We start from the raw sequence: 223,789 nt of genomic DNA, 5'->3' as shown, positions 1-223,789 counted from the left end.
GATCGCCGGGGCCAAGGGCCTCGACGCCGGCCTCGGCCCGCTGCTGCGCGTCCAGCTGGCCGACGCGTCGATGCGGGCGGCCCTCGACGCCGGTGCCACGCCGCTGGTGGCCACCGCCGTGGCCGACGACCACGCACGCACCGTCCGCGCCTACGACACCGACGGCAGCGTCCACACCCTCGACGCCACCGCGGTCCCCGACCGGCCGGTCTACCTCGTCGACATCGACGCGTCGAAGGCGATGGCGGCCGGTGTCGACGTGCTGCGCAGGGAGTTCACCGCGCGCGGCCTCGCCGGCGCGCAGGCCGCCGGCGGCTGGTGGGCCACCAAGATCGACAGCATCGAGGTCTCCGACGACCAGGAGCCGTGGTTCAAGGGCGCGGCCGAGATGTTCAGCCTGGTCACGGGCTTCGGGCAGGACGGCAAGGTCCGGGTCGACTCGGTCGCCATGCCCTACCTGCGCTACGACGGTACCGTGTACAACCCGAACCAGATCCTGGTGAACTGGTCGAACTACAAGTACAACCTGGCCGACGTGGTCCTGATGGAGGACGACGGCGACACCAACTACCTGGCCCTCGCCCAGGCCGTGGCCGCGGTGCTGCTCACCATCGCCGACCAGGGCGCGTACATCCCGCTGGTCAACGCGGTGCTCGCCGCCCTGCCGAGCTCCTGGTGGACCGACGACCCGGACTACGTGGAGTCCTGGTACACCCTGGCCCGGACCAGCTCCGGCCGCCTCAACGGCGCCACCGGCAACGGATGGATGACCGTCGCGCCGTACTGGGTGGAGCAGTTCTGAGGTAGTGCGCCACCCGGCGGTCGCTCCCGCGCCTTCGAGGCGCGGGGCGGCCGCCGTCCGTCTTCCGGCGCCGTCACGCCCGGCGGGTGGCGGCCTGGTGGCGGCCGTAGCAGGCCGCCAGGCCGGCGATGACTCTCACGCCACCGTGTCGTTCGCGCGTGGCCGGCTGGGGTGCTGGACGACCAGGTAGGGGGGGCGTTCGAGCCGCTGGACGTACTCCGGGCCGGTGGTCCACTCGCAACCGCCGGGCTCGGGCCGGAGGTAGGCCAACCCGTTGAGGGTGTCCATGTAGACGCCCTCGGTGGGGGCGCCCGTGGCGTTCCGGTGCGCGAGGTCCCGGACGACCTCACCCACCTTCGGTGCGTCCGCGGGCATACGGGGGCAGCTGGGCATGTTGTCTCCCATGGTCGCTGTGAGTCCCGGATCTCTCACCGGGTGTAGCCATGGTGGCCCGGTGGGACGTACGATGGCCAGGGTTCCACCGTTGACCAGTTGGTCATGTGAAAGGTCCTCAGTTCTTATGGGACAGACGACAGTTGATGTCATCTCCTCGCCGGCGATCCGATTCGGGCAGGAACTCCACAGGTCGCGGCGGGCGCGGGGCTGGTCCCAGGTCGGGCTGTCGAAGCGGATGGGGTACTCCAACACGTTGGTGTCGTACGTCGAACGAGCGAAGCGTGCTCCAACAAAGAACTTCGCTGTTAAAGCCGACGAGGTGTTCGAGACGGGTGGGACGTTCTACGAACTCTGGCGCCGGCACGCCAAAGCGAGTCTGCTGGAGGGATTCCCCGAGTTCGCCGAGGCCGAGGCCCGGTGCCGTCGGCTGCGGGAACTCGCCCTGACGATCGTCACGGGCCTCTTCCAGGTGCGCGAGTACGCCGAGGCGCTGGCCTACGCGGCCGTCCAACGTGGAGCGATCACCCAGTCGGCGGCGGAGCAGCGGGTCGACTTCCTGGCCGCCCGTCAGCGTCTCCTGGAGCGGACGAAGCCGCCGCTGATCCACGTGGTGCTCGACGAGAGCTGCCTGGTCAGGACGGTCGGCGGAAAGGCCGTCATGCTTCGGCAGCTCGACCACATCGCGGAGCTCGCGGCGAGGCCGAACATCACCGTCCAGGTGGCGCCCTTCCACCTGGGCGAGCACCTGCCCTTCAAGATGCCGGTCACCTTGCTCGACCTCCCGGACGGCTCGGTCGTCGGCTATGCCGAGTCACACGCTCGCGGCCATCTGGAGCGGAAGCGAGAAACGATCACGGCATGGGAGAGGGAGTACGATCAGCTGGTGGTGGAAGCCCTGCCCAAAGCGGCATCCCTGGCACTGATCCACAAGGCTCGGAAGGAGCTAGCCCCATGAACCCCGACCTGTCCGGTGCGTCCTGGGTCAAGTCCTCGTACTCCGACAACGGCGGCCAGTGCGTCGAAATCTCCGCGAGCCTTCCCGGCGTCGTCCCCGTCCGTGACTCCAAGGACCCCGAGGGACCCGCTCTCGTCTTCCCGGCCGATGCCTGGCACTCGTTCATCGCCGGTGTCCGGACGGGAGAGTTCGGCACCGACTGACACTCCGGGCCGTGCCGGTCTCCGTCGGCAGGTACGGCAAACGGCCGCCCTCGTGAACCACGAGGGCGGCCGATCTCCGGTGACCTACTGGTCGCTGCCCTGGGCTGAGCCTGGTGGTCAGGCCTTCCGGATGTTGTACGCCACGCCGCTGCCGGCGCAGCTGCTGGTGCTCTGCGAGCCGGTGACGACCCATCCTGCGGGGATGGGGGAGAAGGAGCAGACGGTGGCGTAGGTCTGGGTGGTGAGCTTGGCGATCGTGTAGGCGACGCCGGTGCCGGCGCAGCCTGCGCTGCTGTACGAGCTGGTGACGACCCACCCTGCGGGGATGGGGGACATCGAGCAGACGGTGGCGTAGGTCTGGTTGGCGGTGTTGGCGATGGTGTAGGCGACGCCGGTGCCGGCGCAGCCTGCGCTGCTGTACGAGCTGGTGACGACCCACCCTGCGGGGATGGGGGACATCGAGCAGACGGTGGCGCGGGTCTGGTTGGCGGTGTTGGCGATGGTGTAGGCGACGCCGGTGCCGGCGCAGCCTGCGCTGCTGTACGAGCTGGTGACGACCCACCCCGCGGGGATGGGGGACATCGAGCAGACCGTGGCGTACGTCTGGTTGGCCACATCGGCGATCGTGTAGGCGACGCCGGTGCCGGGACAGCCGCTGCTGCTGTACGAACTTGTGATGACCCACCCCGCGGGGATGGGAGAGTTGGAGCACACGGTCGCGCTACCGGTGAGTCGCTGCGGGGCCGCCTGTGCTTGCGCGGCGGCGGTCATCATGCCCAGGAGCATGAGCACGACCGTCACCAGGTGAGGTATGCGGTTCCGTACGGTCTTCAAAGCGGGCCTCAAATCTCTTGGACACTTCTGCAGCCACGTCGGTGTGGCCGAGGTGAACAGTTGGCACACTGTCCCTTCACCTCGCTGAGATGGTGTCAGAGTTGCTCCAGGGGCACCAGCGCCCCCGGACGCCGGCGTCCCGAAGTCCGCGGGGAGAACGCCCTATCCGAACGTGAACCAGTTGAGGTTGACGAAGTCGGCGCTCTGCCCGCTGGCGAAGGTGAGGTACACGGTGTGCTTTCCGGTGGTCCGGGCGATGTCGGTGGGCACCGTCCGCCAGCTCTGCCAGCCGCCGGTGTTGGCGACGGCGAAGCTGCCGACCGGTGCGGCGGTTGGGCTGTCCAGCCGCACCTGGACCAGCCCGCTGACCCCGGGCGCGGCGCCGGAGGCCACCCGGGCCTGGAGCCGCGTCGCGCCGGAACTGCCGAAGTCCACGCCGGCGTAGCCGAGCCAGTCGCCGTTCGAGATCCAGCCGACGTCCCGGCCGCCGCCGGTGTCGCCGCAGTTCTCCACCGCGGTGCCCGACTGTGAGCTGTAGGACTCGGCCTGGATGGTGCCGAACGCGCTGGTCCCGCCCCCGGGTTGTGGCGAGGGCGTGGGGTCGGCCGGGCCGTGGCCGCCGCCGACGGTGACGGAGAACAGGCGCGGGCTTGCCGACTGCACCCTGCCCTCGAAGTCCACGCCGGCCGGGTGGACGTCGTCGTAGGGGAACGCGTAGCCGAGGTGGTCGGGGTTGGCCGCGTGCAGGATGCGGGCGTAGTGGTTGGTGCGTGCTGCGGTGTAGAAGGCGGCCGGGTTCTCGCCGTTCGGCTGGTGCGGATTGTCCAGCAGGGTGGTGCGGTTGAGGGCGGCGGCGAGCCGCGCGCTCAGGTTGCCCATCAGGTCGTTCCCGGTGGTGAACGGCGCCGAGCTGCAGTTGAAGACGGCGGCGGTGGAGGGCTGGGCGAAGCCGCCGACGCCGGGGAAGGTCAGCACGCCGTTGCCGACCCGGCCGGTGACGGTTCCCCAGCCCGCCTGGGTGTCGATCACCAGGTCGGTGTTGCGGTACTTCTGCCACACGGCGGTGAGGTAGCTGTCCAGATAGCCGTTGAACAGCGAGGGATTGGCGCTGATCGCCGTGTTGGGGCTGAGGATGCGCAGCGTCCGGCCGGCGGAGTCCGGGACGATCAGCCGGGCCCAGTCGCCGCCGTCGACGGTGGCCTGCGTACGCAGTGCGTTCGCGGCGGACTCCAGGCCGCCGGCGGGCAGGCCGCTGACGCTCTGCCGCCCGTCGCCGGTGGTCAGGTCGAACGCGATCGGGACGGCGGCGAAGTCGACGTAGCTGATGTTGGCGTACAACTGGTCCGGCCCGTAGGTGAATTCGCAGAATCCGTAGGACGTACCGATGTTGGGGTCGCTCGGGTTGCTCACCGAGGGCAGCGCGATGCCCGGGCCCGGGTTGATCCGGAAGACCAGCTCGCGGCCGACGGAGAAGTAGATCCGCCCGCTGGAGAGGTACGGCAGGTGGATCCGCCGCGGGGCACCGCCGGCAGTGCCGAGCGCGATGGCGCAGTCCGCACCGAGCGGCGCACCCGGCGAGGCGGGGGAGGGCGGGTGGTAGAGCGTGCTGCCGTCGGAGCGAAGGAAGGCCCAACTGTTGCCCTGTGCCGGGTCGAGGCCCAGGACGTAGGCGTAAACCGGCTGGGACGACACGGTGTTGGCCAGGTCGACGTCGAGCCTTTGCGGCGTGGTACTGCCGTCCGCGGTCTGCGAGAGGGCGAAGAGTGTGGGCGCGGTCAGGGCCGCGACGGAGGCGCCGAGCATGGTCCGACGAGTGATCACGAGGGCTCCGGGGGTGTGGGGTTGGGTTGGCGGCGCGGACTGCACCGCCCAGCCGTCACCCTCCCGCCCGGGCCCGGACACGTCAATGTCTGAAACCGTAAGTGGCCCTTAAGCCTGATTGTGTTGATTTCTTGAAGGATAAGCCGGGGGTGGCCTGGCCCGGCCGGGCCGGAGCCGATGGCGGCCCGGCGGGGGAGCGGTGCTCGGCCGGGCCGCCTCTTTCGTCATCCGGTCAGCCGCAGAACTCGGCCTCGGCGAGTCCGAGCTCGCCGGTGAACCAGTCGGCATTGACGTTGAACGCCACCGCGTGGCCGCCGTCCCGGGTGGTCAGGGCGAGGGTGGAGGAGCCGTGGATGCCGCCCTCGTGGCCCCAGACGGTGACGCCGCAGGAGAGCGTCGCGCCGCCGATGCCCAGCCCGCGCTTGGCGTCGGCGCCGCCGCCGAGCATCTCGTCCAGGGCGGCCTTCGGGAGGAGTCGTCCACGCATCAGCGCGGAGAGGAAGCGGGTGAGGTCGTCGCCGGTGGAGATGATCTCCCCGGCCGCGCCGCCCCAGGAGGGGTTCAGTTCGGTGGTGTCCACCGGCGGGGTGGTGCCGCCGGCGAGCGTGGAATAGCCGCGGGCGTGCGGTCGGGGCAGGCCGGCGGCGGTGCCGGGCAGGCTGGTGGCGGAGAGGCCGAGCGGCCGGATGATCCTCCGTTCGATCTCCTCGCCGTAGGGGTGCCCGGTCACCCGGGTGATGAGCATCCCGGCCAGGACGAAGTTGGTGTTGGAGTACTGGCGCTGCGCCCCCGGGGGGAACTGCGGCGGGTGCGACATCGCGATCCGCACCAACTCCTCCGGACGGTAGGTGTCGTAGCGGTGGGCGAGGAAGGCCGGGGTGAACAGCAGCTCGGCCAGCCCCGGGTCCTCGTCGTAGCTGAACAGGCCGCTGGTGTGGGCGAGCAGCTGCCGGACGGTGATCTTCGACCCGTCGTTCCCGTTGCCGCCGACGACGCCCGGCAGCCACTTCTCCACGGTGTCGTCGAGGTCGATCCGCCGTTCGGCCTGGAGCTGGAGCAGCACGGTGGCGACGAAGGTCTTCGTCACGCTCCCGATCCGGTACCGCTCCCTCGGCGAGCGCGGCTGCGCCGTCGAGGTGTCGGCCACACCGGCGGCTGCGGACCAAGTCCCGTGCCCCGTATGGGCCGTGGCGATCACACCGGGCAGGTCCTCGGCCCGGAGCGCCGCCCCCATCGCCGTCCTCGTCGCGCCGTGCCCGGTGCCGCCGGCCGCCGCCGGTAGCGCCGTCCCCACCACCAGCGCGGATGCGGCCGCAGCCGCGGCAACCGTGCGCCGGATCGTCCTGCTGAGAGCCATCGTGTCTCCTGAGGTCCGTAGGCCTCGTCCCCCGCCCCCGTGTTCAGGAGGACGAGGCGACAGGGCCGGACGGTTGCGGGGGCCGCAGGCGTGCCCGGAACCGTCCCGGAATCTGTCCGGAACGCGCCGGAACGTGCCGGAACTCGCCCGGACGGGCCCGGTGATCGGCCGTGGGGCCTTCCTCGGGAGGTGAGGGCGGGGGGCCGATCGACTGTATATGCAGTCGATCGACATATCCAGATCGATGGCCTATGTTGATGCGTATGGCGGACCGCCGGCTCCGGAGAACGGACGAGCCGTGGGGGTGGGCGTCCGCCGTGCACGTGTGGTCCGGCAGGTCGCCGGACCGTCAGATCCCGTGGGAGGACCGCAGTGCATCACCGTTCCCGCATGCCCGGACCCAAGCTGCTCGGTGTCGCGCTCGCCGTGGTGCTCGGCCTCGGAGTGGGCGTGCCACCGGCGTTCGCCGGCCCCGCGACCGGGCCCGCCACCGGACCGGCCGGGGCGCCGTCGGCCGACGCCGACCCGGTGCCGGGGCTGGTCTCCGGGTCGGAGACCACCGCTCCGCAGCTGGTCACCGGCCTGGCCGACGCGGCCCCCGGCGACAACCCGGCCGACGCGGCCCGTGCCCATCTGGCCGCCCATCAGGACCGCTACCGGATCGACCCCGCGCAGCTCGCCGAAGCCGGGACGGAGCGTGCCGCCGACGGCCGGCGTACCGTCAAGTTCGACCAGCAGCACGGCGGTGTACCGGTTTTCGGGGCCAGGTACCTGGTCCACCTGGTCGGCGAGGGCGCCGGACAGCGGGTCGAGTCGGTCGGCGGCAAGTTCTTCACCGGCCTCACCGTCCCGACCGCGCAGACCGTGCCGGACGACGTACTGCGCCGGCTCGCGGTCGACGCGATCCAGGAGCCGGCGGCGCGCGTGGGAGCCGCCGCCGAGGACCACGGCCTGGTGGTGCTGCCCGGCGGCGCCGGCCGGCTCGCCCGCCACTTCACCGTGCGCGGTACCGACCCGGCGCTCTGGGCGGCCCAGGCGCGCGAGGTGTTCGTGGACGCCGCCGTCGGCGAGGTGGCCCTCAGCTACGAGGTCCGCGCGCCGTACCCGCTCGGCGACTCCTCCGCCAGGTCCGTCGCGCCCTCGGCCAAGGCGCCCGCACCCTCCGCCGGGGCCGCCGGCGCCGAACCCGCCACCGGCACCGCCCTGGACGCCCTCGGCCGCCCCGCCCAGGTGAACATCGGCCGCCTCCCGGACGGCAGCTACCAGCTCGTCGACCTCACCCGTCCCGCCGCCATCACCACCTACGACGCGGCCGGCCGGGACGTCATGGACTTCAACCGCTCCCTGCCCGTCGACGCCCGCCCGGCCACCTCGGCGAGCCCCGACTTCCCGGCGTCCGCCGGCACCAGCGGCGCCACCGACGCCCACCTCAACGCCGCCGCCGTGTACGACTTCTACCGCGCCCGGCTGGGCCGCGACGGGATCGACGGCAAGGCCGGACCGATCACCTCCGTCGTCAACGTCACCAGCTTCGGCGGGCCGCTGGAGAACGCCTACTGGGACGGCGAGAAGATGATCTACAGCGGTGGCAGCGAGAAGCGCCACCCGTTCTCGGTCGCGCGTGACGTCGCCGGACACGAGATGACCCACGGCGTCGTCAAGCACACGGCGGGGCTCGTCAACCTCGGCCAGTCCGGCGCGCTCGACGAGGCCGTCGCGGACTACTTCGGCAACGCGATCGAGGTGACCAGCCGCGGCATCCCGATGACCGACCCGAGGGCCGCGCTGCTCGGCGAGGACCTCTGCCGCACCGGCACCCCGGAGGCCTGCGCCGACCGCCGGCTGGACGACCGCCGCACCACCGTCGCCGACTACGTCGGTGCGCCGGCCGGTGTCGACAGCGGCGGCGTGCACCTCAACTCCACCATCTTCTCGGGGGCGTTGTGGGACATCCGGCGCTCCCTCGACCCGCTCCTCGCCGACCGCCTGGTCTACCGCGCGCTCGCCGAGTACCTCACCCCGCTGGACGACTTCGTCGACGCCCGCAACGCGGTGCTCGCCGCCGGCCGCACGCTCGGCCTCAGCCGCGCCCAACTCCACATCGTGGCTGACGCGTTCGACGCGCACGGGATCAAGGACGGCTGGCAGCGGCGGATCGGTGTGGACAGCCGCCCGCTGCTGCGCGAGCTCTCGACCGAGGGCGTCGCGCCCGACGTCGCCGCCGGCCGCTGGGTGGCGGCCACCGCGGGGAAGGGCGCCACGGGCAGTATGGCCGTGCACGCGGGAGCCGTCAGCGGCTCGGCCGAGCCCGTCCGGCTCAGCCCGGAGGACGGCCGCTCGCACGGCTGGCCCGCCACCGACGGCACGTCCGCCGCGTGGGTGGCCATGGGCGTAGGAGCCGACGGCACCTGGGGCATGGAGGTGCTGGCCCGGCCGCTCGACGGCGGCCCGGTGCGCAGCGTCCACCGCGCGCCTCACCAGTTCGTCGGTGACGTGCGGATCTCCGGGGGCGACGTGGCCTTCGTGGCGAACGACTTCGCCGCCGGGCAGAGCGGGCCCGCACTGTCCCGCAACGGCGCCCCGGCGGTGCGGATCCCGCTGCCGGACGGCCACCGCGCCTCGGACCTCTCGCTCAAGGACGGCCTGCTGGCCTGGACGGAGAGCTGGCAGGTCGGTGAGCGGACGGTGAGCGCGCCGACCGTCTACTCGATCGCCGCCGGCAAGGTCGTCGCCCAGTACGTGGTGGACGACGCGAACGCCGCCGCCCCCGGGACCACCGTCGGCAGCACCCGCCTCGCCGGTGGCCGGCTGCTCTGGGTGGAGACGCCCGGCGACCGGGCGAAGGGCAGCGCGATCCGCTCCGGCGCCCTGGACGGGTCCGGCGTGACCGACGTCCTGCCCGGTGGCACCGCGGAGCCGCGCCGGATCACCACCCTCACCGCCTCCGACCGGGCGGTCACCTTCGGCACCGCCGGTGGCCGGGTGACCGGCAGCACGAAGAACGCCGACCTGCCGAAGCTCTGGCAGCTTCCGCTCACCGGCGGTACGCCCGAGCGGGTCTCCTGCAACCGGGGCGGCCAGTACGCCCCGGTTGCCGACCGGGGCACCCGGGTGGTCTGGCTGGACGCCACGGCCGGCCGCACCGATCTCGTCGTGCGCGAGCGCGCGGCCGGCACCTGCTGACCGGGCGCCGGCTGCCCCGGGCACCGTTGCGAGGCGCCTGACCCGGGCACCCCTACCGCGCCCGCCCCCGGTCGCCCGCCCGGCCGCCGTTCCCCCGTGGCGGCCGGGCGGGTTCCGCGCTTGCCCCTGCCGGTTGTCCCCGGGCCGACGATGCTGGGACGCACATCGCCCCGGCCCTCGGCCGGAGGCGCCGGCGCCGTTGCGGCCCCGGCCTCGCGGGCTGCTCCGGGCGGACCGGCAGGGTGAACCGACCGGGTGAACCGCCGCGCCGGCACGAGGCCGAGCCGGTCCGCGGACACGGCCTGCGCCCCGTCCGCCCCTACGCCCGGACCCTCGCGGCCGTCGGCACCACCACCGCCGGACCGGGCCGCGCGGCGGCGCCGGGCCGTCCCGTCAGCCTGACGGCGAGCGGCGCGGCGAGGCCGGTCAGTGCCAGCAGCGCGCCGACGACGTACCAGCCCGGGCGGCCCCAGGTGAGGCACAGGGCGATCAGCAGGCCCGGCCCGACCGCCTCGGCCAGGCCCGCGCCGAGTCCGAAGACGCCCTGGTACTGGCCGGTGGCGGGCTCCGGCGCCAGCGCGAAGGAGATCTCGAAGCCGCCGGCTGCGTGCCAGAGTTCGCCGACCGTGTGGACCACCACGGCCGTCAGCACCAGCACGGCGGCGGCCCACGCCGGGGTGCCCGCGGAGAGCGAGAACAGGGCGCAGGAGAGCAGGAACGCCAGGCCCGCCCGGCGGTAGGCCCGCGCACCGGCGGCCGGCGAAGTGACACCGCGGCCCGCCCGCACCTGGCAGCCGACCACCAGAGCTGTGTTGACCAGCATCGAACCGGCGACCAGCCAGCGCGGGGCGGCCGTCGCGGCGACCAGCCAGAGCGGGACAGCCACCGTGAGCACCTTGAACTGTATCGCCATGACGCCGTCGATGGCGGTGAGCAGCAGGTAGGGCCGGTCCCGCAGGGCGGTCCAGCGGGGGCCTTCGACGGCCGGCCGGGGGGTGACCGGCGGGAGCAGGAGGATCACCGCTGCGGAGGCGGCGAAGGCGGCCGCCGTCCCGAGCACCAGGAGCCGGTAGGCGAGGGGGGTGCCGGACTGGACGGCCCAGCCGGCCAGCAGGGCGCCGAAGGAGACGCCGACGTTGGTGACCGCCCGCAGGTAGGCGCGGAACTCCTGGGGCCGCTCGCCGCCGTACCGTCGGATGATCGGTCCGCGCGCAGCGAGCCCGGCGGCCTGCGCGCCGGCGGCGGCGCAGACCGCGAGGAGGAACGGCCAGAAGGTGTCGGCTGTGAGGAAGGCGAGCGTGGCGAGGGCCCGCACGGCCAGAGTGGCCGTGTAGACGCCGCGGGCGTCGCGGGTGTCGGCGAGGCGCCCGGCGGCGACGCCCACCCCGAGGGCGAGCAGGCCGGCGACGCCGAGACCGAGGCCGACCTGGCCGGCCGGCAGGTGCGCCGCCTCGGTGAAGTAGAGGACTCCGGCGGTCAGGTAGAGCCCGCTGCCGAGGGTGTGGACGAGGTTGGAGGCGGCGACGACGCGCCGGGGGCCGGGGTCCGGGAGGAGACGGGGCACGGTGGGGCTCCGGTTCTGAGGAGGGGAGAGGACCGGCTCCGTGCTCAGACGCCGGTCGGGCGGCGGCGCTCGGCGAGGGCCGTGACCGCGAGCGCCGTGGCGGTGAAGGCGGCGAGCAGGCCCCAGGCGGGCGCGAAGCCGTGCGTGGCGTCCCGCAGCAGGCCGAGCACGGGCGGGGCGGCGATGACGGCGACCTGGTTGACGGCCATGGCCAGGCCGAGGGCGAAGCCGGTCCGCTCCGTCGGCGCGGACTCCGCCACGTACGCGACCCAGGGGCCGTACCAGCCGAGGCCGAAGAACCCCAGACCGACGAGGAGCAGGCAGGCGGCGACCGCCGAGTGCCCGAGCGGGGTGGCCAGCGCCGCCGTGGCGGCGGCCGTGGCCGCCATGCAGGACCTGACGGTGGCGTAGCGCCCGGAGGTGCGGCGGTCGCTCCAGGCCGCGAGGCAGATGCGGCCGACCGCGCCCGCACCCTGCGCGGCCACCAGGACGAGCGCCGCCGCCCCCGGGCCGAGCCCGGCCGCGTCGTGGAGATGGAGCACGGTCAGCACGAGTACCCCGCTCTGCACCGCGACGAGGCTGGTTCCGGAGAGCATGATCCTCGCCGTGGCGGGCTCGCGGACCGTCCGCAGCCGCTCGCGGAGACCTCGACGCAGCCGGGCGCGTGCGGCGGGCGGCGCGTCGACGAGCCGACCGGCCGCAGGCGCGACCGCGGGCCCGCCGGGCGGCGGACGGTAGAAGCCGGTGAAGACCGCCGCCCCCAGCAGCGCGACCAGCCCGCCGCACAGCAGCGTCGACCGCCAGCCGAACGCCTCGGCCAGCACCGGCTGGACGGCCGCGGCCAGGGCGCCGCCGAGCGGCAGACCCGCCTGCCGGATGCCCATCGCGAGCCCCCGCCGGGACGGGTCGAACCAGGCCGCCACCGATTTGCTGCCGCCGGGCTGCGCCGTGCTGTAGCCGGCGCCGACGACGACCAGGGCCGACAGCAGGGCCGGGTAGCCCGGTGCCGCGCTGCCTGCGAGCAGACCGGCCGCAACCACGCAGGCCCCGGCGCCGACGATCCAGCGCTCGCCGTACCGGTCCAGCAGCTCGCCGGCCACCAGCAGTCCGACCAGCGGTACCGCCTGGGCCGCCGAGAGCAGGAGCCCCAGCTGAGCGGTGCTCAGGTCGAGGTCGTGCCGCAGCTGCACGCTCGTCGCCCCGATGCCCTGGACGAAGAAGCAGGAGGCGACCTGGGCGAACGTGGCGACGCCGAGCACGGTCCACCGGTATCCCGGCCGGGCGGAACGAAGGTGACGGCCAGTCAGTACCTTTTCCGGAGGCGGACCCTGTGCCGTGACGGGGGGCTGTGTCATGCGGACCAGCGTGCTGTAATGGCCTTGTGCACCTCAACCCTTACGGCGCGGACGCCGTCAACCTCGCCGCCGACCTGGCGAACCGCCGCCCGACCGGCGTCGAGGACCTCGCCGACCGCTGCCGCGCCGCCGGGCTGACCCTGGAGCGCGCGGTCGGACCCGACGACCTCGACCGCACGCTGGCCGCCGTCGACGCCTGGGAGCGCGTCGTGGACGCCGCCCCCGGGAGGGAGCGCGCGGAGCGGCTCAACCGGATGCTCGCGCAGGCCTCCGCCCACCCGCGGCTGACCGACCACGCCGACAGCGGTTGGCACCTGCACTACCGGGACGAGCAGCAGCCGCTCGGAGCCGTGCTGTTCTCCCTGTTCGCCGTCGGCACCGCCCTGCACCTGGCCGGCCGCGGCATGGACCGGATCGGCCGCTGCGCGGTGGAGGAGTGCACCGTGATCTTCGCCGACACCTCCCGCACCGGGCGCCGGCGCTACTGCTCCCAGCGGTGCGCCAACCGCGACGCCGTCCGCCGTCACCGGGCCCGGGGCGCCCCGGCGCAGGTGTGACCCGCCGGGGCCCGCCCGCGGCCCGTCCTCACCCGGCCGCGAACGTGCGGCGCAGGCAGGTGGCCAGGCGCTCCGGGGTCGGCGTGGCGAAGCGGCCGGCCAGGTAACCGTCGGGCCGGACGAGGAAGGCCTCCCCGGGGCGGGGCCGGTACGCGGCGGCGAACTCGGCCGCGGCGTCGCGCACCGGCGGCAGGCGCCACTGCGGCGCCGGCGCGCCGGGGGCGAGCACCGCGTAGACGTCCAGCTGCCCGTGGGCCGCGGACAGGGCGGCGACCGCGCAGGTGGTGACCTGGTCGTCGGGGGCGCCAGGGTCGACGTGGAACAGCAGCGTGTGCCGCGGGCTTCGCAGCAGGTCGAACAGGCGGACCGGGTACGTCGCCAGGTCGCGCTCCAGGCCCCGGCAGTCCGGCGCCCGGTCGCCCGGCGCCGGGCCGGCGGGCACGGCGTCCGCCGCCTCCGGGGACGGCTCGGTCAGCGGGCCGTCCGGGTACCCGACGAGCAGCTGCGCCTCGCGCCGCAGCACCGTGTCGAGGTCCTCGGCGTCGGCCGGCACGCCGGCTGCCCGGGCGTGCCGCACGGTCCGCCCGACCACCTCCTCGCCCACCGGGTGCCGCTCGGCGTGGTAGCTGTCGAGCAGGCCGTCCGCGCCCAGCCCCCGCACGACGAGCGCCAGCTTCCAGCCGAGGTTGTAGGCGTCCTGGATACCGGTGTTCATGCCCTGGGCCCCGGTCGGCGGGTGGATGTGCGCGGCGTCGCCGGCGAGGAAGAGGCGGCCCGCCCGGTAGCTGTCCACCAGGCGGTGGCTGATCCGGAAGGTGGACGACCAGCGCAGCGAGGAGGCCCGGGCCGGCCGGGGGGAGAGCCGGTCGAGCACGGCCTGGATGTGGTGCAGCTCGGGGGCCCGGCCGCCCTCCAGCCCGTGCTGCACACCGCCCGCCGGGTCGGCGGCCAGCTCGTCCGGCACCATCATCGACATCCGGTAGCGGCCCCGCCCCGGGAGCGGGATGCAGACCAGCGCGTCGTCGACCCGCCCCTCGCCGTCGTGGTGGGTGGACCGGACGCCGTAGCCGGGCGGGAGGTCCCAGTCGACCTCGACGTCGCCCAGCATGTACTGCTCGGGGAAGGCGTCGCCCCCGAAGCTCAGCCCGGCGGCCTTCCGCACCGGGCTGTGGGCGCCGTCGCAGCCGACCACGTAGTGCGCCCGCACCTCCCGCGGCCCGGCCGGGCCCCGGAGCCCGGCCCGGACGTGGTCGGCGGCCTGCTCCAGGGAGACCAGCTCGGTGCCGCGCTCGACGCGGGTGCCGAAACCCGCGAGGTGCTCGGTGAGCAGGCGCTCCGTCGTGTACTGGGGCAGCGCGGCGAAGCAGTACGGGACGTCCGGCGGCAGGACGAGGTCGATCCGCGGACCGGGCTTCCCGTCCGAGAAGAGGAGCTGGCCGAGCATCGGCACGGCCTCGTCCAGCGCCGCGCGGACCAGGCCCATCGTGTCCCAGACCTCCATCGTGCGCGGCTGGACGCCGACCGCCTTCGCGTAGTGCTGCGGGGCGGCCAGCCGGTCCACGATCCGGCAGTCGACGCCGTGGCGCCGCAGCTCGGCCGCGGCCGTCAGCCCGACCGGGCCCGCGCCCACCACCAGCACGTCGATCTCGTCCATGGCCGCTCCCCGGGGGCTCGTCCGACTCCCTCCAGGCTGCGCCCGACCGGCGGTGGGCCGCCACCGGTGGCCGGCGCTGCGCTGCGACCGTGGAGAGCAGTCGGCCCGGGCGGCGAGGTGAACGGCCGGCGCGGGCCGCCCGCGTCGGATCGCGACCAATTCTGAACACTTGGCAACAAAGACGATCAAGTCCTGACGGCCAGTCAAACAGGCTTCTACGCTTCCTGCGGCTCCGGTCGATCACTCGAGCCGCCACCGTGCGGCACGGCTCACCGTGCCGCACACCTGCCCCGTCCCCCGACGAGCCTGGAGAAACCCCTCGTGAGAATACGTCGTTCACCCCGCCGCGCCTGGACGGCCGTGGTCGCCACCGGTGCGGCCACGGCCGCGCTGCTGGTGCAGCCCGGCACCGCCGCGGCGGCCGCGCCGCCGCCGAACGTCACCGCCACCGTGGCCGTCGCGGCCTACCCGGCGGGCGTGGCGCTGGCACCGGACGGCGCCCGGGCCTACGTCGCCAGCCAGAGCAGCGGAGCCGTGACCGTCCTGGACACCGCCACCAACGCCGTCGCCGCCACCTTCACCGCGGGCACCGGCTCGTACGCGGTGGCCGTGGCGCCGGACGGACGGCACGCCTACCTGACCCACCACCTCGACGGCACGGTCAGCGTGGTGGACACCGCGAGCAACACCGTCACCGCGACCGTCCCGGTGGGCGCCGGGGCCTTCGGCGTGGCCGTCGCTCCCGACGGCGCCCACGCGTACGTGACCAACGCCGGCGACGCCACCGTCAGCGTGCTGGACACGGCGACCAACACCGTGACCGCCACCGTCGCCGTCGGTGCGGAGCCGCACGGCGTGGCCGTCGCCCCGGACGGCGCGCACGTCTACGTGGCCGCCTCGGGCGCCCAGTCGGTGGAGGTGATCGACACCGCGAGCAGCACGGTGGGCGCGCACATCCCCGTCGGCCACGGGGTCTTCGGGCTGGCGCTCAGCGCCGACGGCTCCCGGCTCTGGACCGGCAACGGCGGCGACTCCACCGTGAGCGTCCTGGACCCGGCCGCCCGCACCGTCACCGGCACCGTGACGGTCGGCACCAACCCGTTCGCCGTCCCCCTCGCGCCCGACGGGCGCCACGCCTACGCCTCCGACTACGCCGACGACACGCTCAGCGTCATCGACACCGCCACGCTCGCGGTGTCGGCGACCGTCCCGGTCGGCGCCGGCCCGTACACGCTCGCGCTCACCCGCGACGGGCGGCGCGGCTACCTCGCCGGCTTCACCGCCGGGACCGTCACCGTGCTCGGCTTCCCGCTGCCGGCACCCGCGGTGACCGGGATCAGCCCCTCCTCCGGACCGCAGGCCGGGGGCACGACCGTCACCGTCACCGGCACCGACCTGGCCGGTGCGACGGCGGTGAGCTTCGGCGCGGCCGGGAACGCCACCGCCTTCTCCTGCACCGCGACCAGCTGCACCGCCGCGGCGCCCGCGGCCGCCGCGGCCGGCGCCGTCGACGTGCGGGTGACCACTGCGGGCGGCACCAGCGCGCCGGTCGCCGCGGACCGGTACACCTACGTCGCGCCCACCGCCGACCTGGCCGTCGCCCTCGGCGCCACCCCGGTCGGCGGACTGCTCGCCGGGCGGGTCGACTACACCCTCACGGTGACGAACCACGGCCCGAACGCGGCAGCCTCGGGCACGGTCACCGCCGACCTGCCCGTGGGGATGATCGCCTCCTCCACGGACTGCACCGTCGGCTCCGGCCGGCTGACCTGCACGCTCGCCGCGCCGCTGGCGTCGGGTGCGAGCACCACCCGGCACCTCTCGCTGCACGTCGGGCTGTTCAACCTCGGCCGGACCTTCACCGTGTCGGCCGTCCGCACCGCGAGCGCGCCCGCCGACCCGGTCCCGGCCAACGACAAGGCGTCCCGCACCTGCACCTCCAGCCTCGCGCAGCTGAGCTGTAGCTGAGCTGAGCTGCCGCTGAGCGGCGACCGCGTCCGCGTGGCCGGGCCGCGCCGGGCCGCCGGGGCGCCGCCCGGTCACCGGCCCGGTCACCGGCCCTCGATCGGGTGATCCGCGCCGGCCCGCGGCGACCGCCCCCTCCCCACAGCAGGGGAGGGGGCGGTCGCCGTTCCGGGTCAGGCGCCCTGGACGAATCGTCCAGACTGGACGTACAGTCCAGGCATGACCGCAGAGACCCCCGACCCGCGCGTCCGGGCCTGGTCGCCCGTCTGCCAGGCCGTCGCGCTGCTGCTCGGGCCGTACGCCGAGGTGGTACTGCACGACGCCGTCCGGGACGAGGTACTGGCCATCTGGAACCCGATGACCGCGCGCGCCCCCGGCGACCCGTCGCTGCTCGGCGAGCTGGACCGGCTCGGACCGTCCGCGCCCGACGTCTACGGGCCCTACGCGAAGCTGCTGCCCGACGGCCGGCGGCTCTCCTCGGTCAGCGCCGTGCTGCGCGACGCCGACGGCACGCCTTCGGCGGTGCTCTGCGTCAACCTCGACCGCGGCCCGCTGGAGCAGGCCTCAGCCCTGCTGGCCGCCTTCGCCGCTCCGACCGCGCCCCGCCCCGCCCCGCTCTTCGAGCGCGACTGGACGGAGCGGATGAACGAGGTCATCGGCGGCTACGTCCGCGCCCACGGCCGCCCGCCGGAGCGGCTCACCCGTGAGGACCGGATCGCCGTGCTGCGCCGGCTCGACCAGGCCGGGGTGCTCGCGGTGCGCCGCGCGGTGCCGGCCGTCGCCACGGCGCTCAAGGTGTCCCGCTCCACCGTCTACACCCTGCTCGCCGACCTCAGAGCCGTCCCCGGCAACGCCCCCGGCCCCGAGCCCGACCTCGCCCCCGAGCCCGAGCCCGCCCCCGAGCCCGCCCCCGAGCCCGGATCCGAGCCCGGATCCGACCCCGACTCCACACCCCGACCCGCCGCACGATCCAGGACGACGCGATGACCAAGCTCCCCGACTTCCGGCTCGAAACCTACTTCTCCCGCTGGGAGTTCACCGCACGCCACCACCTCACCGCCTCCGACGCGCAGACCATGGCGATGTCCGAACTGCTCGACCTCGCGAGCCCCGAGGACCGCCACGCCTGGGACACCCTCACCCTCGGCTACACCGAGACCTTCGGCGACCCAGGACTTCGCCGGGCCATCGCCGGCATGTACGAGCGGGTCGAGGCCGACGACGTGCTCTGCTTCGGCGGCGCGCAGGAGGGGCTCAACCTGGCCATGCAGGTCCTGCTCGGCCCGGACGACCACGCCGTCGTGGTGACCCCCAACTACCAGTCCGCCGAGACCGTCCCGCTCTCGCTCTGCGACGTCACCGGCGTCGCCCTGGACGCCGACCGGGGCTGGGCGCTCGACCTGGACGAGGTGGCCGCCGCGCTGCGTCCGAACACCCGGGTGGTCTCGGTCAACTTCCCCAACAACCCGACCGGCGCGGTGATCGACGCCGCCGACTTCACGCGCCTCGCCGAACTCTGCGACGAACGCGGCATCCACCTGTTCAGCGACGAGGTCTACCGCGGCCTGGAGCGCGACCCGGCCCGGACCCTGCCGAACGCCGCGGACCTCTCCGAGCGCGCGCTCTCGCTCAACGTCACCTCCAAGTCGCTCGGCCTGCCCGGCCTGCGGATCGGCTGGATCGCCTGCCGGGACCGGGAGCTGCGCTCGAGGCTGGAGCGGGCCAAGCACTACACCACGATCTGCAACTCCGCGCCCAGCGAGGTCCTGGCCCGGATCGCGATCGGCAACCGCGAGCGGATCCTGGAGCGCAACCGCGCGATCATCGCCGCCAACCTGCCGCTCTTCGACGAGTTCTTCGCCGCGTTCGCCGAGCTCTTCGACTGGCAGGCCCCGGACGGAGGTTGCGTCGCCTACCCGCGCTACCTCGGGGCGGACGGCGTGGAGGCGTTCTGCACCGGGCTGGTGGAGGAGGCCGGCGTGCTGCTGCTGCCCGCGAGCATCTTCCGCTCCGGACTCACCCCCACCCCGGCCGACCGGTTCCGGATCGGCGTCGGCCGCCGCGACCCGGAGCCCGCCCTGGACGCCTTCGCCGGCTGGCTGAAGGGCCGCCGCCGGTGACGGCCCGGGGCGCGAGGGTGACGGCCGCGGGTGACGGTCCGGCGCGAGGGTGACGGCCGAGGCACGACGGTGACGCTCCGGGGCAGGGGCCGCCGACCGCCCGGCGCGGGCCGTCAGCCCCTGCGGGCCGCCTTGGCGCGGTGCTTGAGGCCGAGCAACGCGCCGGAGAGCCCGTGCGGGACCAGCCAGGAGACGTCCTCCCGGTCCACCGCGTCGAACCGGTACTTGTACGGCTCGGTGCCGCGCAGGAAGTCGAAGGTGGCCAGGCCCTGGTCGGCGGCGGCCCGGACGGCCTCGGCGATCACCGCCGTGCCGAGCCGCAGCGGCGCCCAGGTCTGGTCCCAGCCGATCTGGTAGTAGGCGAAGGCGTCACGCCACAGGAACCCGTAGAGCACACCGACCGCCTCGCCGGCCCGCTCGGCGACCAGGAAGGCCGGACCCTCGCCACGGCCGGTGGCGGCGGCGCGCTCGATGAGCCGCAGGTGCAGCGGCGCGCGGACGGCGTCGAAGGTGGTCGGCCGGCCGAGGGCGGCCCGCCGCTGCCGGTGCAGGCGCAGGACGGCGTCCAACAAGGCTTTGCGCTCGGCGATTTCGACCTCCCGGACGGCCGGGCCGACCCAGCGGAAGGTGATCCCCTCGGTGGCCAGCTTCCGTCCGTACCGGCGGAGGTTCGCGCGGAACCGGCGGGAGCCGAGCGCGTCCGGTCCGGCCGTGAGATCGGCGCGCGGGCAGGGGGTGCGGCCGGTCTCCACCGCGCCGGGCGGCAGCAGGCCGGTCTGCCCCGGGTCGAGGTCGGTGAGCAGCAGCGTCGCCCTGCGACCCCGTCGCCTCAGCCAGTCGGCCACCTCGCCGCGCCGCTCGGGCGCGGCGGTGAAGCCGCAGTGGTCGGCCGCGCCGGGGCCCGAGCCGAGTACGGTGAGGCAGGGGACGGCCAGCGGCACCCGGGGGTGGAGACGGCGCCGGGTGTGCAGCAGCGGGACCACGGCGGAGACCCGGCCGTCGGCCTCGCGCCAGACGGTGATCTCGCCCGTCCCCCGTTGCGTGCCGAGCGTCTCCCACCAGGAGAGCGCCCACTCGGGCGTGGTGAACCACGATCCGGCCGGATCGGCGGTCGCCAGCGACCGCCAGCCGTCGAGCACGTCCACCGGCAGCGCGGGGGACCGGTAGCGGACCGGCCGGGCGGCCGCCCCGCCCGCCGGTCGCGCCCGGACGGTCGCGGCGACCACCGCTTCCGCTCCCGGGGCGCTGCCGCTCCTGCGGTCCGTGCCCTCTGCTCCGCCTGCGGGCGTCCCGTTCTCGGTGATCCCCAAAATCCCAACCCCCCAGTGCCGTTCAGACCCCGCCGCGCAGCCGGTGCACGGCCGGGTGAAGCCCGGAGAGAATTGTGTCGAACCGGTCGCGGCTGGTGGTGGAGTTCACCCGAAGACGGCTGATCCGCAGCGGCTGTCCGGGCAGCAGCCGGTCGTGCCGGTGGTCGAAGAGGAAGCCGACGCGGTAGCCGAGGCGCCGCAGCAGGGTGTCGGCGCGCCCGTCGAAGTTGCCGTTGGGGTAGGCGAAGGCGGTCGGCGCCTCGCCGCCGAGCCAACTGGTGAGCGCGTCGTGGGAGCGGGTGATCTCGTCCTGGACGGTGTCGTCCTCGCAGCGGTCCAGGCAGGGATGGCCGGCGGTGTGGTTGCCGACCGCCACCCCGGAGCGGTGCAGCGTCAGCAGGTCGTCCCGGGTGAGCTGCTCCCGGCGGGGCGCGCGGGCGCCGGCGCTCTCCCGCAGTTCGGCGAGCGCGGTGCGGCGGTCGGGGTCCGGCAGGGCCTTCAGCCGGCGCACCACCGCTCCGGGAGGGCAGCCGACCAGGCTCCGGGCGGTGCCGCCGTGGGTGGCCAGGAACGCGGCCTCGGCCCACCAGAACGGTCGGTCGCCGTCGACGTGTTCGGTGACCACGAAGGCGGCGGCCGGGATCTGCAGCCTGGTCAGCACCGGCAGTGCCTCGGTGAGGACGGTGCGGTCGCCGTCGTCGAAGGTGACCAGTACGCTGCGGGCCGGCAGGGGGCGGCCGTCGTGGACGGCCTGCTCGATCCGGGCCAGCGAGACCGGGCGGGCGATCCGGACCAGCCGGGCCATCTGCAGGGCGAAGGTCCGGGGGTCCTCGATGCCGTGGTAGGCGAGGACGGCGAGCCGGCGGGTCGCCAGGAGGCGGAACAGCGGCTGTGCGGGGGAGTGGCGGAGCAGGGCGTCGACGGTGCTGCGCCGGTCGGCGAGGCGTCCGCGCGGTCCGGGCGCGGCGGGCGTCGCGGGCGTGGTCGGCGCCTGGGTCTGCCCGACGTGGTCGTGCAGGTGGCCGGTCCTGCGCGGGTCCTGGCCGATCGTCACCCGTCGGCGGTCCGCGCCCGCCGGGCCGGTCGCGCCGTCCGGGCCGGTCGGCCTCGTGCCGGTGGGCGGGCCGGCGCCGGCCCCGGTCGAATGCGTGGGCCCCTCGGGCATCGGCACGCTCCCCCTTCGTCCGCGTAGGTCCTGCGGTGGCGGGGGTGGTGCACGGTGCGCGGCAGGCTCCGCCGTGTCGGCATGTGCCAGCCGGATGGGCGGCCCGCCCCGCCCCGGGTGAATTCCCAAGATAGTGCAAAATCCCATGCTCCGAGAGGGGTTGCGCGGGCCGGGCGGTGTTCGGCGGGAGGTTGGCGCATTGTTGACGGGGCCTCGGCCCGAGTACGAGCCGGGAGGCTCCTGGGGGTGCTGCTGGGAAGGGCGAGGGGGAGGGGCCGGGGAGGGGGCCGGGGCTGCTGCCCGCCGTCCCGATCCCCACCCGGCCCCCGACTCGGCCCGGCTTCACTGTTCGCTGCCGGCCCCCACGGGCCTCACCTCGTCGAACGTCGACCGGACGCCTTCACCCGGACGACGGTGACGGGTTATCACCCGCCAGGCCCCGTGCGGGGTCTCATTCCGCCAGACGGCGACGCGGCCACGACGGCCGGTCCGCCGACGGGTCATCACTCACCGCACCGCGGCGTGATCAGAACGGGCCGGTGCAGGTGGTCACCCGCTGGGTCGCGTCCAGGGCCGGGCCGCCGGTGGCACAGATCATCTTGAGGTCGTGGGTGGAGACCCGCGGGGTGACCGCCTTGACGAGGCCGGTGGTGATGGTGGTCGCCGAGGCCGTGGTGATCCACGGGCTGCCCCAGGCCTTCTGGGTGCGGACCTCGACCTGGACCATCGTCAGCTGGCCCGGGTCGGCGGCGGAGAACTGCGCGACGCCGACGACGCCCCCGCCGTCCTTCTCCTGCCAGACGCAGGGCCGGTCGACCACGGCGGCGCAAGCGGCTGCGCCGGTCTCGGCGGACGCGACCGCCGCCGAGGCGGGGGCGATCGTCGCCGCCGTGATACCTGCCGCCGCGACCATCAGAGCTGCGATCCGAGCGCGCATGATGTGAACCTCCTTGGAAAGAAAGGGAATCTCACTGGGTGGGATGAGTCTTGCATATTTCGAACGTGTGACATACGTGCGCTACATCACACTCCAGGTGACCGTTCAACTACATGCTGCAACGGGGTGATGTGTCACTGACCGTTCCGAAGCGTTCAACTGTCGATCAACTATGCTTACGAATCATGTGTTTGACGCCAGGTCGGAGCGACCGGGAGCGTGCGCCGCACCGGCGTTCACTCGTCCGGGTGGCGTGGCCACGGGAGCCGGATTCGGACGGCTACGATCGATCCGATCCACGGAGGTGGTCCGGATGGACACGGTCATCGTCCAACTGCCCGATCCCCGCCCGGAGTCCGCGTCCGGCGGGCGATCCGCCCGGTCCTGCGCCGGGCCCGTGCACCCCGCTGCCGCCGCCCGGCGCCCGGCGTCGCCCAAGCCCGCCCTGCTGCACCTGGGCCCGGGCGAGAGCGCCGGGTTCGGGCGCGGCGAGCCCGGCCGGCCCGCCGTCATCCCGCTCGCCGACCAGGGCATCTCGCGCCGCGCCGGGGAGGTCACCGCGGCGGAGGACTACTGGCGGCTCTCCAACTTCAGCCCGTCCGCGACCTACGTGGTGGAGAACCTGGAAGGCGCCGGCGAGCACGTCAAGGTCGCTCCCGGCCGGCTCGGTGCGCCGGTGCCCTTCGAGTTCTCCCGCGTCCTGCTGCCGGCTCTCGGCGAACCCGCCGAGTTCAAGGTCTTCGCTCCCCAACACGCCTATCTGGACGGCGGACCGGAGTCCCGTTCCGGCGAGCTGACGGTCAGCCCGTTCGCGCTCGACCCCACCTCCAAGTACTTCCTCGTCCTGCTCGCCCTCTGCGAGCCCCGGCTGCGCTCGCCCTCGGCGGCCGTGGTCCCCGGTGCCACCGACGTGGTGGAGCGGCTGCGGGCCCTGCCGTCCTGCCGCGGGCTCACCCGCTCCGCCGTCAACTACCACATCGACTACCTGGTGGCGACCAAACTCCGGTTGCGCGAGGCCCCGGAGGAGGCCGCCGCCCCGGGCGCCCGCAGCGGCGGCAAGCGCGAGGAACTCGTCGCGCTGGCACTCAAGTTCGACCTCGTCCGGGAGGAGCACCTGGCCCTGCTCCGGCCCCGGCACGGGCGCTGACCCGCCGTGCGGGCGACCGGCCGGCCCGGCGATCCGCACCCCCCGGCGCCGGCGGGCGACCCCCGTGGCCCGGTGCCGCCCGGCTACCGGGTGGCCGGCTACCGCATCGGCGAGCGGATCGGCGCCGGCGCCTGGGGCAGCGTGTACGCCGCGCGCCGGACCGGCGGACCCGGCGAGGCCGCGGTCAAGTTCCTCGGCCCGGCCCGGCTCAGCCCGGGGCAGCGACGCACCATGGCGCAGGTCGCCCGCAGCGAGACGCGGTTCAGCCGCCGGGCCGACCACCCCCACCTGATCCGCACCCTGGCCGTCGTCACGGTCGACGACCCCGCACACCCGGAGCTCGACGGCGCCGTGGCACTGGTCATGGAGCGCGCCGCGCGAAGCCTCCAGGACGTCCTCGCCGCCGCCCGCCCGGGCAGCCCCGTCCCGGACGCCGACCGCCTCCTCGCCGAGGTCTGCGCCGGACTGACCCACATGCACGCCGCGGGCTGGGTGCACGGGGACCTCAAACCCGGCAACGTCCTGCTGATGCCGGACGGCACCGCCAAGCTCGCCGACTTCGGCCTCACCGCCGAACTGGAGGGCACCCACGGCTACGCCCCGCCGCTCGGCTCGCCGGACCACGTCCCGCCCGAGTGGTGGTCGGAGCGGACCGGGGCGCGCGGCATCGCCCTGCGGCCGAGCGCGGACGTCTGGGCCTTCGGCGTCCTCGCCCACCAGCTGCTCACCGGAGGGTTGCACCCGTTCCTCGGCGCCACGGCCCGGGCCCGCTCGCTCGCCGCCCAGGCGTACGCGCGCGGCGCCGCGCCGCTGCGGCTCGACGACGCGCTGCCGCGGCGGTGGCGGCCGGCGGTGACGGCCTGCCTGGCGGCGGACCGGGAGGAGCGGGCGCGGGTGGACCTGGTGGCCCTGCTGCCGCGACCGGGCGGCCCGGGCGGTCAGGGTGGCCCGGTCGGTCAGGCCGGCCCGGGCGGCCCGGGCGGGAGCGGCGACCGACGGGCCGCCGGGGCGAGACGCGCACGGCGGGTCGGGGCGGTGGCCGGCGCGGGCGGCCTGGCGGCGGTGGCCGCCCTGCTGCTCGCCCTGGCCGGCGGGCCCGAGCCGGCGTCCGCCCCGTCCGCCGCGGACGGCTCGTCGCCGGGCCGGCCCGTGACGGCGCAACCCGCCGTCCGTCCGGCCGTCCCGTCCTCGGGCCGGCCCGCGCCCGCCGGTGCCATCCCGGCGGGCGCGGACGTGCCCCTCGCGCTGCGCGGGCCGATCGAGGACGCCGCCCGCCGCTGCCCGGAGCCGGAGATCACCCCGGTGCTGATCGCGGCCGTGCTCAAAGCCGAGAGCGGCTTCGACCCGCAGGCCGCCCGGCCGGAGTCCGGCGAGTACGGCGTCGCCATGTGGACGCCCGCGGTCTTCAACGCCTGGGCGCAGGACGGCGACCACGACGGCGTGAAGGACTACATGGACCCGGCCGACGCGATCGTCTCGATGGGCAACTACGTCTGCTGGCTCGACCAGCAGTTCAAGCACCGCGGCTTCACCGCCGACCTGCCCGCCCTCGTCGCGGCCGGCTACCGGACGAGCGACAAGACCGTCGCCGACGCCGGCGGCGTCCCCGAACGGGTCCGACCCCATGTCACCAAGGTGCTCGGCTATCTCGCGGAGTACGGTGGCTGACCGGCCGGACGGCTCTCCGCAGAGCCGCTGAGCCGGGTCCCGTCGGGGCGGGTGCCCGGCGACGTTGCGCGGCGGACGGGAGCCGGTCTGCGATGGTGACCGCATGCTCCCGAAGCTCCGCGCGGTCGCCGCGCAGTGGACGGTCGTCGTCCCCGTGGCGGCCTTCGTCGTCCTCGTCCTGACCTGGAAGCGGGACCTGCCCGGGTGGGGGGTCGGCCTGGTGGCCTGCTTCCTGGCGGGTGCGGTGCTGGCCGCCGTGCACCATGCCGAGGTCATCGCCCACCGGGTGGGCGAGCCGTTCGGCTCCCTGGTGCTCGCCGTGGCGGTGACGGTCATCGAGGTGGCGCTGATCGTGACGCTGATGGCGGACGGCGGGGACAAGGCGGCCACGCTGGCCCGGGACACCGTGTTCGCCGCAGTGATGATCACCTGCAACGGCATCCTCGGTCTGTGCATCCTGGTCGGCGCGCTCAAGTACCGGGTGGCGGTGTTCAACGCCGAGGGCACCGGCGCGGCCCTGGCCTGCGTCGGCACCCTGGCCACGCTCAGCCTGGTCCTGCCGACCTTCACCACCAGCTCGCCCGGCCCGCAGTTCTCCACCACCCAGCTGGCCTTCGCGGCCGTCGCGTCACTCCTGCTGTACGGGCTCTTCGTGGCGACCCTGACGGTCCGGCACCGCGACTACTTCCTGCCGGTCACGGAGGAGGGCGAGGTGCTCGACGAGGACGACCACGCGCACCCGCCGACCACCCGGGCGGCCCTGGCCGGCCTCGGGCTGCTCGGCGTGGCGCTGGTCTCGGTGGTGGGTCTGGCCAAGGCCGTCTCGCCGACCATCGAGTCCGCGGTCTACTCGGCGGGCCTGCCGTCCTCGGTGGTCGGCGTCGTGATCGCGATGCTGGTGCTGCTGCCGGAGACCATCGCGGCCCTGCGCGCGGCGCTTCGCAACCGGGTGCAGACCAGCATGAACCTGGCGCTCGGTTCGGCACTGGCCAGCATCGGTCTGACCATCCCGGCCGTCGCGCTGGCCACCGTCTGGCTGTCCGGCCCGCTGGTGCTCGGCCTCGGCCCGTCCCACCTGGTACTGCTCGCGCTGACCGTCGTCGTCGGCACCCTGACGGTCATCCCGCGCCGGGCCACGCCGCTCCAGGGCGCCGTGCACCTGGCCGTCCTGGCGGCCTACGTGGTGCTCGCGGTGAACCCCTGAGACGCTCCCGCCCCCCGCGACGGGAGCGGCCCAGGGGAGATACGGCGGCGGGCCGGCGACCAGGTGGTCACCGGCCCGCCGTTCGCGGTCCTGCCTGGCGTCAGGAGGACTTGCGGGTCCGGCGGGTGTAGACCACGGCGCCCGCGCCGGCCAGCAGCAGCGCGGTACCGGCGCCGGCCACCAGCAGGGTGCCGTCGCTACCGGTGGACGCGAGGTCCTTGCCAGTCTGGGTGGCGCCGGTGATCGGGGTCGGGACGCTGACCTTGGCCGGCATGATCAGCGGCTTCTCCGGGTTGACCACGGTGCCGGCCGGCGGGGTCTGCACCGGGACGGTGGCGGTGGGGGCCGTCGACGGGGCGGAGGTCGGCGCCGGGGCCTCGGTGGTCGGCACGGCCGACGGCGAGGTGGTGGCGGACGGCGAGGCGGAGGGGGTCGCGGTGGCCGTCGCCGACGGGGTGGTCGACGGGGTGGCGGTCACGGTCGGCGTGGCCGTCACGGTGGGGGTGGCGGTCGGCGTGGCCGGCGGGGGGGTCGGCGGCGCGGTCTTGGTGGGGGTCGCGGTCGGCGACGGCGTCTGGGTGACGGTCGGCGTCGCGGTCGGCGACGGCGTCTGGGTGACCGTCGGCGTCGGGGTCGCGGTCTTGGTGGGGGTGGCGCTCGGCGACGGCTTGCCGGTGGGCTTGGTCGGAGTCGGCGTCGGGGTGCTGCCCCCGCAGTCCACCTTGAACACCTTGTGCTTGGGGTTGTTCAGCTCCGGCTCGGCCGGCAGCTTGCCGTCGGTCATCTCGACCGAGGCCCAGTACAGCTTGTAGTGGCCGTCCGGGAGGTTGATGTCCTCGGTGCGGACGTGGCCCTTGCCGTCGACCGGCAGGTCGCCGTAGGCCACCGCGGTCTCGCTCTTGTCGTGGACCTCGGCGATCAGCCAGATGACGTCCTGGCCGGGGTCGAAGCCGAAGGAGTCCAGGTAGAACGTGCACACCTTGGGCTCGTTCCGGGTGTCCTCCTGCCCGGTCGCCGCGTCGTGGATCTTCACGGTGCCGTTGTTGCCCTTGGCGGGCTTGCCGCCGGCGGCGGCCTGCGCGGTCGGGGCGAGCAGCAGCAGAGCGGCGGCGGTGGGGACGGCGACGAGGGATCGCGCCGCGGTGGAGCGGATGCGCATGCTGGTTCCATCGTGGGTCGGCGGCCCGGAAGGGCCTGCGCGGCAGGTGGGAGAGCCCTCGTCCGTCCCGCCGGTCCGGTGACGGACCGTGACGGTGAACGAGAGGGCCTAAGGTCCCGCAGCTGCCGCTGTGACGCAAGGTCGATTTGGTCGGATTGTCAGTTCGTCGCCCCAATTGCGCTGGATAGTCCAGTGCAACGATCCGGTCACCCGATTGTGTGCGTGATGTGCGACGCGTGGACGCGCGCCCGGATGCTCCCCTCCGCGCCCGCCGGACGCGTCCTTCCGCGCCCGCCCGGCGTACCTCCGCGCCGTCCCCGGGGCCTCCCTCCCCGGCTGCCCGGTGCCTGCCCCCGGCGGTACGGGCCGCCGGCGGGGGTGCGAGGATGACCCCGACCGCCCCCGACGGCGGACCTCCGCCGACGGCCGCCCCCTCACCCCGGGGCGGCCCGATCAAGGGCACACGGCGATGCGGTCCGCACTGCGTACCCGGCAGCCACTCCGGCGCGGCGTCTCCCCGAACGCACTCCCTCACCTGCGAAGAAGACGCATCGCGATGCACCACACCCTCGTTCCCTCCGTTCCCCCTCCCGTCTCCGCGTCCGCGCCGGTCGCGGCCCCGGCCGGCGCCGGCCCCGCCCGCTCCCGGTCCCCGCTGCGCACCGCCGCCGCGCTGGGCGCGGGCGGGCTGCTGCTCACCGGCTGCGGTGGCGGCGCCACCCCGGCCGCCGGCAACAGCGACGACCTGCACGCCCGGCTCCCCCAGGCGGTCCGCTCCGCCGGAGTCCTGAAGATCGGTTCCTACCTCAACTACCCCCCGGTCGACTTCCGGGACTCGAACGCCTCGCCGGCCGGGATCGACCCGGAACTCGCCAAGGCGATCGGCGGCCAGCTCGGGGTGAAGGTCGAGTTCGTCGACATGCCGTTCGAGAAGCTGATTCCGGCCGTCCAGGCCAAGCAGATCGACCTGGCGATGGCCGCGGTCATCGACACCAAGCAGCGCCAGCTCGGCGCCGCCGACGACGGCCACCAGGCCGACCCCGGGGTCGACTTCGTCGACTACTTCGGCTCCGGGACGGTCATGGTGGTCAAGGCCGGCAACCCGCTGAACCTCTCCAGCCTGGACAGCCTCTGCGGTCGTGCGGTCGCAGTCCAGCGCGGCACCGTCCAGGACGAGCTGGCCGCCCGACAGGTCCCGGCCTGCCAGCGGTCCGGCAGGTCGCTGCAGATCCACCGCTTCGACTACGACGACCAGGCGCTCGCCGAGGTCGCCTCGGGCGCGGCGGCCGCCGACCTGAACGACTACCCGGTGGCGCAGTACAACACCACCCAGCCGGGCCGTGCCGGGACGTTCCAGCTGGCCGGCACCAACTACCTCCAGGCCGGCCCCTACGGCATCACCGTCGCCAAGGGCGACACCGCGCTGCGGGACGTGCTGGCGAAGGCACTGGACACCCTGATCCACAACGGCGAGTACGACAAGATCCTGGCCAAGTGGAACGTGCGCCGCGGCGCCGTCTCCAGCGCGGTCGTCAACGGCGGCCTCTGACCGCCGGCCGGACTCCCCGGCGGCCTCCGACCGCCGGCCGTGCGGCTGCTCCGGCGGACCCTGGCGCGTCGCCCGGCAGGGCCCGCCCCGATGGCTGGTAACGACCGGTCGTCGGGGCGGGTCCGCGTGTCGGGGCGCGGCGCGGAGGCCGCTTTCCCTATCGTCTGAGACCGCTGACTCCGCTTCGTTCCGCCGATTCCGATGGTTCCGCAGCCGATCCGACCCGTGGGAGTACGTGATGCCCGGCCCAGAGCAGCAGTTGTCCGACGCCGGCTCCGCCGCCGACCCGGCGCGGGGGCGGGACAGCGCCGACGTGATCGTGGTCGGTGCGGGCCCCGCGGGCTCCACCGCCGCCTACCACCTCGCCCGCACGGGGCTGGACGTGTTGCTGCTGGAGAAGTCGGCGTTCCCGCGCGAGAAGGTCTGCGGCGACGGCCTCACCCCGCGCGCCGTCAAACAGCTGATCGACCTCGGCATCGACGTCTCCGAGGAGGCCGGTTGGCTGCACAACCGCGGGCTGCGCCTGGTCGCCGGGCACCGCACCGTCGAGCTGGACTGGCCCCGGCTGTCCGCCTATCCGTCCTTCGGACTGGTCCGCCGGCGTGCCGACTTCGACGAACTGCTCGCCCGTCGCGCCGCCTCGGCCGGCGCCCGGCTGGTCGAACGGGCGAATGTGGGGGGTCCCCTGGTCGACGAGCGGACCGGCCGGATCACCGGCGTGACGGCCCGTCTCGGCGAGGAGAAGCAGCCGGTCTCGTACCGCGCGCCGCTGGTGGTCGCGGCCGACGGCAACTCCACCCGGCTCTCGCTCGCGATGAAGCGCTACCGCCGCACCGACCGGGCGATGGGGGTCGCCTATCGGACGTACTTCACCACGCCGCGACACGAGGACCGCTACCTGGAGGCCTGGCTCGACCTGCGCGACCCGCGCGACCCGGGCCGCCGCCTGCTGCCCGGCTACGCCTGGGTGTTCGGCATGGGCGACGGCACGGCCAACGTCGGGCTGGGCGTGCTGGACACCGCCGCCGTCGCCCGCGAGGTGGACTGGCGGGACCTGCTCCGCCGCTGGTGCGCCGACCTGCCCCCCGAGTACGGCTACAGCCCGGAGAGCGTCACCGAACCCGTCCGCGGCTCCGCCCTTCCGATGGGACTCAACCGCCAACCGCACTACGCCGACGGCCTGTTGCTGGTCGGTGACGCCGGCGGCACGGTCAGCCCGGCGACCGGCGAGGGCATCGCGTACGCGATGGAGTCCGGCCGGTACGCCGCCGAGACGATCGTCCAGGCGCTCGCCCGGCGCACCGACCGCGGCCGCGACCTCGCCCTGCGCGCCTACCCGCAGGCGCTGCGCGCCGCCTACGACGGCTACTTCGCGCTCGGCCGGCTCGCCGCCGACGTGCTCGGGCGACCGAAGCTGATCGGCGCGGCCGGTGCCATGGGGCTCGGTCATCCGGCCCTGCTGAAGGTGCTCTTCCGCCTCATGGTCAACCTGACCGAGCCGAACTCCCGGGACTCGCTGGACAGGCTGTTGCACCTCCTCGGCAAGGTGGCGCCCAGCAGCCGGTAGGACGCGCGGCCGGGGCGGCGGCGGCCGCAGGTGGCCGGCGGCCGTCCGCCACTACGCCCCGGCCTGCGGCCGCCTGCCGGGGACGCCATCTGACGCGCCGATTCGCCTTCCGGCCGGACGGTCGTACGCGCGCGCGATCACGCCTTCCGACACGGCCATCAGCGCGCGGCCGTGGCCGCGGCCCCGACGGTCGGCGCGGACACCCGCCCCTCGACGTACCCGCCCGCAGCGCCCGCCCGTCGTACCACAACTGCCTTTGCACGACCGCGGCGTGGCCGATCAACTCGCCGCCGTCGCGGGCCGGCGCGTGCGCCCCGCCGAGGGTGTGCTCCCGGTCCTCGTCCGCGAACACGCCGAAGACGCCGACCAGCAGGGACCGCACGGCCGCCGGCACCGTGCCGTCCGACTCGGACGTGTGGGTGGTGCACACCTCGATCACGCCTCGATCCCCGCGCAAGACCCAGGGCGTCCCGCCGCCGCTTCCGGCCCGGCGGCGGCCGCCCGATGGTGCCGGAAATCCGCTGGCGCCGCGGGCGGGAGGCGAGGTAGGAAGGCCGGATGAGCACCGTCGACTCCATCTCCGACCAGCGCGCCTTCGTCCCCGTCACGCTGGACCTCGGCGACATCGTCCTGCGGCCCTGGAGCCGTCGGACGGAGGTCCGCGGCGGCGTGGTGGCCCGCCTCCTGGAGGCGGCGGCCGACCCGGCCGTCGCGCTCTGGAACCCGATCCGCGCGACCGACGAGGCCGGGGCGGCGGCCTACCTCGACCGGTGGGAGACCGGTTGGGACTCCGGCAACGCCGCGGCCTTCGCCGTCGTCGACGGCGGCGACGGCGACCTGCTCGGCAACGTCGCGCTGCGCTGGACCGACCGGGCCGACGGGCTCGCGATGATCGGCTACTGGCTGATGCCGGCCGCCCGCGGCCGCGGCGTCGCGACCCGCGCCACCCGGGCCGTCACCAGCTGGGGCATCGCCACGGCGGACGCCCGCCGGATCGAGATCGCCCACGCGGTCGGCAACGCGGCCTCCTGCCGGGTGGCCGAGCGCTGCGGCTACCCGGCCGAGGGGACGCTGCGCGCCTCCTACCGCTTCGGCGACGGCGAGTACCACGACGAGCACCTGCACGCCCGGCTGGCCACCGACCCCGAGCCGGTGTAGCGGCGGGGACGGGGCCCCGGCCGACGCCCTCCCGCCCCGTTCACACGCCCAGCCGGTTCGTGGGCCCGCCGGGCTCGCCCTCGCCGGTCGGGCGGCCGCCCGGCCGTCCGGGCGCCGCACAGGAAGTCGGGTGGTTCGACTTCCTGCCTCGGAAGACGGGGCGGTCGGCCGACCGGGTGACGGTCGGCAGGGGGCCGCGACTCCGGCGGGTGGAGCGGCGTTAGCCGGGGCAGTCGTGTCCCGCCGGCCGAGGAGTACCCCCTGTTGCGCCGCTTCGTCGCGGCGGCGATCGCCGCCGCCACCGCCTCGCTCCCGATCCTCGCCGGGCCGCAGGCCGGGGCCGCCACCCGGTCCTCCAGCGCCTGCACCCACCACCCCATCGAGGGCGGCCCGCAGGTGTGCATCCGGGTCGAGGGGACCGGCACCCATGTCGATAAAGCGGTGGCGATCTGGACCAACCCGCCCGCCGGAGTGAACGAGCGCACCGCCCACCTCTTCCTGAGCGGTCACGAGGTGCACTACCCGCAGAGGGCGACCCGCCACGGCAGCACCCTCAGCGCGGAGTGGGGCTGGTTCGAGCACTCCGGCGAGCTCTGCGTCGAGTTCGACGGCATCAGGAACCGCCGGGCCTGCGAGGACGTGTACGACTCCGACCACGCCTGACGCCCGCCGTGAGGACTGCAGGCCACGAGAGGCAACCGGTGACCCCGTGGCCCACCGGTCCGGCCGGCCGTCGACCAGCGCCTTCATCGACGCCTTACGCCGCACCTTCGGCCACACCGCCCCCGGTCCCCGGCCGGCCCGGGACAGGGTGTCCCGGCTGCGGTGGGGCGCCGACAGCCGGTGGTGGCGCTCCGTGGCGGGCGCGCGCTGGGGCGGGGGCCTAGTCTGGAAGGGCGCGCCCGTGCGTGGCACGGAATGGGAGCGGTGGGCCATGACGGTCATCTCGGCGGCACTCTTCGGTACCGATTGGCGCGGTGCGCCGGCCACCGGTACCGCGTCCGCGGTGCGCCCGCCGGCATCCGGTGACGCCGAGCTGCTGCGCGAGTGCGACGCCCGGGGCTGGACGGTGGTGCTGACCGGACCCGGTCCGGTCGGGGCCCCGGCGCTGACCGTGGCCGCTCCCGGCTCCGACCCGGTCGGGGCCGCGCTCGGCCTGGTCGACGGCGAGCCGTCGCACGCCGTGTTCGTCGCCGGCAGCGTTCCCGAGGTCCAGGCGGCACGTCGTGCGGCTGTCCCCTGCGTCGCGCTGGAGACCGCCGTCGCGCGTGAGCCCGAGTTGCTGGCGGCAGGTGCGGCGGAGGTGCACCACGACGCCGCCGCCTTGTTGCAGGCGCTGGACGACAGCCTGTTGGCCCGCCCGCGGGCCTTCGGGGCCTGCCGTCCGACCGCTGCCGCTGCCGCACCGGCCGGTCGGGGCGGTTGACGCACCCCTGAACCGGGCATCCGCCCGGATGCGAGAACGACGTCACCGGACGTGTCGGAGGTGACCGAGATGGACGGACCCGCATTGAGCGGTCGGGAGCGACGGCTGCTGGAGGAGATCGAGTGCGATCTTCGCCAGGACACCAAGCTGGACCGGCGGTTGAGCACCATGGGGGCCAAACAGCCGAGCCGGGTCCGGACCGTGCTGCAGGGCTCGGTGCGCAAGGTGCCGCCCGGGGTGCTGATGACCGCACTGGTGATGTCGGCGATCTGCCTCAGCATCGGCGTGCGCGCCCCGACGACGGCGGCCGTGGCCACCGTCGCGGTCGTCTGGGCGGCCAGCGTGGGCATCGCGTTCGGCGTCGCGGTGTTGCTGCGCCGTCGCCGTCCCGGCGCCGAGGGTGGCTCTGCCGGGGGTGCTCCCGGCGGGGGCGGCCGTACGGACGGGGACCGGGCGGACGGCACCGGCCGTGCGGGCGGGGGTTGGTGGACGCGCCTCGACCGGCGCGACCGCGGCGACCGCCAGGAGCCGCCGGACCGCAGGCCCTGGGACCGGCCGGAGGCGTGAGTGCCATGACGACCGAACTGTGGGAGTACCGACCCGGCTCCCACCACGCCGCCGACCTGAGCCTGGTCGGGTACGAGGTGGAGGCGACCGACGGCCCCCTGGGCCGGGTCGAACAGGACGCCGGGGACCACCTGGTGGTCGACGCCGGTCCGTGGGTGCGGGGCACCCGGCTGCTCCTCCCGGTGGGGCTGGTGGCGCGGATCGACCACCTGGAGCTGGTGGTCCACCTGGACTGCCCGCGGGCCCGCGTCCGCTCCGCCCCGCCACCGGCCTCCGTCGAACTCACCGAGCACGGCCGTTCCGTCCTGGCCGACCACTACGCCAGGTGAGTTCGCGATGCCGCCGCTGGTCACGCTGATCGGCCGGTCCGTCGCCTTCCTGGTCGCCCCGGAGGGCGCCGAGCAGGTCGAGCTGACCACCCCGTGGCAGGCTGTGGCGGAGGCCGGCGGGACACCCCGGCTGGTCTCGACGCGGGCCGGGCTGGTGCAGGCGTTCGAGCACCTGGACCGGGCCGACACCTTCCCGGTGGACGACGTCGTCGGCGAGGCCGACCCGGCCCACTACGACGCCCTGGTCCTGCCAGGCGGCGTCGCCAGCCCGGACCAGCTGCGGACGGACGGCCGGGCCGTCGGCTTCGTCCGCGCCCTCTGCGACGCAGGCCGACCGGTCGCGGTGGTCTGCCACGGCGCCTGGACGCTCGTCGAGGCGGACGCGGTGCGCGGCCGCACGCTCACCTCGTGGCCGAGCCTGCGCACCGACCTGGTCAACGCCGGTGCCCGGTGGGTGGACGAGGAGGTGCAGGTGTGCCGGGACGGTCCGGGCGTCCTGGTCTCCAGCCGCAAGCCCGCCGACCTCCCGGCCTTCGTGGAGGTCTTCGTCACCGAGTTCACCCACGCCCGGGCCTCCGGCGCGAGGCCGCCCTGGCCGACCGCGCACGCGCCCGAGCCCTCGCGCCACGTGCCGGGCAAGGGGGCCGGGCGGGCGGCGTGACGGGCCGGGTGCGGGCGCGTCCCGAGTGCCGGCCGCGTCCAGCGCGCCCAGGGGGGAGCTGACGGCAGGTCGGATCCGGGCGGCGGTCCCCGGGTCAGTCGCCGCGCAACCGCACGAAGGCCGCCATCGGCGGGCGCCCGGTGACGGTCACCTCCGCCCGCAACGGCGCGGTGAGCGGGCGGACACTGCCGTGCTCGGGATCGCGGACCGCCCTGCCGAGCCGGCCGTGCACCGCCTCGGCGACCCGGCCGGCCTGCACGGGGGTCAGCCGCGGCGAGGAGAGCATGACCCGCCCGTCGTCGAGCTCCAGCACCAGCGCCTCCGGCCGGGCAGCCGAACCCGCCACCGCGCGGACGGTCGCGTCGAGGGTGTCGCTGCGGCGGTACTTCACCCAGACCCGGCCGGCGCCGCGCGGGCGGTAGGCGGAGCCGGCCGCCTTGCAGACCAGGCCCTCGACACCGGTGTCGGCCAGCTGCTCCATCCAGGTCAGCGCCTCGACCCGGTCGGTGGTGGCCATCACCGGCTGGATGGGCGGCGGTACGTCGGCGAGCGCCGCCAGCAACAGCCGCCGCCGGTCGGCGAGCGGCAGCTGGCGGACGTCCCGCCCGGGCAGCGCCAGCACGTCGAAGGCGATCAGGCCGAGCGCCGTGGACTCGGCGGCGCGGGCCTGCCGGGTGCGCAGCAGCTCCTCGAAGGCGAACCGCCCCTCGCGCCAGGCGACCAGTTCGGCGTCCAGCACCAGCCCCGCGGGCAGCCGGGCGACGGCGGCCGTGATCGGCGGGAACTCGGCGGCGAGGTCGCGGCCGGACCGGGACTGCAGGTACGGCGGCCGTTCCCCGCGGGCGAAGGCCACGCAGCGGAAGCCGTCCAGCTTCAGCTCGTACAGCACGCCGGACCCGTCCAGCCCGTCCGTCGGCGGCACCGCCGTGACGGCGGCCGGGCGCATCACCTCGACGGGCGGCTCCAGCACCAGCGGCGAGCGGGTGCGCGCGGGTGGCTGTCGGGCGGGAGCGGGTGCGGAGCCCGCTTCGGAGGCTGCTGCGGCGGCAGCGGGAGCGGCCGAGGCGGCGCCGGTGGGGTCGGGCCCGGGGGAGGGCGCCCGTTCGCGGGTCCGGCCCGGCTTCTCGGGGCCGGGGAGCGGGCGGGCACGGTCCGGGTCGAGCAGGGGAGCGAGCAGGTCGCCCAACTCGGCCAGGCGGCCGGGCACCTCGGCCAGGGTGAACACCAGGTCCTCCTCGGTCCGGGCCTGCTCCAGCTCCGCCCACGACACCGGTGTCGACACGGTCGGCCGGGGCCGGGCCCGGAGGGTGTACGGCGCGGCGGTGGTCTTCTTGGCCGAGTTCTGCGACCAGTCCACGAACACCCGGCCGGCGCGGCGGGCCTTGGCCATGGTGTGCACCACCAGCTCCGGGTACGCCGCCTCCAGCGAGGCCGCCAGCGCCTTGGCGTACCCGGAGACCCGGCTGCTCGGCGTCGGCACGATCGGGGCGAGCAGGTGGAGCCCCTTGGACCCGGAGGTCTTCACCCAGCAGTCGAGCCCGTCCGCCGTCAGCCGCTCGCGCAGCAGGACGGCCACCGTCCGGCAGGTCAGCACCGAGGCGCCCTCGCCCGGGTCGAGGTCCAGCACCAGCCGGTCCGCCAGGCCGGGGGCGGTCGCGTGCCACTGCGGTACGTGCAGCTCCAGGCACCCCAGGTTGGCGGCCCAGAGCAGGGCCGCCCCGTCGTCCAGGACCACCTGCCGGAGCTCCCCGCTCCTGCTCGGCACCTCGACCGTCCGCACCCAGCGCGGCGTCCCGGCGGGCGGGTTCTTGGCGATGAACACCTCGGCCTCGACCCCGTCCGGACAGCGCAGGAAGGAGACCGGACGGTCGTGCAGGTGCGGCAGCAGCGCGGTGTGCACGGCCGCGTAGTACCGGAGCACTTCGCCCTTGGGCGTGCCGGTACGCGGGTAGTACACCTTGTCGAGGTGCGAGAGCGCGAGGGTGCGCCCGTCCACCACCATCTGCGGCATGGCCGCCTCCGAGTCGCGCGGCTGGGCTGCGCCGGCCCGCGCCGGAGCTCGCGGGGCCTGCGCAGCCAGTCTGCCCGTGCACCGGCTGCGGCGCGAGCAGTGTCCGGCCCGTCCGGCGGCTCCGGCCCGTCCGGCGCAGCCGGCCCGTCCAGCCCGTCCGGCGCGGCCGCGTTGCCGCAGGCTCTCGGGTGGGCCGCGGTCCCCGTGTCAGCCGGTCACCAGGGCGTGGGCGTCGGTGACCAGATCCTCGATCCGGGCCCAGTCGACCGGTTCCACGTCCAGGCGGACGCCGACCCAGCCGCGGTGGCCGACGTACGGGGGACGGAAGAAGCGGGTCGGGTCCTCCGCGATCAGCGCCGCCTGGGCCCCGGCCGGTGCGGGGCACCAGAAGGCGAGCCGTTCGTCGTGATGGTGGTCGGCGAGCATGGTGAACACCCGCGCCCGCCGGCCCGTGCCGCCGAACCAGGTCGGCTCCCCGTGACTCTCACGTTCCTCCACGGCCGGCAGCGCCAGGCAGACCGCCCGCAGCCGCTCCACCGCGTCGCTCCCGCCGACCGGGTCCTCGCGGGACGGACGCCGCTCGGAGGGACGACCACCGGCCGCCGCCGCGGCGGCGGACCCGGCCTGCCGGGACACCACGGCCTCAGCCGGCCGCGGGCCGCGGCGAGCCCGGGTAGGTGCCGAAGTACCAGCGGTTGCCCTCGGGATCGGCTGCCGCGAAGTCCCGCGACCCGTAGTCGGTCTCGTGCAGCGCCGTGGTGATCCGGGCTCCGGCGGCGACCGCGCGGGCGTGCACCGCGTCCGGGTCGGCCGTGACCACGTAGGCGGTGAAGCCTCCCGGACGGCCCGGCCAGACGTCGCTGCCCCCGGGTTCGGGCCGGTCGGAGCCGAGCATGACGCCGCCGCCCTCCGGCCAGGCCAGCTCGGCGTGCGCGACGACGTCGCCCTCGCCGTAGACGACCACCTCCTGGAAGCCGAAGGCGTCCGCCAGGAAGCGGATCAGTGCGCGGGCGTCACGGGCCCGCAGGCTGGGCCAGACCTGCGGCGGGGGCGTCTCGGCGTCCGGAGCGGGAACGGCGGTGTCCATGGCGAACTCCTTCTGAGCGGGGCGGGGGCCCGGGCCAGGGGCGGCGTGAGACCCGGGCCAGGGGCTGTTCCGGTCTGCCGGCCGGTACGACCGCGGTACGGCCGCCGAGCGGCTCTTACGGCTCCCACTCTGGCGCCGGCACGCCTGCCCCGCCTTGGACGTTTCGGAACTTCGCCGCGTCCGCGCCCTCCGCCGCCAGCCAGACACTCGGCGCGCAGCCGGCCAGGGCACGGAACTCGCGGGCCAGGTGCGCCTGGTCGAAGTAGCCGCAGCGGACGGCCAGCTCCGCCAGGCGCGGTACCGGTCCGGGAGCGCCGAGCAGACGCCGCGCGCGATCGAACCGGATCACCCGGGCGGCGGCCTTCGGAGCCAGCCCCGTCTCGCGCCGGAACCGGCCCTGCAGGTGCCGACCGCTCCAGCCGGTCTCCCGCGCCAGCGCGGCCACCGGCAGCCCCCCGCCGCTGCGCAGCAGTGCCTGCCAGGCCCAGAGCACCTCCGCCGGTACCCGCCCCGACGGGCGTGCCGCCCGAAGGAGGGCGTCGTCCAGCGCGGCGAAGCGCGCCGGCCAGTCGCCCGCCTCCCGCAGCCGCTCCTGCAACCGCCGCCCCGCGGCCCCGAGCACCGCCTCGGCGGGCACGTCCAGGCCGGCCAGTTCGCCGGCCGGCAGGCCGAACAGCGCCCGGGCGGCCAGCGGATGGACCGCGATCTGGACGCCGGACTGCCGGCCGTCGTGCGTGATCAGCGCGGGCCGGGTGTGCAGCCCGCCGAGCAGGGTGGCGTAGTCGTCGCCCGGCTGCGCCGGATCGGGGTGCTCGGCGACGGTGAGCGGTTCGTCCAGCGTGAGGATGAAGGTCAGGTAGGGCGACGGCAGCCCGCGGTGGACGGCGGGTGCGATCCCGCGCTGGCGATAGCCCGAGTACCAGGCCACGTAGGGCCGCAGCGCCGTCGCGGGCCGCGCCCGCACGGCTTCGTCGACGGCATCGACGGCATCGGCGAGGTTCCGCGTCACGCCCCCAGTATCGGCCGCCGCCGCGCCGCGGGCACGGGTGGCGGTACGGCTGACGGCCCGCGCGGCGGCCTGTGCGCCCGCGCCAGGGCCCGCCGCCCCTCCTCCGGCGCCGGGCTCCGCGGCTCGCGGGAGCCGGAACTGTTGCTTATGGTGATCGCACCGGAACACCCGGTACTCGGGGGCAGACCTGACAAGGAGTCCCAGTGACCACTGCCCGAGACATCATGCACACCGGCGCCCAGTGCATCGGCGCCGACCAGACTCTCGCCGAAGCCGCCATGATGATGCGCGACATGAACGTCGGCGCACTCCCGATCTGCGGCGACGACCAGAAGCTGAAGGGCATCATCACCGACCGCGACATCGTCATCCGATGTATCGCCGAGGGCAAGGACCCGGCCGACATGACGGCGATGGACATGGCCGGCCACCTCCACTGCGTCCGCGCCGAGGACAGCATGGACACGGTGCTCAAGAAGATGGAGCAGCACCAGATCCGCCGCATCCCGGTGATCGACGGCGACCGCCTGGTCGGCATGATCAGCGAGGCCGACCTCGCCATGGGCCACCGCAACGGCCAGCGCCTGACGGATCAGCAGATCATCGAATTCATGGACAGCGTCTACATGATGCGGTGACGTCCACCTGATGCGGTGATCGGTGCGCCTCGGACCGACGCCCCGGTGTGTGCCCCCGTCGCTGCACCGTGCAGCGGCGGGGGTGCTCGCCGTCTCTGCCCCCCCGCCGGTGCCGCTGCGTCGTGCGGTCCCCCTCCTGGCAGGATGACGGCATGGAACGTGTGCTGGGAATCGGTGGGTACTTCCTGCGGGCCGCCGATCCGGCTGCCCTGAGCGCGTGGTACCGGGACTGCCTCGGCGTGGACTTCGACGAGTACGGCCTGTGGCGCCAGGAGGCCGGGCCGACGGTGTTCGCGACGTTCGAGGCCGAGACCGACTACTTCGGCTCCCGCGCCCAGCAGACCATGCTCAACTTCCGGGTCCGCGACCTGGATGCGATGCTCGCGCAGTTGCGCGCCAAGGGGGCGGACGTCGCCGAGGAGACGCAGGACATGGAGGGCGTCGGTCGGTTCGGCTGGGTGACCGACCCCGCGGGCAACCGGGTGGAGCTCTGGCAGCCCGTGTGAGCGTCGAGTCGTGGACCGGCTACCCGCCCGCCGGTGCCGTCGACCGGCTGCCCCGGGGGGCGGCCGACGTCCAGCCCTTCCGGTGGAGGCGGTCGATGCCGTCGAGGAGCAGGTCGAGGGCGAACTCGAACTCGAACTGGTCGTCGCAGCCGCCGCTGATCACCGAGCCGTCGGTGTGCACGGCGGAGGCGGCGATCTCGGCGATGTACGGGTAGCGGGCGGCGAGTTCGGCGGCCGGTGCCGCCGTCCCCGGTGCCGCCTGCCCCGGAGGGGTGTCGCCGGGCGGGGAGGCGTCGAACAGTTCCTGGGAGAACCCCAGGACGCGGCCGCCGAGCGCGTGCATCGCATGGTGGGTCAGATCGGCCGAGAGGCCGCCGGAGCGGAACGTGCCGATCACCGAGTCCAGGTGGGCGAGCATCGCGGGTGTCGGCGCCGGCAGCGACTCGATCACGCGCGGCGCCCAGGGGTGGCGGCGCAGCACCCGGCGGGCGGAGAGCACGCGCTGCCGGACCACGTCCTTCCAGCCGGCACCGGGGGCGGGCGGGTCGATCTCGCCGACGACGGCGTCGACCATGCCGGCCAGGAGCTCCTCCTTGCCGGCGACGTGCTTGTAGAGCGCCATCGGCACCACGCCCAACTCCTGGGCGAGCTTGCGCATGCTGAGGGCCTCGATGCCGCCGCCCGAGCCGCCCGTCGTTCCACCGGCGCCCGGACCGTCGGCGAACGCCACGGCGGCCCGCAGCACGCGCTCCCTGCTCAGCGGGGTACGGCGCGTCCCCTCGGCCATCTCCACTCCTCCCGCCACGGGTCGACTTGACGAGTGTACGGCGTACGCCTACTTTGTGCGAAGTGTACGCCGTACACCTAGGTGGGCTGCAGAGAGGGGATTCCGGTGGAGCGGTCGGCAGGCAGGAGAACGGCAGTAGTCGCGGGCGTGCTGTTCCTGGTAACCGAAGTCGCTGCGATAGCAGGGATGTTGCTCTACGGGCCGGTGCTCGACGGCGCCGCGTACGTCGCCGGGCGCGGGCCGGACGGGCGAGTGGCGGCGGGGGCCCTGTGCGAGATGGTGCTGCTACTGGCCGTGGTCGGCACCGGGGTCACGCTCTACCCGGTGCTGCGGCGGCACCAGGAGGCGGTGGCGCTCGCGTACGTCTGCGGCCGGCTGCTGGAGGCGGCCGTGATCGCCGTCGGCATCGTGAGCCTGCTCGCCGTCGTCACGCTGCGGAAGAACGTGGGCGGCGCGGCGGCCGACGTCGCACAGGCTCTGGTCGCCGTGCACGACTGGACCTTCCTGCTCGGGCCGAACGTGGTGCTCGGGGCGAACTCGCTGGCGCTCGCGTACCTGATGTACCGCTCGCGGCTGGTGCCGCGGGCCGTCGCTGTGCTGGGGCTGGCGGGCGGCTCGCTGATCTGCGCCTCGGCGGTGGCGGTGCTGTTCGGGCTCTACCCGCAGGTGTCCACCGCCGGGTCGCTGGCGGCACTGCCGGTGTTCGCCTGGGAGGTCACGCTGGCGATCCGGCTCATAGGGCGGGGCTTCGACGCGTCCTCGGTGCGGCTCGCGGCAGTGGGTCGGCCGGCTCTCGGCTGAGCAGGCTCCGGCGGGTACGGCCGCGGGTCGGGCGCGGGTGGCGTGTCCGTGAACGCCGCGACGCCGTTGCTCCCGGGCCCGGTGTGGTGGTCGGGTGGGGGTGCAGCGGCGTTGTCGGGGTGCCGGTGGGGGCGGGGCCGGGTGGGGGCTGGGGGTGTTACTTGGTGAGGCCGGCCTTGACGGAGCAGACGGGCCAGGCGCCGGGGCCCTGGGCGGCGAGGACCTTCTCGCCGATGGCGATCTGCTGGGCCTTGGTGGCCTGGTGGGCCTGGGGGGCGTAGGCGGTGCCGCCGAAGGCGGCCCAGGTGCTGGAGGTGAACTGGAGGCCGCCGTAGAAGCCGTTGCCGGTGTTGATGGCCCAGTTGCCGGTGGCTTCGCACTGGGCGACCTTGTCCCAGACGGAGGCGGGGGCGGCGGAGGCGGCGTTGGCCGTGACGAGGCCGGCCACCGGCAGGGCGGTGAGGGCCCCGGCCATGAGTGCCATGCGGACGCGGTTGCGGCGCTTGGTGGCGGTGGTGGCGGGGGGGGGCTCGTTACGGAAGGCCATGGGGTTTCCTTTCGGAAGGGGTGTGCGGGCGCGCGGAACCAGGCCCGGTCGGGGGGTGTGGTTGCGGGGACGCGCGCGGTTCGCGTGGTGGGGGCACCGGGGTCGTCCGTGGGCCGGTGGGGCCTGGTGGGCGGTGTCGTTCGGTGCAACGGGTTCGAAGTTACGGGGGTGGGTGGGGGGTTTCAAGGATTGTGAGGTTTGGGCTGGTCGGGGGGTGGTTACCTGAGGTATTGATCTAGGGATTGGGCTGCTTTGAAGGCAAATGTCCCATTTTTCAAGATCGAACACGGCCGTGGAGTGGCCCGCGCCACACGGATGGGGTTGTGAGGCCGCGCACATCGTCGACGCCGGGTGACGTTTCTGCACCGGCCCGTGCACGACGTGGGGGTGGTGCACCCGTCCCGGCGTGGCCCGCACCACAGCCCTCACCCGCCGTGGCCCGCACGGTCACGGGGCGTGCCCGGGCATAGCCTCGGGCCATGACCTACGAGAGCGATGCAGGGGCCGTCGGGGATGCCGAGGAGCCGGAGGCGGCGGCCGCACCGGCCGGATTCGAGCTCGGGACGGACGGGCCCCGGGTGATCCTGGCCGGGCTGGACGGCTCCGACGCCTCCTGGCGCGCGACCGCCTACGCCGCGGGCCTCGCACGGCGGCAGAACGCCACCCTGGCCGTGGCCTACGTCCAGCCCGTCCTGGGGGCGGCCACGGCGCTCGCGGGGGCGGCCGTCGGCGAGACCACCCGGGAGATCGCCGACGAGCTGCTGGCCGCGCTGCGCGAGTCCGAGCGCCGGCTGAGCGACGTCTGGCGGTTGGACTGGCGCTTCGTGACCGTCCAGGGCGACCCGTTCACGGGCATGGCCCGGCTGGCCGACGAGCTGCGGGCCGACGCCGTGGTCGTCGGCGCCTCGGAACGGGCCGGGCACCGCCTGATCGGCTCGGTCGCGGTGCGGCTGGTCAAGGCGGGCCGCTGGCCGGTGACCGTCGTGCCGTAGGCGGCCGGCGCCGCGGGCCCGGCGCGAACACGGAGGAAGGGCTGCGGACCGGCGGGGAGCCGGGTCCGCAGCCCTTCGGCTGACGAGGGGATTCGGGGTGGGCGGCGGGGGGCCTAGCCGCCGAGCAGCGAGATGCTGTTGCCGCAGACGTTGAGCTGGAGATTGATCGGGATCTGGATCTGGTTGCCGGACAGCACGCCCGGGGAGCCGGCGACTATGCCGCTGGCGGTGGCGCTGCCGGTGTTGATGCAGACGGTGCCGGCCCCGGAGCCGTCGAGCAGGGCGGCGGCCATGGCGGCCGCATCGGAGGCCAGCGGGTCGGCGGCCCTGGGGGAGCTGTACCTGGACGTGTCGAGGTCGGCGGCGAAGGCCGGTCCGGCGGAGAGGACGGCCAGCGCGGCGCTGAAGCCGGCGGCGATCAGGTACTTCCTGGTGTTGGTCATGCGGAAGGAATAGCCAGCCGACACGCCGGACTGAACACGATCCACCCCTGAACCCACTCGAATGCAGGCGTGATGCGACCCCGATGCCGGAGCCCGGCCACCCGGTCGGAGCACTCCGGCGGGCGTCGCGGCCCGGAGCGCCCTGCAGGACCAGGGCCGGGGCCCGCCGGGTCGCCCCCGATAGGGTTCGTGACCATGACGGACACCCCGACCGCCACCACGTCCGGCAGTGATCTGCACCTCGAACTGCCCGCCCGCGGCGGCCGCCGCGCCGCGCTGATGGCCGCACTGCGCGAGGCGATCCGCAGCGGTCGGCTCGCCCCCGGGACCAGGCTGCCGCCGTACCGCGCGCTCGCCGCGGACCTCGGCATCGCCCGCAACACCGCCGCCGACGCCTACGCGGAACTCGTCGCCGAGGGCTGGCTGACCGCGCGTCAGGGCTCGGGAACCGCCGTCGCCGACCGCGCCGAACCCGTCGCCCCGACCGGCGTCCGCCGGCCGCCCCGGGTACTGCGCCCCTCGCACGACCTGCGGCAGGGGCAGCCCGACGCGTCCTCCTTCCCGCGCACCGCCTGGCTCGCCGCCGCGCGCCGCGCGCTCACCGCCGCGCCCAGCGAGGCCTTCGGGCCCGGAGATCCGCAGGGCCGGCGCGAGCTGCGCACCGTCCTGGCCGACTACCTCGCCCGGGCCCGCGGCGTGCGCACCGATCCGGACCGGATCGTCGTCTGCTCCGGGTTCGCCCACGCGCTGCGGCTGCTGTTCGAGGGTGCGGGTGCCGTACTGCCGGCATCCGGAGACGGCCCGCTGGCCGTCGAGGCGTACGGGCTCGGATTCCACCGCGGGCTGCTGGCCCGCGCCGGAGTGTCGACCGTGCCGCTGCCGCTGGACGAGCACGGTGCGCGGATCGACGGACTGGCGGCGCGGAAGAAGGTCCGGACGGTCCTGCTCACCCCGGCCCACCAGTTCCCGACCGGCGGACCGCTGCACGCCTCCCGGCGGGCGGCGGTGGTCGACTGGGCGCGCCGGAACGGTGGGCTGGTGCTGGAGGACGACTACGACGGCGAGTTCCGCTACGACCGGCAACCGGTCGGCGCCGTGCAGGGGCTGGACCCGGAGCGGGTGGTCTACCTCGGCACGGCCAGCAAGAGCCTGACCCCGGCGCTGCGGCTCGGCTGGATGGTCCTGCCCGACCACCTGGTGGACCGGGTACTGGCGGCGAAGGGGGAGCGGGAGGCCTGGGCGAGCGCGCTCGACCAGCTGACCCTGGCCGAGTTCATCGAGTCCGGCGGCTACGACCGGCACGTCCGGCGGATGCGCCGCCGCTACCGGGACCGCCGCGACCACCTGGTGGCCGCGCTGGCCGAGCACGCGCCGCACGTCGAGGTGTCCGGCATCGCTGCCGGCCTGCACGCCGTGCTCCGGCTCGCCCCCGGCACCGAGCGGTCCGTCCTGAAGGCGGCCGCGTACCACGGCCTGGCGGTCGACGGGCTGGCCGACTACCGCCACCCGGGGATCGGCCCGGCGCAGATGCCCGTGACGGACGGCCTGGTGGTGGGGTACGCCACCCCGCCGGACCACGCCTACCAGGCGGCGGTCGCGACCCTCTGCGGCATCCTGCCCCCACCGGTCTGAGCCCGGGCCGGCCTTGCCCGCCCGAGCCGGTGCCGACGCCGGTGGGACGCGGGCGGGGCGGGAGAGTAGAGGGGGGCCGCCGCTTCCGGCGGTCCCTTCGCCCCCTGGAGCGCAGGCAATGGCCCGCCGCGTCCGCTCCGCTGTCATATGCCCGTACTGGCCGGGGCGGAGCCTGGTGCCGGGACCGGCGGCGGTCCCTACGCTCGTTGGTCATGCGCACATCACTCATGAGCCGTTCCGGTCTTGCCGCGATCCTGGCCCTGGTCCTCGGTCTGCTCCTGTCGGCCGCTCCCGCCCGGGCGGACACCCCGCTGCTGTCCGTCAGTTCCGACAAGGCGACGGCGACCCCGGGCTCCTCGGTGACCCTCACCCTGACGCTGACGAACCCGCACGACACCCCCGTGCAGTTCGTCTACCAGTCCATCCAGCCGACCTACGGCACCAGCCAGGCCACCGGCCTGAAGTACGCCTTCTCCGCCTGCGGCGGCAACGTCGCCGGCTGTGACACCGGCGCCACGAACGGGCTGGTCCACCACACCGTCCCGGTCGCCCCGGGTGCCACCACGACGGTGACGCTCACGTACGACATCGCCGCCGATTCGGCCTGCGGGTCCGGCGCGCGGATCGACTTCTACACGTACCTGTACTACGAGTACCGGTCCGGTGCGGCCGTGGACTCCGGGATCTTCGACGTCCCGGGCAACGAGGTCACCTGCGCCGCCTGAGCCACCCCGTCCCCGTCCTCCCGCACGAGCTCCCGACCGGGAGCCCCCGCCAAGCCCCCGTCAGGTGCCGGGCAGCCCCCGTTCCGGCACCTGACGGGTCATCCGTTCGTGGGCCCCGGTCCGGCCCCGGGGTCCTTCGGACGGGCTGTCCGCGCCGGGCGCGTGCAGGGGTTGTCGGTGCCGGATGGCAGGCTTGGGCCATGGCCGAACCGCTGACCACCGACGCGCCCGACGCCGCGTCCGACACACCGCCCGCGAGCCCCGCGCCCGCGCCTGCGCCCATCCGCGCGGCCGGTGCCGACACCGGTGCCGACATCGGTGCCGACCCGGCGGCGGCCGTCGCCGGGGCCGCCGCCGCGCCCGCTGCCCGGAGCGCTGCCGGGGCCGGTGCCGACGAGCTGCCCGGGATGCCGATGCCCTACGCCGTGTACGCCGCGATCCGCGAGCGGGCGGGCGAGGAGACGGCGCCGCAGGTGGACCGACTGCTCCGCCACTCGCTCGTCCTCGTCCCCGCGGACGAAGCCGACGGCGACGCCGACGCCGACGCCGGCGGAGCCCCGCCCGCCGGCTCGGGCACCGCCCCGACCGCCGGGCGGCTGGGCGGTCTGCCGGCGCTGCCGGCCGGCACCGAATGGCCGGAGTTCGGCGGCCGGCCGATGCAGTTCCTCGCCCAGCTCGACTGCGCCGGGCTCGCCGCTTCCTTCCGCGCCACCGGCCCGGGCGGAGACTGGCCGCTGCCCGACCACGGGCTGCTGCTCTTCTTCCACGACGAGTGGCTGTCCGACTTCTCCGGCCGCGGCTGCCGGGTCCTGCACGTGCCGGCCGGCTCGGCGCTCCGGCCCGCGCCCGAGCAGGACCGGTGCAGGCCCGCCGTCCCGGCCGTTCCGGTGCGGGCCCACTGGGAGCTCTCCGCGCCCTCCTACCAGGACCGCGAGCTGGAGAACCTCTTCCCGGACGACTTCATGATCGCCCTCGACCTCGCGGCCGACTTCCGCGACCACCTGCCCAGACCCGCCGTGCGGGTGCTCGGCTGGTGCGACACCGACACCGGCCGCCCCGCCGACCACCGTCCGCTGCTCCAGATCGAGAACGCCGCCCTCGACGTGGACTGGGGCGAGTGCGTCAACGTCTCGTTCTGGATCACCGGGGAGGACTTGGCCGGCGGCCGCTTCGACCGGGCGCGGCACGGCTTCGAGATCGCCTGACCGGCTGCCGCGGCGGCGTCCGGGCCGGCGGTCCGGAATGCTCCCCGGGTCACGGTCCGAGCGGCCGCGTCCGGCGCAGCAGCCCCGCCCCGGCCCGATTAGGCTGCTGACAGTGGCCGGGGAACCCGGCCGCGGGGCCGGGGCCGGAGTGAAGCGGTGAAGCTGAGGGGCCGGAGCCAGGAGACCGACCGGGACGCGCGGGAAGCGCCGGAGCCGCCGGTCGGCGAGCTGGTGCGCTCGATCCGGGAGCACCCGTCCCGGCTGCCCGAGACGCTGGCCGTCTTCGCCGTCCGCCACCGCGGCCCGCGGGCCGCCCGTCGGGTCGCCGCGTTGCGGGCGGCGCACCCGGACGCGGCACCGGACGAGCTGGTGGGGCTGGTCGTCGAGCGCGGCCGCCGGGTGACCACGAGCGAGGGGGCGTTCGTCGGCGGGCCCTTCCTCTGGCTGGTCCCGTTCGCGTTCTGCACCGCCCTGCTGGCCCAGGGGCAGCTCCTCCTGGAACTCGCCGCCCTCGCCGGGCGGGACCCGGCGGACCGGGCCCGGATCGCCGAGCTCATGGTGCTGCAGGGGGCCTACCCCGACGTCGAGACCGCCGAGCGGGCGCTCGCCGCCGAACCGGGGGAGGACACGGCCGGCGCGGCCGGGTCCGTGCCCGGCCCGGAGGCCGGAGCCGCGTCCGGCGGCGAGCGGCCGCTCGGCGGGCCGCCCGACCGGCCGGCCGGCGGAGCCCGGCCCGCCGCAGGGCCCGGGCCCGAACCCGCCCCGGGGTCGGAAGCCGCTCCGGGGTCGGAAGCCGCTCCGGGGTCGGAACCCGCTCCGGCGGCGCCCGCGTCGGGCCGGTGGCGCTCGTTCTGGTACCTGATCTGGCGGATGGCCCGCCTGCTCGGGCTGACCAGCGAGGGTGCCGATCCGCCGCCGTCCCGCTGGCGCACCGCGGGAGAGTGGGCGCTGGTGGGGGTGGTCCTGCTGATCGGGATGGTCGTGCCGCTGGTGTGGCTGCCGTACATGGCGTACTCGTACAACCGGGCCACCGGCCGCGTCGCGGCCACGGGTGTCTCGTACTACTTCGGCGGCCACGCCACCGGGTGGCTGGAGCCCGGTCGGTCGCGGACCGACCCCGGCCTCGCCGCGGCCACCTTCCAGGCCGTGCTGTCGGTGCTCGTGCCGGTGGGTACCGTGCTGTTCCTGCTGGCCACCGACATCCGGCTGGCGGGGAGCCGGTGGCCGGTGCTGGCGCTCGCCCTGGTCGTGGTCTCCGGCGTGGTCGGCGCGCTCTGGTACCGGAGCCACCGCCCGCGGCGTCGCCGTCGAGCGACACCACCCGCCCCGTAGTGGCCTGCTGTTCGACTGTCGTACGCGCGTTCCGGTGCGTCGCGGACGGGAGCCCGGCCCGCGGGCCGGGTCGTCGATCCGTTCGGATCGGAGGGGTGGTTCCGACCTGCGGGCGTTTCGCGTGCGCAGGGAATCGACGGTCCGTCTAGAGATGGCTGGGGGATTCCAATCTCTCCATGGTCGAGATTCACCCTATCGGGCGGCACTTGCGGCCCGTTCCGGGTGGGCCGGGGATCGGTGATCTAGGGTTCCCGATGGGCCGCCCGAGAAGGCGGAGCGCATCGCGGTACATCGCCAACACCCCCACCATGACGCCTATCTGACGATCCGACACGGCTTCGCCGCGGCGGGTCGGCGTGACCTGACCAGATGAAGGAGAACCCTGCCGATGCCGGTGGACACCAACCCGGAGACACAGCAGGTGCCGCAGCAGTCGAGCCTCACCACCGCTGCCGCCCGCAATCTCGCCACGACCACCAAGTCCGCGCCCCAGATGCAGGAGATCACCTCCCGCTGGCTGCTCAAGGTGCTGCCCTGGGTGCAGGCCGCCGGTGGCGCGTACCGGGTGAACCGCCGCCTCACCTACACCGTGGGTGACGGCCGGATCGAGTTCATCAAGACCGGATCCGAGGTGCGGGTGATCCCCCGCGAGCTCGGGGAGCTGGCCCTGCTGCGCGGTTTCGACGACGACGACGTGCTGACGGCCCTCGCCGACCGTTGCGAGCAGCGGGACTTCGGCCCGGGCGAGGTGCTGGCCGAGCGCGGCGCCGCGGCGGACCGGATCTACCTGATCGCCCACGGCAAGATCAACCAGGTCGGCACCGGCAAGTACGGGGACGAGACCGTCGTCGGCGTCCTGGGCGACGGCGACCGGTTCGGCGAGCAGGCGGTCCTCGACCCCGACGCCGTCTGGGAGTTCACCGCCAAGACCGCCACCGCCGGCACCGTGCTCTCGCTGCCCCGCCGGGACTTCGAGGCCATCCGCGAGGGCTCGCCCGCGCTGCAGGCGCACCTCCGCGAGTTCCTGGCGCTGCCGCTCCAGCGCCAGAACGAGCGCGGTGAGGCCGAGATCGCCATGTCGGCCGGCCACCACGGCGAGTACGAGCTGCCCGGCGCCTTCGTGGACTACGAGCTGAAGCCGCGCGAGTACGAGCTGAGCGTCGCGCAGACCGTGCTCAAGGTGCACACCCGCGTCGCCGACCTCTACAACCAGCCGATGAACCAGACCGAGCACCAGCTGCGGCTGACCATCGAGGCCCTGCGCGAGCGCCAGGAGTTCGAGCTCATCAACAACCCGGAGTTCGGCCTCCTCAACAACGCCGACTTCGACCAGCGGATCCAGACCCACTCCGGCCCGCCCACCCCGGACGACCTCGACGAGCTGCTCAACCGCCGCCGTGACCCGGACTACCTGCTCGCCCACCCGCGGACCATCGCGGCGATCGGGCGCGAGCTGAACGCCCGCGGCCTCTACCCGCACCACGTCGACCTCGGCGGGCAGCAGGTGCCGGCCTGGCGCGGCGTCCCGATCCTGCCGTGCAGCAAGATCCCGATCACCAAGGAGAACACCAGTTCCATCCTCGTGATGCGAGTCGGCGAGGACAACCAGGGCGTCATCGGCCTGCACCAGACCGGAATCCCCGACGAGTACCAGCCGAGCCTCTCGGTCCGGTTCATGGGGATCAACGAGAAGGCCATCATCTCCTACCTGGTCAGCGCCTACTACTCCGCGGCGATCCTGGTGCCGGACGCGGTCGGTGTCCTGGAGAACGTCGAGATCGCCCACGGCCGCCACTGAGCGGTGGGGCGGCCGCCGCCCACCGGCGGCCGCGCCCGGATCCGGTCCGCCCGTAACCGGTCGGCCGCAAGATCGTTTCACTTGATGTCGGACGGCCCGCCCCACCAGGCGGGCCGTCCGGTGTCGGGCGGACCTTCCGGGAGGTGCCGACCGACGCGGACCGGTAGGAGAGGTGCCACCGATTCCGTTCCCACGTTCCCCGCGACGCGAGAGGTGCATGGAACCCATGCCGCAACCCCAGCAGCCCCGACGGATACCGGTGGACGGGCAGCCGTGACCGCAGACCTGATCGTGGTGGGCGGCGACGGCGGCGGAGCCCGTGGACGGCGCGCCAGGCTGGCCGGTGCCGCGGCCGGGGTGGCCGCACTCTGCGCCCTGCTCAGCGGCGCGGCCGGTGCCCGGGCGTCCGAACACCACGGTGGCGGAAGATCGCACGGGCCGGTCGTCGAGACCTGCGTCTCGACGGGGACGGACGTCTCGGTGTCGGTCGGCCCCGGCGGCGTGGACGTCGATGTCGACGTCGACGTGGAGGTCGGGGTGACGGTCGGCCACGCGGGGAAGCCGAGCCACCCCAAGCCCGAGCCGCACCCGAAGCCCGGCCACCACCACCCGTGCCCGACGCCGTCCCCGACTCCGCCGTGCCCCAGCCCGACGCCGACCCCCAAGCCGACCCCGACGCCGACCCCCACGCCGACGCCGAAGCCCACGCCGACGCCCGGCCCGACCCGCACGCCGACCCCTACGCCCGTGCCGACACCGCCGCCCACCGCCGCGCCGGTGCCGCCACCCGCGCCCCCGCCGACGCCGCGGCCGACCCCGCCGCCTCCGTCGCCCCGGCCGACGCCGAAACCCACGCCGAAGCCGACCGCACAACCGGTCGTCCCGCCGCCCGCGCCGGCGCCCGAGCCCCCGGCCCCGCCGGAACCGAGCCCCAGCCCGCCCGTGCCCGGCCCCGTCCGGCCGAAACCGGTGGCGAAGCCGGCCAAGGTGCCGCTCGCCCCGCCGATCCAGGCGCCCGAGCGGCACCACGGGGGCGCGACCACCAGGACGATGCTCGTGGTCACCGTGCCGGCGGTCCTCGCGGCGGCCGCCCTGCGACCGCGAGGCCGGTCCGGCCGCGGCGGCTCCGGCCGCTCCTGACCGCCCCCGGCGGACCGCGGCGGGCCCCGGTGGACCTCCGCCGAGGACTCGTCACCGATCCGGTCGCGGACACCCGTCCCGGCTGCCCGGCCGTCGGCGACTGCGGTCCCCGACACCGTGGGTGGCCGGAGACTCCGGCCCTCGGCAGTGCGGGTGGCCGGCAGCCCCCGGCGCCCGACCGCACTGCTCCCGGCGGCCACGGCCGCAGTCGCCCGCGATCGTCACGGCGCCGCGAACCGCGTCCGACGGCGCCCGGCCGAACCGGGTGCCGCTCGGCGACGCCGTCGTTCCCGCGCACGGCTCGGGCCGCGGACCGGTCCCGCCGCGCGTCTGCTGCGGCCCCAACCCTGAAATCCCGAACCCTGGAAAGGAGTTCCCATGTCCGAGTGGTTGGCGCTGGCCATCGCCATGTCGGCGGCCTGTGCCGTCGTGGTGGCGGTGGTGCTGCTGAGGCACCGCCGGGTCAGCGAGGACGAGAACACCGACGAGACGCCCGATGTCATCGAGTACATGACGATGATGATCGGCGTGGTCTACGCGATCGTGCTCGGCCTCGCCATCGCCGGCGTCTGGGAGGCGCGCGGCGCGGCCCAGGACGACGTGTTCCGCGAGGCGCAGTCGCTGCACGAGGTGAGCGAGCGCGCCCAGGTCTACCCGGTCGAGTTCCGCGACAAGGTCCAGGCCGACGTGGACGCCTACGTCTCCTACGTCGTGGACGTCGAGTGGGACTACATGCGCGAGCACGGCGAGATCTCCGCCCGGGGCACCGAACTGCTGGACAAGCTGCGCCAGGACGTCGCCACCCGCACACCCGCCGGCGACCTGGAGGCCCAGGCCTACCAGCCGATCATGGACCGGATCAGCGTCGCCGACGACGCGCGCAACGCACGTGGGCAGAACGCCGGCCCGACCATGCCCGGCGTGGTCTGGTTCGGTCTGATCGTCGGGGCGGTGGTGACGGTCGGCATGGTCTTCGCCCTGCAGATCCGGCGCTCCTCCCGGGAGTTGCTGCTGGCGGGGGCGTTCAGTGCGCTGATCGCCTTCCTGCTCTTCCTGATCTGGGACTTCGACGACCCGTTCGGCCGCAGCGTCTCGGTGACCACCCAGCCGTTCACCGACCTGTTCCCCACCCTGGGCGGCGGTCAGGACTGACGTACCGCTGCGGCGGCGTGCTCGGATAACCTGATCAGGCCGTCGGGGGCCGGCTCCGGCGCGCCAGCGTGCCGAGAGGAACACCAGCCGTGACCTACCCGACGCCCGGTCCGGGCGCCCAGTTCCCGCCGCAGCGACCCGAGCGGGCATGGTGGTGGCTGCCAGAGAAGGAACGTCGCCGGCGCAAGGCGCAGCGCCGGGAGTGGCTGGCGTACAAGCGGCGGAACAAGAAGAAGAAGGACCGCGACTGGTCGGACGCCTGTGACGGGGCGGACTGCTGCTGCGACCTCGGTGACCCCTGCCTGATCGCGCTCGTCCCGGTGATGACGGTCGCGGGGGTCCGGTTCGCCCTGACCGGCGGCCGCGGCGGCCGCCGGGGCACGGGCGGGGGTGCCGGTGCGGATCCGGCCGCGCCGGCGCCGGGCGGGTTCGCGGCGGGGGTGCTGTACGGCGCGGTGCGGTACTACCGGACCGAGGTCAGCCCGAAGCGGCCGGCCTGCTGCCCGTACACGCCGAGTTGTTCGACCTACGCCGTCCAGGCGCTGCACCGGCACGGCGCGGTGCGCGGCGCCCGGCTGACGGTCGGGCGGCTGCTCCGCTGCCGCCCGGGCGTGGCGCGCCGCGGGACGGCCGACCCGGTGCCGGGGCGCTGAGCAGCCGGGGGCCGCGCGGGTCGCACCCTGATCCGCGCGGCCCGCGCCGCTCCGGCGGGCCGTGGCGGTGGACTCTCCAGCGGTGCGGTCACCTTGACCGCTCGGCAGCGCCGCCGTCAGCGGACCGCTGCGCACCCGTGGTCGGGCTGCGCCACGACACCAGAGGTGGGACCGGAGCGGCATTCCCCGCCAACGGTGTCCGGCCGGTGGGCGGTTCCGCGCCGCGGCTGCGGTCCCGGCCACTGTTCGGCCGCCGCTGAGCGCTCCGGAACGGCCCCGCCGGTACGGTGGCGTACGGGAGCAGCCCCGTCGAGTGGAGGAGAGCCATGGAGAGCCGGGACTGGGACGAGCGCTACGCCGCGAGCGAGTCGGTCTGGGGCGCCGAGCCCAATCGCTGGGTGGTCCGTGAGCTGACCTCGCTGGCTCCGGGCCGGGCGTTGGACGTCGCCGCCGGGGAGGGCCGGAACAGCATCTGGCTGGCTCGCCGGGGCTGGCACGTCACCGGCCTGGACTTCTCCGCGGTGGCGCTGGAGCGGGCCGAGCGGCTCACCGCCGATCTGCCCGACGAGGTCGCGGACCGGCTGACCTGGCGGCACGGCGACGCCCGCGAACTCGAAGTCCCGTCGGAGGGCTACGACCTGGTGCTGGTCGCCTACCTGCAGCTCCCCGCCGAGGACCGCCGGGCCGCCCTCGTGCGGGCCGCCGCCGCGCTCGCCCCCGGCGGCACCCTGCTGGTGATCGCCCACGACAGCACCAACCTCACCGAGGGCGTCGGCGGTCCGCAGGATCCGGGCGTCCTCTACACCCCGGACGACGTGCTCGCCGACCTCGACGGTGCCGGACTGCACACGGTCCGGGCCGAGCGCGTCCGGCGGCCGGTGGACGCCGAGGGCGGCCACCGGTCGGCCGCCGTCGCCGGGGACGCGGGCGGTGTCGTCCTCGGGGCCGGCGGCGACACCGGCGCGCCGCGGCGGACGGAGGCGATCGACGCCCTGGTGCGGCTGGAGCGCACCGCCTGACGCCGGGCGGTGGGCCGGGCCGGCGCCGGCTCCGTCGAGGTCGGCGGGCAGCGGGACGATGCCGCCGCGCTGCGGTGTGTCAGCCGCCGCCTGTCGCCTCGTCGTGCTCGGATGGTCCCGTCCTCGCAGCGGCGTGGTCGAACCATGTGGTGCGGATCGTCGGAGCGGGGTACGTGCTCCACGGGGAGGCGGACCGCGCGAGGAGCCCCGGACGCGGCCGGTCTCTACAGTGCTGTAGATTCAAGCCGCAGGCGGAGGAACGAGGAGGGCGCGATGAGCGTTTCGCTGGCCAAGGGGCAGAAGCTGAGCCTGGAGAAGGCGGGCGGTGGCCGGCTGGGCGTGGTCCGAATGGGCCTCGGCTGGCGCGCCGCGCAGAAGAAGGGCTTCTTCGCCAAGCTGCTGGCCCCCCAGGAGATCGACCTGGACGCGTCGGCGGTGCTGTTCGCCGGGAGCAAGCCGGTGGACGTGGTGTTCTTCCAGCACCTCCAGAGCAACGACGGCTCGGTCCGCCACAGCGGCGACAACCTGACCGGCGGCGCGGGCGACGCGACCGACGACGAGTCCATCACGGTGGACCTCGACCAGGTGCCGGCCGTGGTCGACCAGATCGTCTTCACCGTCAACTCCTTCACGGGGCAGACCTTCCAGGAGGTCGAGAACGCCTTCTGCCGGCTGGTCGACGAGCAGACCGGCGCCGAGCTCGCCCGGTACACGCTGACCGGCGGCGGCCCGTACACCGCGCAGATCATGGCGAAGGTGCAGCGCACCGGGAACGGCTGGCAGATGGCCGCGATCGGTCAGCCGGCGAGCGGCCGCACCTTCCAGGACCTGATGCCGGAGCTGGTCAAGCACCTCTGACGAGCGCCGGGCAGGGCGTCGCCACGAGGCCGGTGGTTCCGACCGGACGCCGCCGGCCGCTCCGCCCCCCAAACCCCAGAACGGCGGCGCGGCACCCGTCCGATCTCCCCCCGGACGGGTCCCGCGTCCGCTGCGGTCCCGGCCCCGACCGGGCGGCCGCACCCCGGATCGGTCACGGACCCGGGCCGCTCGTACGGCGGTTGCTTCCGGACCCCGGCGGCCCGCCCGCGAAGAGCGTGCCACCGGTGGCGCTCGGTCGGGTGGACTTCCGCGATACCGCTGCGACGCCCTCCACCGGTCCGCTAACACTGGCCGCATGGACGACGACGCCGTGCAGTTGCCCGCGCACCTCACCCTCCGGGTCGGCGCCACCGACGACCCGGTGGCCGCCGTGGTCGGGCTGGAGGCCTGGGAGTCCCGCGAGAAGTACCCCCGGCTGATGATGATGCCGCCCGTCCTCGGCAGCCTGGAGCGGGTCGGTCCGCGTGCCTGGCGGATCCTCGACTTCCATTCCACCACCCCGCAGATGGCGCGGGACGACCTCGGCCACCGGTTCCGCTGCTGGGCACGGACCGAGCCCGGCCACCCGTTCGCCGCCTCCTGGGACATCACCGCGCAGGAGCGCGCCGCCTACACCGCCGCGTACCGGCGGATGGACTGGGAGGCGCTGGACGAGATCGCGGTCGCGGGCCGGGAGTACCGCATCTTCCGGGCCGAGCAGGTGCTGCGCTCGGGGCCCGAGGGCATCGAGCCGCCGCGCCCCACCGACCCGGACCCGGCCGAGGTCGGCAAGGGCCACCGCGCGCCGTCCCGGGTGCGGGGGTTCGTCATCGACCCGGCCGCCGCCGTCACGCTGGTCGACGGCATCCTGCGGCTGGACCTGACGGCGCTGGTCCCGGCCGGTCACGACGTCCCCGAGGACGTCCGGGCCGATGCCCGGCTCGCCTCCCACCTGTACCCGAACGTCCTCGTCCTGCCGGTGCACTGTGCCGTCGCCGAGTACGCGAAGGGCCGTTGGGCGCCGATGACCGCGGCCTGCGAGTCCCCCCAGGCCGCCCGGGACAGCCTGGCCGCCTACCTGCGCGACTTCGCCCCGCGATTGCTGCCACGGCTGACCGCGGACGAGCGCGCCCGGTACGCCGCCGCCGCCGACCGGCTCGACGCCGAGCGCGGCCACGAACTGTCCGTCGGCGAGCGCCGGTTCCGCCTGGTCCGGGTCGAACCCGTGGTCCGCCTCGGCCCGGACGGGCCCGAGCTGCCCCGCACCTCCGACTGGGACCCGGACCTCCCGGTCAGGCTGCAGGAGCAGCGCGACCGCGAGGCCGGCATCCGCTACGACGACGAGAACGACGGCCACGGCAGCCACGGCCACGGCGACGGGGGCGGGGGCGTGGTGGACGAGGGCGAGTCCGGCGGGAACTGACCGCCCGCCGCCCCGAGCGGCTGTCCCCTCGTCAGCCGTCCGCGGTCAGGTGGCAGGCACGCGAGAGCGGGGGACCAGGGTGGGCCGGATCCCCCGCTCCGTGCGGTGTCAGTGGGCCGACGGCGAGGGCGCGGCCGAGGGTGAGACGCTCGCCGACGGAGCGGCCGCGGGGGACGCGGCAGCGGAGGTCGACGCGGTGGGCGTCGGGGACGGGGTCGGGCAGCCGGGGACGGTGGGCGACGCCGTGGCGGTCGCCGACGGGGTGGCCGTGGGCGTGGCACCCGCCGTGGCGGGGGCGGTGGCCGACGGGGAGGCGGTCGGGTTCGGGGTGCCGGTGGCCGACGGGGTGGGCACCGGGCAGGTGGTGGGCGTGGCCGTCGGGGTACCACCGGGCGTCGTGGGCGGGGTGCCGGTCGGGGTTCCGGTGGGCGTCCCGGTCGGGGTTCCGGTGGGCGTCGCGCTGGGCGAGGTGCTCGCGCTCGGGGTCGGCCGACCGCTCGGCGACGTGCTCGCGCTCGGACTTGTGCTCGCACCCGGGGTGGCCGAGGGGGACGCCGTGGCCGGTGCTGTCGACGGCGAGGAAGCGGCCGACGGAGCCGGCGCCGACGGAACGGGCGCGGTGGGCGAGACCGGCGCGGCGGGTGTGGTGGGCGCGGCGGGTGTGGTGGGCGCGGTGGTGGCGGCCGGAGCCGGACGGTTCGGGACGGTGGTCGCCGTCCCGGTGCCGAAGTGGGCCATCCAGTTTTTGACGGTCCGCAGGTACTCGTCGGAGTGGTTGTAACCGAGGATCGCCCGGTCGAGCTGCGCCGGGTCGGCGAGGTCACGCCCGCCCGCGCACAGGTAGCGGCCGGCGGCCTGCGCGGCGTCGAAGACGTTGTTGGGGTCGGCCGTGCCGTCGCCGTTGGCGTCCACGCCCCAGGACGCCCAGGTGGAGGGGATGAACTGCATCGGACCGACGGCCCGGTCCCAGACCCGGTCGCCGTCGTGGCGGCCGCCGTCGGTGTCCGGGATCGCCGCGAAGCCCTTCCCGTCGAGGACCGGCCCGAGGATCGGCCGGTACGTCGTCCCGCCGGCGTCCACGGCACCGCGGTCGGCCTGGCCGGACTCGACCTCGCCGATCGCGGCCAGCAGCTGCCAGGGCAGGTGGCAGCCGGGCGAGCGCTGCGCCAGGGCGGTCTCGGCCTGCCGGTAGGCGGCGAAGACGGTCTCCGGCAGCGCGGGACCGGTGCGGAACGGGCCGGCCGAGGGGTCGCCGGGCAGCGCCGTGGGCGGTTGCGGCAGCGGGACGGGGCCACCGCCGTCGACGGGTGTGCCGGGCCCGCCGGGCGTGTTGGGAAGCGTCGGACGAGCGGCGCCGGGCACGGTGGTGGCGACGGCCTGGGTGGCCGTGGCGGGGCCCGTGGGCTGCGGCGCGTCGGCCGCGGCGACCGGGGCCAGGCCCAGGCCGGTCACCTGGGAGCCCGTCAGCGCGGCCAGTGCGGTGAACACCGCCGCCGTGCCGGCCATCCGCTTGCCCAGCCGCAGCCGGTGCCCCGTCCGGCGACCGCCGCCCAGCCCTGCGCTCATGCCGTGCCCCTCCCCGTGACCGTTCGGACTACCGCGGAACGGACCGCCCGCCGGCATGGCGCCTGACGGTGCATGACAGATCGCGTCCCCGGGACGATTAGTATCACGACGATCTGACGCCGTGCAGGTGGCGAAAGGTTGCTTGCGGCGCCACCGTCGGATGAACGCGCAGGTGGCGGTGGGACCGACCGGCGGGGCCCACCTGTGCGCAGCCCCCGGGTCCCCGGTGCGCCGGGCCCCGACCGTCCGGGCCTCGCCTCCCCCCGGGCGCTCCCCGCCGGTGGCCGGCGGTCAGACCTCGATCAGCATCCCGTCCTCGGCGACGGCGGCGCCGGCCGCGGCGAGCTCCCGGGCCAGCGCCCCGGTGCCGGGGGACCCCGGGTGGGCCAGCGGATTGGTGTTGTTGAGATGGGTGTAGAGGTAGCGGGGCCCGGGGAGGCGGGCGAGGTGCGGCAGTGAGTCCCGGACCGCCAGGTGGCCCATGCCCCGGGAGGTGCGCGCACCGCCGGTGCGCCCGGCCAGTTCGTCGTCGGTGCTGAAGGTGCCGTCCAGGATCACCACGTCCGCACCGGCCACCGCCCTGTCGACCGCCGGGGTCCAGGCGGCCAGCCCGGGTGCGTACACGGCACAGGAGCGGCTGCCGGCGGCGGTGAAGCGGTAGCCGACCACCCAGTCGGACCGGCCCTCCCAGCCCTCGCCGGGCAGGTCGGCCGCGTAGCGGGGGCGCTTGCCGCCGAGCGCCAGCGGCTCGGCGCGCAGCCCGCCGTCCAGCTCGACGGGCTGGCCGGGGGCGACGGTGTGCCAGCGGGCCTTGGTGTACGGCGCGAGCAGCGGGCCGACCGGGAAGCCCGAGTGCAGGGCGTAGCGCACCGGGAGGGTGGCGTGGACGGTGAGGGCCGCCGCCTCCCGCAGGGTCAGCAGGCCGAGGGTGTGGTCCAGTTCGGCGCTGGTGAGCAGTGCGCCGCGCAGCGGGGTCTCCCGGCTGCCGGGTGCCGGCGCGAGTTCGGGCGCGGCCAGGAGCTGGCCGCGCAGGTCGGGGGAGGCGTTGACCAGGTACCAGGCGGCGCCGTCGGCGCTGACGGCCAGGCAGTCCTGCGTGCGCGCGGTGCCGGTGCGGCGGGCGGTGGTGCAGCCCCCGCAGCCGCAGTTCCACTGGGGCACCCCGCCGCCGGCGGAGGTGCCGAGGATCCGGATCTTCAGCGCAGCCTCCGTGGGACGGGCGCCGGGGTGTCGGCGGGGGCGGGTCCGGTGACCAGGTGGTGGTGCGGGGAGAGCCGGCAGGCCGGGTCGGTGGCGCCGGCGTCGCCGGTGAACTGGAAGGCCTGGCAGCGGCAGCCGCCGTGGTCGACCTCGCGCAGCGCGCAGCTGCGGCACGGCTCGGGCATCCAGTCGGTGCCCCGGTAGCGGTTGAACGCCGGGGAGTCGTGCCAGATCGCGGCGAGCCCGGCGGTGACGGCGTTCGGCACCGGCAGGCCGGGCAGCTGGGCGGCGGCCAGGCAGGGCAGCACGTCGCCGGTGGGCGCCACGACCAGCTGACGGCTGCCCCAGCCGTCCATGCACGGTTTGACGGTGCCGTCGTGGTGGTCGGCGGCGACGTGCACGATCTCGATCCGCCCGCCGTGGCGCTCGCGTGCGACGGCGACGTCCCGCTCGGCCTGCCGGACCTGGGCCTCGTCGGGGGCGAGGTGGGCCCGGTTGCGCCAGGCCCAGCCGTAGAACTGGGTGTGCGCCAGCTCGACCCGGTCGGCTCCGAGCGCCACGGCCAGCTCGACCAGCGCGCCGAGGCGGGGCAGGTTGCCGCGGTGCAGCACGGCGTTGACGGTCAGCGGCAGGCCGGCGCCGGTCAGCAGCGCGGCCGCGGCGAGCTTGCGCTCGTGCGCGGCCAGCCCGGCGACGGCGTCGGCCCGGTGCACGTCGGCGTCCTGGACCGAGAGCTGGACGTGGTCAAGACCGGCCTCGGCCAGTTCGGCGGCGCGGGCGCCGTCCAGCGGCAGGCCGCTGGTAACCAGGTTGGTGTAGAGGCCGAGGCCGCGGGCGTGGGCCACGATCCGGACCAGGTCGCGGCGGAGCAACGGCTCGCCGCCGGTGAGGTGGACCTGCAGCACGCCCAGCCCGCGGGCCTGGTCGAGGATGCGCAGCCACTGCTCGGTCGCCAACTCGTTCCGGAAGCGGGCGAGCTCGACCGGATTGGCGCAGTAGGTGCACTGCAGCGGGCAGCGGTAGGTGAGTTCGGCGACCAGGCCGAGCGGTGCGGGCCCGCGACCGGCGGCGCCGGGCAGTCCGGCGGCCGGCTGCGGGCGCGCCGGCGCGCCGGTGCCGTCGAGGGCGAGCAGCCGCCGTTCGGCGAGGTCGGCCAGCAGCTCGCGCACGTGGCCGCCGTCCACCCCGTCGTACTCGGCGGTGAGGTCGGCGGTGATCCGCCGGGCGTCGCGCCGGCCGTCGCAGTGCCGCAGGACGGCGGCGGCGCTCTCGTTGAGCAGCAGGACGCCCTCGGGGTAGAGCAGCGCGGCCCGGTCGCGGACCGGGTCGTGCACCAGTCGCACGCCGGGCCGCAGCCCCGGCCGCAGCACGGCCGCCGGGTCGGCGGTCGGGGCCGTGCGGGCGGGAGGTGCGGGAGGTGCGGGAGGGGCGGACGGTGCCGGCGGCGTGTCCGGGGCGCGGTCGGCCGCCGTCGAGGGGACGGCGCTCACCGGTCGGCCCCGTAGTCGACGGCGTCCAGCATGGCGCGCAGCACCTCGCACTTGAACGCCAGCGCCTCCACGGCGGCCTGCTGCTGCGCGGCGGTCGTGCAGTGGTCCAGGACCAGCTCCAGGGTGCGGGCGCTGTCCCGGCGGGCGGTGGGGATGCGGTGCTCGAAGTAGGCGTACCCGGCCGGGTCGATCCACGCGTAGTGGGTGCGCCACGCGGCCACCCGCCGGGCCATGTGGTCGGGTGAGAACATCTCGGTGAGCGCCGCCGCGACGCCCTCGGTCCACGGCCGGGTCTGGCAGAAGTGCAGGTAGCCGTCGACGGCGAAGCGCACCCCGCGCGCGACGTGCCGCTCGTCGGTCACTTCCGCGCGGTCGAGGCCGACCGCCTCGGCCAGCACCAGCCAGTCGGCCAGGCCGCCCTCGTCGCCGTTCGGCCCGTCCTGGTAGCCGAGCCGTTCCACCCAGGCCCGCCGCACCTCCGGCAGCGGGCAGTTGGCGATGATGGCGGCGTTCTTGCGGGTCAGGCAGAGCTGGTAGTACCAGCGGTTGGCGACCCAGCGCCGCAACTCCGGTGGCGTGCAGCCACCGGAGTGCAGGCGCAGGTGGAACGGGTGGGTGTCCCAGTACCGTCCCCGCAGGTCGTGCAGCCTGGCTGCGAACCGCTCGCGGGTCAGCGGTTGCGCCACTGGGCGGCCCGTCCGGCGTACGCGGTGACCTCGGCCCCGGTGCGGTGGCACTCCACCGCCGGCGCGGACCAGCTGGGCTTGGCGGCGCCGGCCGGGCGCACCGGCGGTGCGGCGGGGACGGGGCGGGGCTGGGCGTTCTGCTGCATCGGTCCTCCTCGGGCCGGGGAACTGGGAGGGGGCGCGTGCGCCCCCTGGGTCAGGACGCTACGAGCCGCCGGGCCCGGCCGCCGGTCCGAACCGCGCGATCCGCGGACAATCGCGCTCGAACGGGTGACGGACGGCGGCCGGGCCCCGCACGGTCGCGCCCGGCGGGGCCCGGCCGGTCCTGGCGGAACGCCTCGTGGTCGCGCGCGACCGGCCCGGGCGGAGGCCGAGGGCGTGTCCTCCCGGGGCCACCGGTTCAGGAGGCGCGGCCGAAGGCGATGAGGTGGCCGTCCTTGGTGCCGACGAACACCCGCCCGTTGTCCGTCGCCGGAACGGAGAACCTGGTCACCGTGCCGAGCGGGAAGCTGCGCCGCATCTTCAGCGTGCCGTTGACCGGGACCGGGTCGTAGACCCGCAGTTCACCGTTCTGGCCACCCGGCCCGGTGCCGGAGTAGACGAGCCAGACCAGCGCCGAGCCGCTCGTCGTCCCGTTGGACGTCACCACCGGGGAGCCGGAGGCGTAGCCGAACCCCTCGGCGCTCGTCCCGGCGCTGGTCAGCTGCGGGTTGCCGCTGCCGTTCACCGAGTACTTGAGCGCGCGCAGCGACCCGTAGTTCTCGATCATGTAGACGTAGCCGCCGTCCCCGCCCCAGACGCCGGGGTGGCCCCAGACGCCCTTGTAGGGGCCGGTCGTCCCGACCACCGCGTCCGTGCCGTTCGGCCCCTGGCCCATACCGCCCAGGTTGTCGCGGTCCAGCAGGAAGATCCGCCCGTCCTTGCCGACCTGCACCAGCAGGTGCGGGTGCGCGGAGGTGCCGAAGCCGGTCGGCAGCGCGGCCGGACCGCCGGAGCCCAGGTCCAGGTCGTCGTGGTCGAGTTGGCGGTTGTTGGACGGACTGAAGAAGTCCTTCGGCGCGAGGCTGCCGTCGCTGTTGACGCCCAACCGGACCACGGAGTCGGCGAAGTGGCCCTGCGGCTTGTCGCCGGGCCCCTTCGGCGGGGACGAGCCCTCGCCCGCGCCGTTGCCGGTCGCGATGAAGATCCGCCCGGAACCGTCCGACACGAGCCCGCCGCCGCTCATCCAGACGCCGCCGTTCTGCGACTTGGAGCCGGACTCGGTGGACCAGAGGGTCAGCTTGCGCGTCGAGGTGTTGACGCCGGCCACGTGGCCGACGTACGTGCCGACGCCGCAGTCGGAGGCGAAGCCGAAGTACACCGCGCCGTTCAGCAGCAGGAGCCCGGCCCGCTGTGCGGAGGTGCCCGGGTCGAACGGGACGCCGGGGCTGTTCACGGGATCGCCCTGGACGGTGACCGGCCAGCCGCTGCGCTCGGCGCCCGAGGCTGCGTCGAGGGCGTGTACGGAGAAGTGCGCGCCGTTCTCGTTGGACTTGGCCACCAGGTAGACGGTTCCGGTCGCCTTGTCGTACACCGGCGTCGAGGTGATGCCGGTCCCGGGGGAGAGGCAGGCCGTCGAGGACGGTACGGGCGTGCCGAGCGCGCGCTGCCACAGGATCCGGCCGTCGGTGGCGCTCACGCCGTAGACGTGGTTGGTCTCGGTGGCCACCACCACCGTCGAGCCCGCCACCAGCGGCTGCGCGAACACCGCGCCGTCGACAGCGGTGGACCAGCGGCGGCCGAAGTCCGAGGCCGAGACCTGTGCCGGGCCGAGGTCGGGCTCGGCCGCGTCCCACGCGGTGCGCAGGGAGTTGAGCGAGATGGTCGGGTTGTCGGCCCGCGCGGGTATCGCGCTGACCAGCGACCCGGCCGCGGCCGCGGGGGCGAGCAGGACCAGTCCGGAGAGGAGGGCGGTCCCGGAACGGGACGCGCGGGCCCTGCGCCGGACGGCCCGGGCGGGGGGTGGGTGGAGTCGGCTCATACGATCCGCCTTGGCTGTGGGGGGATTACGGGTACGGCGCCGTGGGTCATTCTGTGAACGCCCGCGCCGCGCCCGCATCCGCCCGCCGCTCCGGCCCCGGCCCCGTTCACGCCCCGGAGGGAACCGGCTGCGCCGCCCGGCGCCCCCGGCCGCCTTCGAACGGCCCAGGCCCGGGGACGCCCCGGCCCGGTTCGGGCCGGCGGCCGTCAGCCGTCAGCCGCCGAGCGACTTGGCGAACACCAGGGCCAGGCTGCCCTCCGCCGCCGCCTCCAGCCCGGCGTTGACCGCGTCGCCCGGGCCGCGGTCCTTCACCACCTCGACCTCGTAGGTGTGGCCGCCGGTGACGAAGAAGGCGACGGGGTGGGCGTGGTCCTTGCGGGTCGCGATCACGGCCTCGGTGCCGACGCCGGGCAACGGGGCGACCGACTTCGCGGGGTCCGCCTTGGCGGAGGCGAGGATGCCGGGCGCGACCTCGCGGAGGGAGGCGTAGGACTGGCGGTTGCCCCAGGTGCAGCCCCAGACCGGGCTCCCGTCGGACGCCGCGTCGGGGCGGGTGGTGTTGAGCGGCTCCACCGCGTTGATGGTGGCCGCCACCTGGGCCGGCACGACCAGGGTGCAGGCGTCCTTGGGGCGGGAGCCCGCAGTGCCGGTGGTGTCGGAGCCGGGCGGTGCCGTGGGGGCGGCGGTCGGGGCTGCCGCCGAGCCGCCCGTCGGGGCGGCCGGGGCCGAACCGGAGGCTGCGGCGGGGGCGCTGGTGGCGGAGCCGCTGGTGGCGGAACCGGCCGGGGAGGCCGCCACCACCTTGCTGCTACCGGACGAGCACCCGGCCAGCGCGGCGCCCGCGAGCGCCAGAGCCGGCAGCCAGAGGTGTCGGCGCTGCTGTCGGAACGATGCATGGAGCTGCACGGGAATCCCTCCGCTGACGCCCGCCGGTGCGGCGGACTCGGACGCTACAGGATCGTAGTGGCCGGTCGATCGCGATATCTCCCGTTCCTGCAACGGGTGTTGTACAGCCGCGTGACAGCCGGGAACGCCGGACGCGCAGGCGGGCGCCGCCGCGTCCGCCTTCTGTCGCGTCCTGCCGACCGGCGTCCGCCCGCCCCATAGCAGGGGAGGACCGGTCGTGGTCGAGCTCTGCACCCTGGGCTCCCCGGACGGGTGACGTTCGGGTGAAAGTGGTCATGCCAGGAATGGCCGCCCGGCATTCTTGGGCCGGTGACCAGGCGGATCCGCACCCGGCGGATCCCGTGACCAGGCGGACGGAGGCCCTGACAGTGAGCACGAACCTGCCGGAGACCGTGGCGGAGGGCCAAGGCGTCCTGCCGGCGCCGCCCCGGGTGGTCGACGACCTGGCACGAGACCTGACCCACGCCGCGGCCGCGGTGCGGGCCGTCTCCCGGGGTGCCCGCTGTGGTGGCGGCGACGTGTCCGTCGCCGCCTACACCGCCGTCGTCTGCACCGGCCGTTCGGCGGCCCGCGCCCTGGAGGAGGCGGCCGCCTGGTGCCGCCAGGCACCCGAGGCCGAGGTGCACTCGCTGGCCTGGGCACGCGTGCCGGGCCACCGCGACGACGTCTTCGAGTACCGGGCCACCCTGGCCGTCAGCTTCCCCGACCACGAGACCGGCGAGCACACCGGCGACACGCACCACCACGCGCCGCGCTGACCCGGGGTTAGGATCGCCCGCATGGACCATGGGGGTACGAAGGACGTGGACGCGACGGAGCCCGAGGAACGCGCAATCCCCACCGGGGCGGCCGTCGCCGTCGGCGTGGTGGCGGCGCTCGGTGCGGCGGCGGTCCTGCTGGCCGTCTTCCACTGGCTGGGCTGGACCGTGCCCGGTCTGGGCTGGTTGCTCGCCAAGGGGGCCGTCAAGCTCTGCACGGTCGGGGCGGTCGGCCTGATCGCCGGCATCGCCTGGCTGCGCCGGCGCGGTCGCCGGAACTGAGCGTCGGCCACCGCCGCGGACCGGGCGCCTGTCGGGCGGGGCCAGGGCGAGCGTGACGGCTCAGGGCAGCAGCACCAGCCGGCCGCGCAGTCCACCGCGGTCGAGCCGACGGTGGGCGTCGGCGGCGCGCTCCAGCGGGTACGTGTCGGCCACCCGCAGGGTGAGCGAGCCCCGGGCGGCCAGCTCGGCGAGCCCGGCGAGGGCGGGACCGTCCGCGGCGATCCAGACGGTGTCCACCCGGATCCCGCGCAGGCCCGTCGGTGCGCCGCCGGAGACGGCGACGAAGGCACCCCGGTTGCGGACCGCCCCCAGCGCGAGCGTCCCCAGCAGCGCCGCGTCGAGCGCGCCGTCCACCCCGCCGGGAACCAGCCCCCGAACCGTGGCCGCCACCTCGGCGGTGCCGCGCGGGACGAACCACTCGGCGCCCAGCTCCCGAACCGCCGCCTCGTCCTGCGGGCCGGCCAGAGCGACCACCCGAAGCCCCCGCAGGACGGCCAGTTGGACGGCGAAGCCGCCCACCGCGCCGGCCGCACCCGTGACCAGCAGGGTGGCGCCGTGCGGCAGGTCGAGCAGGTCGAGCGCCTGAACGGCGGTCAGCCCGTTGAGCGGGAGCGTCGCGGCCTGGACGGCGGGCACGCCGGACGGCGCCGGGGCGAGCGCGGATGCGTCCAGCACCACGTACTCGGCGTAGGTGCCGAGCGGCACGTCGAGCCGGTCGCGCAGGCCGATCACCGCGTCGCCCGGAGCGAAGCCCGTGACGCCGGGGCCGACCTCGTCGACCACCCCGGCGACGTCCCAGCCGATCCCGGTCACCTCGCGCGGTGCCATCAGTCCCGCCTCCACCAGGATTCCGGCCCGGGTGACGGAGTCGACCGGGTTGACGCCGGCGGCCTCGACCTTCACCCGCACCTGCCCGGGGCCGGCTGCGGGCACGGGAACCTCGACCAGCTCCAGGGCTTCCGGCCCTGCCGGGGTTCGGACCACTACGGCACGCATGGTGCACTCCTTCGGATCGGCATCGGGGCTTGCGAACACCGCCCAGGCTAGGGAGAGTTGCTCTCCATCAGGAAGTACGCACCCGCAGGTGCGTACCGGACGGGGAGGAGAGCCCGTGGCCACCATGACGGCCGCCCAGCGCCGCGAGGCCGCCCGGGTCGGATTCGACGCCTACATCGCCGAGTGCCCGGCCCGGCAGCTACTCGACCGGATCGGCGACAAGTGGGTCAGTCTGGTCGTCAACGCCCTGGCCGACGGCCCGCAGCGGTACAGCGACCTGCGCCGCCGGCTCGCGGGGGTCAGCGAGAAGATGCTCACCCAGACCCTGCGCGCCCTGGAGCGCGACGGCCTGCTCACCCGTACCCTCACTCCGTCGGTGCCGGTCCGGGTCGACTACGCGCTCACCCCGCTCGGCACCGGGCTGCTGCCGCTGCTGCAGTCGATCAAGGCGTGGGCCGAGGAGCACATGCCCGACGTGCTCACCGCTCGCGCGTCGTACGACGCCTCCGCCGGCGAGCGGAGATGACCGATGGCCGGACGGCGAGGCCCGGCCCGGGCGGGCGGGCCGGGCCGGAGCGTGGGCCGTGCACCGGGGTGTTCCCCCGGGCACGGCCCGTCGGCGTTCGGCGGGGAGGGCCCGACTAGACCCCGCCCGCGTGGGGCCCGATGCTCCTGGTGACGCCGGTCAGGACGGGCTGGAGCCGGTCGGCCAGCTTCTGGTAGTCGGCCTTCCGGCCGTCGGACCACTGGCCGAGCCCCACCACCAGGACGCGGTCGACGCCGGCGAAGGACTGCACCCGACCGCTGTCGGCGGGCAGCGCGGGCAGGCCCCGTCCGATCGGCGGCGTCTGCGCCGGTACCTGGGGATCGCCGGCGGCCTGGGCCAGCTCGATCAGCACCTTGGCGGTGTCCCGCGGGTCCCGCAGGGTGAACACCGCCAGGCTGAACCGGTTGTCGTGGCCGTCCCGGTAGAGCGCGGTCTGCTCACCGGCGCAGCCCTTGCCCTGTTTGAGCAGGCCGGCCAGCCGCGGGCCCACCGCCCCCTCCGGCGGGCAGGAGAGCTGGGTCCTGGCGCTCACCCGGGTGTAGACCGTGCCGTCGGCCGCCTTCACCTCGGCGGGGAACACCTGGTCCAGCGGCGCGGCGGGTCGGTCCGCGGCCGGTACGGCGGTGGCCGGCGGAGCGGAGGCCGCCCGGTGGCCGGAGCTGCCCTCGTCCGAGGATCCCACGGTGGTCATCACGCCGTACGCGGCCGCCGCCGCGGCCAGCGAGAGCGCCAGATTGCGCGGCCACACCGGCCTCGGTTCGGGTCGGCCGTCCTGGCCGGGGAGGTCATTGCTGCTGTTCACCCCGGCACAGTAGCGCCAACGGGACCGAACTGATGATCGCCCGACGGGTGCACGTCCCCCGATGATCGAGGAAGCGGTTCGGAGCACCCCTGGGCTCTGGGTGAGTGAGGAGGTGCTCATGGGAGCGATGACAACCGACCGGGACACGGAGTTCCGGATCTTCATGGCGGCAGTGTGGCCGCGGCTGTTGCGGACGGCATACCTGCTGGCGGGCGATCAGCACGCGGCCGAGGACCTGGCGCAGTCCGCCTTCGAGCGGGCCTACGCGGCCTGGGGCCGGGTGAGCCGGGCCGACGACCCGCTCGCCTACGTGCGGCGGATCCTGGTGAACCAACACGCCCGGTCCCACCGCCGGCGGCCACCGGAGCTGTTGGTCACCGCCGTCCCGGAGAGCGCGATCCCGGAGGACGGGTTCGCCCGGTCCGACCAGCGGTCGGCCCTGTTGTCGGCGCTTGCCGCGCTGCCGCCGCGCCAACGGACGGCGGTGGTGCTGCGGCACTGGGAGGACCTGAGCGACAGCCAGGCCGCGGCGGCGATGGGTTGCTCGGTCGGGGCGGTGCGCAGCCAGGCGGCGAAGGGGATCGCCCGGCTTCGCGAGGTCGCACAACTGAAGGAACTGCAGGAAGTCGGACGAGTCGGAGGTGCGGTGTGAATGGTCTGGACGGTGTGAACGGTCTGGACGGTGCGGGTGGGCCGGGTGGCGCGGGCGCGGCGGACGGTGCGACGGCGCTGATCGGCTCCGGGCTCGCGGAGGCGGCCGAGGCGGTCCGCGTGGGGCCGGCTCCGGTCGGCGCCGCGGTCGCAGGGGGGCGGCGGATCCGTCGGCGCCGCAGGACGCTGGTCGGCGCGGTGGTGCTGGGCTCGGCGGTGCTGGTGGCCGGTGCGGGCGCGGTCGGCCTGCACGACGGTCCGGCAGCCGCCGGCGTGGCGGTTCCGGCCGCCGGCGGCCCGGCCCCGCTGGTCGAGCCCGGGCCGGTGGTCCCGGAGCCGGCGGTCGGCCCGGCGGTGCCCCCGGCGGTCGGGAGCGGGGTCGAGGCGAGCCCTCGGGGGGAGCGCGATCCGCTCTCCGCTGCGCGGACGGTGGTGGGCGAGGGAACGGCGGACGGCCGGGCGTGGAAGGCTGTCGCCGCGCTCTGGCCGGCCGCGGCCGACCGACTGCAGGCGCTCGCGCAGGCCCGGACGATCTGGCAGGAGCAGCGGACGGCTGGCTCCGACCTGACCGAGCCGACGGCGGCCGCCATCGACCAGTACTGGCAGCCCGGACAGGACATCGTCGATGTCTACCTGACCGTCGACGGTGTCCGGATGCCCGACGACCACACCTTCCTGACGCCGGCCCCAGGGGCCCGGGCCGGGACGGGCCTGACGGGTGCCACCGGCGAAGGCGCACTGATCGGCTACCGCGGCAAGGGCGAGACCGAGCCGCCGGTCGACGTGCTGGTGGTGGCGGTCGGGCCGTCGGTCGGCAGGGCGACGGTGACGTGGACGGACGGCACCACCAGCGAGGTGCCGCTGAGGGGCCTTGGAACGGGATCCGAGTCCCGCTGGTTGGTGATGTCCCGGCCCGCCGGGGCCAAGGCGTCGGCCTGGCACCTCTACGACCGGCAGGGCTCACCGATCGCCGGCGATCTCGGCTGGTTCAAGTAGGCCCCGGGCGCCGGTCCCGCACCGTTCACGGCGGCAGACCGCTCGCGTCGGCGACCGGTGGGAGGAGGGGGCGGTCCGCGACGGTCCGGGGCCGGGCGGCGCGCGGGCCGGGTGTCGGTCCGCGGCTTTCGGTGGGGTCGCCGGTGGCGGGGCGTCGGTCGGTGGCGCGGGCGTCAGGCGGGCGGGGCGGGGCGCCGGTCGGGTGGTGGGGGCGTCAGGCGGGCGGGGCGGGCGTCAGGCGGGCGGGGGCCGGTGGTCCAGGCGCTGCTGCCAGGTGGTCAGCAGCGCCTCGAGGGCGGCCGACTCCTCGGGGCTGAGCAGGCTCAGCAGGCGGTGCTCGTTGCGCATGTGGGCGGTGAAGGCCTCGTCGATCAGCCGGCGGCCGGCCTCGGTGAGGGCGACGACGCGGGCGCGCCCGTCCTCCTCGCTGCGCCGGCGGGTGACCAGCCCGGCCCGCTCCAGCCGGTCGATCCGCTTGGTCATCGCGCCGGTGGTGACCATCGTGTGGGCGGCCAGCTCGCCGGGGGCGCGCTCGAACGGGGCGCCGGCGCGGCGCAGCGCGGCGAGCACGTCGAACTCGCCCTCGCCGAGGCCGTAGCGCCCGTACACCAGGCCGAGCTCGTCGGTGAGGCGGGCGGCCAGGCGGTGGAGCCGGCCGATGACGGCCTGCGGGGAGACGTCGAGGTCGGGCCGCTCGCGGCGCCACTCGGCCTGGATGCCGGCCACGTGGTCCGGGGTGGGGGGAGGGGTCGGGTTCGCCGTCGGGCCGGGCTGCGTGGCCGGGTCGCCGTGCTGCTGCTCCATGCGGCCATCCTAGCCGGATGGCTTCCCGGGAAGATATATTGGCTTCCATGGAAGCCAATCTCCGCTGGGTGCTGCTGACCGCCGTCGCCCCGGTGGCATGGGGCGCCAACTACTACGTCACCCACGAGTTCCTCCCGGCCGACCGCCCGCTCTGGGGCGCTGCCCTGCGCGCCCTGCCCGCCGGACTGGTCCTGCTGGCGCTCCGGCCGCGCCGGCCGCGCGGTGCGTGGTGGTGGCGCTCGGCGGTGCTCGGCCTGCTGAACACGGCCGTGTTCTTCGTCCTGCTCTACGTCGCCTCCCAGCTGCTGGCCACCAGCGTGGCCTCGACCGTCATGGCGGCCTCCCCGCTGGCGATGATGCTGATCGCCTGGGCCCTGGTGGCCGAACGGCCGGCCCGCGCCCACCTGGTCGGGGCGTCGGTGGGGCTGGGCGGCGTCGGGCTGATGCTGCTCACCCGGCCGGGTGCGGTGAGCCTGCCGGGGCTCGCCGCTTCGGCGGCGGCCATGCTGGTCTCCTCAGGCGGCTACGTCCTCGCCGGTCGGTGGCGGGACGGCGCCGACGTGCTGGCCTCGACGTCCTGGCAGCTGACGGCGGGCGGGCTGCTGCTGCTCCCGGTCGCCGTGGCCGTCGAGGGCGCCCCGCCCGCGCCGACCTTGCCGCAGCTGCTCGCCTTCGGCTACGTGACCCTGGTGGCCACTGCGCTGGCGTTCGCCGCCTGGTTCGCCGGCCTGCGGCACCTGCCGGCCGGAACGGTCGGCCTGCTCGGGCTGCTCAACCCGCTGACCGGCGTCCTGCTCGGCACCGCGGTCGCGGGGGAGAGGCTGGGCCCGCTGCAACTGGCCGGTCTCGCCCTGGTGTTGGCAGGCGTCGTGCTCGGCCGCCCCCGCGCCCCCGCCCGCCGCAGGCGGCGCGACGTCGCCCCCTCCGCACCTGCCTCGACCCTTGCGCCCCCACGTCCACCGTGCCACGACACCCCCTGAAGGGTCACCGGGGCCGCGGCTTGCGAGCTCCGGGACGTTCGACCGCAGCCGCCGCCGGCGAGCGGGAGGGGCGGGCGGAGGGCGCCGGCAGCGCCGTGCCGGGAGGCGGCGGGTGACGTGACGGCGTGTCCGAGTGACGAGGTCCCGGCTCCCGGGGCGACACGGAGGGCGGTTCGGTGGGCTTCCTGCACTGGCCCGACATCGACGAGGAGGCCTCCACCGAGGAGCGCGCGCCGGCGGGTTGGTGGTGCCCGGAGTACAGGCAGGCCGATGTCGGCATCGCCTTCGTCAGGCCGAGGTCGTCCTCCAGCGGTGGGATGGCCGCGCTCTGGTGCGGGGCGCATGTCGTCGCGGAGTCCTCCTGGGGAACAGCTCCGCGCCGGAGTCCGGGCAGGTCTGGAGCCGGCAGGAGGCGTGGCGCGAGAGGCCGGTGCCCGACTTCACGGTGATTCCGCCGGTCTGGCCACCCGTGGGCAGTTCAAGGCCTCGACCCGCGGTGCGTCGGTCCTCCCCGGGGCGGGCGTGGAAAACCGGGTGCCCGTGGTCTGGTGCCTTCCCTACACTCGGCTCCCGGAGACGCGCTGCCCACCGGCCCGGGGGTGGCGCACCGTGACGAGTGCAGGGAGGGGCCGGTCGTGCGCTACCGCACCGCTGTCGTCGTTCCCTCGTCCCGGTACGAGGTGATCCTGGTGTCCTCGTGCGCCCGGTGCCCGCTGCGCGGCCGGCACCGGTAGTCCGCGACGAACGCCTGAACCGCACGTCCCCCCCACACCCGTTGGTACCCGCCGGATCGACTCCCGCATTCGGCTCCGCACAGGCGGGCCGGTCCGGGTCGGTGGCGGGCGATGTCCCGTACGGCCGTGTTCTCCGCGGCCGTGCCCCGTCGGCGCCGTCGTCGCGGCGAATCGCGCAGTCCGACCCCTCGTCACGCCATGAAAGGCACCGGGCCATGCGCACCGACCTCGTCACCACGACCACCGCCGGCACGACCACTGCTGCCACCGCCGCGATCGCGACGGTTCGCAACCTCGGCATCCTCGCCCACGTGGACGCCGGCAAGACCACCGTCACCGAGCGGATCCTCTTCCTGACCGGCGCCACCCACAAGCGCGGCGAGGTCCACGACGGCACCACCGTCACCGACTTCGACCCGCAGGAGCGCGACCGCGGCATCACCATCTTCGCCGCCGCCGTCAGCTGCTCCTGGGACGGCCACCGGATCAACCTGATCGACACGCCGGGCCACGTGGACTTCGCGGACGAGGTGGAGCGTTCGCTGCGCGTGCTCGACGGAGCGGTGGCGGTGTTCGACGCCGTCGCGGGCGTCGAGCCGCAGAGCGAATCGGTCTGGCGCCAGGCGGACCGGCACGGCGTGCCGCGCATCGCGTTCGTCAACAAGCTCGACCGTGCCGGCGCCGACCTCGACGCCGCGGTCGCCTCCATCAGGGAACGGCTCCATCCGGCGCCACTGGCCGTCCAGCTGCCGATCGGCCGGGAGGACGGCTTCACCGGCGTGGTCGACCTGCTCGGCATGCGCGCCCTCACCTGGACGGACGGCCCCGGCGCGGACGGCTACCGCGAGGGCCCCGTGCCCGCGGACCTGCGGGAGGAGGCCGAACGGCGCCGCCGGGAGCTCGACGAGGCCGTGGCCGGGCTGCACCCGGGCGCGCTGGAGGAGTTCTGCGACCACGGGTCGCTGGCTTCCGGCACGCTGGCCGCCGCCCTGCGCGACCTCACCCGCACCGGCGAGGCCGTGGTCGTGCTCTGCGGCTCGGCCTACCGCAACCGGGGGATCGAGCCGCTGCTGGCCGCCGTGACCGCGTACCTGCCCTCGCCGCTGGACGTGCCCGCCGTGCGCGGCGAGTACGACGGCGCCGAGCAGGAGCGCGTCGCCGACCCGGCGGGTCCGTTCGCGGGACTGGTGTTCAAGGTGAACGCCACCGCCACCGGCCGGCTCACCTACCTGCGGATCTACTCGGGCACTCTGCGGAAGGGGGACACCGTGCTGGACGCGGGAACGGGACGCACCGAGCGGATCGGCCGGATCCTGCGGGTGCAGGCCGACCGGCACGCCGAGACCGAGTCGGCGACCGCGGGCGACATCGTCGCCGTGGTCGGGGCGAAGGCCGCCCGCGCGGGCGCCACGCTCTGCACGCCCGGCGAGCCGCTGGTCCTGGAGCCGACCGTCACCGCCGACCCGGTGGTCACGGTGGCCGTCGAGGCCCGGCACGCCGTCGACACCGACCGGCTGGCCACAGCGCTGGCCCGGCTGGCGGAGGAGGACCCGTCGCTGGTGGTCCGCACCGACCCGGAGACGGGTCAGCGGGTGCTGTCCGGCATGGGTGAACTGCATCTGGAGGTGGCGGTGGAGAAGATCCGTCAGGTCGGTCACGGGCTGGAGGTCACCGTCGGACGGCCGCAGGTCGCCTACCGGGAGACCATCGCGGCGGGCGTGACCGGACTGGTCCACCGGCACGTCAAACAGGACGGCGGCGCAGGCCAGTTCGCCCACGTCGTCCTCGACGTGGCGCCGCTGGTGGGCGGCGACGGCGCCGGGGCGGCGGAGGGGTTCGAGTTCCGCTCCACCGTCACCGGCGGGCGGGTTCCGAAGGAGTACGTCCAGGCGGTCGAGGCGGGTTGCCGCGACGCGCTCGCCGAGGGGCCGCTGGGCGGCCACCCGGTCACCGGCGTGCTGGTCACGCTGACCGACGGGGCCACCCACGCCAAGGACTCGTCGGACCTGGCCTTCCGCACCGCCGGACGCCTCGCCCTGCGCGAGGCGCTGCGGCGCTGCCGCCCGCTGCTGCTGGAGCCGGTCACCGAGGTCACGGTGACCGTGCCCGAGGACGCTGTGGGCGGTGTGCTGGGCGACCTCGCGGCGCGCCGCGGCCGGGTGAACGGCTCGGTGCCGAGGGGCGGCACGGCGGTCGTGACGGCCACCGTGCCGCTGGCCGAACTCTTCGGCTACGCGACCAGGTTGCGCAGTCGCACCCAGGGCCGGGGCACCTTCACCGCCCGGCCCGCAGGCTACGCCCAGGCGCCGCAGTAGCGGACCGCCGGCCAGGCTCCGTTCCCGCTCGGGAGCGGGGCCCGGCCGCGGGTCGGGTGGCGCGTGGGTGGCGCGGGGTGGACGGTGCGGCGGCGGGATGCCGCCGTGATGCCGGCCCGCACCGAGCCGCGTCGGGCCGGTCCGCGTCGCGCCGGTCCGCGTCGGCACGGTGTCTGCCCCGGCGGCCGCCCCTTCGTGGCACCGCCACCCTGTCATCCGTCAGGGACCGCTGCCGCCGGACCGCTCCTACGCTGCTGAGCACTGGCCAGACCAGCCACATCAGAGGAGATCCACCATGCGCAAGATCCTCCACGCCGCCGCCGCGCTCGCGCTGGCGACCGCCGCCGTCACCACCGTGGGTGCCACCGGCGCCCAGGCGGCCGACGGTGCCTGGGACGGCTGCCCGTACGGGGCGGTCTGCATCTACGGCGAGGGCGCCCCCACCTCCACCCCGCCGACCGACATCTTCTGGAGCTACGGCGCCCACAACCTGCAGAACAAGACCGGCTGGCACTGGGTCCTGAACAACCAGTCCGGCGGAGCCCACGCCCACCTCTGCCTCGGCTACAACGGCACCAACTGCAACTACGACATGCCGGCCCAGAACGGCGTCTGGGCCGACCTCACCCCGGTCAACTCCATCACCTTGGACCGCCCCTGACACGACCCTGCCCCGCCCACCTGCCCGCGTCTCCGTCCTGCTGACGCCCTCGGTGGCCGCCGGATCCCTCCGGCGGCCACCGCCGCGTTCGGCCGGGGGCGCGGCGCGGGTCCGCGCCGCCGTCGCCAGCAGCAGCCGGTGGTCGTCCGGCGGTCAGGACGTCAGCTGCGGCGCGCCGCAACTGACGTCGCGGCCGGGTATCCGATCGGCCAGCAGGTAGGAGTCGACGAGGTCGCGGACGCAGTCGTCGGGGCCGGGGTACTGGCCGTGGTCGCCGTTTCCGGTGACCGTGACCAGGCGCGATCCGCGCAGCGCCCGGTGCGCGCCGAGCGCCGCCTCGTAGTAGGTGGCCGGATCGTGCACCGAGTTGAGCATCAGCGTCGGCGGCAGACCCGCGCCCGTGACCCGCACCCGGGGCGCCGTTGGCGCCGGCCACGAGGCGCAGACCGCCGAGAACGCGAGCGTCCGGGCCCCCGCCAGAGGCCATCGGGCGGTGTACTCGGCGCCGCGCTCGGCCCAGATGGTGAGGTCTCGTGTCCACGGCGTGTCGGCGCAGGTCACCGCGAAGTACTCGGCGAGGAACTCCGGCGAGAGGTACCGGCCGAACACCTGGTTCGCGGCCTGCCGGCCGGCGGGGTCCGCCGCCGGCCAATCCTCGAGCGCCGCGAGGGCGGCGGCCAGCGCGGGGAAGCCGTCCTTCTCCTGGTAGACGGCCTGGATGGTGCCGCTGTCCAGCTGGTTGGGGCCGACGGTGAGGGCGCCGTCGGTGAGCGGGGCGTCGTGCAGGGCGGCGCGCCGCCGCTCCCAGTGCGCCTTCGCCTCGGCCACAGTGGCGCCGTAGTGGTAGGTGCTGTCACGAGCGGCCAGCCAGGGGAGGAAGTCCTCCTCGAAGCGGCGCTGGAAGCTCATCGGCTGCCCGAGCTCGAAGCGCTCCCAGGTGCCGTCGAAGCCGATGTTGCTGTCCAGCACCATCCGCTCGACCCGCTGCGGGAAGAGTGTCGCGTAGTACGCGCCGATCATGGTGGCGTAGGACGGGCCGTAGTAGCTGATCCGCCGCTCACCGAGCAACGCGCGGAAGAGGTCGAGGTCGCGAACGGTCTGCTCGGTGGTCAGGTACGGCAGCAGGCCTCCGCTGCGCCGTTCGCAGTCGGCCGCCAGTTGGCGGGAGCCGGCGATGACGCGGGCGCGGTCGGCAGGGGTGTCGTCGCGGAAGTCCCCGGCGAAGAAGTCCCGGAACTCCTCCGCGGTCTGGCAGGTCGGCCGGGTACTGTGGCCGACCCCGCGCTGGTCGAAGCCGACCACGTCGTACGCCGCGCCGACGGCCGGTGCGGCGCGCACGAAGCCGGCGGGGCGCAGCAGCCCGGCGCCGCCGGGCCCGCCCGCGGCCATCAGCAGCGTGCCGCGCCGCTTCGCCGGGTCGGTGGCCCGGTGCCGGGAGACCGCGACGGTGACGTCGGGCCCGGCGTCCGGGTGGTGCCAGTCGCGGGGGACGGCCATGGTGGCGCAGTCCAGTGCGGGCGCCTCTGCGCAGGGTTGCCAGGCGAGCTGTTGCCGGGCGTAGCGGTCGGGGACCCGCACGCCGGCGGCGTCCGATGCGGCCGAGGCCGGTCCGGCGCCGGTGACGGCGGGCAGGCCGACGGCGGTCAGGAGCACGGTGGTCAGGGCGGCGAGAGGGGCCCGCCGGCGCCGGGGGCGCCGGGTGGGCGCGGTGGCGTTTGCGGCCGCAGCGGTCGGGTTCGTCGTTGCGCTCAGGTTCACGGTGATGATCCTGGTCGCCCGGGGCGGCCGGATCGATAGTGCACACACCCGTCTTTCCGGTGGTGCAGGCGACACCCTCCGAACGGCGGGGGCAACCGGTTCGCCCGGTCAGCCGTTGCGGCACGCCGGCCGGTCGGTTCGCGCGGCCGGTCGCTTCACGCGGCGCGGTCGGTTCGTCCGGGCTGCCATGGCCGGCGGGTGCGGTGGCCCGTCCGGGCGCAATCGCGGTCGGCGACCAGGCGCGGCGCGGCACTGCTCTGCTCTGCCGAGGGCCCCGTGGCGGTCCGATCCGGGGTTCCGCTCGACGTAGGGCGCGGCCGGGGACGCCCCCACCGGGAACAAGGGGAGGAGAGCGCGACGCCCGAGCGGCGGACCCACGATCCGACGATCACGGTGGACGGCTTCCCGAGCGGCTCGGGCCGGCGGCTGGAGGCGCCCTCCGGCGACGGTGTCGACGGCCTCAACGGCTGGAGGTTCGCCGCGATGCGGGGTCACGGGTCGCGACATGGTCGGACGGCAGCGCGGTCCCCGGGCCGGGTCCGGGCCTTCGTGGCGACCGGGGCCGGGACGTGCGGCCCGGGCGGGGCAGCCCCCGTCCGGCAGCACCGGGTGGCCGGCCGGCCGGGGACCGCGCTGGCCTGGCCTTGGCTCCGGTGCTGGCGGGCAAGGTCCGGGGTGAGCGGCTGCTGGACAACGGGAGCGAGGCGTTCGACGGCTGCTGGAGCCGGGTCGCCCGGACGGTCGCCTCCCCGGCCGTCCCCCAGGTTCGCCCGGCCAGCCGCCGACCATCGGCCCGGCCGCCGACCTGCCGGCCGCCGGCCCGCCGGCCCGTCAGCCACTGCGCCCTGCTCGGCCGCTGCGCGCTCGCGCGGCCCGGCCGGCCACGGCACCGCCGCCGCCGTACCGCCACGGCACCGCCGCCGCCGTACGGCCACGGCCACCGCCGCCGGCCCGCGCCTCAGTACGCAACGGTGAACCGCAGACCGCGGTGGGCCGGCCGTTCGGCCTCGTCGACCAGAGCGACCGCGAGGTCTTCCATGGAGATGGCCGACCGGCCGTCGGCGTCGACGACCAGCTCGTCCCGCCCGAGGCGGTAGCGGCCGGTGCGTTCGCCCGGTTCCAGGAGGGCGGCCGGGCTGAGGTACGTCCAGTCGACCTCCGCGGAGGCCCGGAGCAGGTCGAGCTGTTCGCCGCAGGCGAGGGCGATCGGCCGCCAGGAGGGCGGGAACTCGGGATCGTCCAGGACGGTGGCCCCGTTGCCGCCCGGCAGGGCCAGACTCCCGGCGCCGCCGACGGCGAGCAGCCGCACGCCGGTCCCGGCCAGTCCGGCCAGCAGGCCCTTGGTGGCGACGGCCAGCTCGGACTCGCTGCCGGGCGCCGGCCGGGTGGCGGTGATCACGACGTCCTGACCGGCGCTCAGCCGGGCGACGTCCTCGGGGTCGGCGGCGTCGCCGGTGGCGATCACGGCGGCGGCCGGCAGGGCGTGCGGCCGGGCGGGATCGCGGAGGACGGCGGTGACCCGGTGGCCGCGGGTGAGCGCTTCGGCCACCACTCGGCTGCCGACGTTGCCGGCTGCGCCGAACACGGTGATACGCATGGGGATCCTCGGGAGGGTCGACCGGTCCGGGAGGACCGGGTGCGGATGGTGTGAGGGGTCAGGCCCGGGAGCCGGGAGCGGTCGCCGGTTCGGGGGCGGGCTGGTGGGCCGGCTCCGGCCCGGCCGTGGCCGGTGCCGCGGCCGGCCGCCGGATCTGGGCGGCGGCCAGCGAACCGAGCACGATCACCGCGCCGAGCGCCTGGACGGGAGCGAGGTCCTGCCCGAGGACCAGCCAGCCGAGGGCGGTGGCGACCACCGGGCTGAGCAGGCCGAGGAAGGTGACGGAGGTGGGCGGCAGCGCGCGGAGCCCGCGGAACCAGAGGCCGTACGCGACGGCCGCGCCGATCAGGGCGAGGTAGCCGTAGCCCAGCAGGTTGGAGCCGGTGAGGTGGGACGGCGGCGGGCCCTCCACCAGCAGGGTCACCGGGACCAGCAGCAGACCGCCCGCGGTGAGCTGCCAGCCGGTGGTGGCGAGCAGCGGAGCCGGCGAGGTCCACCGCTTCGCGAGTACGACGCCGGTGGCCATCACGACCGCGCCGCCGAGTGCGGCCGCGACGCCGAGGGCGTCGAGCTGTGCGTTGGCCCGCAGGACCAGCAGGCTGACGCCCACGACGCCGGCGATGCCGGAGAGCAGGGTGCGCAGCGTGAGCCGGTCACCGAGGAGCGCGGCCGACAGACCGGCGGCGATCAGCGGCTGGACGGCGCCGACGGTGGCCGCGACGCCGCCGGGCAGGCGGTACGCGGCGACGAAGAGGAGGGCGAAGAAGGCGCCGATGTTGAGTGCGCCCAGGACCGCCGAGCGCCACCACCAACTCCCCTTGGGCAGACGGCGGGTGACGGCGATGAGGAGCAGTCCGGCGGGCAGGGCGCGGAGCACCCCGGCGAGCAGCGGGCGGCCGGGTGGCAGCAGTTCCGTGGTGACGAGGTAGGTCGAGCCCCAGATGGCGGGGGCGAGAGCGGTCACCAGCACGATTCCGAGTCGATTCCTTAGCACTAAGCCAATGTATCTCAGCGCTAAGGCAACTGGGGCGGTCGAGCCCGCTGACGGGGTGTGAGGTATCTCACCGCTAAGCAATCGTTTAGGCTGGGCGGCGTGGCAGATCACGTGGACCGAGTGGTGCGGCAATGGGGTGCGGAGCGCCCCGACCTCGACGTCTCGCCGATGGAGGTGATCGGACGGCTCAAGCGGCTCGCCCGTCTCGTCGACGCCGAGCTGAAGAAGACCTTCGCCGAGCACGACCTCGACGCAGCCTCCTTCGACGTGCTCGCCACCCTGCGCCGCAGCGGCCCGCCCTACCGCCTCACCCCCACCGGCCTGCTGGAGTCCTCGATGGTCACCTCGGGGGCGATCAGCCAGCGCCTCGACCGGCTGGAGGCGCGCGGCCTGGTCACCCGCACCCCCAGCGGGTCCGACGGCCGCAGCCGCGAGGTGGCCCTCACCCCCGAGGGTCACGCGCTGATCGACCGGGCCCTCCCCGACCACCTCGCCACCGAACACCGTGTCCTCGCCGGCCTCGACGAGCCGCAGACCGAGGCGCTGGTGGACGCCCTGCGCACCCTGCTCACCCACCTCGGCGACACCAGCCGGCGCGGTGGCCCGGCCGCGGAGTGACCGCCGCGGAGTGACCACCGGCCGCACAGGAGGCCCGCTGCGGCCGGCGTGCGCCGCGGCGGGTCACGGCCTGACGGCCAGCGCCTTGAAGAAGGTGTAGTGGAAGGTGCCGCCCTGCTCCGCGGTCCGGTGCAGGTCGGCGATGCCCCGGTCGAACTCCTCCGCCGTGGTGAGGCCTGCCGCCAGCGCCTCGGCCCGGGCGGACTCGACCATCGCGATGAACGTGCGCCGGGTGAAGCCCTCCACCAGATCCGGGCGGCTCCCGTCCGCGTACACGGTGCGCGGGCGGACGGTGATGTCCCGGAAGCCCGCTCCGGTCAGCAGCGGATGGAGCCGGCGGCCGATCAGGCCGTCGCCGCCCGCGAGGCTCTGCAGCCGGACCAGGTGGTCCACCGTGGCCCGGGCCGCAGCGCTCTCCGGATGGAAGAACGTCGAGCCGTGGTCGCCCTCGACCACCGTGATGGTGCCGCCCGGCTTCAGCACCCGGCGCAGCGCCGCCAGGGCCGCCGGCGGGTCGGCCAGGTGCTCCAGCACGAAGCAGACGAAGAGGTGGTCGAAGTCGCCGTCGACGAACGGCAGTCGGTGCAGGTCGCCGTGGTGCCAGTCCACTCGCGCCCCCGGTGCGAGCGCCGCCACGTGGGTTCGTGCCTGGGCGAGCGAGTCGGCCGAGACGTCGACCGCGGTGAGGTGGATGCCCGGGCTGCCGGCGAGCAGGTGGACGGTCTGCGCCCCGACGCCGCAGCCCACTTCCAGCACCCGACTGCCCGGTGGGTAGGCCGTGCCGGCGTGGAGGAGCTCGACGAGGGTGTTCGCCTGGTCCCCGAGGCGCCGGGCCTCCGTCTCCGAATAGCCGTGCACGTAGCCGGTCGCGCTGCCGGTCGGGTACGCGAGCGCACCGGTCGTGGTGCCGGTCGGCGAGGTCGTAGGCCGCGTGGTTCCCGCCCGGTCCGCGGCCGTCGCAGGGTCCGTCGTCGCCGTAGCCGTCTTCGCAGTCGTCGTGGTCATCGTCATGTCCCCACCCTGGCCCGCACAATGGACCGGTGAACAGGTCCAATCAGACGCCCACCGGCAGGTCCAAAGGCCGCGCCGAACGCGACGCCGAACCCGCGCCCGCCGCCGACGCCGAACCCGACGCCGAACCCGCGAACGCCGCCGCCACCGTCGAAGCCGTGACGTCCGGACCCGCCGGGGCCGACTTCCTCCAGCTCGACCCGGCCGCCGCCCCGCCCGGCGGACTCGCCGACTGGCTGGCCGCCCGGCTCCGCGCCGCCATCGCCGACGGCCGTCTCCCCACCGGCAGCCGGCTGCCCGCCACCCGGGTGCTCGCCGGGGAGCTGCGGGTCTCCCGAGGGGTCGTCACCGACGCCTACCGACGGCTCACCGAGGAGGGGCAGATCGCCGGCCGGGGGAGGGCCGGCACCGTCGTGCTGGCCGCCCCCGCACCGCCGCCCCCGCCACCCGCACCGCCCCTACCGGCGCCGCCCGCGCCGTTCGACACCGCGCCCGCCCCCGAGAGCTTCGACGTGCTGCGTGCCGCCCCCGCGCGGATCAACCTCGCCCCGGGCGTCCCCGACCTCGCCGCCTTCCCCCGCACGGCCTGGCTGAGAGCCGAGCGCGCCGTCCTCGACGACCTCCCCGCCCAGGAGTTGGGCTACGGCGACCCGCGTGGCACACCGGCACTGCGCCGGGCCGTCGCCCACTGGCTGGCCCGCAACCGGGGCATCCGCGCCGACCCGGACGAGGTGCTGATCGTCGCCGGGGCCGCTCAGGCCCTCACCCTGCTCGGCCAGGTCCTCTCCGGGGACGGCGTCACCGAGGTGGCCGTCGAGGACCCCGGTTCGCTCGGTACCCGCCAGCACCTCGGTCACTGGCTCACCGCCACCCCGCCGGTCCCGGTCGACGCCGAGGGCATCAGGGTCGACGCCCTGCGCGCCACCGGCGCCCCGGCCGTCCTGCTCACCCCCGCCCACCAGTTCCCGACCGGGGTGGTGCTCGGCGGCGGGCGGCGTCGCGAACTGCTCCGCTGGGCCGGCGAGGGCGGTCTCGTCCTGGAGGACGACTACGACGCGGAACACCGCTACGACCGCCCGCCCGTGCCCGCGCTGCGCGCGGTCCACCCCGAACGGGTCTGCTACACCGGCAGCGTCTCCAAACTGCTCGCCCCCGCCCTGCGCACCGGTTGGCTGCTCACCCCGACCCGCTACCGCGAGGCCGTGCTGTCCGCCAAGCGCTTCGCCGATCTCGGCAACGCCGCGCTGCCCCAACTCGTCCTCGCCCGGCTGATGGAGACCGGTGAACTGGAGCGTCACCTGCGCCTGTTGCGCCCGCGCCACCGGCGCCGCCGGGACGCGATGATCGCGGCGATCGACGCCCACCTGCCGGGAGCCGTCGTGCACGGTGCGGCGGCGGGGCTGCACCTGACGGTGACCTTCCCGGCCGGCCTCGACTGCTCCGACACGGACCTCGCGACAGCCGCGCTCGCCCACGGCGTCAAGGTTCAGCCGCTCTCCTGGCACGCCCGTCTGCCGCACCCGCCCGGTCTCGTCCTCGGCTACGCGGCCGGCTCGGTCGGTGAGATCACCGAGGGAATCGCGATCCTGGGCCGGCTCCTCCGCCGGACCGGGTGAAGCGCGTCCGACGATCCGCGTCGGGTTCGGCGTGCCCCCGGCGCTGCGTGGCCCCGGCGCTGCGTGGCCCCGGCGTCGCGTGCACTGGCGGGAATTCGTGCTGGTGGCCCTTCGTCAGGCGGTCGTCTGGGCCAGGTGGGTGCCGAGACGGTCGCGGGGGGTGGGGCCTGCAAGGGGCCCGGCGCGGCAAGGGGCGGGGGCGGTTGTGGCACCGGTACCCTGACCGACCGGACCGACCGCGCCCGCGGCCCGTCACCCCTGCTCACCGTTCCCCTCCCCGGAACGCTGCACCCGCACCGATCACCCGGTTCAGCCTCACCGTTCCGCCCCGCACCACTCCCGGGAGTCACCATGTCGTCGCCTCGGCGGGCCGCGCACGTCGCGGCACTCGTCCTGCTGCTGACCGCCCTGAGCCCGGCGCCGGCCCCGGCCGGCACCGCACGCGGGTCGCACCGGCCCGTACCGCCCGTCAGGGAGGAGACGTCCGCCATGCCCTCCGAGGACTCCGCTCGGCTCGCCGGTCGCCGGATCGTCTACTCCTACCCCGGCCCCACCCCGCCGCCCGCCCTGCTCCGCGCCATCCGCGAAGGCCGTGCGGCCGGCGTCATCCTGTTCGGCGAGAACATCACCTCGCCCACCCAGCTCCACGCCGCGGTGGAGCAGCTGCGCCGGGCCGCCGCCGAGGCGGCGGAGCCGCGGCCGCTGCTGCTGATGACCGACCAGGAGGGCGGCCGGGTCCGCCGACTGCCCGGCGCACCGGAGCTGTCCGCGCGCCGTACCGGTCTGGCGGCCGACCCGGTCGGCGAGGCCGGCCGTTCGGGAGTCGGCGCCGCCCGCAACCTGGCGGGCGCCGGCCTCAACGTGAACCTCGCCCCGGTCCTCGACGTCTACGACGCGCCGGACAACTTCATCGACCACCGCGAGCGCTCCTACGGCCAGGACCCCTCCGTGGTCGGGAGGTTGGGCACAGCCTTCCTCGCCGCCCACCAGGGCATCGGCGTCGCCGCGACCGCCAAGCACTTCCCCGGACTCGGCGCCGCCCCGCGCGACCAGAACACCGACGAAGGCCCGGTCACGCTGCCCGTGTCCCTCGACGAGCTGCGCGCCCGCGGGGAGGAGCCCTACCGGGCGGCGGTCGCCGCCGGTGTCCGACTCGTCATGGCCTCCTGGGCCGTCTACCCCGCCCTCGACCCGGCGCGCCCGGCCGGCCTCTCGCCCGCCGCCATCCAGGGCGAGCTCCGCGGCCGCCTGGGCTTCACCGGCGTCACCGTCACCGACGCACTGGAGGCGGGCGCCCTCACCTCCTACGGGGACACCTCAGCTCGCGCCGTCGCCGCCGCGGAGGCCGGGATGGACCTCCTGCTCTGCTCCGGCCGCGACGTCACCCAGGGCGAGGAGGCGGCCGCGGCCCTCGCCACCGCCCTTGACAGCGGTCGCCTCGACCGCACCGCCTTCCTGGCCGCGCTGCACCGCGTGGACGACCTCCGATCCTCCCTGGCGCAGTGACCGACTCGCCCTGCCGAATCGGGGCCGGGCGGTCGGGTGGTCCGGCACCGGCTGTGGACGTCGCGGGGCGGGCCCGGTCGCAGCCGCGGGGAGCTTGCAGTCGCGGGGAGCTCTCGGCCGCAGTCGGGTCGAAGCCCGCGCGGACCCGCGTTGCGCCAGGTGAAGCGGGTTGGCCGGCTCAAGGGAGATGACGGCTCGGTGAAGACTGGTGGGGCTCTTGGGGGCCGTGGGGCGTCAGGCCCGCGACGGGGGCGGAGCGGCTGGCAGCATTCGCGCCATCCAAGGTCGTTTTCCGGTCTGTCGGGCCGTTTCTCGATCTGATCGTCATTCAGACATTCGATTCGCATGCCAGGGTTGAGGCCTGCCGCTAGTGCAATGTCACATGTGGCAGGTTTGAGTTTCCTAGCAAGATGAACGGAGAGTCAGATGAACCGAATCGCTCTGATCGCGGCCGGCGTCGCCGGTGCGGCGACGCTGCTGGCCGCCCCCCAGGCCGGTGCTGCGACGGCCACCGCCACCGCCACCACCGTCACCTGTGGTTCCTCCGGCCTGCAGGCCGGCCTGTCCACCAAGGTCTGTGCCGAGATCACCGGTGACCAGGTCCAGCTGTACGGTCAGATCAGCCTCGCCGGCCCGCCGAGCCCGGGCAGCCCGGCCCCGCAGCCCCAGGAGCTGATCACCGGCCTGTCCGGCCAGGTGGTCGGCGGTGCCTCGCTCGGCTCGGTGAACGGCTACACGCAGTTCACGGCCAGCACCGTGCAGGTGCGGGGCGTCGGCGGCACCGTGGCCTGCGGCTCGACCGTTCACGCCAGCTTCAGCGTCGCGAAGTTCCCGTGGAACCCGGCTCCGGTGACCCTGGACGTCGTCGTCCCCTGCTGATGACGGTCACTTGCCGATGACGTTCACCCGCTGAGGAGGCGCCCGCAGCACGAAACGGGCGCCTTCGCAGTGCGGCGCGGCCCGGGCCCTGGGGGGCCCGGGCCGCGCTCCTTTCCGCCTGTGGGGCAGGTCCGCCGGACAGGTCCGACGCGGGGATTTGCGGGACCGCGGGACGGTGGGTGCGGGCGCTCCGCAGGATGACGACTTGAAGAAGTCTTCATCCGCAGGCGATGATGCTCCCCGGCCTCCGGCCCGACCCGTCGGCCGGACCGTCCGGGGCCGGCGGAGGAGCGCGCCACCCGGGCGCCGCGGCCGTCGCGGCGCACCCCGGTCCCGGGTCGCCCGTCCATCGAGCACCAGGGAGGAAGCGGACGTGCCGGTCCCGCTGTACCAGGCCAAGGCGGAGTTCTTCCGCACTCTCGGGCACCCGGTCCGGATCCGGGTGCTGGAGCTTCTGCAGGACGGGCCCCGGCCGGTGCGCGAGCTGCTGGCCGCGATCGAGGTCGAGCCGTCCAACCTCTCCCAGCAGCTCGCGGTGCTGCGCCGGACCCAGCTGGTCACGGCCACCCGGGAGGGCAACACCGTGGTGTACGCGCTGAGCACGCCGGACGTGGCCGAGCTGCTGCGCGCCGCGCGGCGCATCCTCACCGAGCTGATCACCGACCAGGGCGAACTGCTCACGGAGCTCCGGGTGCCCGGCAGGTCCGTCGCACCGGCCGCGCGGGCGGCGGGCGGCGGCGCCGGCCCCGGGGGGCCACGGTGACCCGACCGCAGCACCGCGCCGCCCCACCGTCGGACGAGGCCTCACCGTTCGGGGCCTCACCGTTCGGGGCCTCACCGTATGAGGCCCCGGCGCCCGAGGTTCGGCCACCAGCCGTCCGCCGCCCGCCCGACCGCCGCCCGCCCGTCCGCCGCCCCACCGTCCGCCGCCCGAAGGAGACCCAGGCGATGTCCGACAGCACCGGCTCCGACAGCACCAGCGAGGAGAAGCGCAGGCGAAAGGCCATGCTCATCCGCGCGGGGATCTACATCTTCGCCACGCACCTCTTCGCCGGCTTCGTGCTCTTGCTGTTCGCGCTCGGCGACCGGCACTGAGCAGCGGCCCGGCAAGGCCGTCGAGCACGGTGTCCGTCACCGAGCGCCCGTCGCCGGGCTACCGTCACCGAGCGCCCGGCCGGTAGCGGTGGCTGGTGCCGGCCCAGACGCGGACGCCGTCGACCAGCTCCCGGGTGCCGTCGAGGTACCACTGGCCGGCCGGGTGCCGCAGCCCCAGGCGGTGACGCAGCTCCGTGCTCTCCTCCTGCAGCCGGGCGATCCGGGCGCGGACGGCCCGGATCGCCGCGCGGCGGGTGCAGCCGCGGACGCGTTGCAGCGTGAGCACGGTGTTGAAGGCGGCGACGGGCTGGCGTTCCTCCCGTTCCAGTGAGCATAGGTCGTTGATGAGCGTCGCCGCGTCGGCGGTGTGGGCGCGCAGCGTGTGGAGGCCGGGATCGGCGTGCAGCCGGGCCGGTGCCTCGGCGCCCTGGACGCGCTCCAGTATGTTCATGAACGGGTAGAGGCAGCTGGCGTGGCGGCGCAGCCGCACCGTCTCGGGCAGGTCGGGGACGGTGCGGGCGGCGCGGTGCCGGGACTCGGTGAGGAAGGTCTCCAGGCAGGCCCGCCACTCGGCGGCACTCCGCTCGCGCCACGCCGGGGACATCGTCGCGCACTGGCGCTGCCACAGCTCCTGCCAGGAGCGCAGCAGCGGGGGGTCGTTCGGGACGGCCGCCCGGGCGGGGCCGCCGGCCGGTACGGCGAGCAGGGGCTCGATCAGGCGCCGGGCCTCGGACGGACTTCGGCCGGGCGGTCCGTCGAACCGGTCGTCGAGGAGGGTGAACCAGCCGAGGACGTCGATCAGGAGGTCCAGTCCGGCGCCGTGTGCGCGGGGGTAGGCGTGGCCGATCAGCTCGGGGAGCGTGTTGGCGTGGTAGCGGGGCAGGTCGGCGGGGGTGAGCAGGCCGTGGCCGAGCATCCAGTCGTCGTGACGGGTGGCGGCTGCGCGCAGCTCCCCGGGGGAGCGGTGGGCGGCCGGGCCGGGCGGGGGCCCGGAGGCGGCTCTCGTGGGGCCGGCGGGTCGGGGGACGGTGGCGGTTCGCGCGGCCCGGGCGGCGAGCGCCCCGGGAGCGACTCGGGGGCCCGTGCGGTGCGTGCCCGGGGTGTCGCGCGGGTCGTGCCTGCCCGGGGTGTCGTGTCTGCCCGGGACGGCCTCGCTGCGCGGGGCCTGAGTGCCCTGCGGGGTCCGGCCGGCGCGCGGGGCGAGTCGGACGCGCAGGCCCTGGGCCTGGACGGTGGTCCACACGACCTCGTGGGCCCGGGCGCCCGCCACCGCCGTCGGCCGCCAGCGGCGCAGGATCGCGGCGGCGGCCACGATCAGCTCGGCCCAGGCGAAGGCCTCACCGATGCACTTGTGCTTGCCCGCGCCGAAGGGCAGGAACGCCTGGCGCCCGCTGCCGGCCGGTCCGCCGTCGGCCGCCGGTCCGCTGCCGGCCGCGGCGTCGTCCGACCGCCAGCGGTCCGGGCGGAACCGGAGCGGCTCGGGGTGGAGCCGCGGATCGCGGTGCACGGCCGTCAGGCTGTAGAGCAGCTCGGTGCCGGCCGGGATCCGGTACGGGCCGAGCTCCACCGGCACGCGCGCGGTCCGCATCAGGAAGGCGTTCGGGGCGTGCAGCCGGACGACCTCCTGGGCGACGCTGCGGGTGTACGTCAGCCGGGCGAGCGCCTCCGGCGTCGGCACGGTGCCCGCGGGGAGGTGCTCGTCCAGCTCGGCCAGGACCCGCTCCTCCACCAGGGGGTGGCGCAGCAGTTCGTCGATCAGCCAGGTGAGCGTGGTGGAGACGGTCTCGGTGCCCGCGCCGAACATCGTGATCGCCTCGGAGCGTACGTCGGCCTCCGTGAGCGGGCGTCCGGTCGCCGGGTCCGTGGCGGCGCGCAGCAGTCCCGGCAGGGTCCGGTCCGGCCCGCCGGCGAACGGACAGCCGCCGGTGGCGCCGGTGTCGCCCGCGCCACCCGCTGCGCCGGAGTCCTCCGGCCGGGCAGGGGCGTCGACCGCCTGGTCGACGACCCGGTTGAGGACGCGGACGGCGGCGGCGAAGCGCCGGTTGACCGGTAGCGGCAGGCGTGCGAGCGCCGGGTGCGGGTAGAGCGACTGGACGATCTGGCCCTTGACCATGTCGGGCAGCGCCCGGTGGAAGGCGAGCGCGGACTCCTCGTCCAGCCGCGCGTCGAACAGCGTCCGGGTGACGATGTCGAGGGCGAGGTGGTTCATCTCCTTGGCGACGTCCACCACCTGGCCGGACCGCCAGCTCGCGGCGCGCTCCTCGGCCACCCGGTGCATCACCGCGAGGTAGTCGCCCATCCGGTCCTGACCGAAGGCGGGCTGGACGATCCGGCGGCGGTCGCGGTGCGCCCGGCCCTCGGACATCAGCAGGCCGTCGCCGAAGGCCGTCCGGAGGGTGTCCTGCACGGCCCCGCGGGGACAGTCGTGCGCCAACGCGACCAGCAGGGTGTGGACGAGGCGCGCGTCGGTGACCACGCAGACGGTGCGCGGTCCGAGCCGGATCCGGACCACGCCGCCGTGGCGCGCGAGTGAGCCGAGGAAGCCGAGCGGGTCGCGCAGCAGTGCCGGGGCGTGGCCGAGGCCGGGGACGGCGCCGGGTGCGAGCGGGGGAGGGCCCGAGGGGACCGGGCGGGGTGTGCTTCCGGACCGGGCGGCCGGTCTGCGGGGCTCGGTCGTCAGGGTCATGACACTGCCTCTCACCACATCGAGCCGCCGCGGCGGGACGCCGGAGCCCCGCCGCGACAGGCGGAATCCGGGGGCCGGACAGCGCTGACGCAGACCCCCGCGCACGCCACCATCAGAGGGGGCGCACGCCATAGGAAACGCGCCGGCCGGGCGGGCGTTGCGCCGTACTCGAGGGGATCACCCCTTCGGCGGACACCGGCCGGCACGCCGGCGAGCGGGGTCCGTGGCCCTGGTGGCAGGCGTTCCGCGTGACGGCAGGTGCCGCGGTGCCGGCGTGCCTCGGCGCGGCCCGGTCGGACGATCCGGGACCCGGCCCGGGACCCGGTCCGGGGGCCGGTCCGGGGGAGGGGCGTGCCGGGCCGGGGCATGAGGGTCTTTCGACCCTCGGCCGGAGACCTCCTCCAGGTCCAGCATGGTGCCTGACCAAGGAGGATCCTGATGACCCGTCTGCGCCACCGGCCCGCTCCCGACGTGCGGGTGGAGATCCGTGGCGAGCTGCCCCGGGAGGACGCCGAGTACGCCCGGACCCAGGCGGTGGAGCTGATCTCGGCGCTCGGCCCGGACGCGCACACCGCCCGGGTCCGGGTCACCCGCCTGCGGCACCGGGCACTGACCCGGCCGGTCGTGGTGCAGGGGTCGGTGGAACTGGACGGGGTCGGGCGGGTCCGGGTCCAGCTGGCGGCCGCGAGCGCCCGCGAGGCGGTGGACGTCGCGCTCGGCACGCTGGCCGGCCGGGCCGCGCGGCTGCGCGAGCAGGGGCACATCGGCCTCGCGGTGGCCTACCAGAGCGCCTACTGCCCGCAGTACGCCCCGCGCCCGCTCGCCGAGCGGCAGATCGTCCGGTACAAGACGGTGGTGCCCGCGCTGCGCACCCCCGACCAGGCCGTCCGTGAACTGCTCGCCCTGGACCACACGTTCCACCTCTTCGTCGACGCCCTCACCGGCCAGGACAGCGTCGTCCACCGCGCGCCGGTCGACGGTGGACTCCGGCTGGTGCGGGCGCACTCGGCGGCCCGGTTCGGGAGCGGCGGGCTCCCGCTCACCGAGAGCCCCTACCCCGCGCCGCGGCTCGATCCGGCCGAGGCGGCCCGCCGGCTCTGGCTGACCTGCTGGCCGTTCGTGTTCCACACCGATCCGGACGACGGCCGCGGCCGCGTCCTCTACCGCCGCTACGACGGGCACTACGGCCTGCTGCGGCCGGAGGGGCCGGAAGGACCGCAGGGACGGGACGTGCCGCAGGCGCCGCCCGGACCGGAGGCCTGACGGAGGCCGAGCGGCATCCCACCGCGTCGGAACACGCCGCCGCCGGTACGCGCCCGCCGTCGGTACGCACCCGCCGCCGGCACACACCCGTGAGGCGGCGCCCCCGGGCACCCACCCGAGGCGCACCCCACACGCACCGAAGCACCACCCCCCAGGCACCACCACCGAAGCACCACCACCGAAGCGCGCCCGGCGGAACACCACCGGGCGGAAGACGGGAGCAGGGACCATGGACTGCGAGGACGTCATGCTGACCGTCCGGATCACCGCGGCCGAGCGGGCCCTGCTGCGGGCGCTGGCGCGCGGCCACGGCAGCGACGTGTCCGAGGTCGCGGCGGACGGCCTGCTCGACGTGATCCCGGCTCTGACCGGCGACACCCACACGCTCCGGTTGGTGCGGGTCCTCGCCCGTCCCGCGCCGTGCGCGGTGACGTTCTGGCTGCCGGCCGCGATGGTCGACCTCCTGCCGCTGGTGGGCGACCGCGTGACCCGGCTCAGCGGGGTGCGGGTCGGGCCGGCCAGTGGCGCGCTGTCCGCCGCACTGCGGCTCTGGCTGGCCGGCGATCCGGCCCGGCTGGCCGCCTCCCTCACCGCCATGCACGCGCCGGCCGCCCGCCGGTCCGCTCCCCGTCCGCTGGGCGTCGCGGCCTGACCGATCCGATCCGGCCGTTTCGGTTCGCGCGGACGGGCCGGGCCAGGTGGGCGGTGTCCGTCGGCGCGCCGGTTCGGCCGCTCCGGGGCCGATGGGCCGGATCCGGAGTGACGGCTGCTCCGGGGTGGGGCCGAGGGGGCCCGAGCGGTGGGCCGGATGGCATGTCCTGGGCGGGAAATTGGCTGGTCAGGACTCTGGTCACGGCCTTCCGGCGGGTCTAGCATTCCGGACACGGCAGCCGGATTCCGAACCCCCGGAGAGCCCGGCCGGGTGGCCGTCGCCACCCCCTGTCGGGGAGCGCGTACCCCCCGAGCGCGCTCCCCGGCACCGCCGTGGCCCGGGACGTGTCTCCGTCTCCGGCTCGGGCGCACGCCGGACCCTGCGCGCCCTCCCCTCCCGGAGGCCCCCGCCCGTCCGTTCCGGTGCACGGTCGCCCCGCGTGTCGCCCTGCCGCGCCCCGCACCCCCTCCCGCGTGACGCCGGCCCCGCCGTCGGCGCATCCTCCTCCCGACCCGCCGTCAACTCGCCGCGACGCGCCCGGAACCGGCCCGGGATGCGCCGGTGCACGAACCGGACGTGCACTCACCGCCCCCGTCCGTACGGCTTCTCGCCAGTCTTCCCGAATTTCGAAAGATGTTTCTGTTATCCCCTCCAGCCCCTCCCGGTCTCCGGAGTGTCGGAAGGCCCAGCAGTCGCCCACGCGGCACGCGGGCCGTCGCACGAGGAGAGGAGAGCGGCATGGGACACCGGAGTTCGGAGCTCCGCCGCAGGAAGCGGCGCCGGTCAGGGCGTCGCACGGCGCTGGTGGCGGTCGCGGTGACCGCCGGTCTGGTCGCCGGCGTGCTGGGGATCCAGACTGCGCTGGAGCCGTCCGGCAAGGGCGACGTCGCGGCGGTGGCGGGTTCGGCCGACCGGGCGGAGGCGGTCGCGGCCGGGGCGGTCGCCGACGACGGCGGGCCGGGCGAGACGGGCACCGCCGAAGGCGCCACGCAGGCGCCGGCCCCGCACCGGGACCAGAAGGCCGCGCCGATCCGCGAGATACCCAAGGACCAGCCGGAGCGCGGTCTGGTCTATGCCGGTCTCACCCTGCCGGCCGGTGACCGGTGCGCCGGTTCGCTGGAGGTCTCGGGCGGCCAGCAGTGCAGCCACGGGCCGGACGCCCCGCCCAAGGACGTGGACATCCACAAGGACGTGGCGCCGGTGACGGCGACGGCCGTCCAGCCCGCGACCCTGACGCCGCCCGCCGACGCCCAGCCCCCGGCCGCCGCCGACCTGGTCAAGGGTTCGGCGCAGGTCCTCGACGTCGGCCAGAAGGCCGTGGTCGGCGAGGCGCCCACGGCCGCGGCCGCGGCCGCCGCTGAGCCCGCCGCGGGCTCGGCGCCCCAGCAGACCACCCCTGCCGCCGGCGGCTCCGCGGTGGTCTGTGACGGCGACGGCAGCACCGGCAACCGGGTACAGGTGGTGTACGTCCACGCCCCGGGCAACGACCGTTTCGGCCAGTACCTGGCCTCGTTCAAGAAGTGGGCCGCGGACGTCGACGTCATCTACAACGCCAGTGCCCAGGAGACCGGCGGAGTCCGGCACGTCCGCTTCGTCACCGAGTCCGACTGCACCGCCTCGGTGCTGAACGTGCAGGTCTCGGACTCCGAGATCGGGGACTTCAACGCGACCAACCGGGGTCTCGCCGCGCAGGGGTTCAACCGCAAGGACCGCAAGTACATGATGTTCACCGATGCCAAGGTCTACTGCGGCATCGGCACCTTCGCGGGTGACGAGCGTCCGGGCCAGGACAACCTGAGCAACTTCGGTCCCTCGTACGGGCGCACCGACGCCGGCTGCTGGGGCGGCCACACCGCCGCGCACGAACTCGGGCACAACCTGGGCGCGGTGAGCAACAGCGCGCCCAACTCGAGCAAGGGCGGCCACTGCGTCGACGAGTGGGACCTGATGTGCTACTCGGACACCCCGTACTACCCGGCGATGAAGACCGTCTGCCCGGACAACGCCAGTGACTCGCGCCTGGACTGCCGGCACGACGACTACTACAACACGTCGCCCGCGCCCGGCAGTTACCTGGCCACGCACTGGAACGTCGCCAACAACCGCTTCCTGATCGCCGGCGGCGGCACCGGTCCGAACCCCAACCCGAGCCCCACCGCGACGGCCTCGCCCACCCGCACCCAGACCCCGACGCCGTCCCCGACCGCCACCGGGTCCACCACGCCGACCCCGACCCGCTCGCCCTCGCCGACCGGCACCACCACCCCGTCGCCGACCGGCACGCCCACCCGGACCGGCTCGCCCTCGCCGACCGCCTCGCCCACCGGCGGCACCACCACCGGCCCCGAGGTGACGGCCAGCCAGGTCACCCAGATCTCCGCCATGCTGAGCTGGCCCGCCGTCCAGGGCGCCACCGGCTATGACGTGGTGCTGAACGGCCAGACCGTCGGCACCGTCCGCGGCACCGTGGTCGGCCTGGTCCGCCTCGCCCCCAACACCGCCTACACCGTCGCGATCGCCGTCCGCGACGCTGCGGGTGCCGTCTCGAAGCCCGGCCGCGAGGCCGCCTTCCGCACCCTCTCGGACGCGGGTCAGCCGCAGCCCGGCACCCGCTACACCATGGTGAACGGTCTCACCGGCCAGGCCGCGGACCTCTGGGGCAGCTCGATGAACGACGGCACGGTGGCGATCGCCTACCAGCGCACCGGCTACGCGAACCAGAAGTGGACCTTCGAGGACGCCGGTTCCGGTACCGTCCGGATGAAGTCCGTCCGCTCGGACAAGTGCATGCAGCTCGGCGGCAACCCGGTGGCCGGCCAGTACCTGGCGCAGCGGCCCTGCTCCGACACCGCCGGCCAGAAGTTCCGGGTGACGACCGCCGGTGGCGGGGTCACGCTGACCGCCGAGGGCTCCGACCTGGTGCTCGGTGTCAGCAACCGCTGGTACTACGGCGGTTGGCTGCTGGAGCTGCAGAAGCCGAACGGCCAGGCCTACCAGTCCTGGTCGCTCCAGAAGACCTCTTGATCCGATTCCGATTCCGATTCCGATCCGATCCGGTTCCGATCTGATCTGAGTCCGCTGCCGATCCCGATCCCGACCGCGGTTCGGATCGGCTCCTGAGCCCAGGACGTGCCCGGCCACCACCGGGCACGTCCTGGGCATTGGTCTTCAGGGCCCAGGCTGCGGCCGCCCACAGCTGTGCACCGGCGCGCCCGTGGCCGCCGATCCGCCGGGCACGGGAACCGACGCGTCCGAACCACCGTCCAGGCAGGTAGAGGCCGTCACCGGGACGACCGACCAGGGTAGGAGCATCCGGGTATGAAGAAGGTCCTGATCACCGGTGGTGCGGGCTACATCGGCAGTACCGTCGCGTCCGCACTGCTCGACCAGGGCATCACGCCGGTCATCCTCGACGACCTCTCCAAGGGCCGGGCCGAGTTCGTCGAGGGCCGCGTGTTCTACCGGGGCGACATCGCCGACGCCGGACTCCTCGACCGCATCTTCGCCGAGCACCCGGACATCGAGGCAACCCTGCACTGCGCGGCGCGCATCGTCGTCCCGGAGTCCGTCTCCGAGCCGCTCTTCTACTACCGCGAGAACGTCGGCAAGACGGTCGAGCTGCTGGAGTCCCTGCAGCGCAACGGCTGCACCCGGGTGGTCTTCAGCAGCTCCGCCTCGATCTACGCGCCGACGCCCGACGCCCGGGTGGACGAGACCTGCGCGGTCGCCGCCAACAGCCCCTACGCCCGCACCAAGCAGATGATGGAGCAGGTCCTCCAGGACTGGACCAAGGGCGACGGCGCCGAGCGGATCCGCGTCATCGCACTGCGGTACTTCAACCCGATCGGTGCCGACCCGCAGCTGCGCACCGGCCTGCAGAACCTCAACCCCACCCACGCGCTCGGCAAGCTCATCGAGGCCTACACCGACGGCACGCCGTTCACCGTCACCGGCGTCGACTGGGCGACCCGGGACGGCTCCGGCATCCGCGACTACATCCACGTCCAGGACGTCGCGGACGCCCACGTCGCCGCGCTCACCCGGTTCGACGAGGTGGTCGAGCCGGCCGCGGACGACCGCTACCGCGTGATCAACATCGGTACCGGCGAGGGCACCACCGTCCGCGAACTGGTCGCCGCCTTCGAGCAGGCCGTCGGCGCCCGGCTGGACGTCCGCGAGGCCGACCCGCGGCCGGGCGACGTCATCGGCTGCTACGCCGCCGTCGACACCGCGCGGGAACTGCTCGGCTGGAAGGCGCAGCGGGACATCGCCCAGGGCGTCGCGGACGCGCTGGCCTGGCGGGCCAAGTGGGCCGCCCACCTCGGCGCCGCCTGACGCCGGGGCTCGCCTTCCCGGCCATGACGGCGGGCCCGCGCACGAGGGGAGCGCGGGCCCGCCGGCCCGTCCGCGTGCCTGCGCGTCCGCGTGCCCGGGTGCTGGGGTGCCGGGGTGCCGGGGTGCCTGCCGGAACCGTGGGGCGGCACTCCGCGTCTTTCGGCGCAGGCCGATGAGTGACAGGAGTGACGGGTGGGGAAGCGGACGGTGGCCGTGGCGAAGCCGGGCCGGCGGGGGTGGACCAGGCGGGTCCTGGTCGGGGTCTGCACACTCGGCCTGGCGCTGCCGGCCACGCTGTCGGTCGTCCGCCTCGGCGGCTGGGACGACGGTACGGCGCTGGCGATGCCCATGGTGCTGCTGCCGTACGCGGCGCTGGGCACCCTCGTCCTGCTGGGCGTGCTGCTGGCGCTCCGCTCGTGGTGGGTGGCGGGCGTGGCCGGGCTGCTCGCCGTGCTCCAACTCTGCTGGCTGGTGCCGCGGTTCATCCCCGAGGACGCCTCGATCGCGGCCGACGCGCCACGCCTGCGAGTGGCCACCAGCAACGCCTACATGGGCCGGGTCGACGTCGCCGAGCTGATCCGCCTGGTGCGCGAGCAGCGGGTGGACGTCCTCGCCCTGGAGGAGTTCGGCGGCCCCGTGCGGGCCGCTCTGGAACGCGCGGGGATCGCCGAACTGCTGCCCTACCGCCGGCTGCCGGAGGGGCGCGACACCGTCCTCTACTCGCGGTTCCCGCTGACCCCGCCGGACGCCTCCGCCCCGGCGGCGGCGCGGGCGCAGGTCACCGCCGACGTCTCGGTCGGCGGGCGGACCGTCCGGCTGACCGCCGTGCACACCTACTACCCGCTGGGCGACGCCGCGGCCTGGTCGGCCGACTTCGCCGAGCTGCGGGCGGCGGCGTCCGAGGGCGGCACCCGCAACGCCGTCCTCCTGGGCGACTTCAACGCGACCCTCGACCACGCGCCGATGCGCGCCCTGCTGGCCACCGGCCTCACCGACACCCACGCCGAGCTCGGCCGCGGCGTCTCGCCGACCTGGCCCGAGGACAACGACGACTTCCCCTACCTCCCGCCGGTGATCCAGATCGACCACGTCCTGCACGGCGACGCCCTGACCGCCGTCTCGGTCGCCGAACACCGCCTCCAGGGCACCGACCACCGAGCCGTCGTCGCCGAACTCGCCGTCACCGGCTGACCCCTGACCCGGCGCCGTCATCACCTCCGGCTACCCTGGCGGCCATGGACTGGCTCGATCGGGTGGCGAAGCTGAGGCGGTGGACCAACAACGACGTCCGGGCGCCGCACAAGCCGCTGCTGCTGCTGTACGCCCTGGGCAGCTACCAGCAGGACGCCCGGGGCGGGCTGCGCTACAGCGTGATCGAGGAGGAGCTCAAGCGGTTGCTCGCCGAGTACGGGCCGGCGCATCCGACGACTCCGGCCTACCCCTTCCACCACCTGGTCAGTGACGGTGTGTGGGAGGTGCGCACCGACGGCGGCGCCGGGAGCCCGGGGAGCGGGGTCCGGGCGCTGCGTTCCAGCGGGGCGACCGGGAGGCTCGCGCCCGGCCTGCGGGCCGCCCTCGCCGAGGAGCCGGCCCTGCTGGGCCGGTTGGTCAGGGTGCTGCTGGACACGCACTTCCCGTCGTCCCTGCACGGCGAGCTCTGCGCGGCCGTCGGCCTCGACCTGGAACTCGCGGAGACCGGCTCCGGGACCGGCGCGGACCGGGCGGCCCGGCGCCAGCGGGACCGGCGGATGCGCGACCTCGTCCTCACGGCCTACGAGTTCCAGTGCGCGTTCTGCGGCTACGACGGCACCTTGGGCGCGACCGCGGTCGGCCTGGAGGCCGCCCACGTGCGCTGGTGGTCCCACGACGGGCCGGACGAGGTCGACAACGGCCTCTGCCTCTGTTCGCTGCACCACAAGCTCTTCGACAAGGGCGTGTTGGGGTTGGGGGAGGACCGTCGCATCCTGGTCTCCCAGCGGTTCGTCGGCCGCAGCGAGGCGAGCCGGCAGCACGTCCTCGCCCTCGCCGGCCGGCCCGTCATCGGCCCGCAACGCGGCCTGCCCCCGGTCGCCGACCAGCACCGCCGATGGCACGAACGCCAGGTCTTCCACGGCACCGCCCGCCCACCCGTCAGCCTGGAGCCGGTCGGGTAGCGGGCGGGCGGCGGCACCGGGTCAGACGTGGGCGGACGGGTCGTTCATGAGCTGCCGGATCGCGGCCAGGATCGCGTCGAGGGCCGTCGGGTCGGCGGCGAGGTCGGCGAGGGGCACCGAGGGCCAGCCGCGGTAGCCCTTCTCGCTCTGCGCCGCCAGCTTCTTCTCCAGGGCCGGGACGGCGGGGAGGGCGGCGGCGAACGCGGCCGTCCCGGCGGGGCCGAGGTGGTGGGTGATCGAGCCGAAGCTGAAGGCGAGCTCCTCCTTCGCCGGGCCCTCGTACAGGGAGAGCGTCCAGACCGGCACCTGCCGACCGCGGACGGGGTAGTAGACGGACATGCTCGGGTACCTGGCCGTACCGCCCTCCAACCGCCCCTCGGCCGCGGCGTGGTCGAGCAGTGCCGTGGCGATCCGCCCGGTCTCCGGGGCCAGGCGGGCCGCGATCGCCGCGTCCAGGTCGGCGCGAGTGGACCGCTGGGCGACCCGCCGACCGGTGGGGGACTTCGCTGCGGTGGCGACCTCGCCGTGGATGCGGGGAACGAGGACGCGCAGGTCGCCGTCGCCCCGGTACTGGGTCAGCTCGACCGCGTACACGTCGGTCTGCCGCAGCTGCCGGTTGAGGAACTCCACGATCGCCCTCAGCTCCACCGGGATCCGGTCCGCGACGAACAGCAGGCGCATCTGCCCGGCGGTCAGGCGTTCCTCGACGGCGGACCAGAACTCCTCGGGGGAGCGGTCGCCGAGCAGGTCCCGGTAGGCGTCGTCCGGGGTCCGGCCGTCCGCGGCGCAGGTCTCCTCGAAGGAACGCTGCAGCAACGCCGCCGGCCAGTAGCGGGCCCCGTTCGCCGCGTAGTCCAGCATCTGGCCCACCACCTCGCGCCGGATGCGGGTGTCGCTCGCCCGCTTGACCTCCACCAGTGTCGGAATCCCGTCGGCGTCGACGAAGAGGTGGTCGAGCCGGTACGTCGGACCGCTCTCGGCGCTCGTCGGGACGCCCATCTCCCGCGCCACCAGCACGAGTCGCAAGGGCCGGCCGTCGGCCAGCGAACCGAAGTCCAGGACCCGCGGGTGGCGGGCCAGCAGCTCCTGGAACTCGGCCTCCGTCTCGAACACGGCCGGCTCCAGGGCGTGCAGGCCCCCGCCCAGGACGAATACCGACTGATCGGTCACGTGCTCCCCACCCCTGTTGACGCTCGACCGCCGCCCGGCTCCGGGCGGGGTCACACGACCGGGCCCCGGCGGCACGGTCTCCGCACCCATGGATACCGGACGCCACCGACAACCGCACCCGTCGACCCCGGACCCACGCCCGGCCCGCCCGCGGCGGACGCGCCGGTGAACGCCGGACCCCGACCGCGGGCGTGCGGTCGGGGCTCCGGGGGGGGGCGGCCGGTGCAGCCGGGTCGGCCGGTGCAGTGGGGTCGTCAGACCCGGCCGGCGGCCTTCTGGGTACGGCGGGCGAGGGAGTCGACGACCACTGCGGCGAGCAGGACCGCACCGGTGATCATGAACTGGATCGCGTTGCTGAGGCCCTCGATGTTCATGCCGGACTGGATCGAGCCGATCACCAGCGCGCCGAGCAGCGCCGACCAGGTCGAGCCGCGGCCGCCGAAGAGGCTGGTGCCGCCGATGACGGCCGCCGCGATGGCGTTCATCAGCAGGTTGCCGCCCCCGGACGTCTGGCTGGCGGACTGGATCTGGGCGGCGAGGAAGAGGCCGCCGATCGCCGCCATGGTGGAGCAGATCATGAAGACGCTGATCCGGGTCCAGGAGATGTTGATGCCGGCCCGGCGGGCGCCCTCGATGTTGCCGCCGAGCGCGAACACCTGCCGGCCGTAGGTGGTGCGCCGCAGGACGAAGTCGAGCACCACGATGAAGATCAGGAAGATCAGCAGGGCCAGCGGCAGGCCCTTGTACTGGTTGAGGGTGTACGCGGCGAGGAAGGCGATGACCGCCAGGACGACCGTGCGCAGGGCGATGTCCGCCGCCGGCCGGTACGGGACCCCCGCGCCCCGGCGCCGTCTGGTGTCGGCGAGGGAGGCGCCCAGGAAGAGCAGCACCCCGATCGCGGCCGCGCCGTACGCGGCGATCTGCTGGCCGTAGATGGTGCTGTAGAGGCGCGAGACGATGTCGTTGCCGGGGAGGTTGACGGTGCCGCTGGAGCCCAGGATCTGCAGCATCGCGCCGTTCCAGCCGAGGTTCCCGGCGAGGGTGACGACGAAGGCCGGCACGCCGACCTTGGCGAAGAACACGCCCTGGATCAGGCCGACGACCGCACCGCCGAGGACGGCGCAGATCAGGGCCACGTACTGGTTCACGCCGTGCGTCACGCTCATGACCGCGTAGATCGCCGCGCAGAGGCCGCTGACCGAGCCGACCGAGAGGTCGATCTCGCCGAGCAGCAGGACGAAGACCACGCCGATCGCGATCATGCCGGTGCCGACGATCTGCTGGGACAGGTTGGAGAGGTTCTGCGCGGAGAGGAAGCTGCTGTTGAGGCTGCCGAAGACGGCCCAGATCACGATCAGTGCCAGGACGACCGGCAGGGAGCCGAGTTCGCCGCTGCTCAGCCGCCGGCGGAACTCGCCGAGGTAGCCCTTGATGCCCTCCTGGCGGACGATCAGCCGGGGGTCCACGGCGGGGGTGGCCTCGGCGGCCACCGGGACGGGGGCGTTGACGCCGCCCTTGGGCATGCTGTCCTCGGGCAGCGGGACGTGGTGTCCCGGCTCGCCCCCGGGCGGGGTGTTCTCGCTCACTGGGAGCCCTCCGTGCCGCGGGCCTGTCGGCGGGTCACCGCGTTGTCGGTGGCGCCGGTGATGGCCGAGATGATCTGTTCCTGATTGGTGTAGCGCTTGTCGAAGACGCCGTTGTTGCGCCCGAGGCGCAGCACGGCGACGGTGTCGGCGACGGCCATGACGTCGGCCATGTTGTGGCTGATCAGGATCACGCCGAGGCCGCGTTCGCGCAGCCGCTCGACGAGGTCGAGGACCTGTGCGGTCTGTTCGACGCCGAGGGCGGCGGTCGGCTCGTCCAGCATCACGACCTTGGGCTCGCCGATCAGCGCGCGCGCGATGGCCACCACCTGGCGCTGGCCGCCGGAGAGCGAGGCGATGGGGATCCGCACGCTCGGGATGCGGATCGAGAGCGTGTCGAGGAGTTCGCGGGAGCGCTTCTCCATCTCCACCTCGTCGAGCACGGTGAAGCGCCGGATCTCGCGGCCGAGGAAGAGGTTGCCGACCACGTCGAGGTTGTCGCAGAGCGCGAGGTCCTGGTAGACGGTGGCGACGCCGAGGTGCTGGGCGTCCTGCGGGCGGTGGATGGTGACCGCCCTGCCGTGCCACTCGATGACGCCGTCGTCCGGCTGGTGAACGCCGGCGATCGCCTTGACCAGGGTGGACTTGCCGGCGCCGTTGTCGCCGACCAGGGCCACCACTTCGCCCGCGTGCACTTCGAGTTCGATGTCGGTGAGCGCCTGCACGGCGCCGAACCGTTTGGAGACCCCGCGCAGGGCCAGAACGGTCTCACCTGCCACAGTGATCAACTCCCTCGTGCCCCGCCTTCCCGGGAAGGCGGGGCGTCGTCGGCTACGGGTACGGCCTGGGGTGTTCCGGGGCGGAGGGCCCGCGGGTCACGTGAGGCCGGCCGCGGAGCACGCGGCGGCGTAGTCGGGCGTGCAGATCTGCTGGACGGTGTAGAGGCCGTCGGCGACCACGGTGGTCTTGATGTTGTCCTTGGTCAGGACGATCGGGGTGATGAGGTCGGCCTGCACCTTGTTGCCGCTGCCGTTGGTGACCGTCACCGGCACCAGCTTCGCGTCGAGGGGCTTGCCCTGGGCGAACGTGACCGCCATGGTGGCCGCCGCGTCCGTCTCCGGCTTGAAGGGCTTGTAGATCGACATCGTCTGGGTGCCGGCGAGGATCCGCTGGACTGCGTCCAGCTGGGCGTCCTGGCCGGTCAGCGGGACGCTGAGGTTGGCGGCCTTGAGCGCGGTGGAGATACCGGCGGCCATGCCGTCGTTGGCCGAGTAGACGCCGACCACGTTCGGGGCGCCGATCGCGGTGATCGCGGCGGCGGCCTCCTGGTTGGCGTTGTTCGGGTCCCAGTTGGGAGTGTCGTACTCCTTGCCGATCTTGAGCTTGCCGTCGATCGCGCTGTGCGCGCCGGCCTTGAAGTCGGCCGCGTTGGGGTCGGTGGGCGAGCCGTTGATCATGATGATCGAGCCGGAGTTCGCCTTGTCTCCGACCGCGTCGACGAGGGCCTTGCCCTGCAGCTCGCCGACCTTCTTGTTGTCGAACGACACGTAGGAGTCGACCGGGCCCTGCGCCAGGCGGTCGTAGGCGATCACCTTCACGCCCGCGTCGTGCGCCTTCTGGACGGAGGACTGGATCGCCTTGGAGTCCACCGCGTCCAGGATCAGGACCTTGTCGCCCTTGGTCAGGGCGGTGTCGACCTGGGTCTGCTGGGTGGTCGCGTTCTCGTTGGCGTTGTAGTAGTCGATCTGGGCGTCCGGCGCCAGCTCCTTGATCTTCTGCTCGATCAGCGGGCGGTCGAACTGCTCGTACCGGGTGGTCTTGGTCTCGGGCAGCAGCAGGCCGATCCGGACCGCGCCCACCGCGGTTCCGCTCGGGCTGCCGCCCGTCGACGTGGTCCCGGTGGACTGCTTGGCGCTGCCGCACGACGCCAGACCGAGACCGAGGGTAACGACTGCGGTCGCCGCTACGACGCGGCGAAGACCGATGCTCATGGGATGCCTCTCCAGTTGAGTCCACCCCCGTTGGCTCCACCCCCGCCCTACGAGTCTGTGAAGACCGGCGCGGCACCACGATTCGGGCTGAGCCGAACGGGTTGCGCATGTCCCCCGGGGGACGTAGGGGCCGGCGTCCGGCCCGGTCCGGCGGTCGGGCGGACCCGGAGCGCAGGCGGTGCGGAACGGCGGAGGGGACCCGGACCGGTGTCCGGGTCCCCTCCGCCGTGTCATGTCACGGCTGCGGCCTCAGCTGGCCTCGGGCCCTCCCGCCGCCGTGCTGCAGGGCGGCAGCGTGGACGGCGAGGTGGTGGCACAGGTCGCCGTGGCCGCGGTGGTGGTGCCGGTCGCCGTCGTGGTGGCGGTCGCCGACCCGCTGGTCACCGTGGTGGTCGCGGTGGCGGTGGCGGTCGCGGTGGCCGTCGCCGTCACGGGGGCCGTCGCGGTGGCGGTGACCGTCGCCGTCGCCGTCGCGGTCGCCGTCGTCGGCGGGCCGGAGGAGGCCGGCGGCGAGGAGGTGCCACCGGCGCCGGGGCTCTTCGAGGTGGCCGTGGACGTGGCGGTGCTCGCGGAGGACGACGGCCCGGACGGCGAACCCGAGGTGCTGGAGGCCGAGGTGGAGCCCGACGGGGAGCCGGAGACCGAGGCGGGCGCCGAGACCACCTTCATGGGCTCGGCCGGCGGGATGCCGGGCGCCAGCTCCTTCGGAGCCTTCACCGGCGTGTCCTCCACCTTGATCTGCCCGGTCACCCGGGCGAACCAGCCACCCGTCTCGACGTTCACCAGGACGATCTCCCGCACCGGCTGCGGCGCCGCGACCACGATGATCACCTGGGACGGCTGGAAACCGGCCCAGGACTTGCCCGTGTACTTGGCGTCGGAGACCAGCTGCGGCGGCTTCAGCGGGTTGCCGCAGCCGCAGCGCACCCGCGGCACGCCCTGCGCGTCCACCAGGACGGAGGTGCCGGCCTGGAGGACGGACTGGTAGGCGACCGCCGCCCCGCCCTTGTACCCGTGGTTGGTCACCCGGGTGTCCACCCGCAGGTACGCCGAGGTGAGCGAGCGCATGTAGCCCGGGATGTCGGCCTGCTGGATGCCCTGGGCGGAGGCCCACGCCCGGCCGGAGTCGCCGGTGGACGTCATGGAGATCAGCTTTTCGACGTCGCAGCTCGGCTTGGACATCGTCCCGGCGTAGAGCCCGGCCGAGGAGCCCTGGACGCTGTGGATGCCGGTCGGCGACGCCGCGGCGGTGGTGGTCTGGGTGCCGGTGGTCGGTCGGGCCGGTGCGGAGGTCGGCTGCGGGGCCGAGACGGCGGCGGTCTCCACCGACGGGGTGAACGGCGCCGGACCGGGATCGCTCGGTTGCTGCAGCGCCACCTCGTTGGCGGCCGGGATGGCGTCGCCGGGGGACGAACCGCTGTTGCTGTTGACGATCAGCACCGTTGCGATCACGGCCAGCACCGCCGTCCCGGCGACCACGGCCAGCTTGGGCCAGGAACGCCACCAGGGTGTCGGCCGTTCGCCGGGGGGGCCGCCCGGGGCGCCGCCGGCGCTGCCCGGACCGGATGGGCCGGACGGGGGACCGGGCGGGCCCGAGCGTCCGCCGGACGGGGGACCGGAGAGCGGGCCGGACGGGGGCCCGGAGGGCGGACCGTACGGCGGCCCGGACGGGGGCGGTTGGGAACTCATCGACGCTCCGTTTCGCAGGCGGCCGGCGAAACGGCCGGCACAGCAGGCTCCTGCCACTGGCTTCCATTTCTGCCCCCGGTGTGCGCGGGCCGCAACAGCAGGTCACACCGCGGTCGCCGTCCGTGCGAGTGTGCCGGCCGGGGCCGGGGCCGGGGCCGGGGCCGCGGCCCCGGCCCGAGTCCGGTCCGGGCCGCGCCGAGTCCGGTCCCGCCCGGGCCCGCTTCGCACCCCCGAGCTCCAGGGGCGGTGGCGCGCGCAGCGCGCGGCCTCCGGCCCCGGGTGTGAGTCTGGTTCCGGACGCCGGCCCGTGGTGGCCGGAGGCCGCAGGCCCGGCGAGCGGGGCACCCCGGCCCCCGGTGCCGGCAGCGGTGGCACCCGCGCCCTCGGCCCGGCAGGCCGGGACGCAGCCGTCGTGAACCGAGCACGCACCCGTCGCGCCGAACGCCGAACGCACACCCGAACCCGTCAGGAAGGAGCCCCCATGCACCCGGAGCCCCCCACCCCGGCACCCGGCCCGCCCGGCTTCCTGCGAGGCTGGCTGGACGCGCTCGCGGTCGTCCTCGCGGGGCTCGTGGCGATGGCCGCGGTGGCCGCGCTGGGGCTCTGGGCGGCCGGCGCCGACGAGCTGCCGGGGGGCGGCTTCCCCTCCGTGCTGGCCGCGACGCTGGCCCTCGCGGTCGGCGGCACGGTGAGCCTGGACGGCGGGGCCGGTTTCTTCGCCCAGGTGGACGCCGGGATCACCGCGATGCCGCTGTCCGTCGGCCTGGTCGGAGCGCTGGCCATGGTGGAGGTGTTCCTGCGCCAGCTGCGCTTCCGCGCGGTCGCGCACGGCGGTGAGCTGCTCGGCCGGGTGGCCCGGACCGCCGCCGTCTGGGTGGTCGCCCTCGCCCTGCTGACGGTCGGTGCCAAGCACACCTTCGCCGTCCCGCTCGGCAACGACCTCGCCGAACGGATCGGCGGGCTCCTCGGGGTCAACCCCGAGGTCGGTTTCCACGCCGAGGCGGCCACGACGATCGGCCTCGGCCTGCTCTGGCTGCTGGTCGTCCTGACGGCCGCCTTCGCGGTCTCCCGCCGGGCGCCGCTGCCGCGCTCCCTGGTGCCGTTCCAGCAGGCCGTCCGTCCGGCCGCCTTCGCGATGCTGGTGGTGCTGCTCGCCTATGTGGCGATCGGGCTGGTCGTGGGCCTGATCACCGCCGTCGTCCACGGCAACGCCCGGGAGACGACGGCGGTCCTGCTCCTGGCGCTGCCGAACCTGGTCTGGCTCGCCTTCGGGGTCGGCATGGGCGCCCAGTGGCACGGCCACCTGGTGGGTGCGGTCGGCCTGCCGGTGCCCAAGCCGCTCGCCGAGGCGTTGCGGGCTCCGGACGGCCAGGAGGCCACCGTCAGCCTCGGCACCCTCGCCGAGCAGGACGGCCGCGCCTGGTGGCTGCTCCCGCTGGCGGCCGTCCTGCTGCTCGCCGCCGGCGTCCTCGCCGCCTACCGCGCGCCGCGCGGCGTGCGGCCGTGGCAGCACGCCGTCCGGCTGGCGGCCGCCGCGGCCGTGACGATGCTGCTGGTGGGCGTCTGGACCCGGGTCTACGCCGAGTACGGGCTCTCGGTGCTGGGCGTCGGGGTGGGCGAGGGCGGTCTGGGCGACCTGCTCGGCTCGGTGCTCGGCGGTACCAACCCGCTGGCCGGCCTGGGCGGCGGCACGCTCGTGCTGGAGCCGCAGCTCTGGGTGGCCGTCCCGCTGGCGGCGGGTTGGGGCCTGGTGACGGGCTTCCTGGGCGCTCTGGTGGCGGCCCGGCTCGGCCGGCGCGGCGAGGTGGAGCCCCCCGCCGGCCGCTGAGCGGCCGCGACCGTGCCCCATGAGCGGGTGCGGCCGCCACCCTCCGCGGGAGGCCGCTCAGCCGGCCACGAGGTGGGCGATGACGACCACCGCCGGCGGCACGGCCTGGGCGAGCGCCCCGCGCCAGACGCGGCGCTCGGAGGCGAAGAGGGTGACCCCGGCCGCGATCATGAAGGCGCTGACGAACAGGACCAGCGCGCGGCCGGTGGCCCGGTCGTCCGTGTGCAGGGCCGCCACCCCCGCGCCGAGGCCGAGGGCCAGGTACAGGTTGTAGAAGCCCACGTTGAAGCGCCAGAGCCGGACCTCGGGCGCGTCCGCGGTGCTGCCGGTGAGCAGGTAGCGCACCCGCGGGTGCCCGTAGAGGAAGCTCTCCAGCGGCCACACGATCAGGTGGACTCCGGCGGCGATCAGGGCGAAGACCTGGCTGACGGCGTTCATGGGGGCTCCGCGTTCGGAAGGGCCGGAGGGCGGGGGCGGGGGCGGGGGCGGGGGCGCAAGGCGCGAGGGCCGGAGAGCGGGGGCGACGGCTCCGGTCGCCGGGTCAGCGCACCGGCGGGCTGACCACCGGGGCCGCCCAGGACGGCGGCTCGGGGACGCCCGGTGGCGCGGTCGGGCCGTGGGCCGGGACCACCACCTCGGTCCGCGGGCCGCCGCCCGGCCAGGGCTCGGCGGGCGCGCGTCCCTCGGCGGCCGAGGCGATGATCGCGGCGCGCAGCCCGGCGACGAACGGCAGGCAGCCCTCGTACCGCTGGTCGGGTGACTTGGCGAGCGCGCGGGCCACCGCGTCGTCCACGGCACCGGACAGGTCGGGGCGGCGCGCGCGCAGGCTGGGCGGCGGGTCGTTGAGGTGGGCCCAGAGCAGCGCGAGGTCGCTCTCCCGGCGGAACGGCGGCTCCCCGGCCAGCATTTCGAAGACCACGCAGGCGAGGCTGTACTGGTCGCAGCGGCCGTCCAGCGGGCGGCCGGAGATCTGCTCCGGCGCCGCGTAGTCGAGCGTGCCGACGATCTGGCCCACGTTGGTCAGCCCGCTGAGCGAGAGCGACTTCTTGGTGAGGCCGAAGTCGGCCAGGTAGAGGTGCTCGGGGTGCTCGCTGTCGGTGCCGGCGGCGACCAGCACGTTGCCGGGCTTGACGTCCCGGTGGACCAGGTCGTGGGCGTGCGCGGCGTCCAGCGCGGAGGCGATCTGCAGGGCGAGCTGCGCCGCCCGCTCGACCTGGAACGGGCCGTCCCGCCTGATCAGGCCGCGCAGGTCGCCGCCCTCGACGAAGCGCATCGCGATGAACAGGATGCCGTCGGCCTCGCCCGCCTCGAAGACCGGGATGATGTGCGGGTGGTCGATCGCGGCGGCCGCCTCCGACTCGTGGATGAAGCGCTTGCGGAACACCTCGTTGCGGGCCAGCTCGGGGGCCAGCAGCTTGACCGCGACGGTCCGGCCCAGCCGCAGGTCCTTGGCCCGGTAGACGACGGCCATGCCGCCGCGGCCGATCTCGGACTCCAGCCGGTAGCCGGCCACCCGGCGGCCCACCTTGCCGGCGGGCAGGCTGGGGACGTCGTCGGTGGCGCGCTGCGGGCGGGGCGGCGGCCCGGAGGCGGCGGGCGGCGGTTCCGGGGGACTCACGGTTCACCCGTCCGGGTCGGCTCGTACCCGCCCGGCGGGGCGGCCGGTCGGGCGCCCGGCGGCCGCGGGGCCGCCGGGGCGACGGGCGGGCGCGGGGCCACCGGCCCGCCGGCCGAGCTGGGGTTGGAGCGCGGCCGGCCGGAGGCGGCGTAGGTCTGCAGCTGCAGACCGTCGCAGTAGCACCAGCGGTCGTGGGCCGCGTCGAACACCCAGAGCGCCTCGCCGTCGACGACCAGCCCGATCCGCAGGCCGCGGGCCCGCTCCCGGAAGGTCTCCAGGTCGACCTGGGCGGCCGCGAGGTCCTCCAGCAACGAGCGGTAGCGGTTGAGGGCGCCCTCGGCCTCGGCGAGCGCCGGCCGGGGGTCGGCGGTGCGGGCGGGGGGCGCGCCGGCGGCCGGCGGGGTGTCCGGGAGGGCGACCAGCAGCCGGCCGTCCACCCAGGTGGACCAGCCGTTGGAGCAGAGCACGTACGCCCAGTCACCCCGGCGGTCGATCAGCCGGACCGGCAGCAGCGGATCCAGCGGCGTCGACGGCTGCGACGGGTCCGGCGCCGCCCAGGTGGCCATCCCGTCCGGCGCGGCGACGTGGGTCGGGCGGAACGCGAACTCGTCCATGGGCGGCTGCCTGTCTCCTGACTGCTTCGGCGGGGCCCGACGCTCGCCGGGCCGCCTCCGTCACTTCCGCGTGTTCCGTCACTTCCGCATGATCGCGGGCTCCTGCCGGCGCAACAGCGCCAGCACGGCGAGCCCCAGGACCGCCGACAGGGCCACCAGCAGGCCCAGACAGCGCAGCCAGGTGGTGCGGTCCGGGCGGAACAGCGGGTCGGCGGTGATGGTGGTCGGGAAGACCGTGTGCAGGTCGATGCTCTGGGCCATGGCCGCCAGGCCCCAGCGGGACGGCACCAGCCAGGCGAACTGCTCCAGGCCGGGCACGCCGTACAGCTTCAGCATGGCGCCGCTGAAGACGATCTGCACCACCGCGAGGAGCACCAGCATCGGCATGGTGGCCTCCTCCTTGCGCACCAGTGCGGAGACCAGCAGACCCAGCATCATCGCCGAGAAGGAGAGTGCCGCGACGGCGATGATCAGTTCGACCAGCGGCGGCAGCACCACCCCGCTCTGCAGCCGAACCCCGTTGGCCAGGACCGGGCTCAGCTGCACCCCGGCCAGGCCGACGGTGGTCAGCACGGCGGCCTGGACCACCGTGATCGTGCCCAGCACCACCACCTTGGAGACCAGGTACGCCGATCTGGACAGGCCGACCACCCGCTCGCGCTGGTAGATCGCCCGCTCCTTGACGATCTCGCGCACCGCGTTGGCCGATCCGGTGAGCAGACCGCCGATGCAGAGGGTGAGCACGACGTTGATCGCGTTCTCGGAGGAGATCCGGGAGCCGGCCATGGCCCGGCACATGATGCCGATGATGAACGGCAGGGCGATCATCACGGTCAGGAAGAGCCGGTCGGCGGCCAGCACGGAGGTGTACCGCCGCACCAGGGTGGTGAGCTGGGCGAACCAGCCCTGCGGCTTCTCCGGGCCGATCGGGCTGCGGGCCGCCCCGGCCGGTCCCGCCGCGGGGGCGGGCGCCGGCGCCGCGGCGGGCGGCAGCGCGGCGCCCGCCACGTACCGCTCGTGCAGCGGGGACTCTCGGAACCGGCGCTGCCAGCCGGCGTGGTCCTCGTTCTCGAACGCCTCGAAGGCCTCGGGCCATTCGGAGAAGCCGAAGAACGACAGGGCCTCGTCGGGCGGGCCGTAGTAGGCGACCCTGCCGCCGGGCGCCAGCACCAGCAGCCGGTCGCAGACGTCCAGGCTGAGCACGCTGTGGGTGACCACGACCACCGTCCGGCCGTCGTCGGCGAGGCCGCGCAGCATCTGCATCACCGAGCGCTCCATGCCCGGGTCCAGGCCGGAGGTGGGCTCGTCGAGGAAGAGCAGTGACGGCTTGGTGAGCAGTTCGAGGGCGACGCTGACGCGCTTGCGCTGGCCGCCGGAGAGGCTGGAGATCACCTGGCCGGAGCGGGCTTCCAGGCCGAGTTCGCGGATCACCTCGTCGACCCGGGCCTCGCGCTCCTCCCGGGCGGTGTCGCCGGGGAACCTCAGCTCCGCGGCGTAGGAGAGTGCGCGGCGGACGGTGAGCTCCTTGTGGAGGATGTCGTCCTGCGGCACCAGGCCGATCCGGCGGCGGAGCTCGGCGTAGTCGCGGTAGAGGTCGCGCCCGTCGTACAGGACGGTGCCCTCGTCGGCGGGGCGCAGCCCGGTGAGCGCGTTGAGCAGGGTGGACTTGCCCGCGCCGCTGGGGCCGGCCACCGCGAGCAGGGCCTTCTCGGCGAGCGGGAAGCCCACGTCGTCCAGCAGCACCCGGTGGTCGGGGCCGACCCGGACCACCAGGCCCTGGACGTGCAGGGAGATCTCGCCGGTGTCGGTGTACTCGACCAGCTCGTCGCCGGCCAGGCAGAGGGCGGAGTGGCCGATGCCGATGATGTCGGCGGGGCCGACCGGCGCCCGTTCCACCGGCCGGCCGTTGAGGTACGTACCGTTGTGGCTGGAGAGGTCGACGATCTCGTGGCCGCCGTCCGGCAGGGTGCGCAGCTCGGCGTGGTGGCGGGAGACCACCAGGTCGTCCAGGACGAGGTCGTTGTCGCCGGCCCGGCCGATGCGCACCGTGCGACCCGGGAGCCGGATCACCGCGCTGGGCCGGCGGAAGACCCCGGAGGCCTGCGGGGCGATCAGCGACGGCCGCTCGCCGGGCGTGGGGGCCGGCAGGCCGGCGAAGATCGCGGACGGACCGTCGGCCGCGTTGCCGAACCGCAGCCGGGTGCCGGGTCCGACGTCCTCGTGCCGGATCCGGCGGCCGTCGGTGAAGGTGCCGTTGGTGCTGCCGACGTCGTCGAGCAGCCAGTGGCCGTCGTCGGCGTGGAGCACGGCGTGGTGCCAGGAGACGCGGGGGTCGTCGAGGACGATCTCGCTCGTCGGGTCTCGGCCGACGTGGTACGCCCGGCGCGGATCGATCAGCTGCGAATCCGTGTCGGTGACGAGAACCAGGGGCGGCGCGGTCGACGCGCCTGCGCGGTCTCCCATGCCTCGGATTCTAGTCCGGCCGGGCGGACCCGGCCGGTCCGGCGGGCGGCGGTCGGGCGGGTGGGGTGCCCGGGCGAAGTGGCCAATTGGACTGGACCACTGGATCCGGTCCGGTGTGCTGCCCTATCGTTCGGGGTGCCGCCCCCCGGGACGAGGGGTGCTGCGCACCACTCCCCGCGAGCACCCCGGGACGGACCCATGAGCCTCTGGCCGCAGTTGCGCAGATCCCGGGTCGTCCGGGCCGGCCGGGCCTCCGGGGCGGTGCTGCGCTGCGGGCTGATGGACACCATGCTCGCCGACCTCTCGGTCTCCGTCGTCCTCTGCTACGAACAGGTGCTGGACGAGGACCGGCTCGCCGCCGGCCTCGCCCGCGCGCTCGAACGGATCCCGGTGTTCGCCGGCCGGCTCCGCACCGAGGCCGGCGCGCTGACCGCCGTCTGCGACGACTCCGGTGTGCCGATGGCCAGTTACGACGTCGACGGGACCCTCGCCGAGGCGATGGGCCGGATCGGCGCGGCCGGTGCGCAACTGGTCGACCCGGTGGACGCGCCGGCCGCCCGGACCGGTGCGGCGCCGCTGCTCACCGTCCGCGTCACCCGGCCCTCGGCCGGCGGCACGGTGCTCGGCTGCTCCTGGCACCACGCCGTCGGCGACCTGCACAGCTTCATGCTGCTGCTGCGCGCCTGGTCCGCTGCCGTCGAGGGCGAGGAACTGCCCGAGGCCGAACTGGTCGCGGACCAGGACGCCCTGCTGGACGAGGTGCTGCCCGCCGAGGACTGCGGCCGGCCCGGGTTCCGGCTGCCCGGCCCGGCCGAGGCCGCCGCGCTGGCCCGGGAGGTGGCGGCCGGGCCGCGCGCCAACCGGACCGTCCAGATCCACTTCGGCGACGCGGAACTCGCCCGGATGCGGGAGCGGTTCACCGCCGAGGCGGGCCGGCGGCTCTCGACCGGCGACGCACTCTGCGCCCATGTCGTCCACACCGTAAGGGAATTGGACGGCGACACGGAGGCGCGCGGGCTGACCGTCCCGGTCAACGTCCGCCGCCCGCTCGGCCTCCCGTCGGCCCTGGTCGGCAATCTGCTCAGCGAGATCCACCTCACCCAGCACCCCGAGGCCGGGCCGGCCGTGCTCGCCGCCGAACTGCGTTCCGCGGTGACGGCGTTCACCGCCGAACACCTCAACCTCCGCGCCAACCTGGGATTCCTGGAAACCATCGGCCGGGACCGGCTCGGCGGGTGCGTGCCGCTCGGCTTCGACCCGGAGCGCAAGCGGTTCAGCTTCTCCAACTGGAGCCGGTTCGGCGCCTACCGGGTGGCCTTCCAGGGGCAGCGCCCGGTGTTCTTCAGCCCCACCGCCAACTACCCGCTGCCGTGGGTGTCCTGGACCGTCGAAGGGTTCCACGGCACCGGGCTGCTCACCACGGTGGTGCTGCCGGCGCGGCTGGCCGCCCGGCTGCGCGGCGCCGAGGGGCGCGCGGCGCTGCACCGCTTCCGGGACGCGGCGGACCGCCTGCCCGCCGTGGCCGCCGCCGTGCCGAAGGTGCTCTGAGCGGGCCGGGGAGCAGGGGAGGGGGGCGACCGGCGGCCGCCCCCCCTCGTCGTTCCCGCCCCGGCGTCGGTGCGGGGCGTCAGGCCCGGCCCTCGGTCAGGCGCCAGCCGGTGGTCGGGCCGGTGGTCGGGCCGGTGGTCAGGCTGTTGGTCGGGCTGCTGGTCAGGCCGGGAAGGCCTCCTCGATCGCCGTCCAGAGCCGCACCCGGGCCTGCAGGGCGAGCCGGACGGTCTCCGCGCAGGCCGCCCACTTGGCCTCGTCCTCCCCGTTGAGGTCGATCAGCATCTGCATCGCCATCGGGGTGTGCTGCTCACCGTCGACCTCGATGTGCCGGGCCAGGTAGTCCTTGAAGACGGTGAGCGCGCCGTCCGGGTCCTCGATCCGGATCACCTGGGCGAACATGTCCGGGATGAGGTCCTCGCGGCCGAACGCGAAGGCGGCCGCCCGGCAGTGCACCGGCGCGTTCTCGATGATCTCCCAGGTGGTGGCGGTGAAGTCGACGGCGGCCTGCGGCACCCCGGCGGCCTTCAGTGCCTCCGGCACCGGCGTGCCCGCGCCCAGCAGCGCGAGGAACTCCTCGACCGGTCGCGGATCGGCGCCGGCCTGCCGCATGCCCTCGACGTAGAGCTCGAAGTGGCTGATGAACCCCTCGCCCAGCTCGTCGCTCTCCTCCACCAGCACGATCTCGTTGATCAGCCGGCGGCTGGCGGTCGGCCCGTTCGGAACCCACGGGACGTCGACGCAGGTCAGTTCGCGCTGCAGGCTCTTCAGCAGCGACATGAAGTCCCAGACGGCGAAGACGTGCCGGTCCAGGAAGGTGCGGACGCGCTCGATGCTGGTGAGCCCGCCGTACACGGTGTGGGAGACGACTTCGCGGCGGAGCGGCTCGATCGCCTGCTGCAGGCCGGTCAGGCCCGGGTGCGAACGGTCCCAGTGGTAACGGTTGGTGGACATGTGAAGCTCCTTCACGTGGGGAACCGGATTCTGACACGAGGTGCACATGAAGCAAAGGGGTTGCGCGATAACGGAGTTACTTCACGACGGCGCGCAGGGCGTGCCGCAGCTGCTCCCGGCCGGGCTGGAGGGCGCGGTCGAGTGCCGGGGCGAACGGCAGTACCGCGCCGTCCGGGCGGGTGATCCGGCGCGGCGGGGCGGTGAGCCGCATCTCCTCGGCGGCGGTGGCCAGCACCTCGGCCCCGATTCCGCAGCTGCGGTTGGAGTCGTCGACGACCACCAGGCGGCCGGTGCGATCCAGCGAGGCGGCGAGCGCCGCCCAGTCGAACGGGTGGAGGGTGCGCGGGTCGAACACCTCGACCGAGATCTCGTCGGCCATTTCCCGGGCCACCTCCAGCGCGTCGTGCACCAGGTGTCCGATCGCGACCAGCGTGACGTCGGTGCCCGACCGGTGCACCCGGGCCGAGCCGAGCGGGACCGGCGCGAGCTCCCAGGTGACGGTCTCGCGCACCGGCAGGGCGGCGGCCGGGGCGAACACCACCACCGGGTCGGGGTCGCGGACGGCCGAGCGGAGCAGGCCGTAGGCGTCCGTCGGGGTGGCGGGCACCACGGTCTTCACCCCGGCATGCGCGAACAGGCTGTACGGGTGGTCCGAGTGCTGGCCCGCCCAGCCGTCCCGGGAGCCGGAGCCCGGGACCAGGCAGGTCAGCGGAACGCCCGCCTGGCCACCGGTCATCAGCGAGAACTTGTGCGCCTGGTTGACGAGTTGCTCGTACACGAGGAAGAGGAGCGAGGGGATCTGGAACTCCAGCACCGGGCGGCGACCGGACAGGGCGGCGCCGATCGCCATCGCGGTGAAGGCCTGTTCGGAGAGCGGGGTGTCGACGATCCGCCCGGGCCCGAAGCGGTCCAGCAGGCCGAGGGTCGGGCCGGCCATGCCGGCGCCCACGTCCTCGCCGAAGACGCAGACCGCGGGGTCCGCCGCGAGCTCGTCGGCGAGCGCCCGGTTGAGCGCCTTGGTGTAGGAAAGCTTCATGCGCCCGCCTCGCTCCGCTCGCCAGGGGCATTCGCCCAGCCGCACCTTTCGATGATTCGCTCGCTGCGCTCGCTCATGCGCCCGCCTCGCTCCGCTCGCCAGGGGCATTCGCCCAGCCGCCCCTTCCGATGATTCGCTCGCTGCGCTCGCTCATGCGCCCGCCTCGCTCCGCTCACCAGGGGCATTCGCCCAGCCGCACCTTTCGATGACTCGCTCTCCGGGTGCGCTCATGTTCCCGCCCCCGCCCGCGGGCGCAGCCCGTCCGCGTACAGGTACGCGGACGCGCCGTCCGGGTCGGGGTGGGCGGAGGCGAGGGCGAACCGCTCGGCCGCCGCCAGTTCGGCCGCCACCTCGGCGTCCAGCGCACCGGCCTCGGCCGGCCCGATCGCGGCGGCGGCTCGCGGCAGCGGGTCGCGCTCGCGCCAGGCGGCCACCTCCTCCGCGGTGCGGTAGTGCAGCTTCATCCGGCGCTCCATGGTGTGGTGGCCCTCGAAGCGGTAGGTGCGGCATTCCAGGAACCCCGGGCCCCCGCCGGCGCGGGCCCGGGCCACCGCCTCCTCGGCGGCAGCCCGGACGGCCTCGGTGTCCATCCCGTCGACCGCGACCGCCGGGATCCCGAAGGCGGCGGCCCGGCCGAGCGCGCTGCCGGCGACCGCGCTCGCGGCGGGCAGGGTGGTGGCGTAGCCGTTGTTCTCGCAGACGAAGACCACCGGGGCCCGCCACATCGCGGCCAGGTTCAGCGACTCCAGGAGCACGCCCTGGTTGAGCGCGCCGTCGCCGAAGAAGGAGACCGCCACCCCGTCGTGGCCGGACTCCCGGGCCGCCCAGGCGGCACCGACCGCGATCGGCGCGCCGGCGCCGACGATGCCGTTCGCGCCGAGGATCCCCAACGAGAGGTCGGCGGCGTGCATAGAGCCGCCCCGCCCCTTGTTCAACCCGTCCACCCGGCCGGCCAGTTCGGCGAGAAGCCGGTGCGGCGCGGCGCCCCGGGCGAGGACGTGGCCGTGGCCGCGGTGGGTGGACGTGAGCCGGTCGGCGGGACCGAGCGCGGCGCAGACGCCGACCGCGACGGCCTCCTGCCCGATGTACGGGTGGATGCCGCCGGGGATCACCCCGCTCCGGACCAGGCCGAGTGCCGACTCCTCGAAGCCGCGGATCAGGCGCAGCATCCGGTACCGCTGCCCGGGAGTACCGAGGGGCGCGATCGCGGACGACTCCGCGGGACCGGCGGACGACTCCGCGGGACCGGCGGACGACACCGCCGGTCCGGTGGCCGGCTCCACGGGCCCGATGATCGACGCCTGGGGCGTCACAGGGCTCCCCGCCAGATCGTCGGGCAGATCTCCGGGTCGGCGTAGTCGGGCCGGCCGTCGGGTGTGCGCCGGACCACCACGTCGTGGTTGTAGACCACCGGGCTGCCGTCCGGCCGGGTGTGGCCGCGGTACTCGTTGCCGCCGTCCTGCAGGTGCAGCGAGACCGCGCGGCGGGGGACGGCGGCGAGGTTGGGCCCGCTGCCGTGGTACGTCCGGCAGTGGTGGAAGCTGACGTGCCCGCGCGGGATCACCATCGGGACCTTGCGGACCTCCTGGCCGTTGAACCGGGCGTTCGCCGCGAGGAGCTCCTCCAGCTCGGAGCGGTCGCGCCGGGCGAAGTGCCGGGTCGAGTCCTCGCCGGAGTCCAGCTCCCGCCAGCGGTGGCTGCCGTCGACCATGGTGATGGTGCCGTTCTCCTCCCGGCAGTCGTGGAACGGCAGGAACGCGGTGAGCATCCGCTCGGAGCTGGAGGTCTGCCAGTAGTGCTTGTCGAAGTGCCAGGGCACCTGGTTGGTGGGCTCCTCGGGCACCGGGGGCTTGTAGATCAGGGTGGCCTGGAACACCCGGATCTCCGCCGCGCCGGAGAGCAGCGCGGCGACGGCCCCGAGCAGCGGTTTGCGCAGGATCGCGCCGATCGCGTGGCTCTCGTAGTGCACGTAGTCGTTGTGCCGCTGGACGGGCCCGTGCGCGGGCTCCCAGGAGGCGAGGTTCGGCGGGCGGACGGGCAGCTCGCGGTCGCGGTGGCCCTCGTAGTACTCCTCGGTGGCGGCCTGCAGGGCGTCCAGTTCCTCGTCGCCGAAGAGCCGGCGGGAGAGGTACCAGCCGTGCTCCTGGTAGCCGGCCACCTCCTCGGGGGTGGGCAGCAGCGCGTGCTCGGCCTCGGTCAGGCGGAACGCGGTCGCGGTGGTCACGGGTCGGGCCTCCTGTTCTGGTCGCAGCGTCCGGTCGGCGGTGCCGGCCGGCGCCACTGGTCGGGTCGGGGCGGGGGCGGTCAGACGGAGGCGGCGGCGCGCTGCCGTTCGACGGCCTCGTAGAGGGCCTTGATGTTGGCGGTGCCGAAGGTGCCCGCGCCCTGGCGCTCGATCAGTTCCAGGAAGAACGTCCGGCGCGGGTGGGTGGAGCGGGCGAAGATCTGGAAGAGCTGGCCGCCGTGGTCCTGGTCGACCAGGACGTCCAGCTCGCGCAGCGTCCCGACCGGGATGGCGGTGCCGCCGAGCCGTTCGGCCAGCGCGTCGTAGTAGGCACCCGGTGTGCTGAGGAACTCGACGCCGCGGGCGCGGCCGGCCCGGACGGCGGTGGCGATGTCGCCGGTGCGGAAGGCCAGGTGCTGGACGCCGGCGCCGTCGTGGTCGGCCAGGAAGGTGTCGATCTGGCCGGGCCGGCGGGCGGTGTCCGGCTCGATCAGCGTGAAGGTCACCTCCCCGGATGCGCTCTGGACCACGCTCGAGTCCATCGCCTGCTCGCCGACCTCGATGTACTCGCCGAAGATCCGGTGCAGGCCGAGGGCGGCCTCGCAGAATCGGACGGCGGGGGCCAGTTCGCCGGCCGGGACGCAGATCGCGGCGTGGTCGAGCGCCTCCAGCAGCGCGTCGGCGGGCGTGGGAGCCGTGGCCGGCCCCGCCGCCGGGGCCCCCGCGGCAGCAACGGCGGCGGCCCGGTCCGGCTGGGGCACGAACCGCAGGGCCACGTCCCCGAAACCGGCCACCAGCCCGCCGGCCCGGTCCAGCACGACGGCGCCGTGCCGCTCCGCGCGCTCCAGCGAGGCCCGCGGGTCGGTGCAGCCGAGGGCGATCACCGCGACGCCGTCGCCGTGCCGGGCCGCGTACCGGGCCACCGGGTGGGCCGGATCGGTGGCCGAGTGGAAGTGCAGCCGGATGGATCCCTGGCGCAGCCGGACGGTACGCAGGCCGTCCGGCTGCGGGACGCCGGGCTCCACGGTGAAGCCGTAGTCGGCGCCGAGGCGGGCCGCGGCCAGGCCGGCGTCCGTGCAGTGGAACTCGACATGGGTGATGGACTGGATGGACAACGGGTTCTCCCCGGGGGTGGCGTGGGACGGGTGGCCGGGCGTGGGGCCGACCGGCGCGGGATGCACGCGCGGCCAGGGCGCCGCGCGCCCGGCAGGATCCGAACGAGCGGCCCCTAGGCCCTGCGGTCGGACCGGGTGGATGCCGGGCCGAAGACCAGGCTGAGGTTGTGGCCGCCGAAGGCGAAGGCGTTGCTGAGCGCGGCCCGCAGCGGTGCGGACCGGGCTGCGCCGCGGACGTGGTCGAGCGCACAGGCCGGATCGGGGTCGGTGAGGTTCACCGTGGGCGGCAGCGTTCTCCGGGCCACTGCGAGTGCGGTGACCGCTGCCTCCAACGCCCCTGCGGCGCCCAGCAGATGGCCGGTGGCGCCCTTGGTGGAGCTGACCGCCGGGCCGTGCTCACCGAAGACGGCGCGCAGCGCGGCGCTCTCGGCGGCGTCGCCGAGCCTGGTGCCGGTCCCGTGGGCGTTGACGTAGCCGATGTCGGCCGGTGCCAGACCCGCGTCGGCGAGCGCGCCCCGCATCGCGTCGGCCGCGCCCGCGCCGTCCGGGCGCGGCATGGTGGGGTGGTGGGCGTCGGTGGAGGCGCCCCACCCGGTCAGGTCGGCGTAGCCGGCCGCGCCGCGGGCATCGGCGTGCTCGGCGCGTTCCAGCACCAGGACGGCGCTGCCCTCGCCGAGCACGAAGCCGTTGCGGCGGGCGTCGAAGGGGCGGCTCGCCTGCGCCGGGTCCTCCCAACCCGAGGAGAGAGCCCTGGCGTTGGTGAAGGCGGCGGCGATGGTCGGATGCAGCGAGGACTCGCTTCCGCCGCACACCACCACGTCGGCGTCGCCGGCCCGGATCAGTCGCAGGCCCTCCGCGACGGCCTGGGCGCCGGCCGCGCAGGCCGTCACGATCGCCGAACTGAAGCCGCGGATGCCGTGCTTGATGGCGACCCGGGCGGTGGCCATGTTGGAGAGCATGCCGGGCAGCAGGTAAGGGCTGACGCCTGGGCGGCCGCGCTCCAGCCGGCGGTGCGACTGCTGCTCGAAGGTCTCCAGTCCGCCCCCGCCGGTCGCAAGGACGACCGCGGTGCGGTGCGGGTCGGCGTCGCGGCCCACCACCAGCCCGGCGTCGGCGAGCGCGTCGTCGGCCGCGGCGAGGGCGAGCAGGACGAAGCGGTCCACGCACCGGGTCTCGGTGGGCGGCAGCACCTCGCGGCCGTCCAGCGGCGGTGCGACGCCGGCGGCGGTGAGCCAGCCGTGCGCGGCGTGCTCCTCGGGCAGCGCGCGGATGCCGGAGCGGCCGGCGGCGAGGGCGTCGAAGACCTCGGCGGGCTTGCGGCCGACCGGTGTGACCAGGCCGATGCCGGTGACGACGGCGCCCGGACGGCCGGTGGTGCGTGCGCGGGCGCTCGCCAGCGGGCCGGTCATCGGGTGGCCGCCGCGGCGTCGAGGTGGCGCCGGCGCAGCAGAACCTTGCGGACCTTGCCGGTCGGTCCGAGCGGAATGTCGTCGCCGCCCACCACCAGCACCCGGCGGACGGTGGCCGCGACGGCCTCGTCGAGGGCGGCGGTGACGGCCTCGGTGCGGTCGGCCGCCGGGTCGGCGTCCGCGCTCAGGATCAGCAGCACATCGGTGACGACCTGTTCACCGTCGCGCACCGCCACGACCGTGCAGTCGACCACGTCGGGGCAGGCGGCCAGTACGCGTTCCTCCGACAGTGCGGTGAACAGCCTCCTGCCGTCGCCGAGTTCGACCGAGTCCACGGCGCGGTCGACGTGGTAGTAGTAGCCCTCCTCGTCCCGGTACATCAGGTCGCCGGTGAGGAAGCGGCCGCGGATCCTGGTCCGGAACGTGGTGACCGAGTCGTTCCAGTAGCCGAGTGCCAGGGTGGGGGAGGCGGTGGCCAGTTCGCCGACCTCGCCGGGGCCGAGCGGTTCGCCGTCCGGGCCGACCACCTCGCAGTCGACGAAGGCGTGCGGGCGCCCCACGCAGCGGCCGTACCGCTCGGTGCCGGGGCCGTGGGTGATGAAGAAGTGCGAGTGGCCCATCTCGGTGGAGCCGAGGCCGTCGACGAAGAGCGAACCGGGCTCGCGGACCCGGCCGCGGCGGGTGACGGCCTCCCGGCTGCCGGTGGCGATCAGGCGGCGGATGTGCACCTCGTGGGCGCAGTCACCGGTGTTCCACCAGAGCGAGACGGAGTCCAACTCCCGTCGGGACAGGTCGTGGTGGGCCAGCTCGGCCCAGGTCGCGGCGAAGCCGACCACGCCGCTGGGCCGCCAGCTCTCGATCGCGTCCAGCACGCCGGCTCCCGACTGCCTTGACAGCAAGGCCAGTTCGGTGTGGGAGCTGAGGGCGAGGTTGACGGCGATCAGGGTGGCGGCGTGCGGAGCCGGCAGGGCGCTGAGCATCCGCTCCTGGCCTTGCGGGCGGGGCAGCCGCAGCCGGTGGCGGATCGCCGCGTACAGGCCTGCGTGCGAGTGGACGACGGCCTTGGGCATGCCGGTGGTGCCGGAGGAATGGGTGATCGCCACCGGATCGCCGGACCAGGGCCGGTGGGGCGCCGGGGCGGCGTCCGGGTCGCCCGCGCCGAGGGTGGAGATCTCCGGGAGGACGGGGGCGCCCGGGGCGTGGTCGGCCAGCGCGGCCAGGTGCTCGGCGTCGGCGAGGACACCGACCGGGCGGAGCCCGGCGATGTAGCGGGCGGCGCGCTCGCCGTCGACGTTGGGGTTGAGCAGCGCCGGGATGGCGCCGAGCCGGGCGAGCGCGAGGAAGGCCAGCACGTGGTCCGCGGCGTCCGTGGCATGGACCGCCACCGGGTCGCGGCGGGTGATGCCGAGCGCGTGCAGGGCCGCGGCCCGGGCGCGGACGGCGCGGTCGAGCTCGCGCAGGGTGAAGGGCTGCCAGGCGGGGTGGTCGTCCACCGGGGTGTCGAAGGTCAGCAGTGGTTCGTCCAGTCCGAGGCCCAGGGCCAGCCGGGCGGTCAGGACGTTGCCGGCGCCGACGTCCGGGTCGTCCGCGAGAAGGGTGCGGATACTGCGGATGCTCACGGTGGTTGATCCCTCCCATGGTGCTGGGCGTGCTGCGGTGGGACGCGGCGTGTGGGGCCGCTCGCGCGGGGGTGCGGTGGGTGGCGGGGTGTACGGGTGTGCGGGTGTGCGGGTGGAAGGTGGGGGCGGCGCGGGAGCGGGCGGTCAGGCCGTGGTGACCAGGACGGCCACGGCCCGGTCGGCGCCGGTCCGGGCGGTGGCGGTGGCGGCGGCGGTGGCGTCGATGGTGGCGGGCCCGGCGTCCCGGGCGTGGCCGGTGCCCGTGCCGCTCCCGGTCCCGGGCTCCGGTGGGGTGCCCGCCGGGGAGCCTCCGGCGGGTTCGCCCTGTTCGGCGGCGATGACCAGGACGTGGTCGGCGTCGCCGTCCGCGAGGAGCAGCGCCGCCAGCTCCAGGGCGTCCTGCGGCACCCGCCCCGGCGGCGACCCGGCCGGGCTGATCGCTACCACAGGGCCGGTCAGGCCCCAGCGGGCCGCGATGTGGCCGAGGACGGCGCTGGGGTTGGACTGGAAGAAGAGCAGCGGCGGCACCCGGCGCCCGGAGGCGGCGGCCTCGTCGATGGCGCGCGCCGTGGCGCGGTCGCCGCCCGCGCTGGCCAGCAGCAGCGCGGTCCGGCCGGGGGCCGGGGCGGTGCCGTGGTGGGCGCGCAGGCAGCGTTCGGCGGTCTCGGCCACCAGGGGATTGAACGAGGAGGCGGAGAAGCCCGGCACGGGGGGCAGCCGGTCGGGCCGGCCCGGTGCGGTCCGGTCGGGGTCCGGCCAGTGGGCCTCGGCGAGGATGCGCAGCTCGGTCACGGGGCGGCCACCAGGAGTGCGGTGTTGGCCCCGCCGAACGCGGAGTTGAGGGTGAGCGCGTGGCGCGGCCGGGCGGCGCGCGGGCCGTCCAGGACGAGGTCGAGCGCCAGCTCCGGGTCCGGTCCGAGCCAGCCGGCGTTCACCGGTAGCCGGCCGTCGCGCAACGCCGCGATGGTGACGGCGAGTTCGAGCAGGGCCGAGGCCTCCAGGGCGTGGCCGTGGACTGCCTTGCTGGAGCTGACCGGCAGCCGGGCGACGTGCGCTCCGAACACCCGGCGCAGCGCCCTGGCCTCGGCCCGGTCGGCCAGCGGGGAGCCGGTCCCGTTGGCGTTGACGTAGCCGATGTCCGAAGGCTCGACGCCGGCCCGGGCCAGGGCGGCCTCGATGGCCCGGGCCGCGCCGTCGCCCTCCGGCTCCGGGCGGCAGACGTGGTGGGCGTCGCCGGCCCGGCCCCAACCGGCCAGCCGGGCCAGCACGGGCGCACCGCGCCGTGCGGCGGCCGGCTCGGCCTCGACGACCACGGCGGCCGCCGCGTCGCCCAGCAGGGTGCCGGTGCGGCCCGCGCTGAACGGGCGCAGCTCGCCGTCGCGGGCGAGGGCCCGGCCGGCGTCGAAGGCGGCGAAGACGCCCGGCTCGACCAGGTGCCCGGCCGTGACCAGGACGCGCCGGTGCCGGCCGGCCGCCACCGACGCGGCGGCGTCGGCGACCGCGGTGCCGGCCGCCACGCAGGCGCCGGTGTAGACCCGGGTGACGCCGGCGGCCCCCCACCTGGCCGACACGCCGGCGGCGACGGCCGCGGCGACCTCCCGGGTGCGCAGGTCGCTGTGGAGGGCCAGCAGCACCGGCAGGGCGGCGCGCCCGTCCGCGCCCCCGCCCCCGCCGCCCGGGTCGTCGGCGGCAGCGGGGCCGGTGGCAGCGGGGCCGGTGGACAGGCCGGCTTGGCGGCAGGCCTGGTCCACCGCCGTGAGGACGGCGTCGGCGAGTGGCGGCGGCCCGGGCAGCAGCGCGGCGCGCGTGGTGCGGCGCGCGGACACGTCGAACCGGTCCACCGCCGTGAAGGCGGCCTTGCCGTGGGCGGTGGCCTCGGCGAGCGCGGCGAGTCCGGCGCCGGCCGCGCTGAGCACGCCGACGCCGGTCACCACGGGCCGGACGGCGGGCGGGGCGTGGCCGGTCATGGCTGTGCGGCCCCGGGTGTCGCAGCGGCGGCCGCGGCGGTGGCACCGGCGGCCAGGACGGCCGCCCGGAGCACCTCGGTGGCGGTGTCGACCGTCCGGACGGCCTCGAACTGCTCGTCGTCGAGGTCCAGCTGGACGCCGTAGCGTTGCTCGAACTCGGCTATCAGCCAGGTCAGTTCGAGGGAGCCGAGCTCCTCGGGGACGTCCTCGGCGGCGCGCTGCCCGAACGCCGCGAGGATCGTCCGGACGTCGGCCCGGTCGGGGAGGGCGGGGCTGGTCACGCCGCGCTGCCCGAGGCGGCGGCGGTGGCGGCGGTGGCGGCGATGCGCGCGGCGACGTCGGCGGTGAACTCGTCCAGCGTCATCATCGCGGTGCTCTCCATCTCGTCCATGTCGAACTTGACGCCGAATTCGTCCTCGACCTGCACCGACAGGTCGGCGAGGGCGAGCGATTCGAGGTCGAGCCCGGCCGGGCCGAGGTCGGTGTCGCCGGTGACCTCGGAGACGTCGTACTGCATCTCGGTGAGGGCGGCGAGGACGAACGCGCGGATGCGGTCCTGCATGGTGTGCTCCTAGGGCTCGCGCAGCGTGCGTGTGCGCGGTGATCGTCGGGGGTGGTGGGGGCGGGCGTGGTGCCGGGGGAACGGCGGGGGCCGCGGGGGGGGGGGGGGGGCGGGGGAAACGGCGGGGCCCGCGGGCGGGTGGTGCGGCCGGGCCGTCGTCCGCGGGCGCCGACGGCCCGGCGGGGGAGAGCGGTTCGGGCGCCGGCGGTTCAGCCGGCGGCCGCGCGCAGCGCCGCCGGGTCGCGCAGCAGCTTCCCGGTGGCCGTGCGCGGCAGCCGGGCCAGGAAGGCCAGCCGGCGGGGCCGCTTGTAGGCGGCGAGCTGCCGGGCCAGTCCGTCCCGGACGACGTCCTGGTCCGCGCCCTCCTCGGTGGCCAGGTAGGCCTCGATGGCGCCGGCGTCGAAGACCACGACCGCCTCGCGCACCCGTGGCAGGGCGGCGAGGGTCTGCTCGACCTCGGTGAGGTCCACCTTGAGGCCGCCGATCGAGACCTGCGAGTCCCGGCGGCCGAGGACGGTGACCCGTCCGGTGGCCTCGTCCAGGCGGGCGGCGTCCCGGGTGTGCAGCCAGCCGTCCGACCAGCGGGTCGGGTCGTCCAGCCCGGGGTAGGGCGAGGTGGCGGTACGGATCTGCAACTCGCCCCGCACCAGACGGAGTTCCACCCCGGTGACCGGTTGCTTCGCCGGGTGCAGGGCGCCGTCCAGGTCGGTGGCGATGACGCCGAGCTCGGTCATCCCGTACATGGTGCCGAGCGGGACGCCGTACGCGGCGGCGAAGGCGGCGGGCAGGCCCGGTCGGACCAGTTCCCCGGCCACCACCATCCGGCGCAGCCTCGGCAGCGGCGGGGGCGCGGCCACGCCGGCCAGCAGTTCGGCGTGGAAGGGCACGCCGACCACGGTGGTCGGGCGCTCCTCCTCCTCGGCGACGGCGGCGAGGATGCCCGCGGCCGTCATCCGTTCCGGCACGGTCAGCGGAGCGCGGGCGTACAGGCTGTTCAGCAGTCCGCCGACGAGGCCGAGCACGTGCACCACCGAGGAGAGCAGAACGGCCCGCTCGCCCTCGCCGGGGAACCCCGCCAGCTGCCGGTAGCAGTCGAGTTCACGCAGGAGGTCGCCGGCGGTGCGGCCGACGACCTTGGCCGGGCCGGTGGAGCCGGAGCTGAGCTGGACCAGCGCGTGGCCGGTCCGGGCCGGCCGGCCGTTCGGCAGCCGGACGGCGACCGGGTCGGCGTCGGCGAAGCCGCGAAGCGCCGCCGACGGCCGGTGGGCGGACCTCACCAGCACCTGAGGAGCCAGCCGTTCGACCGCGAGCTCGCTCTCGTGGTCGGTCAGCCGGTGGTCCAACAGGGCCACTTGGGCGCGCAGTCGCCAGCCCGCCAGGAGCGCCGCGACGAAGCCCAGGGAGGGCGGCAGCCGCAGGGCTGCGGTGCCGCCCGGTCCCAGGCCGGCCGCGGCCAGCCGTTCGACCTGCTCGTCGACCAGGGCGCGCAGCGCACCGCGGCCGACGGGAGTGCCCAGCCGCAGGCACTCCTCGCCCACGGGACCGGCCAGCAGTAACCGTTCGACCCAGTCGTCCGGGGCGTCGGAGTGCGGCGGCGAAGAAGGCGGAAGCGGAGAAGGGGAAATGCCGGTCAACGCCACTCCACACAGTGAGGAGATTTGTCATGGACGCCGTTCACAGGAAACGGCCAATTCCGTTGCCAGACCTTTGCACAGACGATTGGTCAAATCAAGGTCTATACCAATGCGGTCCCAACCTCCTACGCTGCCGAGCCGGGACTGGTCCGAGCGTGGCCGTCCGGGAGCGAGGATGCCCGTGGGACCACTCACGCCGGCCGGGATCGAGCGCGCTGCACGCGCCCAACTCCCCACCGAAATATGGGACTTCATCGAGGGAGGGAGTGGGGCGGAACGCACCCTCGCCGGGAACCGGGAAATGTTCGGCCACTACGCACTGCGGCCGCGCACGCTCGTCGACGTCTCGGCCTGCTCGACCCGCACCACGCTCCTCGGCGCCGAGCTCGGCCTCCCGGTCGGAATCGCCCCGATGGCCTACCACCGGCTGGTCCACCCGGACGGCGAGACCGCGACCGCCCGGGCGGCCGGCCGGGCCGGCGCTCTCCTGGTCGCGGGGATCTTCGCCAGCCGCACCCTGGAGGAGATCGCGGCCGAGGCCGCCGGACCGCTCTGGCTGCAGCTCTACTGGCTGCGCCGCCGCGACGCGCTCGCCGCACTGGTCGCACGCGCCGAGGCGGCCGGCTTCGCCGCACTGATGCTCACCGTCGACGCCCCGCGGATCGGGCGCCGGCTGCGCGACCTGCGCAACGGCTTCGCCGTCCCGCCGGAGGTCCGCGCCGTCAACCTCGACCCGGGGTTGACGGCCGCCAGCCATCGGGCGGGCGCCGGCTCCTCCGGCATCGCCGAGCACGCGCTGGAGCAGTTCGACCCCACCCTGACCTGGGCGGACCTCGCCTGGCTGCGCGAGCGCACCGGCCTGCCGCTGGTCCTCAAGGGCATCCTGACCGCCGAGGACGCCCGGCTCGCCGTCGAGCACGGAGTCGACGCCGTGGTGGTCTCCAACCACGGCGGCCGCCAGTTGGACGGCGCGCTGCCGGCGCTGGCGGCCCTCCCGGAAGTGGCCGCGGCCGTCCCGCCGGACCTGCCGGTACTGCTCGACGGCGGGGTCCGCACCGGCACCGACGTCGCCGTGGCCCTCGCCCTCGGTGCGCGCGCCGTGCTGGTCGGCCGCCCGGTGCTCTGGGGGCTGGCCACCGGGGGCGCGGACGGCGTGGCCGACGTCCTCGGTCTGCTCCGGGACGAACTGGAGCACGCCCTGGCCCTGCTGGGTCGCCCGACGCCGGCCGACCTCGACCCCACCGCGCTGGCTCCGTGGCCGGCGCGCCGCCCGGACGCCGGTGTGGCCGCCCCGTAGCCGTGCAGCACTCCGACCGCAGGGCGGCACGGCACCGCCCGCCCGATCCGGCGCCAGCACCCCCATTTTCCAAGGAAGTTGCCCGCACGGGCCGGCCGGACCGCCGGACCCGCCGCCACCGCGCACCGCACCCGGCCCGGCTCCGGCCCGGCCCCGACCGGCGCGGTACACCCGCCAGGGAGACCACCGACATGACGAAGCAGGACGCCTTCCCCGGCTGGGACTGGGACGACCCCGAGGGCCTCGCCACCCGCCTCGACGAGATCAGTGCCCGGGTCGCCACCTGCAAGACCCTCGAACCGGCCGGCCGCCTCCCGCACGGCCCCGCCGACTTCCGGGAACTCGGCGTCACCGGAATCGAGTTCGCCGCATTCCGCACCGCCCACCCGAGCGGCCTCGGCACCGACCTGACCGCCCTGCGCAGCCCCGACGCCACCACCGAACCCGGCACCCTCTACCGGGTGGACGGCGACCGCTGGTTCACCCAGCTCGACATCGCCCGGCCGCTTCCCTTCGCCGACGCGAGCGTCGACTGGGTCTACGCCGAGCACCTGATCGAGCACGTCACCCTGCCGGTCGCGACCGGCTGGCTGCGCGAGGCCCGGCGGGTGCTGCGCCCCGGCGGCGTGCTGCGCCTGACCACTCCCGACCTCGCCCGCTACCTGGTCGGCTACGCCACCGGTGACGGCTTCCTCGCCAAGCACCGCCGCCGGCTCACCGCCATGGGCTTCGGCCCGCCGATGCCGCAGCGCCCGGCCTTCCTGGTCAACCAGATCTTCCGGTACTACGGCCACCAGTGGATCTACGACCTGGACGAACTGCGCCACGTGCTCACCCTGGCCGGGTTCGAGCTCGACCGGATCCGCCCCTGCGGCTACCGCCAGGGCGCCCGCGCCGACGTCGCCGACCTCGACACGCCCTTCCGCACCGACGAGACCGTGTACATCGAGGCCGACCGCTAGAGCCTCTCAGCACAGCCGGTACGACCGCCCGAACGCCCGGGTGACCCCCGGGCTCCCGACCACCAGCCCGACGGGACGACGACCACCCATGCCACTGCACCCCCAGGCTCAGGCCCTGCGCGAGCGCCGCGCCCGGGCCGGCACCCCGGCGCTCTACAGCCTCACCCCGGCCGAGGCCCGGGCGGCCGACCTGGCCGACATCCGGGCCTCGGCCGGTACCCCCGAACCCGTCGCCGCCGTCGAGGAGCACCGGATCGCCGGCCCCGGCGGCCCGCTCGCCGTGCGCCTCTACCGGCCGGAGCCGCCCGGCCGTGAACTCCCCGCGCTGCTCTACCTCTTCGGTGGCGGCTGGACCCTCGGCTCGCCCGACACCAGCGACGCGATCTGCCGCCGCCTCACCAACGCGGTGGGCTGCGTCACCGCCTCCGTCGGCTACCGCCTCGCCCCCGAGCACCCCTTCCCGGCCGCCGTCCACGACTGCCACGCGGCCGCCCGCTGGCTGGCCGAGCAGGCCGGCGCGCTCGGCGTCGACGCCGCCCGCCTCGCCGTCGCCGGGGACAGCGCCGGCGGCAACCTGGCCGCGGCGCTCACCCTGCTCGCCCGTGACGAGGGCGGCCCGGCGCTGCGCCACCAGGTGCTCGTCTATCCCAACACCGACCACCGGGCCGACACCGCCTCGCTGCGCGAACACGACGACCCGCTGCTGTTCAACCGCCGCTCGGTCGCCTGGTACTGGGGCCACTACCTGGCCGACCCCGCCGACGGTGACCACCCGTACGCCTCACCGCTGCGCGCCCCGAGCCTCGCGGGATTGCCGCCCGCCACCGTGATCACGGCCGAGTACGACCCGCTGCGCGACGAGGGCGAGCGGTACGCGGAGGCGCTGCGCGCGGCCGGCGTCCCGGTCGAGGCGCGGCGGTACGACGGGATGCCGCACGGCTTCTTCGCCATGACCGGGGTGCTGGACGCGGCCGGCGAGGCGCAGCGCTACGCCGCCGAGCGGCTGCGCGAGGCCCTGCGGTGAGCGCCCGCGACGGGGCCGCCCGCGACGGGGCCGCCCGCGACGAGGCCGCCCGCGATCTGGCCTTCCCCGACACGGCCGCCCCCGAGCGGGCCGCCGGACGCGGCCAGGCCGGGCCGCCGGCACCCCTGCGGCTGGGCGACCTGCACGCCTCGCTCGCCGATCCGCTGCTGGACGCGATGACCTTCCTCAACGAGGTCACCACCCGCTACCCGCAGGCCGTCTCCTTCGCGCCCGGCCGCCCCTACGAGGGCTTCTTCGAGCCCGCCGATGTCCACCGGTACCTCGACACCTATCTCGACCACCTGGCGGCCCGCGGCGCCGGCCGGGACGCCGTTCGCAGCACGCTCTTCCAGTACGGCCCGACCAAGGGCGTCATCGCCGACCTGGTCGCCCGCACCCTGGCCAACGACGAGGGCCTCACCGTGGCGCCGGAGGCCCTGGTGCTCACCGTCGGAGCCCAGGAGGGCATGCTGCTGACGCTGCGGGCGCTCTGCGCGGGCCCGGAGGACGTGCTGCTGGTCAGCTCGCCGTGCTACGTCGGGGTGACCGGCGCCGCCCGGCTGCTCGACCTCACCACCCTCCCGGTGCCGGAGGGCCCCGGGGGCGGGCCCGATCCGGCGGCGGTGCGCGCCGCGGCCCGCGCCGTCCGGGCCGGGGGCCGGCGCGCCCGCGCGCTCTACGTCGTCCCGGACTTCGCCAACCCCTCCGGCACCAGCATGCCGGTGCCCGCGCGCAGCCGGCTGCTGGACGCGGCGGCGGAGGAGGGCCTGCTGGTCGTCGAGGACAACCCGTACGGCTTCTTCGCCCGGGACGCCGGCGAACGGCCCACCCTGAAGGCGCTGGACCGCCGCCGCCAGGTGGTCCACCTCGGCTCCTTCGCCAAGACCTGCTTCCCCGGCGCCCGCCTCGGCTACGTGGTGGCCGATCAGGAGGTGGCCGCCCCGGGCGGGCGGCGGACGCTGCTGGCGGACGAGCTGGCCCGGCTGAAGAGCATGACGACGGTCAACACGCCGGCGCTCAGCCAGGCCGTGATCGGCGGCATGCTGCTGCGGCACGACTGCCGGCTGCGGGAGGCCAATGCCCCGGCTGCGGCCCACTACGCGGCCAACATGGCTCTGCTGCTCGGCGAGTTGGAGCGGCACTTCCCGGCGTCCGAGCGGCGCCGGCTGGGGATCTCCTGGAACGAGCCGGAGGGCGGCTTCTTCGCCGTGCTGTCCGTGCCGTTCGCGGCCGACGAGGCCGCGATGGAGCGGTGCGCGCGCGATCACGGCGTGCTCTGGACGCCGATGGCGCCGTTCTACCCCGCCGGCGGGGGAGAGCGACGGCTCCGGCTCTCGATCAGCTCGCTGACAGAGCGTCAGATCATGCACGGGGTGGCCGCCCTGGCCCGGTTCGTCCGCGCCGAGGCCGGCTGACGCGCCGGCGTCCGACCGGCCGGTACTGGGAGAAGCGCCCGTACGGGGGCGGCGGCGGGCCGGGGGGTCGTCGCCCCCCCGGCCCGCCCGTTCGGGTGCCCGCGCTCAGCGCACCCGGCGGGAGAACAGCCGGGCCGACCAGGAGACCGCCGCCACCGTCATCAGCACGACCACCAGCAGCCCCTGCCAGACCACGTCGTCACCGACGTGCCCGGAGAACAGAGCGCGCATGCCCTCGACGGCCCAGTAGAAGGGATTCCACCTGGCCATCGTCTGCAGCCACATCGGCGCCAGCGCCAGCGGCAGCAGGACGCCGGAGAGCAGGGCGATCGGCTGCGCGAGGGTGTTCACCACGGGGGCCATCGCCTCGTCGGCCGGGAGCAGCAGCGCGATGCCGTAGGAGATCGCCGAGGTCATCAGCGCGAGCAGGCCGAGCAGCAGGTAGGCCAGCAGCAGATCCACCGGCCGCACCCGGAGGCCGAACGGCAACGCGAGCAGCGTGATGATGACGGCCTGCACCAGCAGGGCGACCGTCTCGCGCAGCGCCCGGCCGAGCAGCAGTGCCAGCCGGCTGACCGGCGTGACCCGGGAGCGCTCGATGATGCCGGCCTTCAGCTCGCCGAGCAGGCTGAAGCCGGTGTACAGGCCGCCGAAGATGCAGAGGACCGCCAACAGGCCGGGCACGTAGATCTGGTAGGCCTCGGCGTAGGTGGTCGCGCCCATCGGCGCCAGCACCTTCTTCAGCAGCGGCGCGAACAGCAGCAGGTAGAAGACCGGCTGGATGACGCCGACGGCGATCCAGACCGGCGTCCGCCACATCAGCAGCAGCTGCCGCTGGAAGACCAGCCAGGTGTCGCGGGCGAGCTTCATCGCGCCTCTCGTTCTCGGATCAGGACTGCTCGATCGAGCGGCCGGTGCGGGCCAGGAACACGTCGTCCAGGCTGGGGCGTTGCAGCTGCACGGTGCGGGGGACGACGCCCGCGCCGTCCAGAGCGCGCATGAGCAGTGGGATCGCGGCGGCGCCGTCGTCGAGGTAGAGCCGGATCCCGTCCTCGCCCTGTGCCTCCAACCGGTGCAGGTACGGCTGTTCGCGCAGGGCCTTGGCGGCCCGTTCGGCCTCGCCGGCAGGCAGGCCCACCAGTACCACGTCGCCGGAGATCTCCCGCTTGAGCAGGTCGGGGGTGCCCTCGGCGACGATCCCGCCGTGGTCGACGATGGCCACCCGGTCGCAGAGGGCGTCGGCCTCGTCGAGGTAGTGGGTGGTCACCACCACGGTCATGCCCTCGGCGCGCAGGCGGCGGATCTCCGCCCAGACATGGCCGCGGCCGGCCGGGTCCAGGCCCACGGTGGGCTCGTCGAGGAAGAGCACCCGGGGCGCGTGGATGACGCCCAGGGCGATGTCCACCCGGCGGCGCTGGCCGCCGGAGTAGGTACGGCAGGGTCGGTCGGCGAACTCGGTGAGTTCGAACGCCCGCAGCGCGTCGTCGGCGCGGCGCAGGGCCTCGGCCTTGCCGGTGCCGTGCATCCGGGCCTGGTGCACCAGCTCCTCGCGGCCGGTGACGGCGTCGGTGGTGCCGCCGCCCTGGGCGACGTAGCCGATCCGGCGTCGGACCTCGGCCGGGTCGGCGAGCAGGTCGGCGCCGGCGACCCGCGCCTCGCCGCCGTCCGGGCGGATGAGCGTGGCGAGCATGCGCAGGGTGGTCGTCTTGCCGGCGCCGTTGGGGCCGAGGAAGCCGAAGATCTCGCCGGCGGCCACGCCGAGGTCGATGCCGCGCACGGCGTCGACGGCGGCCTGGCCGCGCTTTCCGGAGGGGTAGGACTTGCGCAGTCCCTTGGTCTCGATCAACCAGAACTCCCGTGCGGGGATGGGTTGCCGGGGCACCGTGAGGTGGTGCTGCGGGCCCACCCTAGGGTCTGCGACCCTCCGGAAACAATGGCCTAGACCAATGGATTCCTCGGCTCCGCCCGGCCCGCCACCAGCGACTCCAGCCGGTCGGCCGCCGCCACCGCCCCGCCGCCGGCCAGCAGTTCGGCCCCGACCCGGGCCGCCGCCGTCCGGTAGCGGGGTTCGTCGAGGACGGCCCGGAGCCGCACCGCCAGCTGCTCCGGCGTGGCCCGGGGGAACGGTGCCCGCAGCCCGGCCCCGGCCGCTTCCACCTGCGCCGCGACGAACGGCTGGTCGTGCCGGATCGGTGCCGTCACCAGCGGGATCCCGTGCGCCAGCGCCTCGCCCACGGTGTTCATCCCGCCGTGGCAGAGCACCGCGTCCAGCGTGCCCCGCGCCAGCAGCTCCAGGACCGGCACCCGCTCCGCGGCGATCGCGTGGTCCGGCAGTTCCGGCAGCAGGCCGTGCGGCGCCGCGATCACCGGCTGCACGTCGTCGCCGCACAGGGCGAGTGCCCGGACGGCCCGGGTGTGGAAGTCGGCGCCGACGTCCCCGGCCAGGGTGCCCATGGTGACCAGCACCCGGCGCCGCCCGGACGCCAGCCGCTCCCACGGGAACGCCGGGTCGCCCGGGCGCGCAGCCAGGACCGGCCCGATCTGCGCGAGCGGGCCCGGCGGCGCGACCCCGGCCGGTACGCGGCCGGTGAGCGCGGGGCCGGTCGGCGCCAGCACCAGCGCGGGCGAGAACCGCGGGTCGGTGAACTCCTCCTCGGGCAGCCCCGCCCGCTGCCAGAGGCCCCGGAGCAGGCCGGTCATCCAGGCCTCCACCTGCGGCAGGCCGCGGAACGGCCGCCCCAGCTCCATCGCCCCCGGCGCCAGGCTCGCCCACGGCAGCCGGTGTCGGTGCGCCACCAGCGCCCCGGCCGGGGTGTGCTGGTCCACCAGCACGGCGTCCGGGCGGTACGCCCGCACGGCCGCGTCCAGCGGCTTCGCGGTGAACCGCGCGTACGGGACGATGAAGCCCTCCCAGAGCGAGCGCAGGGCGGCCAGGCCGTGGCCGCCCTGGGTGCGGAACGCCCTGGTCCCGGTGCCGAACACCTGGGCCTGCGGCCCCAGCAGCGGGCGCAGCACCGTCTCGGTCCCGGTCCAGGCGACGTCGTGGCCGCGGGCGGCCAGCTCCCGGGCGATGCCGACGGTCGGGTTGACATGGCCGGTCAGCGGCGGGACCACGAACAGGAAGCGGCTCACCGGCCGGCCTCCGCGGCGGGCAGCAGGCGCTGCACGTCGGCGACGGTCAGCGCCTCCAGGGCGGCGAGGTCCAGACCGGCGCGGAGCCGGCCGAGGTCGGCGGACGGTCCGAAGCGGTTGACCAGCAGGGCGTCCAGGGCGGCGAGTTCGTACTCGTCCAGCATCAGGTCGGCGTCCAGACGCGCCTGCGGGGTGACCCTCTCGGCCCACCCCGGGGGTGCGTCGGCCGCCTCGACCAGCAGCGCCACCAACTCGGGGCGGACCGGGTCGGCGTGCGGCGAACCACCGGGTGCGGCGGCGGCGTGCAGCGGCTCCGGGCGTACCGGGGCCGCGGGAACGGAGGGTTCGGCATCAGCCATGGGGGGCTCCACCAGCTCGACGGCAGGGGGCGGACGATTCCTCGAAGGGCCGGAGATCACTTGTGCGACCCGTCGGGCGTCGGAATACTAGCCCGCGTGACCGCACTGGAGGCAGTGGCCGTTCACCTCCCCCACCACGCCGTGCCCATCGAGGCGGTGGGCGAACGGATCGGCCTGACCCCACGTCAACTCCGACTCTTCCGCCGCTTCCACGGCCTGGACCAGCTGCGACTGGACCCGGACGGGACGCTGCCCGACCTGCTCGACGCCGTCGTCGAGGCCCTGCCGCAGCTGCGCGGACGCGAACGGCACGTCCGCTTCGTGATCCACGCCCGCAGCATGCCGGTGGCGGTGCCCTATCCGCTCAACCCGCTCCACGACCTGATCGCCCGCCGTGGCCTGTCCCGGGCCGTGGCGTTCACCGTGACCCACCACGCCTGCGCGGTAGGTCTGTTGGCCGTCGACCTGGCCGGCCGGCTGCTGTCCGGCTGTCAGGACCCCGACGCGCTGGCCCTGGTCCTCGCCGGGGAGAAGACCTTCACCAGGGACGCCCAGGTGGTGCCCGAGACCGGGATCTTCGCCGAGGGCGCCGCCGCCTGCGTGGTCCGCGCGAGCGGAGAGCATGACCGCGTGCTCTCCTTCGCCGTGCGCCACCGCCCCGAGTTCGACGGCCGGCTGGCCGAGGACCCGGACCTGCTCGCCCGCTACCAGCGCGAGTACCCCGCGGTGATGATCGAGGCAGTGGAGGCCGCCCTCGACCAGGCAGGTCTGGACCTCTCGGACCTCGCCGCGATCCTTCCGCACAACGTCAACCAGGCCTCCTGGCGGATGATCTGTCGCCGGATCGGATACCCGGTCGAGAAGGTGGTGCTGGACAACGTGCGTTCGGTCGGGCACAGTTTCGCTGCAGACGGCCTCATCAATCTTCACACCGCCACCACGCGGGGGCTGCTGCGCCGCGGCGACCGCTACCTGATCGCCGCCGCCGGCATCGGAGCCACCTTCTCCGCCATGGCCGTCGAGCACTGACGGGCCGTCAGTGCCGCACGCCGGAGCGGCTGTGCGTCGGACCGGCCGCGCCGGCCGCACCCGCCGCCGAGCGCGCCCCGCGCCCCCATCCACCTCTCAGCACGACGGGACGGGACACCCATGCCAGACCCAGTGGTCCAGACCACCGAAACCGAGCTGCGCGACCGGATCCTGCACGGCCTGGGCGAGCTGCTGCCACGCGTCCTCAAGCGCGACCTGCCCGAAATCCCGGCCGACGCCTGCCTGTTCGACGACCTCGGCCTCACCTCGGCGAGCACCATCGAGCTGATCCTGGAGATCGAGGAGGCGCTGGACATCCAGGTCGACGTCGAGCAGATCGGCGAGGACGACCTCCGCTCGGTGACCAGCCTCGCCGACTACATCGCCGGCCACGTCATCGCCGAGGACTGACCGGGTGCCCGCCGCCTCCGCCCCGCCGCCCGGAACCGTGCTGGGGCTCACCCGGATCCTGTCGTCGTACACCGACGGGCGGTCGGAGACCTCGCTCGATCCGGACCTGCGGGTCTTCGTCTCCGACCTGGTCCGCCCGTACGGGCTGCCGCTGCGCGAGGACCTGCTGCAGCAAGGCGTCGGCCACTCCTACGCGGAGCTGGCCGAGGGCCTGCTGCGCGAGGCGGTCGCCGACGGGCGGCCGGTGGACCTGCTGATCCTGGCCTTCGACTCGCCCGACGTCCGCCCCGGCGCGCCCAGTTCACTCGCGCTGAGCCGGTCATGCCCGGGGGAGCCGCTGGCCTTCGCGCTCTGCGACCAGGGCGCGGCCGGGGCGTTCGGCGCGCTGCGGATCGCCGCCGCCCATCACCGCACCGGTGGCTGCCGCCGGGCGGTGGTCGTCCTGGCCGAGCAGACCGCGCTGCACTACCGGCCCGCCGCCCCGGTCGAACCGCCCCGGCGGCACTGCGCGGTGGTCCTGGTCTGCGACGAGATCGACGAGACCGCCGAGATCGACGAGACCGACCGGACCGGCGGGGGCCACCGGACCGGTGCACGTGGCGGCGCTCTGGCGGTCAGCCAGGAGCCCTGCGCGGAGCCCGAGCCGGCGGTCGAGGCCGTGTACGACCGGCTGCGATCCGCCGGGGCCGAGGCGGCACTGGTGCTCGACGCCGGCCTCGCGGGCGAACCCGCCCTCGGCAACGCCGCCACGGCGGTGGCCCCGGACGGGCAGCCGTTCACCGGCCTCTGGACGGAGCTGGCGCGGGCGCTCCCCGCCTGGCAGGCCGGGCGGCGCCCCGTCGTGGCCGCGGGCCTCGACCGCAGGCTCGGCGTGCTCAGCACCCTCACCCTCGGGGCCGGGCCGTGACCGTCCCGCCCCCCGTCGACCGGGTCGACCTCTGGATCATCCCGACCGACCAACCGGACGGCGCCCTGGCCGAGTTGCACCCGCTTCTGGACCTCGACGAACGGGCCCGCGCAGCCGGACCGGATCCCGCCCCGGGCCGGCGGTTCACGGTCGTGCGCGGCGCCGTCCGGCAGCTCGTCGCCGAACGGCTCGGCGTCGCCCCCACCGAACTGGGCTGGCGGTACGGCCGCCACGGCAAACCCGAGCCGGTCGACGGGCGCGGACCGGCGGGCGGACGGCTCGGCGTGAGCTGGTCGGCCTCCGGGGCGCTCGCCGTGCTCGCTCTGGCCGAACGGCGGCAGGTGGGCGCCGACGTCGAGGAGATCCGTGACGCGCGGGTGGCCTCCCGCATCGCTCACCGCTACTTCCCCGGCCGCGAGGCCGAGTTGCTGGCCGCCGCCCCGACGCCGGCCGCCCGGGCCGAGCGCTTCACCGAGCTCTGGTGCCGCCGCGAGGCCTGCGTCAAGGCCTACGGCGGCCGCCTCGTCCAGGGCTTCGGCCTGCCGCTGGCCGGCCCGGCGCCGCGCGTCCTGGCCGACGCCGGCGCGCTCGGTCCGGGCCCGTGCCGGATCGACGACGCCCCCGTGCCAGGCCCGTTCCGGGCCGCCGTGGCCGCCGTCGGCGACCGCCCGTTCCGGCTGCGCATCCACCGGTGGCGCCCGTCCGCTGCACCGGCCACCACGACCTGACGACGCACTGGAGGATCCAGTCGCCCTCCCGGGCATTCGGCCCGGACCCCTCGGCGGAGCGCTGGCAGCACCGCCGACCACACCCCCCGGTGGCACACCCGCAGCGCCCCGGCGAGCCGAAAGGCGCGGACGACGTGACAGAGAACGACCGGCGGATCACGGTCCGGTTCGGCGGCGCGAGCAGCGGCTCCGGCCCGCTCACCCTCGGCCAGGACAACATGGTCCGCTGCATCCGGCGCGACCGGCCCGAGCAGATCAACAAGGAGTCCGTCTGGCCGGTGCCCGAGGGGACCACCCTCCCCGCGGCTCTCGACGCCCTGCGCGCCCTCGTCGAACGGCACGACTCGCTGCGCACCGTCTTCCCGCCCGGACCGGCGCCGGACGGCTTCCCGGAACGCCAGGAAGTCCGCGCCGAGGGCGAGTTCACCGTCACCGTGCTCGACGCCGACGGCCTCGGTGACACCGGACTCGACCTTCTGGCCGACCGGTCGGGCCGGGCCGACGTCGCCGTCCCCTTCGAGCTCGCGAGCGGGATCCGGCTCCGCTTCACCCTCCTGGCCGACGCGGACCTGGTGCGGCGCCTGGTCGTCACCGTCTGTCACGCCGGCGCGGACGGCGCCGCGACCACGCTGCTGCTCCAGGACTGGATCGCCCTGGCCGCCGGCAGGGAACTGCCGCCCGTCACCGCGCGCACGCCGTTGGAGGTGGCGGCTCTGGAGCACAGCGACCAGGGCCGGCGCAGGACCGCCGCCAGCCTGCGGCACTGGGAGAAGGCGCTGGCCACCGCCCCGCAGGCGGTCTTCGCCGACTCCCGGATCACCGGCCCGCCGGAGGGTCTCGCGACCGTCGTCCTGCGCTCCCGCGCCGCCGCGGCCGACCTCGCCGCGGCCGCGCAGCGCACCGGCGCCAGCCCCTCGGTCGTCCTGCTCGCGGCCTTCTCCGCCCTGGTCGCCCAGCGGGCGGGCCGGTCGGAACTGGTCTTCGCCGCCCTGTCCGCGAACCGCCAGCGCGCCGTCATGGCCGACCACGTCGGCACCCTCGCCCAGGACGCCCTGCTGGTCCTGGACACCGGCACCGCCGACCTGGACCAGCTGATCGGCCGCACCAAGGCGGCCTCGCTCGCCGGCTACTGGCACAGCACCCTCGACTCCGCGAAGGTCTGGCAGCTGATCGAGGACGTCGCCCACCTGCGCGGCGCCCGCTTCACCCGCCACGTGGTCGTCAACGACCTCAGCCTGACCATCCCCGAGCTGATGTCCGACGCCCGCCCGGCCCCGGTCGCCGACCCCGAGCTGACCTGGCTGCCGGACCAGCCGCTCGGAGTCCGCGTCATGCTCAACGTGCTGCGGGCCGTCGACTGCCTGGAGTTCGTCCTGCTCGCCTGCCCGCAGGTGCTCGACCGCGCGGAGACCGAGCGCTTCGCACGCGCGCTGACCGCCGTCCTCGAGGCCGCCGCCCGGGGTCCGGTCCCGCTTTCCGCCCTGCCCGCCCTCACCGGACTGCGGCCCGCCGCCCGGACCGGCGACTGGCACCGGATCGACAACTGCTGGATCGACCTGGACGCCGTCCGGGGCCTGGTCGCCGACGCCCTCGGCGCCGCCGCCACCGCGGTCGACGTGGCCGGGGGCCGGATCACCGCGCGCATCGCCACCGCCGACCCGGCCGTCACCCCGCTCACCGCCCACCTGGCGGTGGTCGCCGCCCTTCCCGGCCGGGACACCGCCATGGCCCCGCACCACTACACCGTTCACGCCCTCCAAGCCGCCCCGGCCGCTGGTGCCCGGGACGCTGGTGTCCGGGACGGACAACCCCCGGCCGGCCCACCGGCCTGGGAGTCCCTCCCGGTGACCGGAGAGGGCACCGGCCGCTCGCCCGAGATCGCCGCCGCCCACCCGGGCCTCGTCTGACGGGCCCCGGCGGGCACCGCCCCGCACCGTGCTCCCGCGCCGTGCCCCGCGGCCACCCGCCGCTCCGGCCCCCGCGGCCCGGTGCGGGGGAGCGGGGCTCGGGCCGGGGGACCAGACTGGGGGTGGATCCTGCCGCCGAGGCTGGGAGAGCCATGCTGCTCGGACTCACCACCGCCCTGGTCGCGACCGGCTGCTTCGGCTTCGGGTCGGTCTTCCAGGCCCGCGGCGCCAGGTCGGCGCCCCGCGCGGACCGGGTACGGGTCGGACTGCTCGCCGCACTCGCCCGGTCCTGGCAGTTCCTGCTCGGTACGGGGCTCGACATCGCCGGTTTCGCGCTGAGCATCGTCGCGCTGCGCACCCTGCCGCTGTTCCTGGTCCAGTCGGCGACCAACGCCAGTCTCGCGGTCACCGCACTGGCCGCAGTCTGGCTGCTCGGTGCCCACCTGCGGCGCAGCGACCTGCTCGGCATCGCCGCCGTGGTGGCCGGCCTGACGCTGCTCGCGCTCGGCTCCGGCCAGGAGGGCCGCGACCACGCGCCCCCGGCGTTCCACTGGGCCCTGCTCGCGACCACGGTGGTGATGCTCCTGCTCACCCTCGGGCTCGCCCGGCTGAACGGCAACGCCGCCGCGGCCGGCCTGGGCCTGCTCGCCGGCGTCGGCTTCGGCGTGACCAGCCTCGCCGTCCGCGTCCTCGACGTCGACGGTGTGGCCGCCGTCTTCACCGACCCGGCCGCCTACGGCCTCGCCCTGGGGGGCCTCGGCGGCTACCTCGCGTACGCGCTCGCCCTCCAGCGGGGCACGGTCACGGCGGCGACCGCCGCGGGCACGGTCGCCGAGACCTTCGGCCCGGCCCTGGTCGGGGTGGCCGCCCTGGGTGACGCGGCGCGCCCCGGCTACGGCTGGTGCGCCCTGACCGGCTTCGCCGTGGCGGTCGGCGGCACGTGCGTGCTCTCCCGCTTCGGCGAGGTCGAGGCGGAGGTCGGCCCCACGGCCTCCAGCGCGTCCGCCGCCCCCGCCGACCGGACCTCCTCGGCCCGGTAGCCCGAACAGCCTCGCCGTGCGAAGGTGACTTGCCGGACAAAACGGACGGCGCGGCGCGAACAGAGCGGCAGGAGCCATGACGGACGTAGCCCATCGACCCTCCCGACGACCGCGGCTCCGCCCCGCGGGCCCGCCGGTGGCCCTGATCACCGGCGCCTCCTCCGGCATCGGCGCGGCCACCGCAGCCCGGCTCGGCACCGCCGGCTGGCGGCTGCTGCTCTCCGGCACCGACCGCACCCGGCTGGACGAGGTCGCCGGCCGGACCGGCGGCCGTCCGCTGCCCGAGGACCTCGCCAAGCCCGACGGGCCGCAGCGCCTCGCCGAAGCGGCCCTCGCCGCCGGCGGCCGGGTCGACGCCCTGATCGCGGGCGCCGGGCTCGGTTGGCGCGGCGCCTACGCCGAGACCCCCACCGACACCCTGGACCGGATGCTGGAGGTCAACCTCGCCGCCCCGCTGCGGCTGACCCGCCTGCTCCTGCCCGGCATGCTGGAGCGCGGCCGCGGCCGGATCGTGCTGCTCGGCTCGATGGCCGGGGAGGTCGGCGTCCGCGAGGAGGCCGCCTACGCGGCCACCAAGGCCGGGCTCGCGACGTTCGCCGAGAGTCTCTGGTACGAGCTGCGCGGCACCGGCGTCGGCGTCCGGCTGGTCCTCCCCGGCGCGGTGGACACCCCGTTCTTCGCCCGCCGCGGCACGGACTACCAGCGGCAACGGCCGCGCCCGGTGACGGCGGAACGCGTCGCCGACACCGTCTTCGCGACCCTCACCACCCCGCAGGATCGCCTCTTCGTCCCGCAGTGGCTGGGCTTCCCGGCCCGGATCCACGGGGCCGCGCCGGGGGTGTTCCGGCGCCTGGCGTCCCGCTTCGGCTGAGCGCCCGCCGATGGACCGGGCCCGTGCCGCCCGCCGGGCCGCCCTCGCGGGCGCCGGCGTCCAGCTCCTCCACCTCGCCCCGGCCGCCGTCCGCCTGACGCCCCTGCGCCGGACGGTGGCCCGCGGGCTGGCGGGCCGCGGCACCGACCCCCGGCACATCGCGCTCACCTTCGACGACGGGCCCGACCCGCGCAGCACCCCGTACGTCCTGGACGCCCTCGACCGGCTGGACGTCCGCGCCACCTTCTTCCTGCTCGGCGCGATGCTGGAACGCGCACCGGACCTCGGCCGCGAACTGACCGAACGGGGCCACGAGGCCGCCGTGCACGGCTGGCACCACCGGCAGCAGTGGTACCCGGCGCCCGCCCGCGACCTGCGCGAACTGCGCCGGGCCACCGAGGCCGTCGCCGAGCTCTGCGGCGCCCGGCCGCGCTGGTACCGTCCGCCCTACGGCGTCCTCACCGCCGGTCCGGCCCTCGCCGCCCGCCGCCTCGGCCTGCGCCCCGTGCTCTGGACGGCCTGGGGCCGGGACTGGACCGAGCAGGCCACCGGCGATTCCGTCTACGCCACCGCCCGCCCCGGCCTCACCGGCGGCGCCACCCTCCTCCTGCACGACTCCGACTGCACCTCCGCCCCCGACTCCTGGCGCGCCACCCTCGCCGCCCTCCCCCTGATCGCCGCCCACTGCCAAACCCGCTCCCTCACCCTCGGCCCCCTCCGCCACCACGCCCTCCGGTGACCCCGGAGCAGCCGGACCTCGTCCGCACGGGTGAACCGGTGCGCCTCCCGGCCTGGGCGGGGCCGTCGACCCGGCCGTGGGGGCCAGGAACTGGACCGGGCTGCTCGCCGCTGCCTCCCCTGCTCGCCGCCGCCCCCTGTTCGCCTCGGGTGCGGGCCCCGCCCCCTCGGGCGGGTTCGACGGGCCGGTCAGGGCGTCGTTGCGGGATCCCCGGGCTCACCGGCCGCCGCTGCGGGTTCCGCCCCCGCCAACCCCACCTGCCGCAGGGCCGCCGTGAAGCCGGTGCGCCAGGCGGTGGGGGTGGCGCCGGGGGACGGGGGCGGTGCGGGGCGGGTCAGGGCGGCGAGGGCGTTGCGGACCACCTCGGCGGGGCGGGCCGAGGCCACGTCGGCGTGGCCGAGTTCCAGCTCGTGCTGGAGGTTGTCGCGTCCGTGGCCCTGGACGACGTCCAGCAGCAGCAGACGGCGGCCCAGGGCGCGGGCTTCGCTGCAGGTGTCCCCGGAGCTGGTCACCACCAGGTCGGCGGCGGCCATCAGGGCGGGGATCCGGTCGGTGTAACCGAAGGGGTGCAGGTTGGGCCGGTGGCGCGCGGCGCGGTGCAGCCGGCGCTCCAGCTCGCGGTTGCTACCGGCCACGGCCAGCACGTGCGGCCCGGCGTCGGAGAGCTGCGCGGCCGTACGGGCCAGCGGGCCGAGGCCCCAGGAGCCGGACATCAGCAGGACGCACCGGGCGGTCGGCGGCACCCCGAGCTCCGCCCGCGCCTCGGCCCGCCCCGGCGGGTGGTAGAACGGCTCGCGCAGCGGGGCCGGCAGCACGGCGACCGCCGCGTCCGGGCGGTAGCGCCGGACCGCGCAGGCGGCGACCTCCGAGGTGACCAGGAAGAGGTCGGTGCCGGGCTGGACCCAGAGGCGGTGCGGCGTGACGTCCGTGCAGAGCACCATGTGCCGGAACGCCGGCTCCGGCCCGGGTCGAGGTCCGCGGCCGTCCCCCCGGCCACGCCAGCGTCCCCACCCCCGGTCCGGGGCGAGCAGCTGGTTCACCGCCGAGGTGGCGGTGGCGAACACGGAGACCACCAGCGCCGGCCGCTGCTCGTCCAGCAGCGCGCGCAGGGCCGGGACGAGCCGCCGCCGGGCGGCGGCGTCGGCGGCCAGGGCGATCCGCGCGCCGGGGCGCAGCGCCGAGAAGTGGAAGGCGTCGTAGACCCCCGGCAGGTCGAGCAGCCGGCGGAAGACCGCCTCGCCGGCGGCGCCCGCGCGCTCGCCGAGCAGGGCCATCGCGTCGACGGTGGCGGTGGTCCAGCCGCGGGCCTCCAGCGAGTCGGCGCAGGCCCGGGCCATCACGTCGTGGCCCTGCCCCAGCGAACCGGAGACCAGCAGCGCGTGTGGCACCGGGCCCCCGCCTCAGGCGGCGCCGGACGGGCGGCCGGACCTGGGGCGGGCCGTGGCGGCCGTCGCCTCCCGGTACCAGTCGGCGTACCGCCGCACGCCGTCCGCGAAGTTGGTCCGCGGTGACCACCCGAGGAGCCGCTTCGCCTGGGCGGCCGAGATCCGCCGCCCGGCGTAGTCGGCCGCCCGGGCCTCGATGTGCTCGATGCTGACCGGCCCGAGCAGCCGGTCGACGGTGTCGGCGATCTCCCGCACCGAGATCGCGGTCGAGCCCTCCAACGCGAAGGTCTGGTCCTCGGCGGCGGGGGAGAGGGCCCGGACGTGGGCGTCGGCGAGGTCCTCGACGTAGACGAAGTTGCGGCTCTGCCGGCCGTCGCCGGCGATGGTGATCGGGCGGCCGGCGAGGGCGGCCTGCACGAACCGGGCGACCACCAGCTCGTCCCGCATCCGCGGCCCGTACGGGATGCCGTAGCGCAGGATGGTGAAGTGCTGTCCGTAGAGCTCGCGGTAGCTGTGCACCAGCATCTCGGCGGCGAGCTTGGTGGCGACGTAGAGGTGGCCGCTGTGCTCCAGCTCGATCGGCACGTGCTCGTCCAGCTCCTGTTCACCGCCGTCGAGTTCGTTCTCGGTGAGGGCGGCGCCGTAGACCCAGACGGTGCTCGCCAGCACGGTGCGGCTGAGCCCGCTGCGCCGGGCCGCCTCCAGGACGGCCTCGGTGCCGTCGATGTTGGTCCGCACCGCCCGTACCGGGTCGGCGGCGACGCGTTCGACGTCGGCCATCGCGGCGAGGTGGAACACCACCTCGCTGCCGTCCAGGGCGGAGGTGAGGGCGGGCAGGTCGAGGACGTCGATGCGGGCGTGCTCGGCGGCGGGGTTGAGGTACTGGTCGGTGGTGTCCACCGCGAGCACCTCGTGTCCGGCGGCCAGCAGCCGGTCCACGACGTGCGAGCCGATGAATCCGCAGCCCCCGGTGACGGCTATGCGCACGATCTCTCTCCTTCTCCGGCCCGCCCGGGGGCCCGTCCGCTTCGGCGGACGGCCCGGACGGGACGCTGGGACGGACTCTCTCGGGCCGCCCGGGGGGGCGGCTCCGGCATCACCCCGCGAGCCGCCGGTGGACGGCGGTGACCGCCTCGATCACCTGGTCGGTCTCGTCCTCGGTCATGTCGGAATGCACCGGCAGGCAGATCTGGCGGGCGCAGAGGTCCTCGGCCACCGGGAGCGGGCCCCGCCGGTAGGGGGCGAGCACCGGCTGCAGGTGCAGCGGCAGGTCGTACACCTCGCCGGAGAGGCGGACACCGAAGTCCTCGGCCACGGTCTGCTTGAACGCGGCGCGGTCGACACCGGGCGGCAGCAGCGCCACGTACTTGTAGTAGTTGCTGCGGGAGCCGGTCGGCTCGGTGATCGGCTGCAGGCCGTCGAGCCCGGCGAGCGCCGCGTCGTAACGCTGGGCGACCCGCCGCCTGGTCTCCACGAACTCCTTGAGCCGGCGCAGGTGCACCGCGCCGACGGCGGCGTTCAGCTCGCTCATCCGCCAGGAGGCGCCGAGCCGGACGTGGTGGTTGGTGGTGAACGAGCCCTTGCCCTGGTCGCGGTAGATCCGGGCCTCGTCGCGCAGTTCGGCGGAGTCGGTGAGGATCATGCCGCCCTCGCCACTGGTGGTGACCTTGGTCGGGTAGAACGAGAAGGCGCCGGCCAGGCCGAAGGTGCCGGCGGCGCGCCCGTCGTGGCTGCTGCCGTGGGCGTGGGCGGCGTCCTCGACCAGCGGGACGCCCCGGCGGTCGCAGATCGCGCGCAGGGCGTCCACCTCGGGGGTGACCAGCCCGCCGATGTGCACCAGGACGACGGCCGCGGTGGCCGGCGTGAGCGCGGCCTCCAGGGTGGCCGGGCTCAGCGCCAGGGTCTGCGCGTCCACGTCGGCGATCACCGGTCGGCCGCCCGCGTGCACCACGGCGGCGGCGGTCGCGTAGAAGGTGACGGCCGGGACGACCACGTCGCGGTCGCGGACGTCGACCGTGCGCAGCGCGATCTCCAGCGCGGCCGTCCCGCTGGCGACGGCGACCGCGTACGGGGCGCCGTGCTCGGCGGCGAAGGCCTGCTCGAACCGCTCGGTCCACGGGCCGAGCGTCAGCGCGCCGGTGGCGAGGATCTCGGTCACCGCGTCCGCGACGGCCGAACGGTCGATCTCGTCGAACACGATGCGAGCGGCTGGCACGCCCATCGGGCCTCCTCCGGCAGCGGGGTGAAGACAGCTTCGGACAGAACGATCGGATCCGGGCGGACCGGGAGGAACCGGTCGGGCCAGGCACATCACGCTACTTCGCCCGACCGGCCCCGGCCCGTCGTCGCCGCCCGGCCGGGTGATCCCGGGGCGCGCGCCGCAGGTCAGCGCCCGTTCGCGGGCCCGGTCGAGCGGCCGAGCGGGCGAGCGGGCGGCTCGCAAGGTCGCCGGCACGCCGGCACTGCGCCGGGCGGCGTTACCGGCAGCGTCGAGTGACAATTGAATTGACAGGGATCCGCTCAACTTTCATGAGCGGTCGAAAGGAGTGGCGGCGAGGCCCGCCGGCCGGGCCGCTCAGGAGGGAGGACCGCGATGGCTCGCTCAGTCGGGATCGACCTGGGCACCACCAACTCCGTCGTCTGCGTGCTGGAGGGCGGCGAGCCCGCCGTCGTGCCGAACGCGGAGGGTGCCCGCACCACGCCGTCGGTGGTCGCGTTCGCCAAGGGCGGCGAGGTGCTGGTCGGCGAGGTGGCCAAGCGTCAGGCGGTGACCAACGTCGACCGTACGGCCCGGTCGGTGAAGCGGCACGTCGGCGATGCGCAGTGGCGCTTCCCCGAGGCCGGGGACGTCGACGGCAGGAGGTACACCGCGCAGGAGATCTCCGCCCGGGTGCTGCAGAAGCTGAAGCGGGACGCCGAGTCCTACCTGGGCGAGGACGTGACCGACGCCGTGGTCACCGTGCCCGCCTACTTCAACGACTCCCAGCGCACCGCGACCAAGGAGGCGGGCGAGATCGCCGGTCTGCGGGTGCTGCGCATCGTCAACGAGCCGACGGCCGCCGCGCTGGCCTACGGCCTGGACAAGGGGAGCGACCAGACGATCCTGGTGTTCGACCTCGGCGGCGGCACCTTCGACGTCTCGCTGCTGGAGATCGGCGAGGGGGTCGTCGAGGTGAAGTCCACCAACGGCGACACCCACCTCGGCGGTGACGACTGGGACCAGAAGGTCGTCGACCACCTGGTGCGGCAGTTCAAGAACGGCTACGGGATCGACCTGTCCAAGGACAGGATGGCCGCGCAGCGTCTGCGCGAGGCCGCCGAGAAGGCCAAGATCGAGCTCTCCTCGGCCACCGAGACGACGATCAACCTGCCCTATGTGAGCGCCTCCGCCGATGGGCCGCTGCACCTGGAGGAGAAGCTCACCCGGGCCCAGTTCGAACAGCTCACCGCCGACCTGCTGGAGCGCTGCCGCGGACCGTTCCACCAGGCCGTGGAGGACGCGGGCATCCAGGTCTCGGACATCGACCACGTGATCCTGGTCGGCGGCTCGACCCGGATGCCGGCCGTCACGGAGCTGGTCAAGTCGCTCACCGGCAAGGACCCGCACAAGGGCGTCAACCCGGACGAGGTGGTCGCCGTCGGCGCCTCGCTCCAGGCCGGCGTGCTGAAGGGCGAGGTCAAGGACGTCCTGCTGCTCGACGTGACGCCCCTGTCCCTCGGCATCGAGACCAAGGGCGGCATCATGACCAGGTTGATCGAGCGCAACACCACGATCCCGACCAAGCGCTCCGAGATCTTCACCACGGCCGAGGACAACCAGCCGTCCGTGCAGATCCAGGTCTACCAGGGCGAGCGCGAGATCGCCGCGTACAACAAGAGGCTCGGCATGTTCGAGCTGACCGGCCTGCCGCCGGCCCCCCGCGGCGTGCCCCAGATCGAGGTCACCTTCGACATCGACGCCAACGGCATCATGCACGTCGGCGCCAAGGACCTCGGGACCGGGCGGGAGCAGAAGATGACCGTCACCGGCGGCTCGGCGCTGCCGAAGGACGACATCGCACGGATGATGCGGGAGGCGGAGCAGCACGCGGAGGAGGACCGGCTCCGCAAGGAGGCGGCGGAGACGCGGAACCAGGCCGAGCAGCTCGTGTACTCGACCGAGAAGGTCCTCGCCGACAACCCCGGCAAGGTGCCCGAGGACGTCAGGTCCGAGGTGGAGACGGCCCTCTCGGAGCTGCGGGAGACGCTCAAGGGTGAGGACACCGCAGCCGTCCGCGCCGCGACGGACCGGGCGGCGGTGGTCGCGCAGAAGATCGGCGCGGCGCTCTACGCCCAGTCCGCCGATGGCCAGGCGTCCGGTGCGCAGGCCGCCGGGGCCGAGGGCGGCGGGGCGGCCGGCGCGGGGGAGGAGGAGGTCGTCGACGCCGAGATCGTGGACGAGGACAAGCCGAAGGGCGGGACGGGCTGAGCCGGTGCGGGGCCGGGAGCGGGGCCGGGGCGCCCGAGGGCGGGCCCGGTCCCGCCCCCGCCCGTGCGGCATGGCCCGGGCGGGGCGGGGAACGCCGAGGGGTGAGGGAGGGAGGCGGCGGTGGAGCAGGCGGACCGGGCGGATCCGGTGCCGGCGAGGGCGAGCGCCCACGCCGGTGACCGCGGCGCGGCAGCGGGACCGGCCGAGGCGTCACCCCCACCCCCCGTCCCGGTCGCCGACGTGTGGGTGGTCGGCATCGACGTCGGCGGCACCGGCGCCCGGCTCGCCCTGGCCCCGGCCGACCGGTCGGACGACCTCGTCGGCGTGCGGACCCGCGACCTCCCGGTCGCGGCGCGGATCACGGCATCCGGCCATGACGCCGACGCGCTGCTCGCCCGGCTGATCCCCGAACTCTCCTCGCTCGCAGCGGACTTGCCGCACCACGCACACATCGGTGCGGTCGCCGTCGGGGCGACCGGGATGGCGCTGCTCGGCCGGGACCTGGCCGCCGGTCTTCCCGGCACCCTGGCCCGCGCCACCGGCGCGGAACGGCTGGTCCTGGCCGGGGACGCCGTCGCCGCCTACGTCGGAGCCCTCGGCACCCGGGCCGGCGTGACCGTCGCGGCCGGGACGGGGCTGGTCGCGATCGGCCACCGTCCGGGCTCCGGCTGGCGACGGGCCGACGGCTGGGGCCAGTTGCTGGGCGACTGCGGCAGTGGCGGCTGGATCGGCCGGGCGGGTCTCGAAGCGGCGCTGCGCGCGTACGACGGCCGGAGCGGCGGATCGCCCGCACTGCTCGAACGGGCCGAGCGCCGCTACGGCCCGGTGACCGGCCTGCCGGCCGCGCTCCAGCCGCGCCCCGACCGGGCTGCGCTGCTCGCGGCCTTCGCGCCGGAGGTGGCCGGGGCGGCCGACGACGGCTGCCCGGTCGCCGGGGTGATCCTGCGGCGGGCGGGGGAGGAGATCGCGGCCACGGCGGCGGCCGCGGCGACCGCGGCCGGTCTGGCGGAGCCCCGCCTGGCCCTGACCGGGGGACTGTTCAACCTCGCACGGCTCCGCTCGGCCACCGAGGCGGCGCTGGCCGACCGCCTCCCCACCGCGCGCCTGCGCCGGCCGGACGGGCCGCCCCTGCTCGGTGCGCTCCGCCTCGCCGCCGCCGCGGCCGCCGCCGCCCCGCTGCCCTGGCCGATCGAGCCGCCCCTGCTCGCCGTCCACCGCCCGGGCCGGCCCTGACCCCCGCTGGCCGGCGGGCGGTTCGGCCCCCGGAGGTGGAGGTCGCTCGGCGATGACCTCGGCGCGGTCGGTCCGGCCTCCGGCTCGGGCGTCGGTACCTCGATCCGCTCTCCGCCGACCGGCGGAGCGGAGGTCGGATGGCCGAGCACGTCCTGACCGATCAGGCCTGCAGGCGGGCCCAGGTGCTGAGCACCACGGCGATCGCGGAGGCAGGTCGACGCCGCGCCCTGCCCGGGGGCCGTCCAGCTGCTCGGACAGACCGGCCGGGAGCAGCCCGCCGGGCGGGACGCGGAGCGGTCTCTGCAGCCGGAGCCGTGACGAGGGGCCGGAACGGGCGTGACACGCGGTGTGATCTGCGGCGCGATCCGTCCGGGCCGAGGCGCTGCTGACGGATCGTAGGATCGGTTTCCCGGCGCGGGTGTCGTGTTGACAGGCGGCGTCGGCCGACACGTATGGTTTACGCCTGTAGCCGACGTGACGGTGCTGTACGGAAGCTACTGGTCGAAGATCACCCTCGGCTCGGTGGCGGGGTCCGGCGCCCTGGGAAGCGCCGCACGAAGGACCGCCGTCATCTCCTACTGGGCTTGGTGACGACATGACGGGGGATTCGTTGCGCACGACTGCGCCGAGCGAACTTGTGGGTAGGTGCCTGGCCGGCGAACCGGACGCCTGGGACGAGCTGGTGGGCCGCTACACGCCGCTGGTCTTCGCGATCGTGCGGAGCCATCGGCTGAGTGCGGCGGACTGTGAAGACGTCGTACGGGCCGCCTGGCTGAGGGTCGTTCGACACCTCTCCGAGCTCCGGCCGCCGGAGCGGATCGTGCCGTGGATCGCAGCCGCGGCCCGCCGGGAGAGTCTGGCGCACGTCGAGCGGTCGGGGCGACGCCTTCCGGCGGGGGAGTCGGAGGGGACCGATCGGCCGGAGGCCGCCGGTGGCGGCGTTCCGAGCCCCCTGCCGGACTCCGAGCAGGACGACGAGGTGCTGCGCGCCTTCCGCCGGCTGCCGGAGTGCTGCCAGGCGCTGCTGGGTCTGCTGGTGGCCGACCCGCAGATGCCCGACGACGAGATCGGCGCCGCCCTCGGGATACCTCCGGAATCCGTCGGGCCGAAGCGGGGTCGTTGCCTCGCCCGTCTGGAGCGAACGGTGCGGGAGCAGGCCGGGGAGCCCGGCCGGACCGACGGCACCGTGGCCGATGTCCGGCGGGCGTGCGACTCGTGCGCCCCTGCGGACGGTCCCGCGCTCGCGATGCGGGGCTGAAGCGCGTCGCGAGCCTGCCGCGGGCCGGGGGAGCCTGACGGCGCAGGCGTGCCAGAGCCCTCCCGGGTGCCCCCGGTCCGCCCTCCGGCCGGTCCGGTTCAGTTCTCGCGTGCCGGGGGGGCGGTCGAGGCGTGCAGCGCGGCGTTCGCCGGCAGGTCGTACTCCGTGAATTCGCCGAGTTCCCCGGAGTTCGCTGTCTGGGAGTTTCCTGGGAGTTCGGTGGACCCCCCTGGGGACTCGGTGAATTCCTGTTCCGGGGAGGCGTCGGATTCCCGCAGAACGCCGGTGGGTGCGGGGGCGGCCGCGAGTGACTGCCGGATGGCCTGTTTGACCTTGGCTGTCAGGTCGGCCGGCATCGGGCCGATGGCTCGGGAGAGCCGCTCCAGTGCCTGCTCAGAGTCGTCCAACCTGACCCCAGGGTTCGCTAGTTTATTGCTCAATGAGTCAATTCACGATAGTTGCTGCCCTTGATCTGTGGCAAGAACTCTCCACGAGCCATTGACGGTGTTCACGGGGGAACTCCGGCGCTGCGGTCAATGCGGTGACGGCCGCCGACCGGTGCTGCCGCTGACCGGATCTTCAGGCGGACGGCCCGCCGGGCGGACCGGCCCGGGCCGTTGCAGGATGGAGGTTCCCGGAGACCTCCGGAACCGGCCGGCGATGGGAGGCCGCGATGATCGGCTCGGCGGACATCAGGGAGTGGCGCGGCCACGCCGTGGTCGACGAGAAGGACCGCCGGATCGGCACGCTCGAATCCGTCTACGTGGAGACCGCGAGCGACCTGCCGTTCTTCGCCACCGTCACGGTCGGCCTGCCGTCCCGGCGCCGGCTGGTCTTCGTGCCCCTGGACCACGCCGTCCTCGGGCCGGGGTACGTGCGGGTGGCGTACCCGAAGAGCATGGTCAAACAGGCGCCCTCGATCGGTACGGACGACGTCCTGCCGGCGGAGGACGAGCCGGCGGTCTTCGCGCACTACTCGCTGGACTACACCCCCGGCGCGGGTGGGGAGCGCCGCCTGGCCAGGCGCTGACCGGCCCGCCCCCTCGACATCCGGTGCACGCCCCGCCCGTCCCCCTCGACATCCCGTCCAGCGCTCGCCCCGTGCGGCGCTCGCCCCGTCCGTCACGGCTCCGGCCATCGCTCGCCCGGGCACCGCGGCTCTGCCCGGGTGCATGGGGACCGGACCGGCGCCGATACCCCACGGGGTACACTGGCCACCGGTCCGAGCAGCGGAAGGCGGCCAGAGATGCAGGTGGACGAGGAAGCGGTCGGTGCGATCCTGAACCGGCTCCGCCGCGCCCAGGGGCAGTTGGCGGGCGTGATCGCGATGATCGAGGCGGGCCGCGACTGCAAGGACGTGGTGACCCAGCTCGCGGCCGTGTCGCGGGCGCTGGACCGGGCCGGCTTCAAGATCGTGGCCAGCGGGATGCGCCAGTGCATGGCGGCCGCCGACGAGAACGGCGCGCCGATGAGCGAGGCCGAGCTGGAGAAGCTCTTCCTCACCCTGGCCTGAACCGGAGCGCGGCCGGCCCGAGCCGGAGCGCGGCCGACCCTGGGGACGGCCGGCCTGAACCGGCTGGCGGTCGGCCGGGAGCGGCGGTCGGCCGGCAGGAGCGGCCGCGACGGGCACCGTCCGCACCGACGCCCGCCCCGGCGCGTCGGCTCGCCCGGCCGCGGCCCGGGTGGGAGGCTCGCATGCCTGCCACGTCCCCTCCACCCCACCGGGCCCGCCACCGATGACCGTCTCCATCGCCCTGTTCACCCAGGACCTGCGGCTGCACGACAACCCCGTGCTCCGCGCCGCCGGCGCCGCCGCCGACGAGGTCGTGCCGCTCTTCGTGCTCGACCCGGACGTCACCGCCGCCGGTTTCGCCGCGCCCAACCGCGTCGCCTTCCTCGCGGACTGCCTCGCCGACCTGGACGCCCGGCTGCGCCCGCTCGGCGGCCGGCTGGTCCTGCGCCACGGACCGGCCGCCGCCGCGGTCGCCAGGCTCGCCGACGAGACCGGTGCCGCCTCGGTGCACGTCGCCGGCGGGGTGAGTGCCTTCGCCCACCGTCGCGAACAGGCCCTGCGCGCCCGTCTCGGCGCCCGCCTGCACGTCCACGACGGCGCGCTCACCGTGGTCGTGCCCGGCGCCCTCGCCCCCGCCGGCAAGGACCACTACGCCGTCTTCACCCCGTACTTCCGCTCGTGGCAGCAGGCTCCGCGCCGCACCGTCCACGGCCCGCCCCGGGCGCTGCGCACCCCCGAGGGCATCGCGAGCGAGCCGCTGCCCACCGCCACGCCCGAGTCGCCGGGCCTGCCGCCCGGCGGTGAGCGTGCCGGGCGCCGGCGCTGGCAGCGTTACGACCTGGACCGGTACGCCGAGCTGCACGACGACCTCGCCGCCGACGGGACGTCACGCCTTTCGCCGTACCTGCACTTCGGCTGCCTCTCCGCGGCCGAGCTGGTCGCCTCCGCCGAACGGCGCGGCGGCGGCGGGGCGGAGGCGTTCGTCCGGCAGCTGGCCTGGCGCGACTTCCACCACCAGGTGCTCGCTGCCCGCCCGGACGCCGCGCACCACGACTACCGGTCCAAGGGCGACCGCTGGCTCTCCGACACCGCGGAGGCCGAGGCCTGGCGGGCGGGCCGGACCGGGTTCCCCCTGGTGGACGCCGGGATGCGCCAACTCGCCCACGAAGGCTGGATGCACAACCGGGCCCGGCTGGTCACCGCCTCCTTCCTGACCAAGACGCTCTACCAGGACTGGCGTCCGGGGGCCCGGCACTTCCTGCGACTGCTGGTGGACGGGGATCTGGCCAACAACCAGCTGAACTGGCAGTGGGTGGCCGGGACGGGCACCGACACCCGGCCGAACCGCGTCCTCAACCCCCTCGCCCAGGCCGACCGGCTCGACCCGGACGGCGCCTACGTCCGCCGCTGGGTGCCCGAACTGGCCGCGCTGCCCGGCCGGTCCGTGCACCGGCCCTGGCGCCGGCACCGCCCGCCGGCCGACTACCCGGCGCCGCTGGTGGACCCGGAGGCCGTCGCCGCCCGGCTCCGGCAGGGCCGCGGCCTCGACTGAACCGCCCCGCTCCCCCGTGCCCCTCCTGTCGACGGCTCGGGTTCGAGGGGCCGACGTGGACGTGGACCGGAAGACCGGCAAGGTCACCTGCACCATGACCAACGACGGCACGGTCGCGTTCCCGTACAAGGGACGGCCGGGACGGCCGGATCGACATCGGGGTGCCGATCGTGACGGCCGGCAAGCAGGTGAACGTGCTCTGGCCGCTGGACGGTCAGGGCCGCTACGACGTCGTGGTGACGGCCGGCACCGGCCGGCGCTCCGCCCGGCGCTATGCGGGCCGGGTGCACTGACGGAGCCTCGCGGCGGCCGGCGGAGACCCCCGGCCGCCCCCGGCCGGCCGGGGGCGCCGAACCGGTGACCCCCGGCCGTGGCTCGGCCGCCCGGCCGGGGGCCGCGGCTACCGTCGGGCCATGCAGAAGATCACCACCTTCCTCTGGTACGACGACCGGGCCGAAGAGGCCGCCCGCCTCTACACCTCGCTCTTCCCCGACTCCCGCATCACCGGGACCACCCGCTACGGCGACGTCGGCCCCGGGGAGCCGGGCACCGTGATGACCGTCGAGTTCGAGCTCGCCGGCCAGCGCTACACCGCCCTCAACGGCGGCCCGGTGTTCCACTTCACCGAGGCCGTCTCGCTCCAGGTCGACTGCGCCGACCAGGCGGAGGTGGACCGGCTCTGGGCGGGGCTCGTGGCGGACGGCGGCGAGGAGAGCCGGTGCGGCTGGCTGAAGGACCGCTTCGGCCTCTCCTGGCAGATCGTCCCGCGCGTACTGACCGAGCTGATCTCCGGCCCGGACCGCGCCAAGGCCGACCGCGTCATGGCGGCGATGCTGCAGATGCGGAAGATCGAGATCCAGCCGCTCCTCGACGCGGCGCGGGGGTGACGCCGTGACCGTCCCGGCCGTCCGCCACACCGTCTACCTGCACGCCACGCCCGAGCACGTCTGGCACGCCCTCACCAACGCGGACGAGTCCGGCGTCTACTGGGGCCACCGCAACGTCTCCACCTGGCTACCCGGCGCCGCCTGGGAGCACCGCCGCACAGACGACTCCGGCATCGCCGACGTGGTCGGCACCGTCGTGGAGGTGGAGCGCCCGCACCGGCTGGTCACCACCTGGGCCGGCCCGGATGAGCACCGCCCGGGCGGCCCCTCCCGGGTGACCTTCCGGCTCCAGGGCCACCGCGACCTCACCCGGCTCGTCGTCACCCACGAGAACCTCGCCGACGAGCGCGAGCAGGCCGAGGCCGAGGCAGGCTGGTCGGCGGTCCTGTCGAACCTCAAGACCTACCTGGAGACCGGCCGCCCGCTCCCGCAGGAGCCCTGGCTGATGCCGTGACCCGCCGCCGCCCGGGGCCCGGCCTCAGGGCTGCCCGGCCCGGTCGCCCGCCGGCGGACGCTGCTCGCGCCGCCGCCGCCGGGCCGGCCGCAGCCGGTCGGCGCGCAGGCGCTCGCCGCGTGCCAGCCTGCGCAGCCAGGCGAAGCGGGAGAACCGCTCCCGGCTCGCCACCGCCGCCCGGTCCAGCTCCTCCATCAGCCGCCGGCCGCGGTGTTCGAGGTCCAGCTCGTCCAGGATCCGGTCCACCTCGGCGAGCAGCGAGCCGTGCAGTTGCCAGGCCTCCGGGTGCTCCTGGACCCGTTGCAGCAGCAGCTGGGCGACGTTCTCCCGGCTCGCCCAGGAGGCCGCCAGCTCGGCGGCGAGCCGCTGCTCGGCCTCCTCGGCGTTGCGGCTGACCGGGGTGGTGACCAGGACGGCGAAGCTCACCAGCGCCCCGCCGAGGTGCGCCAGCAGTTCCTCCAGCGCCACCGCCACGTCGACCGGGAAGAGCCGCTCGCCGGGCGCCCGCCGCTTGGCCAGATCGGTGATCGACCGGGCCAGGACCCGGATCACCACCACGCAGATCTCCAGGGTGTCCAGGCCGGTGCGCAGCACCAGCCGGGAGAGCAGGCCCTCACTGATCCGGGGGTTGAGCCGCAGGCTGTCCTCGGCCTGCCGCAGTGCGGCGTCGACGTCGGCGATCGCCTGGTCGAGCCGGCGGGCCTCGTGCAGCCGCTCGGCCGCGCGCTCCACCGGGGTGGGCCGCCCCAGCTCCTCGCCGATGCCCAGCAGCAGGTGGCGGGCGCGCCGGGCGAGGTCCTCGATCGACTCACCGGCGGTGTCGAGCCAGACCGGCGGGGCGAAGACCAGGTTGAACAGCAGCCCGACGACGGCCCCGATGAGCGTCTCCAGCACCCGGTCCCAGGCCTGCGAGGTCACCTGGGAGACCCCCAGGATGAGCATGGCGCTGATCGCCACCTCCTGGACGAACTCGTCCACCCGGACGAACCGGCCGATGGTCAGCGAGGCCAGGATGATCAGCCCGAGGCTCCACCAGGAGAGGCCCACCACCGAGCTGAAGCCGATCGCGATCAGGACCCCGACCACCACCGAGTTGACCCGGCGGATGCTGGTGGTCAGCGTCGAGTAGACGGTCACCTGGACCACCAGCAGGGCCGTCAGCGGCGCGGTGAGCGGCGCCGGTTCACTGCTCAGCTGGGTGGCCACCGCGTAGGACAGGGTGGCGGCGACGGTCGCCCGGATCGAATAGACGACGAAGGGCTCGCGGGCACCGCGGCGCACCACGGTGGCGACGGACTCCCGGGAAAGGGCCATGAGGCCGTTCTTCCCCGTGACGGCCCCGCACACCGCCGATCCGGCCCACGGATACCCGAAAGAGCCGTTCCGGCCGACCGGCGCGGGCGGCTGCTACGACTGCTTGCGGTGCCCGAGCCGCAGCTTCCAGGGGGCCATCGCCGACTCCACCTGCACGCCGAGGCTCATCTTGGAGGCGCCCTTGACCCGCTCCTCGAAGCGGATCGGCACCTCGCGGATGGTCAGCCCGCGCGTGACGACGCGGTAGTTGAGCTCGACCTGGAACGAGTAGCCGTTGCTGGTGACCGACGGCAGGTCGATCGCCCGCAGCGTCTGCGCCCGCCAGGCCTTGAACCCGGCGGTGGCGTCCCGGACGCCCAGGCCGAGGATGGTGTTGACGTAGAAGTTGGCCCAGGCGGAGAGCGCCTTGCGGTGCCACGGCCACTCCTCGGCGGTGGAGCCGCCCGCCACGTACCGGGAGCCGAGCACCACGGCGGTGTCGTCGGCCAGCAGGGTCTCCACCATGAGCGGGAGCACCGAGGCCGGGTGCGAGAGGTCCGCATCCATCTGGACGACGACGTCGGCGCCGTCCTCGAGGGCCCGGGTCATGCCGGCGACGTACGCGCGCCCGAGGCCGTCCTTCTCGGTGCGGTGCAGCACGCCGACGGTGCCGGGGGAGTCCGCGGCGAGCTTGTCGGCGACCTCGCCGGTGCCGTCGGGGGAGTTGTCGTCGACCACCAGCAGGTGCAGACCGGGCATCCGGAGGTCCGCGAGCAGGCCCGCGAGGACCGGGAGGTTCTCCCGCTCGTTGTACGTGGGCACGACGACGACGACCTTCGGGGAGGCCTCGACCATGTTCTGTCCCTCGGTTGATCCACGGCCGGTGCCGCGCCCCTGGCGCCCGCTCCCGACCGGACGTTTGTCCACTCCGGTCGGGCGAGTCTAGCCGGGGTGGTGCGTGCCCGTTCCCACCACCCGCGGCTCCCGGCCGTCACCCCTGCTCAGGCCGGGTGAGCGCCGAGCGGGGGACGCGGCCGGGGCGCGCCCTCGGCGTTGCGCGGCAGCGGAGCTCCGGTCACATAGCCTGACGGGACGGTCCGTCCGGCGACCGGTGGCCGGTGTGCGCGGACCGTTGGCCGGCGCGTCGGAGCCGACGGCCGGTGGCCGGCCGGGCCGGTGGGTCGGGAGCCGCGCGCGGTGGGCGGCCGGAGTCGTGGACAGGAGTGCAGGTGAGCTCGTCAGCTTCGGCCGATCCGGGGGCGGCGCCGTCGGCGCGGGGCGGGAGGTTCCGCGCGTGGCTGCTCGAAGGCCTCTCCGACATGGCGAAGCAGCATCCGGGCCCGCACGCCCAGACGCCGGTCGAGCACAAGGGCGCCCGGTGGTGGCGGGTGATGTGCCTGACCGGTCTGGACTACTTCTCCACGCTCGGCTACCAGCCGGGCATCGCCGCCCTGGCGGCCGGTCTGCTCTCCCCCGTCGCGACCATCGTGCTGGTGCTGGTGACCCTGCTCGGCGCGTTGCCGGTGTACCGCCGGGTGGCCAAGGAGAGCCCGCACGGCGAGGGCTCGATCGCCATGCTGGAGCGGCTGCTGTCGTTCTGGCAGGGCAAGCTCTTCGTGCTGACGCTGCTCGGCTTCGCCGCCACCGACTTCATGATCACCATCACCCTCTCGGCCGCCGACGCCACCGCGCACCTGGTGGAGAATCCGCACCTGAGCAGCGCGCTGACCGACAAGGAGGTGCTGATCACGCTCGTCCTGATCGCCCTGCTCGGCGGCGTGTTCCTCAAGGGCTTCAGCGAGGCGATCGGGCTGGCGGTCTTCCTGGTGGCCGTCTACCTCGCGCTGAACGTGATCGTGGTGGTGAACGGGCTCTGGCACGTCCTGGAGTCCCCGCACCTGATCACGGACTGGGCGGACGCGCTGACCGCCGAGCACGGCAACGCGATCGCGATGATCGGGGTCGCCCTGATCACCTTCCCCAAGCTGGCCCTGGGCCTGTCCGGCTTCGAGACCGGTGTCGCCGTCATGCCGCACATCGAGGGCGACCCGGACGACACCGAGGAGAAGCCCACCGGCCGCATCCGCGGTGCCCGCAAGCTGCTCACCACCGCGGCGCTGATCATGAGCGTCTTCCTGATCACCACCAGCTTCATCACCACCCTGTTGATCCCCCCGGCGGCGTTCGAGCCCGGTGGGGCGGCGAACGGCCGCGCGCTCGCGTACCTGGCCCACGAGAACCTGGGCAGCGCCTTCGGCAGCGTCTACGACCTCTCGACCATCCTGATCCTCTGGTTCGCCGGCGCCTCGGCGATGGCCGGCCTGCTCAACCTGATGCCCCGCTACCTGCCCCGCTACGGCATGGCCCCGCACTGGGCCCGGGCGGTCCGCCCCACCGTGCTGGTGCTCACCGCGATCGCCTTCCTGGTGACGTGGATCTTCGACGCCAGCGTCGACGCCCAGGGCGGTGCGTACGCCACCGGTGTGCTGGTCCTGATCAGCTCCGCCGCCATCGCGGTGACCATCGCCGCCCACAAGGCCCGCGAGCGCAACTGGACCGTCGGCTTCGCCGTGATCGCGGCGGTCTTCCTCTACACCACCGCGGTCAACATCGCCGAGCGGCCGGACGGTGTGAAGATCGGTGCCTGCTTCATCGCCGGCATCATCCTGCTGTCGCTGGCCTCCCGGCTCAAGCGCGCCTTCGAGCTGCGGGTGACCGACGTCGAGCTGGACATGGTCGCCGAGCGCTTCGTCCGCGACTACACCCACCGCCCCATCCGGCTGATCGCCAACGAGCCGAACGGCCGCGACCTCGCCGAGTACCAGGAGAAGAGCCGGCAGATCCGCACCGACAACGACATCCCGCCCGAGGACGACCTGGTCTTCGTCGAGGTGACGGTCCGCGACCCGTCCGAGTTCGAGGCGGTGCTCAGCGTCCACGGCGAGGTGCTGCACGACCGCTACCGGGTCCTGACGCTGGAGCACTCCAGCGTGCCGAACGCGCTGGCCGCACTGCTGCTCGAAGTGCGCGACCTGACCGGGCAGCAGCCGCACATCTACTTCGAGTGGACCGAGGGCAACCCGTTCGCCCAGTTCTTCCGGTTCTTCCTGCTCGGGCAGGGCGAGGTGGCCCCGGTCACCCGCGAGGTGCTGCGGGAGGCCGAGCCCGACCGGGACCGTCGCCCCCGCGTCCACGTCGCCTGACGCCGCTGCCGGCCCGCCGGCAGGCTCCTGGGCGCCGGACGGCGGCCCAGGGCCCTAGCGTCGGGAGCGGGACCTCGTCCAGGCCGGGGCGACGAGGGCGACCAGGGCGACGGCGAAGCCCAACTGGAGCAGGTGGCGGATCCAGTCGATGCCGCTGGTGTGCCGTACCCCGATCCACCCGGCCACGGCGTTGCCGAGCAGGGCGCCCCCGGCGCCGAGCAGCATGGTCAGCCACCAGGGGATCGCCTGCGGGCCGCGCAGGAGCAGCCTGGCCAGCACGCCCAGCACGAAGCCGATGAGCAGAATCCACAGGAGCTGGAACATCGTATTCCCGCCTTTCGAGGGGTGTTGTCCCATGATTCTCCTGTTTGTCCGCCCGGGCACGTCGGCCGCCGGACCGGGCCGGGCGGGCCGGCGCACCGTCGGAGCGGGGGGCACCGGACGCGCTGTCAGTCCCTGGGCATAGCTTCTGCGGTGTCGCCGGGCACGCCGCCCGCACCGACTCCCGCCGAGCGCCCGGAAGGGGCCCCGCATGCCTGTCGCCGCCGACGAGCAGACCACCTACCTGGAGCTGTCCGAGGACACCGGCAGCGCCCACAAGTTCTACGAGGTCCGGGTCGCCGGCGTGGACGTGACGATCACCTACGGGCGGATCGGCGAGGGCGGCCAGGCGAAGACCACCAGCTACCCGTCGCCGGAGAAGGCCGCCGCCGCGGCCGCCAAGAAGATCGGGGAGAAGGTCCGCAAGGGCTACGCCCCGGCCGTGCGCGGGGTGCGGCAGCGCCGCGCGGTGACCCGCCGGGCGATCACCAGCAGCCGCTCGACCGCCCGCCAGGCCCCCGTGCTCTGGCGGTTCCGCTCCGGCGCCGCGGCCTTCGGCATCTTCGTCGGCGAGGAGCACGCCTGGGTGGGCAACGAGCGCGGCGACGTCTACACGCTCACCCACGACGGGCAGGTCACCGGCCGCTACGGCCTGCCGGACGGCGTGAAGTGCATCGTCGCCGACGACTGGTGGATCTACGCCGGCTGCGACGACGGCAAGGTGTACGACCTCGGCGGCAAGGTGCCGCGGGTCGCGTACGAGATCGCCGCCGACGTCGACATCTACTGGCTGGACATCCACGACGGCGTGCTCGGCGTCGCCGACGCCCGCGGCGGGATCACCACCGTCGACCACGAGGACGAGTTCCAGTGGCGGGGCAAGGCCGCGGGGACCGACGGCTGGATGGTCCGCTGCGACGAGGACGGCGTCTACCACGGTCACTCGCGCGGGGTGGCGCGCTACGCCGCGCGCGGCGGCGAGCCGCTGTGGCACACCCGGACCGACGGCGACGTGCTGTTCGGCTGGCAGGAGCGCGACGAGGTGTTCGCCGCGACCTCGCGCGGCTCGGTGCACCGGCTGCGCAAGGCCGACGGCTCGGAGACGGCCCGCTACCGCTGCGACGCCTCCGTGTTCTCGTGTGCCGCCTCGCCCGACGGCCGCTACGTCTTCGCCGGCGACAACCACTCCTCGGTGTACTGCTTCGCGGCGGACGGCACCCGGCTCTGGAAGCTCGGCACCGGCTGCGGCTCCGCGTACAGCATGCAGTACCGCGACGGCCGGCTGTACCTGGTGACCACCGACGGCTCGTTGGTCTGCCTGGACGCGAGCGAGGAGGCGGTGCGGGCGGCCGAGGAGGGCCGGGTGCCGCAGGCCGCCGAGGTGGACGGCAGCGGCTGGACGGCGGCGGTGGCCGGTGCCGAGGTCGAGTCGGTGGTCGCCGGATCGGCGGCGGCCGCGGGCGGCATCGAGGTCGAGTGCGTGGCGGAGGGCGGCCGGTTGCGCGTCCGCGTGGTGTCGCCCGGCTTCGACCCGGCCCGCCGGGTGCAGTTCCCGAAGGACATCCGCGAGCCCGGCGCCCGCTACCTGGTGGCCGAGGTGCTGGAGTCCGGTTCCGGGGCCTTCTACCGGGCCCGCGGCGACATCAAGCGCCTGCTCTAGGCCTGTGACACACCGGGCGCCGCCTGTCAACGGCGTCAATCGCGTCGGGGACCGGACCGGAAAGCCACTGTCCGTGTCCGGTCACCCGCCGATAGGAATATGCCAGGTGCGGACGGACCGCGCCGACGAGAGGAGCCGCTCCGTGTCCCGTCTCCGTGCCGCAGCCCTGACCCTGGGCGCCGCTGCCGCCGCACTGACGCTGTCCATGACCACCGCGCACGCCGCGCCCGGTGACACGGTGAACATGTGCGGGAGCTCGCTCACCCCCAGCGGCTACGTCGACGTGCAGTGGTGGAACAGCGCCGGCTGCGGGTCGGGCACCTTCACCCCCAACAGCAAGAAGATCATGCAGCTCACCGGCTACCCGGTCGGCACCGTGGTCAACGCCTGCGCCTCGACCTGGCCGCCGGCCGGCTGGGTGCAGGTCAGCGAGTTCTACAGCTCCGGCTGTAACTACTCGGCGGTGCCGAGCTTCGGCAAGAACAGCTGGCAGCTGAAGCGCGTCTCCTGACGCCGTTCCGGCCGGTCCCGCCGACCTGCGCCGGTCCACTGCCCCTGGCCGGTCCCGCTGGTCCCACCCGCCCCGCGGCCCCCGGTCCTCGGGAGCCGCGGGGCGCAGCGGGCCGTCAGGCCGCCCGGAAGGGCCACCGCCGGACGTGTCGGCCCGCGCCGGGCCGTCCGGTCGTCCATGATGGGCCCACCGTGCGGGCCGCGGGGGAGGCGCCCCCGCGGCCCGCACCGGGGAGTGACCCCGCCGACCCGAGGAGAGCCGCGCCGTGAACGTGCGTCTGCTGCGCCTGACCGGAGCCGTCACCGCCGTCTACGGGCTCGCCGTCGCCCGCCGCCCGGGGCTGCTGGCCCGCCCGTCCGGGATCAGCGCGCCGGACGGGTCGGTCCCCGCGGACGTGGCCGCCTGCCTGCGCCCGCTGGCGTTCCGGGACGCCGCCTGCGGTCTCGCCATGGTCCTGGCCCCGGACGCTTCGGCGCTGCGGACCGCCACCCTGGTGCGGATCGCCTCCGACCTGGGTGACGCCACGCTGCTCGCCACCGCGCTGCCGAAGCGGCGGCACCGCACGATGGCCGTGGCGGTCTCGATCGGGTGGGCCGCGCTCTCCGCGGCCGGCCTGCTGGCGCGCCCTCCGGCGCACGCCGGGCGCGCAGCGTACGGGCCCGAGCGGCAGGGGCCCCCGCGCCGCCGCCCGAGGGGCACCGGCCCGCGGCGCGCCGCCGGAAAACTCAGCCGGTGAAGTATCTCGACGATTGAGAGATAGGATGCGGCGAACCGTCACCGGCCCCGCCACGAAGGGCGCTCCACGATGCTCACCGGCAGCCCCACCGCCCGGCGCCGAGCCCGGCTGCTGATCCCGCTCGCCCTGCTGGTGGCCTGGCTCGGCCTCGGCGGTGCCTTCGGCCCGTACGCGGGACGGCTCTCCGAGGTCGCCACCAACGACCGGGCCGCGTTCCTGCCGCGAAGCGCCGAGTCGACCGAGGTCGCCCGGCTGGGCGAGGAGTTCCAGGCCCCCGCCACCCTGCCCGTGATCGTGGTCTGGGAGAGCCGCACCGGCGCCGTCGAGGCCGCGCAGCGCTCCGCCGCCGAGGGCGCGCTGCGCGCCGCCGCGACCGTCCCCGGCGCCACCGGACGGGTCTCGCCCGCCCTGCCCGCCGCTGACGGCCGAGCCCTCCAGGGCGTCGTCCAGCTCCGCTCCGACCTCGGGCGGCAGACCGGCGACAGCGTCCGGGCCGTGCGCGCCCTGGCCGAGCAGGTGCCGGACGCCGAGGTCGGGCTGGCCGGCCCGGCCGCCGTCGCGGCCGACCTGGGTCGGGCGTTCGCCGGCATCGACGGTCTGTTGCTCGGCGTCGCCCTCGGCGTGGTGCTGCTGATCCTGCTCGCCGTCTACCGCAGCGTACTGCTCCCGCTGCTGGTGATCCTCGGCGCGGTCTTCGCCCTCGCCACCGCCTGCGCCCTGGTCTACCTGCTCGCCGACCACGGCCTGGTCCGGGTGGACGGCCAGGTCCAGGGCCTGCTCTCGATCCTGGTGATCGGCGCCGCCACCGACTACGGCCTGCTGCTCTCCGCCCGGTTCCGCGAGGAACTGCACCTGCACGGAGACCGGTTCGCCGCGATGCGCACCGCCTGGCGCCGGTCGGTGGAGCCGATCGCGGCCTCCGGTGCCACCGTCGCCCTGGGCTTGCTCGTCCTGCTGCTCTCCGACCTCACCAACAACCGGGCGCTCGGGCCGGTCGGTGCGATCGGGATCGGCTGCGCCGTGGTCTCGGCGCTCACCTTCCTGCCGGCCGCCCTCACCCTGTTCGGCCGCACCGCCTACTGGCCGGCCCGCCCCGCCGCCGACGGGCGGGCGCCGGTGCACGCCGTGTGGCAGCGGGTGGCCGCGCTGGTCGGCCGCCGGCCCCGGACGACCTGGGCGGCGAGCCTCGCGGTGCTGGCCGCGCTCGCCGCCTTCGCCCCGACGCTCGACTCCGGCGGCGTCCCGCAGTCCGAACTCTTCGTCAAACCGCAGCCCTCGGCGACCGGCCAGCGGATGCTCTCGGCGCACTTCGCCGGCGGCGCCGGCAACCCGGCGGTGGTGCTCGCCGCGGCCGACCGCGCCGAGGCGGTGGCCGCCGCGGCCGCCGTGCCCGGGACGGCCGGCGTCCGGCCCTACACCGGCGGGGCGCCGGGGGCCGCGCCGAGGACGGTCGACGGGCGGGTCCGGCTCGACGTCACGCTCGCCGACCCGGCCGACAGCGACGAGGCCATCGCCACCGTCCGGCGGCTGCGGGAGGCCGTGCACGCCGTACCGGACGGGGACGCGCTGGTCGGCGGGTACACGGCGCAGCAGTACGACACCCGGGTCACGGCGGAGCGTGACCGGTCGCTGATCATGCCGGCGGTGCTGCTCTGCGTCCTCGCCGTGCTGGTGCTGCTGCTGCGCTCGCTGCTGGCCCCGCTGCTGCTCGCCGCCACCGTCGCGCTCTCCTACCTGGCCACGCTCGGCGTCAGCGCGGTGGTCTTCCCGCACGTCCTCGGCTTCACCGCCACCGACCCCTCGGTGCCGCTGTACGGATTCGTCTTCCTGGTCGCGCTGGGGGTGGACTACAACATCTTCCTGATGACGCGGGTCCGGGAGGAGGCGCTGCGGGTCGGCACCCGGGAGGGCGTGTTGCGGGGGCTGACCGCGACGGGCGGCGTGATCACCTCGGCCGGGGTGGTGCTCGCCGCGACGTTCGCCGCGCTGAGCGTGATCCCGCTGGCCTTCCTGGCGCAGATCGCCTTCATCGTCGCCTTCGGCGTGCTGCTGGACACCCTGCTGGTGCGCTCGCTGCTGGTGCCGGCGCTGGTCCGCGACCTGGGCGACCGGGTCTGGTGGCCGGCCCGGGTGCGGCCGGCGGTGGAGCGGGCGGCCGTCCCGGAGCAGGTGGGCGAGCGGGTCTGACGGTCCGCCGGTCGGTGGGGGCCGACGAGGTGGGGCCGGTGCGGCGGGCGGCCGATAGGCTGATCGGGTAAACGCCGTACGCGACCGGAGCGGATCACCTTGTCGGAGCAGGAGCCGAGGACCACCCCGCCCGCCGTGCCCGCCCCGGCCGGCGCGCCCGCCCCGGCCGACCCGGCGGTGTCGGACGCACCGGCGCTCGGCCGGCTGCTCCAGGACCTCGCCTCCGAGCTCAACCTGCTCGGCCACGGTTTCGCCGCCGCCAGCGGCCTGCACGCCACCGACGTCCAGGCGCTGCTGGCCGTCATGCGGGCGACCCGCGATCCGGACGGCGGCCAGGGCGGGATCACCCCCGGCCGGCTGCGCGAGGAGCTGGCCCTGACCTCGGGGGCGGTCACCGCCGTGCTCGACCGGCTGGAGCGGGCCGGGCACATCCGCCGCACCCGGGACGCCGCCGACCGCCGCCAGGTCCACGTCCACCACCTCCCGGGCGCCGGACGGATGGCCGCCGAGTGGTTCGCTCCGGTGGCGCGGCGCACCGAGACCGTGCGCGGCGAGTTCACCCCCGCCGAGCTGGCCGCCGTGGCGCGCTTCCTCGGCCGGATGACCGACGAGCTGGAGTCCCTGCGCCACACGCGCTGAGCCCGGGCCCCGGCGGTCCCGTTCAGCTCCCCGCGTGCCGGCTCCGGCGGGCGATCAGGGCGTCCAGCCCGTCCAGGATGCGCTCCAGGCCGAACTCGAGCGCCTCGTTCCGCCCGCCCTCGACGGCCGCCTCCCGGGTGGCGGCGGCCAGGGCCGGGAAGCGGTCCGCATGCTCCTGGAGCAGGCCGCCGAGGGCGGCCAGCAGCTCCGACTCCGGCTCGCCCCCCGGCCCCGCCGCGCGGGACTGCTCGGCGATGCTGCGGACGTGGCCGGCGAGCAGGACGGCGGCGTCCATCCGCTCGGGCCCGGTCAGCCCGGTGCCGTCCAGCGCGGCCACCACCCGCTCCAGCCAGGCGAGTTCCCGGGGACCCATCAGCCGGGGGCCCACGGTGGCGTCCAGCAGCCAGGGGTGGGCGGCGAACGCGGCCGTCAGGCGGTTCGACCAGTCGAGGAGTCGACCGCGCCACCCGGACGGCTCGACCGGTGTCCCCGGTCCGGCGGGCTCGCCGACCGCCGCCTCCACCATCAGGGCGACCAGCTCGGCCTTGCCGGGCAGATAGCGGTAGAGCGACATCTTGGTGTAGTCCAGCAGCCCGGCCACCCGCTGCATCGAGACGGCGCCGAGCCCCTCCGCGTCCGCGATCTCGATGCCCGCCCAGGCGATCCGGTCCAGGGTGAGGGCCGGCTTCGGGCCGCGGGTGGGTTTCGGTGGTGGGCCCCAGAGCAACCGTGCCGTCGCACCCGCCCCGGCGCCGGGTCCCTGGCCCGGTCCGCCGCTCGGTCCGCCTCCGGCTCCGCTCCCCGAGGTGCCGCCGCGTCCGCTGCCAGATGCACTGCTCAATCCCGCTCCCCGCGTCCCGTCTTGTCGAACCGTCGAACTGTGTCTACCGTACACAGCAATGATCGGTGTCCGCCGGACACAGTTTTTTGGATTCCATCGAACGGAGCATCCCCGTGGGCACGAAGGTCCTCATCTCCGGCGCGAGCATCGCCGGCCCCGCACTGGCCCACTGGCTGGCCCGGTACGGATTCGAACCCACCGTCGTCGAGCTGGCGCCCGCCCTGCGCGGCGGCGGCCAGGCGGTCGACTTCCGCGGTGCGACCCACCGCACCGTGCTGGAGCGGATGGGTGTGCTCGACGAACTGGGGGCGATCGCCACCGGCGGTACCTCGATGAGCTTCGTCGACCGGCAGGGTCGCCGACGGCTCCACCTGCCGGCCGACTTCGCCGGCGGCGAGCTGGAGGTGCCCCGCGGCGAACTGGCCCAGGTGCTGTACCGGCACAGCCTGCCCGGTGCGGAGTACGTCTTCGGCGACTCGATCACCGCGCTGGAGCAGACGCCCACCGGCGTCCGGGCCGAGTTCCGGCACGGCTCGCCCCGGGTGTTCGACCTGGTGATCGGCGCGGACGGCCTCCACTCCAACGTCCGCGCACTGGCGTTCGGCCCCGAGCGGCACTACGTCCGCCACCTCGGCTACTACGCGGCCACCTGGCAGCTGCCCAACTACCTCGACCTGCCGCCCGGTTCGGTCGGACTGAACGTCCCGGGCCGGCTCGCCGCGATCGGCGGCGACCACCGGGACCGCTCCAGGGCCGGTGCCTTCCTGCTGTTCGCCGCCCCCGAACTCGACTACGACCGGCACGACACCGGGCAGCAGAAGGAGTTGATCCGCAAGTCCTTCGCCGGACTCGGCTGGGAGGTGCCCCGGCTGCTGGCGAGCCTCGACGACGCCCCCGAGCTCTACTTCGACTCGATCAGCCGGGCCGACGTCCCCGCCTGGTCCACCGGACGGATCGCCCTCGTCGGGGACGCCGCCTGCGGCGCCACCATCGGCGGCATGGGCACCGGCACCGCGGTGGTCGCCGCCTACGTCCTGGCCGGCGAGCTCGCCCGGTCCCGCGGCGACCACCGGGCCGCCTTCACCCGCTACGAGAACGCCGTCCGCGGCTACGCCGAGGGGTGCCAGAAGGGCGGCGACCGCACCGGTCCCTTCCTCGCGCCCGGCACGGCGGCCGGACTGCGGCTGCGTAACGCCCTGCTGGGGCGGAGCTGGATCCTGAACCGGATGCTGGAGCTGGGCAAGAAGGTCAGCACGATGGAGCTGACCGACTACCCGGCCGACCTGACCGCCCGTTGACCGGTCCAGAGCGGGGGCCGGTCCCCGGAGCCGGACGGTCCCGGGAGCCGGACGGTCCCGGGAGTCGGATGGTCTCCGGAACCGGCCGGTTCCCGGAGCCGGCCGGGGCGCGGGTCAGCGGAGCGGGGCGATCCGGGTGCCGCCTTCGAGCACGCCCTCGACCGTGACGGCGGCCCGGGCCGGGCGCTCGACGGCGAGGGTGTGGTCGGGCGCCGGGCGGTCGGCCGTCCAGTCGGGCCCCTTGACGCCGATCCGGGCGACCCGCCGGCTGCCCGCCGCCAGCAGGAACTCGGTGCCCTGCGGGGAGCGCCACCACGTCCAGCCGACGGTGTCCTGCTCGAACCGGCTGCAGGCCCGCCCCGGGCCGCCGCCGGTGCGCTGCGGCCCGCGCGCCCCGGGCAGCAGGACGGCGGTGGCCGCACTGCCCTCGCCGTCCCAGCGGTCGGCCCGCAGGCACACCCAGGACGCCGCACCCGCGTTCTGCGGCAGCTGCTGGACGGCGAACGTCCAGAGGTCGAGCTGTTTGACCCCCGGCGAGGAGTCCGGCACCGCGCAGCCGCCCCGCGCCCAGGCCTGCAGCGCGTCCGGACCGGCGGCCTCGCGCGGCTCCCGGGCGGGCCGGGCGCGGTCCGGCGGCGGCGTGTAGGTGAGGTGGGCCGGGACCAGCCCGCCGAGATCGGCCAGCAGGAAGACGTGCTTCTCGGCGATGGCCGGCGAGGAGCGCAGCTGCAGCACCGCGGCGCTCCGGCAGTCGGCGAGCGGCCCAGGGGAGGCGGTGGTCGCGGGCGCCGCCGCCGCGGCGGTCACCCCGTCCGTCCGCTCCAGCGGTCTGCCGGGCGCGTCGGGCTGGTCCGAGCGCCGCAGGTCGGCGGCCTCGATCCACGGCGCGAGCAGGTACCGGGCGGAGGTGCCCTGACGGCGCAGCACCACCGCGGCGGCCGTGGTGACGTCCGCGTCGTCGGCCCGGGCGAGGTCCAGGCCGCCACCGCGCCCGTCGGTGTAGCGGGCGAGCCGACCGCCGTCGTACAGCACCACCACGGCGGCGCCGTCGACCGTACCGGCGAAGAGCAGGTGCGGCGCGCCCTGCGGCGGGGCGGTGTCGGTGCCCGGCTCGGCCCGGGTCTGGGGGCCGGGCTGCGCCCAGGCGGCCAGGGCGCGTCCGAGCAGTGCGGGGTCGTCCCGGCGGTCGCCCCGGGCGGGCCAGGCGGAGAAGTCCATCCGCGCGGTGTGCTGCCACCGGTCGGCCGGGGTGCGGACCACCCGCCCCGGATCGGGCGCCGTGCCGCTCGGTGGGACGGACCGGGGGCGGGCGGCGGCCGTACCACCCCCGCCGGCGCCGGAGCCCGCGCCGGCCAGGACGGCGGCGGAGGTGGTGAGGGCGAGCGCGGCGACCCCCAGCGAGACGCCCCAGGCCCGGCGACGGCGCAGCAGGTCCGTGGGCTGGACGCGGACGGCGCACGGGTCGAAGGCCGGCCGCCCCGGCTCCGATCCGGCGCGCAGCCGCTCGGCCCGCTCGACCGCCGGGTCGGGCTCGGCCGCACCGGCCTGGCGCAGCGCCCCGGCGGCCTGAACCGGCGTCAGCCCGTCCACGGCGAGCAGGGCGAACGCCGCGCGGGCGGGCGCGTCGAGGCCGGCCAGTTCGCGGTCCAGCGCCGCGTCCTCCTCACCGCCGCCGGGGGTGAACAGCCGCAGTCCCCAGACCCGGGGCGCGAGCAGGCGCTCGCCCGGCCGCGGCCGCAGCGCGGCTCGCAGCACCCGCTGCCGCAGGGCGGCGTAGAGCGAGTCCTCGTCGGGCCCGACGGGCTCGGCCAGCAGGTCCCGCAGGGTCCAGCGTGACGGCAGCGCCCGCTGGACGGCGGCGTGTGCGGCGAGCACCCGGCCGTGGCGGTCCCGGTCGGCCGGCAGCGCCAGGTACGCCAGCCGGACCAGCCGCCGGTAGTGGCGGACCAGTGCCGCCTCGGCCTCCGCGACCGGCCGCCCGACCGTGCCCCGCAGCGGTGTTCCCGCGTCTATCCGTCCTGCCAACGCTTCCTCCGCCGGGCCGTCCGTGGTGCCGTGTGTGTCGTGGTGGACGGTCCAACGAGTCGATCATGTGATGGTTGCGCCGCGTGGGGCGGCCTCCTGCCGGGCCGCTTCCGCGCGTTCGGCGATCCGCCGGGCCATGCCCCCGAACACCGCCGCGTGGAACGGCGCGATCGACCACCAGTAGGCGTGCCCGGCCAGCCCGTGCGGGTGGAACAGGGCCCGCTGGCGGTAGCGGCTCCCGCCGTCGCCGTCCGGGCCCACCGAGAGCTCCAGCCAGGCGAGGCCGGGCAGCCGCATCTCGGCGCGCAGCCGCAGCAGCCGGCCCCGCTCGATCTCCTCCACCCTCCAGAAGTCCAGCGAGTCGCCGATCCGCAGCCGGGCCGGGTCGCGGCGGCCCCGGCGCAGGCCGACCCCGCCCGCCAGCCGGTCGAGCAGGCCGCGCAGCGTCCAGGCGAGCGGGAACGAGTACCAGCCGTTCTCGCCGCCGATGCCCTCCACCACCCGCCAGAGCTCCGCCGGCGGGGCGCCCACGCGGCGCTCCCGCACGTCCTGGTAGAGGCTCCCGCCGGCCCAGTCGGGGTCGGTGGGCAGCGGATCGCTCGGCGCGCCCGGGACTGAGGCGGAGGACCAGCGGGTGGTCACGTCGGCGTCCCTGATCCGGTGCAGGGCCAGCTCCACGGCCCGGTCGAAGCCGGTGAGCCCGCCGGGCGGGTCGGGCACGTACCGGGCGATGTCGTGCTCGCCGCAGACCACCTCGTGCCGCAGCGACTCCACCAGCGGCCGGGCCAGCCGGTTCGGCACCGGCGTGACCAGCCCGACCCAGAGGCTGGAGAGCCTGGGGGTGAGCACCGGAACCGGCAGGATCACCCGGTGCGGCAGCCCGGCGACGGCGGCGTACCGCTGCATCATCTCCCGGTAGGTGAGGACCTCGGGGCCGCCGAGGTCGAAGGCCCGGTTCACCTCCGGCGGCAGGAGCGCGGCGCCGGTGAGGTGGCGCAGCACGTCGTGGACGGCGATCGGCTGGATCCGGGTGCCCACCCAGCTCGGGGTGACCATCACGGGCAGCCGCTCGGTCAGGTAGCGGAGCATCTCGAAGGAGGCCGAGCCGGAGCCGATGATCACGGCGGCTCGCAGCTCGGCCGTGGGCACACCGCAGGAGCGCAGCACCCGGCCGACCTCGGCGCGCGAGCGCAGGTGCGGGGAGAGCTCGTGCGGCGGCACACCGCGGGGGAGCAGCCCGCCGAGGTAGACGATCCGGCGGACGCCCGCGCGTGCGGCCGCCTCGCCGAAGGCCCGGGCGGCGGCACGGTCGGTCTCCTCGAAGTCGCGGCCGGTGCCCAGCGAGTGCACCAGGTAGTACGCGACGTCGATGCCGGCGAAGGCCCCGGGCAGCGTGTCGGGGCGGGTGACGTCCCCCCGGGCCGCCTCGACCCGGGCGCGCCACGCGTGGTCGCGCAGCCGCCCCGGGTCGCGGACCAGGCAGCGCACCGAGTGGCCGGCGGCGAGCAGCTCGGGGACGAGCCGGCCGCCGAGGTAGCCGGTGGCGCCGGTGACCAGGCAGCGCAGCGGGTGAGCGGGGGCGGTCGGTGCGGTCATGGCGGCTCCAACGCCTCGGGGCGGTGGTGACGGGGACGGCGCGAAGTGATGCGGTCCGGGGGTACCGGTCTCTCCGAGCAGCTTCTCCCCGACGGGTGCGGGCCGCCACAGCACGGGCGGGCGGCGGTGCGCGCCGGGCTTCCCGCCGGCGGTGAACCGCGTGTCCGGCGGTGAGCGGGAGATTCGCCGGCGGTGAGCGGGAGGTTCGGCGTCAGGGGCCGTTGGTCCCGGGTTTTCAGCCCCTTGGCCCCTGGCGGTCCCCCGCCGCCAGGGGCGATGCTCCAGGTACCGCGGCCGGACGACGGTCGTCCGGCCGACATCGCTCGCGGACGAGGTGAACCGGCGTGCGGCATGCCAGCGTCGAATCAGTGATGACCAGCCCCGTGGTCGGGGTCGCGCCCGAGACCGGCTTCCGGGAGATCGTCGCCCTGTTGGCCGAGTACGACATCACCGGGGTGCCGGTGGTCGACAGCGAGGGCCGGCCGCTCGGCATCGTCTCGGAGGCGGACCTCCTGCTCACCCTGGCGGCCCAGGAGGACCCGGGCAGCCTGCTGCCGGCCCCGGAACTGACCCGCACGGGGCCGGGCGGAGCCGTCACCGCGGCGGACCTGATGACCGGCCCGCCCGTCTGCACCACCCCCGGCACCAGCGTGGTCGCGGCGGCGCGGCTGATGGCCCGGCACGGCGTGAAGCGGCTGCCGGTGCTGGACGAGGACGGCCGGGTCGTCGCCATGGTCAGCCGGGGCGACCTGCTGCGCGTGTTCCTGCGCGAGGACCGGGTGATCCGCCGCGAGATCGTCGAGGAGGTGCTCGGCCGGATCGAGGGGGTCAGCCCGGCCGAGGTGGGGGTGGAGGTGGACCACGGTCGCGTGGTGCTCAGCGGCACCGTCCCGGAGCCGTACCTCGTCCCGATCGTGCTGAACCTCTGCCGCTCGGTCGACGGCGTCGTCTCGGTCACCGACCGGCTCGCCAGCCTCCACGGCTTCGGCGGAGCCGGCGCCGAGGTGGCCGGGATCGGCTGACGGCCGCCGCGGCCCGGCCGTCCCCGGCCGCTCCCCGGCCGCCTCCCCGGCCCGGACCTTCACGGCCGCCACGGATCCGGACGGTCCGCTTCGCATAGTGCGGAGCGTACCGGGTAAGTCACCCTGTGTGTCCGCCGGTGGAGGGCCGGCGGCGCGCAGGGGCACCGGGGAGGCGGCCGTGGCAGTCGTGTTCGACGCGGACTTCACTTCGACCAGGCAGTGGACGGCGGGGCGCAGCAGCGCCTATCCCCGGATGGGGCCGACCAACCGCGGCGACCACAAACTCGACTACCTCAGTCGCGCGTACTGCCCCGGCGGCGTCTTCGCCGCCACCCGGCGCCGCGGCAGCGACCTGTGGACCTGCAACCTGCTCACCACCGAGGGCAGCCCGGAGGGATTCCAGGTCCGCACCGGGGACGTGCTCGGCGCCGAGGTCACGCTCCCGGTCGAGCTCGGGGCCTGGCCCGCGATCTGGACGTGGCGCGACGGCGGCAACGAGGTGGACGTCTTCGAGTACCACCCCGACAACCCGGACCTGCTGGAGATCTCCAACCACGTCCGCGGCGGTTACCGCTACTGGCACGGGGCCGAGGCCGGTATAGCCCCGGGCGCGACCTTCGCGATGCGCACGGTGTTCGGCGCCCAGTCCGTGGACTGGTTCGTCGACGACACGCTGATCCACGCCGACCGGCGCGGCGTCGGCCCGGACTGGCACGCCTATCTGATCGTCAACCTGTCCGTCTCCGACGGCACCTACCACGCCCGGCCGCCCGTGCTCGGGCCGCCCCGGCTCAGCTGGGTCTGCCGCGCGCTCTGGGTCGAGCGCTGAGAGCGACCGCCCGGGACGGCGGACCGGGACGCCGGACCGGGACGGCGGCGGGCCTGGGCCGCCACCTTCCGGGCCCGGCTCAGGAGTCGGGAGGCAGCGTCGCGGTGATCAGGCCGCGCGGGCCGGTGCGCTGGAACCAGACCACCCGGCGGTGCGGACCGATGTACGCGGGGTGGGTCACGTACAGGTCGTTGCGCGGGGCCCGCTCGTTTCCGGGGGCGAGCGCCGCGTCGACGGCATCGGCGGCGATGGCGCGCAGCAGTGCGTGCGCGGTGGTGGCGGCTGCGGACGGGGCGATGGCCAGGGCCGTGAGCTCGTCCCAGAGCCGGGTCGAGACGTAGGAGATCGGCGAGTAGCCGAGGGCCGGGTGCAGGCGCCCGTCCTCGTAGCGGCGGAGCACTCCGGTCGCGACGAGCCGCTCGGGGTCGTCGATCGGCGGGTGTCGGTCCATGGTCAGTAACGCTACCCCCGGTGGGTCGCCCGGCGGGCCGGGAGGTCGGTTCCGGGCATTCTCAGACAATCCTCACGCTCGTCCGGTCGGTTCCGGGCGCACGATGGGTGGGTGGGGGCCGGTCGCCTCGGCGGCTCCGGTCCCGGGCCGGCAGAGGAGGTCCGCGATGTATCACTGGAACGGGCACGGGCACAGCCACGGCTTGAGCGGCTGGGGGATGGGTCTGCTGGCGCTCGGGATGCTGCTGCTCCTGGCGGTGCTGGTGCTGGCCGGGATCGCGTTGGTCCGCCACCTCTCGCGGACGTCGCGGCCCGTCGCGCCGGCTCCGTGGGGGCCGGCCGGATCGGGCGGTGCCGCTGGTGCCGGGGGAGCGGTGGCGCCGGTGGGACCGGGCGGGCCGGTCAGGGCCGCCCCGCCGACGGCCGAACAGTTGCTGGCCGAGCGGTTCGCGCGGGGGGAGATCGACGCGGAGGAGTACCGGCACCGGCTCGACGTCCTCCGATCGGTGGGTGGAGCCGGCGGTCCGGGTGGCGCTGCTCCGGCCGGGCCTGGTCCTGCCGGGCCGGGCCCGGGTGCGGGCGGAGCGGGCGGCGGCGGGCCGGCCGGCTAGCGGAGCGCTCGTGCCCACCGCCGTCCGAGCCGTCCGAGCCGTCCGAGCCGTCCGAGTCGGACGAAGCGGCCGGGACGGCCCCGAACGGGCGAAGGGCCCGCCGCGCGGGGTGCGCGGGGGCCCTTCGCCCGCCCGGGTGGAGCAGGTGGGTCGGTCGGTGTCACTCGACGACGAGCTCCACCGGGATGTTGCCGCGGGTGGCGCGGGAGTAGGGGCAGACCTCGTGGGCCTGCTTGACCAGCAGCTGGCCGCTCTCGCCCGCGAGGGAGTCGGGCAGCTCCACGCGCAGGACCACACCCAGGCCGAAGCCGGCGCCGTCCTTGCCGATGGAGACCTCGGCCGTGACCGAGACGTCGCTGGTGTCGACCCGGGCCTGCCGGCCGACCAGGCCCAGGGCGCTCGCGAAGCAGGCCGCGTAGCCGGCGGCGAACAGCTGCTCGGGGTTGGTGCCCTGCCCGTTGCCGCCGAGGGCGGGCGGCATCGCCAGGGCGAGGTCCAGCTGTCCGTCGGAGCTGACAGCGCGGCCCTCCCGGCCGTTCGCGGTGGCCACTGCGGTGTAGAGCGCGTCCATGGGTCCGTTCCCTTCCGTCCTGCGTCGGTCGTGCTTCTGTCCTCGGCGGCCTGATCGGGCCGCCGTACGGGGATAAGTAGAGCACGCAATTCAATTGCGCACAACTGAATGGCGTGTGTGGTCGGTACGATAGGGGCATGGCCACGCCCCCCGAGACCGACGACACGTTCCGCGACCCCGGCGGGTTCCGCGACGTGCGCGAGCTCCGCAACGCGCACGAGCTCCGCGATGCGGACGAGTTCCGTGATGCCGAGCTGCTCCGCCTCGACCAGCAGATCTGCTTCTCGCTGAACGCCGCCTCGCGCGCGTTCGGCGGCGTCTACCGGGTGCTGCTCAAGGGCCTGGGGCTCACCTACCCGCAGTACCTGGTGATGCTGGTGCTCTGGGAGCACGGCGAGCTGCCGGTGAAGCGGATCGGCGAACTCCTGCGGCTGGACTCGGGCACGCTCTCCCCGCTGCTCAAGCGGCTGGAGGCGGCCGGCCTCGTCCACCGGGAGCGCAGCCCCGCGGACGAGCGGTCGGTCACGGTCAGCCTCACCGACGCCGGGCTGGCCCTGCGCGACCGTGCCGGTCAGGTGCCCCGCCGCCTCCTCGCCGCGACCAGCCTCCCCGTCGAGGACCTCGGTGCACTGCGGGCCCTGCTGGACCGTCTGACGGGTGCGCTCGACGCGGCGGTCCTGGCGGCCGGCGCCGACGGCTGACCTCCCTCGTTTCCTCGGGCGGGCGTCCGGTCTCCGGTCCGGAGCCGTCCCTGGGGCTGTGGAACGGCCCGCCTCCCGAACGTCTCGGGGGGCGGGCCGCCGTCGTCCCAGGACTCCCGCCGGGTCGGGGTCGGTCGGGCTCGGCCTTGCTCAACCTATCGAAAGTCGATAGATTCCCATCGCAACTCGATGGAGGGATGGGTCGTGGGAAGACTGACCGTGCGTGCGCTGCGCACCGTGCTCGTGGTGGTGCTGGCCGGCACCGTGGGTGTGCAGGCGCTGATGGTGTGGGCGCTGGCCACCGATCCGGAGGACGGGTCGCTCCCCCTCACTCCGCTGCGCCTGGTCACGATCCTGGGGCTGGCCGCGGTCGAGGTCGCCGTGGTCTGCGTCTGGCGACTGGTGGCGATGGTGCGGCGCGGAACCGTGTTCTCCCATGCCGCCTTCCGGTACGTGGACGGCGTGATCGGCGCGATCGTGGCGGCCGCCCTCGTGTGGTTCGCGGTCACGGCCATCAACGCACCGGGCCAGCGGGAGGACCCGGGCGTCACGGTGATCATGGCCGGCGTCGGCGTCGCCATCCTGGGCGTCGCGCTCATCGTGCTCGTGCTGCGCATGCTGCTCGCCCAGGCCGTCGCGCGTGACGTCGAAGCGACGCAGATGCAGGCCGAGTTGGACGAGGTGATCTGATGCCGATCGCCGTCGACATCGACGTGATGCTGGCGAGGCGGAAGATGTCCGTGGGCGAGCTCGCGGACCGCGTGGGCATCACGCCCGCCAACCTGGCGGTACTCAAGAACGGCCGCGCCAAGGCGGTGCGCTTCACCACGCTCGCCGCGCTCTGCGAGGTGCTCGAGTGCCAGCCGGGCGACCTGCTGCGCTGGGAGGCCGGGACCGCCGCGGATGGGTGACGGGCCGCACCGGCCCCGACCGGGCCGGTGCGGCACTCCTCAGCTCGGGTAGGTGATCGAGCCCAGCGGCGGACAGGGCGCGAGCACGGTGCCGGCGCCGGGGCGCTCGACGAAGGCCCGGGCCGCGCCCGCCTGCAGGCGGTGGGACTCCAGTTCGTCGGCGTGCCAGGCATCGCGCCTGGCGCGGGCGTAGTCCCAGGTGTCGTCGATGAGGCTGAGGCTGACGTTGCCCGAGCTGCGTCGGAGGTCCTGCTTCACGGCGGCCTGCTGGAGCGCGGTCTGGGTCGCGGCGAGGTCCAGGCGGGTGACCAGGACGCCGGGGGTGTTCGGTTCGCGGGTCGGCAGGGGGGCCTGCGGGAGCAGCGACACCCCGGTGTCGAGACGGCCGATGTTGTCGAGGTTCGCCCGCTGGGCGTCCCGCGCCATGATCTGTATCTCCCGGTGCAGCCAGAAGAACTCGTCGAGGTCGGCCTGGGTGATGCGCATCCGCTGGTACAGGGCCTGGAAGCGGGGGTCGCGGTGCAGCGGGCGGATGGGCGGCAGGTGGAGCGCCACGCAGTCGTTGTAGCCGGCGTTCACCGCGGCGTCGAGGTGGAGGACGAACCGGTCCGTCTCTCCGCGTGCGAAGGCCACGTCGGCGAGGCCCGCATGGCCCGCGGCGACGAGCCACGTGCCCTCGGGGCCGAGCGCCGTGGCGCGCGCGACGACGTCGTGGAGGCTCGCGGTGCCCACGGCGGGGGCGCCGTGGGTCAGGAGTTCCACCAGGACTTCGTGAACGCGGGCGATCAGGGAGTTGACGGTGTCGGCCATGGATCTCCTCGGACTTCGGCGGTGAAGGGCGGGAAGCGGTGTCGAGCACGCGTCGGCGTGTGCGGTTGTGGCAGTCCCATGGAGATGACGGGTGGGCGGGGTGAGCGGTTCCTGCTCGTGCCCCGCCGCGGTAGGCGATCCCGGTGAGGAATCGACCGTCCCGCGCCCGGCACCGGCGTTGCCGTCGGCCGCGGGCGCGTGAGCGCGCCTAGGTTCGAGGGCGACAAGCACCCCGACACCGCGTGCTTCGACACCGCGAACCCGGCACCGCGTGCCTCGACACCGTGTGCCCGGGATCCGCTCCGGTGCCGCGGGAGGTCGGGGTCCCGACCCGGAACTGGGAGACCGCACCGTGGCAAGGATCCTCTTCGTGATGACCGGCGCCGACCGCTGGACGATGGCGGACGGCACCAAGCACCCGACCGGTTTCTGGGCCGAGGAAGCCGCCGTTCCGTACGAGCTCTTCAAGGGCGCCGGACACGAGGTCACCGTCGCCACCCCGGGCGGCGTGGTTCCCCCCGTGGACCGCGCGAGCCTCGCTCCGGAGGTGAACGGCGGGGCGGAGGGGGCGCAGCGGGTCGCCGACACGCTCGCGGGATTCACCGAGCTCCAGCACCCCGTCCGCCTCGCGGACGTCGAGCTCGACGACTACGACGCCGTGTTCTACCCCGGCGGCCACGGCCCGATGGAGGACCTCGCGGGCGACGCCGACTCGGGCCGGCTGCTGGCCCGCACGCTGCACTCCGGCAAGCCCCTCGGCGTGGTCTGCCACGGCCCGGCCGCCCTGCTCGCCGCGGTGGACGCCGACGGCGCCAACGCCTTCGCCGGCTACCGTGTGGCCGCCTTCACCAACGACGAGGAGACCCAGGCCGGCCTCGCCGACAAGGCGCCGTGGCTGCTCCACGACCGGCTCCGCGAGGCGGGCGTCCTGGTCCAGGAGGGCGAGCCGTGGGCGCCCTTCGTGGTCGCGGACCGCAACCTGGTCACCGGTCAGAACCCCTCCTCCGCCGGGCCTCTGGCCGAGGAGCTGCTGAAGCGGCTGGCCTGACCCCGCGGCCGCCGGGTGCCGGGTGCCGGGTGCCGGTCCGTCCGGAGCTGAAGCGGCTGGTTCAGTCTGCCGCCGGTCGGTGATGCGTCCGGCTCCAGCACGTCGGTTGCCAGGGCGTTGGCCGGCAGGGCGTCAGGTCGGCAGGGCGTCGAGGGCCAGGGCGGCGGCGCCGACCAGGCCGGCGTCGGTGCCCAGTCGGGCGGGCAGGACGGTGACGCCGGAGGCGAAGGGAAGGGTGGCGTAGTCGGCGAGGTGGCGCCGCAGGGGCTCGAAGAAGACCTCGCCGGCCTGGGCGACCCCGCCGCCGATCACGGCGGCTTCGATCTCCACCAGGGTGGCGGTGGCGGCGATCCCGGCGGCGAGCGCGCGGGCGGCGCCGTCGAAGGCCTGCCGGGCGATCGGGTCGCCGGCCCGGGCGGCCTCGGCCACTGCGGCGGCGGAGGCGTCGGCCGGGCCGCCGGGGCCGGTCGCGCCCCCGGTGCCGGTTGCCACCTCGGTGCCCGCCGGGCGCCAGCCGGCCTCGCGGGCGGTGCGGGCGATGGCGGTCCCGCTGGCCAGGCCCTCGATGCAGCCGCGCGAGCCGCACGGGCAGGGGCGGCCGTCGAGGTCGACGGTGATGTGGCCGAGATGGCCGGCGTTGCCGGTGGGCCCGGTGTGCAGCCGCCCGTCGAGGATCAACCCGGCGCCGACACCGGTGGAGACGACGATGCAGAGCGCGTTCCGGTACGGGCGGGCGGCGCCCCGCCAGTGTTCGGCGGCGGCCATCGCGACGGCGTCGCCGCCGAGGACGACCGGCCGGCCCTCGGCGCCCGGGTGCGCGGCGACGGCGTCGCGCAGCGGAAAGTCGCGCCAGCCGGGGATGTTCACCGGGCTGACCGTGCCTCGCCGGATGTCGACCGGTCCGGCACTGCCGACACCGACCGCCCGGGCGGTCGCGGCCAGCGGGTGCTCGGCGACGAGGTCCAGGACCCGGTGCACGGTGGCGAGCACCGCGTCGGCGCCCTCCCGGGCCGGGGTGGGCAGCTGCACCCGGTGGAGGAGTTCGCCGTCCGGTCCGACCAGGCCACCCGCGATCTTGGTGCCGCCGACGTCGAGCGCGGCGAGCAGGGCGGGCCGCTCGGGGCGCTGGTCGTCGGGGGCGGCGGCCCGGTCATGGCTCATCGTGGCTACTCCGGCGTTCGTGGGCGGGCGGGTGTCCGGTCACCGGGCGGGGCCCCGCAGGCGGTCGGTCGGGCCGATTCTCACCAACTCTGACAACGTTGTCCAGGCGATGGGCCGGGACGGCAGCCCGGGCATCCGGGGAACCGATCAGGCCGTCCCCCCGGCCGCGGAGAGGATGGCGCCGAGAGCGGCCGCACCGTCGAGCAGGGCCTTGGAACGGGTCGCGAGCTCGGCGTCCCGGGCGGCCAGCGCGGTGGTGACGTCCGGCGACCGGTGCGCCCGCCGGAGTTCCGGGACGAGTGCCCGCAGGGGTGCGATGCGATAGCCGGCCCTGCGCAGCTGGTGGACGATCCGGGCGTCCCGCACCTGGGCCGGCGTGTAGCGGCGCGCTCCGCGCACGGGGCCGCGGTCGGGCACGACCAGGCCTTCCGCGTCCCAGTGCCGGAGCGTCGAAGGGCGTACGCCGAGAGCGGCGGCGAGCTCGGAGACGCTCATCGCGTCCGAAGCGCGGACGTCCCCGATCGGCTCGTCGGCAACAGCCCGCGCGGCCTCCTTGGCCCGCCCCAGTTCCGTGCGCTCCAGGTGGAGCCGGGCGTGCGCCGCGTCGAGCAGGGCGAACACCTCCGGCGAGGCCGGGAACCGGTGTGCGGCGCGCACGATCCTCCGGGCCTCGGCCGGGCCGCAGCCGGCGGCCAGGGCCCGGTAGGCCAGCGCGGACTGCAGGTGCACCTCGCCGTGGACCCGGTAGCCCGCGGCCGTGCGGGTCGCGGGCGGCAGCACGCCGTCGCGTTCGAGGTTGCGGATCTGCTGGACGGAGCATCCGACCTGCCGCGCCACATCGACCGTGCGCAGACCACCTGATTTGAGACTCGGCACCCTGGGGAACCGTCCTTTCGTCCTCTAAGTCTCCACGAGCACGTGAATGCCACGCTGGAGCAATGACACCAGAGGAGATCATCGACTTCGTGGACGGCCTCGACGGCGTCCTCACCCTCAGACCGGCCCCCGGCGACGGCACCCCGGAGATCAGTTGGGGCGACGCGTTCTTCTACTACGCGCCCGACGGCGTCACCCCCACGCGCACCCAGCCGTTCGCGACGGTGGTGACCAAGGACTGTCCCGGCGACGCGGCCTCACGTCTGGACCGGCCGGGCGCCTTCCGCGTGAACGTCGCCGCCGGGAGGGCGGCGTTCGAGCGGTGGACCGGGCACGCCCCCGGCGATCCGGCGGCTGCCGCGGTCGACCCCGGCGAGGCCGACACCGTGATCGCGCACCCCGTCTACGGCGCTGCCGGCTGGCTGGCCGTGGTGAACCCGGGCCCCCGGACGGGCACGGCAACACGCGACCTGCTGGGCGAGGCCCACCGCCTGGCACGCTCGCGGTACGAGCGACGCGCCGGGTACGAGCCGCGCTGAGCCCGGGTGGTGAGCGCGTCCCCGCCACGCCGGCGCCGGCCGCCGTACGCGGGCCGCCGTGCGCGGGCCGGGACAGCCTGCGCCCGTGCAGCTCCGTCCCCTCCGGCACGTCGGCCACCGGAACGAAGCCCGACCGCCCGGGGCCGAGCGTGCGGCCGGGCAAGGGGGCGAGTGGCGTGCGGCGCGGCGGCGCTAGGCTGCGGTGGCATGACCAGGAGCAGAGCCGGATCCCGACCGACCATGCGGGACGTGGCCGCGGCGGCGGGCGTCGGGCTCAAGACCGTGTCCCGCGTCGTGAACGGCGAGAGCGGCGTCACACCCGCCACCGCCGCGCGGGTGCGGGCGGCGATCGCCGAGCTGGGATTCCGCCGCAACGACAGCGCCCGGCTGCTGCGCACCGGCCGGACCGCGAGCATCGCCCTGCTGCTGGAGGACCTCGGGGACCCCTTCTCCTCGGCGCTGTCGCGCGCCGTGGAGGAGGTGGCCCGGGCCCGGGAATGCCTGCTGTTCGCGGGATCCAGCGCCGAGGACGCGCAGCGCGAGCGCGAGCTGGCACTGGCCTTCTGCGCCCGCCGGGTCGACGGGCTGCTGATCGTGCCGGCCGGGGACGACCACCGCTACCTGCTGCCCGAGGCGGCCGCCGGCACCCCGGTGGTCTTCCTCGACCGGCCCGGCGCCGGGATCGACGCCGACGCGGTGCTCAGCGACAACGCGGTCGGCGCCCGGGTGGGGGTGCGGCACCTGATCCGGCACGGTCACCGCCGGATCGGCTTCGTCGGCGACCTCCCGCACATCCACACCAGCGCCGAGCGCCTCCGCGGCTACCGGGAGGCCATGGCCGAGGCGGGCCTGCCCGTCGACCAACGGTGGATCGCCACCGGCTCCACCGACCGCGCCACCGTCGCCCGGGCGGTGGCGGAACTCACCGGTGGACCCGGCGCCGTCACCGCGCTGTTCACCGGCAACAACCGGATCACCCTCGCCGCGCTGCACCACCTGCCGACGGGCGCCGGACGGCCCGCCCTGGTCGGCTTCGACGACCTCGAACTCGCCGACCTGCTCGCCCCGGGCCTGACCGTCGTCGCCCAGGACCCTGCGGGCGTCGGCGCGAGCGCCGCCCGGCTGCTCTTCGACCGGATCGACGGCGACCACGGCCCCGCCCGGCGGATCGAGGTCCCCACCCGACTGATCGCCCGCGGCTCCGGGGAGACCCCGCCCCCTGCCGGCTGACCGCCGCCGACCGTGCCACCCGACCCGGCGCGCGGTAGCCATCCGAGCGCCCCCGGCGCGCCATCGCGCCCCCTGCAGCGCCTGCACACCCCGTCAACTTCAGCCATTGGCTCGCCAGTTCGCCTGCGCGTGCCGACCAAGTCCTCCTAGGGTGTCGGCTGAAAGCATGATCCTATGGACGGAGTACATGAGGTGGACATCGGGCTGGCGGACGCTGTGGCGGCCGTGCGGGACGAACTGCTGGAGGCCGCGGCCCGGGGCGCGGGCCAGGACCTGGCCTTCACGGTCGGGCCGGTGGAGATGGAGTTCGAGGTCGAGCTGCGGGCCGACGCCAACGCCAAGGGTAAGTTCAAGGTCTGGGCGGTGACCGCCGAGGCGGGGGCCGGAGTCTCCCGCGGACGTACCCACCGCGTCTCGTTCACCCTGACACCGAGGAGCGCCGACGGCGCGGACCTGCTGATCCGCGGAGCGGCGCCCAGGCGGAAGGGCCCGGGGAACACGGCCGAACACCGGCCGGGCTGATCGGCACGGGAGCCGGGCGGGGTCGGAACGGAACGGTCGCAGGGGGGGCTGGTGGAGCGGGATCGCGTGGTGGCGGTCGAAGGGCCGGAGGACGGCTACGGATCCGGCTACGTGGTCGGGCGCCGGTTGGTCCTGACCTCGGCCCACGTCGTCCGCGAGGCGGAGACGGTGGAGCTGTACCGCCCGGGCGGGGGAGCGACGTATCGCGGCCGAGTGGTGTGGCGCGGCCGGAGCGGCGGCCGTGACGACGCCGCCCTGGTGGAGGTCACGGACGAGCGGTGGTGCCCGCCCAGGAGCGCGTCGACCCGATGGGGGAGGCTCGCGACCTCGCTGCCGGCTCACCCGTGCGAGACGCAGGGCGTGCCGGACGCGGCCCAGGACGATCCCGAGTTCAACGAGAACCGGCACCTGGCCGGGTGGATCAACCCGGGTAGCGGCCTCGTCGGCAACCGGTACGTGATGAACCTGGAGGGCACCCCGCCCGGCTGGGTCGGCCGACCGGGGCAGCCGTGGGGCGGCCTCTCGGGCGGTGTGGTGGTCTCCGGCACGATGGTGATCGGTGTCGTCGTCTCGGAGAGCCGCCACTTCGGCCACGGCGAGGTGCAGGTCGTGCCCGCGTACATGCTGCACCGCGACGACGGCTTCCGGGCGGCGCTGAAGCGGTACGGCGCCGACTCGCTCGCCCTCGAGCCGGCCGAGTTCGCCGACCTGGTCGGCGGCGAGGCCGTCGACGTCGCCAGTCCGAACGGTTCGCCGACCGCACTGCTCCAGGCCGAGCGGCAGGTCGTCGGCTTCCACGGCCGCGGACCACTGCTGGACGAGCTGGTCACCTGGTGCCGCCAGGACGGCTTCGGCAGCTGGCTGCTGCACGGCCCCGGGGGCCAGGGCAAGACCCGTCTCGTTCGTGAGCTGGGCCGGCGCCTGACCGCAGAGCCGAAGCCGGACGACGATCCGGACCGGCTGCCGTGGACGGTGGTCTGGTTGCGACCCACCGTCCCGCTGGACGAGCCCTCGCTGAAGAGGCTGCGGGAGACGACCGGCCCGCTGCTGGTGGTACTCGACTACGCCGAGGCCAGGGTGGACCAGCTGGCGCTGCTCCTCGGGACGGTCCGGGAACGGCAGGTGCCGTTCAAGCTTGTGCTGATCGCCCGGACGGCCGGGCACTGGTGGAAGCACGCCCGCACCGCCGGCGGCGCCGCCGCGGACCTGCTGCGCCGCGCGCCCGTGGTGGAACTGCCGCCCCTGGCGGCGGACAAGGCCGAGCGGGCGGCGTTGTACCGCCGGGCCGCGGAAGCGTTCGCCCGGAATCTCCCGCACGTGCGCGGGTGCTCCGGCCCGAAGTGGCGGGACCTGGCCGCCGGGCTGCCCCTGCCGGACCTGGGCCGGGCCGGCTTCGACAACGTCCTGACCCTGCACATGACCGCCCTGGCCGACCTGTTGGACGAGGGCATGCCGGCCACCGCGGGCTCGGCGTCCGCCGACCCGGACGACGTCGAGACGCGACTGCTCGTGCACGAGTCCCAGTACTGGCGCCTCACGCTGAAGCAGGGTGAGGAGGAACCCGGGTACCTGGCCTTCAAGGACGCCCTGGCGGCCGCGACCCTGCTGGGAGCGGACGACTACGAGCGGGCCGACGCCGTCCTGCGCCGAGTGCCCTCCCTGCCCGACCACCTTCTGGACACCGTGGACGGGTGGATCGCCAAGCTGTACCCGCCGGACGGCACCGGCCGCCGGCCGTGGGGGAGCCTGCAACCGGACCGGCTCGCGGAGCGGTTCGTCGGCGAGCACGTCCTGGAGCGCCGACGCCTCGTCCCGGCGCTGGTCGAGGGCATCGACCGGGCCGAGGCGGAACGCTTCCTCACGCTCCTCGCCCGCGCCGCCCACCACCGCCCGCTGCGCGACCGGCTGGCCCCGTTGCTCGCCGGGCTGTGCGGCGGCCACGCGGACGTGCTGGCGCTGCCCGCGATCGCCGTGGCCACCCAGGTCGAGGAGCCCGAGCCGATCCTGGACGGTCTGCGGAACCTGCTCGACGCGCCGTCCACCGGTGCCGAGGACCTGGCGGTATGGGCCGCGGCCGTCCCGGACTTCTCCTACAACCTCGGCCCCTGGGCCGTCGAGCTCCTCCGGCGGCTGGTCGAGATCCGCCGCGCACGAGGTGTCGGTGGTCCTGAGGAGACACTGGCCCTCGCCGGCGATCTCCGCGACCTGTCCAGGAACCTCAACGCGGTCGGTGCGGAGGCCGAGGCGCTGGTCCACGGCGATTCGGCCGTCGAGCTGCTGCGCCCGCTGGCGCAGGCCCGGGGCATGGAGGATCCGCATGGTGTACGGGCGTGGAACGGGCTGGCGGCCGGGCTCAACAACCGGGCAGCGGTGCTCGGGAAGTTGGGCAGGCGCCAGGACGCGCTGGAAGCGGCCGAGGAGGCCGTCGGCATCTTCCGGAAGCTGGACACAGCCGGCGCCGCCGAGAATCCGGCTCATCTGTTGCGTTCCCTGGCGACCCTGGCCGTCCGACAGGGGCGGCTCGGCTTCGGCCGGGAGGCGTTGGCGACCATGGAGGAGGTCGTGGCGCGCCAGCGGCACCTGGCGCGCGCAGGCGACGAGGAGGCTCTGGCGGATCTCGCCCTGGACCTGAACAACCTGGCCGTCTGCTGCTCGGCCGAGGGACGCCGCGAGGGGGCGTTGGAGCGGAGTCAGGAAGCGGTCGAGTTGCTCCGGCCGCTGGCCGAACGCCGACCGGACGCCCACCGGCCCCAGCTTGCCGTGGTCCTGGGCACACTGTCGAGCGCCCTGGGAGCCATGGGCCGGATGCAGGAGGCCCTGGAGACGATCGAGGAGGCGATGATCATCCGGCGCCGGCTCGCCGACCGGCGCCCGGCCGAGTACGGGGCGGATCTGGCGCTGGGTCTCAACGCCCTCGCCGTCCGGTTGAGAGCGGTCGGCCGCGGCAGTGAGGCGCTCGCCCGTATCGAGGAGTCGGTCGTCCTGTACCGGGAGCTGGCCGCAGCGGGACCCGTCGCTCACACGCAGGATCTGGCCATGGCCCTGCACAGCCAGGCGGACGAGCTTGCGGACGCCGGCGACGTGGAGGAGGCGCTTCGCGTGGCGGAAGAGTCCGCCGAGCTCTACCGCAGACTCGACCAGGACTTCCCCGAGGCGTTCGCCGAGGACTACGCGAAGGTCCTGTCGTCCCTGGGGAGCCGCCTCGGCACGGTCGGCCGGGTAGACGAGGCCGTCGAAGCCCTGCAGCTGGCCTCGCGCATCTACCGGTCGCTGTCGGACGGCCGCGCCGACGCGGTACGTCCCGGGCTGGCCCGGTGCCGGGACACACTCGGCACCGTCCTCCTGGCCGCCGGGCGGACCGCCGAGGCGCTCGCGGTGGTCGAAGAGGCCGTTGCCGTCAGCCGCGAGCTGGCCGCTGCCAACCCCGCAGCATTCGGACTCGATCTCGCCCGCGCCCTTACCCACCAGTCCTACTGCCTGCGGGACCTGGGCCGGATGGAGGAGAGCGTCCCGCTCGCGCTGGAGGCCGTGGAGGCGGCCCGATCGACCGCGGCCTTGCCCGATTCGGCCTTCCTGCTGGGCCTGCTCAGCGAGCTGCTGATGCTCGCGAGACGGTCGACCGAGGCGCTGGCGGCCGTAGCGGCGATCGTGTCGGCGCGCCGCCGACTGGCGGAGCTCGACCCCGTCCGGCACGGGCCGTCACTGATCGACACGCTCCAGCTGTTCGCCATTCAGCTCGGCCGCACGGGCCGTCTCCCGCAGGCGATGACCGCCACGGAGGAGTTGGTGGGGCTTCGTCGTCGGATCTGGAAGGAGACGGACACCGCCGCCGCGCGGATCGCGCTCGCCGAGTCTCTGGGCAACCTGGGCAACCTGCTGATGCAGGCGAACCGCCGGAGCGAGGCGCTCGAGCAGGTGGAGGAGGCCGTGGCGCTATGGCGGGGGCTGCCGGAGACGGAGCGGGCCGCCTATGGTCCGGGCTGGGCTTCGGTCCTCACCAGCCGGGCGATGCTGAGCTGGGCGGCCGGCCGTGGTGGCGAGGCGGTGGCCGCGCTCACCGAGGCGGCTGCCGCGTTCCGGCAGTTCCCGGAGACCTCGCCGATCCACCATGCCGGAACCGCGATGGTACTGACCATGCACGGCAGCCTCCTGGCCGAGTTCGGCGACCCGGCGGGGGCGTTGAGGGTGCTGGAACAGGCGGTGGCGGCCGGCCGGGCCGTCATGGGCGCCGGGATCGAGGCCTACGAGAACGTCCTGGCCGACGCACTGATCGCCCTTGCCCAGTGCCGGGCGGAGGCCGAACCCCCGCATCCCGGAGCGCTCGCCGAGGCCGAGGAGGCCATCCGGCTCTGCGAGCGCCTCGCAGCGACCGAGCCGGACGTCTACGGGCCGAATCTGGCCAGAGCCCTGCCCACCCTCGCCCTCTGCCTCGCACAGTCCGGGCGCACCGAGGAGGCACTGGCGACCGCCGAGGAAGCGGTGGAGCTCGCCCGTCGGAACCTCGCCGAGGACCACGCCCTGACGGACGTGCTGCTGGCGGGCGCACTTCTCGTCCAGGCCAAGGTCCGGCTGCTGGCCGACGTGAGGCTCGGCGAGGCCCTCACCGCAGTGGACGAGGCGATCGTCCTCATGGAGGGCCGGGCGGCCCGCGAACCCGCCCTGGTGGCGCGGGGGCTTCCCAAGGCGGCGGAGCTGCGCGACCGGCTGACGGCTCGCCTGGAGCGGCCGGAGTGAGCGACCGGGGCGCCCGGCCGACCCGGGACCCCACCCAGAACGTGCCCGGTGCATCCGGGACCCGACGAATCGAAAGGACACAGCGATGGGCAACACCCCCGACGAGGACCGGCTGGATCTCGCGGACGCGATCGCGCTGCTGCGCGGTCAGATCGCCGAGGCGCAGGGTCGCCTCAACCACCCCGACGGCCGGGGCAGCCAGGGTGTGGTGTTCGGCCTCGGCGAGATCACCCTGGAGCTCGGTATGGAGCTGACCCGCACCCGGGGCGCCGACGCCGGGCTGCGCTTCAGCGTCGTCAGCCTGGGCGGTAAGGCCGAGAAGGCCGCGAAGTCCACCCACAAGGTGACGGTCCGGTTGCAGCCGCGGGCGTCGGACGACGGGCCGGTCAGGGTCGGCGACAAGGAGTAGCAGGGAACCGGATGCGGATCGTAGGGGGAGGAGAGGATGGAAGACGATCGGGTCGTGCAGGTGCGGCGGTACGCGCCCGGCGAGAGCGGGGCGGACTTCGGCACGGGCTACCTCGTGGGACCCCGGCTGGTCCTGACGGCCGCTCACGTCCTCGGGACCCGCAAGGGCCCGGCACCCGGAACGGTCACGGTGGAGCGGCCCGTGCCCCGTCCGCTCGACGGACCGTGGACCGCTCCGGCGGTGCGGGGCCTCCCCGCCACCGTGCGGTGGTACCGGTACGACGAAGTGATCGACGCGGCACTGATCGAGGTCGATCGGGACGACGCCTGGTCCGTGCCCGAGTCCCTGTCGGACCTCACCGACCGGCCGCCGCAGCGCTGGGGCCACTTCATCGGCTCCAGGCCGTACGACGTCTCGATGGTCGGTTACCCACGCCATCAGAAAGACGGGGCGAACGGGCAACGCGTCGACGAGGGGCTGCCCGGGGAGGTCAGCCCGCGGACCGGTTCGCTCGCCCGCCGCTACGAGATCTTCTCCACGTACGCCCCGCCCGCGGGCGAGGAGGGCTCGCCGTGGCGGGGGATGTCGGGCGCGGCGGTCCGCGCCGGTGACCTGCTGTGCGGGGTCGTCTGCGAGGACCGCCGGTCGGTCGGCGGCGTCCGGCTGACCGCCACCCCCGTTTCCCTCCTGCTCGCGGACGCGGCGTTCCGTGGCTTGATCGAGCGGCACAGCGGCGGGTGGACACCGGTGCTGGAGCCCGTGGAACCCACCGCGGGGCGGCAGCGGGTCCTGAGCCCGGCGGCCGTCGAGCGCCGTCTGGACTCGCCGGCGGGCCTGCTGCGGGCGGACGCCGAGGCGGTGCCGTTCCACGGCCGGGAGGCGGAGCTCGCCGAGCTGACCGCCTGGTGCACGGAGGGCCGGGCGGCGCTCTCCGCCCGGGTGCTGGTCGGCCCCGGCGGGCAGGGCAAGAGCCGGCTGGCCCGGCAGCTGACGACGGACCTGGCGCACACCGGTTGGGTGACCGGGCACCTGGACCCCCGCCTCCGGGACGGCGTTCCCTACACCCTCGACGTCCTGGAGACCGAGCTGCCGATGCTCCTGGTCGTCGACTACGCCGAGACCCGGCCCGAGCTGGTCCGGGAGGTCACCGCCTTCCTCCAGGAGTCGCGGCACCGGGTCAGGCTGCTGCTGATCGCCCGCGCCGACGGTGAGTGGCGGACCGACACCCTGACCGCCGACTACCGCACCAGGAGCGTCCTCAACACCGCGGTGGTCATGCCGCTCGGGCCGCTGGTGCCCCGCGGCGGGCCGAAGGAGGAGCGCCTGGAGGCGTTCCGGGACGCGGCGGGCCACCTCGCCCGGTTGCTGCCCGCGGTCCCCGGCCTCCCCAGCCACCCGTGGGCCGAGCTGGCCGCCACCGTGGAGCCGCTGGACGGCCTCGACGGCCCGCGCTACGACAACGCCCTCACACTCCAGATGACGGCCCTGGCGACGCTGTTGCAGAACGGACCGAGGCCGGTGCCGGTGGCCGCCGGCGAAGGCGCCGAGGGGATCCTGCAGGCCCACGAGGGGCGGTTCTGGCACGAGAGCGCCAAGGCGCCCGCGTTCCGGCTGGACCTCGGGGACACGATCAAGGACCTGGTGGCCGTCGCGGCGCTGTGCGGGGCCGCGGACATGGACGAGGCGCTGGCCGTGGTGGCGGCGGTGCCGGAACTGCCGGCCGAGAAGCGCCGCGCGGCCGTTCAGTGGCTCGCCCGGCTCTACCCGCCCGCCCCCGACCGGTTCTGGGGTTCCCTCCAGCCGGACCGGGTGGCCGAGTTCCATGCCTCCGACCGGGTCGTCCGCGGTGGAGTGACGCTGCCGGCCGTGCTGGCCGCCGCCACGCCCGACCAGCAGGGCCAGCTCGTCACCGTACTCGCCCGGGCGGCGGTGGCCCACTACGACAACGACCGGCAGGCGCCCTCCCGGGACGTGCTGGACGCCCTGAACGCCGCGCTCGACCAGACCCCCCTGCACTTCGACGCGCTGCGCCCGGCCGCGCTGGCCCTCGCCGATCCGGCGCGGATCGTCGCCCCGCTCGCGCTGCGGCTCATCCGCGAGCGGATCGAGGGACTGCGTCTGCGGGTGGCCGACGACCCCGCCGCGTTCGAGCCGCTGCTCGGTCGGGCCCGCGACTACCTGGCGTCCTGCCTCGCGCGGGCCGGCGACCTGCACGGGGCGGTGGCCGAGGGCCGGGCGGCGGTCGCGCTCCTGGAGCGCCACGGCGATGCCGACCGGGAGGCCCGGGCGGCCTGGGCCCGGTCGTTGACCAACCTCGGCATCCACCTGTCCGAGGTGGGCCGATGGGACGAGGGCCTGGCTGTGGCCGAGGCCGCGGTGCGGATCGCCCGGGAGCTGAGCGACGCCGAGCCCACCGATTCCGGGGCACTGGAGGACCTCGCCGGGACGCTGAACAACTTCGGGCTGCGGCTGTCCGAGGTGGGCCGGGCGGAGGACTCGCTCGAAGCGGCCCGGGAGGCCGTGGCGATCGACCGCCGGTTGACCGGCCTCGACCCGGCCACCCATGCCCGGGGACTGGCCCGGGGCCTGCTGAACCTCGGCAACCGGCTGGCCGAGAGAGGGAAGTGGGAGGAGGCGCTGCAGTGCCAGCAGGAGGCCGTGGACACCATGCGCCGCCTGGCTGCGAGCAGCCCCGCTGTGTACGAGTCCAATCTCGCCGACGTACTGATCAGCCTCGGCGCCCGGTTCTCGGATCTGGGCCGGTGGCCGGAGGCGCTGGCCGCGGAGCAGGAGGCGGTGGCCATCCTGCGCCGGCTCGTTCCGGACAACCCGTCCGTGCACGAGCCCGACCTCGCCCTCGCCCTCTCCAACCTCGGCAACTTCCTGTCAGACCTGGGCCGTTGGCCGGAGGCGCTGGTCGCAGTGGCCAAGGCGGTGGAGATCTACCGGCGGCGCACGGCCGCCGACCGGCCGACGGTGCTGCGCCCCCAGTTGGCGATGGCACTGCACAACCTCGCCAACCACTGGTCCGACGCAGGGGACCAGGACACCGCGCTGGCCCGGATGGAGGAGGCGGTGGAGATCCGGCGCGAACTCGCCGCGGAGCTGCCGGCCGTCCACGAACAGGACTACGCCGTCTCACTGTTCAACCTGGGTGTGCGGCTGCGCGGGGCGGGCCGGCCGGTGGACGGGGTACGTGCCGTGGAGCAGGCCCTGGAGATCTACCGGCGGCCTCGGCCGGGGGACGACCGGACGCGCGGACGTGCACTGGCGCTCGCGCACCTGGCCGGCGCCCTGCCGGGTCTCGGCCGGGGCGGGGATGCGAGCGCCGCAGCGGAGGAGGCCGCCGGGCTCTACCGACAACTGGCCCAGACCAGCCCCGCCTTCGAGCACGAGCACGCCGGAGTGCTGGCCTGTCTGGCGAACCTGCGCTGGGAGGCGGGCCCGGACGAGGACTGGCGCGCCCCCGCCGAGGAGTCGGTGCGGATCTACCGCGGCCTGGTGGCCGAACGGCCAGGGTTGTTCGACGACCGGTTCGTAATGGCGCTCACAAGCCTGGGGACGAAGCTGGCGGAGCCCGGACGGTTCGCGGAGGCCGTCGGGGTGTTGGAGGAGGCGGTACGGTTGCTCCGCGGGCTGGTGGTCACCGACTCGTCGATGGCCGACACATGGGCCTATGCCGTCACCGGCCTCGCCGCGTGCCTGTGGGAGCTGGAGCGTCCGGAGGAGTCCGTGGCGGCCACCGAAGAGGCGATCGGCGCCCTCCGGCCGCTGGCGGCGGCCGATCCGGCGGTCTTCGAGCCCGTCCTCGCCGAGGCCCTGTACGCGCTGGCCGCGCGTCTCGGCGGTACCCCCGAACGGCACGACGTAGGTCGCGCGGTGATCGTGGAGTCGGTCGAGATGTTCCGGGGCCTCGCCGCGCAGGACGTCGGTGCCTTCGGCCTGCCCGCGGCGCACGCACTGGTTCTGGCGGCGGGGTATCGCAGCGCGTACGAGGAGTTCGCCGAGGCGCTGGCGCTGCTCTCCGAGGCGGAGGAGCTCCACGTGGAGCTCGACCGGATCCGTCCCGGGGCCCACCGGGAGCAGCGGGACGCGGTGGCCGCCGGGCGCCGTGAGATCGAGGCGCACCTCGGCGGCGCGGCCGGGCGACCGGACGTGTGACGACCCCTGCGACGACGGGCCGGGCGAACCGTCCGGCCCGTCGCCGTGTGCTGCCCGCGCGGCCACCGCGGTGGCGTCCGGCGCGACCCGGCGCGCCGCCCCGGGCGCCTCACCTGGAACGAGAGCTCCGCTGATCGCTTCCCAGCTCTGGCTGTGTCACATGTGAAATGGTAGCTTCGCCGTGAGCAGACCAAACAAGATCGGAGGCTCATGGTGGAACGACAGGGTGGGTCGCGCGGCGTGCAGAGCCATGACCGCGCGGTGCCGGACGCGTTGGCCGCGTGCTTCCAGCAGGGGTGGGCGGACACCGGGCTGAAGCTGCCGCCGGTGCCCGGGGCGGTGTACGCGGCCAAGCGGCGCGCGGCGCTGTCCGAGCGGTTCCCCGGGGAGCGGATCGTCGTCCCGTCGGGCGGGATCAAGGCCCGGAGCAACGACTTCGACTACCAGTTCCGGCCGCACTCCGCGTACATCCACCTCACCGCGGAGCTCGGCACCTCGGCCGTCCCGGACAGCGTCCTGGTCTTCGAGCCCACCGGGACCGGGCACGACGTCACCCTGTTCACCCGGCCGCGGTCGCCGCGCGACGGCGGGCCGAACAGCGCGGAGTTCTACCGCGACCGGCAGCACGGCGAGTTCTGGGTCGGACGGCGCCGGACCCTGTCGGAGACCGCCGACGCCTTCGGCATCGAGGCCGCCGCCCGCGACGACCTCGAGCGCGCCCTCGGCGGCCACGTCCCGACCCGGGTGCTGCGCGGCGAGGACGCGCTGGTCGACGCCCTGGTGCCGCGCGACGACGCGGCCGAGGCCGAACTCCGCACGTACCTCTCCGAATCCCGCCTGGTCAAGGACGAGTGGGAGATCGAGCAGCTGCGCACGGCCGTCGGCTCCACCGTCGCCGGCTTCCACGACGTCGTCGGCGAGCTGCGGCACGCCACCGGCGTGGCCCGCGGCGAGCGCTGGATCGAGGGCACCTTCAACCGCCGGGCCCGGATGGACGGTTACGGCCTGGGCTTCGAGACCATCGTGGGCGCCGGCGCACACTCGTGCGTCCTGCACTGGATGCACAACGACGGCCCGGTCCGCGACGGCGACATCCTGCTGCTGGACGCCGGCGTCGAGGCGGACTCCTTCTACACCGGCGACATCACCCGGGTGCTGCCCGTCAGCGGGCGCTTCACCGACGTCCAGCGCAAGGTGTACGACCTGGTCTTCGCCGCCCAGTCGGCGGGCATCGCCGCGCTCAAGCCCGGCGCCCGCTTCGGCGACTTCCACGACGCCGCGGCCGCCGTCATCGCCGAGGGCCTCGACGGCTGGGGCCTGCGGCCGGGCGGCGAGCCGGCCCTCGCGCCGCACTCCACGCTGTTCGGCCGGTACACCGTCTGCGGCTCGGGCCACATGCTCGGCCTCGACTGCCACGACTGCGCGAGCGCCCGTCAGGAGACCTACCTGGGGGGCGTGCTGGAGCCCGGCCACGTCCTCACCGTCGAGCCCGGCCTCTACTTCCAGCCGGACGACCTGACGATCCCCGAGGAGCTGCGCGGCATCGGCATGCGGATCGAGGACGACTTCCTCATCACCGCCGACGGCGCGGTCTGTCTGTCGTCCGGTCTGCCGCGCCAGGCGGACGAGGTCGAGGCCTGGATGGCGTCGCTGCGATGACCGAGCGCCGCCCATTGGTGGAGCAGGTCTGCGGAGAGCTGCGGCAGGGCGGCGCGGTGGCGGTGGTCGGACCGACCGGGTTCGGCAAGTCCGCGGTGCTGGACGCCGTCTGCACGCAGTGGCAGGCGGCCGGGGACCCGGTGGTGCGGCTCAGTTCGGCGCCCGCCGACGCCGACGTCGCGTACGCGCCCCTGGTCGACCTGTTCACCGCCTGCCCGGCGGAGGTGTCCGGTGAGCTGTCGGACCACCAACGCCGGGCGATCGACTGGGTGCTGCGGCGCGTCACCGGGCCCGAGCCCGACACCACCACGCTGCGCGTCACGGTGCTCTCCTGTCTCCAGACCTGGGGACGCCGGGCCCGGCCGCTGCTGGCCGCCGACGAGGTGCACTGGTGGGGGCCGGCCAGCCTGGACGTCTTCGGGTTCGCGGCCCGGCGGATCCGCGGCAGCGTCTCCCTGCTGGCGGCGCTGCGGCCGGACGGCCCCTCGCCGCACGACGTCCTCGGCGGCGGGGCGGTCGAGATCGGGATCCCCACGCTCGGCCCGGAGGAGTCGGCGGCCGTCGCGCGGTCCCTGGGGATCCCGCTGCGGACCGCCGGCCGCATCCACACCGCCACCGGCGGCAACCCGCGGCTGGTCTCGGACATCGCCGCCGGGCTCGCCCGGGCCGGCACGCCGGCCACGGCGCTGGACACCCGGCCGCTGGCCCCGTTCGCCCGCAAGGCGATCCGCGCCTGGCTGGCGGACCTGGCCGAACCGGTGCGGCGGGTGCTGCTGCTGGCGGCCCTGGCCGCCGACCCGTCGGTGGCCACCGTCCGCCGGGCCGGCGGGCCGCCCGCGGACGCGGCCCTGGCCGCCGCGGAGGCCGCCGGGCTGGTCCGGGTGGTCGGCGGCGCGGTGGCCTTCCCGGCACCGGTGGTGCGGGAGGGCGTGGTCGCGGAGGCCGGCGACGAGGCGGTGCGCCGCGCCCACCACGTGCTGGCCGGCGCCTCGGCCGGGCCCGCCGACCGGGCCTGGCACGAGGCGTCCGCCTGGGCGGCGGCCGAGATCCCGCCCGCCCTGGTGGAGGCGCTGGCCGCAGCCGCCGTGGGCGCCCGGGAGGGCGGCGACCGGGTGCGCGCCGCGGAGCTCGGCCTGCTGGCCGGCGAGCGGGCCGGCGGTGCCCGGCCCGACCTGCTGGTCGCGGCCGCCCGGGACGCCGAGGCGGCCGGGCGGTTCGACCTCGCCTGGACCGCCCTGGAACGGATCGGCCGGACCAGGGCCGGGCCCGCCGCACGGGCCCGGGCACGGATCGCCGTCATCGACGCCGCCGGGCGGGGCGCCGCCCTGCTGGAGGGCGTCGCGGTCCAGGCCCTGGTGGACGCCGGCGCCGGCGACGAGCCCGCGCTGGTCTCGGCGGCGCACCTGCGGCTGGCCTGGAGCGCCCACCTGAACCGGGGCTTCTGCGCCGAGGCCCTGGCCCACGCCCGCGACGCCGTGGAGTGGGCCGAGCGGGCCGGCGACCCGGCCGCCCGCGCCGCCGCCATGACGCTGACCGCCCGGATCGAGCAGGGCCGCGGCGCGGTGGAGCACACCGCGACGCTGCGCCTGGCCCTGGCACCGGGTTCGGCGGGTGCAGCCCCGCGGGTCACCGCGGACCCGCGGCGGGCCGCCGCCTGCTTCGCCCTGCTGGACGACCGGACGGCCGAGGCCGGCCGGCTGTTCGACGAGCTCCGACCGGTGGTCGCCGGCAGCGGCGGCCCCGCCGACCTGCTCTGGCTGCTCGACGGCTCCGTCCAGGTCCACGCGGCCAGGGGCGAGGGCCGGGCCGCCCGCGAGGAGGCCGGCCGGCTGCTCGACCTGGCCCGCACGCTGGGCGCCTCGCCCGGACCGCCGTGGTACGCCGCGGCGACCGCCGAGCTGGCGGGCGGGGAGCTGGAGCAGGCGCTCGCCTACGCGGAGCTGGGCCTGGCGGCCTCGGAGGAGGAGGCCGACGTGCTGGTCGCCGCGCACTGCCTTCACCTGTCCGGCCTGACCCGGCTGCTGCTGCGGGACACCGTGGGCGCCCTGGCGGACCTGCTCCGGGTGCGCGACCTCGTCCGGGAGCTGGCGATCGCCGATCCGGCGTTGATCCGCTACGACGCCGACCTCGCGGAGGCCCTGGTCGCCGCGGGCGATCCGGCCGCCGGGGCACGGCAGGTGGCCGGCGCCCGGCGCCGGGCCGAGGAGCTGGGGCGGCGCGGCGTGCTGGCCTCGCTGGACCGTGCCGAGGCGCTCTGCCGGACGGCGGCCGGCCAGTTCGGGCCGGCCGAGGAGCTGCTGCTCCGGGCCCTCGACACCTTCGACCACCTGGGGTACCCGCTGGAGCGCGGCCGGGTCCTGCTGGCCCACTCGGCGGTGGAGCGGCGGCGCCGTCGCCCGGCCCGGGCGAGGGAGCTGCAGGCGTCGGCCGAGGCGGTGTTCCGGGCGGCGGGTGCGCCGCTCTGGGGCGCCGCCCGGTCGGAGCGGTCCGGGGCGTCGTCCTGGCTGGCCGGTCTGACGGACGCGGAGAAGCGGATCGCCGAGCTGGTCGCGGACGGGTACGGCAACCGGGACATCGCGGCCGCCCGGTACGTCAGCGTCAAGACGGTGGAGGCGGTGCTGACCCGGATCTACCGCAAGCTCGGGGTGCGGTCGCGGGTCCAGCTGGTGGCGCTCGCCCGCAAGGACGAGCGCCGGCCGGACCGGTGAGCGGTGACTGGTGAGTGGTGAGCGGTGACCGCTGACGGCGTGGCGCGGGCGACCGACCGTGCGGGCCGGACCGGTGACCGCGCGGCGCGGCCGGGAGCGGCGACCGCGCCGGCCGGCCGCCGTCCCCCGGCCCCCGGGCACGGTCACCGCTCCCGGGGCCGGTACCCGCTCACGCGGCCCAGGCCGCGGTGCCCAGGATGCTCGAACCCGGCGTCCCGGGTGCGGAGCCCAGCGGTGCCGGGACCTCGTAGCGGACCGGGCAGCCGGCCGTCCGGCCGCCGATGACGAGCGGGCCGAACACCGCCTTCGTCGACAGCGGCCGGTACTCGCGGCTGCCGGTGTCGAGCACGGTCACGGCCAGGTCGGCACTGTGGACGGCCTGCTGGACGATCCAGGTGCCGGCCTCCCGGGCCTTGGCGATGACCGCCTCCCACTCGGCCGCGCCGGTCCGGAAGCCGAGGTGCACGTCGGCGTTCTGGTCCCCGTCGGAGCGCTTCAGCACGAACTCCTCCCGCCGGCGCACCAGCAGGTCGGTCAGCCTCCAGGACTCGCCCTCGAACTCGACGGCCTCCTCCCGGATGCTCCGCGACCAGGGGAGGTAGGTGGCGACGAACTCCCGGTCGTCGTCGGTCATCCAGTCCAGCCCGGCGGACAGCGCGGCGAAGAGCTGCTTGTTCGCCGCCTGGTAGGAGCTCTGCGGCGTCAGCACGGTGGCCCCGCACTTCCTGATGGTGAGCAGCGGGGTGAGGTCCCGTCCGGCGTCGAGCCATTCCTGCGGCACCACCCGCTCCAGCACCAGCGGGAACTCGCCCGCACGGGTGGCGAGGGCGTCGGTGAACTCGCCGGTGTCGAAGTACTCGGCACCGATCCCGCCCTTGCGCAGCGCGTCGATCTCGATCTCGTAGTAGCGGCGGTCCGTGACGAAGACGTCGGGCAGGTAGCCGATCAGGGCCAGGCGCGGCTCCAGCCCGTACTCCGCGAGGACGCCGCGGAGCAGGTCGTTGCGGGCGGCCATCGGGTCGGCGAGGACGAGGGAGTCCGCGGCCCGGCCGGGCAGCAGCTGGCGCCAGAGGTCGTTCAGCAGGTGGGTGAAGACCTGCCCGCCGGTGGCCGAGCAGAAGTTGAACTCGATGAACTTCCAACCGGATGCGGTGAGCACGACGTCGGGTCGGCCGATCGCGGTGGCGTGGGTCTGCTCGAACTCCTCGTCGGCGTAGAAGCCGGTCAGCCGCTCGTCGAGGCCCAGGGCCCGGTGCCGGGCCAGGCAGTCCGCGCCCAGGCCCGAGGCGGCCCGGCGCAGCAGGCCGGCCAGCCGGACGGAGGCCCGTTCGAGCTCGGCGCCGCGCGCGGCCGGCAGGACGAGGGGGCCGGCGGGGGAGATCCGGTCGAACCAGAAGGTGCGGAAGCCGCGGAACTGGTGGTCGAGCGCATTGAGCAGCAGCTGCGGGTCGGTCGCGGTGGCCGCGGTCGTGGCGGTGGGGGTCGCGGCGGCCGACTGCGGCGCCGTCGTGGTGAGGTCCATTCGCTACTCCTGGGAGAGGGGTCGTGCCGACGGCGGGGCGTCGACGGGGAGCGTTCGCGGGCGCAGCAGCGCGGCGTAGCCGAGGGCGGCGAGCGCGCCGACGGCGGCGCAGCCCAGCCAGAGGGCGCCGGTGCCGTAGGCGTCGATCAGCAGGCCGCTGGTGAGCGGGGCGAGGAAGCCGCCGACGGACCAGGTCAGGGCCATCACGCCCTCGTACCGGCCGCGGGCCGACGCCGGTGCCATCGCCGGCACCTGGGCCTCGCTGGTCGGCACGTAGACGATCTCGCCCAGCGTGTAGACGACGGCGGCGAGGGCGTAGAGCGGCACGGTGTCGGAGCCGGCGTTGAGGGCCGCGCTGAGCCCGACGAGTGAGGCCCCCGCGGCCAGCACCCGGCCGGCCGGCCGGTGCTGGGTGGACCGGGTCACGGCGAGCTGGAGCGTGACGATCATGATGCCGTTGACCGCGGCCACCAGGCCGTACTGCGCGGGGGAGAGGCCCGACTCGGCGGTGGAGAGCGGCAGTGCCACGTGCCGCTGGCTGAACACCGCGACCACCAGCAGGTTGAGCCCGACCAGGCACATGAACCGGCGGTCGCGCAGCACCTGGACCGTCGACGGGCGGGGATCCTGCGAGCGGACCGCCGTCGGCGCGGCGGGCCTGGTCTCGGGGAGCCTGAGGAACACGAGCACCGCGCAGAGCAGCGTGGTGGCGGCGTCCACGAGGTAGAGCGTCAGGTAGCCGAACCCGGCGAGCGTGCCCGCGGAGAGCGCCGAGACGGAGAAGCCCAGGTTGAGGGCCCAGTAGTTGAGCGCGTAGGCCCGCGGCCGGGCCTCCGGCGGGACGAGGTCGGCGAGCATCGCCCCGACCGCCGGCTGGGACGTCTTCAGCGTGACGCCCAGCGCGAGGGCCCAGAGCGCGATCAGGTCGAGCCGGTCGGCGAAGCCGAGGCCCAGCGTGCAGACGGCGGCGCCCAGTTGGCCGGTGAGCATGGTCGGCCGCCGTCCCCACCGGTCGGCGAGGGCGCCGCCGGCCAGCGAGCCGAGGATCCCGCCGAAGCCGTACAGGGACACCACCAGGCCCGCCGAGGTCGCCGAGTAGCCGCGCTCCACGGTGAGGTAGAGGGACAGGAACGGCATCACGAAGAGGCCGACGCGGTTCACCAGCGTCGAGGTCCACAACCACCAGAAGCCCCTGGGGAGCGGGGGACGGTGAGGTTCGTTCACGCCGGTCCCGTCAGCGCGGGACGCACCTCGCGCCGGCCGAACTCCGCCTCCAGCGGGATCGCGGCCCGGAACAGGCCCGCCTCGCCGAAGCGGGGGCCGACCAGCTGCACGCCGATCGGCAGGCCGTTCCCGGCGAAGCCGAGCGGCAGCGACATGGCGGGGTGCCCGGTGAGCGCGAACGGGATGGTCTGCATGTCGTTGGCGAGCCGGGGCGGCGGCCAGTCGCGCGGGAAGTCGTCGAACCGGGCCGCGGTGGTCTGGCCGCAGGCGGTGACCAGCACGTCGTGGCCGGAGAAGACCTGACGGTCGAGCGCCTCGGCGAGCCGGCGCCGCACGTCCAGTGCGCGCTGCAGGTCCTCGGCGCCGATGCCGGCCCCGGGCATCAGCTTCTGGTAGGTGAAACGGCCGAACTCCCGCGGTGCCTCGCGCAGGTTCCTCTCGTGGGTCGCGAAGCCCTCGGCCGCCATGACGATCCGGCCGCAGGCGTTGAACAGCTCGTACGGCGGCAGCTCGCACTCCTCGACGATCGCGCCGAGCCCCTCCAGGTGGGCGAGGGCCCGCTCGATCCCGCGGGTGATCTCCGGCAGGGTCGCCGGGTCGGCCGCGTACCAGGCGCTCGAGTACGCCACCCGCAGCCCGCGCACGTCCCCGGTCAGGCCGGTGAGGTAGTCCGGGGCCGGTGCGTCGCGGGTGCGCGGGTCGCGCGGGTCCGGTCCGGCGACGGCCTGGAGGGCGGCCGCGGTGTCGGCCACCGTCCAGCCCAGCGGCCCGAAGTGGTCCATGGTGGGCGACAGCGGGGTGGCGCCGTGCCCGGAGACCAGTCCGTACGTCGGCTTCAGGCCGACCGTCCCGCAGTGGAAGGCCGGGCCGCGCATCGAGCCGGCGGTGTCGGAACCGAACGCGACGCGCAGGAAGCCGGCGGCCACCGCGACGCCGGCCCCGGAGGAGGAGCCGCTGGGGATGTGCTCGGTGTTCCACGGATTGCGCGCCGGCGGGAAGGGCAGGTCCGGGCTGGGGCCGCCCATCGCGAACTCGTACGTGGTCAACTTGCCCAGCAGGACGCCGCCGCCGGCCCGCAGCCGCTCCTCCACCGCGCTGTCGGCGGTGGCGACGTCGTCGAGGGTCAGCCGGGACTGGTTGGTGGTGGGCAGGCCCTCGGCGGCGAAGACGTCCTTCAGCGCGTACGGGATGCCGTGCAGCGGGCCGCGGTCGATGCCCTCGCGAAGCTCCCGGTCGGCCTGCCGGGCGCGCTCCAGCGCCTGCTCCCGGGTGACCAGCACGAACGAGTGCAGGGACGCGTCGTGGGCCTCGATCAGCTCCAGCGCGTGCACGGCCAGCTCCACCGCGGAGAGCCGCCCGGAGCGCAGCAGCGCCCCGGCCTCCGCGACGGAGAGCTCGGCGAGTGCACCGGGCGCGGCGGCGGGGGTGGTCGCGGAGGCGGCGGCGGGGGTGGGGTCAGACATGGCGGCCCCCCAACGGGCCGTCCGTGCCGTCCAGCCCGCGCAGCAGGGCCGCCATCGCCCGCATCGGGCGGTAGCCGGCCAGGACGCCGGGCGCCAGGTCCGGCGGCATCTCGATGCCGAGGCGGGCCAGGGCGGCGGCGAACTCCCGGTCCGCGGTCTCGGCCTCGGACGGCCGGGGGCCGTGCGCCCCGGTGTCCGGGTCCTTGCCGGCGTGTGCCACGTGCGGTCTTCCCTTCGATGACGTTCGGATGTTCGGCGAGCAAGGCCTGCCGGGCAGGCCAGGCGTGCCAGGCGTGCCAGGCGTGCCGGGCCTGCCGGGCGTGCCAGGCGTGCGCACGCCCGCAGGCCCGCACGGACCGGCGTTCAGCGGTGCGTGCGCCCGACCAGGTGGGCGCAGGTGATGAGGTCCAGCGAGGCGTGGCCGGTGGAGCTGAAGACGGTCGGCCGGGCGTCGAGCCCGGTGTGCCCGCCGGTCTCCAGCGCCTCCAGGTCGAGCGCCGTGCGGTGGATCGCGCCGGCCTCGGCGACGGCGATGCCGATGTCCTCCACCACGACCGTGACGGCGGCCAGCAGGGCGTGCGACACCTCACGGGACTCCGTGGTGTGTGCGCCCATGCAGTTGATGTGCACGTGCTCCGGCAGGTCGGCCGCGATCGGCAGCGGGAGCACCGACGTCGTCGCCGTGGAGACGACGTCCGCGCCCGCGGTGGCCTCCTCGGCCGAGGCACAGGCCACCGCCCGTGCCCGGCCGAGGGCGTTGATCCGCGCGCACAGCGCCTCGGCCCCGGCGGGGGTGCGGGAGTGGACCCGGACCCGGGTGATCTCCCGCACCGCCGAGACGCCGAGGTACTGCTGCCAGGCCTGCACCCCGGATCCGACGATCCCGAGGTCCGAGCTGCCCGGTGCCGCGCAGCGGTCGGTGACCAGGGCCGTGACGGCCGCGCACTTCAGATCGGTGACGGCTGCGCCGTCCAGCACCGCCAGCAGTTCCCCGGTGGTGGCGAAGACCGGGACCACCGCGGTGACGGTCGGCCCGGGCCCGTCGGTGATGGTCGCGGTCTTGGAGACGTAGAGCCCGAAGTCGGCCGAGACGGCGGGCATCGCCAGGAACCTGGCGCCCTGCCCGTCCTCGAGGGTCAGGCGCAGCGGCACGGACATCCGCCGTACCGCGCCGCTGCGCAGACCGCTCCGCATCAGGGCGGCGACCGCCCTGACGTCGTCGGCCGAGTGCTCGGGCCGCCCCGGTCGGGGGAGGGTCACCCGAGCCCCGCCAGGACGTCCAGCAGGTCGGCGGCGAACCGTTCGGTGAGCTCCGTCGGCATGTCGCCGCGCAGCATCATCCGGACGCCGGCCTGACCCTGGGCCACGATCGGGAAGAACATGGCCGAGCAGTAGTAGCCGCGCTCGTAGAGCTCGTTCGACAGCCGTACCGCCCGGTCGTTGTCGCCGGTGACCACGAACTTGATGTGCGACCCGGTGCCGCGCAGGTCGTGTCCGCGCAGCCGCTCGTCGAACAGCTGGATGTTCCGGGCCAGTTGTGCCTGGCGTTCGTCGAACTCGGGGCTGCGGTGGACCTCCAGCGCGCCCAGGGTGGTGCCGATGGCGGCCGTGCGCAGCCCCTGCGACCAGGCCAACGGACCCGACCGGTAGAGGAAGTCGAACACCCCCCGGTCCCCGGTCATGGCGATCCCGCCGGTACTGCCGAAGGCCTTGGCGATCGAGGCGACCACGATCGTCCGGGAGTCGAGCTCGTCGAAGACCGTGCGGGCGAAGCCGACGCCCCGCTCGCCTACCGCCGACAGCGCGTGCGAGTCGTCGAGGTAGACGAACATGCCGTAGCGGTCCTGGAGGGCCTTGATGCCCGCCAGGTCCGCCTGCCCGCCGACCGAGTAGACCCCCTCGCAGACGTACGCCACCCGCGGGTACTTCCGGCAGACCTCCTCCAGGTACGCCATGTCGTTGTGCGGGCAGGTGAGCACCAGCGTCTCGTCGGCGAGGATGGGCTTGAGGAAGTTCATCGAGAAGTGCGCGAACCGGTCGAAGACCACGACCAGCGGCTCCCCGTCGGTCAGGTGCCCCGACGCCAGCAGCGGCAGGATCGCCGCACTCAGCACCCCGCAGGACACCGACGGCAGCACGTGCGCGCCGAAGTGCTCGGAGAGCTCCTCCTCCAGCCGCTCCATGATCCCCAGCCGGATCCGGAACTCGCCCATGGACAGGCCGGTGATCCGCTCCTCCGCGAGGGCGGCGCGCCCCGCCTCCACCACCGTCGGGTGGCTGTTGAGGCCCAGGTAGGAGCAGGACGACAGGTTGGCGAACTCGTGCCCGCTGCGCACCTCGCGCAGCCGGTTCTGGCCGTCGACGGCCTCGACCACCAGGCCGAGCATGCCGTGCTTCTGCGCGAGGCCCCAGGCGGCCTCGCTGGCCGGCACCATCTTCTGGTTGTTCCGGTACCGGTGCGGCCCGGTGATGGACTCGGCGGGCTCGACGGGCCCGACGTGATCGGTCATCGCGCCGCACCCCCGCTCCGGGTGCGCAGCCACTCGCCGAGCCGGGCCACGGCCTGGCGGGCCTTGTCCAGCCGGGCGTGGTGCAGGTGCCAGACGTGGACCATACCGGGCCAGACCTCCAGTTCGCCGGTGCAGCCGGCGTCCCGCAGCGCGGCGACGAACCGCTCGGCGTCGCTGAGCATGACCTCGCGGCTGCCCACCTGGACGAGCACCGGAGGCAGGCCGGTGAGCTCGCCGAACAGCGGGGACACGTAGGGGGTGGTCGGCGCGGTGCCGGCCAGGTAGGACGCGGTGACCAGCGCCACGACGTGCTGGCTGATCATCGGGTCCTGGTCCGCCAGGGTGCGGTGGGTCTCCCCGCTGCCGGTCAGATCGGTCCACGGCGAGATGCACGCCGCGGCGGCCGGCAGCGGCACGCCCTCGTCGCGGAGCCGCAGCAGCGTGGTGAGCACCAGGCCGCCGCCCGCCGAGTCCCCGGTGAGGACGACGTCCTCGGGGGCGGTCCCGTCGGCCAGCAGGCTCCGGTAGGCGGCCACCGCGTCGTCGAGCGCGGCGGGGAAGGGGTGCTCGGGGGCCCGCCGGTAGTCCACGAAGAACATCCGGCAGCGGGCCGCCCGGGCGATCTCGGCCACCATGGCGCCGTGGCTGCGCAGCGAACCGTAGACGTAGCCGCCGCCGTGGAAGTAGAGCCCGGTGCGGGTGCCCTCCGCGTTCGGCGGGGTCAGCAGGTAGCCGCCGTCGCGCGGTTCCACGGTGACGTCGTCGGCGATCGGCGTGCCCCACGCGTCGTAGAACAGTCGGGCCTCGGCGATGTCGTCGGGCCAGTCGTCCGCGGCGAGCAGCGCCAGGAGCTCGTCGAGCTCGGCGGTGTCGCGGGCGGACATGGCCGGCACGCCGGTGTCGGTGGTGCTCATCAGCCGGCGGCCCCGTCCTCGGTTCCGACCGGGGCGATGCCGCGGTGGTAGCGCTCGCGCGAGGCGTCGTCCGGGGCCTCCATGATGGGGGCGGGGACGTCCAGGCCGTAGTGAGTGAACCACTTGGCCAGCTCGACGCCCTCGGCGAACTGGTACTCCAGGTGCCGGATCGGGCGGCGGGAGGGCAGGGCCGGGTCGACCGGGCGGGGCTCGGAGCCGGCGTGCGCGAGGCCGCCGTCCACCTCGTTGAGCAGGACGACCATCGCCAGGTCGGCCGAGAGGTCGACGTCGAGCGCGCTGGCGTAGCCGGCCAGGATCGGCTCGGCGTGCTCCTCGCGGACCGCGACGTTGTAGCTGTGCGGCATCAGCTCGACCAGGTCGCCCGGGGCCACGCCCGCGTCCCGGCAGTAGGCGCGGGTGTCGCAGATCACCGGGACGCCGCCGCGGATGTTGGTGTTGGGCCCGTAGATGTTCCCGACGAACGGCGTGGCGGAGTCGAAGTGCACGCACTTGGTGGTGAGGAACTCGCGCTCGGCGGTGTGGTCGCCGTTCGGCGTGAAGGAGGTGTTCTTGTTGTAGCCGTCGACGTCCATGCCGGCGATGCGGTCGTAGTCCATGGCGACGGGGCTGAACGGCGCGACGTCGATCCGCTCGCCGAAGGCGCGGAAGAGCGACTCCAGGTAGTCGCGGCCCACCGCGGCGTGCTGCTCGTCGTGGACGTCCAGGCCGTGGTGCTCCAGCGTCCTGGCGACGCCGTGGCAGACGGCGACGCCCTGGCCCTGGGTGACCAGGCGGACCAGTTCGGAGACCAGCTCGTCGCCGACGGCCTGCAGGCGGCCGTCGACCAGCTCGGTCGGGTGGGCGGAGACGTCGATGAGGGCGTGCTGGGGCAGGGTCTTCACAGGGGGCTCCCCGGTTCGTGGTGAGGGTACGGGTGCTGGGGTGGTGCGGTGGCGGTGCTGTGGCGCGGGTTCGGGCCGCACGGGTGCTCGGATCGCGCCCGTGCTCGGGCCGCGCCGGTGCTCGGGCCTCGGGGCGATCGGCCCGCCGGTGCTCGGGCCTCGGGGCGCTCAGGCCTCGGCGGGCGCGTGGAGTGCGAGCATGCGCCGGGCCCGCAGGACGAACGGCGGGGCCAGCACGCGGTCCTTCTCCACCGCGAAGCCGGACGGCGTGGCGTCGTAGTCCGCGACCACCCGCCGGTACTCGGCCAGTTCGTCCGCGCCGACCGTGAAGGCCTCGGCGATCACGGGCACCTGCCGGGGGTGGATGGCCGCCTTGCCGGTGAACCCGGCCTCCCGGGCCGCCCGGCAGGACGCCGCGACCACGTCGAGGTCGTGCAGCTCGAAGGAGTTGGTGTCGATGGCGGGCACCCGGTACCGGGCCGCCGCGACGCAGAGCCGGGCCCGCGCGTACTCGAGGTAGGCCGCGTTCTCGGCGTACATCTCGGCCGTCAGGTCCGCCTGGCCGAAGCAGAGGCCGTCGCTCACCTCGGCGATCGCGAACGCGTTCTCCACGGAGTCCACGGTCTCGATGAAGCTGCAGATCTGCGGCGCGTTCGAGGTGAGCCCGAGCAGCGACCGGTAGATCGCGACGTCGCCGGGGCCGGCGATCTTGGGGATGAAGACGACGTCGATCGGGACGCCGCCGATCACGGCGTCCAGTTCGAGCAGCGTCCGCATGTCCTCCAGGCCGTCCGGGGTCGCGATGCTGTTCACCCGCAGGCCCAGGGCCGGCAGCCCGGCCCGGGTCAGGTCCGCGCCGGCCAGCAGTGCCCGGGCCTCGGCCTTGCGGGCCGGGTGGGTGGAGTCCTCCAGGTCCAGGACCAGCATGTCCGCGTGCATGCGGCCCGGCTCGGCCACCGACGCCAGACGCAGCGCCGGCGTGTAGAGCAGGCTCGCGTACGACCTCACCGCGCGCCCTCCCGTCCGAACAGCAGGTTCATCTTCTCCAGCGAGAAGTCCTCGTAGCGGATCGGCTCGTACTTGGCCGGGCGGTCCGCGGTGAACTTCGGGAAGCACTCGATGACCGTGTCGTCGTTGGCCAGCTTGAAGAACACGATGGACTGCCGCCGCCGGTCCGCGAGCCGGACCCGGTGCGGGGTGGAGACGTACTCGTCGTTCGACCAACGGGCCATCAGGTCACCGATGTTGACGATGAAGCTCTCCCGGTCCGGCACCTGCACGTCCAGCCAGTGGCCGGCGCGGTCGCGGAGCTGCAGGCCCGGTCCGTCCTGGGTGAGCAGCGTGATCAGCGTGCCGTCGGTGTGCTGCCCCATGCCCTGGTCGTTGAGGAACTCCGGGGCGACACCGGGGTAGAGGTGCGAGCGCAGCGAGTCGTTGGAGGTGTGGGTGCGGGTGGCGAAGAAGTCGCGCGGCAGGTCCAGGGCGAGGGCCAGCAGTTCGGCGATCCGGCCGGCGACGCTCTCGCAGGCCGCGAAGTACCGCTTCAGCGCCGTGCGCAGTTGCGCGCCCTGCTCGTCGGCGGGGAACGGCAGGTCCTCGGTGTCGTCGAGGATCAGCCGCCCGGCGCTGAACTTCTCGACGTAGTCCGAGGGCATGCCCGGCCGGCCGGTGTAGGCGTACGCGTTCTCGGAGAGCAGCGCGCTGTAGCCGTAGGGGCTGTAATCGTTGTCGCCGCGTGCGGTGCTGGTGCGCATCGCCAGCTCGCGCTTGGCGTCCAGCGGGCGCGCGAAGAAGTCCAGCGACGTGCGGTAGGCGTCGTCGAAGACCTCGCGGGCGATGCCGTGGCCGCGGACGACGAAGAAGCCGGTGTTGCGGCACGCGTCGGAGATCTCGTCGGCGATCCGGCGTTCGGCGCCGGCGTGGTCCGCCTCGGCCGGTCCGGGTTCCAGGGTGATGATCGGGATCATCGGTCGGCCTCCTGCCGGGGGACGAGGATCGTCCGCTCGAATTCGATCACTGGCACACCGTCCTGGTTGAGGCCGGTGGTGTGGACGGTCACGATCCCCTCGCCGGGCCGCTTGGCCGACTCGCGCTTGCCGAGGATCCGGGTCGTCGCGTAGAGGGTGTCGCCGACGAAGACCGGCGCGGTCATCCGCACCTTGTCCCAGCCGAGATTGGCGATGCACTTGGCGCTGATGCTCGACACCGTCATCCCGTTGACGATCCCGAAGGTGACCAGGCTGGACACCAGGATCTTCTGGAACGCGGTCTGTTCGGCGTAGACGGCGTCGATGTGCAGCGGGTGCTGGTTGAGGCAGAGCAACGAGCTCCAGGTGTTGTCGCTCATGGTGATGGTCCGGCCAGGCCGGTGCTCGACGACCTCGCCGGGGACGAAGTCCTCGTAGACCATGCCGTCGTCCTCCCGGTAGACGCCGGGGGCGACGGAGAGGTAGGAGTTGCCCTTCACTGTGCTTCCCGTACTCCCTCGTCGAGGCCGGCCCGGCGCAGGGCCGAGCGGGCCGAGCGGTGCGCCGCGCCGGCGGCGGTGGCGGCCAGGCCGATTCCCCAGACCGTCCGTCCGCCCGTCTCCAGCGCGGTGAAGCAGGCTGCCGGCTCGCCGGCCGCGGCCGCCGTGCCGGTGGCCACGACCCGGGTGAACGCGACCCCGTGCGCCGCGGCCTGCCGGGCGACCGCCTCGTGCTCGTCGGCGGCGTCCGCCGGGGCGGGCGAGTCGTCCAGGCAGTAGGTGTCCCGGAGCAGCTGCCAGAGCTCGGCCGGCTCCAGCTCGCGCCCCAGGGTGTCGGCGGCGCCCTGGACGACGGAGGCGAAGTCCCGGCGCAGCTCCGCCGGCAGGTCGACGCCCCAACCGGCCTTCAGCACGTAGGCGATGCCGCCCTTGCCGGACTGGCTGTTCACCCGGATGATCGCCCGGTAGTCGCGGCCGACGTCCTTCGGGTCGATCGGCAGGTACGGGACCTGCCAGGCCAGCTCCGCGACGTCGCGGCCCTCGCGGTCGGCCCGGTCCGCCAGCGCGGCCAGGCCCTTGGCGATGGCGTCCTGGTGGGTGCCGGAGAAGGCGGTGTACACCAGGTCGCCGGCGTAGGGGTGCCGGGGGTGCACCGGCAGGCGGTTGCAGTCCTCGACGACCTCGCGGACGGCGTCGATGTCGGAGAGCTCCAGCTGCGGGTCGACACCCTGGCTGAACAGGTTCAGCGCGAGCGTCACCAGGCAGACGTTGCCGGTGCGTTCGCCGTTGCCGAAGAGCGTGCCCTCCACCCGGTCGGCGCCGGCCAGCACCGCCAGCTCGGCCGAGGCGACGGCGGTGCCGCGGTCGTTGTGCGGGTGCACCGACAGGACGATCGCGTCCCGCCGGTCCAGGTTGCGGTGCATCCACTCCACCTGGTCGGCGAAGACGTTGGGGGAGTGGGTCTCCACCGTGGTGGGCAGGTTCAGCACCAGCGGCCGGTCGGGGGTGGCCCCGACGGTCGCGGTGACCAGGTTCGCGATCTCCAGCGCGAACTCCGGCTCGGTCAGGTTGAAGGTCTCCGGTGAGTACTCGAACCGGACGTCCGTGCCGCCGGCCCGCTCGGCCAGCCGCACCAGCTGCTGCGCCCCTTCGAGGGCCATCCGCCGGACCTCGTCCCGCGACATGCCGAACACCACCTCGCGCCAGAGGCAGGCCGTCGCGTGGCACAGGTGGACCGTCGCGCGGTCGGCTCCCTGAATTGCCTCGAAGGTCCGCTCGATGAGCTCCGGGCGGGCCGGCGTGAATACCGAGACGGTGACGTCGTCCGGAATTCCGTCCTTGCTCACCAGTTCCCGGACGAAATCGAAGTCGTCGGTACTGGCCGCCGGATATCCGATTTCGATGTCCTTGAAACCGGTCGACACCAGCAGATCGAACATCCGCCGCTTCCGGCGCGGGTCCATCGGTTCCGCCAGGGCCTGGTTTCCGTCCCGGAGGTCGACCGACGCCCAGACCGGGGCGCGCTTCGGCTCCTGGTCCGGCCAGCGTCTCAACCATCCTGCGGTGGGCGTCGGTTCGCTCCGCGCATAGCGTCGGAACGGCATCGACGACGGCTGTTGCACCATTCCGGTGGTCCGCTCCGGGAAAGGCAGTGGTGAATCCGTTCGGGGTGCCCCCATGCTGCCTCCTCTCGCTGTTCTTGACGGTTCGACACTACGGAGCGTCAGCTGCGGGGGGGAAGCCGAGGATCTTCTAGACCGGACCCTGGAATCGGACCTATCCGGCGCATCCCGACCAGTCCGGCAGACGAGCCGGTTGACGCCCCATCGGGCCCGGCTAGGATTTCCGGGCACCGCTCGGCAGGAATTCACCGCCTCACCGGAAATGGCAGCCGCATGGCCAACTCGACCAGACTCGACAACGACGCGCCGGCCCTGGACGATGCACCCCCGAGACCCCGCCGGGTCCTCACCGCGGCGAGCCTGGCGACCGCCATGGTCGTCATCGACATCAGCATCGTGAACGTGGCGATCCCGGAGATCCGGGCCGGCCTCGGAGCGGGTCTGTCGACGATGCAGCTGGTCGTCGACGCGTACGCGGTCGTCATGGCGAGCCTGGTGCTGGCCGGCGCAGCGCTGGTCGGGCGGTTCGGGGCGGTGCCCGTCTTCCGTGCGGGCGTCGCCGTGTTCGGGGTGACGTCCGTGCTCTGCGGCCTCGCCCCGGGCGGCGCCGCCCTCGTCGCCGCCCGGGCGCTGCAGGGCCTCGGCGGGATCCTGCTGACGCCCGCCACCCTGGTGATGCTCACCGACACCTACCGCGACCCGGACGACCGGGCGAAGGCCGTCTCGGTCTGGGCGATGGTCGGCGGCAGCCCGGTCGCCTTCGGCCCGATCCTCGGGGGCGCCCTGGTCGCGGCGGTGGGGTGGCGCAGCATCTTCCTGGTGAACGTGCCGGTCGTGCTGGCGATCCTCTGGCTGTCGGCCCGTCACATGCCCAGGAGCGGAGCGGGCGTGCGCAAGGAGCCCCAGGACGTGCCCGGCCAGCTGCTGGCCGCCGTCGTCCTCGGCGGCATAGCGGTGGCGCTCACCGAGGGCCGGGAGCTCGGCTGGAGCAGGCCGCTGCCCGTCGCGGCGGCGGCGACCGCGCTCCTCGCGCTCGCCGCCTTCGTGGCCCGCCAGCGCAGCTGCGCCCACCCGATGATCCCGGGCGACCTGTTCCGGGCCCCCGGCTTCCGCAACTTCGTGGCGGCCGGACTGCTGCTCTTCGCCGGCTACTACGGGCTGGTCTTCTCGATCAGCATGTTTCTCCAGCAGGTGCGCGGGTACGACCCGGTCACCACCGGGCTCTGCTTCCTGCCCTCCGCCCTGCCGATCACCCTGATGCCCCTGGTCGCCGGGCGGATCCACGCCCGCCTCGGCGCTCCACGGGTGCTCGGCATCGCCGTCCTGCTGACCCTGGTCGGCGGAGTCCTGCTGGTCCTCGTCGGCAGCGACGCCCCGATCGGCACCGGCGCCGGGCTCACCTTCATCGGCCTCGGCTTCGGCCTGGCGACGGTTCCCCAGATCACCCTGGTCATGGCGACCGCCCCCGAGCACCGCTCGGCGATCGCCAGCGGGCTGATGTCCGCCGGCCGCTCGTCGGGCACCACGATCGGCGTCGCCCTCCTCGGCGGCCTGCAGTCCCGCAACGGCATCGCCGCCCCGGCGGTGGCGGCCGTCCTGATCTACCTGCTGCTGGCGCTCGCCGTCGGCCTCGGGGCCCGCCGACTGCCCGCCGACGCAGCCTGAGGTCCCGGGCGGCGGGGCCCGGGCACCGGCCCAACGACCCCTCACACACCGGAGCACCCATGTCCGAACACCAGCCGGGCCGCGACCTCGCGGCCCGGGCCGCGGCGCTGCGCGCGCACGACCCCGACTTCACCGCCTCCGTCCCGTCCCCTGACGTCGCGGAAGCGGTCCGGGCGTGCGAGGGCGGCCTCGTCGCCACCATCGAGACCGCCGTGCGCGGCTACGCCGACCGTCCGGCCCTCGCCCGCCGCGCCGAACGGATCGTCCGGGACACCGCCACCGGCCGCAGCACCCGCGAACTCCTGCCCGCCTTCGAGACGGTGAGCTACGCCGAACTCTGGCAGCGGGTCGGCCGGCTCGCCACCGCCTGGGCCGACCCGGCCGGCGGCGGCCTGCGGCCCGGTGACTTCGTCGCCACCCTCGGCTTCACCGGCGTCGACTACGCCGTCATCGACCTGGCCTGCATGTACCTGGGCACCGTCTCCGTCCCGCTGGCCACCGGTGCACCCGCGCCCCGGCTGGCCCCGGTGGTCGCCGAGACGGAGCCCCGCCTGCTCGCCGCCGACATCGGCTCGCTCGACGCCGCCGTCGACACCGTCCTGGCCTCCGACAGCGTCGAGCGCCTGGTCGTCTTCGACTGCGACCTGCGCGTCGACGACCACCGGGAGGCGCTGCGCGCCGCCGCCGAGAAGCTGGACGGCCGGGCCGCGGTGGCGCCGCTGGCGGACGAGCTGCGCCGCGGCGCCGAACTCCCGCGCGCCGCACCGCACGAGGGCGATCCGGAACGGCTGGCCGGCCTGATCTACACGTCCGGGAGCACCGGCACCCCCAAGGGTGCGATCTACACCGCCGCCATGATCACCCGGATGTGGCAGAAGGCCTCCGGCGGCATGGCCGCGGTGGACGGCATACCCGTGCCGACCATCGTCCTGCACTACATGCCGATGAGCCACGTCAACGGCCGCTCCTGGCTGGTCTCCGCGCTCGCCTGCGGCGGCATCGGCCACTTCGCCGCCCGCGGCGACCTGTCCACCCTCTTCGACGACATCCGGCTCTCCCGCCCCACCGTGCTCAGCCTCGTCCCGCGGATCTGCGACATGGTCCACCAGCGCCACCTGCTGGAGGCCGAACGCCGCACCCGCGGCGGCACCGCCCGTGCCGAGGCCGAGGCGGCCGCGCGCGAGCACGTCCGGGACGGCATGCTCGGCGGCCGGATCATGAGTGCCCTGTGCGGCAGCGCGCCGCTGTCGGCCGCCATGCACACGTTCATGGGCGACGTCCTCGGCACGAAGATCATCGACTGCTACGGCTCCACGGAGACCACCCGCGCCGTCATCGTCGACCAGCAGGTCCGCCGCCCCCCGATCCTCGACTACCGCCTGGTCGACGTCCCCGAGCTCGGCTACTTCGCGACCGACCGGCCCCACCCCCGGGGCGAGTTGCGGCTCAAGTCGACCGACATGGTGCCCGGCTACTACCGGCAGCCCGAGGTCACCGCCCGCACCTTCGACGAGGACGGCTACTACCGCACCGGCGACGTGTTCGCCGAGGTCGGGCCCGACCGCCTGGTCTACGTCGACCGGATCAACAACGTCGTCAAGCTCTCCCAGGGCGAGTTCGTCGCGGTCTCGAAGCTGGAGGCGCTCTACTCCACCAGCCCGCTCGTCGCCCAGGTCTACGTCTACGGCAGCAGCGAGCAGGCGTTCCTGCTGGCGGTGGTCGTGCCCGACCGGGAGCGGCTGGGGCGGGCCGACGACGCCTGCGCCCGCGCGGCCGTCCTCGACTCGATGCGCGAACTCGCCCACGGAGCCGGCCTGTACGCCTACGAGATCCCGCAGGACGTGCTGATCGAGCGGCAGCCGTTCGGCCTCGCCAACGGACTGCTCTCGGGGGTCGGCAAGCTGCTGCGCCCCGCCCTCAAGGAGCACTACGGCGCCCGGCTGGAGCAGCTGTACGCGGACATCGCGGCCGGCCGGGCCGGCCAGCTCGCCGAGCTGAGCGCCCGCGACGGGGCGGTGGAACCGCTGGAGGCGGTCCGCACCGCCGTCCAGATCACCCTCGGCCACCCCGCGGCACTGGTGCGTCCGGAGGCCACCTTCGCCGAGCTCGGCGGTGACTCGCTCTCCGCCCACACCTTCGCGACCGTGCTGGAACGGGTCTTCGACACCGAGGTGCCGGTCCAGGCCGTGCTCGGCCCGTCCGCGACGCTGGCCCGGATCGCCGACCGCCTCGGCCGGGGCGCCGGGGCTCCGTCGCCGGGGACCGCGCCGGTCGGCCGCGAGCCGTCCGGCGCACCGGCGTCCGGCGCCACGGTGCCGCGGGCCAGCTTCGCCTCCGTGCACGGCGCGGACGCGGTCGAGGCCCGGGCCGCCGACCTCACCCTCGACCGGTTCCTCGACGCCCGCCTGCTCACCCCCGCGTCCGGGGCCGAGGCCGGCGCGCCGGACGGCCCGGCCCCGGTCCACGACGTGCTGCTCACCGGCCCGACCGGCTACCTCGGCCGCTTCCTCGCCGTCGAATGGCTCGAACGCCTCGCCCGGTCCGGGGGGCGGCTCACCTGCCTGGCCCGGGCGGAGGACGACACGGCCGCCCGCCGGCGCGTCCTCGACTGCCTGCGCGCCGCGGCGGGGGAGGAGCGGGCCGACCGGCTCGTCGAGGCTGCCGGGGACCGCCTCGACGTCCTGGCGGCGGACCTCGCCGAGCCGAAACTGGGCCTGGACGACGCCACCTGGGCCCGGCTCGCCGCCCGGACCGACCAGATCGTGCACGCAGCCGCCCTGGTCAACCACGTGCTCCCGTACCGGCGCCTGTTCACCCCGAACGTCGCCGCGACCGCTGAGCTGATCGCCCTGGCGCTCACCGGCCGCCCGAAGCGCTTCGCCTACGTCTCCACCATCGCCGCCGCGGTGCGCCCCGACGCGACACTGCTCGACGAGGCGGCCGACATCCGCGAGGCGCTCCCCGCCCGCCCGCTCGACGACTCCGACGCGAACGGCTACGCCACCAGCAAGTGGGCCGGCGAAGTGCTGCTGCGCGAGGCGCACGAACTGACGGGCCTGCCGGTCACCGTCTTCCGACCGGACATGATCCTGGCCCACCGCAGCCTCCCCGGCCGGCTGAACCTGCCGGACCGGTTCACCCGCGTCGTCCTCAGCGTCCTCGCCGCCGGCATGGCACCGCGCTCCTTCTACCGGCTCGACCGCGACGGCAGGCGCAGCGACCGCGCCCACTACAGCGGCCTTCCGGTGGACTTCACCGCCGAGGCGATCACCGCCCTCGCCGCCCACGGCGCGGCGGGCTTCACCACCTTCCACACCGTCAACGCGAACGACGACGGCATCTCGCTGGACGGGATCGTCGACTGGCTGATCGCGGCGGGCCACCCGATCGCCCGCTTCGACGACCACCGGGAGTGGCACATGCGCTTCGAGGCGGCGCTGCGCGGCCTGCCCGACCACCAGCGCCGGCTCTCCCTGCTGCCCCTGCTGCCGGCCTACGCCCGCCCCGGCGAGCCGCGGCCGGGCTCCGCGACCCCGGCCGCGCGCTTCACCGCCGCGGTCCGTGAGCTCGGCGTCGGCGGGGGCGAAGTGCCCTCGCTCACCCCGGAGTTCATCGGAAAGTGTGTCGCCGACCTGCGGTTGCACGGCCTGCTGTAGGGCGTCCGTGGGAGCACGGCCGGCCCGCACCGAGGGTGCGGGCCGGCCGTTCCGCTGCGGGGCGATCTGCGGGCGACCTGCGGGCGACCTGCGGGCGACCTGCGGGCGGCTCAGCCGCGGACGCGGGCCATCCAGGCCTCGACGTCGTCGGCCTGCCGCGGCAGACCGGCCGAGAGGTTCTCGTTGCCGTCGGCGGTGACCAGGATGTCGTCCTCGATCCGGACGCCGATACCGCGGTACTCCTCGGGCACGGACAGGTCGTCGGCCTGGAAGTACATCCCCGGCTCGACGGTGAGCACCATCCCGGGCTCCAGCGTGCCGTCGACGTACGCCTCGCGGCGGGCCACGGCGCAGTCGTGGACGTCCAGGCCGATCATGTGCCCGGTACCGGCCAGCGTCCAGCGGCGGTGCAGCCCCAGCTCGAACACCTCGTCCACCGAGCGGTCGCCCAGGAGGCCCCAGGCGACCAGGTGCTCGGCCAGCACGCGCTGGGCGGCGACGTGGAAGTCCCGGAAGGCCGCACCGGGCTTGACCGCGGCGATCCCGGCCTCCTGCGCGGCGTACACCGCGTCGTAGACCTTGCGCTGGATCGGGCTGAACCGGCCGCTGACCGGCACCGTGCGGGTGACGTCGGAGGTGTAGAGGTTGTCGGTCTCCACGCCGGCGTCGAGCAGCAGCAGCTCGCCGGGGCGGGCCTGGCCGTTGTTGCGCACCCAGTGCAGGGTGGTGGCGTGCTCGCCGGCGGCGCAGACCGACTTGTAGCCGATGTCGTTGCCCTCGGTCCGGGCGCGCAGGAAGAAGGTGCCCTCGATCACCCGCTCGGGGGTCGGCGTGTCCGCGCCCATCGTGCGGACGACGTCCTCGAACCCGCGGGCGGTCGCCTCGCACGCGAACCGCAGGTCGGCGATCTCGAACTCGTCCTTGACCAGCCGCATCCCGGACAGGAACTCGCGGAACTCCTCGTCCGCGCGCAGGCTCACCGCGTCGCTCAGCGCGGCCTCGACGTCCGTGTCGTGACCGCGCAGCAGCCGGACCGGGCCGGTGGCCTCGCCGAGCCGCTCCAGCAGCGTGCGGACGTCGCGGCAGGGCAGGCCGAGGAGCCGCTCGTTCTCGGTGAGGCTGGGGCGCCGGCCGTCCCAGAGCTCCCCGTGCAGGTCGAGCCAGAACTCGCCGTTCTCGCGGTCGGAGCGCGGCAGCAGGTAGGCGACCGCCTGGTGCCCGCCGTCCGCCAGGGGCTCCAGCACCAGGGCGGCGTCCTCGGACTGGTCGCCGGTCAGGTAGACGTAGTCGGACGACGGCCGGAAGGGGTAGTCCGTGTCGTTGGAGCGGACCTTCGGGTTGCCGGAGGGGATCACCAGCAGCTCACCCGGGAAGCGGGCGGAGAGCACGGCCCGGCGGCGGGCGGTGTGCGCGGCCTGCGGGATCGGCTCCAGATCGCGCAGCTCGGTGTCGCCCCACCCCTGGCGCATGTGCGCGGCGAGCTCCTCGCTCACCCCCTGGAGCAGGCCGTTCTTCCGCTTCTTGCGCTCGCTCACGGGGGCCTCGAACTCCTGGTTGTCGGGTGTCCGCTCGGTCACAGCCGTCTCCTGAATCGAATGGGGGTCCGGGCTGCCGCTCGACGGCAGCCGGCCGGCAGCCGGTCGGACACGGCGCGCGCTCCACCCCGGTCGGGGGAGCGAACGGCATCATGGCCTGGTCCGCCGGCACGACCTGTACGGTATATCGAACGGCATCGGGAGGAAAGAGGAAGCGTGAGCGCCACCGAGGGCTCGGTCCGGGACATGCTGGCCGCCAATCTGAAGCGGGTCAGGACCCAGCGAGGGCTGTCGCTCTCCGAGCTGTCCCGGCGGTCGAAGATCGGCAAGGCCACCCTCTCCCAGCTGGAGCAGGGCACCGGCAACCCGACCATCGAAACGGTGTTCAGCCTCGCCCGCGTCCTGGAGGTGCCCATCTCCGACCTGGTGGACCGCCCGCCGTCCCGCGAGGTGACGGTGGTCCGCGCGGCCGACGTCGAGGTGCTCAGCGGCAAGGGCGTCGACCTGCGCCCGCTGCGCCGGATCGAGTCCGCCGACGCCGTGTTCGAGGTCTACGACCAGCAGGTGCGGGCCGACGGCACCCAGGACTCCCTCGGCCACACCGGCACGGAGCACACCATCGTCCAGACGGGCCGGCTCGGTGTCCGGGTGGACGGGCGCGAGGTGGAGCTCGGCCCCGGCGACTACATCGCCTTCGACGCGGCGATGCCGCACTCCTACACGGCGCTGGACGGCCCGGTCCGGTCCGTCCTGCTGCTCCACTACCGGGCCGAGCAGCGCCTCCACCTCAGCACCCCGGCCCCCGGCGACTGCCGCCCCGACACCGCCCGGTGGCCGTCCCCGGACGCCCCGGCCGGGCAATGACCGGGCAGTGAGCAGGCGCCAGCCGTTTGGTTTACCGAACCCCCAGCCGTCGTACGGGTGCGGGGTGCGGGGTGCGGGGTGCGGGGTGCGGGGTGCGCGGGGCGTGGCGGCCTGGGGTGCGGGGTGCGCGGGGCGTGGCGGCCTGGGGTGCGGGGGGCGTCGGGTGCCGCCGGGCCGGGGCGCCGTCGCCGCGGGCGCCACCCGCCGGACCGGGTCGCGCCGACGCCCGGCGGACCGTCACCTCTGTTCGGTGGGCTGCGCCTGGGGCGTCGGTGCTTCGGCCGTCGGTGCTTCAGGCGTCGGTGCTTCGGGCGTCGGTGCCCCGGTGGGCGGAGTGAGGCGGTGCGCCAACGTGGTGAGCGTGGTGCCGAGCGGAAGTGCGACCGTCGCCACCGCGAGGTCGTCCCCGCGCGTCGAGCCCTGGTTGACGATCGCGACCGGCCGGCCGCTGCGGGCGGCGTGGCGCACGAACCGGAGCCCCGAGAGGACGGTCAGCGACGAGCCGAGGACGAGCAGCGCCCGCGCCGCGTCGACCAGCCGGTAGCACTGTTCGACCCGCTCCTTGGGCACGGCCTCGCCGAAGAACACCACGTCGGGCTTGAGTACGCCGCCGCAGGCCTCGCACGGCGCGATCCGGAACGCGGCCACCCGCGCGTCCGCCAGCTCGACGTCCCCGTCCGGGTTGAGCGTTGCGCCCGTCTCCCGGAAGCCGTCGTTCAGCGCCTCCAGCCGGCGGTCCAGCTCGGCGCGGGCGGTGGTGCGCCGGCACCCGAGGCAGACCACCCGGTCGAGCCCGCCGTGCAACTCCACCGCGTCAGCCGTCCCGGCCGCCCGGTGCAGCCCGTCGACGTTCTGGGTGATCACCGAGGACACGTGTCCCGACCGGCGGAGCGCCTCGACCGCGCGGTGCCCGGCGTTCGGCTCGGCGGCGGCGATCGCCCGCCACCCGACGTGGCTGCGCGCCCAGTACCGGCGCCGGGCGGCCTCGCTCCCGGTGAACTCCTGGTACGTCATCGGTGTGCCGCGGCGCCGACTGCCGGTGGCACCCCGGTAGTCGGGAATCCCGGACTCGGTGGACAGGCCCGCCCCGCTCAGGACGGCCACCCCGCGACCGGCCAGCAGCCGCTCCACCACCTCCAGCCCCGCGCCTGCCGCCGCGGTCCGGTAGGGGACGGCCGCGGTCCCGTCCGCCGCGGGGGACCGGCGCGCCGGCCCGGCTCGGCGTGCCACGGACTCCCCGGACGTCGGATACGCACCCATGGTCAGCAGCCTAGTCCTGCGCATCCGTGTGCGGATGGGGTCGGCGAGGGCCGACTGCGTCCGCACACGGATGCGGTCGGCCCGCGGCTCCCCGGTCTCGCCGGGGGACGCCGTCGGGGCGGCCCGGGGCGAGGTCGGGCGCGGTGTGCTCGTGTCCCCGGTCAGCGGCGAACCAGCGGGACACGGCCCGGCCGACCGCCGATCGAGGTGAGCGTGATGCCTGCTGCTGTGGCTCACGTGCCGTGGGCAAGCGATTCGGACCACAGGCTGGGGACGACACTTCCGCCGCCACCGTGAAGCAGTTCCGGCCCACCGGGCAGAGGGTGGACGGGAGCAGGGGTTGGACGGGCGCACCTGTGTCGGCCGGCGTCGCGGCACACGCCACTGTGTGCCGGGCCCGGGACGCGGTCGGCGCAGGAGGCCGAGCTGCCCGGGGAGCGCGCCGTCCGCGCCCGACGAAGCCCGCCGTCCACCCACGCGGGCGGGGCCGCAAGGGCCCCGCTCCGTGGGACGGTCCGGGCCGGCCGTCAGGTCAGCCGCTGCTGCGCTCGTTGACGCAGAGGATGTTCCCTTCGCTGTCCTTGAACCAGGCCGCGCGCATGCCCTCGGCCTCGGCCACGCCGTTGACCGTCTTCAGGCCCGGCATGTCGTACTCCTCGAAGGTGACTCCGCGGCCGCGCAGTGCGGTCATCGCGGCGTCGAGGTCGTCGACCTTGAAGCTGGCCAGGGTGTGCGCCGCCTGGCCCGCGCTCGGGGTCTCGTAGATGCCGAACTCGGTGCCGCCGCACTCGAACGTCAGGTCCGGTCCGCTGTCGTCGCTGAGCTTCGCGCCGAGGGTGTCGGTGTAGAAGCTCTTGGCCCGTGCAATGTCGGCTGCCGGGATGATGGCCACCAGTGGTGCGTCTCCAAGCATGTCCATCGCCTCCTCCTACTCACCAGGCTAGGCCTTGTCCGGCCGCTCGCAGGTCGACGCCGGTGTGACCGCGTTCGCGGCGCGACGGCGTCCCCGGTGCCGTCGCCGATCCGTGGCGATCCGGCCGGATCGCTCCGCGGACGGGTGCGGTGCTCCGGCGCACGGTGCGTCCCCGAACGGACTTCGGCAGGGACAAGGCGCTGCAGGTCCGGTACCGGGCGCCCCCGGCCCACGCGACGTCCACCACCGACTGCGCGGGCGTACGGAGCCGGCTCGGCCGAGGTCGCGGCGGTCGAGGCGGCCCGGTCGGCGGTCGACGTCGACTGACCCCGGCACCGACCCGATCCGTGACGGCGGCCGCCCGGGCGGCACCGGGACCGCCGTCACGGCGTGCCCGGTGCCGCCGGCTACCGTTGCGGCCGCCAGTCGTGCGGCACCCGCTCCAGGACGCCCCCGGCGAAGACCTCGTGGAGCGGCAGGGTCTCCAGGTGGACGTAGCCGATGTGGCAGTCGCAGACCGGCAGCGGGCAGGGGCGGGCCCGCAGCTGTGCCAGGTACGAGCCGTCGTACAGGTTGCCGAGGACGTCCCGGACGAAGTGGCAGCGGCGGACGGTGCCGTCGCCGTCGACCGACAGCACCGACTCGCCGGTGCGGCAGGGAAGGCCCGCGCTGGGGTGGGCGTGCCGGCTGTACCCGAAGTGCGGGTCGAGGGCCTGCCAGTCGGCGGCCACGGCGTCGGTGTAGGTGCGGCCCTCGGCCGCGTTCACCCACAGGTAGACCGCCGGGGAGAGCTCGGCGCGGAGCCGACGGGCCGCCGCCAGGTGACCGGGCTCGCCCACCACGCCGACGCTGTACCGCACGCCGAGCCGGTCGAGCTCCCGGCACTTGGCGAGGAAGCGCTCGTGGCCGACCTGCCCGGGGTGGTACGTCACCCAGAGCGCGAGCGTGGCGAGGTCGGCCTCGGCCAGCCAGTCGGTGCGGCAGCTGAGGTTGGTCTGGATCGCCACCCGCCGGACGTGCGGCAGACGGCTCAGCCCGACGAGGGCGCGCCGGTACCAGGACCGCACCAGGCCCTCGCCCCACGGGGTGAACAGCACCGACAGCGTGTCGCCCGTCCCCGCCCGGTCCGCGACCCAGCCGGTGAACCGTTCCAGCGCCGCACGGTCCGCCCGCAGTTGCTCCGGGGTGTCGCGCCGCTTCGCGAACGGGCAGTACGGGCAGTCGTAGTCGCAGGAGGCGAGCGGGCCCCGGTAGAGCAGGGACAGGTCGACGCCGCCGCCGGGCGCCGCGGGTGCCGGTGACCCGGCGGGTAGGGGTGACCCGGCGGGGGCGACGCCGGGCCCGGGGCCGCGCGAGGGCATGCCGAGGAAGGTCATTTCGCCTCGTACTCCGCCATCAGCCGGCGCACCTCGCCGGAGAACAGCAGCGGCCCGACCGCGTCCGAGTGCGCCAGCCCTTCGGGGGAGAGCACCAGGCGCCGACCGTTCCCGTCCGCCAGCCAGCCGCGTGCCTCGAACGCGGCCAGTTCGGCCGGGAAGTCCTCGGCGGGCGCGGAGCCGAACCTGGCCCGGTAGTCCGCCACCTCCATACCCTCGGCCTGGAGCAGCGACTGCAGGAGGTGGCGCCGCCGGGCCTCCTCGGGCGTCGTGTACCGCCCGTACTCGGCGCGGTGGAAGTCCTCGGTGGCCACGTACGCGTCGATGATGCCGCGGACCTCGCCGGCGTCGACGGCGTAGTCGAACGAGTAGTGCAGGCGTGAGGTGTAGGAGCGGGCGCCACAGCCGAGGCCGACCATGCCGTCGGTCTGGCAGGCGTACTCGCCGGCCGTGGCCTGCGGGGACGCGGCGCGGCGGAACATCCGCATCGAGACCTGCCGGTACCCCCGGTCGAGCAGGTGGTCGCGGCCGGTCCGGTAGAGCGCGAGCCGCCGGGCGTCCCACGCGGCCTGGCCCTCCGGCTCGCCGCGCCGGGCCAGGCCGGTCAACGGCCGGACGTACAGCGGGTAGAGGTAGAGCTCCTCGGGCTGCCAGGCGAGGGCGGCGTCCAGCGAGTGCCGCCAACTGGCCTCGGTCTGGCCGTCGATGCCGTAGATCAGGTCGATGTTGAGGACGGGGAACCCGGCGGTGCGGATCCGCCCGAGGGCGGCCTCGACCTCAGCGCGCTTCTGCGGGCGCACGGCGGAGCGGGCCTCGCGGTCGACGAAGGACTGCACGCCCAGGCTGAGGCGGGTGGTGCCGCGGGCGGCCAGCACCTCCAGCCGGTCGGCGGTCGCGGTGGCGGGGGACGCCTCCACGGAGAGCGGGACGGCCTGCAGGTCCGCGCCCATCCGCTGCTCGGCGATGTCGCAGAGCCGCTCCAGTTCACCGGCCGAGAGGTAGGTCGGCGTCCCCCCGCCGAACGCGGCCAGCGCGAACCGGGCGTCGCCGGCCAGCGCCTCGCGGACGGCCGCGGCCTGGCGGTCGAGCGCGTCCAGGTAGGCGGTGGTCAGGCCTTCGGGGCTGCCGATCCGGGTGAAGAGGTTGCAGAAGCCGCAGCGCACCTCGCAGAACGGGATGTGCAGGTACAGCGAGAGCGCGTGCTGCGGCTCACCGGCCCAGAGCTCGCGCAGTGGCGGGCGCTCCGGCAGCGCCCGGTAGGCGGTCTTGTGCGGGTAGGCGTAGACGTACGACTGGTACGGCGAGCCGGACTCGGGGGTGGCCGTTGGCGCCGGGCTGGCCGAGGTTCCCGGGGCGGTCGGGGTGACGGCGGGGGTGACGGCGGGGGTGACGGTCATGCGGTCGCTCCGGTGGCGGGGATGGTGAAGTGCGCGTACGGGACCGTCCAGACCACCTCGTGGCCGATCCGGTGGCCGGTGTAGCCGTCCTCGCCGTAGGCCGTGCCGTGGTCGGAGCAGACGATGGCGAAGCACGGCCGGCGGGCGCTCATCGTCGCGAAGAGCCGCCCGATGTGCGCGTCCACGTACTCGAGCGCTGCCGCGTGGCTGGCGCGGGAGTCCCCGTCCGCCCGGGTCGCTCCGGCCAGGTGGAACCAGTTGGGCTGGTGCAGGGCCGACACGTTGAGCAGGAGGAAGAGCGGCTGCTCCGGAGGCTGCTCCGCGGCCACCCGTTCGGCCCGGGCGACCTGTGCCTCGAAGGAGACGGGCGAGGGAACGCCCATCTCGGGCTCCCAGTGGCTCTCCTGGAACAGCCCCGGCAGTACCGAACCCAGGGCGCCCTGCTTGTTGAAGAAGCCGACGCCGCCGATGCAGACCGTTCGGTACCCGGCCGCGGCGAGGGCGCTCGGCAGATCGGGCGTGTCGAACACCCAGGTGCGCGGGGCGGTGGTCTCCGAACCGGCGAAGCGGGCCGCGAACAGCCGCGGGTGCGGCCCCTGGGGGGAGGCCGGGGTGGGCAGGAAGCCGGCCAGGATCGCCTGGTGCGCGGCGTAGGTGAAGCTGCCGGGCGAGTGCCGGCGCTCCCACCGGCCGCCGGGCAGGTGGGCGGCGAGGTTGGGGATCCGGCCCGCCGCCGCCAGCTCCTCGGCGACGTCGAAGCGCAGGGTGTCGAGGGTGACCAGGAGCAGGTCGTGGCTGCCCACCACGGCGTTCATGTCGGGCGCGGCGTTGACGGCGTTCGCCGTGACGGCGCTCGGGTCCGTGGCGGTGGTCGTCACGGTCGGGCTCGCGTCGGCGTCCGTGCGGTGGCGGGCGGGCGGGTGCTGGTGGTTCATCTGATCGGTTCCAGGCGTGGGCGGTCGGCCGGTCCGGGCCGGCCGTCGGGGTCGGTGCGGGGGAGTGCGGCGAGCTGGGCGGCGTAGGTGTCGAGTCCCTCGGCCGGGCCGCCGGGCAGACCGGTGAGATTGGGCAGCAGGTCGCCGAAGGCGTTCACCTCGCCGACCAGGCCCCGCCGCCAGCCGCCGGCCGGCAGCACGTCGACACCGACTACGGGGGAGTTCGGGAAGCAGGCGGCGGCCCGCTCGGCCGTTTCCAGCAGGGCCGGCCAGGCGTCGCCCGCGGCCCGCTGCGCGAGGTCGAGGCTGCCGCGGGCGCCACCGAGGTGGAGGTTGGTGATCGGCTGGGTGCTGGTCCGCACCACCGCGTGGGTGGCGCGCCCGCCGATCACCACCACCCGCAGGTCGGCCGAGCGCCCCGACTGCGAGGACTTGGGGATCCACTGCTCCACGTGCAGACCGTCGGGCGCGAGGCGGTCGACCAGCTCGGCCACCGTCCGTTCGTCCCGAAGGCGACGGACCCGCAGCGAGTTGTACAGCCGGCCGTCCGCCGACTCGACCGAGGTGGTGGCCAGGACCTGGCCGCGCGGGCCGAACTCCAGCGCCACCACACCGGACGCCGAGGAGCCGTGCACCGGTTTGACGAACACGCGGCGCAGCCCCGCGGCCCCCAGCCGGGCCCGCAGGTCCTCCCACCCGGCCACGGGCGGGCCGGCCAGGGCCCGGGGGACCGGCACCCCGGAGGCGGCCAGCCGGGCGTGGGCGCGGCGCTTGTCGAACATCACGGCGATCTCCTCGGGATCGCCCAGCAGGCGGACGCCCGGCACCCGGGCCACCGAGCGCAGGGCCGCCACGACGCCCGCGTACCAGGCCGCCCCGCCCTCGACCCGCGTCGGCTCGTAGCCGGCGCCCAGCACCGGTCGGCGCAGCAGAGCGTCCACGGCCTCGTCCTCACCCGGGGAGTCGATCCGCAACAGGCTGCCCTCGGGCACGCGGTACGTGCCCCGCAGGACGTCGATCCACGGCACCACGACGGGTTCGGGCAGGCCGGCGGCCCGGGCCGCGGCGGCGAACAGCGTCACCCGCCGGTGGCCCGGGTTGCCCAGCACCGCCAGCCGGCTACTCGGCGACCGCGACATAGCGGTCCTCCGGGTCGTCCTCGTGCTCGGGGTCGGAGAGGTCGACCTCCACTCCCGGCAGGGCCTGGCGCAGCCGCTCCTGCATCGGTTCGGTGAGGTAGTGGTGGTGCAGGTCGAGCGCCCGCAGGTGGGTGAGCGGCTGGCCCTCCAGCAGGGCGGCGGCGCCCTCGTCGCTGAGGACGCCCATCGAGAGGTTCAGGGACTCCAGCCGTGCCACCACCGGGGCCTGGGCGACGGCGGCGGCGATCTCGTCCTGGATCTCGCTGTTGGCCAGGCCGAGGTGGCGCAGTGAGGGGAAGCGTGCCCCGTCCAGGACGGGGGCGAGGTCGCCGAGGCCGGCGTCGCCGCCGTACTCGTCCACGCCGAGCCAGAGGTCGAGCCGCTCCAGCGCGGGCAGTTCGGACGCCGCCACCGCCTCCACCACCGAGCGCGGCAGGCCGCCCGCCTCGAACCGCAGGACCCTCAGCCGGTCGTGCTGGAACGCAGTGAGCGCCAGGCCGGTGCCGCCGCGCACCACGAGTTCGGTGAGCTGCGGGAACACCGTCGGCAGCGGGGTGACGTCGGCCATCTCCAACCAGGAGATCTCGCACTCGTCGTACGTCACGTCCGCGACGAAGAGCGCTTCGAGCGCCGGGAACAGCGCGGCGTCGCGGACGACCGCGGCCAGCGCGGCGGTGACGGGTTCGTAGTCCTCGGCCCACCAGGGGCCGATGACCAGCGCCTTCACCGCGGACGGGTCGACGGCGGCGTGGAAGGCCCGCCAGACGTCCTCGAACCCGGTGCCGGAGCCGTAGTCCACCGCGATCCGCCAGGCGACCGCGTCGGCGGCGGGCAGCTCCCGCCGGTCGCCGGGATCGGCGGAGAACGCGAACACGGGCAGCCCGTGGAACTCTTCGATGTGGCGGGAGACGGCCATGGTTTCTCCTGGCGGTGCTGGTGCTGGTGCTGGGGCTGGTGCCGGTGCTGGTGCTCGGCTGACGTGCGGGTGCAGGGTACGGGCCGGGGCGGGCCGCGGGGCGGTGTCGCTACTCGGCCACGGCGACGTACCGCCACTGGTCGTCGGGCTTGCCGGGCGCCGAGAGGTCGACCGCCACGCCGGGCAGGGCCTGGCGTACCCGTTCCTGCATCGCCTCGGTCAGGAAGTGGTGGTGCAGGTCGAGCGCCCGCAGGTGCGTGAGCGGCTGACCCTCCAGCAGGGCGGCGGCGCCCTGGTCGGTGAGGACGCCCATGGAGAGGTTGAGCGATTCCAACCGGGCCACGACCGGCGCCTGGGCGACGGCGGCGGCGATCTCGTCCTGCATCTCGCTGTCCTGCAGGCCGAGGTGGCGCAGCGCCGGGAACCGCGAGCCGTCCAGGAACGGCGCCAGGTCGTCCAGGGTGGCGTCACCGCCGTAGCCCGGCACGCCGAGCCAGAACTCCAGCCGCTCCAGCACCGGGAGATCGCTGCTCGCGACGGCCCGCAGCACCCGGGCCGGCAGGCCGCCCGACTCGAAGCGCAGGGCGCGCAGGTGCTCGTGGCGCACCGGCTGCAGCCCGATGCCCTCGCCCTCCACCGTCTCCCCGGCCGCGCCGCGCACCACCAGCTCCCGGAGCAGCGGGAACGTGGTGAGCACCGGCGTGACGTCGACCATGTCGATCCAGGAGATCTCGCTCTCCTCGTACGTGATGTCGCCGATGAACAGGCCGCGCAGCGCCGGCAGCCGGTCGGCCGACGCGAGGACGGCCGCCAGCGGTCCGGCGAAGCTCTCCGGACCGTCGTGCGACCACTCGCCGATCACCACCGCGGTGACCCGCCCGGTGTCCACCTTCTCGACGAAGTGCTCCCAGAGCTCCACGAACGTCCACGACGCGTCGAACTCGATGCCGACCTTCCAGGCGACCGACGCCGCGTCCGGCAGCTCGCCGTCCTGCTCGACCGCCCGGTAGAGGTCGAAGACCGGCAGACCGTGGAACTGCCGGATGTGCTCGTTGACCGTCATGCGCTGCTCCTCCGGGGTCGGGACCGAACAGATGTCTACCAGTCGGGTCGGACAATCCGGCGGCGGGGGCGTATTCCGGGCGCGTTGTCAGACCCTCGGTCTACGTTCCGGCCGTGGGAATCCGACGTCCGGTCGGTTCGAACGAGGGAGGGCTGATGTACCGCCAGGGTGACGTGCTGATCGTGCCGGTGGAGGAGGCCTCGGTGCCGCCGCGGGTGGCCGAGCTGCCCGGGCAGCCGAGGGACGTGCGGGGCCGGCTGGTGCTGGCCCTGGGCGAGGTGACCGGCCATGCGCACGCCGTGGTCGGCCCCGGGCGGCTGCGGCGGGAGGCCGGCCCGTTCGGCGCGGCCTGGCTGCACCTGCCCGAGGGCGGCCGGGTGGTGCACGAGGAGCACGCGGCGATACCGCTGCCCAAGGGCTGGTACCGGGTGGTCCGCCAGCGCGAGTACGTGCCGGGCGCGGTGCGGATGGTCGCGGACTGACGGGCCCACCACGGCCGGGCGGCCACCTGGCGGGCCGGCCGTCGGGCCGGTCGGGTGCCGTGGAGTCGGGCGCGCCCGCGCGGGCGGTGGCGGGCCGGTGCGGCCGCGCCGCCGGGGGGGGGGCAGCCGCAGGAGCGGGACGGGACACGGAAGTCGGACGGCCGGGCGGAGCGCCCCGG

197 protein-coding genes are annotated in these 223,789 nt (G+C 75.1%); 103 read left to right on the top strand and 94 right to left on the bottom strand.

All coding sequences use genetic code 11. The annotated features are described in order from the left end of the window. Positions 1-802 (top strand): DUF3103 family protein (locus tag MCM47_RS27395; RefSeq protein WP_238864379.1); only part of this gene is annotated, 802 nt, incomplete at its 5' end. A gap of 135 nt (positions 803-937) precedes the next feature. Here MCM47_RS27395 and MCM47_RS27390 read toward each other — a convergent pair. Then, entirely contained in the window at positions 938-1,195 is a 258-nt protein-coding gene (locus MCM47_RS27390) for a hypothetical protein (RefSeq protein WP_238864378.1), read from the bottom strand. A gap of 127 nt (positions 1,196-1,322) precedes the next feature. On the opposite strand from MCM47_RS27390, the gene MCM47_RS27385 reads away from it, so the two are divergent. Then, complete coding sequence (locus MCM47_RS27385) at positions 1,323-2,153, top strand: helix-turn-helix transcriptional regulator (protein WP_238864377.1); 831 nt, start codon at positions 1,323-1,325, stop codon at positions 2,151-2,153. After that, positions 2,150-2,356, top strand: coding sequence for a DUF397 domain-containing protein (locus tag MCM47_RS27380; RefSeq protein WP_238864376.1), 207 nt, complete (start codon positions 2,150-2,152; stop codon positions 2,354-2,356). Before MCM47_RS27385 ends, MCM47_RS27380 begins: the two co-directional genes overlap by 4 nt. 117 nt (positions 2,357-2,473) lie before the next feature. Here the strand turns inward: MCM47_RS27380 and MCM47_RS27375 are convergent, their stop codons facing one another. The 3 genes from MCM47_RS27375 to MCM47_RS27365 form a co-directional block, all read right to left on the bottom strand. Continuing rightward, on the bottom strand, positions 2,474-3,157 hold the full coding sequence (locus tag MCM47_RS27375; RefSeq protein ID WP_238864375.1) for a hypothetical protein: 684 nt from the start codon (positions 3,155-3,157) through the stop codon (positions 2,474-2,476). A gap of 195 nt (positions 3,158-3,352) precedes the next feature. Next, on the bottom strand, positions 3,353-5,011 hold the full coding sequence (locus MCM47_RS27370) for a beta-1,3-glucanase family protein (protein WP_238864374.1): 1,659 nt from the start codon (positions 5,009-5,011) through the stop codon (positions 3,353-3,355). Between the two features lie 232 nt (positions 5,012-5,243). Then, positions 5,244-6,368, bottom strand: a complete 1,125-nt coding sequence (locus MCM47_RS27365; RefSeq protein WP_238864373.1) for a serine hydrolase — start codon at positions 6,366-6,368, stop codon at positions 5,244-5,246. Positions 6,369-6,758: 390 nt separating this feature from the next. On the opposite strand from MCM47_RS27365, the gene MCM47_RS27360 reads away from it, so the two are divergent. Further along, a complete protein-coding gene (locus MCM47_RS27360; RefSeq protein ID WP_238864372.1) occupies positions 6,759-9,551 on the top strand; it encodes a M4 family metallopeptidase in 2,793 nt (930 codons plus the stop codon). 319 nt (positions 9,552-9,870) lie between these two features. Here the strand turns inward: MCM47_RS27360 and MCM47_RS27355 are convergent, their stop codons facing one another. After that, positions 9,871-11,115, bottom strand: coding sequence for an MFS transporter (locus MCM47_RS27355; RefSeq protein ID WP_238864371.1), 1,245 nt, complete (start codon positions 11,113-11,115; stop codon positions 9,871-9,873). Between the two features lie 44 nt (positions 11,116-11,159). Beyond that, positions 11,160-12,374, bottom strand: a complete 1,215-nt coding sequence (locus MCM47_RS27350; protein ID WP_238864370.1) for an MFS transporter — start codon at positions 12,372-12,374, stop codon at positions 11,160-11,162. Between the two features lie 122 nt (positions 12,375-12,496). Between MCM47_RS27350 and MCM47_RS27345 the strand changes: the two genes are divergently transcribed. Continuing rightward, a complete protein-coding gene (locus MCM47_RS27345; protein ID WP_238864369.1) occupies positions 12,497-13,027 on the top strand; it encodes a CGNR zinc finger domain-containing protein in 531 nt (176 codons plus the stop codon). A 28-nt stretch (positions 13,028-13,055) separates the two neighbouring features. Here MCM47_RS27345 and MCM47_RS27340 read toward each other — a convergent pair whose 3' ends face one another. Next, entirely contained in the window at positions 13,056-14,681 is a 1,626-nt protein-coding gene (locus MCM47_RS27340; RefSeq protein WP_238864368.1) for an FAD-dependent monooxygenase, read from the bottom strand. 321 nt (positions 14,682-15,002) lie between these two features. Between MCM47_RS27340 and MCM47_RS27335 the strand changes: the two genes are divergently transcribed. The 3 genes from MCM47_RS27335 to MCM47_RS27325 all read left to right on the top strand — a co-directional run bounded on the left by MCM47_RS27335 (position 15,003) and on the right by MCM47_RS27325 (position 18,766). Beyond that, the gene (locus MCM47_RS27335) at positions 15,003-16,649 is read left to right on the top strand and encodes a cytochrome D1 domain-containing protein (protein ID WP_238864367.1); all 1,647 of its coding nucleotides are present in this window, start codon (positions 15,003-15,005) and stop codon (positions 16,647-16,649) included. A gap of 216 nt (positions 16,650-16,865) precedes the next feature. Beyond that, a complete protein-coding gene (locus MCM47_RS27330) occupies positions 16,866-17,633 on the top strand; it encodes a transcriptional regulator (RefSeq protein ID WP_238864366.1) in 768 nt (255 codons plus the stop codon). Beyond that, the gene (locus tag MCM47_RS27325) at positions 17,630-18,766 is read left to right on the top strand and encodes an aminotransferase class I/II-fold pyridoxal phosphate-dependent enzyme (protein ID WP_238864365.1); all 1,137 of its coding nucleotides are present in this window, start codon (positions 17,630-17,632) and stop codon (positions 18,764-18,766) included. The genes MCM47_RS27330 and MCM47_RS27325 overlap by 4 nt, the downstream gene beginning before the upstream one ends. 113 nt (positions 18,767-18,879) lie before the next feature. On the opposite strand, the gene MCM47_RS27320 is transcribed toward MCM47_RS27325, so the two are convergent. The 3 genes from MCM47_RS27320 to MCM47_RS27310 all read right to left on the bottom strand — a co-directional run bounded on the left by MCM47_RS27320 (position 18,880) and on the right by MCM47_RS27310 (position 22,178). Beyond that, the gene (locus MCM47_RS27320; protein WP_238864364.1) at positions 18,880-19,992 is read right to left on the bottom strand and encodes a GNAT family N-acetyltransferase; all 1,113 of its coding nucleotides are present in this window, start codon (positions 19,990-19,992) and stop codon (positions 18,880-18,882) included. A 106-nt stretch (positions 19,993-20,098) separates the two neighbouring features. Next, on the bottom strand, positions 20,099-21,241 hold the full coding sequence (locus tag MCM47_RS27315) for a polysaccharide deacetylase family protein (protein WP_238864363.1): 1,143 nt from the start codon (positions 21,239-21,241) through the stop codon (positions 20,099-20,101). Positions 21,242-21,767: 526 nt separating this feature from the next. Continuing rightward, positions 21,768-22,178: a hypothetical protein gene (locus tag MCM47_RS27310; protein WP_238864362.1), complete on the bottom strand. Its 411-nt coding sequence runs from the start codon at positions 22,176-22,178 to the stop codon at positions 21,768-21,770. 313 nt (positions 22,179-22,491) lie between these two features. On the opposite strand from MCM47_RS27310, the gene MCM47_RS27305 reads away from it, so the two are divergent. The 3 genes from MCM47_RS27305 to MCM47_RS27295 all read left to right on the top strand — a co-directional run bounded on the left by MCM47_RS27305 (position 22,492) and on the right by MCM47_RS27295 (position 26,197). Further along, a complete protein-coding gene (locus MCM47_RS27305) occupies positions 22,492-23,325 on the top strand; it encodes a serine/threonine protein kinase (RefSeq protein WP_238864361.1) in 834 nt (277 codons plus the stop codon). A 72-nt stretch (positions 23,326-23,397) separates the two neighbouring features. Next, the gene (locus MCM47_RS27300) at positions 23,398-24,993 is read left to right on the top strand and encodes a serine/threonine-protein kinase (RefSeq protein WP_238864360.1); all 1,596 of its coding nucleotides are present in this window, start codon (positions 23,398-23,400) and stop codon (positions 24,991-24,993) included. A gap of 103 nt (positions 24,994-25,096) precedes the next feature. Beyond that, the gene (locus MCM47_RS27295; protein ID WP_238864359.1) at positions 25,097-26,197 is read left to right on the top strand and encodes a calcium:proton antiporter; all 1,101 of its coding nucleotides are present in this window, start codon (positions 25,097-25,099) and stop codon (positions 26,195-26,197) included. Positions 26,198-26,297: 100 nt separating this feature from the next. Here the strand turns inward: MCM47_RS27295 and MCM47_RS27290 are convergent, their stop codons facing one another. Beyond that, entirely contained in the window at positions 26,298-27,356 is a 1,059-nt protein-coding gene (locus MCM47_RS27290; RefSeq protein ID WP_238864358.1) for an LPXTG cell wall anchor domain-containing protein, read from the bottom strand. A gap of 556 nt (positions 27,357-27,912) precedes the next feature. Here MCM47_RS27290 and MCM47_RS27285 point away from each other — a divergent pair. From MCM47_RS27285 to MCM47_RS27245, 8 genes are all read left to right on the top strand, one after another. Further along, positions 27,913-28,905, top strand: a complete 993-nt coding sequence (locus MCM47_RS27285) for an ABC transporter substrate-binding protein (protein ID WP_238864357.1) — start codon at positions 27,913-27,915, stop codon at positions 28,903-28,905. Between the two features lie 238 nt (positions 28,906-29,143). Next, on the top strand, positions 29,144-30,472 hold the full coding sequence (locus MCM47_RS27280) for a geranylgeranyl reductase family protein (protein WP_238864356.1): 1,329 nt from the start codon (positions 29,144-29,146) through the stop codon (positions 30,470-30,472). Between the two features lie 558 nt (positions 30,473-31,030). Then, the gene (locus tag MCM47_RS27275) at positions 31,031-31,630 is read left to right on the top strand and encodes a GNAT family N-acetyltransferase (protein WP_238864355.1); all 600 of its coding nucleotides are present in this window, start codon (positions 31,031-31,033) and stop codon (positions 31,628-31,630) included. Between the two features lie 264 nt (positions 31,631-31,894). Beyond that, positions 31,895-32,293 (top strand): hypothetical protein, encoded by a 399-nt coding sequence (locus MCM47_RS27270; protein WP_238864354.1) that lies wholly within the window; start codon positions 31,895-31,897, stop codon positions 32,291-32,293. 271 nt (positions 32,294-32,564) lie between these two features. Next, positions 32,565-33,056 carry a hypothetical protein gene (locus MCM47_RS27260; protein WP_238864396.1) on the top strand — a complete coding sequence of 164 codons (492 nt, stop codon included), beginning with the start codon at positions 32,565-32,567 and terminating at the stop codon, positions 33,054-33,056. 69 nt (positions 33,057-33,125) lie between these two features. Next, positions 33,126-33,623, top strand: coding sequence for a hypothetical protein (locus tag MCM47_RS27255; protein ID WP_238864353.1), 498 nt, complete (start codon positions 33,126-33,128; stop codon positions 33,621-33,623). Between the two features lie 5 nt (positions 33,624-33,628). Next, on the top strand, positions 33,629-33,952 hold the full coding sequence (locus MCM47_RS27250) for a PRC-barrel domain containing protein (RefSeq protein WP_238864352.1): 324 nt from the start codon (positions 33,629-33,631) through the stop codon (positions 33,950-33,952). Between the two features lie 7 nt (positions 33,953-33,959). Further along, positions 33,960-34,613, top strand: a complete 654-nt coding sequence (locus MCM47_RS27245; protein ID WP_238864351.1) for a type 1 glutamine amidotransferase domain-containing protein — start codon at positions 33,960-33,962, stop codon at positions 34,611-34,613. 94 nt (positions 34,614-34,707) lie between these two features. Here MCM47_RS27245 and ligD read toward each other — a convergent pair whose 3' ends face one another. The 4 genes from ligD to MCM47_RS27220 all read right to left on the bottom strand — a co-directional run bounded on the left by ligD (position 34,708) and on the right by MCM47_RS27220 (position 38,720). Beyond that, positions 34,708-36,624 carry a non-homologous end-joining DNA ligase gene (gene ligD / locus MCM47_RS43430; RefSeq protein WP_308222472.1) on the bottom strand — a complete coding sequence of 639 codons (1,917 nt, stop codon included), beginning with the start codon at positions 36,622-36,624 and terminating at the stop codon, positions 34,708-34,710. A 207-nt stretch (positions 36,625-36,831) separates the two neighbouring features. Next, on the bottom strand, positions 36,832-37,263 hold the full coding sequence (locus MCM47_RS27230) for an MmcQ/YjbR family DNA-binding protein (protein WP_238864350.1): 432 nt from the start codon (positions 37,261-37,263) through the stop codon (positions 36,832-36,834). Between the two features lie 4 nt (positions 37,264-37,267). Then, entirely contained in the window at positions 37,268-37,711 is a 444-nt protein-coding gene (locus tag MCM47_RS27225; protein WP_238864349.1) for a VOC family protein, read from the bottom strand. A gap of 115 nt (positions 37,712-37,826) precedes the next feature. Continuing rightward, complete coding sequence (locus MCM47_RS27220; protein WP_238864348.1) at positions 37,827-38,720, bottom strand: helix-turn-helix domain-containing protein; 894 nt, start codon at positions 38,718-38,720, stop codon at positions 37,827-37,829. A gap of 203 nt (positions 38,721-38,923) precedes the next feature. On the opposite strand from MCM47_RS27220, the gene MCM47_RS27215 reads away from it, so the two are divergent. Continuing rightward, complete coding sequence (locus tag MCM47_RS27215; RefSeq protein WP_238864347.1) at positions 38,924-39,358, top strand: CBS domain-containing protein; 435 nt, start codon at positions 38,924-38,926, stop codon at positions 39,356-39,358. Between the two features lie 152 nt (positions 39,359-39,510). Beyond that, a complete protein-coding gene (locus tag MCM47_RS27210; protein ID WP_238864346.1) occupies positions 39,511-39,864 on the top strand; it encodes a VOC family protein in 354 nt (117 codons plus the stop codon). 19 nt (positions 39,865-39,883) lie between these two features. Here MCM47_RS27210 and MCM47_RS27205 read toward each other — a convergent pair whose 3' ends face one another. Continuing rightward, a complete protein-coding gene (locus MCM47_RS27205) occupies positions 39,884-40,651 on the bottom strand; it encodes a TetR/AcrR family transcriptional regulator (RefSeq protein ID WP_238864345.1) in 768 nt (255 codons plus the stop codon). A gap of 81 nt (positions 40,652-40,732) precedes the next feature. On the opposite strand from MCM47_RS27205, the gene MCM47_RS27200 reads away from it, so the two are divergent. Then, complete coding sequence (locus MCM47_RS27200) at positions 40,733-41,452, top strand: DUF4386 domain-containing protein (protein ID WP_308222470.1); 720 nt, start codon at positions 40,733-40,735, stop codon at positions 41,450-41,452. A gap of 157 nt (positions 41,453-41,609) precedes the next feature. Here the strand turns inward: MCM47_RS27200 and MCM47_RS27195 are convergent, their stop codons facing one another. Continuing rightward, a complete protein-coding gene (locus tag MCM47_RS27195; RefSeq protein WP_305068022.1) occupies positions 41,610-41,999 on the bottom strand; it encodes a transglycosylase family protein in 390 nt (129 codons plus the stop codon). Positions 42,000-42,478: 479 nt separating this feature from the next. On the opposite strand from MCM47_RS27195, the gene MCM47_RS27190 reads away from it, so the two are divergent. Further along, the gene (locus MCM47_RS27190; protein WP_238864343.1) at positions 42,479-42,991 is read left to right on the top strand and encodes a universal stress protein; all 513 of its coding nucleotides are present in this window, start codon (positions 42,479-42,481) and stop codon (positions 42,989-42,991) included. A 113-nt stretch (positions 42,992-43,104) separates the two neighbouring features. On the opposite strand, the gene MCM47_RS42660 is transcribed toward MCM47_RS27190, so the two are convergent. After that, the gene (locus tag MCM47_RS42660) at positions 43,105-43,434 is read right to left on the bottom strand and encodes a chaplin (protein ID WP_238864342.1); all 330 of its coding nucleotides are present in this window, start codon (positions 43,432-43,434) and stop codon (positions 43,105-43,107) included. 195 nt (positions 43,435-43,629) lie between these two features. Between MCM47_RS42660 and MCM47_RS27180 the strand changes: the two genes are divergently transcribed. From MCM47_RS27180 to MCM47_RS27130, 11 genes are all read left to right on the top strand, one after another. Then, positions 43,630-45,066: a PLP-dependent aminotransferase family protein gene (locus tag MCM47_RS27180; RefSeq protein ID WP_238864341.1), complete on the top strand. Its 1,437-nt coding sequence runs from the start codon at positions 43,630-43,632 to the stop codon at positions 45,064-45,066. 212 nt (positions 45,067-45,278) lie between these two features. Further along, complete coding sequence (locus MCM47_RS27175; RefSeq protein ID WP_238864340.1) at positions 45,279-45,791, top strand: hypothetical protein; 513 nt, start codon at positions 45,279-45,281, stop codon at positions 45,789-45,791. A 200-nt stretch (positions 45,792-45,991) separates the two neighbouring features. Beyond that, positions 45,992-46,996, top strand: a complete 1,005-nt coding sequence (locus MCM47_RS27170; RefSeq protein WP_238864339.1) for a DUF1963 domain-containing protein — start codon at positions 45,992-45,994, stop codon at positions 46,994-46,996. 156 nt (positions 46,997-47,152) lie between these two features. Further along, on the top strand, positions 47,153-48,328 hold the full coding sequence (locus tag MCM47_RS27165) for a hypothetical protein (RefSeq protein WP_238864338.1): 1,176 nt from the start codon (positions 47,153-47,155) through the stop codon (positions 48,326-48,328). 388 nt (positions 48,329-48,716) lie between these two features. After that, the gene (locus MCM47_RS27160) at positions 48,717-50,126 is read left to right on the top strand and encodes a family 2B encapsulin nanocompartment shell protein (protein WP_238864337.1); all 1,410 of its coding nucleotides are present in this window, start codon (positions 48,717-48,719) and stop codon (positions 50,124-50,126) included. A 273-nt stretch (positions 50,127-50,399) separates the two neighbouring features. Beyond that, positions 50,400-51,266: a hypothetical protein gene (locus MCM47_RS27155; RefSeq protein ID WP_238864336.1), complete on the top strand. Its 867-nt coding sequence runs from the start codon at positions 50,400-50,402 to the stop codon at positions 51,264-51,266. Positions 51,267-51,644: 378 nt separating this feature from the next. Further along, positions 51,645-52,418, top strand: coding sequence for a DUF4239 domain-containing protein (locus tag MCM47_RS27150; protein ID WP_238864335.1), 774 nt, complete (start codon positions 51,645-51,647; stop codon positions 52,416-52,418). Between the two features lie 89 nt (positions 52,419-52,507). Continuing rightward, positions 52,508-53,071, top strand: a complete 564-nt coding sequence (gene yidD, locus MCM47_RS43425) for a membrane protein insertion efficiency factor YidD (protein ID WP_238864334.1) — start codon at positions 52,508-52,510, stop codon at positions 53,069-53,071. A 326-nt stretch (positions 53,072-53,397) separates the two neighbouring features. Continuing rightward, entirely contained in the window at positions 53,398-54,090 is a 693-nt protein-coding gene (locus MCM47_RS27140) for a bifunctional 2-polyprenyl-6-hydroxyphenol methylase/3-demethylubiquinol 3-O-methyltransferase UbiG (protein ID WP_238864333.1), read from the top strand. A 273-nt stretch (positions 54,091-54,363) separates the two neighbouring features. Then, positions 54,364-54,948: a TerD family protein gene (locus MCM47_RS27135; protein ID WP_238864332.1), complete on the top strand. Its 585-nt coding sequence runs from the start codon at positions 54,364-54,366 to the stop codon at positions 54,946-54,948. Positions 54,949-55,264: 316 nt separating this feature from the next. Further along, positions 55,265-56,371 carry a DUF5954 family protein gene (locus MCM47_RS27130; RefSeq protein WP_238864331.1) on the top strand — a complete coding sequence of 369 codons (1,107 nt, stop codon included), beginning with the start codon at positions 55,265-55,267 and terminating at the stop codon, positions 56,369-56,371. A gap of 108 nt (positions 56,372-56,479) precedes the next feature. Here MCM47_RS27130 and MCM47_RS27125 read toward each other — a convergent pair whose 3' ends face one another. From MCM47_RS27125 to MCM47_RS27095, 7 genes are all read right to left on the bottom strand, one after another. Continuing rightward, positions 56,480-57,937 (bottom strand): lytic transglycosylase domain-containing protein, encoded by a 1,458-nt coding sequence (locus MCM47_RS27125; protein WP_238864330.1) that lies wholly within the window; start codon positions 57,935-57,937, stop codon positions 56,480-56,482. Between the two features lie 291 nt (positions 57,938-58,228). Further along, a complete protein-coding gene (pqqB, locus tag MCM47_RS27120; RefSeq protein WP_374209215.1) occupies positions 58,229-59,125 on the bottom strand; it encodes a pyrroloquinoline quinone biosynthesis protein PqqB in 897 nt (298 codons plus the stop codon). Between the two features lie 8 nt (positions 59,126-59,133). Next, on the bottom strand, positions 59,134-60,627 hold the full coding sequence (gene pqqE, locus MCM47_RS27115) for a pyrroloquinoline quinone biosynthesis protein PqqE (RefSeq protein WP_238864328.1): 1,494 nt from the start codon (positions 60,625-60,627) through the stop codon (positions 59,134-59,136). Next, on the bottom strand, positions 60,624-61,313 hold the full coding sequence (gene pqqC, locus MCM47_RS27110; protein ID WP_238864327.1) for a pyrroloquinoline-quinone synthase PqqC: 690 nt from the start codon (positions 61,311-61,313) through the stop codon (positions 60,624-60,626). Before pqqC ends, pqqE begins: the two co-directional genes overlap by 4 nt. Next, complete coding sequence (gene pqqA / locus MCM47_RS27105; protein ID WP_238864326.1) at positions 61,298-61,459, bottom strand: pyrroloquinoline quinone precursor peptide PqqA; 162 nt, start codon at positions 61,457-61,459, stop codon at positions 61,298-61,300. Before pqqA ends, pqqC begins: the two co-directional genes overlap by 16 nt. A 254-nt stretch (positions 61,460-61,713) precedes the next feature. Then, entirely contained in the window at positions 61,714-63,333 is a 1,620-nt protein-coding gene (locus tag MCM47_RS27100; RefSeq protein WP_238864325.1) for a PQQ-binding-like beta-propeller repeat protein, read from the bottom strand. Between the two features lie 213 nt (positions 63,334-63,546). Then, positions 63,547-64,239: a hypothetical protein gene (locus MCM47_RS27095; protein WP_238864324.1), complete on the bottom strand. Its 693-nt coding sequence runs from the start codon at positions 64,237-64,239 to the stop codon at positions 63,547-63,549. A 368-nt stretch (positions 64,240-64,607) separates the two neighbouring features. On the opposite strand from MCM47_RS27095, the gene MCM47_RS27090 reads away from it, so the two are divergent. Further along, a complete protein-coding gene (locus MCM47_RS27090; protein ID WP_238864323.1) occupies positions 64,608-64,997 on the top strand; it encodes a hypothetical protein in 390 nt (129 codons plus the stop codon). Positions 64,998-65,018: 21 nt separating this feature from the next. Then, on the top strand, positions 65,019-65,279 hold the full coding sequence (locus tag MCM47_RS27085; protein ID WP_238864322.1) for a hypothetical protein: 261 nt from the start codon (positions 65,019-65,021) through the stop codon (positions 65,277-65,279). Between the two features lie 60 nt (positions 65,280-65,339). Here the strand turns inward: MCM47_RS27085 and MCM47_RS27080 are convergent, their stop codons facing one another. After that, positions 65,340-66,275: an NADP-dependent oxidoreductase gene (locus tag MCM47_RS27080; protein WP_238864321.1), complete on the bottom strand. Its 936-nt coding sequence runs from the start codon at positions 66,273-66,275 to the stop codon at positions 65,340-65,342. A 115-nt stretch (positions 66,276-66,390) separates the two neighbouring features. Between MCM47_RS27080 and MCM47_RS27075 the strand changes: the two genes are divergently transcribed. Next, a complete protein-coding gene (locus MCM47_RS27075) occupies positions 66,391-66,801 on the top strand; it encodes a helix-turn-helix domain-containing protein (RefSeq protein WP_238864320.1) in 411 nt (136 codons plus the stop codon). 115 nt (positions 66,802-66,916) lie between these two features. On the opposite strand, the gene MCM47_RS27070 is transcribed toward MCM47_RS27075, so the two are convergent. Continuing rightward, positions 66,917-67,624 (bottom strand): hypothetical protein, encoded by a 708-nt coding sequence (locus tag MCM47_RS27070; protein WP_238864319.1) that lies wholly within the window; start codon positions 67,622-67,624, stop codon positions 66,917-66,919. A gap of 118 nt (positions 67,625-67,742) precedes the next feature. Here MCM47_RS27070 and MCM47_RS27065 point away from each other — a divergent pair, with 118 nt between their 5' ends. Next, positions 67,743-68,276, top strand: a complete 534-nt coding sequence (locus MCM47_RS27065) for a SigE family RNA polymerase sigma factor (RefSeq protein WP_238864318.1) — start codon at positions 67,743-67,745, stop codon at positions 68,274-68,276. Continuing rightward, positions 68,273-69,271, top strand: coding sequence for a hypothetical protein (locus tag MCM47_RS27060; RefSeq protein WP_238864317.1), 999 nt, complete (start codon positions 68,273-68,275; stop codon positions 69,269-69,271). Before MCM47_RS27065 ends, MCM47_RS27060 begins: the two co-directional genes overlap by 4 nt. Before the next feature lie 234 nt (positions 69,272-69,505). Here the strand turns inward: MCM47_RS27060 and MCM47_RS27055 are convergent, their stop codons facing one another. Beyond that, a complete protein-coding gene (locus MCM47_RS27055; protein WP_238864316.1) occupies positions 69,506-70,075 on the bottom strand; it encodes a MarR family winged helix-turn-helix transcriptional regulator in 570 nt (189 codons plus the stop codon). A 47-nt stretch (positions 70,076-70,122) separates the two neighbouring features. On the opposite strand from MCM47_RS27055, the gene MCM47_RS27050 reads away from it, so the two are divergent. From MCM47_RS27050 to MCM47_RS27040, 3 genes are all read left to right on the top strand, one after another. Further along, on the top strand, positions 70,123-71,055 hold the full coding sequence (locus MCM47_RS27050; protein WP_238864315.1) for an EamA family transporter: 933 nt from the start codon (positions 70,123-70,125) through the stop codon (positions 71,053-71,055). A gap of 949 nt (positions 71,056-72,004) precedes the next feature. Beyond that, a complete protein-coding gene (gene fusA / locus MCM47_RS27045) occupies positions 72,005-74,104 on the top strand; it encodes an elongation factor G (protein ID WP_238864314.1) in 2,100 nt (699 codons plus the stop codon). Between the two features lie 295 nt (positions 74,105-74,399). Then, a complete protein-coding gene (locus tag MCM47_RS27040; RefSeq protein WP_238864313.1) occupies positions 74,400-74,765 on the top strand; it encodes a hypothetical protein in 366 nt (121 codons plus the stop codon). A gap of 153 nt (positions 74,766-74,918) precedes the next feature. Here the strand turns inward: MCM47_RS27040 and MCM47_RS27035 are convergent, their stop codons facing one another. The 3 genes from MCM47_RS27035 to MCM47_RS27025 all read right to left on the bottom strand — a co-directional run bounded on the left by MCM47_RS27035 (position 74,919) and on the right by MCM47_RS27025 (position 79,090). Next, positions 74,919-76,523, bottom strand: a complete 1,605-nt coding sequence (locus MCM47_RS27035) for an alpha/beta hydrolase (RefSeq protein ID WP_238864312.1) — start codon at positions 76,521-76,523, stop codon at positions 74,919-74,921. Between the two features lie 958 nt (positions 76,524-77,481). Then, positions 77,482-78,120: an NAD(P)-dependent oxidoreductase gene (locus MCM47_RS27030; RefSeq protein WP_238864311.1), complete on the bottom strand. Its 639-nt coding sequence runs from the start codon at positions 78,118-78,120 to the stop codon at positions 77,482-77,484. 58 nt (positions 78,121-78,178) lie between these two features. Further along, positions 78,179-79,090: an EamA family transporter gene (locus MCM47_RS27025; protein ID WP_374209214.1), complete on the bottom strand. Its 912-nt coding sequence runs from the start codon at positions 79,088-79,090 to the stop codon at positions 78,179-78,181. Between the two features lie 123 nt (positions 79,091-79,213). On the opposite strand from MCM47_RS27025, the gene MCM47_RS27020 reads away from it, so the two are divergent. Continuing rightward, the gene (locus tag MCM47_RS27020; RefSeq protein ID WP_238864309.1) at positions 79,214-79,732 is read left to right on the top strand and encodes a MarR family winged helix-turn-helix transcriptional regulator; all 519 of its coding nucleotides are present in this window, start codon (positions 79,214-79,216) and stop codon (positions 79,730-79,732) included. A gap of 63 nt (positions 79,733-79,795) precedes the next feature. On the opposite strand, the gene MCM47_RS27015 is transcribed toward MCM47_RS27020, so the two are convergent. Next, entirely contained in the window at positions 79,796-80,737 is a 942-nt protein-coding gene (locus MCM47_RS27015; RefSeq protein WP_238864308.1) for a methyltransferase domain-containing protein, read from the bottom strand. 164 nt (positions 80,738-80,901) lie between these two features. On the opposite strand from MCM47_RS27015, the gene MCM47_RS27010 reads away from it, so the two are divergent. The 5 genes from MCM47_RS27010 (at position 80,902) to MCM47_RS26990 (ending at position 85,839) form a co-directional block, all read left to right on the top strand. Next, a complete protein-coding gene (locus MCM47_RS27010; protein ID WP_238864394.1) occupies positions 80,902-82,359 on the top strand; it encodes a PLP-dependent aminotransferase family protein in 1,458 nt (485 codons plus the stop codon). A 351-nt stretch (positions 82,360-82,710) separates the two neighbouring features. Beyond that, positions 82,711-83,865: a glycoside hydrolase family 3 N-terminal domain-containing protein gene (locus tag MCM47_RS27005; RefSeq protein WP_238864307.1), complete on the top strand. Its 1,155-nt coding sequence runs from the start codon at positions 82,711-82,713 to the stop codon at positions 83,863-83,865. A 426-nt stretch (positions 83,866-84,291) separates the two neighbouring features. Then, positions 84,292-84,744, top strand: coding sequence for a hypothetical protein (locus MCM47_RS27000; protein WP_238864306.1), 453 nt, complete (start codon positions 84,292-84,294; stop codon positions 84,742-84,744). A gap of 373 nt (positions 84,745-85,117) precedes the next feature. Further along, positions 85,118-85,507 carry a helix-turn-helix transcriptional regulator gene (locus MCM47_RS26995; protein ID WP_238864305.1) on the top strand — a complete coding sequence of 130 codons (390 nt, stop codon included), beginning with the start codon at positions 85,118-85,120 and terminating at the stop codon, positions 85,505-85,507. Positions 85,508-85,692: 185 nt separating this feature from the next. Beyond that, positions 85,693-85,839, top strand: coding sequence for a DUF6126 family protein (locus MCM47_RS26990; protein WP_238864304.1), 147 nt, complete (start codon positions 85,693-85,695; stop codon positions 85,837-85,839). Positions 85,840-85,903: 64 nt separating this feature from the next. On the opposite strand, the gene MCM47_RS26985 is transcribed toward MCM47_RS26990, so the two are convergent. Continuing rightward, positions 85,904-88,525, bottom strand: a complete 2,622-nt coding sequence (locus MCM47_RS26985; RefSeq protein ID WP_238864303.1) for a cytochrome P450 — start codon at positions 88,523-88,525, stop codon at positions 85,904-85,906. A 438-nt stretch (positions 88,526-88,963) separates the two neighbouring features. On the opposite strand from MCM47_RS26985, the gene MCM47_RS26980 reads away from it, so the two are divergent. From MCM47_RS26980 to MCM47_RS26955, 6 genes are all read left to right on the top strand, one after another. Then, complete coding sequence (locus tag MCM47_RS26980; protein WP_238864302.1) at positions 88,964-89,788, top strand: sigma 54 modulation/S30EA ribosomal C-terminal domain-containing protein; 825 nt, start codon at positions 88,964-88,966, stop codon at positions 89,786-89,788. Between the two features lie 229 nt (positions 89,789-90,017). Then, a complete protein-coding gene (locus MCM47_RS26975) occupies positions 90,018-90,440 on the top strand; it encodes a hypothetical protein (RefSeq protein WP_238864301.1) in 423 nt (140 codons plus the stop codon). Positions 90,441-91,178: 738 nt separating this feature from the next. Then, complete coding sequence (locus MCM47_RS26970; protein WP_238864300.1) at positions 91,179-93,464, top strand: RICIN domain-containing protein; 2,286 nt, start codon at positions 91,179-91,181, stop codon at positions 93,462-93,464. Between the two features lie 294 nt (positions 93,465-93,758). Further along, positions 93,759-94,775: a UDP-glucose 4-epimerase GalE gene (gene galE, locus MCM47_RS26965; RefSeq protein WP_238864299.1), complete on the top strand. Its 1,017-nt coding sequence runs from the start codon at positions 93,759-93,761 to the stop codon at positions 94,773-94,775. 192 nt (positions 94,776-94,967) lie between these two features. Further along, positions 94,968-95,966: an endonuclease/exonuclease/phosphatase family protein gene (locus tag MCM47_RS26960; protein WP_238864298.1), complete on the top strand. Its 999-nt coding sequence runs from the start codon at positions 94,968-94,970 to the stop codon at positions 95,964-95,966. 44 nt (positions 95,967-96,010) lie between these two features. Next, positions 96,011-96,928: a phosphorothioated DNA-binding restriction endonuclease gene (locus MCM47_RS26955; RefSeq protein WP_238864297.1), complete on the top strand. Its 918-nt coding sequence runs from the start codon at positions 96,011-96,013 to the stop codon at positions 96,926-96,928. 21 nt (positions 96,929-96,949) lie between these two features. Here MCM47_RS26955 and MCM47_RS26950 read toward each other — a convergent pair whose 3' ends face one another. The 5 genes from MCM47_RS26950 to MCM47_RS26930 all read right to left on the bottom strand — a co-directional run bounded on the left by MCM47_RS26950 (position 96,950) and on the right by MCM47_RS26930 (position 103,124). Beyond that, positions 96,950-98,098 (bottom strand): hypothetical protein, encoded by a 1,149-nt coding sequence (locus MCM47_RS26950; protein WP_238864296.1) that lies wholly within the window; start codon positions 98,096-98,098, stop codon positions 96,950-96,952. Positions 98,099-98,352: 254 nt separating this feature from the next. Then, positions 98,353-99,621: a sugar ABC transporter permease gene (locus tag MCM47_RS26945; RefSeq protein WP_238864393.1), complete on the bottom strand. Its 1,269-nt coding sequence runs from the start codon at positions 99,619-99,621 to the stop codon at positions 98,353-98,355. A gap of 59 nt (positions 99,622-99,680) precedes the next feature. Then, on the bottom strand, positions 99,681-100,460 hold the full coding sequence (locus tag MCM47_RS26940; protein ID WP_374209213.1) for an ATP-binding cassette domain-containing protein: 780 nt from the start codon (positions 100,458-100,460) through the stop codon (positions 99,681-99,683). A gap of 96 nt (positions 100,461-100,556) precedes the next feature. Then, a complete protein-coding gene (locus MCM47_RS26935) occupies positions 100,557-101,672 on the bottom strand; it encodes a sugar ABC transporter substrate-binding protein (protein WP_238864294.1) in 1,116 nt (371 codons plus the stop codon). A gap of 249 nt (positions 101,673-101,921) precedes the next feature. After that, positions 101,922-103,124, bottom strand: coding sequence for a DUF6777 domain-containing protein (locus tag MCM47_RS26930; protein WP_238864293.1), 1,203 nt, complete (start codon positions 103,122-103,124; stop codon positions 101,922-101,924). A gap of 718 nt (positions 103,125-103,842) precedes the next feature. On the opposite strand from MCM47_RS26930, the gene MCM47_RS26925 reads away from it, so the two are divergent. Then, positions 103,843-105,189, top strand: coding sequence for a streptophobe family protein (locus tag MCM47_RS26925; protein WP_238864292.1), 1,347 nt, complete (start codon positions 103,843-103,845; stop codon positions 105,187-105,189). 57 nt (positions 105,190-105,246) lie between these two features. Here MCM47_RS26925 and MCM47_RS26920 read toward each other — a convergent pair whose 3' ends face one another. From MCM47_RS26920 to MCM47_RS26905, 4 genes are all read right to left on the bottom strand, one after another. Further along, positions 105,247-105,627, bottom strand: coding sequence for a DUF1304 domain-containing protein (locus MCM47_RS26920; RefSeq protein WP_238864291.1), 381 nt, complete (start codon positions 105,625-105,627; stop codon positions 105,247-105,249). Positions 105,628-105,730: 103 nt separating this feature from the next. After that, positions 105,731-106,807, bottom strand: a complete 1,077-nt coding sequence (locus MCM47_RS26915) for a serine/threonine-protein kinase (RefSeq protein ID WP_374209212.1) — start codon at positions 106,805-106,807, stop codon at positions 105,731-105,733. Beyond that, positions 106,804-107,421 (bottom strand): hypothetical protein, encoded by a 618-nt coding sequence (locus MCM47_RS26910; RefSeq protein ID WP_238864290.1) that lies wholly within the window; start codon positions 107,419-107,421, stop codon positions 106,804-106,806. Before MCM47_RS26910 ends, MCM47_RS26915 begins: the two co-directional genes overlap by 4 nt. Before the next feature lie 78 nt (positions 107,422-107,499). Next, positions 107,500-109,884 (bottom strand): FHA domain-containing protein, encoded by a 2,385-nt coding sequence (locus tag MCM47_RS26905; RefSeq protein ID WP_238864289.1) that lies wholly within the window; start codon positions 109,882-109,884, stop codon positions 107,500-107,502. 198 nt (positions 109,885-110,082) lie between these two features. Here MCM47_RS26905 and MCM47_RS26900 point away from each other — a divergent pair, with 198 nt between their 5' ends. Then, positions 110,083-111,432, top strand: a complete 1,350-nt coding sequence (locus MCM47_RS26900; RefSeq protein WP_238864288.1) for an acyltransferase — start codon at positions 110,083-110,085, stop codon at positions 111,430-111,432. 162 nt (positions 111,433-111,594) lie between these two features. Here the strand turns inward: MCM47_RS26900 and MCM47_RS26895 are convergent, their stop codons facing one another. The 12 genes from MCM47_RS26895 to MCM47_RS26840 all read right to left on the bottom strand — a co-directional run bounded on the left by MCM47_RS26895 (position 111,595) and on the right by MCM47_RS26840 (position 123,958). Continuing rightward, the gene (locus MCM47_RS26895) at positions 111,595-112,386 is read right to left on the bottom strand and encodes a DUF3050 domain-containing protein (protein ID WP_238864287.1); all 792 of its coding nucleotides are present in this window, start codon (positions 112,384-112,386) and stop codon (positions 111,595-111,597) included. Positions 112,387-112,462: 76 nt separating this feature from the next. After that, on the bottom strand, positions 112,463-113,422 hold the full coding sequence (locus MCM47_RS26890; RefSeq protein ID WP_238864286.1) for an alpha-ketoacid dehydrogenase subunit beta: 960 nt from the start codon (positions 113,420-113,422) through the stop codon (positions 112,463-112,465). Positions 113,423-113,649: 227 nt separating this feature from the next. After that, positions 113,650-114,705, bottom strand: a complete 1,056-nt coding sequence (locus MCM47_RS26885) for a thiamine pyrophosphate-dependent dehydrogenase E1 component subunit alpha (protein ID WP_308222466.1) — start codon at positions 114,703-114,705, stop codon at positions 113,650-113,652. A 26-nt stretch (positions 114,706-114,731) separates the two neighbouring features. Further along, a complete protein-coding gene (locus MCM47_RS26880; protein ID WP_238864285.1) occupies positions 114,732-115,646 on the bottom strand; it encodes a phytanoyl-CoA dioxygenase family protein in 915 nt (304 codons plus the stop codon). Between the two features lie 80 nt (positions 115,647-115,726). Beyond that, a complete protein-coding gene (hppD, locus tag MCM47_RS26875; RefSeq protein WP_238864284.1) occupies positions 115,727-116,761 on the bottom strand; it encodes a 4-hydroxyphenylpyruvate dioxygenase in 1,035 nt (344 codons plus the stop codon). Between the two features lie 113 nt (positions 116,762-116,874). Continuing rightward, complete coding sequence (locus MCM47_RS26870) at positions 116,875-118,170, bottom strand: beta-ketoacyl synthase (protein ID WP_238864283.1); 1,296 nt, start codon at positions 118,168-118,170, stop codon at positions 116,875-116,877. Next, positions 118,167-119,789 carry a class I adenylate-forming enzyme family protein gene (locus MCM47_RS26865; RefSeq protein ID WP_238864282.1) on the bottom strand — a complete coding sequence of 541 codons (1,623 nt, stop codon included), beginning with the start codon at positions 119,787-119,789 and terminating at the stop codon, positions 118,167-118,169. Before MCM47_RS26865 ends, MCM47_RS26870 begins: the two co-directional genes overlap by 4 nt. Before the next feature lie 144 nt (positions 119,790-119,933). After that, on the bottom strand, positions 119,934-120,581 hold the full coding sequence (locus tag MCM47_RS26860; RefSeq protein WP_238864281.1) for a hypothetical protein: 648 nt from the start codon (positions 120,579-120,581) through the stop codon (positions 119,934-119,936). Continuing rightward, positions 120,578-121,756 (bottom strand): beta-ketoacyl synthase N-terminal-like domain-containing protein, encoded by a 1,179-nt coding sequence (locus MCM47_RS26855; RefSeq protein WP_238864280.1) that lies wholly within the window; start codon positions 121,754-121,756, stop codon positions 120,578-120,580. The genes MCM47_RS26860 and MCM47_RS26855 overlap by 4 nt, the downstream gene beginning before the upstream one ends. Then, positions 121,753-122,037, bottom strand: a complete 285-nt coding sequence (locus MCM47_RS26850) for an acyl carrier protein (RefSeq protein ID WP_238864279.1) — start codon at positions 122,035-122,037, stop codon at positions 121,753-121,755. Before MCM47_RS26850 ends, MCM47_RS26855 begins: the two co-directional genes overlap by 4 nt. Then, a complete protein-coding gene (locus MCM47_RS26845; RefSeq protein ID WP_238864278.1) occupies positions 122,034-122,318 on the bottom strand; it encodes a phosphopantetheine-binding protein in 285 nt (94 codons plus the stop codon). Before MCM47_RS26845 ends, MCM47_RS26850 begins: the two co-directional genes overlap by 4 nt. A gap of 209 nt (positions 122,319-122,527) precedes the next feature. Further along, on the bottom strand, positions 122,528-123,958 hold the full coding sequence (locus MCM47_RS26840; protein ID WP_238864277.1) for a class I adenylate-forming enzyme family protein: 1,431 nt from the start codon (positions 123,956-123,958) through the stop codon (positions 122,528-122,530). Positions 123,959-124,127: 169 nt separating this feature from the next. Here MCM47_RS26840 and MCM47_RS26835 point away from each other — a divergent pair, with 169 nt between their 5' ends. The 4 genes from MCM47_RS26835 to MCM47_RS26820 all read left to right on the top strand — a co-directional run bounded on the left by MCM47_RS26835 (position 124,128) and on the right by MCM47_RS26820 (position 128,650). Beyond that, positions 124,128-125,249 carry an alpha-hydroxy acid oxidase gene (locus tag MCM47_RS26835; RefSeq protein WP_238864276.1) on the top strand — a complete coding sequence of 374 codons (1,122 nt, stop codon included), beginning with the start codon at positions 124,128-124,130 and terminating at the stop codon, positions 125,247-125,249. Positions 125,250-125,440: 191 nt separating this feature from the next. Then, on the top strand, positions 125,441-126,211 hold the full coding sequence (locus tag MCM47_RS26830) for a methyltransferase domain-containing protein (RefSeq protein ID WP_238864275.1): 771 nt from the start codon (positions 125,441-125,443) through the stop codon (positions 126,209-126,211). Between the two features lie 88 nt (positions 126,212-126,299). Beyond that, positions 126,300-127,235 (top strand): alpha/beta hydrolase, encoded by a 936-nt coding sequence (locus MCM47_RS26825; RefSeq protein WP_238864274.1) that lies wholly within the window; start codon positions 126,300-126,302, stop codon positions 127,233-127,235. A gap of 125 nt (positions 127,236-127,360) precedes the next feature. Continuing rightward, a complete protein-coding gene (locus MCM47_RS26820) occupies positions 127,361-128,650 on the top strand; it encodes a PLP-dependent aminotransferase family protein (protein ID WP_238864390.1) in 1,290 nt (429 codons plus the stop codon). Positions 128,651-128,755: 105 nt separating this feature from the next. On the opposite strand, the gene MCM47_RS26815 is transcribed toward MCM47_RS26820, so the two are convergent. The 4 genes from MCM47_RS26815 to MCM47_RS26800 all read right to left on the bottom strand — a co-directional run bounded on the left by MCM47_RS26815 (position 128,756) and on the right by MCM47_RS26800 (position 132,141). Further along, on the bottom strand, positions 128,756-129,520 hold the full coding sequence (locus tag MCM47_RS26815) for an ABC transporter permease (RefSeq protein WP_238864273.1): 765 nt from the start codon (positions 129,518-129,520) through the stop codon (positions 128,756-128,758). A gap of 19 nt (positions 129,521-129,539) precedes the next feature. Beyond that, positions 129,540-130,496, bottom strand: coding sequence for an ATP-binding cassette domain-containing protein (locus MCM47_RS26810; protein ID WP_238864272.1), 957 nt, complete (start codon positions 130,494-130,496; stop codon positions 129,540-129,542). Between the two features lie 92 nt (positions 130,497-130,588). Beyond that, the gene (locus MCM47_RS26805; RefSeq protein ID WP_238864271.1) at positions 130,589-131,782 is read right to left on the bottom strand and encodes a glycosyltransferase; all 1,194 of its coding nucleotides are present in this window, start codon (positions 131,780-131,782) and stop codon (positions 130,589-130,591) included. After that, positions 131,779-132,141, bottom strand: a complete 363-nt coding sequence (locus MCM47_RS26800; protein ID WP_238864270.1) for a hypothetical protein — start codon at positions 132,139-132,141, stop codon at positions 131,779-131,781. Before MCM47_RS26800 ends, MCM47_RS26805 begins: the two co-directional genes overlap by 4 nt. 96 nt (positions 132,142-132,237) lie before the next feature. Here MCM47_RS26800 and MCM47_RS26795 point away from each other — a divergent pair, with 96 nt between their 5' ends. The 8 genes from MCM47_RS26795 to MCM47_RS26755 all read left to right on the top strand — a co-directional run bounded on the left by MCM47_RS26795 (position 132,238) and on the right by MCM47_RS26755 (position 139,773). Continuing rightward, positions 132,238-133,170: a 3-oxoacyl-[acyl-carrier-protein] synthase III C-terminal domain-containing protein gene (locus tag MCM47_RS26795; RefSeq protein ID WP_238864269.1), complete on the top strand. Its 933-nt coding sequence runs from the start codon at positions 132,238-132,240 to the stop codon at positions 133,168-133,170. A 120-nt stretch (positions 133,171-133,290) separates the two neighbouring features. Further along, the gene (locus MCM47_RS26790) at positions 133,291-133,581 is read left to right on the top strand and encodes an acyl carrier protein (protein ID WP_238864268.1); all 291 of its coding nucleotides are present in this window, start codon (positions 133,291-133,293) and stop codon (positions 133,579-133,581) included. A 4-nt stretch (positions 133,582-133,585) separates the two neighbouring features. Next, positions 133,586-134,488 carry a hypothetical protein gene (locus MCM47_RS43420; RefSeq protein WP_238864267.1) on the top strand — a complete coding sequence of 301 codons (903 nt, stop codon included), beginning with the start codon at positions 133,586-133,588 and terminating at the stop codon, positions 134,486-134,488. Then, on the top strand, positions 134,485-135,216 hold the full coding sequence (locus MCM47_RS43415; RefSeq protein WP_238864266.1) for a 4'-phosphopantetheinyl transferase superfamily protein: 732 nt from the start codon (positions 134,485-134,487) through the stop codon (positions 135,214-135,216). Before MCM47_RS43420 ends, MCM47_RS43415 begins: the two co-directional genes overlap by 4 nt. A 134-nt stretch (positions 135,217-135,350) precedes the next feature. Next, complete coding sequence (locus MCM47_RS41905; protein WP_308222464.1) at positions 135,351-137,123, top strand: condensation domain-containing protein; 1,773 nt, start codon at positions 135,351-135,353, stop codon at positions 137,121-137,123. A 152-nt stretch (positions 137,124-137,275) separates the two neighbouring features. Next, positions 137,276-138,163: a hypothetical protein gene (locus MCM47_RS26765; RefSeq protein ID WP_238864265.1), complete on the top strand. Its 888-nt coding sequence runs from the start codon at positions 137,276-137,278 to the stop codon at positions 138,161-138,163. A gap of 136 nt (positions 138,164-138,299) precedes the next feature. Next, entirely contained in the window at positions 138,300-139,034 is a 735-nt protein-coding gene (locus MCM47_RS26760; RefSeq protein ID WP_238864264.1) for an SDR family oxidoreductase, read from the top strand. Positions 139,035-139,044: 10 nt separating this feature from the next. Further along, the gene (locus tag MCM47_RS26755) at positions 139,045-139,773 is read left to right on the top strand and encodes a polysaccharide deacetylase family protein (RefSeq protein ID WP_238864263.1); all 729 of its coding nucleotides are present in this window, start codon (positions 139,045-139,047) and stop codon (positions 139,771-139,773) included. 188 nt (positions 139,774-139,961) lie between these two features. Here the strand turns inward: MCM47_RS26755 and MCM47_RS43410 are convergent, their stop codons facing one another. The 3 genes from MCM47_RS43410 to MCM47_RS26740 form a co-directional block, all read right to left on the bottom strand. Continuing rightward, positions 139,962-141,161 (bottom strand): glycosyltransferase, encoded by a 1,200-nt coding sequence (locus MCM47_RS43410; protein WP_238864262.1) that lies wholly within the window; start codon positions 141,159-141,161, stop codon positions 139,962-139,964. 12 nt (positions 141,162-141,173) lie between these two features. Then, positions 141,174-142,145 (bottom strand): NAD(P)-dependent oxidoreductase, encoded by a 972-nt coding sequence (locus tag MCM47_RS26745; protein ID WP_238864261.1) that lies wholly within the window; start codon positions 142,143-142,145, stop codon positions 141,174-141,176. Between the two features lie 109 nt (positions 142,146-142,254). Continuing rightward, a complete protein-coding gene (locus tag MCM47_RS26740; RefSeq protein WP_238864260.1) occupies positions 142,255-143,379 on the bottom strand; it encodes a DegT/DnrJ/EryC1/StrS aminotransferase family protein in 1,125 nt (374 codons plus the stop codon). Positions 143,380-143,751: 372 nt separating this feature from the next. Between MCM47_RS26740 and dnaK the strand changes: the two genes are divergently transcribed. The 3 genes from dnaK (at position 143,752) to MCM47_RS26725 (ending at position 148,117) form a co-directional block, all read left to right on the top strand. Further along, positions 143,752-145,626 carry a molecular chaperone DnaK gene (gene dnaK, locus MCM47_RS26735; RefSeq protein WP_238864259.1) on the top strand — a complete coding sequence of 625 codons (1,875 nt, stop codon included), beginning with the start codon at positions 143,752-143,754 and terminating at the stop codon, positions 145,624-145,626. Between the two features lie 120 nt (positions 145,627-145,746). Beyond that, entirely contained in the window at positions 145,747-146,859 is a 1,113-nt protein-coding gene (locus MCM47_RS26730) for a BadF/BadG/BcrA/BcrD ATPase family protein (RefSeq protein ID WP_238864258.1), read from the top strand. A 610-nt stretch (positions 146,860-147,469) separates the two neighbouring features. After that, a complete protein-coding gene (locus tag MCM47_RS26725) occupies positions 147,470-148,117 on the top strand; it encodes an RNA polymerase sigma factor (protein ID WP_238864257.1) in 648 nt (215 codons plus the stop codon). Positions 148,118-148,215: 98 nt separating this feature from the next. Here the strand turns inward: MCM47_RS26725 and MCM47_RS26720 are convergent, their stop codons facing one another. Beyond that, complete coding sequence (locus MCM47_RS26720; protein ID WP_238864256.1) at positions 148,216-148,524, bottom strand: hypothetical protein; 309 nt, start codon at positions 148,522-148,524, stop codon at positions 148,216-148,218. Between the two features lie 266 nt (positions 148,525-148,790). On the opposite strand from MCM47_RS26720, the gene MCM47_RS26715 reads away from it, so the two are divergent. The 6 genes from MCM47_RS26715 to MCM47_RS26695 all read left to right on the top strand — a co-directional run bounded on the left by MCM47_RS26715 (position 148,791) and on the right by MCM47_RS26695 (position 152,523). Continuing rightward, positions 148,791-149,147, top strand: coding sequence for a PRC-barrel domain-containing protein (locus tag MCM47_RS26715; RefSeq protein WP_238864255.1), 357 nt, complete (start codon positions 148,791-148,793; stop codon positions 149,145-149,147). Positions 149,148-149,363: 216 nt separating this feature from the next. Then, positions 149,364-149,630 (top strand): metal-sensitive transcriptional regulator, encoded by a 267-nt coding sequence (locus tag MCM47_RS26710; RefSeq protein WP_238864254.1) that lies wholly within the window; start codon positions 149,364-149,366, stop codon positions 149,628-149,630. Between the two features lie 223 nt (positions 149,631-149,853). Beyond that, positions 149,854-151,182, top strand: coding sequence for a deoxyribodipyrimidine photo-lyase (locus tag MCM47_RS26705; protein WP_238864253.1), 1,329 nt, complete (start codon positions 149,854-149,856; stop codon positions 151,180-151,182). 161 nt (positions 151,183-151,343) lie between these two features. Then, positions 151,344-151,475 (top strand): hypothetical protein, encoded by a 132-nt coding sequence (locus MCM47_RS41895; protein ID WP_255752819.1) that lies wholly within the window; start codon positions 151,344-151,346, stop codon positions 151,473-151,475. A 120-nt stretch (positions 151,476-151,595) separates the two neighbouring features. Next, a complete protein-coding gene (locus MCM47_RS26700; protein ID WP_238864252.1) occupies positions 151,596-152,069 on the top strand; it encodes a VOC family protein in 474 nt (157 codons plus the stop codon). A gap of 4 nt (positions 152,070-152,073) precedes the next feature. After that, the gene (locus MCM47_RS26695) at positions 152,074-152,523 is read left to right on the top strand and encodes an SRPBCC domain-containing protein (RefSeq protein WP_238864251.1); all 450 of its coding nucleotides are present in this window, start codon (positions 152,074-152,076) and stop codon (positions 152,521-152,523) included. 24 nt (positions 152,524-152,547) lie between these two features. Here MCM47_RS26695 and MCM47_RS26690 read toward each other — a convergent pair whose 3' ends face one another. Both MCM47_RS26690 and MCM47_RS26685 read right to left on the bottom strand, forming a co-directional pair. Beyond that, positions 152,548-153,837, bottom strand: coding sequence for an aromatic acid exporter family protein (locus MCM47_RS26690; RefSeq protein ID WP_238864250.1), 1,290 nt, complete (start codon positions 153,835-153,837; stop codon positions 152,548-152,550). Positions 153,838-153,930: 93 nt separating this feature from the next. Next, positions 153,931-154,671 carry a polyprenol monophosphomannose synthase gene (locus MCM47_RS26685; RefSeq protein ID WP_238864249.1) on the bottom strand — a complete coding sequence of 247 codons (741 nt, stop codon included), beginning with the start codon at positions 154,669-154,671 and terminating at the stop codon, positions 153,931-153,933. A 464-nt stretch (positions 154,672-155,135) separates the two neighbouring features. Between MCM47_RS26685 and MCM47_RS26680 the strand changes: the two genes are divergently transcribed. Further along, a complete protein-coding gene (locus tag MCM47_RS26680; protein WP_238864389.1) occupies positions 155,136-157,019 on the top strand; it encodes an amino acid transporter in 1,884 nt (627 codons plus the stop codon). A 54-nt stretch (positions 157,020-157,073) separates the two neighbouring features. Here MCM47_RS26680 and MCM47_RS26675 read toward each other — a convergent pair whose 3' ends face one another. After that, positions 157,074-157,343, bottom strand: coding sequence for a GlsB/YeaQ/YmgE family stress response membrane protein (locus tag MCM47_RS26675; protein WP_238864248.1), 270 nt, complete (start codon positions 157,341-157,343; stop codon positions 157,074-157,076). A gap of 208 nt (positions 157,344-157,551) precedes the next feature. On the opposite strand from MCM47_RS26675, the gene MCM47_RS26670 reads away from it, so the two are divergent. The 5 genes from MCM47_RS26670 (at position 157,552) to MCM47_RS26650 (ending at position 163,073) form a co-directional block, all read left to right on the top strand. Continuing rightward, positions 157,552-159,000: a WGR domain-containing protein gene (locus tag MCM47_RS26670; RefSeq protein ID WP_238864247.1), complete on the top strand. Its 1,449-nt coding sequence runs from the start codon at positions 157,552-157,554 to the stop codon at positions 158,998-159,000. A gap of 142 nt (positions 159,001-159,142) precedes the next feature. Then, positions 159,143-159,511, top strand: a complete 369-nt coding sequence (locus tag MCM47_RS26665) for a hypothetical protein (RefSeq protein WP_238864246.1) — start codon at positions 159,143-159,145, stop codon at positions 159,509-159,511. A gap of 265 nt (positions 159,512-159,776) precedes the next feature. Beyond that, positions 159,777-160,247, top strand: a complete 471-nt coding sequence (locus MCM47_RS26660; RefSeq protein ID WP_238864245.1) for a hypothetical protein — start codon at positions 159,777-159,779, stop codon at positions 160,245-160,247. Between the two features lie 69 nt (positions 160,248-160,316). Continuing rightward, positions 160,317-162,434 carry an MMPL family transporter gene (locus MCM47_RS26655; protein ID WP_238864244.1) on the top strand — a complete coding sequence of 706 codons (2,118 nt, stop codon included), beginning with the start codon at positions 160,317-160,319 and terminating at the stop codon, positions 162,432-162,434. A 99-nt stretch (positions 162,435-162,533) separates the two neighbouring features. After that, positions 162,534-163,073, top strand: a complete 540-nt coding sequence (locus MCM47_RS26650) for a MarR family winged helix-turn-helix transcriptional regulator (protein WP_238864243.1) — start codon at positions 162,534-162,536, stop codon at positions 163,071-163,073. Between the two features lie 22 nt (positions 163,074-163,095). Here the strand turns inward: MCM47_RS26650 and MCM47_RS26645 are convergent, their stop codons facing one another. Then, a complete protein-coding gene (locus MCM47_RS26645) occupies positions 163,096-163,800 on the bottom strand; it encodes a TetR/AcrR family transcriptional regulator (RefSeq protein WP_238864242.1) in 705 nt (234 codons plus the stop codon). 227 nt (positions 163,801-164,027) lie between these two features. Here MCM47_RS26645 and MCM47_RS26640 point away from each other — a divergent pair, with 227 nt between their 5' ends. Continuing rightward, a complete protein-coding gene (locus MCM47_RS26640; RefSeq protein WP_238864241.1) occupies positions 164,028-165,212 on the top strand; it encodes an FAD-dependent monooxygenase in 1,185 nt (394 codons plus the stop codon). Between the two features lie 114 nt (positions 165,213-165,326). Here MCM47_RS26640 and MCM47_RS26635 read toward each other — a convergent pair whose 3' ends face one another. Further along, the gene (locus tag MCM47_RS26635; RefSeq protein WP_238864240.1) at positions 165,327-167,237 is read right to left on the bottom strand and encodes a hypothetical protein; all 1,911 of its coding nucleotides are present in this window, start codon (positions 167,235-167,237) and stop codon (positions 165,327-165,329) included. Positions 167,238-167,300: 63 nt separating this feature from the next. Then, positions 167,301-168,833, bottom strand: a complete 1,533-nt coding sequence (locus MCM47_RS26630) for an SDR family oxidoreductase (RefSeq protein ID WP_238864239.1) — start codon at positions 168,831-168,833, stop codon at positions 167,301-167,303. Positions 168,834-169,204: 371 nt separating this feature from the next. Between MCM47_RS26630 and MCM47_RS26625 the strand changes: the two genes are divergently transcribed. Both MCM47_RS26625 and MCM47_RS26620 read left to right on the top strand, forming a co-directional pair. Next, positions 169,205-169,855: a CBS domain-containing protein gene (locus tag MCM47_RS26625; protein WP_238864388.1), complete on the top strand. Its 651-nt coding sequence runs from the start codon at positions 169,205-169,207 to the stop codon at positions 169,853-169,855. 178 nt (positions 169,856-170,033) lie between these two features. Beyond that, a complete protein-coding gene (locus MCM47_RS26620) occupies positions 170,034-170,684 on the top strand; it encodes a beta-glucanase (protein ID WP_238864238.1) in 651 nt (216 codons plus the stop codon). A 79-nt stretch (positions 170,685-170,763) separates the two neighbouring features. Here MCM47_RS26620 and MCM47_RS26615 read toward each other — a convergent pair whose 3' ends face one another. Next, complete coding sequence (locus tag MCM47_RS26615; protein WP_238864237.1) at positions 170,764-171,135, bottom strand: hypothetical protein; 372 nt, start codon at positions 171,133-171,135, stop codon at positions 170,764-170,766. A gap of 166 nt (positions 171,136-171,301) precedes the next feature. Between MCM47_RS26615 and MCM47_RS26610 the strand changes: the two genes are divergently transcribed. Further along, on the top strand, positions 171,302-171,745 hold the full coding sequence (locus MCM47_RS26610; protein ID WP_238864236.1) for an SHOCT domain-containing protein: 444 nt from the start codon (positions 171,302-171,304) through the stop codon (positions 171,743-171,745). Positions 171,746-171,905: 160 nt separating this feature from the next. Here the strand turns inward: MCM47_RS26610 and MCM47_RS26605 are convergent, their stop codons facing one another. Further along, positions 171,906-172,316, bottom strand: a complete 411-nt coding sequence (locus MCM47_RS26605; RefSeq protein ID WP_238864235.1) for an organic hydroperoxide resistance protein — start codon at positions 172,314-172,316, stop codon at positions 171,906-171,908. Positions 172,317-172,453: 137 nt separating this feature from the next. Here MCM47_RS26605 and MCM47_RS26600 point away from each other — a divergent pair, with 137 nt between their 5' ends. The 3 genes from MCM47_RS26600 (at position 172,454) to MCM47_RS26590 (ending at position 173,928) form a co-directional block, all read left to right on the top strand. After that, complete coding sequence (locus MCM47_RS26600) at positions 172,454-173,017, top strand: MarR family winged helix-turn-helix transcriptional regulator (RefSeq protein WP_238864234.1); 564 nt, start codon at positions 172,454-172,456, stop codon at positions 173,015-173,017. A 204-nt stretch (positions 173,018-173,221) separates the two neighbouring features. Beyond that, entirely contained in the window at positions 173,222-173,707 is a 486-nt protein-coding gene (locus tag MCM47_RS26595) for a DUF2975 domain-containing protein (protein ID WP_238864233.1), read from the top strand. Beyond that, positions 173,707-173,928, top strand: coding sequence for a helix-turn-helix transcriptional regulator (locus tag MCM47_RS26590; protein ID WP_238864232.1), 222 nt, complete (start codon positions 173,707-173,709; stop codon positions 173,926-173,928). The genes MCM47_RS26595 and MCM47_RS26590 overlap by 1 nt, the downstream gene beginning before the upstream one ends. Before the next feature lie 39 nt (positions 173,929-173,967). Here the strand turns inward: MCM47_RS26590 and MCM47_RS26585 are convergent, their stop codons facing one another. Then, complete coding sequence (locus MCM47_RS26585) at positions 173,968-174,738, bottom strand: hypothetical protein (RefSeq protein WP_238864231.1); 771 nt, start codon at positions 174,736-174,738, stop codon at positions 173,968-173,970. A gap of 352 nt (positions 174,739-175,090) precedes the next feature. Here MCM47_RS26585 and MCM47_RS26580 point away from each other — a divergent pair, with 352 nt between their 5' ends. Beyond that, positions 175,091-175,786, top strand: coding sequence for a type 1 glutamine amidotransferase domain-containing protein (locus MCM47_RS26580; protein WP_238864230.1), 696 nt, complete (start codon positions 175,091-175,093; stop codon positions 175,784-175,786). Positions 175,787-175,918: 132 nt separating this feature from the next. Here the strand turns inward: MCM47_RS26580 and MCM47_RS26575 are convergent, their stop codons facing one another. Continuing rightward, positions 175,919-176,947, bottom strand: coding sequence for an ROK family protein (locus MCM47_RS26575; protein ID WP_238864229.1), 1,029 nt, complete (start codon positions 176,945-176,947; stop codon positions 175,919-175,921). 147 nt (positions 176,948-177,094) lie between these two features. Then, positions 177,095-177,823 carry a MerR family transcriptional regulator gene (locus MCM47_RS26570; protein WP_238864228.1) on the bottom strand — a complete coding sequence of 243 codons (729 nt, stop codon included), beginning with the start codon at positions 177,821-177,823 and terminating at the stop codon, positions 177,095-177,097. Positions 177,824-177,885: 62 nt separating this feature from the next. Between MCM47_RS26570 and MCM47_RS26565 the strand changes: the two genes are divergently transcribed. The 8 genes from MCM47_RS26565 to MCM47_RS26530 all read left to right on the top strand — a co-directional run bounded on the left by MCM47_RS26565 (position 177,886) and on the right by MCM47_RS26530 (position 193,785). Beyond that, positions 177,886-178,362, top strand: a complete 477-nt coding sequence (locus MCM47_RS26565) for a DUF6194 family protein (RefSeq protein WP_238864227.1) — start codon at positions 177,886-177,888, stop codon at positions 178,360-178,362. Positions 178,363-178,569: 207 nt separating this feature from the next. Then, complete coding sequence (locus tag MCM47_RS26560; protein WP_238864226.1) at positions 178,570-179,592, top strand: LacI family DNA-binding transcriptional regulator; 1,023 nt, start codon at positions 178,570-178,572, stop codon at positions 179,590-179,592. A 174-nt stretch (positions 179,593-179,766) separates the two neighbouring features. Next, on the top strand, positions 179,767-180,114 hold the full coding sequence (locus MCM47_RS26555; protein WP_238864225.1) for a trypco2 family protein: 348 nt from the start codon (positions 179,767-179,769) through the stop codon (positions 180,112-180,114). Between the two features lie 51 nt (positions 180,115-180,165). Continuing rightward, positions 180,166-184,848: a tetratricopeptide repeat protein gene (locus tag MCM47_RS43405; protein ID WP_238864224.1), complete on the top strand. Its 4,683-nt coding sequence runs from the start codon at positions 180,166-180,168 to the stop codon at positions 184,846-184,848. 85 nt (positions 184,849-184,933) lie between these two features. Further along, positions 184,934-185,257, top strand: coding sequence for a trypco2 family protein (locus MCM47_RS26545; protein WP_238864223.1), 324 nt, complete (start codon positions 184,934-184,936; stop codon positions 185,255-185,257). Positions 185,258-185,293: 36 nt separating this feature from the next. Further along, entirely contained in the window at positions 185,294-189,418 is a 4,125-nt protein-coding gene (locus MCM47_RS26540) for a tetratricopeptide repeat protein (RefSeq protein WP_238864222.1), read from the top strand. 210 nt (positions 189,419-189,628) lie between these two features. Further along, positions 189,629-191,077 (top strand): aminopeptidase P family protein, encoded by a 1,449-nt coding sequence (locus tag MCM47_RS26535; RefSeq protein WP_374209211.1) that lies wholly within the window; start codon positions 189,629-189,631, stop codon positions 191,075-191,077. Beyond that, on the top strand, positions 191,074-193,785 hold the full coding sequence (locus MCM47_RS26530) for a LuxR family transcriptional regulator (RefSeq protein WP_238864221.1): 2,712 nt from the start codon (positions 191,074-191,076) through the stop codon (positions 193,783-193,785). Before MCM47_RS26535 ends, MCM47_RS26530 begins: the two co-directional genes overlap by 4 nt. A gap of 169 nt (positions 193,786-193,954) precedes the next feature. Here the strand turns inward: MCM47_RS26530 and MCM47_RS26525 are convergent, their stop codons facing one another. The 12 genes from MCM47_RS26525 to MCM47_RS26470 form a co-directional block, all read right to left on the bottom strand. Continuing rightward, a complete protein-coding gene (locus tag MCM47_RS26525) occupies positions 193,955-195,307 on the bottom strand; it encodes a hypothetical protein (RefSeq protein ID WP_238864220.1) in 1,353 nt (450 codons plus the stop codon). 3 nt (positions 195,308-195,310) lie between these two features. Beyond that, positions 195,311-196,531 (bottom strand): MFS transporter, encoded by a 1,221-nt coding sequence (locus tag MCM47_RS26520; protein WP_238864219.1) that lies wholly within the window; start codon positions 196,529-196,531, stop codon positions 195,311-195,313. Next, complete coding sequence (locus tag MCM47_RS26515; RefSeq protein ID WP_238864218.1) at positions 196,528-197,994, bottom strand: amidase; 1,467 nt, start codon at positions 197,992-197,994, stop codon at positions 196,528-196,530. Before MCM47_RS26515 ends, MCM47_RS26520 begins: the two co-directional genes overlap by 4 nt. Continuing rightward, on the bottom strand, positions 197,987-198,214 hold the full coding sequence (locus MCM47_RS26510; protein WP_238864217.1) for a hypothetical protein: 228 nt from the start codon (positions 198,212-198,214) through the stop codon (positions 197,987-197,989). Before MCM47_RS26510 ends, MCM47_RS26515 begins: the two co-directional genes overlap by 8 nt. 143 nt (positions 198,215-198,357) lie before the next feature. Further along, the gene (locus MCM47_RS26505) at positions 198,358-199,254 is read right to left on the bottom strand and encodes an ornithine cyclodeaminase family protein (protein WP_238864216.1); all 897 of its coding nucleotides are present in this window, start codon (positions 199,252-199,254) and stop codon (positions 198,358-198,360) included. Beyond that, positions 199,251-200,504 (bottom strand): aminotransferase class I/II-fold pyridoxal phosphate-dependent enzyme, encoded by a 1,254-nt coding sequence (locus tag MCM47_RS26500; protein WP_238864215.1) that lies wholly within the window; start codon positions 200,502-200,504, stop codon positions 199,251-199,253. Before MCM47_RS26500 ends, MCM47_RS26505 begins: the two co-directional genes overlap by 4 nt. After that, positions 200,501-201,418 carry an alpha/beta hydrolase gene (locus MCM47_RS26495; RefSeq protein WP_238864214.1) on the bottom strand — a complete coding sequence of 306 codons (918 nt, stop codon included), beginning with the start codon at positions 201,416-201,418 and terminating at the stop codon, positions 200,501-200,503. Before MCM47_RS26495 ends, MCM47_RS26500 begins: the two co-directional genes overlap by 4 nt. Continuing rightward, entirely contained in the window at positions 201,418-202,320 is a 903-nt protein-coding gene (locus MCM47_RS26490) for a hypothetical protein (protein WP_238864213.1), read from the bottom strand. Before MCM47_RS26490 ends, MCM47_RS26495 begins: the two co-directional genes overlap by 1 nt. Before the next feature lie 168 nt (positions 202,321-202,488). Further along, positions 202,489-203,328, bottom strand: coding sequence for a CoA ester lyase (locus MCM47_RS26485; RefSeq protein WP_238864212.1), 840 nt, complete (start codon positions 203,326-203,328; stop codon positions 202,489-202,491). Beyond that, positions 203,325-204,287 carry an isopenicillin N synthase family oxygenase gene (locus MCM47_RS26480; protein ID WP_238864211.1) on the bottom strand — a complete coding sequence of 321 codons (963 nt, stop codon included), beginning with the start codon at positions 204,285-204,287 and terminating at the stop codon, positions 203,325-203,327. The genes MCM47_RS26485 and MCM47_RS26480 overlap by 4 nt, the downstream gene beginning before the upstream one ends. After that, positions 204,284-204,730 carry a MaoC family dehydratase gene (locus MCM47_RS26475; RefSeq protein ID WP_238864386.1) on the bottom strand — a complete coding sequence of 149 codons (447 nt, stop codon included), beginning with the start codon at positions 204,728-204,730 and terminating at the stop codon, positions 204,284-204,286. The genes MCM47_RS26480 and MCM47_RS26475 overlap by 4 nt, the downstream gene beginning before the upstream one ends. A gap of 53 nt (positions 204,731-204,783) precedes the next feature. Next, on the bottom strand, positions 204,784-206,466 hold the full coding sequence (locus MCM47_RS26470; RefSeq protein WP_374209210.1) for a 2-isopropylmalate synthase: 1,683 nt from the start codon (positions 206,464-206,466) through the stop codon (positions 204,784-204,786). Positions 206,467-206,682: 216 nt separating this feature from the next. On the opposite strand from MCM47_RS26470, the gene MCM47_RS26465 reads away from it, so the two are divergent. Both MCM47_RS26465 and car read left to right on the top strand, forming a co-directional pair. Then, positions 206,683-208,074, top strand: coding sequence for an MFS transporter (locus MCM47_RS26465; RefSeq protein WP_238864209.1), 1,392 nt, complete (start codon positions 206,683-206,685; stop codon positions 208,072-208,074). A 59-nt stretch (positions 208,075-208,133) separates the two neighbouring features. After that, entirely contained in the window at positions 208,134-211,730 is a 3,597-nt protein-coding gene (gene car / locus MCM47_RS26460) for a carboxylic acid reductase (RefSeq protein WP_238864208.1), read from the top strand. Positions 211,731-211,840: 110 nt separating this feature from the next. Here the strand turns inward: car and MCM47_RS26455 are convergent, their stop codons facing one another. Next, positions 211,841-213,307 (bottom strand): aminopeptidase P family protein, encoded by a 1,467-nt coding sequence (locus MCM47_RS26455; RefSeq protein ID WP_238864207.1) that lies wholly within the window; start codon positions 213,305-213,307, stop codon positions 211,841-211,843. A 174-nt stretch (positions 213,308-213,481) separates the two neighbouring features. Here MCM47_RS26455 and MCM47_RS26450 point away from each other — a divergent pair, with 174 nt between their 5' ends. Next, positions 213,482-214,129, top strand: a complete 648-nt coding sequence (locus tag MCM47_RS26450) for a helix-turn-helix domain-containing protein (RefSeq protein ID WP_238864206.1) — start codon at positions 213,482-213,484, stop codon at positions 214,127-214,129. A gap of 237 nt (positions 214,130-214,366) precedes the next feature. Here the strand turns inward: MCM47_RS26450 and MCM47_RS26445 are convergent, their stop codons facing one another. The 8 genes from MCM47_RS26445 to MCM47_RS26410 form a co-directional block, all read right to left on the bottom strand. After that, positions 214,367-215,389, bottom strand: a complete 1,023-nt coding sequence (locus MCM47_RS26445; protein ID WP_238864205.1) for an NAD-dependent protein deacetylase — start codon at positions 215,387-215,389, stop codon at positions 214,367-214,369. A gap of 532 nt (positions 215,390-215,921) precedes the next feature. Then, the gene (locus MCM47_RS26440) at positions 215,922-216,308 is read right to left on the bottom strand and encodes a VOC family protein (RefSeq protein ID WP_238864204.1); all 387 of its coding nucleotides are present in this window, start codon (positions 216,306-216,308) and stop codon (positions 215,922-215,924) included. Positions 216,309-216,709: 401 nt separating this feature from the next. Then, positions 216,710-217,678 (bottom strand): STM4011 family radical SAM protein, encoded by a 969-nt coding sequence (locus MCM47_RS26435; protein WP_238864203.1) that lies wholly within the window; start codon positions 217,676-217,678, stop codon positions 216,710-216,712. Beyond that, entirely contained in the window at positions 217,675-219,075 is a 1,401-nt protein-coding gene (locus tag MCM47_RS26430) for an STM4012 family radical SAM protein (protein WP_238864202.1), read from the bottom strand. The genes MCM47_RS26435 and MCM47_RS26430 overlap by 4 nt, the downstream gene beginning before the upstream one ends. Then, positions 219,072-219,890, bottom strand: coding sequence for an STM4013/SEN3800 family hydrolase (locus MCM47_RS26425; RefSeq protein WP_238864385.1), 819 nt, complete (start codon positions 219,888-219,890; stop codon positions 219,072-219,074). Before MCM47_RS26425 ends, MCM47_RS26430 begins: the two co-directional genes overlap by 4 nt. 116 nt (positions 219,891-220,006) lie before the next feature. Then, complete coding sequence (locus MCM47_RS26420; protein WP_238864201.1) at positions 220,007-221,149, bottom strand: STM4014 family protein; 1,143 nt, start codon at positions 221,147-221,149, stop codon at positions 220,007-220,009. Further along, positions 221,130-222,065 carry an STM4015 family protein gene (locus tag MCM47_RS26415; RefSeq protein WP_238864200.1) on the bottom strand — a complete coding sequence of 312 codons (936 nt, stop codon included), beginning with the start codon at positions 222,063-222,065 and terminating at the stop codon, positions 221,130-221,132. The genes MCM47_RS26420 and MCM47_RS26415 overlap by 20 nt, the downstream gene beginning before the upstream one ends. A 109-nt stretch (positions 222,066-222,174) precedes the next feature. Beyond that, entirely contained in the window at positions 222,175-223,128 is a 954-nt protein-coding gene (locus MCM47_RS26410; protein ID WP_238864199.1) for an STM4015 family protein, read from the bottom strand. A 155-nt stretch (positions 223,129-223,283) separates the two neighbouring features. On the opposite strand from MCM47_RS26410, the gene MCM47_RS26405 reads away from it, so the two are divergent. Continuing rightward, entirely contained in the window at positions 223,284-223,610 is a 327-nt protein-coding gene (locus tag MCM47_RS26405; RefSeq protein ID WP_238864198.1) for a hypothetical protein, read from the top strand. Positions 223,611-223,789: the final 179 nt, after the last annotated feature.

This window comes from Kitasatospora sp. A2-31 (genome assembly GCF_022288725.1).
Lineage (GTDB): Bacteria > Actinomycetota > Actinomycetes > Streptomycetales > Streptomycetaceae > Kitasatospora.
Note: the sequence above shows the minus strand (reverse complement) of the source record. Positions and strands in the feature narration are given on the sequence as shown.

Excerpts from the sequence above, each read along its gene's own strand:
- MCM47_RS27390 (WP_238864378.1), bottom strand. The coding sequence starts at position 1,195 with ATGCCCAGCTGCCCCCGTATGCCCGCGGACGCACCGAAGGTGGGTGAG.
- MCM47_RS27385 (WP_238864377.1), top strand. The coding sequence starts at position 1,323 with ATGGGACAGACGACAGTTGATGTCATCTCCTCGCCGGCGATCCGATTC.
- MCM47_RS27380 (WP_238864376.1), top strand. The coding sequence starts at position 2,150 with ATGAACCCCGACCTGTCCGGTGCGTCCTGGGTCAAGTCCTCGTACTCC.
- MCM47_RS27365 (WP_238864373.1), bottom strand. The coding sequence starts at position 6,368 with ATGGCTCTCAGCAGGACGATCCGGCGCACGGTTGCCGCGGCTGCGGCC.
- MCM47_RS27360 (WP_238864372.1), top strand. The coding sequence starts at position 6,759 with ATGCCCGGACCCAAGCTGCTCGGTGTCGCGCTCGCCGTGGTGCTCGGC.
- MCM47_RS27340 (WP_238864368.1), bottom strand. The coding sequence starts at position 14,681 with ATGGACGAGATCGACGTGCTGGTGGTGGGCGCGGGCCCGGTCGGGCTG.
- MCM47_RS27330 (WP_238864366.1), top strand. The coding sequence starts at position 16,866 with ATGACCGCAGAGACCCCCGACCCGCGCGTCCGGGCCTGGTCGCCCGTC.
- MCM47_RS27325 (WP_238864365.1), top strand. The coding sequence starts at position 17,630 with ATGACCAAGCTCCCCGACTTCCGGCTCGAAACCTACTTCTCCCGCTGG.
- MCM47_RS27315 (WP_238864363.1), bottom strand. The coding sequence starts at position 21,241 with ATGCCCGAGGGGCCCACGCATTCGACCGGGGCCGGCGCCGGCCCGCCC.
- MCM47_RS27310 (WP_238864362.1), bottom strand. The coding sequence starts at position 22,178 with ATGCGCGCTCGGATCGCAGCTCTGATGGTCGCGGCGGCAGGTATCACG.
- MCM47_RS27305 (WP_238864361.1), top strand. The coding sequence starts at position 22,492 with ATGGACACGGTCATCGTCCAACTGCCCGATCCCCGCCCGGAGTCCGCG.
- MCM47_RS27295 (WP_238864359.1), top strand. The coding sequence starts at position 25,097 with ATGCTCCCGAAGCTCCGCGCGGTCGCCGCGCAGTGGACGGTCGTCGTC.
- MCM47_RS27290 (WP_238864358.1), bottom strand. The coding sequence starts at position 27,356 with ATGCGCATCCGCTCCACCGCGGCGCGATCCCTCGTCGCCGTCCCCACC.
- MCM47_RS27285 (WP_238864357.1), top strand. The coding sequence starts at position 27,913 with ATGCACCACACCCTCGTTCCCTCCGTTCCCCCTCCCGTCTCCGCGTCC.
- MCM47_RS27280 (WP_238864356.1), top strand. The coding sequence starts at position 29,144 with ATGCCCGGCCCAGAGCAGCAGTTGTCCGACGCCGGCTCCGCCGCCGAC.
- MCM47_RS27275 (WP_238864355.1), top strand. The coding sequence starts at position 31,031 with ATGAGCACCGTCGACTCCATCTCCGACCAGCGCGCCTTCGTCCCCGTC.
- MCM47_RS27260 (WP_238864396.1), top strand. The coding sequence starts at position 32,565 with ATGACGGTCATCTCGGCGGCACTCTTCGGTACCGATTGGCGCGGTGCG.
- MCM47_RS27255 (WP_238864353.1), top strand. The coding sequence starts at position 33,126 with ATGGACGGACCCGCATTGAGCGGTCGGGAGCGACGGCTGCTGGAGGAG.
- MCM47_RS27250 (WP_238864352.1), top strand. The coding sequence starts at position 33,629 with ATGACGACCGAACTGTGGGAGTACCGACCCGGCTCCCACCACGCCGCC.
- MCM47_RS27245 (WP_238864351.1), top strand. The coding sequence starts at position 33,960 with ATGCCGCCGCTGGTCACGCTGATCGGCCGGTCCGTCGCCTTCCTGGTC.
- ligD (WP_308222472.1), bottom strand. The coding sequence starts at position 36,624 with ATGCCGCAGATGGTGGTGGACGGGCGCACCCTCGCGCTCTCGCACCTC.
- MCM47_RS27225 (WP_238864349.1), bottom strand. The coding sequence starts at position 37,711 with ATGGACACCGCCGTTCCCGCTCCGGACGCCGAGACGCCCCCGCCGCAG.
- MCM47_RS27210 (WP_238864346.1), top strand. The coding sequence starts at position 39,511 with ATGGAACGTGTGCTGGGAATCGGTGGGTACTTCCTGCGGGCCGCCGAT.
- MCM47_RS27205 (WP_238864345.1), bottom strand. The coding sequence starts at position 40,651 with ATGGCCGAGGGGACGCGCCGTACCCCGCTGAGCAGGGAGCGCGTGCTG.
- MCM47_RS27195 (WP_305068022.1), bottom strand. The coding sequence starts at position 41,999 with ATGGCCTTCCGTAACGAGCCCCCCCCCGCCACCACCGCCACCAAGCGC.
- MCM47_RS27190 (WP_238864343.1), top strand. The coding sequence starts at position 42,479 with ATGACCTACGAGAGCGATGCAGGGGCCGTCGGGGATGCCGAGGAGCCG.
- MCM47_RS42660 (WP_238864342.1), bottom strand. The coding sequence starts at position 43,434 with ATGACCAACACCAGGAAGTACCTGATCGCCGCCGGCTTCAGCGCCGCG.
- MCM47_RS27180 (WP_238864341.1), top strand. The coding sequence starts at position 43,630 with ATGACGGACACCCCGACCGCCACCACGTCCGGCAGTGATCTGCACCTC.
- MCM47_RS27175 (WP_238864340.1), top strand. The coding sequence starts at position 45,279 with ATGCGCACATCACTCATGAGCCGTTCCGGTCTTGCCGCGATCCTGGCC.
- MCM47_RS27170 (WP_238864339.1), top strand. The coding sequence starts at position 45,992 with ATGGCCGAACCGCTGACCACCGACGCGCCCGACGCCGCGTCCGACACA.
- MCM47_RS27160 (WP_238864337.1), top strand. The coding sequence starts at position 48,717 with ATGCCGGTGGACACCAACCCGGAGACACAGCAGGTGCCGCAGCAGTCG.
- MCM47_RS27150 (WP_238864335.1), top strand. The coding sequence starts at position 51,645 with ATGTCCGAGTGGTTGGCGCTGGCCATCGCCATGTCGGCGGCCTGTGCC.
- MCM47_RS27140 (WP_238864333.1), top strand. The coding sequence starts at position 53,398 with ATGGAGAGCCGGGACTGGGACGAGCGCTACGCCGCGAGCGAGTCGGTC.
- MCM47_RS27135 (WP_238864332.1), top strand. The coding sequence starts at position 54,364 with ATGAGCGTTTCGCTGGCCAAGGGGCAGAAGCTGAGCCTGGAGAAGGCG.
- MCM47_RS27130 (WP_238864331.1), top strand. The coding sequence starts at position 55,265 with ATGGACGACGACGCCGTGCAGTTGCCCGCGCACCTCACCCTCCGGGTC.
- MCM47_RS27125 (WP_238864330.1), bottom strand. The coding sequence starts at position 57,937 with ATGAGCGCAGGGCTGGGCGGCGGTCGCCGGACGGGGCACCGGCTGCGG.
- pqqA (WP_238864326.1), bottom strand. The coding sequence starts at position 61,459 with ATGCAGCAGAACGCCCAGCCCCGCCCCGTCCCCGCCGCACCGCCGGTG.
- MCM47_RS27100 (WP_238864325.1), bottom strand. The coding sequence starts at position 63,333 with ATGAGCCGACTCCACCCACCCCCCGCCCGGGCCGTCCGGCGCAGGGCC.
- MCM47_RS27085 (WP_238864322.1), top strand. The coding sequence starts at position 65,019 with ATGGACCATGGGGGTACGAAGGACGTGGACGCGACGGAGCCCGAGGAA.
- MCM47_RS27080 (WP_238864321.1), bottom strand. The coding sequence starts at position 66,275 with ATGCGTGCCGTAGTGGTCCGAACCCCGGCAGGGCCGGAAGCCCTGGAG.
- MCM47_RS27065 (WP_238864318.1), top strand. The coding sequence starts at position 67,743 with ATGGGAGCGATGACAACCGACCGGGACACGGAGTTCCGGATCTTCATG.
- MCM47_RS27055 (WP_238864316.1), bottom strand. The coding sequence starts at position 70,075 with ATGGAGCAGCAGCACGGCGACCCGGCCACGCAGCCCGGCCCGACGGCG.
- MCM47_RS27050 (WP_238864315.1), top strand. The coding sequence starts at position 70,123 with ATGGAAGCCAATCTCCGCTGGGTGCTGCTGACCGCCGTCGCCCCGGTG.
- fusA (WP_238864314.1), top strand. The coding sequence starts at position 72,005 with ATGCGCACCGACCTCGTCACCACGACCACCGCCGGCACGACCACTGCT.
- MCM47_RS27040 (WP_238864313.1), top strand. The coding sequence starts at position 74,400 with ATGCGCAAGATCCTCCACGCCGCCGCCGCGCTCGCGCTGGCGACCGCC.
- MCM47_RS27030 (WP_238864311.1), bottom strand. The coding sequence starts at position 78,120 with ATGCGTATCACCGTGTTCGGCGCAGCCGGCAACGTCGGCAGCCGAGTG.
- MCM47_RS27015 (WP_238864308.1), bottom strand. The coding sequence starts at position 80,737 with ATGACCACGACGACTGCGAAGACGGCTACGGCGACGACGGACCCTGCG.
- MCM47_RS27005 (WP_238864307.1), top strand. The coding sequence starts at position 82,711 with ATGTCGTCGCCTCGGCGGGCCGCGCACGTCGCGGCACTCGTCCTGCTG.
- MCM47_RS27000 (WP_238864306.1), top strand. The coding sequence starts at position 84,292 with ATGAACCGAATCGCTCTGATCGCGGCCGGCGTCGCCGGTGCGGCGACG.
- MCM47_RS26990 (WP_238864304.1), top strand. The coding sequence starts at position 85,693 with ATGTCCGACAGCACCGGCTCCGACAGCACCAGCGAGGAGAAGCGCAGG.
- MCM47_RS26985 (WP_238864303.1), bottom strand. The coding sequence starts at position 88,525 with ATGACCCTGACGACCGAGCCCCGCAGACCGGCCGCCCGGTCCGGAAGC.
- MCM47_RS26980 (WP_238864302.1), top strand. The coding sequence starts at position 88,964 with ATGACCCGTCTGCGCCACCGGCCCGCTCCCGACGTGCGGGTGGAGATC.
- MCM47_RS26975 (WP_238864301.1), top strand. The coding sequence starts at position 90,018 with ATGGACTGCGAGGACGTCATGCTGACCGTCCGGATCACCGCGGCCGAG.
- MCM47_RS26970 (WP_238864300.1), top strand. The coding sequence starts at position 91,179 with ATGGGACACCGGAGTTCGGAGCTCCGCCGCAGGAAGCGGCGCCGGTCA.
- galE (WP_238864299.1), top strand. The coding sequence starts at position 93,759 with ATGAAGAAGGTCCTGATCACCGGTGGTGCGGGCTACATCGGCAGTACC.
- MCM47_RS26955 (WP_238864297.1), top strand. The coding sequence starts at position 96,011 with ATGGACTGGCTCGATCGGGTGGCGAAGCTGAGGCGGTGGACCAACAAC.
- MCM47_RS26945 (WP_238864393.1), bottom strand. The coding sequence starts at position 99,621 with ATGCCCAAGGGCGGCGTCAACGCCCCCGTCCCGGTGGCCGCCGAGGCC.
- MCM47_RS26935 (WP_238864294.1), bottom strand. The coding sequence starts at position 101,672 with ATGAGCATCGGTCTTCGCCGCGTCGTAGCGGCGACCGCAGTCGTTACC.
- MCM47_RS26925 (WP_238864292.1), top strand. The coding sequence starts at position 103,843 with ATGCACCCGGAGCCCCCCACCCCGGCACCCGGCCCGCCCGGCTTCCTG.
- MCM47_RS26920 (WP_238864291.1), bottom strand. The coding sequence starts at position 105,627 with ATGAACGCCGTCAGCCAGGTCTTCGCCCTGATCGCCGCCGGAGTCCAC.
- MCM47_RS26910 (WP_238864290.1), bottom strand. The coding sequence starts at position 107,421 with ATGGACGAGTTCGCGTTCCGCCCGACCCACGTCGCCGCGCCGGACGGG.
- MCM47_RS26905 (WP_238864289.1), bottom strand. The coding sequence starts at position 109,884 with ATGGGAGACCGCGCAGGCGCGTCGACCGCGCCGCCCCTGGTTCTCGTC.
- MCM47_RS26900 (WP_238864288.1), top strand. The coding sequence starts at position 110,083 with ATGAGCCTCTGGCCGCAGTTGCGCAGATCCCGGGTCGTCCGGGCCGGC.
- MCM47_RS26895 (WP_238864287.1), bottom strand. The coding sequence starts at position 112,386 with ATGTCCACCAACCGTTACCACTGGGACCGTTCGCACCCGGGCCTGACC.
- MCM47_RS26890 (WP_238864286.1), bottom strand. The coding sequence starts at position 113,422 with ATGAAGCTTTCCTACACCAAGGCGCTCAACCGGGCGCTCGCCGACGAG.
- MCM47_RS26870 (WP_238864283.1), bottom strand. The coding sequence starts at position 118,170 with ATGACCGGCCCGCTGGCGAGCGCCCGCGCACGCACCACCGGCCGTCCG.
- MCM47_RS26855 (WP_238864280.1), bottom strand. The coding sequence starts at position 121,756 with ATGACCGGCCACGCCCCGCCCGCCGTCCGGCCCGTGGTGACCGGCGTC.
- MCM47_RS26845 (WP_238864278.1), bottom strand. The coding sequence starts at position 122,318 with ATGCAGGACCGCATCCGCGCGTTCGTCCTCGCCGCCCTCACCGAGATG.
- MCM47_RS26835 (WP_238864276.1), top strand. The coding sequence starts at position 124,128 with ATGCCCGTGGGACCACTCACGCCGGCCGGGATCGAGCGCGCTGCACGC.
- MCM47_RS26830 (WP_238864275.1), top strand. The coding sequence starts at position 125,441 with ATGACGAAGCAGGACGCCTTCCCCGGCTGGGACTGGGACGACCCCGAG.
- MCM47_RS26825 (WP_238864274.1), top strand. The coding sequence starts at position 126,300 with ATGCCACTGCACCCCCAGGCTCAGGCCCTGCGCGAGCGCCGCGCCCGG.
- MCM47_RS26815 (WP_238864273.1), bottom strand. The coding sequence starts at position 129,520 with ATGAAGCTCGCCCGCGACACCTGGCTGGTCTTCCAGCGGCAGCTGCTG.
- MCM47_RS26800 (WP_238864270.1), bottom strand. The coding sequence starts at position 132,141 with ATGGCTGATGCCGAACCCTCCGTTCCCGCGGCCCCGGTACGCCCGGAG.
- MCM47_RS26790 (WP_238864268.1), top strand. The coding sequence starts at position 133,291 with ATGCCAGACCCAGTGGTCCAGACCACCGAAACCGAGCTGCGCGACCGG.
- MCM47_RS26765 (WP_238864265.1), top strand. The coding sequence starts at position 137,276 with ATGCTGCTCGGACTCACCACCGCCCTGGTCGCGACCGGCTGCTTCGGC.
- MCM47_RS26755 (WP_238864263.1), top strand. The coding sequence starts at position 139,045 with ATGGACCGGGCCCGTGCCGCCCGCCGGGCCGCCCTCGCGGGCGCCGGC.
- MCM47_RS26740 (WP_238864260.1), bottom strand. The coding sequence starts at position 143,379 with ATGGGCGTGCCAGCCGCTCGCATCGTGTTCGACGAGATCGACCGTTCG.
- dnaK (WP_238864259.1), top strand. The coding sequence starts at position 143,752 with ATGGCTCGCTCAGTCGGGATCGACCTGGGCACCACCAACTCCGTCGTC.
- MCM47_RS26715 (WP_238864255.1), top strand. The coding sequence starts at position 148,791 with ATGATCGGCTCGGCGGACATCAGGGAGTGGCGCGGCCACGCCGTGGTC.
- MCM47_RS26710 (WP_238864254.1), top strand. The coding sequence starts at position 149,364 with ATGCAGGTGGACGAGGAAGCGGTCGGTGCGATCCTGAACCGGCTCCGC.
- MCM47_RS26705 (WP_238864253.1), top strand. The coding sequence starts at position 149,854 with ATGACCGTCTCCATCGCCCTGTTCACCCAGGACCTGCGGCTGCACGAC.
- MCM47_RS26700 (WP_238864252.1), top strand. The coding sequence starts at position 151,596 with ATGCAGAAGATCACCACCTTCCTCTGGTACGACGACCGGGCCGAAGAG.
- MCM47_RS26690 (WP_238864250.1), bottom strand. The coding sequence starts at position 153,837 with ATGGCCCTTTCCCGGGAGTCCGTCGCCACCGTGGTGCGCCGCGGTGCC.
- MCM47_RS26685 (WP_238864249.1), bottom strand. The coding sequence starts at position 154,671 with ATGGTCGAGGCCTCCCCGAAGGTCGTCGTCGTCGTGCCCACGTACAAC.
- MCM47_RS26680 (WP_238864389.1), top strand. The coding sequence starts at position 155,136 with ATGGCGAAGCAGCATCCGGGCCCGCACGCCCAGACGCCGGTCGAGCAC.
- MCM47_RS26675 (WP_238864248.1), bottom strand. The coding sequence starts at position 157,343 with ATGTTCCAGCTCCTGTGGATTCTGCTCATCGGCTTCGTGCTGGGCGTG.
- MCM47_RS26670 (WP_238864247.1), top strand. The coding sequence starts at position 157,552 with ATGCCTGTCGCCGCCGACGAGCAGACCACCTACCTGGAGCTGTCCGAG.
- MCM47_RS26655 (WP_238864244.1), top strand. The coding sequence starts at position 160,317 with ATGCTCACCGGCAGCCCCACCGCCCGGCGCCGAGCCCGGCTGCTGATC.
- MCM47_RS26630 (WP_238864239.1), bottom strand. The coding sequence starts at position 168,833 with ATGACCGCACCGACCGCCCCCGCTCACCCGCTGCGCTGCCTGGTCACC.
- MCM47_RS26625 (WP_238864388.1), top strand. The coding sequence starts at position 169,205 with ATGACCAGCCCCGTGGTCGGGGTCGCGCCCGAGACCGGCTTCCGGGAG.
- MCM47_RS26615 (WP_238864237.1), bottom strand. The coding sequence starts at position 171,135 with ATGGACCGACACCCGCCGATCGACGACCCCGAGCGGCTCGTCGCGACC.
- MCM47_RS26610 (WP_238864236.1), top strand. The coding sequence starts at position 171,302 with ATGTATCACTGGAACGGGCACGGGCACAGCCACGGCTTGAGCGGCTGG.
- MCM47_RS26605 (WP_238864235.1), bottom strand. The coding sequence starts at position 172,316 with ATGGACGCGCTCTACACCGCAGTGGCCACCGCGAACGGCCGGGAGGGC.
- MCM47_RS26600 (WP_238864234.1), top strand. The coding sequence starts at position 172,454 with ATGGCCACGCCCCCCGAGACCGACGACACGTTCCGCGACCCCGGCGGG.
- MCM47_RS26590 (WP_238864232.1), top strand. The coding sequence starts at position 173,707 with ATGCCGATCGCCGTCGACATCGACGTGATGCTGGCGAGGCGGAAGATG.
- MCM47_RS26585 (WP_238864231.1), bottom strand. The coding sequence starts at position 174,738 with ATGGCCGACACCGTCAACTCCCTGATCGCCCGCGTTCACGAAGTCCTG.
- MCM47_RS26575 (WP_238864229.1), bottom strand. The coding sequence starts at position 176,947 with ATGAGCCATGACCGGGCCGCCGCCCCCGACGACCAGCGCCCCGAGCGG.
- MCM47_RS26565 (WP_238864227.1), top strand. The coding sequence starts at position 177,886 with ATGACACCAGAGGAGATCATCGACTTCGTGGACGGCCTCGACGGCGTC.
- MCM47_RS26560 (WP_238864226.1), top strand. The coding sequence starts at position 178,570 with ATGACCAGGAGCAGAGCCGGATCCCGACCGACCATGCGGGACGTGGCC.
- MCM47_RS26555 (WP_238864225.1), top strand. The coding sequence starts at position 179,767 with ATGGACGGAGTACATGAGGTGGACATCGGGCTGGCGGACGCTGTGGCG.
- MCM47_RS26545 (WP_238864223.1), top strand. The coding sequence starts at position 184,934 with ATGGGCAACACCCCCGACGAGGACCGGCTGGATCTCGCGGACGCGATC.
- MCM47_RS26540 (WP_238864222.1), top strand. The coding sequence starts at position 185,294 with ATGGAAGACGATCGGGTCGTGCAGGTGCGGCGGTACGCGCCCGGCGAG.
- MCM47_RS26535 (WP_374209211.1), top strand. The coding sequence starts at position 189,629 with ATGGTGGAACGACAGGGTGGGTCGCGCGGCGTGCAGAGCCATGACCGC.
- MCM47_RS26530 (WP_238864221.1), top strand. The coding sequence starts at position 191,074 with ATGACCGAGCGCCGCCCATTGGTGGAGCAGGTCTGCGGAGAGCTGCGG.
- MCM47_RS26525 (WP_238864220.1), bottom strand. The coding sequence starts at position 195,307 with ATGGACCTCACCACGACGGCGCCGCAGTCGGCCGCCGCGACCCCCACC.
- MCM47_RS26515 (WP_238864218.1), bottom strand. The coding sequence starts at position 197,994 with ATGTCTGACCCCACCCCCGCCGCCGCCTCCGCGACCACCCCCGCCGCC.
- MCM47_RS26500 (WP_238864215.1), bottom strand. The coding sequence starts at position 200,504 with ATGACCGATCACGTCGGGCCCGTCGAGCCCGCCGAGTCCATCACCGGG.
- MCM47_RS26495 (WP_238864214.1), bottom strand. The coding sequence starts at position 201,418 with ATGAGCACCACCGACACCGGCGTGCCGGCCATGTCCGCCCGCGACACC.
- MCM47_RS26480 (WP_238864211.1), bottom strand. The coding sequence starts at position 204,287 with ATGATCCCGATCATCACCCTGGAACCCGGACCGGCCGAGGCGGACCAC.
- MCM47_RS26475 (WP_238864386.1), bottom strand. The coding sequence starts at position 204,730 with ATGGTCTACGAGGACTTCGTCCCCGGCGAGGTCGTCGAGCACCGGCCT.
- MCM47_RS26470 (WP_374209210.1), bottom strand. The coding sequence starts at position 206,466 with ATGGGGGCACCCCGAACGGATTCACCACTGCCTTTCCCGGAGCGGACC.
- MCM47_RS26465 (WP_238864209.1), top strand. The coding sequence starts at position 206,683 with ATGGCCAACTCGACCAGACTCGACAACGACGCGCCGGCCCTGGACGAT.
- car (WP_238864208.1), top strand. The coding sequence starts at position 208,134 with ATGTCCGAACACCAGCCGGGCCGCGACCTCGCGGCCCGGGCCGCGGCG.
- MCM47_RS26445 (WP_238864205.1), bottom strand. The coding sequence starts at position 215,389 with ATGGGTGCGTATCCGACGTCCGGGGAGTCCGTGGCACGCCGAGCCGGG.
- MCM47_RS26440 (WP_238864204.1), bottom strand. The coding sequence starts at position 216,308 with ATGGACATGCTTGGAGACGCACCACTGGTGGCCATCATCCCGGCAGCC.
- MCM47_RS26435 (WP_238864203.1), bottom strand. The coding sequence starts at position 217,678 with ATGACCTTCCTCGGCATGCCCTCGCGCGGCCCCGGGCCCGGCGTCGCC.
- MCM47_RS26430 (WP_238864202.1), bottom strand. The coding sequence starts at position 219,075 with ATGACCGTCACCCCCGCCGTCACCCCCGCCGTCACCCCGACCGCCCCG.
- MCM47_RS26425 (WP_238864385.1), bottom strand. The coding sequence starts at position 219,890 with ATGAACGCCGTGGTGGGCAGCCACGACCTGCTCCTGGTCACCCTCGAC.
- MCM47_RS26420 (WP_238864201.1), bottom strand. The coding sequence starts at position 221,149 with ATGTCGCGGTCGCCGAGTAGCCGGCTGGCGGTGCTGGGCAACCCGGGC.
- MCM47_RS26415 (WP_238864200.1), bottom strand. The coding sequence starts at position 222,065 with ATGGCCGTCTCCCGCCACATCGAAGAGTTCCACGGGCTGCCCGTGTTC.
- MCM47_RS26410 (WP_238864199.1), bottom strand. The coding sequence starts at position 223,128 with ATGACGGTCAACGAGCACATCCGGCAGTTCCACGGTCTGCCGGTCTTC.
- MCM47_RS26405 (WP_238864198.1), top strand. The coding sequence starts at position 223,284 with ATGTACCGCCAGGGTGACGTGCTGATCGTGCCGGTGGAGGAGGCCTCG.